This is a genomic window from Sphingobium sp. RC1 (genome assembly GCF_059738765.1).
This window is the reverse complement of record NZ_AP027308.1, coordinates 284,505-509,150: the sequence shown is the minus strand read 5'-3', so window position 1 is coordinate 509,150 and position 224,646 is coordinate 284,505. Positions and strand designations below refer to the sequence as shown.

Sequence of the window (224,646 nt, the reverse complement as noted above, 5' to 3'; positions counted from 1 at the left end):
GCGCCGCCAGGCCCAGCGCATAGGCCTTGCCCAGCCATTGCCCGCCCGGTCACGATCGCAACACGTCCTTCGCAGATACCCACTTGCCTTACTCCTTCATTGCGCTGCGACGGGGATCAGCAGATGCTGGCTCAGGTCCCCAACGAGATCGAGCAGGGAATAATCCCGCCGGAAAAATGCCATGCCCCATCCACGTAGGTGAAGCTGTCATGATAGCGGCCCGCGCAGATCGCCTGCAACGGCAGGTCCGGGGTCGCCTGAAACACGGTATAGTAAGAGCGGCAGGTGGCGGTGCCTGCGTCCTCGTCCAGCTCGACGATGGGATTGGTGATGACATGCTTGGTGCGCGGCGTGCCATCGTCATGGATGCGTACATGGGCCTGCCACAGCGCCAGCATCGGCGCTGCGCCTTCGACCATTTCGCCGCCGCCTGTCTTGATCCGGGCGCGCTCGAACAGGGCGGCGACGGCTTCAAGGTCGCCTGCGTCCATCAGTTCGGCATAGCGGTAGAGCAGATTGGTGATCGCCGTGGCGCTGCTCATGGCTGACCCTCTCGCTGCGCCGCCTGGCGTTCGCGATGCTGCGCGGTGCTGCCGGTCAGGCGCACGGCGATGGCGTCGGAGGCGACGCGCTGCGCCTGCCGCTCCGGGCTGGCTTCGCCCAGCGGCTCGGCTTCGACCAGTCCAGTCAGCGCGGCTTTGGCGAGCTTTTGATATTCGCTTGTCCCATTGTTGCGCCAGGTGACCTGGTGCGGCTCGAAACTCTTGACCACCTTGGCCGGATTGCCGACGACCAGGCTGCGTGGCGGGGTCACCGTGTCGGACTTCACAAGGGCAAGGGCGGCGACGAGATTTTCGTCACCTATGATGGCATTGTCGAGGATCACCGCGTTCATGCCGATGAGCGCATTTTCGCCGATCTCGCAGCCATGGATGATCGAGCCATGGGCGATGGTCGCGCCACGCTTGATGATGGTATCGCGCAGCTGGTTGGCATGGACCGACACATTGTCCTGGATCGAGCTGTCGCCTTCCACCACGATCCGCCCGAAATCGCCGCGCAGCGAGGCGCCCGGCGCGATGAAGCAGCCCGGTCCGACGATCACGTCGCCGATCAGCGACGCCAGCGGATGGACGTAGCTGGTCGGATCGACGACGGGTGTGATCCCCTGATAGGCGTAGCAGGGCATGGGGCCGCGCTTTCCCTCTTAGAGCCGTTCGATGATGGTGACGTTGGCCTGGCCGCCGCCTTCGCACATGGTCTGGAGGCCATAGCGCCCGCCGGTGCGTTCGAGCGCACCCAGCAACGTGGTCATCAGCCGCGCCCCGGTCGCGCCGATCGGATGGCCGGCAGCGCGATTGCGCCGCCCTGCACATTGACCTTCTCATGGGGGATGTCGAGTTCCTTCATCCACGCCATGGTGACGCTGGCGAAAGCCTCGTTACATTCGAACAGGTCGATGTCGCCGATCGCCATGCCCGCTTTCTTCAGCGCATATTGGGTGGCGGGGATCGGACCGGTCAGCATCCAGACCGGATTGGCGGCGCGCACGGACAGGTGATGAATGCGGGCGCGGGGTTTCAGGCCATGGTCCTTGACCGCCTTCTCGCTGGCAATGAGGAGGGCTGCGGCCGCGTCGCAATTCTGGCTGGCGACGCCTGCGGTGATGATGCCGCCTTCATTGACGGGCTTCAAGGACGCGAGGCCCTCCAGCGAGGTGGTGGGACGGATGGTTTCATCCCTGGCCAGCCCTTCGAGGGGCGCCACTTCATGATCGAACCAGCCATTGTCCCAGGCCGCCTGCGCGCGCTGGTGCGAGGCGAGCGCGAACGCCTCCATCGCTTCACGGCTGATGCCCCATTTGTCGGCGATCATCTCGGCGGACTTGATCTGGTTGACCTCTTCCATGCCATAGCGCTCGACCCAGCCCTTCGACCCGTGGAAAGGGCTGTCAAAGCCATATTGCGCGCCCGCGATCATCGCGGCCATGATCGGGATCTGGTTCATCGCCTGGCTGCCGCCCGCGACGACCAGGTCCTGCGTGCCGCTCATCACGCCCTGCGCGGCGAAGTGCACCGCCTGCTGCGACGATCCGCACTGGCGGTCGACGGTGACGCCGGGCACCTCTTCAGGGAGCCCTGCGACCAGCCATGCGGTGCGGCCGATATCGCCCGCCTGGCCGCCGATTGTCTCGGTGCAGCCCCAGACCACGTCTTCGACCTGAGAGGGATCGATGCCGGTGCGCTTGACCAGTTCGCGGATCGGATGGGCGCCCAGATCGGCCGGGTGGACCTGGGCAAGGCTGCCCTTCTTGCGGCCGACGGGGGTGCGGACGGCGTCGATGATATAGGCTTCAGGCATTGTTGGCTTCCCGGGCGAAGGTCTGGTCCGGCCCCATGGGCTGGGTGAAGATGCGCGTGGCGATGCGCGCGCGGTGAGTGGCGGGCGTACCCCAGCTCTGGGTCAGCGCGAGCGCGCGTTTCAGGAACAGGTGGACGTCCACTTCCCAGCTGTAGCCCATCGCGCCATGCACCTGGATCGAGGCGCGGGCGGCCTTGTCGGCGGCTTCGAGCGCCACCAGCTTGGCATGGCTGACGCGGGCGCGGGCCTGGGTGTCACGCGCGCCGATCTCGGCTGCGGCGGCGGCGACCACGGGCTTGGCGAACTCGATCGCCACCTGCGCGGAGGCGAGGTGATGCTTGACCGCCTGGTAGCTGCCGATGGGTTTGCCGAACTGCTGGCGTTCCTTGGCATAATCGACGGCAAGATCGACCGAACGCTGGGCAAGACCAAGCGCGAAGGCGGCGTTGAACAGGGCGGCGCGGTCGAAAGCGAGGTCCCAGTCGGCCCCATTTTGATTATTTGGCCCGAGCGGCGTTGCGTTGCTTGGGCTCCATTCTACCGAGAAGAGGCGGCGGAAGGGATCGATGCTGGGCTGGGCGGTCAGCGTCACCTGATCGGGCGTGGCGAGGAAAGCCTCGCCATCCTTTTCGAGCAGGATCGCGGCCGCGCTGTCGGCATTGGCGACATAGGGGTTGGCGGGGTGGGCGATGGCGATGGTCGCCATCGGATCGGCGAGCAGCGGATGATCGGGCGCAAGGGCAGCGAGCAGGGGCGCTGCGACGCCTGCGCTCTCGACCAGCGGTTCGGGCAGGACGACATAGCCCGCTTCCTGCGCGATGAGAGCAAAGTCGGTTTCGGTCAGATCAATGCCGCCCGCTTCTTCAGGCAGCAGGATGAGGGTGAGGCCGGTCTCGACGATCGCGGCCCAGCGCGCATCGTCGCGCGCGACGCCCGCTTCCATCATGCGGCGCCAATGATCGGGCGTGCAGCTGTCGGCGAACAGGGTGCGTGCGGTCTCGGCAAACATCAGCTGTTCGTCGCTGAGGGTGAAGTCCATCTCAATTCCCCTTAGCGCGGCAGGCCGAGCATGCGCTCGGCGATGATGTTGCGCTGGATCTCGTTCGACCCGGCATAGATGGGTCCTGCGAGCGCGAAGATATAGTCGTCGATCCAATCGACGGGGTTCGCGCCGGGCGCTTCGTGGGTGAGTTCGGCCTGGGCCCCGAGGATCGCCAAGGCGGTCTGCGTCAGATGAATGTCGAGTTCAGACCAGAAGATCTTGTTGGTCGAGGCTTCGGGACCGATCTTCGTGCCCGCCATCAGCCGCGAGGCGGTCTGGTAGATGTTGAGCGCATAGGCGTCGGCATTCATGTGCGCGCGCACGACATCGGCTTCGAGCGCGGGGTCGGCCGTTTCCTTGTTGGCGGTCCAGAGTTCCGCGAGCTTCTTCGCCGCCACCTGATAGCGGGCGGGTGAGCGCAGCATCAGGCCACGCTCGAACCCGGCGGTCGCCATGCAGATATGCCAGCCCTGGCCCTCGTCGCCGAGGCGGTTGAAGGCGGGGACGCGGACATTTTCAAGGAAGATCTCGGCAAAGCCGACATGGCCGTTGATCTTCTTGATCGCATTGACCGTCACGCCCGGCGCGTCGAGCGGGAAGAAGATGAGGCTCATCCCCTTGTGGCGCTCGGAGCCCGGCTCGCGGAACAGGCCGAACGCCCAGTCGGCGAAGACCGCGCGGCTCGACCAGATTTTGTGGCCGTTGAGGATGTATTCGTCGCCGTCTCGCGTTGCGGTGGCGCGCACGCCTGCCAGATCGGACCCGGCCATCGGTTCGGACCAGGCCTGCGCCCAGATTTCCTCGCCTGACGCCATCTTGGGCAGGAAGCGCTGCTTCTGCTCATGGGTGCCGAATTCGATGAGCGTCGGCCCCAGTAGGAAAATGCCATTCTGGTTGACGCGGCCTGGGGCTCCGGCGCGATAATATTCTTCCTCGAAGATCAGCCACTGGATGAGGTCGAGACCGCGGCCGCCATATTCCTTTGGCCAGGTCACCATACCCCAGTCGCCCGACTTCAGCGTCTTTTCCCATTGCCGGTGCGCCTCGAAGCCTTCGCGGGTCGCGTCGAAATGCTCCAGCGATCCCTGCGGCACATGGGCTTCCAGCCAGTTGCGCACCTCGGCGCGGAACGCCTGCTGTTCGGGGGTATAGGTCAAGTCCATCAGAATTTCGCCGCGCCCTTGTTGTCGACGAAGGCGTCGCGCGCCTTCTGGCTGTCTTCATGCATATACATTTCGAGCGTGAAGCCCTGCTCGATCCGGTAATGGGCCGAGGGGTCGGTGGGCTCGATCAGGTTCAAGGCCTGCTTGGCGATGACCAGCGCGGCGCGGCTCTTGGACGCGATGACTTCGCAGAAGGCGTAAGCCTCGTCCTTCAGATTTTCGAGCGGCACGACCTTGTGCACCGAGCCATGACGATGCGCGTCCTCGACCGAAATACGGCCCCCGGTGAAGAAGTTGGCGCGCACCATCTGCACGGGCAGCATGCGGCTCATGAAGGCCGCGCCGCCCATCGCGCCGCGATCGATCTCGGGCAGCGAGAAATAGGCGCCCTCGGCCGCGATCAGCGCGTCGCAGGCGCCTGCGATATTGACGCCGCCGCCAATGACGAAGCCGTGGAGCGCGCCGACCACCGGGATCGCGCATTCGCGGATCGCCTTGAAGGTCAGGTAATTATCCTTGTTCAATTTGGCGATGCGTTCGGGATGCGCCGCCATCTCCTTGATATCGACGCCGCCGCAAAAGCCCTTGCCCTCGGCCCGGATCAGGATGCAGCGCACATCCTCGTTGGCGGCCGCTTCGTAAACCAGCGCGGGGATCGATTCCCAGCCCTTGGTGTCGATGGCGTTGTACCGGCGGATGGTCGAACAGGATTTCGGGCGATCTTGGTCCTTGATCGTGAGCGTAATCGGCATTGTTCTTCCTCTCCTCAGGCCGCGCTTGCGGCCTCGCGGCCCAGTGCGGCCAGCGCGTTCAGCCGCTCATGCGCCTCGCTGACGATGCGGTCGACCAGCTCCTGGCAGCTGGGTATTTCATCAATGCGTCCGCCGACCACGCCGGTCGCCATCACGCCATGTTCGATGTCGCCCTCGACCACCGCCTTCTGGATCAGCATCGGCATGGTCGCGGCCATCATCGCCTGTTTGAGCGGGCACCTGACCATGGCCGGTCATGCCCTTGGCCGACTTGATCATGTCGATCCAGCTCGCCCCGCTCAGCTTCTTCATCGCCGCGCTCGCTTCCAGCGCGCGCAGCCACATGGCGAGCTTTCCGGACTTTTCGATCTTGTCCATCAGCTTGGTGCGCACCATCCGCTGCGGGATGCCGTCAAGCTTGGTGGTGACGACGATGCGGTCGGTCGAGGCTTTCAGATATTCCGCCTTGGCGCTGTCGGGCACCGGGCTTTCCTTGGTCAAAAGGAAGCGCGTGCCCATGGCGATGCCGACCGCGCCATAGGCGAGCGCTGCGGCGAGGCCGCGCCCGTCGGCAAAGCCGCCGCTCGCGATCACCGGCACGTTGACGGCGTCCAATACCTGGGGGAGCAGCACGGTGGTGGGCACCGAGCCCGTATGCCCGCCGCCTTCGCCCGCCCTGCACATTGACCATGTCGACGCCCAGCTCCACCATCTTCTGCGCATGCTTGACCGCGCCGACGGTCGGGATGCAGAGGATCCCTGCATCCTTGAAGCGGCCGATCATCTTGGCATTGGGACCACGCCCGAAGCTGACCGCGCGCACCTGATCCTTGTTGGCGAGGATCAGCTCGACGATTTGGTCTGCGCCGGGCTGAAAGCTGTGGAAATTGACGCCGAAAGGCTTGTCGGTGCCATTGCGGACAGCCAGGATCTTCTCGCGCGCTTCGTCCGGCGTCATCACCGCTGCGCCCAAAAAGCCGAACGCGCCTGCATTGCTCGACCCGATGACGAGGCTGGGTTCCGCCACCCATCCCATCGCGGTCTGGATGATCGGCCAGCGGCAGCCAAGCCGCTCGGTCAGCACCGTATGCAGCGGATCGCCCATCATTCGCTCGCCTGCTTCTTATTCGCCTCGGCCATCTTCTTGGCGTCGAGGCCCGCGATCGAGCTGCCCTGGACGAGGTCATTCTGGGCATGGGCGAAATGGTGCATATGATATTGCGCTTCCATCGCGTTGCGCTTGCCCATCAGCTCCTCGACATGGTTGATCGCCTGCTTGGTCAGCCAGTTGCCAAGGCGGGGTTGCGCCACGAGCTTGGCGGCCATCGCCGCCACCGTCTCGCGCAGCGCCTCGCGGGTCACGATCTTGTTGACCATGCCGAACTGCTCGGCCCGCTGCGCGCTCATTCGCTCGCCCAGCAGCAGGAATTCCTTGGCGATGCGCGGGGGGAGCTCATAGGCGTGGGCGAAATATTCGACGCCCGGAATGCCCATGCGGTTGACCGGGTCCTGGAAGAAGGCGTCGTCGGTGGCGACGATCAGGTCGCATACCCAGGCGAGCATCAGCCCGCCCGCGACGCACGCCCCCTGCACCATGGCAATGGTGGGCTTGGGCGTATCGCGCCAGCGCCGGCACATGCCGACATATTGTTCCTTCTCGCGGGTGTAGAGCAGTTCCGCGGCAGGTTTGTTGACATGACCCGGCACCATCAGCCGGTTCTCGAAATGCCTGTGCACGTCGCGGCCCGGCGTGCCGATGTCATGCCCGGCCGAGAAATGCTTGCCGTTGCCGCCCAGCACGATGCAGCGGACGTCATCGTCGTTCGTCGCCTTGATGAAGGCGTCGTCGAGCGCGTAGGTCATCTGGCCGTTCTGGGCATTGTTGAAGCCCGGACGGTTCATCATGATCCATGCGACATGGTCGATCACCTCATAGGTGACCGGCTCGTCGGTCTCGTAAACAATGTCGACCTGCTGCGGTTCGACCAGGCGATCAACTTCATTCATGTCAGGCTGCCCTTCTGTCTCCGGCCGGATTGTCCTTGAACACGGTGGCGCGGACATTGTTGGGGTCGATCTTCGCGATCAGGTCCAGTTGCTCAGGCGTAGGTGCAGGGGTGGTGGGAATTTCACCCTCAACCTTGGCAAGCGGGAAGCCGGTATTGTCCTGCACTTCCTCGAAGGTGACGCCCGGATGCAGCGAGATCACGCGGATCTGGTGATCGGGGCCGCCAAAGTCCATCACGCACAGATTGGTGATGATCTGGCGCAGGTCCAGGCCCTGGGGCGGAGCGCCATTGCGATAGCGCGCCGGGTTGTAGCCCGCCATGCAGACGAAATCGACCTCGCCTTCGACGAACGCCCGCTTGTTGTGGCTGGCAAAGAAGAAGCTGTTGGGATGGCTGATCGAATTGCCCGGAAAGCCGCGCGCGCCGAGCATCGCGGCCTTGGGCTTCTTATGGTCGCCGATCACCGAGATGTTCGCCTGGCCGAAACGGTCGATCTGCACCGGGCCGACCAGTGCGTGGCGGCGGCCGCTCCACAGGGCGGAGAAGACGCGGTCATAATTGGCGATGCCTTCAAATTCCGGTTCGGCGGTGCGTTTGCCGGGGCCGACGGGTTCGCTGGTATAGAAGCATTCGCCGTCGGTGGTCTGGATCGCGGGGGCAAAGCTCAGCTTGGCAAGGCCTGCGCCGATGCGGGGCAGGGGGCCGATGCCGGTCGCCATCACCTCGCCATCACTGCGCCACACCTCGGCGCAGGCGGCGATGACGAGTTCAGCGAGCGAATAGCTGTTCTGGGTCATGGGTCTCTCGCTTAGTAAATAGGAACGGGGAGCTGCTTGACGGCGTCTTCGCCGCCGATCGCTGCCTGATAATCGGCTTCGGACACATCGATGAACTTCGCCTTATACTCGGCCCAGGCTTCGGGCGAGGCGGCGCTTTCGACATAGGTCTTGATGTGCTTGAGATCGAGCTGATAGTCGGGATCGGCGCTTGCGGGATGCGCGCCCAGCGGCGCCTCTGCCACGCCGGTGATCATCGCCCGCTCGACCAGATTGTAGCGGCTGTTCTTCTGCATATCGAGCTCGCCGGTCGGCACGATCTTCTCGACCGTGGCGTAGCTCTTGCCCGCAGCGCGCACCAGCAGTTCGTCGAACAGCGCGTCCTTGCTGAGCGTCAGCAAATTGCCGCGCTCGTCGGAACGATGGGCATGGATGAGGGCAATGTCGGGCACCAGCGCTGGCATGGCGACGAATTCCTCGCCATCGGCATAGGGGCTCTTCACAAATTTGAAGTCGAAGCCGTCTTGCGTGATGATGTCGGTGCCGATGCCGACGCGCGTCGGCAGGAAGGGCAGCTTCATCGCGCCTGCGCGCAGGCCCCAATGATACATGCCCTCGTCAAGCTCGAGCACTTCAAAGGCGCCCGCCTGGCGGGCGTTGCGGAAATGGGGCTCGAGCGGATAATGGTCGAGGCTGGCAAAGGCGAAGACGAGCTTTTTGATCTTGCCGGTCGCGGCGAGCAGGCCGATGTCCATGCCGCCATAGCCCGCCATGACGGTCAGGTCCTTCAGGTTCGAGCGGGCGATGGCGCGGATCAGCGCCATGGGCTTGCGGCGGGTGGCCCATCCACCGATGCCGATGGTCATCCCGTCGGAAATCTGGTCGACGATGTCGTCCACCGTCATGCGCTTGTCGAGCATAGTGTCAGTCATCCTTTTGCGTCAGTCCTGCAGGGCTTGCCCTGCAAATAGTCCTACCAGTTAATCTTGCTCATGAGCCCATTTATGGCCCCAGTCGCTTACCGAAAGGCTGGTGGTGGGCACCCATGTGTCCGGGTCTATTACCAGGCCATTCCAGCCATATTCGATGTCAAAGCCGCCTGGTGTCTGCATGTAGAAAGAGGTCATCTTGTCATTGACATGACGGCCCAGCGTTGCCGAGAGGGGCACCTTGCCCTTGCTCTTCAAGACCCGGTCATAGGCGCGGCCGACATCCTCCAGGGAGCCGACCTCCAGCATCATGTGCACCGCGCCATTGGGGCTTTCGGGCAGCTGCCCCAGCGCCAGGCTGTGGTGGCGCGGGTTGCAGTGCAGGAAGGCAAAGCCGATGCCCGGGTCGTCAGGCCCGCCACCCATCAGATAGAAGCGGCCAAGGTCGGTGTCGCCAAAACCCATCACGCTTTTATAGAAAGCATGGGTTTCCTCGAAATTGGGGGCGGTCAGCACGACATGGCCCATCCCCATGTCGCCATCCGCGCCATGGGGGCTGCCGGTCACGAAGCGGCTGACGCCTGCGGGCGAGGTGAAGGGGGCATAGTCGACGAAGCGGCCGTAGAAGAGCTCCATGGGATTGCCTGCCGGGTCCGACGAGCGGGCCAGTTCATAGACCTGACGGCCACGCGCTTCCATGACGCCTGCGCGTTCCACCGGGCGGCCTGCCGCCTCGAGCCTTTCCAGCAGCGATTCGAACGCCTCGCGATTCGCGCATTCCCAGCCTGGCGCCACGAACCGGTCGGCCGCGCCCTTCTCCACCCACAGGCGGTAGGGCCGGTCGTCCATGCGGAACAGCGCGACATCGTCATTGGGGGAGGGGGCGGCCATGAGGCCTGCGATATTGCAGGCAAAATCCTGCCAGGATCCCAGGTCCTGCGCCTCGATCACCACATAGCCCAGCGATATCACTGCCATTTCCGCCGCCTCGCCCTTCTTCCTGTCTGCCGACCATATTCCCGCAGAGCGTTTCAAAATGGCCTCCCCCATCCGCATATGGCAAGCACTGCCGCATGTTTTGCGCTTATATGGGGAGGCGCAATCTGCGCGCTCAACGAGCTTATGGCAATTCGTTCCAGATCCGCCTATAAGCATCGACCCAAATGCGCAAGCCCTGTTTGCCTTGACAGTTTGCGTAATAGCAATTTACATAAACTACGCATATAGCAAATTTGAAGAAGAGTCGCCTACAATGGAGAAGATCATGACCGGGGCAGTAGCAAGCCGACCCATTGACGAGGCGAATGCCGGGATAGCTTCGCCCGAAAGCCTGATTGCCAAAGCCAAGGCGATGATCCCGACGCTGCGGGAACGCGCGCGCGCCTGCACGATCGCCCATGACGTGCCCCCCGAGACCGTTGCCGAGATGAAGGCGGCAGGCTTCTTCCGCGTGCTCCAGCCCAAGCGCTATGGCGGCTATGAGATGCACCCCAATGTCTTCTTCGAAATCCAGAAGGCGCTCGCCGAAGGCTGCATGTCGACAGGCTGGATCTACGGCGTGCTGGGCTGCCACCCCTATGAACTCGCCCTCTTCCATGACGAGGCGCAGAAGGAAGTGTGGGGCGATAATCCCGACATGCTCGTCTCCTCCACCTATCAGCCGGTCGGCAAGGTGGAAAAGGTCGATGGCGGCTTTTACCTGTCGGGCCGCTGGGGCTTCTCGTCGGGCTCCTCGCATTGCGGTTGGGTGCTCTTGGGCGCGATCAATTTCGACACCGATGGCGGCCCGCCCGACATGCGCACCTTCCTGTTGCCGCGCTCCGACTATCAGGTGATCGAAGGCACCTGGGATACGTTCGGTCTCCAGGGCACCGGCAGCTTCGACATCGTGGTCGAGCGCGTCTTCGTGCCCGAACATCGCACCCACAAGGCGAGCGACGGCTTTGCCGGCACCAATCCGGGTCAGGAAACCAACACAGCGCCCCTCTACCGCATCCCCTGGGCGCAGCTCTTCATCCGCTCGGTCTCCAGCGCCGCCTTCGGCGGTATCCGCGCCGCCACCTCGGCCGCGATGGAGATCATGGCAAGCCGCGTTTCGACCAACACCGGCAAGGCGTCCAAGGCCGACCCCAATCTCCACGCCGCCATCGCCCGCGCGATCGCCGAGACCAATGAGATGGAGCTGACCCACAGGACCACCTTCAACGAACTGATGGACTATGCTGGCCGCAATGAGCCCGTCCCGATGGAAAAGCGCGCGCTCTTTGCCTACCAGTCCGCCAATGTCGTGCGCCGCATGGCGGAACTGGCCGACGGCATGGTCAAGCTCTTGGGCGGCCGGGCGGTCTACATGTCGAGCCCGATCCTCCAGCCCTGGCTCGACCTCCACGCCGCGCGCGCCCATGTCGCCAACGACCCGGCCAACCGCACCAGCGACGTCATCGGCACGATGAACGGCGAACCGCCCGCCTTCACCTTTATCTAGCGTCTTGCGCTGGAGCGCGCGCCGCGCGCTCCAGCCTTGCCGTCACGTTCAGCGGGACTGGAAAACCAGCTCCCCCTCAGGCAAGACCCAGGGCCAAGCTTTTCGCATGATGCCCCAAAGGAACGATCCCCATGGCCAGTGAAGTGACCCGCAAGAGCTACAGCGTCGCGGGTGGATATGAGATTGCGATCGCGGAAATAGCAGGGGCGTCGGCCGATGCCCCGACCGTCATCTTCATCCATGGTAGTGGTCCTGGCGCATCGGGCGCGTCCAACTTCCGCAACAATGCCCAGGCCTTTGCCGATGCTGGCTACCGCGTCATCCTGCCCGACCTCATCGGCTATGGCGCCTCCTCCAAGCCCGAGACCGACTATCCGCTCGAGCTCTTCACCCAGACCCTGCTCGAGGCTCTGACGCAGCATGGGATCACCGGCGGCCACCTCATCGGCAATTCGCTGGGCGGCGGCATCGCCCTCCAGATCGCGCTCGACCATCCGCAATTCACCATCGGCAAGCTCGTCCTGATGGCGCCGGGCTGCGTTGCCGAGCAGGCGAGCTATTTCACCATGCCCGGCATCGCCAAGATGCGCTCGGGCTTTGGCAGCGCCGACTTCAATGTCGAGGAACAGCGCCGCCTGATCGGCAACCTCATGCATCCCTCCTCGCTCCACCACGTCACCGACGCGCTGGTCGAGGAGCGTTTTGCCGTCGCGCGCACCCAGCCCAAGGATGTGCTGGCGCGGGTGAAGACCCCCGATCTTGGTCCGCGTCTTGGCGAGGTTACGCAGCCGATCTTCGTCCTCTGGGGCCTCAATGACGAATTCTGCCCTGAAAGCCACGCCCGCCTCTTCCTCGACGCATGCCCCGACGTGCGCTGCCTCACCTTCTCGCAGACCGGCCATTGGGTGCAGGTCGAGCGCGCTCAAGAATTCAACCGCTACTCACTGGACTTCCTGAAGAATGGCTGACGCTGCTCCTGCGCAATCCGTACCTGTTCCAGAGCCCGTGGACGTTACCACAGGGCTGAAGGGCGCGATGCGCCGCCTGCCCTCGGGCGTGGCGATCGTCACCGCGCTGGGCGAGGGCAAGACGCCGGTCGGCATGGCCGCGACCTCGATCACCTCGCTCACCATGGACCCGCCTGCGGTCCTCGTCTGCGTCAACCAGACAGCCGGCATCCACGCCCATCTCTCGCCCGGCTGCCCGGTCAGCATCAACCTCCTCTCGCGCCACCAGCGCGAAGTGTCGGCAGCATTCGGCGGCGCGGTGGCGCGCGAGGCGCGCTTTGGCGTTGGCAGCTGGACCCCCGATGCCCATGGCCTCCCCATCCTCGATGAAGCGCAGGCCAACCTCTCCTGCACGGTCGAGAGCATGACCCCCTTTGGCACCCACAGCATCGTCATCGCCCGGGTCAAGGCGGTGCGCCTGTCGGACGCGGTCGATCCCCTCATCTTCCAGGACGGAGCCTATCTGTGAGCCAGACCCTGAACGAGCAGCTTGCCGAAGAGCTCTACCAGGCGCTGCGCGAGGGGCGCACCGTGCAGCCCTTGATGGCGCGCTACCCGCAGCTTGGCATCGATGACGCCTATGCGATCTCGCTTGGCGCGCTCGAACGCCGTAAGGCGGATGGCGAGCGGGTCATCGGCAAGAAGATCGGCGTCACCTCCAAGGCGGTGCAGGACATGCTGGGCGTCCACCAGCCCGACTTCGGGTTCCTGACCGACCGGATGTTCATCGAGGGTGACATCGATGTCGCGGCAAACGGCCTCATCGCCCCGCGTTCCGAAGCCGAGATCGGCTTCATCCTGAAAGACAGCCTCAAGGGTCCCGGCGTCACGGCAGAAGATGTGATCGCCGCGACGGCAAGCATCGTCCCCTGTTTCGAGATCGTCGACAGCCGCATCCAGGACTGGAAGATCGGCATCGTCGATACCGTCGCCGACAATGCGTCCTGCGGCGTCTATGTGCTGGGGGACGCGCGCGTCGATCCACGCGCCCATGATCTCCCCAATCTTCATGTCACCGTCACCAAAAACGGGCAGCCTTTGTCGGAGGGCTATGGCCATGCGGTGCAGGGCTCGCCTGCCCAGGCGGTCGCCTGGCTTGCCAACACGCTGGGCGCCTATGGCGTTACCCTGGAGGCGGGCGATGTGATATTGTCAGGCAGCCTGGTGCCGCTCGAACCGGCACGGCCAGGAGATGTGTTCGAGATGCAGCTTGCAGGGGTCGGCAGCTGCACCGCGTGCTTTATCTAGATTTGTGAGAGGGCATCGCTGCAAGCCATGCGAGCCCTGTGAGGAGTAAGTAATGACGGGCAAGGTCAAGGCGGCGATCATCGGGTCGGGCAATATCGGCACCGACCTCATGATCAAGATGATCAAATATCCGCAGAATATGGAACTGGTGGCGGTGGTCGGCATCGACGAGGCGTCCGAAGGGCTCGCCATGGCGCGCGAGCGCGGCGTCGCCACCACCCATGAGGGCCTTGAAGGCCTTCAGAAGATGGACGTCTACCCTGAGATCGGCATCGTGTTCGACGCGACCTCGGCTTACGCCCACAAGGTCCATGACGCAGCGCTGCGCAAGGACGGCAAGCAGGTGGTGGACCTCACCCCCGCCGCGATCGGCCCCTACACCATCCCGACCGTCAACGGCGAAGCCAATCTCGATGCTGGCAATGTCAACATGGTGACCTGCGGCGGCCAGGCGACGATCCCGATGGTCGCTGCGGTCAGCCAGGTCGCGACCGTCCATTATGCCGAGATCGTGGCCTCGGTCTCCTCGCGCTCGGCAGGTCCTGGCACCCGCGCCAATATCGACGAGTTCACCCGCACCACCGCTGGCGCCATCGAAAAGGTCGGCGGCGCGGCGCAGGGCAAGGCGATCATCATCCTCAATCCCGCCGAACCGCCGATGATCATGCGCGACACGGTGTTTACCCTGTCCGAAGGCGCGGACGAAGAGACCATCCGCGCCTCGGTCGAAGCGATGGTCAAGAAGGTCCAGGCCTATGTGCCAGGCTATCGCCTCAAGCAGGACGTGCAGTTCGAGCGTTTCGGCGACAACAACAAGCTCACCATCCCCGGCCGCGGCGCGTTCACCGGCATCAAGACCATGATCCTGCTCGAGGTCGAAGGGGCGGGCGACTATCTGCCGAGCTATTCGGGCAATCTCGACATCATGACCGCCGCCGCCAAGGCGACCGGCGAACTGCTCGCGCAGCGCATCGCGCAAGGAAAGAAGGTGGCAGCATGAGCGCCCAGTCCAACAAGCCGTTCAACGTCGAGGCGGGCGACAAGCTCTACATCCAGGACGTCACCCTGCGCGATGGCATGCACGCCATCCGCCACATGTATGGCATCGACCATGTGAAATCGATCGCCAAGGCACTGGATGACGCAGGGGTCGACGCGATCGAGGTCGCCCATGGCGACGGCCTCAATGGCGCGAGCTTCAACTATGGCTTTGGCGCGCATACCGATTGGGAATGGCTCGAAGCGGTCGCTTCGGTGCTGACCAAATCCGTGCTCACCACGCTGATCCTGCCCGGCGTCGGCACGGTGGAGGAACTGCGCCGCGCCTATGATATCGGCGTGCGCTCGGTGCGGGTCGCGACTCATTGCACCGAGGCGGATGTCTCCAAGCAGCATATCGGCATCGCCCGCGACCTTGGCATGGACGTCTCGGGCTTCCTGATGATGAGCCATATGATCGATGCCGAGAAGCTCGCTGCCCAAGCTCTGCTCATGGAAAGCTATGGCGCGCAGTGCGTCTATGTGACCGACAGCGGCGGCGCGCTCGACATGGACGGGGTGAAGGCCCGCCTCGAAGCCTATGACCGCGTCCTCAAGCCCGAAACCCAGCGCGGCATCCACGCCCACCACAATCTCTCGCTCGGCGTCGCCAACTCGATCGTCGCCGCCCAATGCGGCGCGGTGCGCATCGACGCCTCGCTCACCGGCATGGGCGCAGGTGCTGGCAATGCGCCGCTCGAAGTGTTCATCGCCGCTGCCGAGCGCAAGGGATGGAACCATGGCTGCAACGTCATGGCGCTGATGGACGCGGCCGAGGATCTGGTTCGCCCCTTGCAGGACCGCCCGGTCCGGGTCGATCGCGAAACCTTGGCGCTTGGCTATGCCGGGGTCTATTCCTCGTTCTTGCGTCACGCCGAGAAGGCCGCCGAAACCTACGGCCTCGACACCCGTACCATCCTCGTGGAACTCGGCCGTCGCAAGATGGTCGGGGGCCAAGAGGACATGATCGTCGATGTCGCCCTCGACATGGTCAAGGCACGCGAAGCCGCAGCCTGATCAGCCGCCGGGCGCGGCTTGTTCGCGCCCGGCACGGCACACGCAACAGGAGGAGAGGATATGGCCGATAGACGCCTGTCGCTCGACCATATCACCGTCACCGACACCACCCCCTGGCAGCTTGCGCACATCGCCGCAGAGGTGGGATGCCAGGGCATCTGTCCGTTCCTCCACTCGATGGAGGTGCTGCCCGCCATGCCCGCCTATGACCTGGTGCGCGATCCCCAGGCGCTGCGCCAGACCCGTGATGCGCTCGCCGCCACCGGGGTCACGGTCGACCTTGTCTACCCCTTCACCATGGCAGGACGTACCAACCCGCAGGACTTTATCCCCGCGCTCCAAACCGCCGCCGCGCTCGGCGCGCGCCAGGCCAATGTCCTGTGCTACGACCGCGATCCCAATCGCCGCACCGAGAAGCTCGTCGAACTGGCCGAGCTCGCCGCCCCGTTCGATATCGCGCTTGCAATCGAATTTTATCCCCCCTCCCAGGTCCAAACCTTAAGCGCCGCCCTCGAGGAAATCACCCGCTCCGGCCGATCCGACATCAAGGTCACAGCAGACCTCCTCCACATCATGCGCGGACCCGAACCCGAAACCAGCTTCCCCCTCCTCAATCACCCCGCCATCGCCATCGCCCAGATAGCCGACGGCCCACCAACCATCGATCCCGACCAGATCGAACGCGAAGCCGGCATCCAGCGCCAACTCCCCGGACAAGGCACGTTCAACATCCCCAGGTTCCTCCACGCCCTCAACCCCACAACACCCCTCAGCGTCGAAATACCCCAGCAATACGCCATCGACCAAGGCTTCAACGCCCACCAGCGGGCAAAAATGGCGGTGGATGCGGCACGGAACGTGCTGGGATCATGACGGCATTTCAGGATTGCGCCCGAGATTTTTTTACATAGCGAAATTGCGCAGTTGTTACGCATCGGGTCGCTGAGCGATGATCTCCGCCGTAATATTCGGCGAGGTTTACATTGTAGCGTTGCATCCTCGCGAAAAGCGTTAAGGCGTATGCCGTCGGCTTCACACGCCTCATGTGGCACTCTCCATTTCCACACGCTATACCTCCGTGGATCGATGGGAGTCATGGCGGCATGCAGATAAGGAATGGGCGGATGACAGCGCCGCCCTCATTGGACGCGCTGGACAATAATATCATCGAAATACTGCGGACCAATGGGCGAGCGACCAACCAGGACATTGCGCAGCAATTGTCGGTGACCGCCGCGACCGTTTCGGCGCGGTTGCAGAAGATGGAAGATGCGCGCGCCATGCGCGTGGTCGCCGTGACCGACTTCGCCGCCAGGGGATATAATGTCATCCTGGCCGTGGGCGTCAAGGTGCAGGGGCGCGGCATTCAGGATGTGGGCCGCGATCTGGCAAAATTCCCCGAAGTGCTGAGCGTCAACGCCATGAACGGCGGGTATGACCTGGAACTGATGGTGGCGCTGCACGATTTTTCCGAGGTCCAGCAATTCCTCTACGATCATATTTCCGGCATCGAGGGTGTTGCCCATATCGATTCCGGTATCGCGGTGGATATTGTGAAATATGAATTCAATGTGGTGCCCTTGGGGCCGACCTGACTTTCACGGGGTCTGCTCTGCAGATAGCGACGGCTTTGGCCTGATGGCGCAGGCGGCGGCAAGGTCGTTGGTGACGTTGCCCACAGTGCGAAACAGGTCCGGGATCGCCTCGATCGCGAGGAGCAACGGCAGCGCTGTGACGGGGATGCCCGCAGCGATGCAGATGGGGGCGATCGTCGCGAAAAAGGATATTTGGGCCGGAAGACCTACCGCGCCGAGGCTGATGGGAACGGCGACGAGCGCGATCAGCGCGAGGGTCGTGGCCCCAGGAAAGATGCCGTGTACATGCCCGAGATAGATGGTGACGGCGACGTTTGCGGCGACGCTGGCCGCGCGGAACAGCGAAACCGCCATCGGTAGCACGATGGCAGCCGTTTCTTCGGGAACATCGAGCTTGAGGGCTGCATCCACCATCACTGGCAAGGTTGCGAGCGATGATTGGGTGCCCAGCGCTACCGCCTGGGCGGCCAAGGCCGATCGCCCGAAACGCAATGGGGAGCGACCGCCTGCAAAAGCTGCCCAGATATAGGCGAGTAGCGTGGCGGCAAGGCAGCAGGCTATGACAACCGCCACATATTGGGCAAAGGCGCCGACCACGCCGACGCCCAGCTTTGCGCCCGCGCCGAATGCCAAGGCGGCTACGCCGACAGGTGCGACCGCCAGCACCCAACCCACGATGACCAGCATGGTCTCGACCAGTCCGTGCAGCAGTCTAAGCAGCGTATCCGCCAGATCCGTGCTGATGCGGGAGATGGCGAAGCCAAAGAATATCGCGAATGTGACGAGCGGCACCATAGCCGTTTCGGCGGCGGCCTTTAGGGGATTTGCAGGAATGATTCCGCGAAACCATTCGCTTTGTGAAAGAGGGGGAGGGGCGGCGCTTCCGGCCTCCGCCAATCCTTCAGTGACGGGCCATAGCCGCAACAGCCCTTCTGCCAATAATGCCGCTGTTACAGAGGCGGCGGTCAGCATCAGGGCGAAGAGGATGAGGGCGCGGGTCGCGATGCTGCCAGCAGCGGCATTGCGGGAGGCGGAGGCGATGCCGGTGACGAGCAGGCCGAAGATCAGCGGAACCACTGTCATGGTTAGGGCATCGAGCCACAGACTACCGATCGGCAGCAGGATTTTACCGACCAATTCCTGTGCCTGCCCGCTGGTGGCGATGCCTGCAATCAGGCCGATGACAAGGCCGGCCAGAAGGTGCAACGGCCGACCCTTCACCGCGATCAAGCTGCGCTGTCCTTTCGTTCTATGATCGCGGCTATGAGCGCGATGCGGTCGACATCGGAATAAGCCTGATTTTCCAGTTCTTCGCCAAACACATCCGGGTCGATTTCGGTGTAGCGTAGCGCGCAGTTCCGCGCCGCCGCAAGATCGGCCAATCGGTCCTTCAGCGTGTCGCGACCGTCGACGATCGCACTACCAGTATAAAGAATGAAGCGCCCGTCAGCGGTCAGTCGGGGAAGGGCCTGCTTTGCCATCATCAGCGATACTTCAGCACCGTGCATGCCCCCGCCGTCACGATAGGCGCGGCCTGCGGTGTCCATGATATAAGGGGGGTTCGCGAGCAGGAGGTCGAACGTCCCATGTGTCGCGGACAGATCCCCGGTCTGGCGGAAGCGGGCCGTGATACCGGCGGCCTGCGCGTTGATGCGGGCTAGATAAAGCGCGAGGGGATTGATGTCGGTCATCAAAATATCGACAGCAGGGCAAAGATGACCGGCCACGATCCCGCCTACCCCGGCGCCTGTGCCGATATCGACAAGCCGCGCGCCCTTCTTTTGCGGGCGTCGAGATAATTCATCGCCGATCAATCGCGCGAAACGATAGCTGTCAGGCCCGAAGAATACCGCTTCCTGACAATCAGTCGGATAAGCGGAATGAAGGAATAGGTCGTTCCCAAGCGATGACACGCGGAAGCGGCTTTTCAGGCCGTCGTCATATCTTTCCAGTGCGTTGGCCTTTGTCAGTATGCGAGCAAGTTCCGGGTCCAGCAGCTTCGGATCGAACGGTAGCGACCAGCCGAAAATATCCCGTAGGTCATGGGCGGGCCGACGCGACGCTCGTTGGACAACCCGTGCATGCGTGGCGGGCGTGGGGGTGACGAAACTATATCCGCGGTTCTTCAGGACGTGTAGCAGATCAAGCAGGGCGGCGGCCCGACCGTCGCCAGCCGTGATGTCCCCGTCCATGCCATCTTCTTCCGATGGCTCGAACGCCGCCGGTGCCCCCAACTCCATGTGCTCCATGCACGCTTCTCCCATCATGAGGGCAAAACGCGGAGAGTGGCGTGTCGGGTCCCGCTATCGCATTTCTCTGAGGGGTGGGAAGGTCAGTTGTCCATTTTGCCCAGGTTCGAACGGATGCCGTTCAGGAACAGTCCCGTGACCAACCGGGCATGCGCGGCCATTTCGCTAAGCGTAAGCGGAGGCCCGCCGAACAATAAGCGGCGTTGCCATTCGCCAAAGGCCATGGCGACGAATTGCGTGGCGAAGCTGCGGCTTTCCGCGGCGGAGGCGCCTTCTTTCTTCAACATCGCCGCAACCGGACTGACCTGATACCGTTCAAACTGGTGACGAGCGATCTTTCGCAGTTCGTCGAACTCTCCGCCTTCCCGGTAGATCAGACGGGCAATCCGCATGCTGCGGGTCGAGGAAAGTTGACGCTGCATTTCCGTCGCGTAGGTGACAAGGCGCGTGTGCAGGTCACCCTTTAGATCGGGGACGTCCGGCTGAAGCTGTGCGCCCGAATATTCAAGGCAGGCGGCAAAAAGCGCCAGCTTGTCGGGGAAATGATTGTAGAGGGTACGGCTCGACACCTGCGCCTTTTCCGCGATGTCGCGCAAGGATGCCGCGTGAAAGCCTGCACGGGCAAACTCCTCCACCGCGACGAGAATCAGGTTCATGCGCTTCTGTTCGGCCGCCTCCGCCGTCGGGCGGCCTGCTCGCCTCTTGATGCTCGTTTCATTCATCTTTTGCCTCGTTGCGCAGCGGAAGAGCAATGGCAAGCAGAGTTGTCATTGACCAATTACACACTAATGTGTAATTCATTCTCATCGAGTCCGAAAGCGGGCACATATGAGGAGAAACGGGATGCACGAACGGGTGCTGGACATGAATGCCAGGGTCGATGCCGCGATCGATGCGCTGGACCCCACCATGGCGCTGATGGCGTTGATCCAGATGACCGGCAATCGGACGCTGCTGAACCACTATTGGGATGCGATTGACGGCCGGCAGGAAGAGCTGGTCGAGACGTTCGTCGACATCCATGCGCATGAAGAACGGCCTGCCATCGATCCGGCCGTGGTCGCCGAGATCCGCGATCGCCTGCGCGTGGCGGTAAAGGCCGGGAAGCCTCCGGTCATGCCACAGCTGGACCGGCCGATGTTCAAGCGGATGAGCCGTTTGCTGCTGGGTCAGGACCTTCCCGAAATGTCGGTGGATGTTGCCTTCCAGCATGCCGGGTTCACCACCGACACGCGCATTCGCAAGGCTGCCGATGTCCCGCCCGCCAATTTCAAGGTGCTGGTCGTGGGCGCGGGCATGATGGGCATCAACGCGGCCATCAAATTGCAGCAGGCGGGTTTTGACTTCACCGTGCTGGAGGCGATGGACACGGTCGGTGGCAACTGGCTGACCAACACCTATCCGGGCGCGGCGGTCGATACGCCGAGCCGGGTCTATTCCTTCTCCTTCGAACCCAATGCTTCCTGGACGCAATTCTACCCGCGTGGCCCGGAATTCCTGTCCTATCTCGATCGCGTCACCGACAAATATGGTCTTCGCGACCGGATCCGGTTCGGCACCTGGGTCGAGGGTGCGGAATGGGACGAGAAGCGCAAGATCTGGACGGTGAAGGCGATCCGCAACGGCAAGCCGGAAAGCCATGAGTGCAACGTCCTCATCATGGCGGTGGGACCCAACAACAATCCCAATTATCCCAAGGTGAAGAATCTCGACAGCTTCAAGGGGCCGGTCATTCATTCGGCCGCCTGGGACCATTCGGTCGATCTGACGGGCAAGAAGGTCGTCCTGGTCGGCACGGGCTGTTCGGGCGTACAAGTAGCGACGGCCATTGCCGACAAGGTCGGCGAACTGGTGATCGTCCAGCGCCAGCCGGAACATATCATCCCCAATCCGCAGGCGCATGCGCCGGTGGCCGAAATCGAGCGCTGGGCGATGGAATATGTGCCCTTCGTCGCGCAGTGGAAGCGTCTGCAGGGCTTGCACAGCCAGATGCGCGACATGCACGGCATGATCATGAAGGATGAGGATTATGCCGCGAAGACGGGCGGCTTTGGCCCGATCAACGACGGCATGCGCATGATGTGCGAAGGCTATCTGAAGAGCCATTTCCCGGACGATCCGGAGATGGTGAAGCTGTTGACACCCAACTTCCCGGTGTTCGCGAAACGGCCGATCCTGGATTGCGGCTTTTACGACACGCTCAAAAAGCCCAATGTGTCGATCGTGCGCGGCGAATTGGCCGAGGCCGAGCAGGACGCGGTGATCCTGGCCGATGGTACGCGGATCGAATGCGACGTGCTGCTGCTGTCGACCGGCTATAATCTGCATTTCGGGCGGCAGTTCGACATTCGCGGCGTCGGCGGCGAAACTTTGACGGACGCGTTCGACCCGCATCCCTTCTCCTATGAAGGCATGCTGATCACCGGTTTCCCCAACTTCGTCTTCATGGGCGCGCCCTACAGCTATCTGGTCGCCAACCATGCCGTGGTGAGCGAGCAGCAGGTCCATTATATCGTCGAACTGCTGCAATGGATGGTGGACGATCATCTGTCGTCCTTCGATGTGTCGCCAGAGGCGACGCAGGCGTTCATCGACGATGTCGATGCGAACCTGGCCAACACCGCCTGGGTCCAGTGCGGTAGCGCCCATGGCTATTATCGTGACAAGGGCGCCGACGGGCAGAAGAAGGTCATCCTCGCCATCCCGCGCCACAACTCGCGCATATGGCATGTCCTGCGCTCGCCCCGCGAAGAAGACTTCAATGTCACGCGTGCCGACGATGCCGCCAAGACCGCACCGCGCGAAATGGAAATGCTGACCATCTGACCAGGGACAGTGGCGGACAATCAAATAAGGAGAGATGCAATGGAACTTCCTTTCGGTGCGGAGCAAGATATCGACTTCATGTTCACGAAGTTGATCGTTCACGACATAGAAAAGTCTGACGCCTTCTATAAATCCGTGTTCGGGCTCGTCGAAATGAACCGAATGGAAGCGAATATCGCTGGTCGGGCAGTTGTGGAGATCGTCTATCAGCCGACTTACAAGGGCGGCCCGCTGTTCATTCTGGCGAGCTTTCCCGACGACACGCAACCTGCTCGCAATGAATCAATTATCGGCTTTGCGAGCGGAGATTTCGACGCTTGCTTGCGGCGTGTCGAGAAGGCGGGCGGCGGCGTGGTGGAAGACCGGGAGGTCCCAGGCTTCGGACGCCATGCCTTTGTGAAGGATCCTGAAGGACATCTCCTTCAGATCAGTCAGCGGCACGGCTGAGTGGCTATGCAGGGCCATGTGCCGATGCGCCGTAGATCGCTGCCTGATCGAAAGCTGTTCGACCATTTGCACCGGACGGTTGCGCCGGGCGATCATTATGGTCTTGCATTCCCCATCTCCCCAGAAATGCTGGCGGAATTCGGTGCGGCGTTTCTGACAGAGGCCTTCCGGGCTTCGGGGGTCATGTCCGCCGACAATGAAGTCACGGCAATAGTCGCGCTGAATCCGATCAGTGTTCCAGGAGCGTCCGAGCGGGCGCTTCTTACCGTAGCCTATGCGCGGGACGAAGAAGGATTGCACACCGAACTGTTCGCCAAGTTTCCACCGGCGGATGCCAATCATAAATTTGGCCTGATCCGCCTTGGTAGCGGCGAGATCGATGTGCAGCGCCTTGCGGGTGAAGTGGATCTTCCGGTCACGACGGCGAAATATTATTTCGGTGACTATTCTGGTAGCACGACCAATTATATCCTGATTACGGAGCGTATCGCCTTCGGCGTGGCGCCGATCGAGCCCGCTCATCGCAAAGGATATGATCACGAGATCAGCAATGTCGAGGATCATTATGTGCTGCTGGCACGATCGTTGGCGGATCTGGTGGCGGCGCAAAAGCGCGGCGCGCTCGGGACGGACATCGAGAGAATATTTCCCTTTGGAGAAGCCGCGCGCGACTTCGATCCGATACCGGATGCCACCGCCAAGATCGCAACGCTGGAGAAATTCGTCACACGTACCGCGCCACATCTATTCATAGATGAGGTGTCCGATCCAGACTTCATGGCGCGTTGGCGAGAGGATGTGCTGTTCGGGCTGGAGCATAAGGATGCGGTTATCGCCTACCTGCACGAGGACCGCGACTATACTGGCCTTTGCCACCCCAATCTGAACGTGGATAACGCCTGGTATTGGCGCGAACCATCGGGAGAACTCAAGGTCGGGTTGCTCGATTGGGGAGGCGCGGGCCAAATGAGCATCGCGCAGGCGTTGAGCGGCATGATGATGATGCCGGAGCCGGAAAGATACCGGGAATTGGTCGACCTGGTCCTCCGTACCTTCACGGCTGAACTGGAGGAGAAGTCCGGAATCCTGTTGGATCCCGTCGAGCTACGCCTGCAATATAAAGCGTCGCTCTATTCCACGGCTATCTGCATGATCCTTGATATAATCGCCGTTGTCCTTGAACAGGTTCCGGCAGATGTCTGGGCATCAATGCAGAACCGTTCGGATCAGGCATTGATGGATAGTGGACTGCTGCCCGCGATAATCTGGGTCGACAATATATTCCGCGAATGGTGCGAAGACATCACTCCTGGTGATGCATGCCGCCAGATCGTTGGGCCGCTCCAATCTGCGAAGACTTTATCCGGTCAAGGTCGCTGACGGCATCGACCTTCATCAGTCTGGAGGCCCGAGCCTGAGTTGTTGTATCTGGGCGCGCATGGGATGCCGGTCACCGATGGCACAAGAGGCCGTGGCGGTCGGTGCCGACTGCACTGGACGTTGACCCCGGTGCAGCGTGGAGAGTTTACTTGTGATGATGGTTCGAAAGGACATAAGGGGCATAGAGTTTAAGCTTTGGGTGGAACATGCCGCTTACGGGAAAAACGACAGAGAAGGCGGATTCCGGTGAGGCAAAGGCCGCCGATCGGCTGACGCCCAATCGCCGAACCGGCCGACCGCCTAAGAAAAAGGCGGGCCAGATCGATGAGGCGATCGTGAGCGCGGCACGAGATTTGTTCCTGTCGGTCGGATATGAGGCGACCACCATGGAGGCGGTGGCAAAGGGGGCAGGGGTTTCCAAAAGAACCCTGTATACGCGCCATTCGACCAAAGAAGCGCTCATGAAAGCGGTTGTGGAAGACCGTGTGCGTAGATGGTCGAATGAAGCAAGCGCCAATAATGTCGATCTTCCGCAGGAATTTCCCGAGCGACTGAAAGGTCATGTCCGGACTGCGATGGCGTCATTGGGAAATCCGGAAATTCAGCAGTTCGATCGGCTGATCCTGACAACAGCTTCGCGGTTTCCCGAAATCGCCGAAACCTTTTACAAGATCGGATATTGTTACGAACTTCAGTTCCTGACCGGCGAAATCATCGAGGGAACGAAGAACGACCCGGTTCCTGCCGCAAATCCACAGCGCGTCGCCCGGCAATTGTTGAGCATGATCCAGGGATGGCGCCGGACGGAAGAAACGATACGGGTTTTGAGCCGGGAAGAAGCAGCGAGTTTCGCTGACGACGCCGTCGATGTCCTGTTACGCGGGCGGGACAGCTGGTAATCATCCACCCAAACGGCATTGGGCGTATAAACCTTGGGGCATAAGCTGGCCGGGTGATCATCCCGGCCAGAGGCATTTGCCGTCTTATTTTTTCGGGCTGAGCTTCGCCAAGTCTGCGTCAATGTCGGCGAGAACCTTGTCCGTGATCGCATCAGGCGAATATTGCTGAATATCCTTGAGGGTCATCGCGCGCGCCATGTCGATCTGATCGCTGGTCGTCATTTCGGGAATATGCTTTGCCAGAACAGCCTTCGCTGCGGGATCATCGAGCAAGGTGCCGATTTCCGTCGTAGAGGAGGAATAGGCCGTCTGCGCCAAGGCAGGCATAGGCGACATGGCAATCAAGGCGGCGGCAATCATCCAGTTCTTCATCATACTCTCCGTTTAATAAGTCATTTGCGGGTAATGCCGCTTTGTAAAAATGCAACGTATATGTTTACTTCGTCAGGGATATATGGATATGCCTTGCTCGCTGCTGAACAGCCCGGTCGGAAGGATATATGTCGGCCTGACGGATGTCGCGGCTGATTGACCAGAGCATGTTTCAAGAAGCCGGGACGTTGATATTTAAAAGGCGGGAGAGAAGTTGATGGCGAGGGGCAAGAGCATGGCGATGCGCGTCCTCAAATGGCTGGCGGCGTTCATCGTCCTGGCCGTGATCGCGCTGGCGGTCATGTTCACGATGGCGGTGGGGCCGGGTAATGCGGGTCGCCTCGTCTTCGGCATTGGCGCGGGCTATGACAAGGCACCGCCGCGGCTGCCCGCGACGCTTTCCAGCAATGCCATCCTCATCTTTTCGAAGACGAATGGCTTTCGCGATGATGAGACGATCGTCGCTTCAAATCGCGCGTTGGAGGATATTGCCCGGGCGCGCGGCTGGAGCAGTTACACGACGGAAAATGCCGCTATATTCAATCCGGCGCAGCTCGCCCGGTTCAAGGCGGTGGTGTGGAACAGCGTCAGCGGCGACGTGCTGACGCCGGAGCAACGCAGCGCCTTTCGCGCGTGGCTGGAAAAGGGCGGCGGCTTCGTTGGTTTGCACGGCGCAGGTGGCGATCCGCAATATGCCTGGCGCTGGTATGTCGATGACCTGATCGGCGCGCAGTTCATCGGCCATATCATGGACCCGCAATTCCAGACGGCGAACCTGAATGTCGAGGATCGCGATCATCCCGCGACCCGCGATTTGCCCAAGGTCTGGCGACGGACGGACGAATGGTATTCCTTCGACTCAAATCCTCGCGACAAGGGCTACCGTATCCTCGTCACCATCGACGAGAAAAGCTACAGCCCGTTTGAAAAGCTGCTCCCCTTCACCAAGCCCAAGGACATCCGCATGGGCGCCGACCATCCGATGGTATGGATTCATTGCTTGGGCGATGGGCGTGCATTCTATTCCGCGCTGGGTCATGCCGCCTCAACCTATGATGAACCGCTGCATCGCAAGATGATCGGTGGGGCCATCGCCTGGGCGGCGGGGCTGGAAGGACCGCGCTGTGCGGGCGGCACGCTTTCGAAATAGCGGATCAGGCCGCTTGTAGTCGCCGCAATTCGGAAGAAAAACGGCGCAGGGTTTCGCTCGCTTCGACCCGTCCGCTGCTGGCCGGGTCGATCAGTATCCCGATCTTGCGACGCTGATCGAAACCGGAAAGCGCGGGCATCGCGATGCCGGGTTGCAGGAAACAACGGGGCATGACGGTGATGCCCAGCCCGGCGCGCAGGAAGGCTATAGCGCGGTCGTCACTAACCGTGCGGGCGGTGAAGAAGGGGCGGACGCCGCGCTGTGTGAAGAAGCGACTGACTGCGGCAAGCGCTTCGCAATTGCGGCGGACGATCATGTCCATGCCTGCGACCTCATCCGCGTCCAGTTTTTCTCGATTGGCTAGTGGATGCCTGTCCGACAGGGCGAGCGCATAGCCTTCCTCGAACAGGGTTTCGCGGGCGCGCGCATCATTGTCCAGCACGCCGATGACGGCGTCGATCCGGCCGCGTTCAAGGCGGGGCAGCAATTCGCGCATGCGTCCTTCGACAATTTCCAGCCTTTCGCCTTTCGCCTCACAGGCTTGCCGAGTGGCTTGTTCGATCCAATGGGACGGCAATGTCGATATTATGCCGAGGCGGATGAGTTTGCTGTTGTCATTTTCCGCCATAGCCTGTTGGGCGCGGGCGAATTCCGCTTCTATGCGGCGGGCATGGGCGGCAAACCGGCTGCCTGCCGGGGTCAGTTCTACGCGGCGATTGGTGCGATGGAACAGGACGTGCCCGATCTGCGCTTCCAGCTTGGCGATGCCCACGGACAAAGTAGGCTGCGACACGCCGCATTGCTGGGCTGCGCGGGAGAAGTTGCCGTGATCTACCACTGCCAGAAAATAGTGGACAAGGTAGCGTTCAATCATAGACCGTGTCTATGATATCATTAGTGTCTGGTCAATTTTCCAGCCGTCCTAGGGCATGGTAGAAGAGCATTAGGCATTTAGGAGAGGCCATGACGCCCGATTTCGATTTCGCGCTGGGTGACAATGCCCAGATGATCCAGGAAACGACCCGCCGCTTTGCTGGGGATTTGATTGCGCCACTGGCCGTACGGATCGATGCGGAGGACTGGTTTCCGCGTGACGAACTGTGGCCCGCGATGGGCGCGCTTGGCCTGCACGGCATTACCGTTGCGGAGGAGGACGGTGGCCTTGGCCTCGGCTATCTAGAACATGTGGTCGCGCAAGAGGAACTCGCACGGGCCTCCGCCTCCATCGGGCTCAGCTATGGGGCGCATTCGAACCTGTGCGTCAACCAGATCCGCCGGTGGGCCAATGCCGAACAGAAGGCGCGCTATCTGCCCAAGCTGATTTCCGGCGAGCATGTCGGCAGCCTTGCCATGTCGGAAGCTGGTGCGGGGTCCGATGTCATTTCGATGAAGCTGAAGGCGGAGAAGAAGGGCGACCGCTATGTCCTGAACGGCACCAAATTCTGGATCACCAACGCGCCCTACGCCGATACGCTGGTCGTCTATGCCAGGACCGGCGAAGGGTCGAAGGGGATCACGACTTTTCTGATCGAGAAGGGCTTCAAGGGCTTTTCCATCGGGCAGAAGATCGACAAGGTCGGCATGCGTGGTTCACCAACCGCCGAATTGGTGTTCGAGGATTGCGAAGTCCCGGAAGAGAATGTCATGGGTCCGCTGAATGGCGGGGCGGGCGTGCTGATGTCGGGTCTGGATTATGAGCGGACCGTGTTGGCGGGCATTCAGCTTGGTATCATGCAGGCATGCCTCGACACGGTCGTGCCCTATGTCCGGGAGCGCCAACAGTTCGGCAAGCCGATCGGCGCATTTCAGCTGATGCAGGCGAAGGTGGCCGACATGTATGTCGCGCTCAATTCGGCACGGGCCTATGTCTATGCGGTGGCGCGGGCGTGCGACGCGGGCAGGACGACGCGCTTCGATGCGGCGGGTGCGATATTGCTGGCGAGCGAGAATGCGGTGCGGGTGTCGCTGGAGGCGGTGCAGGCGCTGGGCGGTGCGGGCTATACCAGGGACTGGCCGGTGGAACGCTATATGCGGGACGCCAAGCTGCTGGACATCGGTGCGGGCACTAATGAGATTCGCCGCATGTTGATCGGCCGTGAGCTGATCGGCGCATGAGCGGGCCAACGCTGGACACGAAGCTGTCGCCCGATGCCGAAGGATTTCGCACCAATGCCGCGCACAACCGGGCGTTGGTGGAGGAATTGCAGGCGAAGGTCGCCACGGCGGCGGCGGGCGGACCCGTCAAGGCGCGGGAGAAGCATGTCGGGCGTGGCAAGCTGCTGCCCCGCGAGCGGGTCGAGCGGTTGCTGGATGCGGGCAGTCCGTTTCTGGAAATCGGCCAGCTTACCGCCAATGGCATGTATCATGGGGAGGTGCCGGGCGCTGGCATCATAGCGGGCATCGGCCGTGTCGAAGGGCGGCAGGTGATGATCGTCTGCAACGATGCCACGGTGAAGGGCGGCACCTATTACCCCCTGACCGTCAAGAAGCATTTGCGGGCGCAGGAGATCGCGCTCGAAAACCGGCTGCCCTGCGTCTATCTGGTCGATAGCGGCGGTGCGAACCTGCCCAACCAGGCGGAGGTATTCCCCGACCGCGAGCATTTCGGGCGCATCTTCTACAATCAGGCACAGATGTCCGCGCGCGGCATTCCGCAGATCGCCTGCGTGATGGGCAGTTGCACGGCGGGCGGGGCCTATGTGCCCGCCATGTCGGACGAGACGGTGATCGTGCGCAATCAGGGGACGATCTTCCTCGCCGGGCCGCCGCTGGTGCAGGCGGCGACGGGCGAGGTCATCAGTGCCGAGGATCTGGGTGGCGGTGACCTGCACGGGCGCAAGTCGGGCGTGGTGGATCATGTCGCGGAGAATGACGAGCATGCGCTCAGCATCGTGAGGGACATTGTGTCGACGCTTCAGCCAGCACCGGCGATCGACGTCAATATGCGCGAGCCTGTGTCGCCCAAATATGATCCGCAGGAACTATATGGCATCGTGCCGCAGGATGTCCGCGCGCCCTATGATGTGCGCGAAGTGATCGCCCGGATCGTCGATGGCAGCGAATTTCATGAGTTCAAGGCGCTGTATGGGACGACGCTGGTGTGCGGCTTCGCGCATATCTGGGGCATGCCCGTCGCGATCCTGGCGAATAACGGCGTGCTGTTCAGCGAGAGTGCGGTGAAGGGCGCGCACTTCATTGAACTGGCCTGCCAGCGGCGCATACCGTTGCTGTTCCTCCAGAACATCTCCGGCTTCATGGTGGGTGGTAAATATGAGGCGGAGGGCATTGCGAAGAACGGGGCCAAGCTGGTGACGGCGGTCGCGACGGCGAGTGTGCCCAAGATCACGGTGCTGATCGGCGGCAGCTTCGGCGCGGGCAATTATGGCATGTGCGGCAGAGCCTATGGTCCGCGCTTCCTGTTCAGTTGGCCCAACAGCCGCATTTCCGTCATGGGCGGCGAGCAGGCGGCGAGTGTGCTGGCGACGGTGCACCGGGACGCGGAGAAATGGTCCGCGGAGGAAGCGGAAGCCTTCAAGGCGCCGATCCGCCAGAAATATGAGGATGAGGGCAATCCCTATCATGCGACCGCCCGCCTGTGGGATGATGGCGTGATAGATCCGGCGCAGACCCGCGATGTGCTGGGCCTTGCCTTTGCAGCGACGCTGAACGCTCCTGTCGCCGAGCGGCCGTCGTTCGGCATTTTCCGGATGTGATGGCGATGATCCAGTCTCTTCTCATCGCCAATCGTGGCGAAATCGCCTGCCGGATCATCCGCACCGCTCGGCGGATGGGCATTCGCACCATCGCCGTTTATTCGGATGCCGACGCTGATGCACTGCATGTGCGTTCCGCCGACGAGGCGGTTTATATCGGCGCGTCTCCGGTACGCGAAAGCTATCTGTTGGGGGACCGCATCATAGAGGCGGCACAGCGGATGGAGGCGCAGGCTGTTCACCCCGGCTATGGCTTTCTGTCCGAAAATGCCGGGTTCGCGCAGGCGGTGATCGATGCGGGGCTGATATGGGTTGGACCTGATCCCGCCAGCATTACGGCCATGGGGCTGAAGGACGCGGCCAAGAAGCTGATGCAGGATGCCGGCGTGCCGACGACGCCCGGCTATCTGGGTGAGGATCAGAGCCCGGCGCGGTTGAAGGCGGAGGCTGACGCGATCGGCTATCCGGTGCTGATCAAGGCGGTCGCGGGCGGCGGCGGCAAAGGGATGCGCAAGGTCGATGCAGCGGCAGAGTTCGACGACGCTTTGCTGTCCTGCCAGCGCGAGGCGGCGTCATCGTTCGGCAATGATCAGGTGCTGCTGGAAAAATGGGTGACGAACCCGCGCCATATCGAAGTGCAGGTGTTCGGCGACAGGCAGGGCAATGTCGTCCACCTGTTCGAACGCGACTGCTCGCTGCAGCGGCGGCACCAGAAGGTGATCGAGGAAGCGCCCGCCCCTGGCATGGACGATCAGACGCGCGAGGCGATTTGCCAGGCGGCCGTGCGCGCGGCCAAGGCGGTCGATTATTTCGGCGCGGGGACGATCGAGTTCATCGCCGATGGGTCTGAAGGACTGCGGGCCGATCGCATCTGGTTCATGGAAATGAACACGCGCCTTCAGGTCGAGCATCCGGTGACGGAGGAAATCACCGGGCAGGATCTGGTCGAATGGCAGTTGCGGGTGGCATCGGGCGAGCCTTTGCCCAAGGCGCAGGATGAACTGTCGATCAGTGGTTGGGCGATGGAAGCGCGCCTTTATGCTGAGGACCCTGCGAAGGGTTTCTTGCCTTCGATCGGCAGGCTCGACCGCTTCGACGTCGGACCATGTTATCGTGTCGATACCGGGGTGGAGCGGGGGGCGGAGATATCGTCCTTCTACGATCCGATGATCGCAAAGCTGATCGCCTGGGGTCCAGATCGCGATGCGGCCCGGCTACGCCTGTCGCAGACGCTGGAGGAAACGGTCATATGGCCGCTCAAGACCAATGCAGGCTTTCTGGCTAAGGCGCTCCGACATCCGGATTTCGCTGACGGCCGGTTAGATACCGGGCTGATCGGGCGTGAGGGGGAGGCGCTGTTGCCAGCGGCTTCGCCTTCAACGGCAGCTCTGGAGGATGCGGTGTCCAGAATCGCGGCGCCGGGACCGATGGCGGGATTTCGCCTGAATGCGGAGGTGCGGCGCGACGGCTGGTTCCTGCTGGATGGAGCGCCGGTGAAAGTTGAGCTGGGGGTTTCGATCGGGGCCAAGGCTGGACGCACTGTGATCGTCACGGAAAGCGGCCAAAGCTGGCAGCTGACGCCCTGGCGAGCTGCGGGGCTGGGAGGCGGTGAGGCGTCCGATGGCGCGATCCTCTCGCCGATGCCCGGGCGGATCATTTCCGTGTCCGTCGCGGCGGGCGACAGGGTGACGAAGGGGCAGAAGCTGTTGACGTTGGAGGCCATGAAGATGGAACATGGCCTTGTCGCGCCGTTCGATGGGGAAGTCGTCGAACTGCACGGCGTTGAAGGTGGGCAGGTGAGTGAAGGTACGCTGCTCGTCAAAATAGCAAAAGCGGAGGCAGGTTGATGGCGGGGAAGTTTTTCGAACAATGGGAAGTGGGGCAGACCATTGTTCACGAAATCCGGCGGACGGTTACGGAAACCGATAACCTGCTTTTTTCGACGATGACGCATAATCCGCAGCCGCTGCATCTGGATGTCGAAGCGGCCAAGGCGAGCGAATTTGGCCAGATACTGGTCAACGGCACCTTCACCTTTGCATTGATGATTGGCCTGTCCGTGGGCGACACGACGCTGGGGACGCTGATCGCCAATCTGGGCTATGACAAGCTCGTCATGCCCAAGCCCGTATTCCTGGGCGACACGTTGCGCGCCGAGACCGAAGTCATGGAGTTACGGCCGAGCAAATCCCGGCCGGGTTCGGGCGTCGTCACCTTTTCGCACCGGCTGCTGAACCAGCGGGACGAGCTGGTATGTCAGTGTTTGCGCATGACGTTGATCAAGGGCGGCGGTGCATGATCATAGGCGCGCACCTATATAATTTTATCGGCAGTGTGCCGCCGCGCCAACCCTGGCTGGCCTTTGAAGGAAATTATCATGCAGAATGATCCTGTTGTCATCGCTGGTTATGCCCGCACGCCGATGGGTGGATTTCAGGGTATCTTCTCGCCTTTGAAGGCGACCGATCTCGGCGCGGCTGCGGTCAAGGCGGCGGTGGAGCGCGCGGGTGTGCCTATGGACGCGATCGACCGCATCTACATGGGCTGCGTCCTGCCAGCGGGGTTGGGGCAGGCGCCCGCGCGGCAGGCGGCGTTGGGCGCGGGCCTTGGCCTCGATACGGAGGCGACCACCGTCAACAAGATGTGCGGTTCGGGCATGCAGGCTGCCATCATGGCGCAGGAAGCCTTGCAGGCAGGCGCGGCCGACCTGATCATCGCGGGTGGCATGGAAAGCATGACGAACGCGCCCTATGCGCTGCCCAAGCACCGGTCCGGCGCCCGCATCGGTCATGACCGGATCATCGACACGATGATGATGGACGGGCTGGAGGATGCCTATCAGCCCGGCAAGGCGATGGGTGTCTTTGCCGAGGAGGCGGTGCGTGATTATCAGTTCACGCGCGCGGAGCAGGACGGCTATGCGGTCCGATCGTTGGAACGGGCGCAGGCGGCAATCGCGAGCGGTGCTTTCCGGCGTGAGATTGCGGGGGTGACGGTGCCCGGGCGTGGCGGCGATACGTTGGTGGATACCGACGAGCAGCCGGGTAAGGCCCGTCCGGACAAGATCCCCTCGCTAAAGCCCGCTTTCGTCCCCGATGGCACCATCACGGCGGCGAACAGTTCGTCTATCTCCGACGGGGCCGCCGCACTAGTGATGACGCGGCGCAGTGTAGCGGAGCGTATGGGCTTGCCGATAATAGCCACGGTAGTGGCCAGCGCCGCGCACGCCCATGAACCGGCGCGCTTTACCACCGCGCCCGTTCCGGCGATGCGCAAGCTGCTGGACAAGGCTGGCTGGTCCGTGGCTGACGTCGATCTGTTTGAGGTGAACGAAGCCTTCGCCGTTGTTGCGATGATTGCGGCCAAGGATCTTGGCATCCCCGCCGACAAGTTGAACGTGAACGGGGGAGCGACTGCGCTGGGGCATCCGATCGGGGCTTCGGGCGCGCGGATTATCGCTACGTTGCTGGGTGCGCTGGAGGAACGCGGTCTCAAGCGCGGCGTGGCGAGCCTGTGCATCGGCGGTGGCGAAGCAACAGCGATGGCGTTTGAGCTCGCCTGACGCATTGGCGCCTTCCCTTTTCCGTGTAGCAACAATAAGCCTCTCGCCCTGAGATCAACTTTCAAGAGGCAGGCGCTGGATGAAGGCGGTGGGATTCAGGCAAGGCGGCCCGCTGGAGCGGGAGGACTCGCTCATCGACATCGAGGTCGTCGATCCGTCGCCCGGCCCTCGCGATCTGCTCGTTCGCGTGCGTGCTGTGTCCGTAAATCCGGTCGATACGAAAGTGCGCGGCGGCGCCAAGCCCGCTGAGGAGCCGATGGTTCTGGGCTATGACGCGGCGGGAGTGGTGGAAGCCATCGGCTCTGACGTCACGCTTTTCGCGCCGGGTGACGAAGTCTTCTATGCTGGCACAATCAAGCGGTCGGGGACCAATTCGGAACTGCATGTCGTCGATGAACGGATTGTCGGGCCAAAGCCGTGTTCCTTCGATTTCGCGCAGGCGGCTGCGCTCCCGCTGACCGGGCTTACGGCATGGGAGCTGCTGTTCGATCGTTTGCGTGTGTCACAGGGCGGAGGCGAAGGGCAGACGATACTGATCGTCAACGGTGCTGGCGGCGTTGGTTCGATGCTGGTGCAATTCGCGCGGCAGCTGACCAAGCTGCGCGTGATCGCTACCGCTTCGCGCCCGGAAACCATCGCCTGGGTGAAGCAGATGGGCGCGCATGATGTGATCGACCACCGCAAGCCGTTGAATGAGGGGCTTGCCGGGATCGGCGTCAAGGCCGTCAACTTCGTGGCAAGTCTGGCTGCGAGCGAACAGCATCTACCAGCCTATGCCCGCATCATCGCGCCTCAAGGAAGCCTGGCGGTTATCGACGACGTAAAAAGCTTCGACATAGTGGCCCTCCGGCAAAAGTCGATCACGGTCGCGTGGGAGGGCGTTTTCACGCGTTCCATCTATGAAACCCCGGACATGATCGAGCAGCATCGCATATTGTCGGAGATTGCGCGGCTGGTGGATGAAGGGGTTTTGCAGGGAACGATGACGCACGACCTAGGGCCGATGAGCGCCGCCACCCTTAAGGCCGCGCATGAGCTGGTCGAAAAGGGCGCGTCTATCGGGAAGATCGTTCTGCGGGTTTAGAAAGAGCTCCCTCGGCATCGGGGGGCGGTCAAACAGAAAATAAATGCATGGGACGAGGGGATGAGGAATTGAGCCATGAACATTCTGCCGTCGCGGGCGGCAGGGCCAGCCTGAGGCAAGGCCATGTCGCGCTCGGCATATTTCTCGTCGCTTACATCCTTTCCTTCGTCGACCGGCAGATATTGAGCCTGATGGTCGAGCCGATCAAACAGGATCTGGGCCTCAGCGATTTGCAGGTCGGGTTGCTTCAGGGATTAGCCTTTGCACTGCTCTATGCAGTGGTCGGCATTCCCATCGGAATGCTGGCCGATCGGATCGGCCGCCGCCGGATCATCGCCGTGGGCGTTCTGTTCTGGAGCGCCTGCACCGCACTTTGTGGCTTCGCGGGGAGCTATGCACATCTGTTCGTCGCGCGCATGGGCGTCGGTTTGGGAGAGGCATCGCTATCCCCATCGGCTCACAGCTGGCTGAGTGATGCCTATCCGCCAGCACAGCTTTCCCGGGCGATGGCAATCTATAATCTGGGCATCACCATTGGCGGCGGGCTGGCGCTGCTGGTCGGGGGCGCGGTTGTCGATATGGTCGCGGCGCAGGGTGCGCTGGTGCTGCCCGGCATCGGGCCGATGCCTACCTGGCGGGCGGCATTCCTGCTGGTATCTTTGCCCGGCCTGTTGGTGACGGCGTTGGTTTTTGTGGCCCGTGAACCGGCACGCCGCGCAGGGTGGGTGAAGGCGGGCATGCCGTTTGGCGCGGCGCTCTCTCACCTGCGTGCGCATTGGCGGACATTCGCGGCGATCTATGTCAATTCCACGTTGCTGGGGATCATGGGTTATGGACTGTCGGCATGGTATCCGACATTGCTCATCCGTACCTTTGACATGACGCCCGGGCAGGCTTCGCTCCGCCTGGGATTGATCTACCTGCTGCTCGGGAGTTTGGGGTCATTGGCGGGCGGTTTCGCGGCGGAGAGGCTTTCGCTGAAAGGGGTGAGAGACGCCAATTTGAGGATGACGATGATCCTCGCCTTTTTGTGCGTTATTCCGGCGACGCTTGCGCCGGTCATGCCTTCCTCAACGCTGCTGCTGTTGCTCTTTTCAGTGCTGACCTTCTGCTTCAACGGCTATTTCGGTTGCTCGCTGGCTGCGATCCAACTGGCGACGCCGCCCAGCATGCGCGCGACGGGAGCAGCGCTGTTCCTTCTTGCCAATAGTCTAGTCGGTTTGTCGCTGGGCACAGCGATCGTGCCCTTGATCGACAACGGCCTGTTCGACGGCAACGGTCAGATCGGCCCCGCGCTGGCGACCGTCGGCCTATGTGCGTCGCTAATCGCCGCCCTTGCAGCATGGTCCGGATTGCGCAGCTATGCCGCGACCAATGAGGCGGTGGCACGCGGCTGAGCGCAGGAAAGTTCAGCGAGCGACATGATATTTCTGATTATAGCATTGGTTATACCTTGCGTGAAACGCCCGAGCTTTCGGGACAATTCAAAAGTGTGGAACTATGCGCAAGTTTTGCGGACGGTTCGCAGCCGGAACCGTAGCCCTGCAAAGCTGGTTAGCTGAGAGCAGGTTATCCTGCAGTGCGACCCAAACTGCCCTGCCTTCTTTTCCGGAGGTGGGGCTTTTTGCGCTTCAGATCATACGGGTGAATTGGAGGCCCGTGGCACGGTTCAGGCGACGGGCCGCAGATATTCAGGTAGTTCGTCCGCCAAGTGATTGCGGCACTCGATCCGTGGCGACGCGCTATAGGTGCTGAAGTTTTCAAGGGGCATGGCCGATCCGCAGAAAACGCATTCGGCAGTCATTCGCCCTATAATCCAATGTTGCCTGTCACATCCGGGACAATGATTGGGCTCATCCTCCCTATATAGTGGAGAGTAGCTATAGGTTGCCGACCAGCCCGTCGCGCTTTCCATCCGCATTGATTTGCCTCATCTTTTTTACGACCTTCCTTGTTAACGGAAGGCGAGGCGTTCAGTTGCATTGGCATCGGGACGGCTACTGGGCTTGGCGGCTGCGCAGCTTATCTGCTGATCAGGATAGGAATTTGATGATCGAGGAGAAATCCTGACCAGTTTCGCCCTTGTTGGCCAGCAACTGATAAAGGCTTTCCGCCTGCGCGCCCATGGGTACGCTGGCGTTGACGGATGCAGCCGCCTCCAGCGCGAGCTTCAGGTCCTTCAGCATCAGGGCAACGGCAAAGCCGCCACTATAACCGTTGTCTGCGGGCGATTGCGGACCAACGCCGGGCACCGGGCAGTAGCTTGTCATCGACCAGCTTTGCCCCGACGAGACGCTGGAAATGTCGTAGAAGGTCTGGGCATCCAGCCCGATCTTCTCCGCCATGGCAAAGGCTTCGCATGTCGCCACCATGGTCGCGCCGAGCAGCATGTTGTTGCAGATCTTGGCGGCCTGGCCGTTACCGTCACTACCGGCGTGGATCACGGCCTTGCCCATGGCGGACAGGATGGGCTTTGCCTTGGCGAAGGCTTCATCGTCGCCGCCCACCATGAAGGTTAGCGATCCCCCATTTGCAGCGGCGATCCCTCCGGAGACCGGCGCGTCGGCCATCAGGAAACCCTTTGCCTTGGCCGCGGCGATGACCCGGCGAGCGGTCGCCACGTCGATGGTCGAACAGTCGAGGAACAGCGCCCCTGCCTTTGCAGTGCCGAAAACCTCGTCATTATAGACAGCTTCGACATGCTTGCCGGCTGGTAGCATCGTGACCACTGCGTCAGCCCCCGCGACGGCTTCGGCCGCGCTACTGGCGCGGGTCGCGCCTGCCGACTCGGCTTTGGCGAGGGCCGCGTCGGAAAGGTCGAAGGCGCGCACGGCAAAGCCGTTCTTGACGAGATTGGCGGCCATTCCGCCACCCATGTTGCCCAAGCCGATGAAGGCGATAGTCTCAGTCATGCCGACTTCCTTCTGTTGATTGTCTGGCCGCCTTCATGGGCGCAGCAGGTCGCGCGCAACGATCATGCGCATCACCTGGTTCGTGCCCTCCAGGATCGAATGCACGCGCAGGTCGCGCCAGAAGCGTTCGACCGGATAGTCCATCAGATAGCCGTAGCCACCATGCAATTGCAGCGCGCGGTCGGCGATGGTGGACCCGGCGTCGGTGGCGAGCCGCTTTGCCATGGCGGCGAAGCGGGTCTTGTCCGGCGCGTTCTCCGTCACCTTGACCGCCGCCATGTAGAGCAGCGCGCGCGCCGCCTGAAGCTCCGTCTCCATGTCGGCCAGGGTGAATTGCGTGTTCTGGAAATCGGCGATGGCCTGCCCGAACTGCTTGCGGTCCTTGGTATAGGCGATGGCCTCGTCCAGGCAGCGCTGCGCCCCGCCCAGCGAGCAGGCGCCGATGTTGAGCCGTCCGCCATCAAGGCCCATCATCGCGATGCGAAAGCCTTCGCCTTCCGCCCCCAGAAGATTTTCCGCGGGCACGCGGACATTGTCGAAATTGACCTGCGCGGTGGGTTGTGAATGCCAGCCGAGCTTGCGTTCCTGCGCGCCGAAGCTGACGCCGGGCATGTCCTTTTCGATTACGAGGCAGCTGATGCCCTTGGCACCGTCTTCGCCTGTCCGGACCATGGTGACATAGATGTCGTTCTCGCCGCCGCCGGAAATGAACTGCTTTGATCCAGTGACGAGATAGTCGCTGCCGTCCTTCACGGCGCGTGTCTTGAGCGCGGCGGCGTCTGATCCCGATCCGGCCTCGGTCAGGCAATAGCTGCCCATCCGTTCCATCGGCACCATTGAGGGCAGATATTTGTCCTTGACCGGCTGCGCGCCGAAGCGGTCGATCATCCAGGCGGCCATATTGTGGATCGATATGAACGCGCTGGTCGATGGACAGCCATAGGCCATGGCTTCCATGATGAGCGCGGATTCCAGCCGCCCCAGGCCGATGCCGCCGGACTCTTCCGACACATAGATCCCGCCGAAGCCCAGATCAGCCGCCGCGCGGATCGTGTCGCGCGGGAAGATGTGCTTCTCATCCCACTCGGCTGCGTGCGGCGTGATCGCGTCGGCGGTGAAGCGCCGCGCCATGTCCTGGATCTGGCGTTGGTCGTCGGTAAGGTCGAACTGGGTCATCATGCATCCTGTTGCGGCGATGGCGTGCCGCTGGCGTGTGAGGGAGAGCATGCGCTCTCCCTTCGCGGCTGTCACCCCATGGTGGGGATGACGAAGGCGCTGTCGCCAGACGCGCCGCCATCGGGCCAGCGCTGGGTGATGGTCTTCACCTTCGTCCAGAATTTGATGCCTTCCATGCCATGCTGGTTGGTGTCGCCAAAGGCGGAACGCTTCCAGCCGCCGAACGTGTGGTAGGCGACCGGCACCGGGATCGGCACGTTGATACCAACCATACCTACATTCACCCGCGCGGCGAATTCCCGCGCGGCATGGCCGTTGCGGGTGAAGATCGCGACGCCATTGCCATATTGATGCTGGCTGGGGAGGGCGAGCGCGTCCTCGAAGCTTTCGGCGCGCACCATTTGCAGCACGGGACCGAAAATCTCTTCCTGATAGGTCCGCATGCTGGGCTTGACCTGATCGAACAGCGTCGGGCCGACGAAGAAGCCCTGCTCATGCCCCTGCAGGGTAAAGCCGCGGCCATCGACCACCAGCTCGGCGCCTTCATCGATACCCATCTGGATATAGTTTTCGATCTTAGCCTTGTGCGCGGCGTTGATCACCGGGCCATAATGGGCTTCGGGATCGGTCGAAATGCCGACGCGCAGCGCTTGAATGGCGGGGATCAGCTTCTCGCGAAGGGCAAGGGCGGTCTTCTCGCCCACCGGCACGACGACCGGCAGCGCCATGCAGCGTTCGCCAGCCGAACCGAAGGCCGCACCGGACAGATCGTTGACGACCTGGTCGAGATCGGCGTCCGGCATGACGATGCCATGGTTCTTCGCGCCGCCCATCGCCTGGACGCGCTTGCCGTTGTCGACGCCACGCTTGTAGACATAATGGGCGATGTCCGATGAGCCGACAAAGCTGATCGCGCCGATGTCCGGATGATCGAGGATGGCATCGACCATCTCCTTGTCACCCTGCACGACCTGTAGAATGCCTTCGGGCAGACCGGCTTCAAGGAAGAGTTCCGCAAGGCGCACGGGGACGGACGGATCGCGCTCGGAAGGCTTCATGATGAAGGCATTGCCTGTCGCGATGGCGACCCCCGACATCCACAGCGGGATCATCGCGGGGAAGTTGAAGGGTGTGATACCCGCGCCGATGCCGATCGGCTGGCGCATGGAATAGACGTCGATGCCCGGACCTGCGCCCTGCGTATATTCGCCCTTCAGCGCATGGGGGATGCCGCAGCAAAATTCGATGACTTCCAGCCCGCGCTGGATATCGCCGCGGGAATCCGCGATCACCTTGCCATGTTCGGACGAAAGCAGATGCGCCAGCTCGTCCATATTCTTCTCGACCAGCGTCTTGAAGTTGAACATGACGCGGGCGCGCCGCTGCGGATTGACTGCCGCCCAGGCGGGCTGTGCCGCCTTCGCCGCCTCTACCGCGCGGTCGAGCAGGGCACGGTCGCCAAGCGCCACACGGGCCTGAACTTGCCCGTCATTGGGATTGAACACATCACTGTAGCGCGGCGCTTCGCTGTCATGAGCAAAGGCGAGCTTGTGGGAAATTTCGCGCATGGCATCCTCTCGATGAGATTTGCCTTATCATGCCGAAAGGCGATAATGCATTCAATTTCCCTTTGTTGCAGAGTTGATCTGCATTTTTGCATGGATGGCGTGTGATGTTCGATTGGGATGATTTGCGCATATTCCTGACGGTTGCGCGGCTGAAGAAGGTGGCTCCGGCGGCGCGGGCGCTCGGCATTGATGCGACGACGATTTCCCGGCGCTTGGGGCGATTGTCACAGGCGCTCGATGCGCAACTGTTCGAACAGACTGGCGCGGAGAGGGCGCTTACGGAACATGGCGCCGCCTTGCTCCGCCATGCCGAAAGCATCGAAAGCGCAGCGATGTCCGCGATCGTCGATGTGAAGGGGGAGAGGCACAGCCTGAACGGTCAGGTGCGCGTGTCGGTCGCCGAGGGTTTTGGCCGGTGGATATTGGCCCCTGCAATCCCCGAATTTCACGCCCGGCATCCGGGAATACGGCTGGATGTGATCACCGCGTCGGGATTTCTCAACCCTTCCAAGCGGGAGGCGGACATGGCCGTGATGCTGGCGCGGCCGCAGCGGGGGCATTTGGCGGTGCGAAAGCTGGCTGATTACAAGCTGCACCTATATGCGTCGCCCGGCTATCTCGCGGCGCGGGGTGCTCCAATGTCGCGCGAGCGGCTGCATGAGCATGTGCTGATCGGCTATGTCCCCGAATTTCTCTATTCGCCGGAACTCGATTATCTGGACGAGGTCTATGCGGGATTGGAAGCGTCGCTCCGGTCGAGCAGCATCGGGATGCAGCGCCAGCTGATACTGGATGGAGCGGGGATCGGCGTGCTGCCGGACTTCATCGTTGCCGATGATGAGAAGCTGGTGCGGCTTTTCCCGGAAGAGGTGGAGATTGCGCGATCCTTCTGGCTGGTGACGCATCCGGAAATGACGAAGCTCGCCCGCATCCTGGCAGTGTCCGATATGCTGCGGGAAAGATCGGAAGAGCTGCTAGGCGGGGGCGCTTCCATCGGTTGAAGCGCCCGCGAAGTTTGGCAAGTCAGGCGACCAGACGTGGCTCGACCGGGTCCTGCGGCACACCCTTGGGCGTTCCCACATCATAGACACGGGTCAGCAGGCGAATGAAATTGGTGTCGTGCAGCGGATCGCTCGGCATTTCGAAGATTTCGCCGCGCCCGCGGAGGTCCTTCACGAATATCTCGAACGCCATGTCGGTCGTGATGTCGTCGCTATGGTCGCGCGAAATCCGCAGGTCGTTGAGGTCGGTGTAAACCTGCGCATTCCAGTGGAGAAGCAGGCGGAATTCCTGCTGCGGAATCTTGGCCACCACATCGTCACCGGTCATGATGCGCCAGCCACCAGCGACATCGGGATCGGCCGACATGGTCGAGTTGATCGCGAGGCCCGCCGGTTTCCGCTGATCCACCGGGCCGCAGCCCTGCGCGGTGTGGAACATCATTTCATTTTCTACGACGACGCCGCGTCCCCACATGGGAGCCTCCAATGAGACGGGGTCATTTTGCGGCCCGTTCGGCCAATAGTGGAAGCCGCCGCCGATCGCACCCTGATAATACCAGGCGATGACCTGCGCCTTCTTCGCCTGCCAGCGCCTGAACAGCCCAGACTTGGCCATGATGTTGAGCAGCCAGATCGGGCAGTTGACCTCGTACAGGCCGCGAAAGTGCGTGCCGTCGACATGCGGCGATCCGCCCGCCGAGCTTGGACCCTGAATGTTGAACATCAACTGGTCACATTCGACATAGGGCGTGTTCCAATAGCCGCGCGCCATGTCGAGGAACTTCTTGTTATAGAAGCAATCGTCCAGTTCCGGATAGCGATTGACGCCATTGTCGGCGAGGTAGCCCCGGAACACCGGGTTCATGAACATGTCCCAGGTCGGCGTGAAACCTTCCGGAATGGAGCCGGTGGAGGTCGCGATCACTTCCTCCGGCGAGGCGAAATATTGCGCCAGGATCAGCGACCAAGGACCTTCCCGGCGGACGACGTCCAGAACCCGCTGATGTTGGTCTTTGGTATAAAGATTGTCGACGATCTTGGGCGGCGCGACGGGCAGGAAAGTGGAAGCAACATCGGCGGGCATAGGCTCTCTCCAGCAAGCGATTCTCCCGCGCGAACGGCAGGGGTCTGAAGGCGGGAATATCCCATCACCGCTTCGCTGGCAATAATTTCCGAAAATATGTTCGACTATTCGCCGCGCCGGGCGGCCAGTCCGTCTAAGACCAGTGCCAACGTAGCGCGCCAGCGAGGGAGGGCGGTGTCAGCATAGCCGTCAGGATGGGCGGCAATGATCGGCACGTCTTCCGCCGAACGCTGCCCCACTGACGTGCGCACGGCTTCGCGATATTCCGCTTCGCCGCCTGCAACCGCACGGGCGTAGGAAGAGAGGAATGCACCCCCAAGCACGATCAGGTCGATGGAACGCAGCAGGTCCAACGCGTCTGGCAGGTCGAACCCGCGTGCCAGCATGACTTGCAGCCATTGTTCCGAACTGTCGATCTCGACCGCTGGTCCCAGATTGCCGCTGACGAGGGTGGATACGAGCTGCCCTTCCTCCACCAGCTTGTGCAGCGCTTCGGCATATTGGGTGGCATATTCGCGCCAGGATTGACCCTCATCCTCCGGGAAGGTGGCGGCTCCCGAAGCGCGCTGCGCTGCAAGCCGCACCAATTCCTTGCGGCCCGTGACATAGGTGTACAGCACCGCCGGGCGGACGCCGAGCCGATCGGCGAGCGCTGCGATCCTCAAGCCGTCGAGGCCCATCTCGATCGCTGCGTCCAGGATCTGGGCCAAGGTCAAGCGGCGCGGTCGCCCCACAGCGCGAGGAGCGGGGGACGGCCCCTCCACCTCGGTCGGGCAAGATTCAGGATTTTCGCTGCTCATGGCCTGAGCCATAGCGGTGGAAATATCAGGCGTCGATCCGATGCCATGTAAAGGCGGCCGATGAAGGATGATCGATCGGCATAATTATGCGCGCTTCCCGACATGAAATGGGACTGATGACCTGCCTGCGCTTGGGGTAGGCGTCGGCACGCGGGCGTTTTCATGCTACGGGCGACGACTTCAATGGCCTCGAATTCTTATCGACATCTTCTTTCCCCCGGCCGGATCGGCGGCATGGAATTGCGCAACCGCATCGCCGTGACGGCCATGGGCGCGAGCCTTGCCGAAGCCGATGGCCACTGCGGGGAGCGGATCATTCGCTATCATGAGGAGCAGGCAAAGGGCGGGGTTGGCCTGATCATCACCGGCGTCGCGGGCGTGGCCTGGCCGGTGGGCGGCAATCAGGTCAACCAGATCGCGATTTCCGATGATCGTTTTCTGCCGGGACTGACCGCGCTCGTGGAGGCGGTCCACGAACATGGGGCCAAGATCGCTCCGCAAATCCATCATGGCGGCCTTGTCGCGATGGAGGACATGCTGGGCGGTCGGCCGGTCTGGTGTCCATCGCTGCCCGAGGCGCCGGAAGGCGACTTTACAGAGGCGTTCCTCGTTGAAGAACTCGCCGTCGCGCCGTTCAGCAAGATTCAGGGCGTCAGCTTCAAGGAAATGACGCTTGAAGACATCCAGACGGTCGTCGGCCAGTTCGCCGCTGCGGCGGACCGGGCGAAGCGCGCCGGGTTCGATGGCGTCGAGATCCATGGCGGGCACGGATATCTTCTGTCCTCCTTCATCTCGCCCAAATCGAACCGGCGGATGGACGCCTATGGCGGGCCGTTGCAGAACCGGGTTCGCATCCTGGTGGAGGTCATTCAGGCGGTGCGGCAGGCCGTGGGGCCGAATTTCCCCGTCTGGTGCAAGCTGGACTCGCGCGAGGTGGGGAAGAAGGGCGGGCTGACGATCGAGGACGCCGCGCAGGTCGCGCGCATGGCCGAAGCGGCGGGCGCCGACGCGATTACGGTGACGGCCTATCACGACACGGCGCAGGGTAAGCTCCATTCAGGATCGCACACGCCGCACGAACCGGCGGTGAACCTTCCCTATGCCGCGCAGATCAAGGCTGCGATCAGCATTCCGGTCATCGCGTCCGGCCGGATCGAGCCTGAGGTTGGCGATAAGGCGATTGCGAACCGGCAGATCGACTTTGTCTCCATGGGCCGCAAGTTGCTGGCTGATCCGCACCTGCCGCGCAAGCTGACCGAAGGCAGGGCCGCCGATGTCCTGCCTTGCATCTATTGCTATACCTGCATCAGCGCCATCTATGTGTGCGATCCGCTGCGTTGCGCGGTCAATCCCGAGACGGGCTTTGAATATCTGCGTTCAGACGCGCCATCTTCTGGTGGCAAGCGCGTCGTCGTCATTGGCGGCGGGCCGGGCGGGATGGAAGCGGCGCGCAGGCTGGACGCACTGGGGCATCAGGTCATCCTGCTCGAACAAGGCGAATTGCTGGGCGGAACGTTGCGCTTTGCGGCATTGGCCTATCCGGCGAATGAACGGCTGCTCGAGTGGCTGCAACGGCAGATCGCTTCGTCAAAGGTCGATGTTCGGCTGCGCACGCGGGCGACGCCGGAGCTTTTGAAAACGCTTCAGCCTGATGCGGTTGTCGTTGCCACGGGTGCGGTGCGCGGCATGCCGGACATTGCAGGGAATGACTTGCCGCATGTCTTCTCCGGCGACGACATGCGGCGGATGGTGCTGGGTCAAAGTTCCGATGAATTGAAGCGCAAGACAGGGTTGCTGACGCGGGCCGCGACCAAGATCGGTTCCATGACGGGGATGACCGCCAATCTCGATTTCCTGCGCAAGGCGACGCACCAATGGATGCCGCTCGGCAAGCGGATCGTCATCATTGGGGGCGAACTGGTCGGCCTGGAGCTGGCGGAGTTCCTGAACGAACGTGGACGCCAGGTGGTAGTGGTGGACGACGCGCCGCGATTGGGCGCCGGTCTGACGATCGTCCGCCGGATGCGGTTGCTTGCGGAACTGAAGGAACATGGCGTTCAGCTTCATCCGGGGGCCAGCGCCGTCCGGATCGAACCAAACGCGGTTCGCTTCATGGACAATGGAGGAGCGGAGCAGGCCGCCGCCGCCGACCATGTGATCGTTGCCAAGGGCGCGACGGGTGACCTGACGCTCGCCGATCAATTGCGGGAGCAGGGCCTTACCGTTCACGTCGTCGGCGATGCCAAGGGGATTGGCTATATCGAAGGCGCGATGCGCGGTGCTGCGCAGGCGGTTGACGCAATAGCCGGGTGAATGCCTGGCCCATATTCACACGGAACCAGCGGGGGAATGTGCGCTGTGGTCCGCAAATATCCATGATCGAGGCCATATGAACCGGACTGATACACGCCTTTCCTTTCAGGATGCGGAGCCTGCCTCGTTGGGCGGCGGCAATGGGACGCGGGGGAAAAGAGGCAGTCGTGGCTGGCGCCGTGCAGTTCTGATCGGTGCTGGCGCCATTGCCGTCCTAGGCGGGGGATATTGGGCCTATAGCGCCAACCTGTTCCGGGCCAAGCCAGCGATCGATTATTCCGGGCCGACGGCGGGCTGGAGCTATTATGGCGGTGACGCAGGCGGGACGCGCTACTCGCCGCTGACGCAGATCACGCCTGACAATGTCTGGGCGCTGAAGCCTGCATGGACCTATCATATCGGCATGGTCACGGCGCCGGAGCCGCTTTCCCCGACATTTCAGGCGACGCCGATCATTGCGGAAAACCGGCTCTATCTCTGCTCTGGCAATGGCCGGATCGCGGCGGTGGACCCGGAAACCGGCAAGGAAATTTGGGCAAAGCAGCCAAGCTCGGACAATTTCAGCACCTATTTGCTGAACTGCCGTGGCGTCACCTATGCGCGTGACGAAAGCGTGCCACCGGGCGCTGAATGCGCGGGACGGATTTTCGCCGGGACGCTGGACGGGCGGCTGGTGGCGCTCGATTCCGCCACGGGCCGCGAGTGCCGCTCCTTCGGGCGTAACGCCGTGGTCGATCTGAAGCCGGGGCTGGGCAAGATCGAGCGGGGCGACTTGTCCATCTCTTCACCGCCCGTCGTGATCGGCAATGCCATCGTCGTGAACGGACGGCTCACCGACAATATGCGGGTGGACATGCCCGCCGGGGCCATCCGGGCTTTCGATATTCATTCGGGCAAGCCGCTCTGGTCCTGGAACGGCCTGCCGCCGGGGATGAGCGATGCTCAGGATGCGCCGAAGGGCGAGCAATTCGTCCGGCGCACGCCCAATAGCTGGGCGCCGATGGCGGTCGATCTCAAGCTCAACCTTGTCTATGTGCCGATAGGCAACGCGCCGCCCGACCATTATGCCGCCAACCGGGCGGGCCTCGACTATTATGCAAGTTCGGTAGTCGCGCTCGATGGGACGACCGGTCAGGTCAAGTGGCGGTTCCAGACGGTTCATAACGACGTGTGGGATTATGACATTCCCGCGCAGCCGGTGTTGTTCGACCTGCCCACGGCGAATGGGTCTGTCCCGGCGCTCGCGCAGACCACGAAGGTCGGGCATATCTTCATCCTCGACCGGCGCACCGGCAAGCCGATCTTCCCCGTGGTCGAACGCCCCGTACCGCAGGAGGGCAAGGTGCCGGGCGAAAAGCTGTCGCCGACCCAGCCATTCCCCGCCAATCCGGCGTTCATCATCCGCGATCCGGACCTACGCGAAGAAGATATGTGGGGCTTTACCCCCTATGACAAATATAAGTGCCGGGAGCTGTTCCGATCCGTGAACTACAAGGGCGTCTTCACGCCGCCCTCGACAAAAGGCTGGCTGCAATGGCCAAGCTTTGAGGGCGCGTCCAACTGGGGTGGCGTAACCGTCGATCCACAGCGGGGCATCCTGATCGCCAACACGACGCAGGTGGGCGCGATCATGAAGCTGATCCCGCAGGCCGATATTGCGTCCCGCACCGCCGCCGGGGAAGCTATCCTGCCGACCAAGGGCGCGCCCTACGGCCTACAGATGAAGCCCATGCTGTCTCCCTTCGGCGCGCCGTGCAACCGGCCGCCTTGGGGACGCCTGACCGCGATCGAACTGAAGGCTGGCAAGACGCTGTGGAACGTGCCGCTTGGCACCACGCGCGATCAGGCGCCGCCGCCCATATGGCTGAAGCTGGGCGTGCCGAACCTTGGCGGCAGCGTCGCCACGGCTTCGGGACTGGTGTTCCTTGGCGCGACCACGGACAATTATCTGCGGGCCTATGACATTACGTCCGGCAAAGTGGTCTGGCGCGTTCGCCTGCCTGCGGGTGGGCAGGCCACGCCCATGACCTACCGCTTGAAGAAGGATGGCCGCCAATATGTCGTGATTGCCGCAGGCGGGCACAAATTCCTCGGCACGAAGCTGGGCGATTCCCTCGTCGCCTACGCTTTGCCAAAATAAGCTCGGGCGGGCGGCGGCCGATCAATCTTGTCGCCGCCGCCGCGTCCTTCCAATAAGATGGCGCAAAGACTCGCCACGCATATGGCGCGGCGGATGGAGAGCGCAGAAGTGCACGAATATGTCACCTGGACAGAGGAGCGTCTTGCCACGTCTCGCATTCCTGGCGTCGTCGTTCGGCTGAACCTTCCACACGGGGGGAGTTTCCCACAGCATCTCGCAGGACGGGAGCCTACTCATCAGGTCGGCATGTGGACGTCGAGCATTTACAGGCCGCGCGGCCGATTTCGCTACGCCACCCAGTCCCACTATCATGAATTGAAGCAGGCCACCTTTGTCCCCGCCGATATCGACTGGATCGCCGAAGTCGAAAATTCCGGTCCCCTGAAACCCGCAATCTTCTGCGATTTTGAGAAGGAATATTTCAGCGAGACCACGGGCATAGAGCCGCTCAACCATGTAGAACAGCTGCTATATTGCGAGAATGGGAATGTCTCTCAACAGGCATTGAAGCTTCTTGCGGATGAGCTTCGCGCGCCCGGCTTTTCCCATGCCGTGAAGGTGGATTCCTTGTGCCGGTTGATCCTCGTGGAATTGGTGCGGCAGCTTGACGATACGCACACCAATGCGCGCGCTGGCGAGGGTGGTAAGCTCGCCTCATGGCAGCTTCGTCGGATCCGCGATATTGTGGAAACCGTCGAAGGACGGTCGATTACCGTCCGCCAATTGGCCGATGAATGCGGTATCAGCGCGCCGCATCTGCGTCGCCTGTTCAAGGCCAGCACGGGAACTTCCGTCAGCGCCTATGTCGATGGCATTCGCCTTGAAAGGGCAAAGACGCTCCTCGCCGACCGATCGCTTCCCTTGAAAGGTATAGCGCACCGTCTGGGCTTCGCGAACGCCAGCGCCTTTTCAGCGGCATTCAAGCGTGAGGCGGGAAGCAGCCCGAACAGATATCGTCAGCAGATCGCATCCTGACGTCGCCAGTTGTTGAACGGCCTATCGGCGCCATCAGTGCAACGGGTCCAACAATGCTTTGCAGCTTCGCGCCTTAAGACGGAACGCCTGGACCGAAGGCGCGTTTGCGTCCTGAATTTCAGGGAGAATGAACATGGCGCGTATCACGTCGATGATCCTGGCCGCGGGGTTGACGCTGGCGGCCTGTAATCAGGCGAGTGAACAGCGCAGCGCCGACGCTCTGAATTCGGCAAAAGGCGTTGCGGAAAATGCTGGCGACAGGATCGAGAATGCGGCTGAGAACGCGATTGATGCATTGAAACCAACCCCTGATGCGCAGGATTTCGTGAATCTTGCAGCCAGAAGCGATGCGTTCGAGATTGCGGCTGCCAAGCTGGCATCGGCTAACGCCACGTCCGCTGAGGTAAAGGCCTTCGCCGTCCAGATGATCAAGGCCCATTCAGAGTCGGCCGCGAAGATCAAGGCGGCGGCGGGCAAGGCACGGCCTGCCGTCATGCTCAACCCTGACCTTACCGCTGGGCAGAAGAAGGATTTGGACGAACTGCGTCAAAAGAAGGGTGCGGCGTTTGACGAGGAATATATCGATGGCCAAGTCGATGCACATGAGGACGCTCTTGCGCTGATGCGTTCCTACGCGGCCGACGGCACGGACGCCGCGCTGAAGGCAGCAGCGGGCGAGATCGCTCCGGTGGTAGAGGGGCATCTGAAAATGGCCCGGGCGCTGGAGAGCAAGACCGACAGGTGATCGCCGCTATCGGTCTTTCTCCAGAGCGCCATCATCAGCAAACAGGGGCGAACCATTGTTCGCCCCCTGCCTTTTAGAGCCCATCGAGGCCTTTGCTGACGAGCACATTCACCGCGACGCGGCGGTTCTGCGCCTTGCCTTCGACCGTGTCATTGCTGCTGAGCGGGTCTGCTTCAGACATGCCGGTGGGGGTCAGCATTCGATAGGGCTTCCAACCGCAGGTCTGCTGGAGATAGTTGACGACCCGACTGGCTCGCTTTTCGCTAAGTTCCTGATTGAAGTCGTCGCTCCCGGTGGAATCGGTATAGCCCACGACGAGCAACAGGGCGTTGTTCATGCCATCGGCCGCTGACGCGGTGGCGCACAGGTCGCTCTTCGCCTGCTCGGACAATACCGCCTTTCCGATGTCGAAGTTCACATTGGTCGTGCTTTTGACATTATATTTATCGATGTCGCCCACGCGGCTGCGCAAGGCCTCCGTCGCGGCGGTCTGTTCGGCGAAGCCCTGGGCAGTGCCGCTGCGGATCATCGACGCGGTCTTCAGGTCCTTGCTCTTCAGATCGATTTGACTGGCGATCAGGTCAGCACCCGACTGAAGCGTCTTGATGGAAACCGGCAGGCCGTTCAGCAGCGAGGCTGTGGCAAGCTTGCTGCGGCTGAGGCCAAGGAAGCCGCCGCTGGACTTTACCCGGGTGGCATCATTGATGGTTACGACGGTGTTGGTGCCGTCGGCAGCGGTCACCTGCAATTTATCGCCCGTGCGTGCGGAGATGAGGCCTTCGATCTCAGGCCCTTCGGCCAGTTGCGCCGCTTCGGGCGCAGGGGCGCTGTAGGTTGCCGACAGATTGGCTTCAGGCGCTTCCTGCTGCGCCTCCTGCGCAAAGCCGGCTGAAGCGGTTCCGGCCGCCAACAGTAAGAAAAGTTTCGGACTTCTTAAAATGTTAGTCATTGCGCTACTCCTTCAAACTCGATCGGGCGGGCCTGCGTGATCGCAGCTTCTCGTCCGACCGCCGCATCTGTGATGTCGTAACGGCTGTCAGAACCCCCTCCATGTAGTCTCATCATGACGCGCGGTATTCGGCCGCACCTGAACAGCATGGGCGTCCTGCCTGTTCAGCCCAACCTTTCGCGGAGATGAACGCGCCCGGTCGCGCTCCGCTGCTGGGGTTGGTAGGACTGCTTCATGCGACGAACCGATGTCGGCTGGCCAAATTTATTAACCGTATAATTAAGATTAAGCAATTTCCCCGCAGGCCGTGGTCGCCACCAGGATTAGCCGGGTGACTCGGACAGTTAGAAGGCCACTGGAGTTTCCAAGAATCTTCATGCACGCTGGCGCATACTGGTGGGGAAGGATTACATGGTTGAAATATCTTGATTTCATCTGGCCTGTTCTTTTACCTTCGTCGTCGATCAGTGGTCAGGGCCATTTTCTGATAGTTGCCGACTCCGGCGCGCCCGATATCAGCAGGGTGGAATAGAATTGCCCGGATGCTGAACAGGGGGGATTAGACCATGTCCGAACGGCAGCTGGAGGCGTGGCAGGACGCGGGGTTGATCGACGCCCATACTGCCGAACAAATTCGCGCGTGGGAGTTGGCCCGTAGTCGGCCTGTTGGATTGTGGGCGATCGTCGGCCTCGGTGCGTTGACGATCGGTTTGGGGATCATCTCCGTCGTCGCCGCGAATTGGGACGCGATACCCGGTGAGACGCGTCTGGCGATCCACTTCGCCCTGATGACCGGCTTTGCGGCGCTGCTATGGTGGTATCTGCCCCGGGCAGCGGCGAAGAACAATTATTTCAGCGATGGATTGCTGTTCGTGGCCGCGGTTCTGGGTCTCGCCTTCTTTGGCCATGTCGGGCAGGTGTATCAGACCTCCTCGCCGCTTTGGCAGCCGCTGCTGGCATGGCTGGCCATTTTTTCGCCGCTGCTGCTTCTCTATGGCAGAGGCTGGCCGGTCGCGGGCCTCTGGCTGGCGGCGGTAGTCGGCACGGCATGGTCTCACGCCGACGAATATGGTCATGCGTGGGCATGGGGGCAGCATGCATCCCAACCTGCTTTTCCAACACTCTATTGGGGACTGATCGTTTGCCCGCCCATGGCGGTGGCTGTCTTCGCCGCGTTCATGCGGGACCGGAGTGATCGGCCCGCCTTCTGGCGCTTGCTGGAACAGCTGGCGATCATCCTGATCCTTGCGGGCATCAGCATCGCCATCATAGCGGGCGGCTGGGGCAGCCGGACCCACGCTGTCCTCGGCAGCATCGCCATACAAAGTCTGGCCCTGCTCGGTGCCGCCGCGATCATATTCCGCGTCACGCCAACGCGATCGGGGGCAGCGACGGCGGGAATATTGGCCGCTGGGGCGCTGCTGCATTTCGCGCAGGCTCTGCTGGTCGATCTGCATGGCGCCATCCGCAGCCCCTGGATCGGAGCGCTATTCTTCGTCATTCTGTGGGGCGCCATGGCCGCAGCGGCCATCTTCGCCCGGTGGCGGCGCCTGTTCCAGGGGGCGATCGCGCTGGTGGCGCTGCGCATCATCATCCTTAGCTTCGAACTCAATGACAGCCTGCTTGAAAGCGGGGCGGGTCTTATATTTTCCGGGGCTTTCGCCATTGCGGTGGCGTGGTCGACCGTCCGTATCTCGAAACGCTATGCACCGGCGGAAGGGATGGTGGCATGAAGAGGCTTGCGCCATCGCCCCGCTTACTGCTCGCTGCCGCCCTGCTGCTGCCGATCATGGCCTTGGCTTACAGCTGGATCGCGACCTATCGCCTTGCGCAGCAAGGGCAAGAATGGCTCATTCCCATTCGAGGTTATGATCCAAGGGATTTGCTGCGCGGACACTATATTCAATATCGATATGACTGGCCCGTGGAGGTTCCGCGCGACGGTAACACTTCCTTTGATGCATCACTTGCCCATCAACTATGCATCGAGGGCACCGTGCCGCACATTGTCAGGGTTCGCGAATTAAATCCTATTTCAGGTCATCCCGATGCTCAGCAAATAAGGGGGTGCGCGGTCATCGTTCGTGCTTCGATTGGCACGCGGCGCGAAGTGCGGGGATTGGATTCCGGCATATTGTTCACGTCGCAAGCTAATGCGCTGTCTTTGTCGCGCCGATTGGCGGACGCGGACGAGCAGGGTCTGGTGCGCGTCAGGATCAGGCCAGATGGGGTCATGCGACCGGTAAACCTGGAATTCCGAAAGCGTCAGCACCCAGATTGATCATTCTTTCCGCAATAGTGACATAAGTGCATCACAATTGTGTATTGCTCAATTGCGTAGTTTGTTTCCATATTCTACTCTGAAGATCGACCGCCTGAACAAAGGCGGCGAACTAAAATAGGAGGGGATTTTGAAGAAGCATTCCGCACTGCTTTTCAACAGCGTAGCCTCATGCGCGGTTCTGATAGCCACACCTGCCTTGGCGCAGGACGCGTCAGGCACCCCGCTTGGTGCAACGGCCGACATCATCGTGACGGCACAACGCCGCGCCGAACGCGCGCAGGACGTGCCCATCGCGATTACGGCTTTTTCGCCGGAACGCCTTCAACAACAAAACATCACCCAGTCGCAGGATCTGAACGCCAGCGTCCCGTCCCTGGTCGTGGGGTCCGCGGGGCAGGGCTCACGCGATTCACAAACCTTCACGCTGCGCGGCCAGGGGGCCACGTTCCAGGCGTCGCCGGGCGTCGTCCTTTACCTGAACGAAGTGCCGCTGCCTGCCCCGATCACGCTCAGCCAGCAGGGCGGACCCGGCAACTTCGTCGATCTTGAAAATCTTCAGGTGCTCGCCGGCCCGCAGGGCACGTTGTTCGGCCGTAACACGACTGGTGGCGCGATCCTTCTCGTGCCGCACAAGCCGACGAACGACTTTTCCGGATCGCTGCTTGCGAAATATGGCAATTACGACGCCAAGGAGATTGAGGGCGTTATCAACGTGCCCGTGGTCGAGGACAAGCTGCTCGTCCGCGTCGTCGGTGCCTATCATGATCGCGACGGCTATACCCATGACGTGATCTGGAACAAGGATCGCGACGACACGCACTGGTATTCGGGCCGTATCGGCATCACCTTCCGCCCGACCGAGCGCATCGAAAATTACCTGATGGCCTATGGCTCCTACTCGCGCTTCAACGGCACGGGCCTGATCCATAAGGGTTTCAATATCGACGGCACCGCCGGCCTCGCTCAGTTGGGGCTTTGCTCCAACACGCCGATCGCGACGAGCGGGCCATTTTCGTGCGACGTCTATCGCGCGACCACGGCACAAGCCGATGCGCTCGGCCCACGCCAAACTGCTCACGGCATTGATGATTATCAGAAGACCAAGACCTGGGGCATCACGGATACCCTGTCCTTCGACCTCAACGACGAACTCGTCCTGCGCAACATCGTCAGCTATCAGAAGTTCAAGAGCTTCTACCGCTATGACGGCGACGGCACCGTCTTGCAGCAATATGATGTCGATCCCTACAAGCTGCCCGCACCGGGGCAGGTCACGCTGCCGGGCGTCGGCACGCCGGTCGTTTATAATAATACGTCGCCGGTTACGCTGCCGCGCGACAGCTACAAGCAGTTCACCGAAGAATTCCAGATTCAGGGCACCTACCTGGACAACAAGCTGACTTTCACGGCGGGCGGCTTCTACTACAGCCAGAAGCCTGACGGCGATCAGGCGGGCAGCGCCATCAACTATTGTCCGGCGGGTCTGACTGGCACCCCCCTTCCGGGTATCCCGCCCACCTGCGTAGCGAACGCAACGCCGGGCTATGTCGCGACGACCTCAAAGGCGCTCTATGCGCAGGGCACATTCGATTTCGGAGCGATGACGCCGTCTCTCGACAGCCTGCGGCTTACCGGCGGTTTCCGCTACACCTGGGACAAGATCAAAGGCTTCTCACAAAGCTATACGCCCACTCTTACCGGACAGTTCATCTGCTCGGCGGACTCGACATTGGTGGACGCGATTTCGGATTGTAACTTCACCGCTTCGCTGAAGAGCAAGGCGGCCACCTGGCTCGTCGGGCTGGATTACAAGCCGATCCGCGACCTGATGGTGTTTGCAAAGGTCAGCCGTGGCTACAAGGCAGGCGGGTTCAATCCTTACGCGGTTCGCGAAACCACCCGCACGTTCGAACCGGAAAAGGTCACCTCTTATGAGGCTGGATTCAAGTCGGACTTCCGGATCGCCAGCGTGCCTGCCCGGTTGAATGCTTCCTATTATTATCTGAATTACCAGAATATCCAAAAGGCGACTGGCGATTTTAACCCCGTAACATTGGCCAGCGGCGCGCGGATCAACGCGGCGAAGGCCCATGTTTCAGGTGTAGAGGTTGACGCATCCATCCGGCCGTGGAAGCCCATCGAGATCGGCGGTAATTTCAGCTACACGCGCTTTAAATATACCGAATATACATTGCCATCGAACGGCTTCCTGGCGGATTGTTCCGGCACGGCACTGCCGCCTGGGACGCCCACGGACCTGACCTGCCTGCCCGGTCAGTATGTCGTGCCCTACATTTACAGCTTCCACGTGGCGGTGAACCTGCCCATAGCGGAACGACTGGGAGACCTCTCCTTCTTCGTGAACTATGCGCACAATTCGTCGCAGCATACCGAAGCAACGGTCGTTGCGCCGCAGCAGCCGGGCGAGAAGCTGGACGCCTTCGGCTTGCTGAACATGTCTCTGGACTGGAACAACATCGCAGGTTCCGGCCTGGATGCAGGCTTGTACGTTACCAATGCCACGAACAAGCTCTACAGGATCAGCAACACAGACGTGTACCAGGGTGGCTCGTTGCTCTCTTGGGCGACGATCTATGGTGAGCCGCGCATGTATGGCCTCAAGCTTCGCTATCGTTTCGGCGGAGAATAGGGCTTAAAGAACGGGGGCGGCGGTCATGACGGCCGCCCCGTTCAGTATCCCCGGCCGATTCAACAGCGTTTGCGTTGGACCGGCCGATCTGTTCCGGCGCTCGATGTTCTACCAAAAGCCGACCGTGACAGGTGCCGGAAGCCCCGCACCGATCAGTGTTCGCTAGCGGCGAAGGCGCCGATGCCGGTCTCGGCCCGTACGCGCTGCGCCGCATAGCCAGCTCTATCGATTGCCCCGCGTGATGAACGATCGAAATGCGAGATCAGCCAGATAGCAAGGAAGCCAGCCGGCACTGAAAATATAGCAGCAGAGCTGTACGGGAAAGGAGCCGGACCAAGGTTAAAGGTGCTTGTCCAGACCGTCGGCGACAGCAGCGTGAGGATGAAAGCGGTAAGCAGGCCAATCGTGCCACCCATTGCCGCGCCACGCGTGGTGCAGCCATTCCGGAGAAGGGAAAGGATCAGCACGGGGAAATTGCCCGACGCGGCCAATGCGAAGGCCAGGCTGACCATGAAGGCCACATTCTGCTTTTCAAACAGAAGACCGAGCAACACCGCCAACGCGCCCAGCGCCAGCGTGGTCAAACGCGACACGCGCAGTTCGTCAGCCGGTTCCGCCGCGCCATGTTTCATCACGGTCGCATATAGGTCATGGCTGATCGCAGAGGCTGCCGACAGGGTCAGTCCCGCGACCACCGCAAGAATAGTCGCAAAGGCGACGGCGGATATGAAGCCGAGGAAGAGATTCCCGCCGATCGCATGGCCAAGATGGATCGCTGCCATATTGCCTCCGCCACGCAGCGAGCCTCCGACGTCAAGATAGGCAGGCTGCGTTCCGACCAGCACGATCGCACCAAAGCCGATGATGAAGGTGAGGATATAGAAATAGCCGATCCAGCCGGTCGCCCACAGCACCGATTTGCGCGCTTCCTTTGCATCAGGAACGGTGAAGAAGCGCATCAATATGTGGGGCAAGCCCGCCGTGCCCAGCATGAGCGCAAGGCCGAAGGAAATCGCGGACACCGGGTCCTTGATGAAATTGCCCGGCGCCATGATCGAACGCCCTTTGTCAGCAGCATCGGCAGCGCTGGCGCCCGCATCGAATGCCGCAGCCGTCTTGACCTCAACGGCCCTGGCGAAGAGCGCCTCCAACGAGAAACCGAACCGCGCCAGCACCATCCCAGCCATGAAGGTGGCGCCGCCAAGCAGTAGCACGGCCTTGATGATCTGGACCCAGGTGGTCGCGCGCATGCCGCCGAACAGGACGTAGAGCATCATCAGCGTGCCAACGATCACCACCGCAACCGCATAAGGCAGGCCGAATAGCAATTTGATGAGCTGTCCTGCCCCCACCATCTGTGCGATCAGGTAGAAGCTGACGACCAGAAGCGTGCTGACCGCTGCAAAGCTGCGCACCGGCGGCTGGGCAAAGCGGTAGGAGGCTACATCGGCGAAGGTAAAGCGTCCGAGGTTGCGCAGCCGCTCCGCCATCAGGAACAGCAGGATCGGCCAGCCCACCAGAAAGCCGGTGGAATAGATGAGCCCGTCATATCCATCCAAGTAGATCTGCGCTGAAATGCCAAGGAAGGACGCCGCCGACATATAGTCGCCCGCCATCGCGAGGCCATTCTGAAAGCCGCTAATGCCTCCGCCTGCCGTGTAGAAGTCCGAAGCTGTGCGCGTGCGCGCCGCCGCGACCTTCGTGATCCACAGCGTCAGCCCGACGAAAGCGACGAACATGCAGATCGCGATCCAGTTGACGGGTTGGCGTTGAGCCTGTCCTTCCAGCGCGGCCGCAAAAGCGGGGAACGGGGCCAGCGTCACGGAAGCCAAGGCGATCGCCAGCAAACGCCCCCTCACGCGCTATGCTCCTTTCGGCGGTGTTCCTGAAGAATTGCGGCCATTTGTTCGTCATGATGACGATTGGCGTGCGCGACGTAGATTCCGGTAAGCGCGATCGCCAGAAGGATGAGGCCCAGGCCGACGGGTATTCCGACCGACGTCACGCCACCAGCAATCGGTGCGCCAAGCGCTGCCTTGTCGAAGGCGATCAGCAGCAGATAGCCGACAAATGCAAGGAAGATGATGGCGGACAGCCACCAGCCAAGACGCGATCGCCTTGCCACCAGGTCAACATAACGCTGATCGGCCGCCACGCTGGCGACCAAGGCATCTTCTCGCGCATTCATTACACTGCTCCCCCTGCAATATCATCATGCTAGGCGCGGCGCCCATGATTGCAATAGCGTCTGCCCAATTTGGAAGATCTTCACGAAGCGCGGGAGTCCGTCGCTTGGAGCGTGAAAGCAGCGTCACCCGCCGTCTGATAGCTGAAGCAATTTGCGGCGGAATTCGGTTGGGGCCATGCCGGTCCATCCGCGACAGGCGCGACGCAGCGCGTTGGAATCGCACAGGTCGAGCCGTTCGGCGATGTCCTCTATCGACAAGCGGCTGTTGGTCAGCATGTCGACGGCCATTTCATGGCGCAGTTCGTCCCGGATCGTCCGGAAGGAGGTGCCAGCGCTATGCAGCCTGCGCCGCAGCGTCATCGCCCCCACGGTCAGGTGCCGGGCCAGTTCCTCGAGTGAGGGGAGCTTGCGCCTTTCTCGCAATGCCATCGCCATGAAGTGACGCGAACGGCGGACGATCTCCAGCGGATCCTCACCCGTCCGCAACCCGAACAGGAAATTGAGCGTCGGCAGCGCTTCGCAATCGGCCATGGTGCGGATGACCGGCTGATCGAGGAGGGATGCCGCAAAGCGCATTTCCAGCTGGTCTGCGTTGAGTAGCAGATCGAACGGCAGCAGCTCGCCGTCCAGATGCCGTCGGGCGAATTCGGGGAAATCGAGTGCCAGTGTGCCTTCCAGCGGCTTGCCGATGAGCCAGCTGAAAATGGAGTGGAACATCAGTTGGCCGTGAAGAATGACGATGAAGTCCATTTCTTCGTCATCGCTGCGCGCGCCCGTATATGTCAGGCAGGCCTGTCCGCCTGTCCGCTTCAACGTCATGTTGCCCATTCGCCCGTCGATTGCCAGCAGCAGCTCCTCCGTCCGCGTGATGGCTTCGCGCAGGGTGCGGCTACCGACCAGGCAGTAGAAAAGCAGGCGCCAGTCGCCACCGCGAAAGGGGAGCCGTCCGGTGGCGTAGGCCTGCATATCGGACAGTTCCACGCTGGCACGGGACGAAAGCTTTTGCAGGCTGGCGATGTCCAGAGACGGGAGGGTGGCGGTCAGAAACCGGTCGAGCGGCTCGTTAAACCCGTTGACCCTCAAGACGCCGACCGCATTTCCCCCGCGTCGTGCGATAAGGCGAAGAAGGCGCGCCACGATGTGATGGCCTGGCTGCCCGATGTCGCTGGAAAGCGGGCCACGGTCTTGATCGCATCCTCCTGGGGGCGCGGCTTCGTGCACGACGATCTTGTCCATCATCCTCTCTTCTCGCCGCCAAGAAAATCTAACGATGTAAGGGAGTCAATGAGGGGCACGATGGCACCCATTCCACATCATGGAAATGGACGGCGAAATATTTGATCTACCCACCGAATTCGGTGTGAAGATGAGTTGTGCTTTAAAGGGGGCGTAGCGCCCGGATAGCTTCCGGGCGCTACTGCACGCGGTGGCAGACGACTGATCAACCGCCTTTCCGAGCGCTCAACCCGAAAGATCATCGGCGCACTTCAATGCGTGAATTCGCAAATGTTGCGTGGGAGGCCTTAAACAAGAAAGGTCCAGCGCGGCGTCGCTGAACCTTGAGATTGGGGGAGGCGTGGGCAGTAGTGACCGGGGGATCGCCTAAGCAATCCCCCGGCCAGTCGGTCACCAGTTGAAGCGTAGTGTCGCGCCAAATTCGCGCGGCGCCGTGATGTTCGCCAGGCGATAACCGGAGTCGAACGATAGGGTGCCGAACGATTCCAAGCCGGGCAACGCGCCGGTTGCGACCTGGAAGTTTCCTTGCGACACGCGCTGTGCGCGGGTCTGATCGAGCAGGTTCTTCACAAACAGGTTCAGTTCCCAACGATCTTCGCCGCGCAGGCCGACGAACAAATCGATCTTGGTGAAGTCCCGATAGGTGTAGTTGCTGTTTTCAGACTTGAACCCTGGACGATAGGACAGGAGCCCGCGAATGAACGGGGTTAGCGAGCCCATACCGAACCGGACTTCGCCATTGCTTGACAGGCTGAATTTCGGAACGTCCGCGATACGATCGTTACGAGCGCAAACCGCGACTTGCTCGGTCCCAGGAACGCTGGGCGTGCCGATCGAATCCGGGATGCCGTCGCCATTATAGTCGTTACAATAAAGCTGGGCGTTGTCGTAATGCGCATCAGCATAAGTGGCGTTCACGTTAAAATCGACCCACTGCGAAGGTTGGAAGCCGAGTTGGACCTCAATGCCCTTGCTGATGGCATCGCCAAAGGTTGGTAGTGGCGCCGTCGCTGTATCGACAGCACCGGGGACACGGGACGAGTTGGTCGTAAGCCCCGGTGCAAAGTCCACATAATTTTTGAACTTCTGGTAGAAGGCCGCGATGTTCAGCGTAACCTTACGGTCGAACAGGCTGGATTTCAGGCCGACTTCAAAACCATCGGACGTTTCGTCAGGGGTTTGGAGATATTGTGGATCAAGCGGTGTCGAAACGCCCGTCGCGGCGACGCCAGGGCGGAAGGACCGGCCGTAGTTCGCATAAACGTTCAGATCCGGATTGATCCTCCAGCTGATAGATGCTCCCCCTGTCAAGGCACTTGGCTTCACTACGCTTGGAGTTGTGGTATCTACGCCAATGGCCGGGATGATCAGCCGCTGCGAACGCGTGGTCTTTCCCCAGGTCTGGCGAAGGCCGCCGGTGATGGTTAAACCATCGATCACCTCATAGCCCAACAGACCGGACACCGCATAGGACTTGCTGAGGATCGGCAAGATTACGGATACATCGACAGGGAACACGAAGATTTGCGGAGGCACTGGACCGGGGCCGGTCATGCCGGGGAAGATCGAGCCGAACGGATCGGTGAAGAACGCGTCGTTGCTCTGATTGACGCGCACATCGTTGAACTTCGAATAATCGTAGTTCGCCGCAATTGCCCAATTCAGGCGTGAGCCGCTAGGTGACTGGAGGCGAAGCTCCGTCGTCCATAGATCGTAAGGCGTGTGTACATGCTGGTTCAGCTGATAACCGGGAACCGCATTGCCTTCGTCCTGGTCGCGTTGCTGTTCCAGCCGTGTCTTTTGATATCCGCCATTGAATACCAATTCGCCCCAACCAAAATTATAATTGGTGTTGAGGGTGACCAGATGCGTTTCGTTGGTAAACCGCAGGGCGCCTTCGCTGACTGCGAGTCGATCGTTGAGGCTGATTGCGGGGCCGCTGCGCAGCGGGAAGAAGCTGTTCGGGCTGGGCTGGTTGCCTGGGCCGAACACCGCACGGAACGGCCGTGTGTCCGTCCAGAGATACTGATATACAAGGTCCGCGCGGAAGTCGGATGAAGGCTCCCAGGCGAGCGAAATACGGCCGCTCATCGTTTCATTGTAGGATTTGCGTCCGTCGATATTCTTGACCTGGCCGCCACGGTTGCGGTCATAGAGAAGCGCGCCGCGGATAGCGAGGCTGTCCTGAATAATAGGCACGGAAGCCGCACCCTGGAAGTTGGTTGCGTGCAGATCACTGGCTGCGGCCTGGGCATAGCCGGTCGGCTTGCTAAGGTCTGGACGGGCAGAGCCGATGACGATCGAGCCTGCGGGGGAAACCTTGCCGCGGAACAGGCCTTGGGGACCACGAAGAACCTGAATTTGGCCGATATCGTAGATCGCACTAAAGAAAGTATTGGGATCGACGTCGATTTCATTGAAATAGACTTGGACTGCGTCGCTCGAACCGCTGTCAGGATTGAACGAAATGCCGCGCAAGGTTGCGATATTGCTGCGGCCGTCGCCATTTTCCAGCGTGAGGCCGGGGACGATGTTCTGAATTTCCTTTACGTCAAACAGATTGAGCTTGGCGACGTCCTGTCCCGACACGACATTCACCGCCAGCGGCGTTTGCTGTAAAGTCTCGTTACGGCGTGTAGCTGTAACGATGATCTCGGTAGCATTCGGTTCGGCAGCGCCTTGATCAGCTTGCTGCGCAGCCGCGCCGCTGGCAATGGCCAGCCCGCAAGCGCAACTCAACAGCTGTATAAGATTACGACCTCTTGATCTCTTCATAGTCCCCTCCATTTTAACCCCGAAACCTTTTGTTCGGACATTGAGCGATTCAGGGTTATATAAGGGCGAGAACATCTCCAGAAGCGGCCATTCCACCATGTGGAACGGAAACGCGAATTCTAATCATCCTCAGTTCTTGCCGAACGTTCCGATATAGAGTCCCGCCTGATGGCCCGACTTTCCGGAGGGGTCTTTGATCGCGAAGGCAATGCGGCGGCCGTCGGGGGAAACCGTCGATTGATGGGCCTGTGCACCGGACCGGCTGACGTTTGTCAGCGCCCGGCGTGATTTGCCATCCATGGTGATGACGAAGATATCGAAGCCCTTGCCGGAATTCGCTGCGGCGATCTCCGCCGCATGGCTTTCGCCCTTGAAGCGCAAAATCTGCTCGACGCCCGGCCTGATATGCCCGCTGATTCCGCGATAGGGGCCATCCGGATCGGAATGGATATTCGCTTCCTCCAGGCCATAGCGTTCGTCGGGAAATACGTGGGTTTCGTTATGGGAAGGGGTGGAATAGACCTTGCTCACCGTCTTGGTTGCGATGTCGACTTTGTACATTTCGCTGTCCAGCGCCGCCATTTCGGTGGTCCAGAACATGACGCTGCGCCCGCCATCGATGAAGTCATAGGCCTCGGGAAAGCTCGCCGGGCCAGGCTGGCCGGGGCGATAGCTATAGACGGCCTGCATGTCGGCAAGCCGCGCAGTCCTGCCGTCACGGACCAGCCGGGCCACGGTCAGGTCGAGGCCAGTGGCCGAAGGACGCGACCAGGATAGGTTGATCGATCCATCGGCGTTGGGTGCACGCGCTATGGCGATGTCGCCCATCGCCCCACTGTTGAGCGAAACCGGATGGGCGAGCGACTTTGACATCCAGAACAGCTGGGTCCGGGTGGCATCGGCCGCGCCGCCGCTGCCCCCCTTCATGCCCGGCGCGGCTTCGATCAGGAAGCTGTTGTCGGGCAGGTAGAAGATGCGCGTGACGAACTGTGTTTCACCGAATTTACAGGTGAGGCAACGCACTTTTTTCGTGCGCACGTCGATTTCATAGGCCGGGCTGTCGACCAGATCGTCTTTGGTGAAGGCAATGCGACGGCCGTCGGGCGACCAGTTGGGCCGGTTGCCCCAGTCCAGCAGGCGTTCCTGATGGCAGGGGTCGGTCAGATAGTCGATCTTCGTATCCTTGGCCGTGGCGGCAGGCGCTGCCGTCAGCGGCAGGATAGCGGTCAACAGCGCTGCGCTCAGAAGTTGAGCAGCAATGCTGGGCTTCCTGCGCTTGGAAAGGTTCGTCACGTTCAGGCTCCTTGCGTTCAATATTCTAGTTGGTGTGGGCAATGGTCGTATCCAGACCATGCAGCACGGCAATGCGATCCGGGATGGAAGCCGCCGCGCCGAGTGACTGAACGGCGATAGATGCCGCCATGTTGGCCTCCGCCGCAGCATGTTCGATGCAATCGCCCCGCGCGAGGCCGGCGGCGAGATAACCACAGAAACAGTCGCCTGCTCCGGTTGTGTCGACCACCGCTGTAGGCCGACCCGCTATGCGCTGAACGCCGCTTGCCGCAACGATCGCCACGCCGTCCGCGCCCAATGTCACCAGCAGCGTCTGACGATGTTCCAAGCCAAGCATGGTCTTGCTCGAAAGCAATCCTGCGTTGTCCAGCACGGGTATGCCCCCAGCGCCCGTCAGCAAGGCCAACTCGCCTTCATTGACAATCAGCAGATCGCAGAGCGGTAGCAGCTCACGCGCGGCGGTTGATGCAGGCGCAGCGTTGAGGATGGTGCAGGCTCCGGTGGCTCGAGCACGCTGAAACAGCGCGACCGTGGCGGGGACGGGCGTTTCCATCTGGGCGAGGCAGACATCATCCGGGTCAAGATCAATCTCGGCGAAAGTGGCATCGACATCCGCATTTGCCCCGGCGACATGAATGATCTGATTGTCCTGCGGCGATGTCGCGACCAGCGCGCAACCGGTGGGGGAGGAAGTGGTGCGTACCCGGCTCAAATCGACGCCATGATCGGCAAGCGCCGCGACCATCTGCGCGCCGTCCTCGTCCGCACCGACCGCGCCCAACAATATGCAATGCGTACCCGCACGCGCTGCGCCGACGGCCTGGTTCGCGCCTTTGCCGCCCAGCTGACGGGTCAGATTTGTCCCTGACACGGTTTCACCCGCGCAGGGGAGACGCGGAGCGGTGACCAGAAGGTCGAGATTGACGCTGCCCAGCACCACGACCTTGCCCGCGCGCGCCGTCGTCATCCGCCCTGCTCCAGCGATGCGAGCTTCGCGACGCGGCGGCGGAAATGCTCTTCGTTGCTGAACTGCGCGGCCAGGAAATGGCGAATGATGTCGAGGGCTATCTGCGGGCCGGTGATCCACGCGCCTATGCACAGTACATTGACGTCGTCATGTACCACCGCCTGCCGAGCGACATAGGTGTCGTGCGCGACGGCCGCGCGGATGCCGCGAACCTTGTTGGCGGCGATGCACGCTCCCGCGCCCGTGCCGCACAGCAGGATGACGCGATCGGTCTCCCCATCCAGGATGGTTTGGACCGCGCGGCGGGTGATGTCGGGAAAGTCCACTGGCTCTTCCGATCGCGCGCCGACGTCGATGATGCGGCCGCTGTGGCGGCCTAGCAGGTCCAAAACTGGCGGGCGCAGCGGGAAACCGGCATGGTCGTTGGCGAAGCCTATGACGTCCCGGAAAGGTATATGCTGTTCGTCCCCCGACAATGTTTCTGGCTTGTGCATTGATCCCCCGAAATCCCCGCCAGTGCCCCTTTCGCAGCATTTCACCGACAGAATCGAACCTGCCCACTGGCGCTTTGACTGCGCTGTGGTATTACCAGTTTGGAATCCGATCAAGGGGGAGGACCGAATGACGCGTGGCAGGGAGGAAGCGATGGGGCGGGGAAGGCTGGCGGCCTTTTGCGTCACCGCGCTCGCGATCCAGGCTTATGCGACGCTGGTCACGGTGTTCCTGCCCGAATTTTACGCCAATGCGCTGGCTCTGCCGGTCGGTGCGGTCGGCACGGCCTTCATGACGGTGCGGGTGTTGGACCTGATGATCGATCCGCTGCTCGGCGGAATGATGGACGCGACGCGATCGCGCTGGGGGCGCTACCGTCCCTGGCTGGCGGCGAGCGCGCCAATTCTGATGCTGTCGACTTACGCCCTGTTTCAGGCGGAGCGAGGGGTCGGCATGGCTTATCTTTGGGCGTGGCTGTTCATCGCCTTCATCGGCTTTTCTATGATCGTGCTGTCGCATCTGGCCTGGACGGCGACGCTGTCCACGGAATCCACGGAGCGGACCCGCATTTTCGCTTGGTGGCAGGTATTCGCGACCGCAGGGCAGTTTTCGATCCTCGCCATATTGCCGGTCGTCGCCAGTGCCTATCCCGGCGATCCGGCGGTAGGGATGCATGCAGCCGGTTGGGTAATGATTGTTTTGATCCCGGGAGCGATCCTGTTGGCGCTGCGGACCACACCGGAAAAGCCACCTGCGGCAGGTGCTCAGGCGGCGCTCGCCATGCGGGATTATATCGCGTTATTCTCGCAAGGGCCGGTTGTCCGGTTGGTGCTGGCCGACCTGCTGATCGCCTTGTCCACGGGCGTCGCCAATGCGGTGGCGTTGTTCTTCTACATGGGGCAGCTTGGTTTCGACCGGGCGGTGGCGAGCACCCTGATCCTCATCGCCTATGCCGCCGCCTTTGCCGGGACGCCATTGTTCGCCAAGCTGGCCGGGCGTATCGGCAAGGCGCGGGCGTTGCAGGCGGGCGCGTTGATCCAGGCGTTGCTGCAATTGGGGATGGCGATGCAGCCCGCCAATGCCTTCTGGCTGACGGCGGCCAATGTCGCGGCGCTCGGCCTGTGCATCCCGATCGCCTGGTTCCTGCCCCGTGCGTTGATGGCCGATGTCGCCGACGCTACGCGTGCGCGCTTCGGCGTCGATCGCACCGGGCTGCTCTATGCGACGCTCAATGGATCGATGAAGCTGGCGCTGGGGCTCGCCGTGGGCCTAGCCTTCCTCTTGCTCGCCTGGCTGGGCTTCGATCCCGCCCATGCCGCTGACCCGCGCAACGCCCTGCCGCTGCGTAGCTTGATAGGCATCGTGCCAGCGCTCTTTTCGCTGGGCGTAGTCCTGTGCATGATGCGCTACCCTGAAACATCCCTGCGAGAGGCGAGCCGTCAGGCCGCGCTAGCCTGAAACTTCGAAAAGCTGAAAGAGATTGCCAATGAACCGTCGTGACCTGCTCAAATCCTCTGCTCTCCTGATGCTCGCAGCCGGTGTTCCTGCGACTGCGCGACGGAAATCTGCTCCCCTGCTGGGGGAAGATGGTCCGGGCGTGCAGCTCTATATGTTCGAACCCGACCTGCACCGTGACCTTGACGGCACGCTCGCCGCAATCGCTGCGGCAGGTGTGCGATCGGTGGAGCTTGCCTCGCTGCACCGTAATACACCGACACAGTTCCGCGCCGCCCTGGACAAGGCAGGTTTGAAATGCCGCAGCGCCCATGTCGCGGCTTCATCGTCGGTGCCCGGCGCGAGAGGGTTGAACTTCGATAATCTGGACAAGCTGGTCGAGGATCTGAACATATTGGGATCACGCAACGCCGTGTTGCCATTGTTCCAGTTCCCCAAAGACCCGAAATGGGGTCCGCCGGTGTCCTTCATGTCACTGATGAAGCCGGGCGGCCCGCCGGTTCCGGCCGAGCGTTATGAGCGCATGGCCGACTTCCTCAATGAAAAGGGTTCCGTCCTCAAGAAGCAGGGCATTCGCATCGGCTATCACAATCATAATGGCGAGTTGGCTCCGCTTGGGGAGAAGACCGGCCTCCATATCCTGCTGGAAAAGACCGACGCGCGCATCGTCGATTTCGAAATGGATGCGGGCTGGTTGGCGGCGGGCGGGCAGGACCCGGTCGCCTGGCTCAAACGCTATCGCGGGCGCTTTACCCAAATGCATGTGAAGGACATCGCGTCTGGGACCCAGGTCAATTATCATATGCAACAGAAACCGACGGAGGTGGGATCAGGCACGATGGATTGGCCCGCCATCCTGAAGGCGGCGCAGACTGCGGGCGTGCGCAACTTCTTTGTCGAGCAGGAGCCGCCATTCCCCGGCGCGCGCATCGACTCGCTGAACAAGAGCCTTGCCTACCTTCGCACGCTGGAGACTGCGCGATGAACCATCGCTTGATGACTCGCACGGCAATCTTCGCCTCACTGATCGCCGCAGCCGTGTCGGGACAGGCGCAGGATAATGCGGCGTCAACCCTACTGTTCGACGATGTGACTGACACGCATGTGCCCGTTTCCAAATATCTCCACGCGCTGGACGTCGCGCTGGTGGATGCGGATGGCGATGGCGATCTGGACGCGGCGATCGCGGTCGAAATGGGTGCGAACCGGCTCTACATCAATGACGGACAGGGCCATTTCACCTGGAAGCAGGGCGCGCTCGGCACCAAGGCGCATGATACCGAACATGTGCTGTCCGCCGACTTCAACCGCGACGGCTATCCCGACCTGATCTTCGTCGCGGAAGAAGATCATGCGCACCAGCTGTTTCTGGGCGGACCGGGGGGCGAATTCACCGATGCTTCGGATCAGCTGCCGAAAATGAGCGAGGGCAATGGTCTTGCGGTGGGCGACGTCAATGGTGACGGCCTGCCGGATATCGTGATCGGCAATTCGGGGGAGGAGCGTTGGAACAAGCCGCGCGCGTCGGGGCAGAACTTCCTGTGGCTGAACGACCCCAAACAGCCCGGCACTTTCATTGATGCGACGGCGACGAACCTGCCCGCTTATGAAGACGATACGCAGGACATCGCGCTTGCCGATCTGGACGGTGACGGTGACCTGGACATGGTGGTCGCGAACGAAAGTCCGCCCAATCGCGTGCTGATGAACGATGGCAAGGGACATTTCCGTGAAGCGCCCAAGGCGCTTCAGCTTCTGACCCCGCTGGAAACACGCGAAGTGCATGTGTTCGACGCCAATGGCGACAAGCGGCCGGACATCCTGTTCCTGAACCTGACCAGCAACAACAAAAAGTGGGACAAGGACCCGCAAGCGCGCCTGCTGATCAACAAGGGGCGAGGCAAGTTCCGTGACGAAACCAAGGCGCGCCTGCCTGCCAACCGTTTTTCCAGCTGGGGCGGGATGGTGATGGATTTCAACCATGACGGTGATCCCGACCTGATCGTTGGCGCGATCGACGTGCCGGGGTTCAAGCCGTTGCAGCTGCGTGCCTATGCCAATGATGGCAAGGGCCGCTTCACCGACGTGACGACTTCGGTCATGCCTGCCGCGACCGTCGCGCGCAGTTGGAGCATGGCAAAAGGCGACGTCAACGGAGACGGCGTAGAGGACCTGTTCGTCGGCAGCTGGGGCACGCAGGCGCGCCTGCTGTTGGGCAAGCGCAAATAGGGGGCGGCCGCTTTCCTGTTCCGCCAGGCGGAATTGTAGTTTCCGCGTAAGTTGCAAATTGCAGCTTTCATTGCCGATTTGTAAGTCCAGTACAGAATGGCGGTGAGGAACAGGTTTTGACGGACGGCGGGGAGATGAAAGAGGCGCGGATCGCGCTGGCGCGGGAGATGTTCGACGTTGCGCTGTCAGCGGTATCTGCGGAACGATGCCTGCCTTCGCATATGCCTTCCCCGCCGAAAGGACGGCGGCTGGTGCTTGCGGTGGGCAAGGCGGGCGCCGCGATGGCGCATGTTGCGCTTCGCCACTCTCCACAGGGTACGCAAACGATCATCCTTACGCCCTACGGCCACGGCCTGCCGCCCGGAACCTTCCCCGCCGACGCGCTCGTGATCGAGGCCGGGCATCCCTTGCCCGATGAGCATGGTCAGCGCGCGGCGCAGATGATCCAGGACGCCGTGCGAGACCTTGGCGAAGAGGATCAATTGCTGGCGCTGATCTCTGGCGGTGGCTCTGCGTTGTTGGCATTGCCGGTCGATGGCGTGTCGCTGGACGACAAGCGCCGCGTGACGCGCGAGCTGCTGTTTTGCGGCGCTACCATTTCGCAGATCAATTGCGTGCGCACGCACTTGTCACAGGTCAAGGGCGGCCGACTGGCCGCGTTGGCGCATCCTGCGGAGGTCGTCACATTGGCCTTTTCCGACGTGCCGGGCGACGATCCAGCCTTGATCGCTTCAGGTCCCACCGTTGCCGACCGGACGACACTGGCCGACGCGCGGCGGGTGATCGAACGCTATCGCATCACCGTTCCCGACAATGTGATGGCGGTGTTGAGCGACGATCGGCATGCGACGCCGAGACCGGGTTCGCCAGAGTTCGCGCGGGCCGACACGCGGATTGTCGCGCGCAATCGCATGGCGCTGGAAGCTGCGGGGGAAGTCGCAATGGCGGCGGGATATAAGCCCGTCTATCTGGGCGACGATCTGGAAGGGGACGCGACCGAACTCGGCATTGTTCACGCGGCGCTCGCCCTGCATCATCAGCGGAAGGGCGGGCGCTGGGCGCTGCTGTCTGGTGGCGAAACCACCGTGCTGGTCGGCAATCCGTCAGGCAGCGGCGGGCGCAACAGCGAATATATGCTGAGCCTTGCCATGTCGCTGGATGCAGCGCCGGGCATATCGGCGCTGGCGTGCGATACCGACGGCATCGATGGCGTGGGCGGTCATGCGGGGGCTATCGTCGATGAAAGCACTTTGGCGCGGGCTCGTGCCGCAGGCATGTCGGCCAGCGGGATGCTGCGTGAAAATAACAGCTTCGGCTTCTTCAACGCGTTGGGAGATCTGGTATTTACCGGGCCGACGCGCACCAACGTCAATGATTTTCGCGCTATCCTGATCGACGGGTGAGCCCACATGCGGAACGTCAGTCGGCGGGAGCCCCATGAATTTTCCAGGCCGCGCCGATAGCGAAATGGCTAAGGATCAAGTCGTCCGCCATCAGCGCGTCGCCCGCGCGGACAGCTTCAAAGATGCGACGGTGATGATCGACCAGATATTCGCGCGCCATCGGGCTGTCCGCAATGCGTTGGCGCCGTTCGACATGGGACCGTTCCAGCAGGTGCGTAATCGTGCCGTAGACGGTAGACAGCGCAGGTGAGTGCGCAGCCGCGACCAGCTGCGTATGGAAATTGAGGTCGGCATGACCACCTTTGGCGACATCGCCGATCGTCGCTTCTATATCCTCCAGCGCCTGTTGAAGGTTCTGGCGATCTTCTTCCGTGGCGCGGGCGCAGGCCAGCCTTAGCGCCTGCCGCTCCAACGCGATACGCACCTCGACAATATCGTCGATGATTGCCGGTTGCTGCGCCAGAGCGAGGGAGAAAAACTCGCCCAGCACCGATGCATCGGGAACGCGCACGGTGCTGGCGCGGCCGTGGCGTGTTTCCAGCACGCCGATCATCTCCATCGCGCGCACGGCTTCGCGCACGGCCGGGCGGCTTACCCCTAGGCTGAGCGCGAGTTCCCGTTCGCTCGGCAGGCGGTGGCCGGTCTGGACGCCGCCATTCACCAGCAGCTCGCGCAAATGGGCAAGCACCCGGCGATATCCGGAACTTTCTGGCTCTGCGGCCAGAGTGGCGCACTCCATGGTCATCGTGCGGCTTTATCGCCCGCAAGCGCTGCTGACCAGTGGTTAGTCTGGCTGTCCACATAGTGAAACGGCAACAGGCCCTGCTTGACTTATTACGGCCACCACGTTGCTTGCGCAGGGACAAGGAGACAGATCGATGAAGGCAAAATATCTCTCGTTATCCGTCATGCTCGCAGTGCTGCCCCTGTCTGCGCTTCCCGCGCAGACCTTTACGCGGGGCGAGGCCGTTCCTGCTGCGATGCCGCTGGGGAACAAGCCGGGCAATCCAATTCAGGACATGCCGCCCGGACAGCGGCTGATTTCAGCCTTCGGAGAGCGGCCGGTCTTTTCGCCCACGGGCGATAAGCTGGCCTTCATCGGCAAATCCTACGGTGACGCTTTCGAATATGACATGACGACAAGGCGTACCCGTAACCTGACGGATCACGCGCCCAGTGAAGGCTATTTGCGAGTGCATTATCTGGCCGACGGCAGCTATGCGCTGCTGGGGCCTCGTATCTTGGGCAAGACGCGGGAAGAAACGCGCCACGGCCGCATCGAGCTGTTCTGGATGGATGGACAGGCGATGCGCGCGCCGGTGCCGCTGGGCATCACGGTGTTCGAAGGGATAGCGCTCAGCCCACGGAGCAACATGATCGCCTGGAGCCAGGTAAAACCTGCAGCAGGTGGCAAACCAGCATCGACCACCATTTATACGGGGCGCGTTGCCGTTAACGCGCAATCAGCGAAGTTGGAAGATGTACGGGAAATCGTGACAACGACTGAATGTTTCGTCGAAGCGCAAGACTTCCTCCCGGGCGATAAGGGGCTGGTCATGCCCTGCTATGGTTTTGGCAAGGGGCCGACGGGCGTAGAGACCAAGGTGTTGTCGGTCGATTTCGCGACCAGGAAGATCACTGAATATCCGACGCCGTCCACCCTATATGGCGAGGTCGAAGGCATCTTCCCGGATGGCAAGCGGACATTGGTGGAATGCGCACAGGACCGAGCTAAAGGCATGGATCTGTGTGTCCTTGATCTTGATCCAAAGAAGCCGCGCTACACGCGCATGACGAACATCGTGCAATATGGTGGCTGGAAATATGGCAATCCGGTCGTGCGGCCCGATGGCCGGATGGTCGCTGCCCAAGTGGGATCGGCGGACGTGATCGACGCAGGCGTGGGGCAGGGCATCGTGCTGATGGACCTGGCGCCGAACTTTTGATCGTAGCGGATTGGGGAGGAACTGAGAGTTGCCTCCCCAACCCCGCAATCAAGCAAGCGTCAACTGCACTGCTTCAAACGTATCGACCGGCGGCAGGTCGAACCACAGGTGGTCGCCATCGCCATTCCGTCGCTTACCCTTTACCGATTTGCCCGCCACCAGCATTTGCGCCGTGCTGCCCACTGATCCGCGCACGCCCAGCTTCAGGCCGTGGGCGATGACGGGATCGCCATAATGGGTGTTCCGCTGGCCCGAATAGTTGATGACATGGACCAGCATCTTGCCCGTCACGAGCTGCCGCATCGCCATCATTTCGATTGGACCGGGTCCTTCCAGCAGCAGTGGTGATGGCGGCGCATAACGGGCGATCAGGCTTTCGAAAAGCAACCGATGCGCATCGATTCCGTCACGATAATAAAGCCAATCGGGCAGCCATGGGATGTGCACATGATGCCCCTTTCCATAAGCCATGACCAGCGCGCCAGCGTCGGCGCGCGCCGTTTCGCCCGGCCGCGCATAGGAAAATTCGGGCGGGCCGAAACGCTGATCGGGCGCGAAGGGGATCAGGCTCGACGCGCCGCTGCGGGGGGTGACGTGGAAGAAGTCCGCGTCGATCGGCATGCGACCGGGTCCCATGGGGATGGCGGCCTTGCTCATATCGAGCGACCAGCCATGGCCATCGCGCGGCTGACCGAAGCTGCTCACCGGGCTGGACCTCATCGCCGAGCCGGAGCGCGGCTTTCCCCCTTGCCCCTGTGCGCCGGTGTAGCCGGTCGCGATGAGCAGGCCCCCCCCTTCGACAAAGGCGTCCAGCGCATCGGCATCGTCATCGCTCAAGGTCATGATATGCGGCATGATGATGACGTCATAGGCTTTGTCGCGCGTCGCGTTGCGCACCTGCATTCCGTTAGTCATCCAGAAGGGGAGGCGGGCATCGACCAGCGCCTGATAGGCCCCGCGCTGCGCACCGGTGCTATACCGCGCCAGCCCGGCGCCGGGCGACTGGAAGATTGATCCCATATTGTAGATCGCGACGCGGGCAGCCGGGGTCAGCCCGGCATAATGCTGTTCATTGGCGGCGTGCCAGTGGAAAAGGCGCGAGACGGGAGGCAGAAACCGAGGATCGTCCTGATCGTTGAGCGTTCCCATCAGATAAAGGTCGAGCTTCGCGCCCGTGCCGAGCGCCTGCGCGAAACGCAAAATGTGGTTTTCGGTGCTTTCCGTCACCTGCCGCCACGGATAGTCCATATGCGCAGTGGAGGTTGCGGAAAAGGCCTTGCCTGGCGCAAGTGCCATGAGCGCCCGTGTCTGTTCGCCCATGGCATATGGCCATTCCGGCGCCTTGCGTGAAACCCGGCGCTGCACCTCTCCACGCGCAACGACGCCGCCGAAAAAATCCATCAAAGGCACATGGGGTCGTGCCGCCTCGATGACTGCGCGCGCCTTTGCGGAAAGCTCGGTCATGACGCGCGTCTGGAACTGCTGATAAGCATCCCAATTGGGATCGGTGCCGTCTTCGTTTTTGGGCAGGTCCAGCTTGTACAGTTCCCGAAATCGTCGCTTGCAATTGTCGCATACGCAAATGCCATGATCGACATCGGAATAGTCGGTGCGGACGAAGCCGGTCATGTTGAAGAACATACCGTCCACATCATGGCGTTCGACCCCTTCCTTCAATATCTGAAGGCTGTAATCCTGCGCCCAGCCGCCGTTGGGGCAGGCCTGGTAGGTGCCGGCATATTCACGCGGACTGCCATCGCGGTTGCGCATGAACCATTCGGGATGTGCGTCATAGGCGGGCTGCATCGCCTTGGATAGGTCAAAGCGGCCAATATAGGCCAGCCCTTCGGCATGGGCGGCGGTGACCATCTCGCCTGCGAAATCGTTTTTCAGATAGGGGTTGCGATAGTGGAGCGGCAGCTCAGTGGGATAGAAGGCAACGATCCCGCCGATGTTCGACACGATCATGTTCGCACCGAAGGCGCGGGTTTGCCGGGCGATCTCTCGCGGATCTTCCAGGACGTCGATTTCGCGCAGGTTGGTCTGGACTACGCGATATTCATGCTTCCACCATTCGCGCCGGTTAAAGCCGCCGATGTTCAGGGCGGACCAGGCCGGGCCGGGAATGGCGCTTATCATAGATGCCGTGGGCAAGGCGCGTACGAGATCGCGGCGCGAGATCTCGCCGTTCGCTTTCAAGTCCATCCTCCTCATGCTCCTGAATTTACAGATTGGAACGTTCGGTCTGCACCGGCGTGCCTGGATGGACAATGATGCCGCCGACGCCGTTCCGCGATATGGAACGGCACGCCGCCCGCCACAGTGTCTGTTCCGCATCGCGGAAAGGCGGGTATCTCTTGCCTGTCATCCTCCTTAGCGACGGTCGAACGGCTAACAGCGGGGGGCGAGTGGCGATACCACGGAAATTCCGCATGATTTGAAATAGACCGCGATAGGAATGGGCAGGGATGGCGCCATGATCTGGGCACAAAATTACGATCCTTTCGGCAATGGTTTGCTGTCGGCTCTGGTTGCTGCCGTCCCCGTCGTCGTGCTGCTGGGGGCGATCGGCCTTTTTCATGTGCGGGCGCATATCGCCGCCCTGCTGGGCTTGGGGGCGGGCCTGGCAGTCGCGGTGCTGGCATTCGGCATGCCTCCGGGCCTGGCCGTGCGCGCAGCCGGTTTCGGGGCGGCCTACGGGCTACTGCCCATTGGCTGGATCGTGCTCAACATCATCTTCCTATATCAGTTGACTGAAACGACCGGGCAGTTCCACATCCTGCGCGGCGCGATCACGTCGATCACCGCAGATAGTCGGCTGCAACTGTTGCTGATCGCCTTCTGCTTCGGTGCCTTCTTCGAAGGAGCTGCGGGGTTCGGGACGCCAGTTGCGGTCACGGGCGCGATGCTGATCGGGCTTGGTTTTACAAGGTTGCAGGCGTCCGGCCTGTCGCTGATCGCCAATACCGCGCCTGTCGCCTTCGGCGCACTCGGTACGCCGCTCGTCACGCTGTCTGGCGTGACCGGGCTGCCGCTGCTCGAACTATCGGCGATGGTGGGGCGGCAGATGACGCCCTTCGCCATCATCGTGCCCTTTTGGCTGCTGGTCGCCTATTGTGGGTGGCGGCGGACGATGGAGGTGCTGCCCGCCGTGTTGGTCGCAGGCGTCAGCTTCGCGCTGGTGCAGCTTCTCATCTCCAACCTTCATGGCCCTTGGCTGACCTCCATCGGCGCGGCGCTTGCGTCGATCACGGCGCTTATCGCTTTCCTGCGGATATGGCAGCCCGCGCGGATCATGCATGTCAACGAGGCGAAGCTCGCGCCGGGTGACGAGCGGGACGTGGCCGCGACCGTGGACGCCGCCCATGCTGAGCCGCTGCATGATTCCGCCGCCGTTCGGCGTGCCTGGATGCCGTGGATCATCCTGACGGCGTGTGTCTTCCTGTGGGGCCTACCCTTCATGAAGCAGGGGCTGGACGCCATCTTCGCGCTGCGCCTGCCCTTTATTGGATTGGATGGGGTGATCCAGCGCCTGCCTCCTGTCGTCACCGCGCCGGAGTTTGAAAAGGCGGTCTACAATCTCAACCTGCTGTCGGCGACGGGCACGGCGATATTGGTGGCAGCCCTTGCCTCCGCGCTGCTGTTGCGGGTCCCTCTGCGCACGGTCGGTCGCGTCTATCTGCACACGTGGAAGCTGGTACTGCCATCGCTGCTCACCATCGCGGCGATGTTGGGGCTTGGCTATCTCACCCGTTATGGTGGCATTGACGCGTCCATGGGCCTAGCCTTCGCGGCGACGGGAGTTCTCTATCCTTTCTTCGGCACCATGCTGGGGTGGCTGGGCGTTGCCGTCACCGGATCGGACACGGCCTCCAATGTCCTGTTCGGCGGATTGCAGAAGATCACCGCCGAACAGTTGAACCTTTCGCCTGTGCTGATGGCGAGCGCGAACAGCGCGGGCGGGGTCATGGGCAAGATGATCGATGCGCAGAGCATCGTCGTGGCCTCCACCGCGACGCAGTGGTTCGGTCAGGAAGGCCGCATATTGCGCCATGTCTTCGTTCACAGCCTGGTGCTGGGTTCGCTGATTGGCCTGTTCGTGATGCTGCAAGCCTATGTCTATCCCTTCACCCTTCTGGTTCCCTGAGGTGGCGCCTATTATGCAGACGGCCGCCGCCCGCGCTCTGCTGGAAAGCATCTATCTTGAGGCGCTGCAGTCGGTGCGCGGCGAGAGGCTGGTTGCGTCGCTGGGCGTTCCCGCGGGTGACCACTGGCTTATCCGCCACCAGGGCAGAGCCATAGACTGGCCACTTGCTCCAGATGGCCGCATCGTCGTGATCGGCGCGGGTAAGGCCGTGGGGTCGATGGCGAAGGGGCTGGAAACCCTGCTGGGGGAGCGGATTTCCGATGGCTGCATCATCGTCAAGTATGGCCATGACGAGCCGTTGACGCGCATCCGGCAGCTTCAGGCTGGCCATCCCATACCTGACGCGCAGGGGGTGGAGGCTACCGCCGAGATGCTGCGCACGATCGACGGGCTGACCGAGCGTGACAGCGTGATCGTGCTGCTCACCGGCGGTGCGTCGGCGTTGATGGTCGCGCCGGTCGATGGCGTGACGCTGGAGGAAAAGGCGGGGGTGACCGGCATGCTGCTGCGCTCCGGCGCGTCGATCGAGGAGATCAACGCCGTGCGCAAGCGCCTGTCGCGGGTAAAGGGCGGCGGGCTTCTGGACCATATCGGCCCCGCATCGGTGCTGACCTTGCTGATATCGGACGTGCCGAGCGGCGACATCTGCATGATCGGATCGGGGCCGACTCTTGCGGGCGGGGAAGGACAGGAGGATCCGGTCGCTATTCTCGCGCGATATGGGCTGGAAGATACTGTGCCCGCATCGATCGGGCGCGCGCTTGCCAAGGGCGTGCATCCGGTGCCCCAAACGGTGGGACGGCGCGAGACACTGCTGTTAGCCGAGAGCGCCACGCTGGTGGAGGCTGTGCATCGCATTGCGGCGCGGGAGGGGGTGGCCGTGCGAGATGTGGATATGGCGATGGCGGGCAACACTCATGACGCGGCGCGGGCGATGGCCGCTGCCCTGCGCACAGTACCGCCGCAGGATCGCCCCATGCTGTTGGTATCGGCTGGGGAAACCACACTTCAGGTGAAGGGCGATGGGCTGGGCGGACGCAATCAGGAGTTTGCCCTGGTCGCGGCCATGGCGCTGGCCAGGCAGGACAATGCCGTCCTGCTTGCCGCTGGCACCGATGGCACCGACGGGCCGACCGATGCGGCGGGGGCTTTTGCCGATGGCAGGCTTCACGAGCGTGCGTGGGCGGCGGGGATCGACCCGGCGGAGATGCTGGCGCGCAATGACAGCTACCGATTGTTCGACGCGACGGGGGACCTGTTTCGCACCGGACCCACTGGCACCAATGTGATGGATCTGGTGCTGGGTCTCGCCTTCTGACCGGGCGCAAACTGAAAAGAGAGGAAGAGACATGGTCAAGCTGGCCGCCAATTTGTCGATGATGTTCCAGGACCTGCCCTTTCTCGACCGCTTCGATGCGGCGGCGGAGGTGGGCTTTTCCGGCGTCGAGTTTATGTTTCCCTATGATCATGGCGCGGAAGAGGTAGCTGAACGGGCGCGGCGATGCGAGCTGGAGGTCGTGCTGTTCAACCTGCCCGCTGGCGATTGGGCTGGCGGAGAGCGGGGCGTCGCTGCGCTGCCCGATCGCGTGGAGGAGTTTCGTGCGGGCGTCGCTAAAGGGCTGGACTATGCCAATGTGCTGGGCTGCCCGCGCTTGCATCTGATGGCGGGGAAGGCGCCCGTAAGCGCGGAATGCCGGGCTGTATTGATGGACAATATCGCTTACGCAGCCGATCTGGCGGCGGCCGATGGCATTGAGATATTGATCGAACCGATCAACACGCGCGTCGATATTCCCGGCTATTTCTACGGCACGACCGACGCGGCGCTGTCGGTGATTGACGAGGCGGGCCGCGCCAATGCCCGTCTGCAATATGACATCTATCATATGCAGATCATGGAAGGCGACCTTGCCCGCACGATTGAGCGGTTGCTGCCTCGCATCGGCCATATGCAATTGGCCGACAATCCGGGCCGCGCCGAACCCGGCACCGGCGAGATCAATTATCCCTGGCTGCTGAGCCACATCGACGCGCTGGGCTATGGTGGGTGGATCGGATGCGAATATCGGCCTGCGGGCGACACGAAGGCGGGCCTTGGCTGGGCGCGCGGTTATCTGAAATCCGGGAGAGCGTGACATGAAGATCGGTTTCATCGGCCTCGGCATCATGGGCCGTCCCATGGCCGGCCATCTACAAGCGGCGGGCCATGCGATCTATAGCTGCGCGAACCGCACGCCGATGCCGGACGAGCTGCGCGAAGGCGGTGCGGTCGCCTGCGCCACGCCCGCGGAAGTGGCGGCGACGGTGGAGTGCCTAATCCTGATGCTGCCCGACACGCGGGACGTCGAGCGAGTTCTGTTCGGCGCGAACGGCGTGGCGCAGCGGTTGAAGCCCGGCACGATCGTCATCGACATGAGCTCCATCGACCCGATCGCGACCCGTGACTTTGCGGAGCGGATCGATGCACTGGGCTGCGCCTATATCGACGCGCCGGTTTCCGGCGGTGAGGTGGGGGCGAAGAATGCGGCGCTTACCATCATGTGCGGGGGCAAGGCGGATGTGTTTGAGAAGGTCCGGGCGCTATTGGAACTGATGGGCAAGAATATCACACTGGTGGGCGACGTGGGCGCGGGACAGGTGACCAAGGTCGCCAACCAGATCATCGTCGCGCTGAATATCGAAGCCGTTTCCGAGGCGCTGGTCTTCGCATCGAAGGCGGGCGCGGACCCGGCGCGGGTGCGCGAAGCGTTGATGGGCGGCTTTGCTGCGTCGCGCGTTCTGGAGGTGCATGGCCAGCGGATGATCGACCGCACCTTCGACCCCGGCTTTCGCATCCGGCTCCACCAGAAGGATTTGAATCTGGCGCTTTCTGGTGCGCGTTCGCTGGGAGTTTCGCTACCTGCGACGGCCAACGCTCAGCAACTCTTCACCAGTTGCGTAGCCCACGGCGATGCGGAAAAGGATCACAGCGCGATGGTGACGGCGCTCGAACGAGCTGCTAACCACATGGTGAGTGGTTACTCAATTAACGACGTTTCCGACGCCAACAGCTTTTCCGGAGGATGCTCATGACCAACAATCGTCTCAAAGACCGCCGTATCATCGTGTTCGGCAGCGCGACCGGAATCGGCGCTGCCACTGTGAAGCGCCTAGCCGAGGAAGGCGCGCGCGTCTGCGCCGCCGACATCAACCTCGAAGGCGCGACGCAAGTGGCGCAGGAAGCGGGTGGGGAGACCTTTGCAGTCCATGTCGATATTTCCGACGAGGCATCGGTGCAGAAGGCGACGGAAGAGGCGGTGAGCCGCTTCGGCGGCCTCGACGGGGCGCATATCAATGCGGCAGACCTGCGCGTTATCATGGAGGATAGCGACGCGCTGGCCATCGACCTTTCCACATTTGACCGCACGATCGCGGTGAACCTGCGCGGCCACCTGCTGTGCACCCGCGCGGTAGTGCCGCACCTCGTTAAGAGCGGCAAGGGCGCGATTGTCTACACCAGCTCCGGTTCGGCGCATGGTGGTGAACCGACGCGGCCCTGCTATGCCATGGCGAAGGCGGGCGTGAATGCGCTGGCGCGCCACGTCGGTGCGCGCTGGGGCAAGGAAGGCATCACCGCCAACGTGCTCGCGCCCGGTTTCACGGTGACCGGCGAGATGAAGACGGCGATGGAAGCGAACGCCGAGGAAGCCACCAAGTGGGCCGACTATTTCATGTCACGCACCCCGCACACCCGGCTGGGCCAATCCGAAGACCATGCCGGCGTCGTCGCGATGCTGTTGTCGGAGGATGGCCGCTGGATCAACGGTGCGATCTATGACGTCAATGGCGGATCGCTGATGCGCGCTTGACGACACTGGCTGCGGCGCTCGCTTCTGCACGGGCGGGCGTCGTAGCGCTTGTTCAAAAGAGCGCGATCACGCGCGCGGGCATTCCGGTGGCGTTTTCCAGCGGCGCGACGCCTGCGAACAGCAACCCACCCGCGGCAGGTGCGCGGTCGAGATTGGCGAGCCCCTCCAACGCCCAGCGCCCACTGCGCAGCCATGCCTGATGAACGGGGAAGGCGGGCATCGCCTCACCCGCATCGATCGACATGGTATCGACGCCGATGCCACGCGCATCCCGCTTCATCAGAATGTTCATGACGGCAGCATCGAAGCCTGGACTCTTGCGCCGTTCGGCGGGGGTGAGGCTTGCATAGCTCGAAAAGGCGTTCAGCGGATCCCAGCCCGAAAGCATGGCGACGCAGGAACCGGACGGGATGCGGCCGTGGCGGCGTTCCCATGCGATGACATCCCGCAGTTCCACCCGAGCGTCGCGATCGACTTTCACCTTGTCCCTAATGTCGATCACGACGAGCGGAACGATCAACTGGCTGACGGGTATGTCGCCGACCGATGCTTCATCAGGCGCGAAATGACGGGGCGCGTCGAGATGCGTGCCGGTATGTTCGACGATCGATATGCGATTGAGCGCCATCCCTGCCTTCGTTCCCGATCCTTCAACCGCTTCCATGTTGAGGCGGCCGGGGGTGAAGGCGAAGGCCCGCGTCAGCCTATGCGTGAGGTCGAGGATGTGCAGTTGGCGGCCGTGAAGGGAAAGACTGGCCTGATCGGGGGTTATGGCAGCAGCATCGGCGGCGGAGGCTGTGCCCAGAGCAAGAGCGCCCAGCGCGCTCAAGGCGAGCATGTCGCGGCGGTCGATCATCGCGGCTTTTTCCTTTTCTTCAAAGAAGTAGAGCCCTTCGACAAGCTTTGGGCGAACGGGACTTAGGTTCTCAGGAAGTCACGACCCTAGGCCAAGTCGATCGCGACAACTTCGTGGAAGTCGATGTACGGTACATCGACTTCGACCCAACCGTCTGCCGCCCGGTGTGGCACAGCCATTCCGGCGGTCAGTAGCCGGGCCTGGGCAGCGCCTTTGCCCTGAGGCAGTTGCATGCGGACCCGATAGGGGCCGGTCTTGATCGCCTCGCGATAGCTGCCCCGCATCGTCATGGGGTTGTTGAGATTGACCAGATGCGCAGTCATCGATTTGTCCTGCCGCCAGCAGGCGATGTCCAGCAGACCCGGCCCTTCGATCTGTAGCGGATGCGCTTCCTGATGGGTCCAGTCGAGCATGGCGTGCAGCAATGTCAGATGATCGCCATGACCAAGCTCTGCAAAGGTGCGGTCGATGTCCATGGGCAGATAGGCGACGCGGCCACGGCCGACTTGACGGCAGATCGCCATCGGCAGGTTGGTTTCCGTCTTGTCAGTGAAGACGCGTTCCATGGGTAGGTCGGGATAGCTGGGCACCAGCGTCAATGCGACTTCCCTCTGGTCGCGTGCGGTGACAGGCTGGCGGAAGAGAGGACCGATGGTGCGATTGATGTCGCGCAGTCCGCTGATGGCCGGGTGGGCATGACGCAGGGTGAGATAGGCGTTCTTGAGCGGTCCCTCAGCCTTTCCGGCGATGGAGCAGCCGAATAGGTCTGCAAGGCCAAAGTCCGCCCGTTGCCGTCCGTCACCATCATAGAGCGAGGTCTGATAGGTTGCGATTAAGTTGCCGCCCCGCTTCACAAACGCGCGGATCTGATCGCATTGCGCGTCCGACAGCACCGCCACGTTGGCGAGAATGATGGTGCGGAAGCGCGACAGGCTGGCTTCGTCCAGAAAATCCTCGTCGATGAGGTCGAAGGGCACGCGGGATTCAAGCGCAGCCTGGTAGAAGCCGTGCGAATGCCCCTCCAGCTGCCTGCGCTCATTCCAGCCGCCGAGATAGGCAGTCGTCCGAGGTGAATGGACGATCGCGACCCGCGCCAGATTGCCGTTGTTGCGCAGATAGGCTTCGTTGGCGTGGTGCCAGCTGTAGATTTGCCGGACCACCTCCATCCAGCGGCGGTCGAGCGGCTTGGCGTTGAACTTGGTAATCCACGGGCGCGCGCCCTGGGCGATCGCGCCTGCCGCCCAGATGCGGATTTCGGCCGGGCTCTGCACCGAGTCTTTCCAGCGATAGGCTTCTTCCACCCCCACGGAGATGATGTGGCCGACCGGCTTGTCCTTCATGAAGGCGCGCAGTTCGCGGGTGTAGCGGCCCGCGCCCCACACCTCAGGGCCTGTGCCCCAGCCCGAATTGTCGGACGAGCGTGCCTGGCGATCGCAAAAGGCGAGCGGAAGTCGCTTTGACAGGGCGGGGCCGTTCAAATCGACCAGTCCCCGGCGGTCACCGCCTGGGATGAAGAAGGCCTGGGGCCGGTACTTGCGCGCGGCCGCATTCCAAAGGTCCATGAGGGCGAAGAGCCGATCTTCAGCCCAGGCCGCATATCGCCGCCCTTCCGGTTTGGAAGGGTCGGGATCGGCCGGAACCTCCTGTCCCGATGCGGCGCGGTAGAGCGTCCGGCAGCTTTGGCAGTAGCAGGTGCCGCTGCCGTTCCAGCGGTTGCCGAAGAAGCCATCCACCGGATAGCGCCGGGCGATTTCCTCGATCACCTTGGGCATCAGGTCGAAATTATAGGGGCCATAGGCGCAGGTGAGTGTCAGGCCCGGTGCGCTGCCGTGCCGTTTGATCTTGCCGTCCGGGCCGGTCAGCGCCCATTCGGGATGAGCAGCGGCGGCGGCCGCGTTCATTGCGTGCGGATCGATACGGGCGAGTACGCGCATGCCCAGCTTCTTGCACGCAGCGACCATGTCGCCGAACGGGTCCACGCCCTTGTCGATGCGCTGCGCCATGCCATGATAAGGGATGGCCGTCGGGTAGAAGGCGATGCCTCCTCCGGCGCTCAGACAGACGCCGTCGGCATGAATCTGTTGGAAATAATCGATCCAGAAGGCCTGATCGTAACGGCCCGGATCATCTTCGGTAAAGGCAAGCTGGAACCAACGCATGGGTTCGCTCGCCCAGTCCGGCGCGCCGCTTAGTCCGATTTTGCGGGCAAAGGCGGGCTCAATACCGGACAGCAGCGCACCAGCCCCCAACGTCAATGCTGTGCGGCGATCGAGCGGCAAGATGTCAGGCATGATCCTCTCCTCAGCTTGGCCCGATCCTTAGCCCAAGGCCGTCGATCCACAATCGATCATCCCATGATGTGGGATGTCGATGCGAGCTAGATGTTTTCCGGGCACGCATGATGGATACGGGCCGATCGAAGGCCAACGCAAAGCATATCGACAAAGGTGGGGAAACAGGTCATACCAGTTGCTCTAAGGCTGGCGTTCGCGCGACGACAGCGCAGCAGGGCGAGGAACGGGTTGTGACCGATAGTCAGCAAGAGCCGGAGGACGGTCTGCTTGGGCGAGTGCAGTCGCTGGTGCGGGCGTTCGGCATTCTCGATGAATTGGCCAAGAGCGACTATATGACGCTCAGTGACCTGTCCCGTGCCGTGGGCCTGCCGCGATCCACTACCCATCGCCTGCTGACGACCATGGAGGCGTTGCGCTATGTCGCTTTCGACCGGCGGAAAAATGGCTGGTCGGTCGGTGTCCAGGCCTTCACCGTGGGGGCGGTTTTCGCTCAGACGCGGGACTTGGGCCAGTTGGGTCACAGCATCATGCGGTCACTGATGTCGGAAGTGCAGCATTGCGTGAACATCGCCGTGCCCGAGGGGGCGGGTGTCTGTTATGTCGGCCAAGCCGCGACCAACGGTTTCCGCCAGACTGCTGCGCGGCCGGGTGCTGTGCTGCCGCTGCATAGCACGGCGTCGGGCAAGGTACTGATGGCACAATGGTCGCGGCCGGAGTTCGACCGCTATCTGGACAGCACGCCGATCAAGGCCCGCACCGCGCGCAGCATCATCGACGGCGACCGTTTGCGTAGCGAATTGGCGCAGATCAGGGCGCGCGGATATGCGCTGGACGACGAAGAGCATAGCGATGGCCTTCGCTGCGTCGCTGCTGTGGTCAAGGACCGCTACGGACTGCCCAAGGGGTCACTGTCGATTTCGGATCGGTCCTCTCATCTGACCCGCGCCCGGCTGGACGAGTTGGGGCCTGCGCTGATCAGCGCTGCGCAGCGGATGAGCGTGGAAATCGCGACACAGAGTTTCTGATCAGCCTGATCTGTCTAAATCCAGCCTTACCAGACATTTCGGATCACTTCTGCCGCTTCGGTGAACAGTAACGCCGTGGCGCACACCTGCGCGGCTGCGTGATAACGGAGGAAGAAACACCGGCGTAACAGCGCGGGCGGCAGGAGAGGGTGATGAAAGATATGAGATCCCATGTGCGCGACAGGCGTGTCGCGGTGGGATTGCTGGCGGCGGGCAGTCTGATGGCGGTTGGTGCGTCCGCACCGCAGCCGCAGAGCTTTTCCTTTGCGCTGACCAACATCTATGTCGCGGCTTACGAAGATGAAAAGGCGTGTCGCGCGCCGTCGCTCAGTTCGTCCGACCTGTTTCTAAAAACCCTGCCGCGCGCCGAGCGCGCGAAATATGAGGCGCCCGACAAGGTGCAGGAGTTGCACAATCTGATGGGCCAGCGGCTGGGCTTCAAAATGGTGCCTACGGGCAAGCCTTCCGGTTCCAATGGCAGCATGGCTCAACTGAGCGAAGCGGAACAGGAAGCCTTGCGCCAGAAATATCATATACCAAAGGGGAAGGGCACGGCTGCCTTCCTGGGCACCCGTTTTGCTTATGACAGCTGCACCAATCCGGAAGACTTCCCCTTCATGGAAAAGGGGAATGAGGATTATCGTGGGCCAATCGCCTACGGCATCGATCTGGACGGCCGCGCGAACAAGGACGATTATGTCAGCCCCGACAAGGCGCCGGGCGTTGATAATCAGCTGATCCGGGCGGTGGGATGCACTTTTTCCACGCGCGATTTCGGCACGCCCAAGGTGGCGGACGAGGTGATCACATCGATGTCGTCGCCCACGCTGGTCGAGGTCAGCGGCGTCGATGATCCGGTCAACGATGATGATGTGACGGTGCGCCTTTATGCCAGCGCCAATCCTTTGGAACTGTCGGGTGCGGGGAAGCCGCTTGCATGGGCCAGTCTGGATGTTGATCCGGATCGCCGCTTCATGGCGCAGGCCAAGGGGAAGATCCGCAACGGCGAACTGCTAACCGAACCGTTCGATTTAGGGTTGCGGCTACGTGAGCAGATCATCGACAGCTATCGCGAAGTCCGACAAGCGCGCATCCAGGCGAAGATCAAGCCGGGCGAAGCGATAGAGGGTGGCATTTACGGCTATCACACTTTGGCAAGCATCGAGGACAATTATCATCAATCGACTCAGGTGGGCGCCAATCTGACGCGCATGTCATGCCCCGCGCTGATTAAGGCGGTGCGCCGCTATGCCGATGCCTTCCCTGACACGAAGACGGGACGCAACACGGCCATTTCATCAGCTTTGCGGTTCAAGGGCGTGCCCGTCTTCCTGATCAAACCCCAGCAAGTGGCGCAAGGAGTGCAGCAGTGAGCGGGCTAGTGAATTCATCGCGCGTCCTTCGCGCGCTGTCCGTTGTCACGGCGCTCTGTTCCATCGGCGCAATCCTGATGGCCGCCAGCGCCGGACAGGCGGACGCGCCAGCGCAGCAGGCGCAGCAACCACAGGTGCCCAAGTTCCGGCGGCTGACCGAGGCGCAATATCGCGCGACCATCGCCGATATATTCGGGCCTGACATCAAAGTCAGCGGCCGGTTCGAACCCGACATGCGGGTCGGCGGTTTGCTGGCGGCCGGAACCAGCGCAGTGTCGCTCACCCCGGCGGGGGCGGAGCAATATGAGCAGATTGCGCGCGGCATCGCCGAACAGGTAGTCGATGCGAAACATCGCGACCGGCTGGTCGGCTGCGCGCCGTCGGCATCCGATCCGCAAGGCGCGGCCTGCGCGGCAGATTTCTTCAAGCGGGTGGGCCTCAGGATTTACCGACGGCCATTGACCGACGGGGAGGTGAAGCTTGCCGTCGCCCAGACGCTGGCGGCGGCGGCGACGGTGAAGGATTTTCACGGTGGGCTGGCGATCATGCTGACGGCTATGCTGTCGGACCTGCCCTTCCTCTTCCAGACCGACCGGGAGGTGGCCGACCCCAGTGCGCCGGGCGGCCGGACGATCGACGCTTGGTCGCGCGCCAGCAAGCTCAGCTACTTCCTGTGGAACAGCACGCCGGACGAACAATTATTGCAAGCGGCGGCGGACGGCAGCCTGATGACGCAGGCGGGGCTTGTCCGGCAGGTGGACCGGTTGATGGCGTCGCCCCGGTTTGAAACCGGCGTGCGGTCCTTCTTCGACGATTTCCTCCAGTTGGAGGGCATGATGTCGCTGTCGAAGGACGGGATCATCTACCCGGCGTTCCGTTCTTCGGCGGCGCCCGCCGCGCGGGAACAGACGCTGCGCACCATCACGACGCTGCTGGTTGAGGAAAACGGCGATTATCGTGACTTGTTCACCACCCGCCGGGTGGCGATGAACCGGCAGTTGAGCCCGCTCTATCGCGTACCCTATAGTCCGCGCGATTGGTCGATGACCACCTTGCCGGATCAGGACCCGCGTGTCGGGCTGCTGACGCAGATCAGCTTTCTGGCACTTCATTCCCATGAGGGGCGGTCTTCGCCCACGCTGCGCGGCAAGGCGCTGCGTGAAGTGCTGATGTGCGAACATGTGCCGACGCCGCCCGCCAATGTGAACTTCACTATCGTCCAGGATACGAGCAATCCTGCCTTTCGCACCACGCGCGAGCGATTGAAGGCGCATCTGGACGATGAGGAATGCGCGAGCTGCCATAAGCTGACTGACCCGATGGGGCTGACGCTCGACAGTTTCGATGGCGCTGGACAGTTTCGTTCTACCGAAAATGGCGTGCCGATCGACACGGCGGGCATGCTGGACAAAGTGTCGTTCACCGACAGCGCGGGTCTGGGTAAGGCTCTGCACGACAATCCCAAAGTGACGCAGTGCTTGGCGCAATCTGCATGGCGCTACGCGGCGGGGCGGTCGCTGCTTCCGTCCGAAGAACCTTTGACGACGCGCCTGCATGACGATTTCGCCCACGCCGGATTCCGTATCCGACCTCTGTTCAGGCGGATCGTCGTCGATCCCCAATTCTTCGCCGTCCGGGCGCCAGCAGTATCACGGCTCGCGGCCAAGCCATCTTCGGGAAGGAAAGGTTGATGACGCAGTTCGACAGGCGCGGCTTCTTGCTGCGCGGCATGCTTGGCGGTGGCGCGGTGGCGGTGGGCCTGCCGTTCCTCGACTATTTCCTGGACAATAATGGCGCCGCGGTAGCCGCGACCTATGGCGGCGGGCGTTTGCCGGTGCGCTTTGGCACATGGTTCTGGGGCTGCGGGATGATCCCCGATCGCTGGAACCCCAAAACCGCTGGCGCCAATTACGACCTCCCGCCTGAACTAGAGCCGATCAAGCCGGTGCAGGACAAGGTTTCCGTTCTTTCAGGCTTCGGTATCACCTTGGGCGGCAAAAGCAACCAGCCGCATATCTCGGGCAATGTGGGCCTTCGAACCGGGACGCCCAGCGACACATGGCAGCAGCTCGTCGGCCCGACATTCGACGTCAGCATCGCGGACGCGATCGGCGCGGGTACGCTGTTCCGCAGTCTGGAACTGAGTGCCGATGGCAACGCGCGCACCAGCTTTTCCTATCGTAGCGGGACGGAGATGAACCCCAGCGTCGCATCGCCCATGGAACTGTACCGCCGCATCTTCGGCGCGGATTTTCGCGATCCTAATGCAGCGGAATTCACCCCCGATCCCAAGGTGATGGCGCGTCGCAGCGTGCTGTCCGCCGTGACCGACGAACGGCGCCGGATGCTAGGCAAGCTGGGCGCGGAGGACAGGGCGCGGGTCGACAGCTATTTCACCTCCATCCGTGAAGTCGAAAACAAGCTGGCGCTGCAACTGGAAAAGCCACCCCCGGCAGAGGCGTGTATCGTGCCAGCGCAGCCTGCCGATCTGCCCGCCAGCACGGACGTGACCGCCCGCCAACAGTCGCACAAGCTGATGGCGGAACTGCTGGCGATGGCCGTCGCCTGCAACCAGACAAAGGTGTTCAACATGGTCTTTTCCACCGCCACTGCCGATCTGCGGCAGGCCGGATCGCCCACCGCCTATCATCAGGCCACGCATGAGGAACAGGTGGACCGGACAAAGGGCTATCAGCCGACAGTCGATGCCTTTTCCACGCAGAGCATGCAGGGATGGGCCGACTTCGTAACGGCAATGTCAGCGGTGAAGGAAGGGGACGGCACCTTGCTCGACAACATGCTGGTCGTTGCTCATTCCGAGGTCAGCTATGCAAAAAACCATGACGTGAATGGCATCCCGGTGATGTTGGCCGGACGTGCAGGCGGCAAAGTGAAGAGTGGCATACATATAGCAGGGCAGGGTGAACCGATTTCGCGCGTAGGCCTCACCATGCAGCAATTAATGGGGGTTCCCGTCGATGCCTGGGGCACTGACGCCATGCGGACGTCGCGCAGCTTATCGGAGATCATGGCATGAGGCGCGCCGCGATGATTGCCCTCTCCGCGCTGCTGGCAACAACGCCCGTTTACGCGCAGACTCAAGGTCAGCCTGCGATGTCAGGGTTCAGTTTCCTGTCGTTGGAGGTGGCCGATATGGGCCGCGCCCGATCCTTTTATGTCGATGCGCTTGGCATGAAGCCGGTCTTTACGATCAGCAAGCCGGGTGATCCTGCCGAAAAGATCGCATTCAATTTTTCCGGCGATCCCCGGTCCAGCGAACCGCTGCTGATCCTCATTCATTATGAAAAGCCGAAACCCACCCAGAACCGTTCGACGGGGGCGAAGGTCGGCATTCGGGTCAGTGACAGTCGGGCCGCCGCGCTGCGCGTGCAGAAGGCGGGCTTTCCCATCGTCAGGATCGCGGCGGCGGACGAGAAGGGGCCGGTGATAAATAACGTCGTGCGCGACGCCGATGGCGTAATCGTGGAACTTGTGCAATTGCGGGATGGTCAGTAGGGCGTGTCGGAAGGCGAGGCGAGCAGTGGCGAGCTCTGTTATGCCTCTTGGGGAACGACCTTCTCTCGCCTATTGTCAGCATTGCAGGAGACATTTATGGCCGATTCGAACGGTCAGGTGGCGGACTGTGCGCAGACAAGTTCGCCTGATTCTGCTTAAAATGCGGATTTTTTGATCGATCGCCGTCGGGGAATCGCGCCAAAGCTATTCCCTGCCGTCCGCCGCGCGTGTAATGGCGCGCTCGCAAGATCGCACGGAATGGAATGTGAATGGCTTACCCAAGCAAGCAAGGTTTATATGATCCCGGTAATGAGCATGATGCATGTGGCGTCGGCTTCATCGCCAACATAAAGGGATTAAAAACCCACGATATTGTTCTTCGTGGCTTGGACATTCTGCGCAATATCGACCATCGTGGCGCAGTCGGCGCGGACCCTTTGGTGGGTGATGGCGCGGGCATTTTGATTCAGATTCCTGATTCGCTGTATCGAAATTGGGCCACCGGCGCGGGCATCGATCTGCCGCAGCCAGGCGATTATGGCGTTGCCATGTGCTTCCTGCCGCGTGACGGGGATGCCCAAGCCGCCGCCGTGCAGCAGCTTGAGCGATTTATCCTGAAGGAAGGCCAGGTCCTGCTGGGTTGGCGCGACGTGCCGGTGACGCTCGACGGGCTGGGCCAGACTGTGCTGGACGAGATGCCGACCATCCGTCAGTGCTTCGTCGGCCGAGGCGTCGGAACGAAGGATCAGGACGCGTTCGAGCGCAAGCTGCTCGCCATCCGCAAGCAGACGCAAAATCCGCTTAAGGAACTGTCGCAGAAGCAAGGGCTGGAGGCGCTGGCCGACTTCTACGTGCCGTCCTTTTCCACCCGCACGGTCGTCTACAAAGGGCTGTTGCTGTGCGATCAGGTCGGCAGCTTCTACGACGATCTGCGCAATCCGCTGACCCAGTCGGCGTTGGCACTCGTCCATCAGCGCTTTTCGACCAACACCTTCCCCTCATGGAAGCTCGCGCACCCCTATCGCTTCATTGCCCATAATGGCGAGATCAACACGGTTCGCGGCAATGTGAACTGGATGAACGCGCGTCGGCGCACGCTCGAATCCCCGCTGCTGGGCGCCGACCTCGACAAGATGTGGCCGCTGATCCCGCATGGTCAGTCGGACACTGCCTGCCTCGACAATGCGCTGGAACTGCTGGTCGCCGGTGGATACCCGCTGGCGCAGGCGGTCATGATGCTGATCCCGGAGGCATGGGCGGGTAACCCGCTGATGGATCCCAAGCGCAAGGCTTTCTACGAATATTTCGCCGCCCTGATGGAACCGTGGGATGGCCCCGCCGCCATCGCTTTCACCGACGGCCGCCAGATTGGTGCGACACTGGACCGCAACGGCCTGCGCCCGGCGCGCTTCATCGTGACAGATGACGATCATATCGTCCTGGCATCGGAAAGTGGCGTCCTGCCCTTCAAGGAAGAAAATATCGTCCGCAAGTGGCGGCTTCAGCCGGGCAAGATGCTGCTCATCGACCTGGAGCAGGGCCGCATCATCGAGGACGAGGAGATCAAGGCCCAACTCGCGGACGAACATCCCTATGAGGAGTGGCTGAAGGAAACGCAGTATAAGCTGGAAGAACTGCCCGCCACCCTTGGCGAGGACCTGCTGCCATCGCGCGGCAACGACGCGGCGGCGTTCCTCGATCGCCAGCAGGCGTTCGGCTACACCCAGGAAGACGTGCTGAAGTTCCTGGAGCCGATGGCGCGCAATGCGGAAGACCCGATCGGGTCGATGGGCATCGACACGCCCATCGCCGTGCTCAGCCAAAAATCGCGGCTGCTCTACGATTATTTCAAGCAGAATTTCGCCCAGGTCACCAACCCGCCCATCGACCCGATCCGCGAGGAGCTGGTTATGAGCCTGGTGTCGATGATCGGGCCGCGTCCGAACCTGCTTGGCCATCACGCGGGCACGCACAAGCGGCTGGAAACTCTTCAGCCGGTGCTGACCGACGCGGATCTCGCCAAGATTCGCGGCATCCATGATGCGCTGGACGGCGCGTTCCGCACGCAGACGATCGACATCAGCTGGCCGACGACGGAAGGAGCCGCCGGCCTGGAGCGCGCGCTCGATCGCATCTGCAACGAAGCGACCGAAGCGGTGCTCGCGGATCAGAACATTCTCATCCTGTCCGACCGCAACGTTTCAGCCGAGCGCATCGGCATCCCGGCCGCGTTGGCAACCGCAGCAGTCCACCATCACCTCATCCGTCAGGGCCTGCGCATGCAGACCGGCCTGGTTGTAGAGACGGGCGAAGCGCGCGAAGTGCATCATTTCTGCGTCCTCGCCGGCTATGGCGCGGAGGCGGTGAACCCCTATCTCGCGTTCGAGACGCTTGAGCAGATCCGCGTGAAGCAGAACCTGCCGCTGTCCGCCTACGAAGTTCAGAAGAACTACATCAAGGCGGTCGGCAAGGGCATATTGAAGGTCATGTCCAAGATGGGCATTTCGACCTATCAAAGCTATTGCGGCGCACAGATATTCGACGCGGTCGGCCTCAATTCTGCCGTCCTGGAACGCTATTTCACCGGCACCGCGACCACCATCGAGGGCATCGGCCTTGCCGAGATCGCGGAGGAAACGGTCAATCGTCATCGCGAGGCGTTCGGCGACAATCCGATCTACCGCAACATGCTGGATGTGGGTGGCGCCTATGCCTATCGCGTCCGTGGCGAGGAACATGCCTGGACGCCGCAGAGCGTCGCTTCGCTCCAGCATGCGGTGCGCGGCAACAATCCGAAGGAATATGAAGCCTTCGCCGCGTCTATCAATGAACAGAATGAGCGGCTGCTGACCATTCGCGGTCTGATGAAGTTCAAGTTCGCGGATCAGGCTATTCCGCTTGATGAAGTCGAACCGGCGAGTGCCATCGTGAAGCGGTTTGCGACCGGCGCGATGAGCTATGGGTCGATCAGCTGGGAAGCCCATACCACGCTGGCGGTCGCCATGAACCGGATCGGCGGCAAGTCGAACACGGGCGAGGGTGGTGAGGACCCCAAGCGGTTCAAGCCGCTGCCCAATGGCGATTCCATGCGCTCCGCGATCAAGCAGGTGGCTTCCGGTCGCTTCGGCGTGACCACCGAATATCTGGTCAATGCCGACGATGTGCAGATCAAGATGGCGCAGGGTGCAAAGCCCGGCGAAGGTGGTCAGCTGCCCGGTGACAAGGTCGACAAGACCATCGGCAAAACACGTCACTCGACGCCGGGCGTGGGCCTAATCTCCCCGCCGCCGCACCATGACATCTATTCGATCGAGGATCTGGCGCAGCTGATCCACGACCTGAAGAACGTCAATCCGGGCGCCCGCATCTCGGTCAAGCTGGTGTCGGAAGTCGGCGTCGGCACGGTCGCGGCGGGCGTCAGCAAGGCGCGGGCAGACCATGTCACTATCTCGGGCTATGAAGGCGGCACAGGCGCGTCGCCGCTGACGTCGCTGACCCATGCGGGTAGCCCCTGGGAAATCGGCCTCGCCGAAACCCAGCAGACGCTGCTGCTCAACGGCCTGCGCACCCGCATAGCCGTGCAGGTCGATGGCGGTCTTCGAACCGGCCGTGACGTTGCCATCGGCGCGTTGCTCGGCGCGGATGAATTCGGTTTTGCCACCGCTCCGCTGATCGCGGCGGGCTGCATCATGATGCGCAAGTGCCATCTTAACACCTGCCCGGTCGGCGTCGCGACCCAGGACCCCGAACTGCGCAAGCGTTTCACGGGCCAGCCGGAACATGTGATCAACTATTTCTTCTTCGTGGCGGAAGAACTGCGCACGATCATGGCGCAGCTGGGCTTCCGCACGATCGAGGAAATGGTCGGCCGCGTCGACCGGCTCGACATGCGCGATGCCATCGATCACTGGAAAGCGAAGGGCGTCGACCTCAGCCGCTTGCTCCATCAGGTCGCGCCGGATCAGAATCTCGTCCTGCGCAACACCGAAGGCCAGGACCATGGTCTGGATGCCGCGCTTGATCAGGAATTGATCAAGGCGTCGATGGACGCGCTGGAAAGGCGCGACCCGGTTCGCATCGAACGGCCGATCCGTAACGTCAACCGCACCGTCGGCGCGATGCTATCGGGCGAGGTTGCCCGTCGCTTTGGCCATGCCGGTCTGCCCGACAACAGCATCCTGGTGAAGCTTCAGGGCGTTGCGGGTCAAAGCTTCGGCGCTTTCCTGGCGCACGGCGTGACGCTGGACCTGACCGGCGATGCGAACGACTATGTCGGCAAGGGCCTGTCCGGTGGTCGCATTATCGTCCGCCCGCCAGCGGATACGAAGCGCGTCCCCACCGACAATATCATCGTCGGCAACACCGTCCTCTATGGCGCCATTTCCGGTGAAGCCTTCTTTAGCGGCGTGGGTGGTGAACGTTTCGCGGTTCGCAACTCGGGCGCGATCGCCGTCGTCGAGGGCGTAGGTGATCATGGCTGCGAATATATGACCGGCGGTGTGGTCGTCGTGCTGGGGCAAACCGGCCGCAACTTCGCGGCGGGCATGTCGGGCGGCATCGCTTATGTCTACGATCCCGACGGCAGCTTCCGGTCGAAGGTCAACCCCGCGATGGTCGATGTTGATCCGGTCCCGGCAATGGCTTCGGATGACGATGGCCTTGGCCGTCCGCTGCAACGCGGCGTGGACGTCAATGACTGGGGCATGGGCGACATGCTGCGCCACGACGCCGACCGCCTGCGCATCCTGCTCGAACGGCATAAGCTGTACACGGGTTCGGAACGCGCCGAGGCGCTGCTGGCCGACTGGCAGGGCACGCTTGCGAACTTCGTCCGGGTCATGCCGAAAGATTATCGCAAGGCTCTGCAGAGCATGGAAGATGAACGTGTTGCCGTAGCCCCCGTGGCCGCCGAATAGGCTTCATGGGGTGAGGGCATACTCCCTCGCATGCGACAAGATTGAGAAGTTTGGAGAAAGAGTTTGGGCAAGCCCACCGGTTTCCTCGAGGTTGAGCGCAAAGAACGCAGCTACACCGCGCCCGAAGAGCGTCTGAAGCATTGGAACGAGTTCATCGTTCCGCTGTCGAAGGAAGAGATCCGCGACCAGGCCGCTCGCTGCATGGCCTGCGGCATTCCCTTCTGTCACAATGGCTGTCCGGTGAACAATATCATTCCGGACTGGAACCACCTCGTCTATGAAGACGATTGGAAGACGGCGCTGGAAACGCTGCATAGCACCAATAACTTCCCGGAATTCACCGGCCGCGTCTGCCCCGCGCCATGCGAGGCGAGCTGCACGCTGAACATCGTCGACTCTCCGGTTACCATCAAGTCGATCGAATGCGAAATCGTCGATCGCGGTTGGCGTGAAGGCTGGATCGAACCGCAGCTGCCTGCGCGCAAGACCGGCAAGCGCGTCGCCGTCGTCGGCTCTGGCCCCGCTGGCCTTGCCTGCGCGCAGCAGCTTGCCCGCGCTGGTCACACTGTGACCGTGTTCGAAAAGAATGACCGGGTCGGTGGATTGCTGCGCTACGGCATTCCTGACTTCAAGATGGAAAAGCACCTGATCAACCGCCGCGCCCAGCAGATGGAAGCGGAAGGAGTCGAATTCCGTACTTCGACCGAAATCGGCGTCGCCATCTCGATGGACGCGCTGCGCAGCAATTATGACGCCGTGGTTCTGTCCGGTGGCGCCGAACATCCCCGCACGCTGGACATTCCCGGAAGCGAGTTGGCTGGCGTGCGGCTGGCGATGGAATTCCTGACGCAGCAGAACAAGCGCAATGCGGGCGACGATGAACTGCGTGCCGCGCCGCGCGGCACCTTGTCCGCGCAGGGCAAGCATGTCGTCGTCATCGGCGGCGGTGACACCGGTTCGGATTGTGTCGGCACCTCCAACCGGCAGGGCGCCGCTTCGGTCACCCAACTGGAGATCATGCCAAAGCCGCCCGAGAGGGAGGAAAAATCGCTTAGCTGGCCCAATTGGCCGCTCAAGTTGCGCACGTCTTCCTCTCATCAGGAAGGGTGCGATCGCGACTGGGCGGTCACCACCCGGCGGGCAATCGGCAAGAACGGCCAGATCGAGGCGCTCGAATGCGTGCGCGTCGAATGGGTTGACGGTAAGATGCAGGAAATCGCGGGCAGCGAGTTCCAGCTGAAGGCCGACCTCGTCCTGCTGGCGATGGGCTTCGTTGGCCCTCGCAAGGCGGGCATGGTTGAACAGTCCGGTGCTGACCTCGATGCGCGCGGCAATGTGAAGGCCAATATGATCGACTATGCCACCAGCCAGTCGTCGGTGTTCGCCTGTGGCGACATGCGCCGTGGCCAATCGCTGGTCGTCTGGGCCATTCGGGAGGGCCGACAGTGCGCTCGCGCAGTCGATCTACACCTGATGGGCGTCAGCGACCTTCCTCGTTAAGCGCTGAAGGCAATTGCGACGGTGAAAGGCTCCGAAGGACGGGGCCAATGATCCGCGTCACCCCGGCAAGGCCTCGACCCGATCGCCATACGTCGCTGCTCGCCTGCTCTTGAGTGAGGGGGCAGCGGCGTTTGAATGGCGGCAGGGGCCGGGGCTTTGTGTTTAACCCCTGTGAGTTGGCGACGAACGGATAGCCTCCTCTATAATGAGGACCAGCGGCCTTCCGGAGTTTCGCGTCGATGGTCTTCAGATGGTTCTACATCAGCGCCAGCCGGCTCGCGGAGGATGAGGCCGATGAACTGGTCGCGGATATCGTCAAGGATTCCGTCCCGCGCAATCACCGCCTTCATGTTACGGGCGCACTCCTGTTTACCGGCCGCAGTTTCGCGCAATATCTTGAAGGGCCAGCAGACGGCGTGGACGCGTTGCAGCGTCTCATCGTCGATGACTTGAGGCACGAAAATATTCGCACCATCGCCGAAGGCGTCTATCCCCACCGACGGTTCGTCACCTGGTCGCTGGCTTATTTCGTACCTGCTCAAACGAATTATCCGGAAGTTGAGCAGCTGTTGAGGGAAGCTGCCGATGATCCTGTAAACTGCGCAGAAGCACTCGCCCGGTTCATGTCCGAAACGGCCATGATGGGCCGGGGATAATATGCTGCGGATTCCTCATCGACGCTGCATCGATCAGCGCCATTTCCTGCCACACGGGATGCTCAGGCACCTCCCATGACAAAGTTGTAATCTGCCGACCATGCGTCTGTTAGGCCAAGCCAGCTATCCCGTACGGCGGCTCACATGGTGGCCACGTAAGTGAGAGGCGGCGCTCACCCCTGTTGCGTCGCCTCTCCAGTCGGATGGGCGAACGATGCACAGGCCAGTTTTCTACGATGCCACCGGCCGCAGGCGCCGCTTGACGCTCCCAGCCCTATTCTGCCTGATCATGGTCATTCTCGCCGCCGGAATGGCCTTTGCCTATACCATCATCAATGTGCCCATTCCGCCCGCCGTTCCTTTGCAAATGGAGCGCCGCCGTCCGGAAGGCATCGGCCAGCGCCTGAACCATTTCCAGGCCACGGTTCGCCATCGCCTGTCAGAATGGCTGCCGCACCGCGGCCAGGGCGCCGCTGGTAAGGCTGTCAGCGTTGCCTTCTATGTACCATGGGACGACGCAAGCCGGGCGTCTTTGCGCCAGCATATTGGCCAGATCGACTGGGTGGCCCCGACCTTGCTGTCTGTTACCGGCCCGCGCCATGATCTGCGCGTCACGAATGATCCGGTCTTCACGTCGCTCATTCGTACCTCGGCTCATCGCCCGCGTGTCATGCCGGTCGTGCAGAATGCCGATGATGGCGATTGGGATGGTGCCGGGACGTCGGCGCTGCTGCACGACCGCGCGGCGCGGAAGGCGCTGCTCCTGCGATTGGCTCAGTCGCTGAAGGCGCTCAAAGCATCAGGGGTCATATTCGATCTGGAAGCGCTACCGCCGAACGCGCACGCCGATTATCTGTCGTTCCTCAAGGAAGCAGGACAACTGCTGCACAGTCAAAATCAGCAGGTGATGCTGACCGTGCCCGTGGATGACGCGCGTTGGAACCTGCGTGCCTATGCGCGTGTGGCCGACCGCCTTTTCCTGATGGCCTATGACCAGCATTTCATCGGCGATCAGCCGGGTCCGATTGCCGCGCAGCCTTGGCTCGTTGCTCGTTTGCGGGCCGCGCTGCACCAAGTTCCGGCATCCAAGGCGATCGTGGCGATCGGCAACTATGCCTATGACTGGAAGGAAGGCAGCGGCCCGGCTTCGATCCGGTCGATCGAGGATGCATGGCTGACGGCGCATGACTCCGGCGCTCCGATCCGCTTTGACGGCAGGAGCGGCAACGCGACCTTCGACTATGCCGAGGATGGCGCTGTCCATCATGTCTGGATGCTTGACGCGGCTAGCGCTTGGAACCAGGTGCGCGCCGCGCGGATCACGGGCGCGGGCGGGATCGCGCTGTGGCGCCTGGGGTCGGAGGACCCTGGCTTCTGGTCCGCGCTCGCTGGAAAGAAGGGCAAGGTGGAGGGGCTCGGACGGCTGACCAGCTTCAATTCCGTCGATGTCGAGGGCAATGGCGAAATCCTGCGGATCGATGATGTGCCCACCATCGGTCATCGAACGGTGCGCATCGGTTCAGGGCCGCTAAGCGGGCTGATTATCGACGAACATTATGCCAGTCTGCCTACTCCTTATGTCATTCGGCGGACGGGCTACCGCCCGCATATGGTGGCGTTGACCTTCGATGATGGGCCGGACGCGGTGTGGACGCCGCCGATCCTTGACATATTGAAGCGCGCGCACGTGCCTGCCACCTTCTTCGTCATAGGCGAAAATGCGATCATGCATCCTTCGCTGCTGCGCGAGATCATTGCGCAGGGCAGCGAAATCGGCAGCCATAGCTATACCCACCCCAATCTGGCCCAGGTCTCGCCACGCGGCGTTTCGCTGGAACTGAACAGCACACAGCGGCTGGTGGAAGCCTATACGGGCCGGGCCATGCGCCTATTCCGCGCACCTTATTTCGGAGACGCAGAACCCACCAGCGCGGATGAGATTGGTCCCGCGCTGGAGGCCCAGCGCGCCGGTTATCTGAATGTCGGCCTGCATGTCGATCCGGGCGATTGGACGCGGCCGGGCGTCGATGCAATCGTCGATCGCACGGTTCAGCAGGTTGAGGCCGGGGACGCTGAACGCTCTGCACAGGTTGTTCTGCTACACGACAGCGGCGGGGATCGGGCGCAGACGGTCGCGGCCTTGCCCCGCATCATCAAGCGGCTGGAGGCGAAGGGCTATCGCTTCGTCACCATATCCACCCTCGCAGGGCTGACAACGGACAAGGTGATGCCACGGATCGGCGGGGCCGATTTGGCGGCAGTGCGGATCGACGTTGCGGTCTTCCTTGTGCTGGCCGCGATCGCCGCGGCGCTTAAATGGCTGTTCTTCGCGGTCATCTTGTTCGGCATCGGCCGGGCGCTGATGCTGGCGGCGCTGGCGCTTGGTAGCCGCCTGCGTTCCAACCGGGTGGAACCGCCAGCGATGCAGTCCAACACTTTTGTGTCGGTGATTATCCCTGCCTTCAATGAAGCCAAGGTAATTGAGGCGTCGGTGCGCCGCGTGCTGGCAAGCGAGCAGGTGACGCTGGACGTCATTGTCGTGGACGATGGCTCCACGGACGGAACGAGCGCGATCGTCACGCGCGTTTTCGCCGGGGACGAACGCGTCCGGCTGCTTACCCTCACCAATGGCGGCAAGGCTGCGGCACTCAACCGCGCGCTGGAGTTGGCGCGCGCCCCGATCATCGTAGCGCTTGATGCAGACACGCAGTTCGAACCCCTGACCATCGCCCGGCTCGCCCGCTGGTTCGCCGATGAGGATGTGGGCGCGGTGGCGGGCAATGCGATGGTCGGCAACCGCGTGAACCTCGTCACTCGCTGGCAGGCGGTGGAGTATGTGACCGCGCAGAATCTGGAGCGGCGGGCGCTGGCGCGGTTCGGCGCGATCACGGTCGTGCCGGGTGCGGTCGGCGCATGGCGGCGGGCGGCGCTGGATGAGGTGGGTGGCTATCCGCTCGACACGCTGGCGGAGGATCAGGATCTGACGATCGCGGTCCAGCGTGCGGGCTGGTTGGTCGCCTATGACACCGAAGCCGTCGCTTGGACCGAAGCGCCCGAAAGCTTCCGCGCGCTTGCCAAGCAGCGATTCCGTTGGGCTTATGGCACGTTGCAATGCCTGTGGAAGCATCGCGGCATCTGGCGCGATGGCAAGCCAGCGGGATTGAGCTGGGTCGGATTGCCGCAGGCCTGGCTGTTCCAGATCGGCTTTGCACTGGTGTCGCCGATCATCGACCTGGCCCTGATCGTCAGCAGCATCGATACGGCGGTGCGCATCCATCAGCATGGCTGGGCGCAGACGCAAACCGATGTGCTGCGCATGGGTCTCTATTGGCTCGCCTTCTGCGCCATCGACGTGCTGTGCGGCGCTGTCGCCTACAGGCTCGAACCGCGCGAGCGGCGCTATCCTGCCTTGCTGTTGGTGGCACAGCGCTTTGTCTATCGCCAGATCATGTACGGCGTCGTCATCCGTGCCACCGCGACCGCGATATTAGGGCCATGGGTCGGATGGGGTAAGTTGGAGCGGAGCGGCCGGGTGCAGGCATCGGGCGGCGCGGCAGAGGATATGGCGGCATGGAACAAGGCGGCGTGAAATCGCTGACGCACACATTGCTGCTGTTGTGCGGCGCCATTGTCCTGTCCTTCTGGTATCTGGGATATGTGGGCGGGCATCTGTTCGACGTCATGCCTGCCAAGGCCGGGCAGAAGGCGGATCGGCATGCGGTCGCGCTTTACCTGTCTGGTGACATGGGTTTCCATGCGGGACTTGGTCCGGCGATTGCCGATCGGCTGACGGACCATGGCATCCCCGTGGTCGCCGAGAACAGCCTGCACTTCTTCCGCGTCCGCCGCACGCCTGAGCAAACCGGCGCAATGATAGCCGATGGGTTGCGGCGCGCGATCGCGATTGATCCTCAAGCCCGGCTGCTGCTGCTAGGCCAGTCCTTCGGGGCCGATGTCATCGCGCCATCCCTGCCCTATGTGCCGAATGAACTGCGCCGTCGGATCGCCTTTGTCGGCCTGATCGTTCCGGGCGGGACACGCGAGTGGCGCGCGTCCCCTTCGGAAATATTCTCGATCGGTGAGCCGGAAGAAGATGCCTCTCTCGCGGGTCGCAAATTGAGTTGGGTGCCGCTGCTCTGCATCCATGGCTCGGAGGAACGGTCGAGTCTTTGCCCTTCGCTGCGCCAGCTCAACGCGACGACCGTCCGCCTGCCCGGTGGACATCAGCTGCACCATGATGCGGACAGGGCGAGCGCGATATTGTTGCGGGCGATAGACCGGACGCTGGCCTCGCCCGTCCATCCGGCATAGCGCTATGATCGCGGCGCTCTCCTCTGCCAGACATAGGCGCGCCCTTTCCGTCGCGCTCCTCCTGCTGATGATGGGCTTAGGGTTGGCGATGGTGTTCCACCTCCTGTCCGAGGTGCATGGCCATGACCTGCGCGGCGCGATCCGGGCCATCACGCCGGGCGCGCTCGCTGGTGCATTGGCGCTGACGATCCTCAGCTATCTTTCGCTGACGCTGTATGACCATATGGCGCTGCGCATCATCGGCAAACGGATCGCCTGGCGCACCGCGGCGCTCGCATCCTTTTGCAGCTACACGCTCAGCCACAATCTGGGGCTTTCGCTGCTGACCGGCGGATCTGCGCGCATGCGCATCTATGGCGCGGCGGGATTGGGACCGGGCGATGTCGCCCGAGTGATTGCGTCGGCCAGCCTGTCCTTCTGGGGCGGGGTGGTGACGATGGCGGCGCTGTTCCTGGCTGTCGATCCGATGCCGATCGCCATCAAGGCGTTCCCCATTGATGCCTCGGCTCTTCAACTGTTTGGTTTTTGCATGCTCGCAGGAGTCGCGGTGGCATTGGCGGCGCTAAGACGGGCGCCGCATCCCGTCCGGCTATTCGGATGGACCCTCATGCTGCCATCGCGCGGACAGGCGGCGGCACAGATTGGAATTGCCTGTGTCGACCTCACGCTGTCGAGCGCGGCGCTGTTTGTGCTTCTCCCTCATATCGCCATCACGCTGTTTCCGGCCTTCTTCCTGGCCTATACGCTGGGCATCATCATCGCATTGATCAGCCATGTGCCAGGCGGCGTCGGGCTGTTCGAGGCCGTGGTCCTCGCTACCGTCCCGCAGGTCGCGCGGCCTTCGCTGTTCGCCGCGCTGCTCGCCTATCGGCTGGTTTATTATTTGCTGCCCTTGGCGGCAGCGGCATTTCTCATAGTCTTGCATGAACGACATGCATGGCAAAGCCCGGTTCGACGCGTCCTTAGTGGTGCGGAAAGTCTGGGTCGGGAGATTGCTCCTGCGGTTCTGGCCATGCTGGTGGCGGCCGGCGGGATCGTCCTGCTGGTGTCCGGATCGCTGCCTGCCATACCGGCCCGGTTCAGGGCCGTGAGCAGCATCCTTCCCATGCCCTTTGTTGAGGCGTCGCACCTGGCCGCCAGCATGATCGGGGCGATGTTGGTGCTGCTCGCATCGGGCCTCTACCGATGGCAGGATGGCGCATTCTGGCTGACCCGGCTGCTGCTGCTGGCGGGCGCTGGCTTCTCCCTGATGAAGGGACTGGATTATGAGGAAGCGGCCGTCCTGATCGTCATTACCGGCCTGCTGCAATGGAGCCGTCCCGCCTTTTACCGCAAGACCAGCCTGACCTCCGCTATGCTTGCGCCGGGCTGGATCATTGCCCTGGCGGTGGCGATCGTCATTTCGGTCTGGATCGGCTTTTTCGCCTTCAAGCATGTCGATTATCAGAATGAACTATGGTGGCAGTTCGGTCGGCATCATGACGCATCTCGCTTCCTGCGCGCCGCCCTTGCGACCGGTGTCCTGCTGATTTGGGCGGCCTTGTGGCAGTTGCTCCGTCCGGCATCGCCCTTCGCCGGGCCGGTCATCTCGACCCGCCCCAGCCAGGAGGCGCTGGCGTCCGCCCGGAAAACCGACGCGTTCCTGTCGCTGACCGGTGATAAGCTGTTCCTGACGTCCCCATCGGGCAGGGCGTTCCTGATGTATCAGATTCAGGGGCATAGCTGGATTGTCATGAGCGACCCGGTTGGGGACCCGAGCGAATGGGGCGGCCTGCTTTGGGAATTGCGTGAGCGGGCGGACGCAGCGCAGGGGCGGCTTCTGCTTTATCAGCTCAGCCTTGATGGCCTGCCCCTTGCCATCGATCTTGGCCTGTCGCTCGTCAAATATGGGGAGGAGGCACGCATCGATCTGTCCCGCTTCACGATTGACGGACCCAAGGGCAAGCCATTCCGCCACGCGTTACGCCGAGCCGAAGGGGAAGGCGTGACCTTCGAGATCGTGCCCGCCGCTGACGTCGCTCTGCTGATCGATGAGCTGGAAGCGGTGTCGCGCCGCTGGCTCAAAGCCAAGGGGGGTGCCGAAAAAGCGTTCAGCGTCGGCCGGTTTGACCTGCCCTACTTGCAGCGTTTTGATTGTGCGGTCGTGCGGCGGGAGGGCAGGATCATCGCCTTTGCGAACATATGGGCCACCGCCGATCATGGCGAACTGTCCGTGGACCTGATGCGGCATGATGCTGATATGCCCGCGGGCATGATGGACTTCCTCTTTTGCCGCCTCATGCTTTGGGGAAAGGCGCAAGGCTATCGCTGGTTCACGCTCGGCATGGCGCCGCTTTCGGGTCTGGAGGCGCGTCGACTCTCGCCCATTTGGGTGAAAGCGGGAGCGCTGATTTTCAAGCATGGGGGCAGCCTCTACGGCTTCAAGGGCCTCCGCGCCTACAAGGCGAAGTTCACACCGTCTTGGGAGCCGCGCTTCATCGCCGGGCCGCAGGGGTTGTCGATGCTGCGGGCCATGCTGGACCTTCAGCGCCTTATCGAAGGCGGGCCAAGGAGCGCCGTCAGCCGAATGCGGAATGCTGGACGGAGGGCTTCGGATGTCCGATAGGGCGACCATGAGTTACAAAGTGCTGCTCGTCGAGGATGATGCCACGACGGCCGACTATATCGCAAAGGGCCTTGCCGAAGAGGGCTTCACCATCGACCGCGCCGAGGACGGACGGGAGGGACTGTTCATGGCGACAGAGGCAAGCCATGACGCGATCATCCTCGACCGAATGCTGCCTGGCATGGATGGCATGGCCGTGCTCGCGGCGCTGCGAGCGGCGGGCATCGAGACGCCGGTCATGATCCTGTCCGCGCTCGCGACGGCTGACGAACGGGTCAAGGGATTGACCAGTGGGTCGGACGATTATCTCGCCAAGCCGTTTGCCTTCGCCGAATTGCTGGCCCGGCTGCGGATCATGTTGCGGCGGGGGAAGGCAGGGCAGGCCGAAACGCGGCTGAAATGCGGCGATCTGGAAGTGGACCTGCTTTCAAGGAAAGCCATGCGCGGGAGCCGGTCGGTCGACCTGCAACCGCGCGAATTCCGCCTGCTCGAATATATGATGCGCCACAGAGGCGAGGTCGTGACGCGGACCATGTTGCTGGAGGGCGTATGGGATTATCATTTCGACCCCGGCACCAATGTCATCGATGTCCATATAAGCCGGTTGCGGCGCAAGATCGATGAAGATGGCGAGGCGCCGTTGATCCACACGGTGCGCGGCGCGGGCTATCGCCTGAGCGAGAATGGCTGATGCGCATCATGCGCTGGCGCTATTCGGTCATCTGGCGCTTTGCCCTACTGATCTTCCTGATGCAGATCGCCTGCGTTCTGGTGTCGCTGTGGGCGGTCCATCGCTTCACCAGCCAGTCGGTCAACCACGCCAGTCGCGAGATAGCGGTCGGCCTGCGCGACGATATATCGGCCACCTACGCCGCCGCCGGACTAGCCGCCGCCGGGGCGACGGTGCGCAGCCGCATTGCCGCCGATCCGGTCGGCGATTCCATCCTGCTGCTCATGGGGCCGGACGGACGCCGTATCGCAGGCAATCTTGATAAATGGCCCGACCATGTCGGCACGGCTGAATCCTGGCGTCTGGTGAACCTGCTGCACGCGCCCCGCCAGCATGGCGATCCACAGGTCATGGGCATCGTCAGTACCCGTTTCCCAGATGGCACGCGCCTGCTGACCGGACATGTGGTGGAAAGCGACCTGCGTTTCGGCGGCTATCTGGAAGCCGCGCTGTTGAGCGCTGTTTTGATCGCGGTCCCGCTGGCTGCCGGGGCCGCCTGGCTTTCGGCCTCCATCATGCGGAGGCGCCTGCACGCCGTGGCCGATACGGCAAGCGCGGTGAAAACAGGCGACATGGAACGCCGCATTGCCCTGACCGGCAGCGGAGACATGTTCGATACGCTGGGTCAGGCGATCAACGCCATGCTGGACCGCATTACCGGGCTGGTCGATGAACTGCGTCTGGTGACCGACGGCCTTGCCCATGACCTGCGGTCGCCGCTCACCCGGTTGCGGGCCGTGCTGGACGGCGCGGTTGAGCAAAGTCACGATGAGACCAGCGTCAGCGCACTTGAACGCGCGGTCGAGGAAAGCGACACGCTGCTGCGAATGCTGGACACCGCCCTGCTCATCAGCCGGGCCGAAGCCGGAATAGGTCGGGACAGCTTCATGCCGGTCGATGTCGCTGCGCTGCTGCATGATTTTCAGGACATGTACGGTGCCTTGGCGGACGAGCGGGATGTGACCATTTCCGTGGAGGCTGAACCCGGCTTGTTCCTGTTTTCCAATCGAGAGATGCTGGGACAGGCGCTTTCGAACCTGATCGATAATGCACTGAAATATGGTGGTGATCGCATTGGGCTTTCAGCGCGCACTGAAGCCGGTTCGATATTGATCCAGGTGTCCGACAATGGTTCCGGCGTTCCAGAGGAGCATCGCGAGCGCGCCCTCAGCCGCTTCGCCCGGTTGGACATGTCCCGCCACATCGCGGGCGCAGGCCTTGGCCTTTCGCTCGCCGCCGCTGTCGCGCGGCTCCACGGCGGCGCGCTCGTGCTGGGTGATGCGGCCCCTGGATTGCTTGTCACGCTGTCGTTCCCCTATTCGCCGAGTGACGGTGAGGCTGTGCAATCGGCGTCGGCGATTTAGCATTTCCCCCACCTTTGGGATTGCGGAAAGCGATAAGAGCGGGGCGGCATCCTTGGTTCTGAATGGCTCCCGGAGGTGTTCCACTTTCCCACGAGATCAATCTATTGACGGCGCGCCATATCGCATTTAGCCCGCGCGGGGCTGGACAACTCACGGATAAACCGCGACGCGATCTGGACTTCGATGGCCCAGCCGAATGTGGCGATCGGCCGCTGCAAAGGATAGACAATGCTGCTGCCGGGCATCGCCGCGGGAATGTTGATGATGGGCGCACAGGCGGCAACGGTCGATGCGCCGCCACCCGAGGCCTCGCCGACGGTAGATGTTGCAAGCGCTGCGGCAGCGTTGAACATATCTTTGGCCCCCAAATCGGAAAACGGCGCGGAGGAACAGCCCACCGACATCGTGGTGACCGGCGCAGATCGAGCCCCGCCGGGCGACCCGCTTGAGCATCTCAATGCAAAAAGCTTTGAAGCGGTTCAGTCGGTTGACAAGGCCGTGGTCGAGCCCATGGCGAAGGCCTATAATAAGGGGCTGCCCAAGCCCGTTCGGAAGGGCTTCCGCAACTTCTTCGCCAATTTGCAGGAGCCGGTGGTGTTCGCCGCTTATATGCTCCAGCTGAAGCCCGGCAAGGCGGTGGAAACGGTGGGGCGCTTTACCATCAACACGACGCTTGGGGTCGCGGGCCTGTTCGACGTCGCCAAGCGCAAGCCCTTCTTCCTGCCCTATCGGCCCAACGGTCTCGCCAATGTGCTTGGCTTTTATGGCGTCGGCCCGGGGCCATATATGTATCTGCCCATCGTCGGGCCGACCACGCTACGCGATATCATCGGCGATACGGTGGACAAAATGGCGGTGCCCTTCCTGATCGGCAAGCCCTTCACAAAGCCTGCCTACGTCATTCCGGCGACGATCCTGAACCAGCTTGGCGAGCGCGCGGCCTTTGACGATACCGTCCAGAAAATCCGCAAGGAGGATGATCCCTATGTGGCGTATCGCGAGCTGTATCTGAAGCAGCGTAAGGCGGAGATCGAGGCGTTGCACGGTCGGGCGAGCAATGACGTGGTGCCGGTTTATGGGCGACAGATGGGAGAAGGTGGGACGGCGTCGCAATAACAGGCGCTCTGCTGATCTTCGATACCGATCAACCTGGACCGTGTCACAAATTGTAGGGCGCCGGGGGCAGCATGCCACCCCCGGCGAGGAACATCATTCGGCCGCGACGGCTTCAGCTCCCTTTTCGATCCTGACCGACCGGCTGCTGCGGCCGTCGATCGCAACCGGCACATCACCTGCCACCGTGGCGCGGCGCAACGTGCGGCGTTGCAACCCGAAATCGGCGATGGCGCGATGCTGCGTCGATCGGTTGTCCCAGATGGCGACGTCGCCTGACCGCCAGCGCCAGCGAACCGTGTTTTCCGGCTTCGTGATGTGATCCTGCAGGACGGCAAACAGCCGCTGTGAATCCGCCGGGTTCAGGCCGACAAACTGCTTCACGAAATGGCCGAGCAACAGACTGCGCTCACCGCTTTCGGGATGAACCCGCACTACCGGATGCTCCGTTTCATAGACGGTCGATGCGAAGATCTTGCTATATTCCTCGGAACGCTTGGCGTCCTTGCTGCCAAAAGCGGCGGCATAATCATATTTGTTGGAATGCACGGCCCACAGTCCATCGACCAATGTTTTCAGTGCCTCGGGTAGCTCCTCATAGGCGGTTGCGCCATTGGCCCATAATGTGTCGCCGCCCGCCTGCGGAACGGTGATCGCTCGCAGGATCGACGCCTGGGGATAGGCTTCGACGAAGGTGACGTCGGTATGCCAGCTCGACGCGGCATAGCCTTCCTTCGAGTCCAGTTCGAGCAGGTAGCGCGATCCTTCCGCCACTGGCACAGTGGGATGCGCGACCGGGTCGCCCAGCAGGGCGGCGAAATCCTCATGCCTCTGGTCCGTCAGTTGATCCTGATCACGGAAGAATATGACCTTGTGCCGCACCAGCGCGGTGCGGATCGCAGCCAGTGTCACGGGATCTATGTCGCCCGACAAGGCGATACCCCTGATTTCCGCGCCGATGCGACCGGCGACCGGAACGATGTCCAGCGGACTGTCGGTGTCCTTGGCGTTGATGAAATTGTGGATCTGGTCAGTCATGTCATGTCTCCTTGGGGGTGATGAGAAGGAAGGCTATTCGGCTGGCTGGGCAGCGTGGTCGCGTTCGTCCAGCGCGCGGCGAATTTCGGTGTGAGCGGCTTCATCCAGCGGAAACCCGTGGATCAGCCAGGCGGAAAGAAGATGGGCAATGGCGGGACCGAGCGCGAAAGCCGCGAGCAGGCCGTGTAGCGCTTCGGGCGTGTTGGTCGTGGCTCTGGGATCGAAGCCGAGCCAGCCGACGAGCGGTAGGGCGATGCCCACGGCTGCCGCCATGCCCGCCTTTGACGACAGGCTGAACGCCGAGAAGAAGAGCGCTGTCTGATCCTTGCCGGAACGAAGCCGATGCTCGTCGGCGATATCGGCGACCATGGACCGCAGCATCAGATTGCCTGATCCCTGCGCCAGACCCTGTGCCAGCGTCAGGGCCAGCAGCAGGCCAATCTGGCCCGGCACCACCAGTAGCAGCCCGACATTGATCGCGACCTGCACCAGCTCGCCTGTGACTGCGGCGCGATGCTTGCCGATGCGATAGCCGATTTGCGCCCAGATCGGGCCAGCGACGATGCCGAATATGAACTGAAAGAGGAACAGGCCGCTCGCCCACTGAGGCAGGCCCATATAGTGAGTGACGAAAAACACGATCAGGGCGCTGCGGATGCTCTGCCCCACCGTGACTGCGAAGTCCGAAAGCAGGACGCGGCGGAGCAGCGGGTGGCCGAATAGCGCGCCAATCGTTTCCCGGAACGACAGGCGAATCTGCTGAGAGGGCGCTGCGGGCGTTTCGCTCTGGCTGCGCAGCGTCAGTACCAGCGAGACGATCAGGCTGATTAGCACCACGCTGCCCATCGCCGCGAGTTTCAGCGCGCCATCTTGGGGGCTGGTCTGGTCGAGGATCGTGGGCAGGATCAGCACGACCAGCAGGGACACCGAGCCAGCGACCGTCTGGAAGGTCGCGATGCGCGTACGGTCGTGATAGCCGCTATATGTCTCGCCCGACCACGCCAGATAGGGAATCTGGAGCATCGACCAGCCGAGGTAAAAAAGGAACAGGCTCGCGGCCAGATAGAGCGGCGACACCCAGGACGCTGCGGGGAAGAAGAGAAGCGCGCCCGACACGCCGAACAGCGCCGCTCCGGCGACGATCCACGGCCGCCGCCGACCGAAGCGCCCATGGGTCCGGTCGCTCAGCGCGCCGATCAGCGGGTCGGCCACCGCTCCCCACAGCCGCTCACCCAGGAAGATCGCGCCAATCACCGCCAGCGACAATCCGAACTGCTGCGCGTAGATCGCGGGCAGATGGACGGCGAGCGGCATCTGCGCCGCCGTGATCGGCACGAACAGCGAGGCAAAGCCCGCCAGCCGCCAGCTGCTCACGCGTTTCACATCTTGGGGTGCGGCCCGAACGGGACGATGCCGCGCGGCGTAGGAAAATGCGGTAGCCATCAGAACCTCACAACTTGGTCTTGAGGGTGGCGCCGATGGTGCGCGGGTCGCCGATCGTGCCGGTGACGAACCCGAACGCGCCAGTATTGAGCGCCTGGAAATACTGCTTGTCGGTCAAGTTGCGCGCCCAGACGCTGATGTCCCACAGACCGCTATCGGCGCGGATGCCGATGCGGGCGTTGAGCAGGCCGTAGCCAGGCACCTGCGCATAGCGGCTGTTACTGGACGAGGTGTTGAAGCTGGAGCGGTGCGAGAAATCGGCATGGCCGTAAATTTCTGTTCCGCCCCCGCCGATCGGCTGTGCCAGGTCCGCGCCCAGCGTGTAGGTGAATTTGGGAATGCCGCTCAACTGCACGCCGGTCAGATCCTGCGTTGGCGCCAGCGCCGCGCTCCGTTCGGGGGCCTGGGGGGCGTTTTTGTAATCGCGATAAGTTGCGTCGATATAAGACCCCGAAGCCGTCAGGCTGATCCATTTGTTTGGAGCATAAGTCAGGTCGCCCTCGATCCCGCGCGAGCGCACCTTGGGAATGTTGGAGATATATTGGACGAAGTTGCCAATGACGTTCGGCTGGGTAATCGCGGTCTGGTAATCGCTGACCTCGGTCCAGAAGGCGGCGGCGTTAAGTGTCAGGGTGCGGTTCAGCCAGGCGCTCTTGAAGCCCAGTTCGTAACTGTTGACGGTTTCCGGTTTTACCTCCGGCACCGCCCCGTTCGGTATGTTGGTAAGGTTAAGACCGCCCGACTTATTGCCGCGTGAATAGCTGCCATAGACAAGGGCGTCGGGCGCGACCTTCCAGCTCAGCGTTGCCAGCCCCGACACGCTGTCGTCCTTCGTCGCGGCGGCGTAGCTGGTGCGCGGATTGAACTGGTTGCGGATGGCGGTCGCGGCTGCGGAATCGGTCGCCGACAGGGTCGAAAGATCGGCCCCTCCGACCCACCATTGGCGAAAGACGCCTCTCTTGTCCTCATGCGTGTAACGAAGGCCGCCGGTCAGGCTTAGCGCCTCGCTGATGTTCCAGCTCGCCTGTCCGAACAACGCGTAGCTTTTGGTTGTCGGCTCGGAATAGCTGCGCGTCTCAAAGCCATTGAGCGCCGCGTTGGACACCACCGGGTTGACGGCGGGAACGAACCAGTCGGGCGCGGCCGATCCATAGGCCGACGCGCCATATCCGCGGATCGTCTGCCAGAAATAATAGGCCCCCACAGTCCAGTCGATAACGTTGCTGCCGGTTGAACCAAGCCGTAATTCCTGGCTGAATTGGCGCTGCCGGTTGGCCTGCTGTGCCTTGGTCATCACCGGCAGGCTGGTGCTGTCACCGTCATTGGCCGGGTTCCAGTCCCACCAGCGATAGGCTGTGATGGAGGTCAGCGCGATCTTGCCCAGATCCCAATCGATCTGGCCCGATGCGCCATAGCTTTTCATGAATGCCTGATAATGGCTGTCGGAATCGCCTTCGCGGGCAAAGGCGCGGGCGGGTAGCAGCGTGTAACCGGCCCGCGAGGTACGGGCGAAAATATTGTTGGCGATCGTCGCGCCGCTGTCATAGTTGCCGAAATAGGCAACGGGAATGTTCAGCACATAATGCTGCTTCTGGTGCGAATAGTCGCCGATGAGCCGGACGGAAAGCGTATCGGTCGGCTTCACCAGCAACTGCCCGCGAATGGAAAAATTATCGTAGTCCTGCGCTTTCGACCCATTATGCAAATTGGTCAGGAAGCCGTCGCGATGGGTGTCCGCGATCGAAAGACGGAAAGCGGCGCGATCCGCGATGATCGGCGCTGACACCGACGCCCGCAGCTGGTGATAGCCATAGTCGCCGAGGCTGATCTCACCCTGTGCTTCGGGCGCGAACGTTGGCTCGCGGCTGGTGATGTTGATCGCACCGGCGGTCGTGTTCTTGCCGAACAATGTGCCCTGCGGCCCACGTAGAACTTCGATCTGCTGTAAGTCGACCAGATCGAACTGCGACTGGCCCGGGCGACCATAATAGACATTGTCGAGATAGAAGCCGACGCCATTTTCCAGGCCGTCATTGGTCAGCGCGACATTAGCGCCTAGCCCACGAATATTGACGTTTGTATTACGGGGATTGAAGCTGAAAATCTGTAGACTGGGAACCAACTGCTGCACCTGTCCCAGCGTGAAGTTGCCGGTCTTGTCGAGCGTGTCAGCGCTCACCACGCTGAGTGCAATCGGTACGTCCTGCGCATCTTCTTCGCGCCGACGAGCGGTGACGGTAATCTCGGCGGCGCTTTCGGCTGCGTCGAACGAGGTTGACTCCGTAGCAGCAGTGGAGGTCGGCGTCTCACCAGCGAAGGCCGGGCCGCAACCAGCTGCGCCGAAGAGGGCAACGGACAGCAGGAATTGCTGGCGGGCGGCGAATAACCCCTTTGATCGATTCTTATGATTCACTGATTTTCCCTGTCGGATTTTCGAAGTGGATTGATGGCGAGGGCAGAAGCGCCCCGGCGTTGTTCACCGAACGTCGTGACGTCGAAGATCGCGGCGGCAGCCTGCTGCAAGGAAACAGGATAGACGCGCGGCTTCTCACCGCCACGAAACGTGGCTTCGCTGTTGTTCGTGGCCATGGCTCATCCTTTCGGCCAGCGCAGGTGATGCGCTCGTCGATCAGGTGCGGATGCGCGTAATGCTCCGCTGAATGGATCGGATGGACCTCTTCAGGTCAGCAGGTTCGACACGTCCCTGCTCGACGCCCGAACATTGTCGCGTCAAGCGGCCGGACGGTATTGGGATGATGGTTCGTCGGATATCTATGCATCGTCTATTCTCCTGGGGGGAGAACACGATCCCGGGCGTGGTCGCCTTAGCATCGCGCGCTTTAGCCGTTGTTGACGCGGAGCAAGCTGCACCCCTTCAAAAGCCGCGGGTCGGTATATTCGCAAATCTCGGAGCGACGACCAACCGCTCCGTGTACAATCTCTACATAACCGATAGAGATTATAGCTCAAGGCAAGTTTTGCTTTTCGCCTGCCAATTTCAAGTGTCGCGTCCGCACCGCTATAGCGCCCGAGCAACCATAGGCGCAGTCGCCGTCGCGCGAACAGCTTTCAGGAACAGAAGCGCGCACTCCCTGGCGTAAGTCTCAGGGTCCTTTTCGGAGGGAGGCGCACTGGCCGTGAAGAGATGCACCGCGAATGTCGCGAGAATATTGAAGATACCGCGCGGCGCCTTCTGCGTTCAGAAGGCGTTGTTTACGCCCGTGCAGATCAACTTCAATTCAACATAATCATCGATGCCCCAGTGGGAGCCTTCGCGTCCAAGGCCTGATTCCTTGACGCCGCCGAAAGGTGCGACCTCCGTCGAGATCAGACCGCTGTTAAGGCCGACCATTCCATATTCGAGCGCTTCCGAAACGCGGATGCTTCGATCCAGATCCCGCGTGTAGACGTAGCTGGCAAGGCCAGCCGGAGTGTCGTTGGCGATCGCGATCGCTTCAGCCTCGCTTTGGAACCGCACCAGACCGGCGACCGGGCCGAAGGTTTCCTCCTTGCAAAGCTGCGCGTCGGCGGAAACATTCGCCAATACCGTGGGAAGGAAGAAATTGCCTTCGCCCTCGATCGCGTGACCGCCTGTCAGGATATGCGCCCCGCGCGCCACGGCGTCATCGACATGGGCGGATGCCTTGGCCACTGCCCGCCCGTCGATCAGCGGCCCCTGGTCCGTGGGTCCGCTCATGCCCGCGCCCACCACGAACTGGCTGACGCGTTCAGTCAACCGCTCCGCAAAGGCGTCGAAAATGCCATCCTGGACCAGAAAGCGGTTCGCGCAGACGCAGGTTTGGCCGGTGTTGCGAAATTTCGACATCAGAGCGCCTTCAACCGCGCTTTCGACATCGGCGTCATCGAAAACGATGAAGGGTGCGTTGCCGCCAAGTTCCAGGGAAACACGCTTCACTGTCGACATGCAGCGTGCCGCGAGCATTTTGCCCACGCTCGTCGAACCCGTGAAGGTGAATTTTCGCACTCGCGGGTCCGTGGTCAGGATTTCCCCGATCGGTGCTGCATCGCCGGTCACGACGTTGAATATCCCGGCGGGCACCCCGGCCTCCGCTGCCAACACCGCGAGCGCCAGTGCCGAAAAGGGTGTGAGCTCGGATGGCTTGAGCACCATCGAGCAACCGGCGGCCAGAGCGGGCCCGGCCTTCCGGGTGATCATCGCCAGCGGGAAGTTCCAGGGCGTGACGGCGGCGACGACGCCCACCGGCTCCTTGCGCACGGCCAAGCGACGATCGGATGCGTGGGGCTGGATCAGCTCGCCATTGATCCGGCGCGCTTCCTCCGCGAACCATTCCAGAAAGGAGGCTGCATAGGCGACCTCGCCTTTGGCCTCGGCAAAAGGCTTGCCCTGTTCCAGCGTCAAAATTGTCGCCAGATCGTCCTGGTGCGTCAGCATCAGCTCACCCCAACGCCGCAATATGGCGCCACGCGGCTTTGCAGCCAGCTTTCGCCAATCGACCTGAGCCCGCCAGGCGGAAGCGACCGCCTGTTTTGTTTCATCCGCGCCCAAATTGGGCACAGTCCCCAGTTCAGAGCCGTCTGCGGGATTGGTGACGGCGATCTTCGCCATTGCGTTGACCCACTGCCCGTCGATGAAAGCCGCTTCCTTGAGCAGGTCCGGTCGAGAGAGAGTGTGCGGGAAGGTCACGCTACCTCCCTCGCAACAGCCGTCAGCGCCTTCTCCAGAATATTCAGGCCTTGCTCCAACGTTTCGTCTTCAACAGTCAGCGGCACCAATATCCTTATGGCTTGGCCAAATTGGCCGCAGCTTAGCAAAATCAATCCATTTGCAAGTGCCCGTGCGCAGACGCGCTTCGCTTCATCGCCATCCGGCTGGCCATGTTCGTCGACGATGTCGAAGGCAATCATCGCCCCGGGGCCGCGCAGGCCGGTGATTTTCACCATGTCGTTGCGCTGGGCGAATTGCGCTATACGTTCCCGAATTCTGTGGCCGATGACATTGGCGCGGTCGAGGAGACGCTCATCCTCGATCACATCCAGCACGGCCAAGGCTGCGGCCAGCCCGACGGGAGAGCCGCCATAGGTGCCCCCAAGACCGCCTGGGCCGATGACGTCCATCACATCAGCGCGTCCTATGACCCCGGAGATCGGAAAGCCGCCGCCCAACGACTTCGCGACGGTAAGGAGGTCGGGCTTGATCGGCGCATGTTCAATGCCGAACATCTTCCCCGTTCGGGCGAAGCCGGTCTGAACCTCGTCCGCGATCAGCAGAATGCCATGACGGCGACGGATATCATCCAGCGCCTGGAAAAATTCAGGCGGCGGGCTGTGGAAACCGCCTTCGCCCTGAATCGGCTCGATGATGAAAGCCGCGATGCGTTCCGGTTCGATGTCGGCCGCAAACAGGAAGTTGAGAGCCTTGAGCGTTTCCTCAATGCTGACTCCGGTGGTCGGGCTGGGATAAGGGAGATGGTAGATTTCCCCCGGAAAGGGTCCAAGGCCCTTCTTGTAGGGCGAAACCTTGCCGGTCATGGCGGACGTCAGCAGGGTCCGGCCATGGAAGCCGCCCGCAAAGGCGATGATGCCGGGGCGGCCGGTGGCGGCCCGTGCGATCTTTACTGCGTTTTCGGTCGCTTCCGCGCCGGTCGTGAAAAAGATGGTTTTGGCATCGCCATCGACGGGCGCCAAAGCGTTCAGCCGCTCAGCCAATTCGATATAAGGCGGATAGGCAACCACCTGAAATGCCGTGTGGGTATATTTGTCGATCTGGTCGCGAACTGCCGCGATCACCCTGGGGTGACGATGGCCCACGTTGAGAACCGCGATTCCGCCCGCAAAATCGATATAGGCATTGCCTTCGACATCCCAGATAGTGGCGTTCTCGGCCCTGCTGGCGATAATATTGGTGGCGGTGGCGACGCCCTGCGGGATGGCTTCCTTGCGACGGGCGTTATATTCGGCGTTCCGCATCTGACGACCTTCAATGATGGTTTCTGGAATCTGTCCTGATGCTGACACATTAGGGAATTCCGCATCCCGGAAGCAGTTGCTTTCGACGGCCGCTTTGGTAACCTGAGGTCACCATCTACTCCTATGGCTGAACGCGATGAATTCACCATTGCCTCCTTTCTCCGCTCTCAGGGCCTTTGAGGCAGTGGGCCGATTGGGCGGTATCCGACGAGCAGCGAAGGCCCTTGGCGTAAGCCATGCCATAGTGAGCCGTCACGTAAGGGGGCTGGAAGAGCGTTTGGGCGTTACCTTGCTGGACCGGGAAAGCGGGCAGCTGACAGCGGTCGGGTTCGATTATCATGGCCGTTTGGTGAAGGTTTTCAATGAATTGAGGGAAGCAACGGATGCCGTTCGGGGCAGGACCGATGGCAAGCTTGTAATATCCTGCGTCGGGGGGTTGGCATTGCATTGGCTGGCTACGCGGCTCGCAATGTCTTCGGGTCGGAATGGAATGCCGCCGGTCGATCTTCGCTCGGAAGAAGGTCTTCTTGACCTCTCGAACAACGCCGTTGATGGCGACATTCGATATATTGACGATTGCCAGACGCTGGACCGGAAGCGCGGTGTGCGAACGCTTGAACTGGCGAAGCCGCATGTTTTTCCGCTGGCCTCGCCGATGTTCGTTTCTCGCTGGGGCGACAAGATCCGATCGGCTGAAGATCTGGCTACATTGCCGCTGATCGAGGAGCGCAGCGATGTGGAATGGCGCATGTGGATGAAAGCGCAATCTATCGATCTTCCGCCGAACACCCCGACCGGCAGATATGGTCATGCCCATCTGGCGCTGGCCGCCGCGCGCGCGGGCCAAGGGATCGCGCTTGGCAATCACTATCTCATTGCCGAAGATCTTGCGGCGGGTAGATTGGTGAAGGTGGAGCCTCGTGAAAAGGAATTCGTGCCTGTGACACTGGGAGCTTATGTTTTCAGGGGTCCCGCCAATCGGTGGTCGGATCCGTCAATCGTCCGTTTCAGACGCTGGCTCGCGGCGCAATTCAGCGCGGACCCGGCATATTGACGCGTCTTCAACAGGCTGGCCGGGATGTGTTTGCCTGAACATGTTTCGTTTTGAAGTCAGGGCAGGGGGAAATGTCTGAAATGTTGTCACTGGAATATCTGGCTTCCCCTGAGTGGAATGGCAAGATCGCCCAGCTTATCTCTTTGGAAGGTAAGGCGAGAGCAGAAGCACTGTTTGACATGTTCTCGGTCGCGCTCCGATCAGACGAGATGATGTTGTTTCATTTTCGTGAAAATGTTGGGCCAGAGGTCGTCGAACATCGTACGTCGAAATCTGTCAGGCAGCAGCAGATCAACGACTATAAAAACGGATTTTACCTTACCGATCCATTCTATCTCGCCATTGATCGGTCCATCGAAAATCAGGCGATCAGTCTTAAGGACGTGGTAGATCAGGATGATTTTCAAACCAGCGATTTTTTCGTTCGGCACTATGTTGACACCGATCTTGTCGATGAGATGTGCTATTGCATGTCGGACGGGCAGGATGGCCACATATTGCTTTCTTTCGCCCGGTCCCGTGATGCGGGGCGTTATTCGGATGAGGAATTGGAACTGGCCAAGGCGATTGCTCCGATTGTCTTCGGTACGCTTTCTTCAAGCTGGCGCCATTTTGCCGATCCGAAACTATTTGTTCCTCCTTCGCCCGAAGAAGTGAAGCTGCACGATGATCTGAAAAGAGCCCGCGATAATTTCGGCCGTTCCTTGTTGACCGATCGCGAGTTCGAAGTCGTTCAGATGATGCTTAGGGGATATCCGATAGATGTGATCGCCAAACGGCTGAAAATGGCCGAGGGCACGGCGAAGGTGCATCGGAGGAATATTTACGCCAAGCTGGATATCAGTTCGATGGCGGAGCTGTTTTCGCTGTTCATCGACGTGGTTGGGGAAGTGAACGTCGGCCTGGATGCCGATCCGTTGCTCCAATATGGGCAGGCGCCCCGCAGCAATTGATTTGCCTGCGCGAGACTAAGCCACGCGAGGGACGGATATGGTCCCTTGGGCATTCGGTGAGGAACCGGCCGTCATCATGTTGGCTGCGCGGACGGTATTCGAAAGCAGACATGCAATGGTCATGGGTCCGACGCCGCCGGGCACAGGTGTGACGGCTGCGGCATGATCGAGCTCTGAAGTCACCGCATCACCCACGATGATGCTCCGGCCATCCTTGTCGACAATCTTGTTGATGCCGATGTCTATCACGATCGCTCCGGGCTTTACCCAGCCGCCGCGCACCAGACCCGGGCTGCCTGCGGCCACGATCACGATGTCGGCGGTTGAGACGATGGATGGCAGATTACGCGTGTTGATGTGCGTGACGGTGACGGTGCATTCTCTTTCCAGCAACAGCAGGGCGACAGGCTTGCCGACGATGTTGGACTTTCCGATGACGACAGCCTTCAGGCCACAAAAGTCCTGCACCACGCTTTCAAGCAGAAGAAGACAACCGAGCGGTGTGCAGGGGATCAGTCCCTGAGTGCCCGTAGACAGTCGGCCGACATTCACGGGGTGGAAACCGTCCACATCCTTCGACGGGCAAATGCGGTCCAGCACGACCGCTGCGTCAATGTGCTGCGGCAGCGGTAGCTGAACCAATATGCCATGGACGGAGGGATCGATGTTCAGCGCATCGATCTCCGCCAGAAGGGCGTCCTGGGTCGTTTCGCTCGGCAGGCGCCGCTCGATCGACGCTATGCCGACCCGTTTGGAAGCCTTCAACTTGCGCGAGACATAGGCATGGCTCGCCGGATCATCACCCACCAGAATGACCGCCAAGGTGGGCGCGATGCCACAGCGCGTCCGAAAGGCGTCCACGTCGTGGCGAACGGTCTCCAGAATGCCCTCGGCCATCATTTTGCCGTCAATGATCTTCGCCATGGTCAGCCTTGTCATTCGGATGTTGTGGACGGCCGGGTGCCGACGGTGATTTCAGCCCACGCGATCGGCGGCATAGCTGTCCGGACTGGCGGGAAAAACGATCGTCCGGTCGCCATTCACAAATACGCGATGATGGATGTGGGCGTGGATCGCGCGGGCCAATGTGCGGCTCTCCACATCCCGTCCGATGGATACATAATCGTCCGCGCTCTGTGCATGTGTGACGGCTATGGTTTCCTGCTCGATGATCGGGCCTTCATCCAGTTCCGCGGTGACATAATGGGCGGTGGCGCCGATGAGCTTCACGCCGCGCTTATGGGCCTGGTGATAGGGCTTCGCACCCTTGAATCCGGGCAGGAAGCTGTGATGGATGTTGATGACGCGGCCCGGCATCCTGCGGCACAGTTCGTCCGAAAGCACTTGCATATAGCGGGCAAGGACGATGAGATCGGCTTGCGTCCGCTCGACGATCGCCATCAGTTCGGCTTCCGCTTCAGCCTTATTATCCTTGGTCACCTTGATATGGTGGAACGGCAGATCGTGACTCAGCACGAGATGCTGATAATCGAAATGGTTGGAGATGACGCCCACGATGTCGATCGGGAGCATGCCGATCTTCCATCGATACAGAATGTCGTTCAGGCAATGTCCAAAGCGGGACACCATCAGGATGACCTTCATCCTGACCGTGGAATCATGAAATTCGAAATTCATATTCCATTCTGCGCCGATCTGCGTGAAATCCTCCGCGATCTCCGAAAGCGCCTTCCCTTCTTCGGAGATGAAGCTGACCCGCATGAAGAAGGTGCCGGTTTCCACATCATCGAATTGCGAGGAATCCGAAATGCTGCACCCCTGGCTTGCCAGGTAGCTGGAAATGGCGGCCACGATCCCCCGCTTTGACGGACAGGATACGGTGAGGATATCGGTCGTCACATTCTTCTCCAAAATTCTATGCCCAGTTGCCCGGCATGGGCTTCACAGCTTCGCCGTCAGTTCAGGGACGGCGGTGAAAAGATCGGCGACGAGCCCGATATCGGCGACCTGAAAAATCGGCGCGTCCACATCCTGATTGATGGCGATGATGGTCTTGCTGTCCTTCATGCCAGCCAGATGCTGTATCGCGCCCGATATGCCGATCGCGACATAAAGTTCGGGAGCAACGATCTTGCCCGTTTGCCCTACCTGATAATCGTTGGGGGCATAGCCCGCATCGACGGCGGCGCGGCTGGCGCCCACGCCCGCGCCGAGCTTGTCGGCCAGGGGCATGATGATCTGTTCGAACGTCTGCGCATCCTTGAGCGCGCGGCCGCCGGAAACCACTATCTTGGCGGAGGTCAGTTCAGGGCGTTCCAGCTTTGCGATTTCCGCACCCACAAAAGTGGAAAGACCGGTGTCCGCCCCGATGGATACTTCCTCAATGACAGCCGAACCGTCTGTCGTGGGTGCCATGGGAAAGGCCGAACCCCGCACGGTGATCACCAGCTTAGGATCTGTGGATTCGACGGTTGCGATGACATTTCCGGTGTAGATCGCGCGGGTGAAGGTTTTTTCTCCTTCCACGGAGAGGATTTCCGAAATCTGCATGACATCGAGCAGCGCGGCGACGCGCGGCGCCACATTCTTCCCCATGCTCGTCGCGGGCACGAGAAATGCATCGTGATTGGTCATGAGGGCCGCCACCAGCGGCGCGACATTTTCGGGCAGCGCATGCTCGTAACAGGGGTGATCGGCCAGAAGGACCTTATCGACGCCCGCGATCGCCGCAGCCGCCTCTGCCACGGCACGGCACCCAAATTCGGCCACGAGCAGGTCGACGGGGCCTAGTTTGGCGGCGGCCGTGACGGCGGACAGGGTAGCGTCTTTTACCGCGCCATTATCATGCTCGACCAAAAGGAGAGTTCTCATCTCAGGCAACCCCCAGTTCCTTGATTTTGACGGCCAGAGCGTCCGTATCGGCGACTTTGATACCGGCGGAGCGCGCTGGCGGCTCGGCCAGCTTCAGAGTCTTGATACGCGGGGTGCAATCCACCCCGTAATCTGCGGGACTCTTGATCGTGACAGGCTGCTTTTTCGCCTTCATGATGTTGGGAAGCGAGGCGTAGCGCGGATCGTTCAGCCTGAGATCGGCAGTTATGATCGCTGGAAGGGTCAGCCTTACCGTTTCCTGTCCACCGTCGATTTCACGCGTCACCTCGATTGCGTCGCCATCGACGCTGATCCGGCTTGCAAAGGCGCCCTGCGGCCGGCCCAGTAGCCCCGCGAGCATCTGTCCGGTCTGATTTGCATCGTCGTCGATCGCCTGTTTTCCAAGGATGACGAGACCAGGATCGGTCTCCGTCACGATCTCTTTCAGAATCTTCGCGACGGCGAGTGGTTCGACGTCCGTGTCGGTCTCGACAAGGATGGCGCAATCCGCTCCCATGGCCAGCGCCGTACGCAGCGTGTCCTGCGCTTTGGCGGGGCCGATGGACACGGCGATGACCTCGGCTGCCTGACCCGATTCCTTGAGGCGGATCGCTTCCTCAAGGGCGATTTCATCGAAGGGATTCATGGCCATCTTGACGTTGGCAAGGTCAACGCCGCTTCCGTCTGCCTTGACCCTGGGCCTTACGTTGAAATCTATGACCCGCTTCACGGGAACGAGAATGCGCATGATATCCTCCCGGCGACGCTAAAGCGCCTTCAAGATGCAGCTGCTAATGTGAGAAAGGTGGCTTGGGCGGCTCACGCCTTGATGCGCAGGCCCTTTGGATCATACCAGGGGCCTAACTGCGCCTCCACCTCATGCCGCTTCCATGCAATCTCGACTTCGAAGCTGCTCGCTTCCAGAAACGCCTTGTCGATGCCATCCTCGTGATGGACATAACCCATCCCCAGCGAAGCCCCGATGCGATGGCCATAAGCTCCCGAAGAGATGTCGCCGACTATCCGGTCGCCGATCCACAGCGGTTCATTGTGGAACACGAACGGGGCGTGCGGGTCCTTCAGCTTGAACTGGACGAGGCGTTTGGTGAGCTTGCCTGCTTCCTTCTGACGCAGAAGCACATCTCGGCCGATGAAGCCGCCCGGCTTGTCCAGCGCGACCGCGAAACCCAGGCCGCCCTCCAGCGGAGTATCCTCCTCGCCGATGTCATGCGCCCAGTGGCGATATCCTTTTTCCATGCGGAGGGAATTGAGAGCGAAGAAGCCAGCGTCGCGAAGTCCGAACTCCATTCCCGCCTCGACAAGGACATCATACACATGCTGGGCGAACTCAGCCGGCATGTAGAGTTCCCAGCCCAGTTCACCCACAAAGGTGACGCGGCTGGCGCGGACCTTCGCATAGCCAAGGTCGATTTCCTGACTGGTGCCGAAAGGAAAGGCTTCGTTGGAGAAGTCGGCGGGCGAAATCTTCTGCAGCAGTTCGCGTGACTTGGGACCCATTACGGCCAGCATGGGTAGTCCGGACGTGATGTCGACCACATGGGCATGCGCGTCATCCGGGATATGCCGCTTCAGCCAGGCCATGTCGCGGCGCTGGGAGGCGGCGATCGTGACGATCATGAAGGACGTTTCGGACAGGCGCGTGATGGTGACGTCGGCCTCGATGCCGCCCTTGGGATTGAGCCACTGGGTATAGACCAGCTTACCGACCGGGACGTCGATTTCATTGGCGGAAAGCTTGTTGAGCACCTTGAGGGCGTCCCGGCCCTCCATGAGATATTTGACGTAGCAGCTCAGGTCGAAGACCGACACATTCTCCGCCGTGTTGCGGCATTCGGCAGCAGTGTCGTCGAACCAGCTCGGCTTATGATAGGAATATTCCACTTTCGGTGTCGTTCCTGCGATGCCGAAGAAGCCGGGTCGTTCATACCCGTTCATTTCGGTCATCCAGGCGCCCTTGGCGATCAGGCGATCGTGGAAGGGGCTGCGGCGAACGTTGCGGGCGGTCTCCATCTGCAGGTTGGGCCAATGCATGTTGTACATTGCGCCGAGCGTTTCCGTCGTCCGGTCGTGAAGATATTTCTTGTTGGTCTGGAACGAGACCGTGCGACGGACATCGACATCGACCAACTCTACTGGTGGCATGCCGTCATTGATCCAGTCCGCAAGAACCTTGCCGACGCCGCCTGACGACAGGATGCCTACCGAATTGAACCCGCAGGCTGTAAACAGGCCGCGGACCTCGGGCGTTTCGCCCAGCAGGTAGCGGTCGTCGGGGGTGAAGCTCTCCGGCCCGTTGAAAAACAGCTGGATACCCGCATTGGCCAGCAGCGGCACGCGGTTCACCGCGAGTTCGAGGATCGGTTCGAAATGGTCGAAATCTTCGGGCAGCGTGTCGAAGCAGAAATCGGGTGAGATGCCGTTCATGCCCCAAGGCTTGGCGTTCGGCTCAAAGCAGCCGAGCAGCAGCTTCCCTGCATCCTCCTTATAATAGGCGTGCTCGTCGGTGACGAACATGACGGGCAGGTTACGGGGAAGTTCGGGGATCGCTTCGGTGACGATGTAGAAATGCTCTGCGGCATGCAGGGGAAGGCTCACGCCGATTTGCGCCGCCAGATCGCGCGACCACATGCCGCCGGTGATGACGACCTTCTTCGCCCGAATTTCGCCTTGCTCGGTCATGACGCCGACAGCCTTTCCGCCTTCGACGATGATGTTCTTGACCAGACATTGCTCAAGGATCTTGGCGCCGCCCATGCGCGCGCCCTTTGCATAAGCCATCGTTACGTCGATGGGGTTGACCTGACCGTCATTGGGGAACCAGAAGCCGCCGACGATGCCGTCGATGTTTACTGGCGACCAGCGTTCCTTGATCTGGCCGGGGGTGACAGGTTCGACAGGCAGGCCGAAATTGCGCCCCATCGATGCGCCGCGGGCAAGTTCTTCGAGCCGTTCGGGCGTCTTGGCGAGGCGCAGCGAACCCCGCTGCATATAGCCGGTGGCCATGCCGGTCTCGGCTTCCAGCTGTCCGAACAGCTGTCCCGTATAATAGGCAAGCTCTGTCATCCGCCGGTTTGCGCGGAGCTGTGTGACCAATCCCGCCGCGTGCCAGGTTGTGCCACAGGTCAGTTGCTTGCGTTCGCACAGAACTACGTCCGAAATGCCCAGCTTGGTCAAATGGTACGCTATGGAGCATCCTGCGATGCCGCCACCGATGATTACGACTTCGGCGGAACTCGGATATGACGTCACGGAAAACACTCCAGATATCTGCGATGTAGCGAGTGCGCAGAGGTATTCACATGCGCATGTGAAGAGGTCGCCCGTCTATCCAAGTCATCACCCGGCAACAGGTCTGTAAATTCTGATCGGAGCGTTTGATTGTCCGGCAAACTGTTTATCCGCTATTGGAACGACGCACCCATCAGGAAGAAATCTATTGTGTGGATGGGATAGTGCTGGCGGCGCGCTGGAGTAACAATACCCCGACCGGGGTAGTATTATGCTGGCAGTGGGAGGCGCGTGGTCCACCTAAGCCAGCTAGGACTTTCGGAAGGGCCGAATCTGTGGATGCCGTTGCGAAAAGGGCGTTATAGGGTGATGGCCAAGTGAGGGGGCATAGAGCGTGAGAGAACATGAGCTTCGCCAACGGGTCGTCGGAGAAATGCATTTGCGGCGCTGGCCAAGGCTTTCAGCGTCGATGGAGATCGTGCAGATACTGAACATTCTGGATGAAGGCGATCGGGCGCAGGAATGCGATTTCGTCGCTCAATTCAGCGGGAATCCAGCTTGTCTACCCGGCGCCAGCCATGTTTCGGGAACGCTGCATGACGGGATAGCCTACACTTGGGAGCGCCACAGCGAAGCAAGCACCGTCACTCTTTTTATAGACCCAGGCCAAGCGGACTCGACGGACCACGCTGTTTCAAAAATGGAAAAATTGCCGGGCGCCGCGATACGCGCAACCAGGATCCAGATCGTCGAAGACGAGGAGAAGGCTCAAACCCGCTTGGAGGATATGGCGTTCGTCGGCGATGAATTGGTATCCTGCCATGTGGGCGACGGTATTCGCATCTGGTCCGATTTTCGTATCGGTCCTAATGGATATGGCAGGCTTCTTGTAGCTGCAAACGGCGCCAGTGACGGCGACCTAACACGTGCCGTGCAGCGTTTTCAGGAACTGGGGAATTACCGTAATCTGGCCCTTATGGGCTTGCCGGTGGCCCAAGCACAATCGCGATTGCTGCACGATGCCGAAGCCAAGCTGCGAGACCTTGGCCAGATGCTGAGTCATCCAGAAGTCCGCGACGACGATCTACTGAGCGAACTGTGTCAGCTCTCGCTGGAGATCGGCGCCCTCGTCGGCGCAATAAACTATAGAATGAGTGCGACCGCAGCATATGCTCAGCTGGTTGATGAGCGGCTCGCCGAACTGGTTCCCCGGCCGATAAGGGGATGTCAGTCGCTCACCGATTTTACCCAGCGTCGCTTTCTTCCCGCGGTGCGCACATGTGCGAGCTTCACCAAACGGTCGCGCCAGATCGCTGACCTCGCGGCTCATCTTTCCGGTTTGCTGAGGACCCGCATCGAAACGCGGATCGAAAATCAGAATGCAAGACTTCTGGCCTCGCTCGAACGAAACGCCAGCATGACGCTGAGGCTTCAGCAACTGGTGGAGGGATTGTCTGTGGTCGCCATCAGCTATTATGGCGTGTCGCTGTTGGGGCATATGCTTGAAGGGATAGAGCCCTTCGCGCCTGCTCTGCACGCTTCGGCGATCCTGTCCATTGCGACGCCGCTCATATTGGCTGGAACCTGGTTTTGCTTGCACCGCCTCCGCAACGCGGTGCTGCGGCAGCCAGGGGGTTAGGGCGTAAAACAATCCAGAGCAATTGGATCGTAAAGCGCGATAATAAAGGGTTGGCTGTTTCCCGATGGCAAGCCAGCACTGTTCAGGCAAGCATAAGCTACCCTTCACAGGGTATTGTATAACAATTTCGTCAGCCTGATCCTCTGGGCCGTCTCAAATTTGGCGATCGGGACCGCGCCCAACAACGATCCGGGGGTTTATCCAATGGCTTATCACAACAGCTTCTATGCTTTGCAATCCTTGAGTAAAGGGCAAGATCTTTTCCAGACATGCGGCGCGCGCGCGATGCGGGCTTCGATAGCAGCGCTGGCGATCGGTATCAGCATGGTTCCTGCCTATGCTCTGGCCCAACAGGGTGGACAGGGCGCCAACGCGAGTGCTCCCCAACCCGATGGCTTGGGCGGCGACATCGTGGTTACCGCACAGCGACGTGAGCAGCGGCTGGACAAGGTCGGCCTTTCGATCTCTGCATTCTCGTCCGACCAGATGCAGGCGATGGGGGTCCAATCGGCCACTGAACTGGCTTCCAAAGTCCCGGGCGTAGTGCTTGAATCGAGCGGCGGTTCGGGGCTGAACGGCAACCTGACGATGCGGGGCGTCGCGGCGACCGACTTTTCGACCAATCAGGAATCGCCCAACGCCATCTATTTCGACGATATTTACGTCAGCTCGCCCTATGAAACCAACTTCCCTGTCTATGATCTGGAGCGTGTAGAAATTCTGCGCGGCCCGCAGGGGACGCTGTTCGGTCGAAATTCAACTGGCGGCCTCGCCAATTTTATCACCAAGAAGCCGACAGAACAGTATGAAGGGTTCGTGTCGGCCACGATCGGCAACTATGATCAGAAGCGCCTGGAGGCCGCCGTCGGCGGTCCGCTGGACGACAAGACGCAGTTCCGCATTTCCGGTATGCTCGACTATTCGGATGGTTGGTGGAAGAACGCGGCCGGTCCAGACACGAATGCGCAAAAATTCTTTGGCGTGCGCGCGCAGATCCAGCGGGACCTGAGCGACAATTTCAAAGCCTATTTCGCAATCTCCTACGATCGCAATCCGCGTGCAAGAATCGGCACCTATGACTCCCAGCCTGCCTATCTGGTGAATGGCACGCCGCAACTCCTCCCCGCCGATGTGGATGCATATGGCACTGGCCCGGGGAACGACGCCACGGGATATCGCGATCCCTATCCAGACGCGCGCAAGACGGCGTTCAACGCCGTCGGCTATCTGAAGAAAGAGCGTATTTCACCGACCTTGCGCCTTGAATGGAGCGCCTCGGACGAAATTAGTCTGATTTCTCTTACCAACTACACACATTTCAAATTCGCCTATGCAGAGGATTGCGATGGCACGCCCCTGAATGCCTGCTATTTTCCCAGCGGCCAGAATTTAAACCAATGGTCCGAAGAGCTTCGCGTGTCGAAAGTGGGCGACAGGTTTAACTTCACCGGCGGTGTATATTTTCTGGATATAAAACAGTCCAATTATCAGAACTATTCATTTCCTGCATATGCTGGCACGGAGTTCGCGTTCGATATCAGCAACGTCTTCGACCAGCATGTCCGTTCCTATTCGGCGTTCGCACAGGGTGATTATGCGCTGACCGATCGCCTGAAACTGACCGTGGGTGGGCGGGTGCTTCATGACACCAAGAGCTTTTCTTCGCAGGTATATTATAATGAGTTGGGAGACGGGGTCACCAACACCGTCTACAATCCTCCGCTGCTCGGATATGATTTTTCGGAGGCAACTGTCGGTCGCGCCGCGAAGAAGAAAGAATGGTTGTGGAGCGGTCGCCTTCAGCTCGATTACACCGCCAGTGATGACGCGCTGCTCTATGCCAGCGTCTCGCGAGGCGTGAAGGGCAGCGGTTTCAATAGCAATGCGGGCGGAACGACTACGCTCGATCAGACGCCCTTTGGCGCTGAAACGATGATCGCCTACGAAGCAGGATCGAAACTGAAGCTATTTGATCGGGCCGTTCGTCTGAATCTCAGCACATTCTATTATGATTATTCCGACTTCCAGGCATTCCAGCTTCAGGGTCTGACATCCTTCGTCACCAACAATGATGCCTATATGTATGGTGGTGAAATGGAACTGTCTATTGCACCCATGCGAGGCCTCGACCTTCAATTTGGCGTAGCAAATCTTCATACGAAGATTTACGATGTGAACACCAGCTACAGCGGCGTTATTGACCAGGGTGCGGTGAATGCGCCCAAGTGGACCGTCAATGGCCTGGCCCGCAAGTCGTTCGACATCGGCAACGGCCAGCTCGCCTTCGTATATGATTTCAGCTATCAGTCGAAGCGTTACTCATCGGTCGACAACAATGCGATGAACCTGCTTCCCGCCGCTACGCTGCATAACGCTCGTGTAAGTTATTCGCGCAATGGCTTCGAAATTGCGGCATTCGTGAAGAACTTCACGAACGCCGCAAAGCAGGTCTCCGCGTTCGATTATATCGCGCTGTTCGGAACCAGAATTGTCACCTACGTTCCTCCGCGTCGTTATGGCATTGAACTTCGCAAAGATTTCTGACGTTTCATCTCCTCTCTGATTGGCGGCCCTTCCGGACTTGTTCGGCAGGGCCGTCTTTTTTCTGGCTGCGCGCTGCACCTCATGCCTATTCTGGACTGGGATGCATTCTCAAGTCTTGCGATTGCCGGGTCCGGTCAGCAAGTTTGAGCAGCCCCAACGCGAGCGCGAGGATTGTCGCCGCGATCACGGGCATGTGCCACTTTCCCTCTCGCGCGATAAAGTTCTGAGCGACCACGAGAATGAGAAGCAGCGCTCCGGCAGCCGGTGGCATCAAATGTGCGAAGCTGGCGACGGATTCCCGGCGCAGGATCAGGATCGCGCCCAGGCTGATCAGGAAATAGGGCAGCAGCCAGAAATTGATCACGATGCTGGCCAGTGTGGTGATGGCCTCGATAGGGCTTTCGGCTCCGCTCAGCCTTATCAGCATCGGCACGATCGCGCCGATAACGCCGACCAGCAAAATCGCGCGGCGAGGGGCATGGCTTTCAGGGTCGATGATCCCCAGCGAGGCTGGCAGCATCGAATCCTGGGCCGCCGTCGCCACGATGCGGGCGGCGAAATTGAAGAACGCGATCGTCGATGCGACGACCGAGGCGCCGACCACAAGATCGAACTCGGCCGTGAGGCCCGGCAGGCCCGCCTGCGCTGCAAGGACAGATATAGCCGTTCTGCCGGCGAGAATGTCGTTCATATGCGGCGCCAAAGCCGAATATTGAAGCAAGGATCCCAGCGACCATGTCACCCCGCATAAAAGTAGGGTGTAGGTCAGGATGCGAGGAACATTTTTCCGTGGATTCACCGTATCCGAGGCCACCGAAGTCAGGCCGTCGAAACCGACATAGATCGCCATGCCCCATACCGCCCCCGCGAGTATTCCTCCGGCATCGAATTTGCTCGTGTTGAACTGATCGAAGAATCCAGCTGGATGGTTGGAGAAGGCGAGGAGCATTACCGCCATGATGACCGGCAAGCTGATCAGGGCGAGCAATCCTGCGACGCGGGCGGACAAATCAGGGCCGCGATAAGCAAAAAATGCCGAGAAGGCGGAAGCGAAGAGACTTAAGGCGCATTGCCACGGCAAGCTCGTGGCCTGGGGAAATCCGGTCTCCGACAGCAGGCTCGTCAGATAATATATCTCGTCATTCACGATCATCGCGATCACGCCGAGATAGCCGAGCATGAGCGAGACGCCCACCACCCGTTGCCCCCAGTTGCCAAACGCGATTTCAGCGTAGGAGACGAGTGACCCGCTAACGACATACCGGCTGGCGAAGGTCGTGATCGCGCGCCCGATGAGGAGCGCGACCCCCAGTGTCATCAATGCACTGATCCAGGAGCCAGCGCCTCCGAACTGAAGCAGCAGCGTCGGGACGCTCGCCAGACATGGCCCAACCTGCATCGCCGCGAAGCCAAGAGCTACCGCCTTTAAGGGAGATAGAGCGCCGGAGGTGGCAGTGTCTTGCGTGGACGTTGTCAATGCTGGATCCCGTTTTTTATATACCAAAGGCTGATCGCTTCGGATCGAACCCTCTCACTCGTCTTGTTTTTCCTGACTGCGAAATCAACGCGGATATCAGAAGCGGAACGAAATATCGGCGCCATAAGTCCGGGGTGCGCCCGGTGTGGCGAGGTTGGCGTTCATGAACGATTTGTAGTCGACGAGATAAGCATAGTAGCGTTTCTTCAGAAGGTTCTTGACCCATAACCCAATTTCCAGACCGGTATTTCCGATGGGCTTGGTGAGCCGACCGTTGACCAGCCAGTAGCCAGGTTGTGATATATCGGCTGTGTTGAAGGCGTCGAAATATTGAAGGCTCGAATAGCGCGCGTCCATATGGATCGCGAACGCTGCGTCGGTGTCCTGAAGCAACTTCCAGTCCGCCGCGCCGTTCAGCGTCCATCGCGGCGCCGAAGTCAGCCTGTTGCCGTCGAGGACGACCCCGCTGAGCGTCAGATCCTGGAATTTGCCGTTGGTGTAGCCGATCCCCGCGCTGAGCGTCAGGTTCCGGGTGGGTGCGGCCGCCGCCTCCAGTTCCGCGCCCCATATGCGGCTGCGCGGCGCGTTCACCAGAATCTCCAGTCCCTGATCCGTCACGTCGAGGAACTGCTGGTTCCTATATTTGTAATAGTAGACCGCGCCATTCAGTCGGAGCTTTCTGCCGAATAGCTCGCTCTTGGCTCCGATTTCAAAAGCGTCGAGGATTTCCGGTTTGACGATCGTGATCTCGGCGGGATCGAAATAGGCGTAGCCATTGAATGTGCCCGATCGATAGCCTCGGCTGAAGCTGGCATACACGCTGGCGTTGCTTGTAAGCCTGTAGCGCAGTGCTGCCTTGCCACTGAGATTGCGGTTGGTGAAGCGATCTTGCGGCGGTCCCTCGATGAAGGTGCTGACGCCATAAACCGGGGCGCCGGTCGCCGGATCGAAATAGCCCAGATAGGCCTTATATTCATTTATGTCCGTGCGATCGTTGGAATATCTGAGACCGATCTGAACCTCTATTCCATTGTCGAACTTGTAGGTCGTATGGCCAAATGCGGAAAGACTGCGGCGCTTCATCCTGAACTGATTGGTGTACACGCATCCCGTCACATTATCGATCAGGCAGATCGGCGTTCCGGCAACGTCTTCGGAAAAGGAAGCATAGGAATCGTACCGGGTTGCGCTGCTGATTTTCTCATCAGACGCGGCCGCTCCCAGAAGCCAGGTGAACGGTCCCGAGCCCCGCGAAGCGAGGCGAACTTCCTGCGACCAGACACGAGCCTTGGCGTCGCTTCCATCCGCAAGGATGCCTTCGGGGCGGCTGTCGTCATCGCTATAGGCGCGGAAGCGGCCTTTGTCGTAGGTCGTCACTGACGTCATCATGATGTCGGAACTCATGTCCCATTCGGCGCGCAGGATGACGCTGTCATTGTCGACCTTGAGATAACCCTGGTCGCCTGCATTCACATCGTAGAAGCCAAGCCCCTGATTGAAGATACCGGCAAATCCCAACCCTTCGGGGCCGACATTGGTCACCGTGTAGCCAGCAGGCCGGGTGTCGGAACGGCTGCGGCTATAGCCCAGATTGAAGCGGAGATCGGGGCTGGGGCGGAACGCGGTATTGACCCGGAACGCATAGCTGTCGTCGTTGGCGAAATTCTTGAGTCCCGGCTGAACCGCGTGGAGATAGCCGTCGGACTTGCGGCCATCGAACGCGGCACGAATGCCGAAGACGTCTTGGACCGGCGTAAACTCGACGGCGGCGGTCAACTCCCGCAGCCCATAGTTGCCGACCCCGGCGGTGACGAAGCCCTCCGCGCCATCGAGGTCGGGCTGAACGGTATAGATGTTAACCGCGCCGCCGGTGGTGTTGCGGCCGAAGAGCGTCCCTTGCGGCCCGCGCAAAACCTCGACCCGGTCAATGTCGTAGAGTTGCTGGGCGCGGAACACGCCCGCCCCCTTATAATCCTCATCAACATACATCCCGATCGGGCCTTGCTGATGCTGCGAATAATCGACCAGCGAGACACCGCGCATCGCGAATATCGGCTGTACTTCACCGAAGGGCGTTTGAACGGTCAGGTTCGGAACCTGGACCGCGAGTTGAGAGGCGTCGGTCAGCTTAAGGTTCTGCAACGCACTGCCGGAAATCGACGTCACTGAAACGGGAAGATCCTGCATCCTCTCCCGCCGTTTTTGGGCGGTCACGATGATCTCTTCCAACTGTCCTCCGGCCGAGGCCGGAGGCGCCGGGGCCTCCTGCGCGTTCACGGACTCCGTGGCGGTCAGTGCTGCGAGGACAAAAAGGCTGCTCGACAGCCGGAAATATTTTACCTGGCCCATCAGGACCTCCCCATTTTTCAAGAACCCTAATCTCCCTGCGTCCCAATAAGGATCTGGGCGCGCCAGCGTGGATCAGGTGAAGATCCGTGCGCCCTTGTTAGTCGGCTCACGGGTCGCCTCATCGAAAATCCGGCCCAGGACATAAGGAAGATATCTCTTTCCGCCCTCAAGCCTGTCGACACGTTCGACCAGGTATCCGCCACCTCCATAGGTCATTGTAGCGCTGATTATTTTTCCCAGTTCAAGCGTATCGACCGGGTCGAAGCCATTCGGTCGCAGCGCGACGCGCACGTCGTTCAGTTCCTTCCCATAGAGTGTGTCCCATCCGTTGTTGAGCGTGACCAAGGAAGGATCACTCGCGAATCCCGAGCCGTCTGGCGCAAAGTCGTATTTAATGGTGAAGTAGCGGGAACGTTCGTCCGTGGTGGTCGGCAAGTCGTCGCCCAGGCTAGCCTCAATTTCGATAACTCGCGTACCGTGGCGCTCGGCCCACGCGTAAACCGTTTTGCTGTCGCTGTATATTTGGGCCGATCCGCGCTTCTTGGGATTGCCCCAGAATTCGCGACCTGATGATACTTCATAGTCGCCGCTGACGATCTCCTGAAGGGAATATATCCCCTCACGGCCCTCATGGACGGCCTTCATCACGATCCAGCCGATTTCCTCCTCCGCGCGAACCTCGTTTCCTTGTTGCAAGCGGCCTTTGAACGATTCGCGCATCAATCCGACGCTGATGGTGATCGTGGGATTTTCAGGAACGTCCAGGCATGGTGGCAGAACGGAGCGCGCGAACTTTGCTGTTGTTTCAAACTCGACATTTACGAAGCAGCTGTGCGTGTGGGTGTTTTCGCTATGAAAAATATCCAGGAAATTGCGAACCTGCTCTTCCGACCACACATATGACATTGAAATATTTCCTCGATATCATCACTGGATTTCCCGCACCTCGAATCTCCAGAAGGTGCGTTGGCTTGAAAAGCTGTCACAGCTTTGCGGATGTCGTTAGCCGTTTTCCGCAAGCTGTTGCGGGGCGAGTACGAATGTGCCAGCCTGATGCAATTGGGATAGGGGTGCGCCACCGCGCATCGCCCGCGAATTGAAGCGCGTAAATGGACGAATTGGATAGCATCGGCTGGCCTCACATCCGTCCTGCAAAGGGCCGCGATCTGCCTTTGCCGTTGCCCCGGCGTCCTACATCCTTTCCCGACGAACATGCCGAAATCAAGGAGATGAACTGGCGCACGCAATATGTGCAGCTGTTGCCTGGCCTTTTTGAGGGGGCGCTCTTTGACATGGAAATGGCTGGCGTAACGGTAGGGCTGGAAGAATATAACCTGCCGATGGAGGAGATGTTCTGCGCGCCCCCCGGCAAATTCTTCTATTTCCGGGCGCGCTCCAATGGCGAGGCATTTTGTGAAGGGCAGGCGCTGAATGGAGAATTCGGACTGATATGCGCCGATGAGGCGTTACTCCACTTTCTGGTGCGCGGCGATTATTCCGGCTTTTATGTGGCGATAGACCAGGATTTGCTCGACGTTTTGCTGGCCGATTTCGACTGGCGGACATATTTCAAGGTCAGAAAATGGATTTCGGTGTCAGCGGAGCGCACAGCCATGCTGGACGCAGCCGTTTTTGATCTTCTGAAATGTTTGTCGGACGATCCGCGCAACGCTGAACTGGTGGATCGGGGTGAAAATGTGGCGCTCGCGGCTGGATCCGTCGTGGCTGACCTGGACATTCAGGCGAGCAGCAGGCCCTCGCTCGACACACGAACCTATCTCTTTCGAAAAGCGCGTGACTATATCCTGGACAGGATTACCGAGGACTTCACCGTCGCAGAGCTTTGTGAAGCTCTGCGCGTCAGTCAGCGCACCTTAGAATATAGTTTTGCCGATATCACGGCACTAAGCCCGAAACGATATATTCTGACGCAAAGGTTGAACCGTGTACGTTCAGATATTCTCGCAAAAGGTGCCAGGACCGACGTGCTTGATCTGGCGTATAAATGGGGCTTCCACCATCCGAGCCGTTTTTCCCAGCAGTATCGGCGTCATTTCCACGAACTTCCTTCTGCTACCAAAGGCCGCTTGATCGGCGGTCTCGGCAACGCGGAGAGAGGTAGGGTGTCCAAGTGAGAAAAAGGCTGCCCCCCTGGACTCGCTGCCTTTGCCGAAGGGCGGGGCTTCAGTGATACCCTCGCAGAGGTATTGCCGATCAACGTCGCCACCGGCACCATCGGACGAATAAGCTATGGTCGTCTTCTGGTCATTAATAGAAGTCGGCCTTCCAGCAACTGTAGCAATTTTCGCGGCCTTGAAGGCGCATACTCTTAAAAAAAGAACAGAGTTTTCATAACGTTCGAAGCTAGAGGATCAGGCGGCGCGTGAACACAATGGATTTGTTCAAGCTCGATGGGAGAGTGGCTCTCATAACGGGAGGTGCGCGCGGTATCGGCTTTGAGCTTGCTACGGCCCTGTCGCACGCTGGCGCGATTGTTTATTGTGCCGATATCGATGGTGCTGGCGCTGAAGAGGCAGCTGAACGGATTGCCGCGGATGGCGACTGCGCCGCCCATGGAATACAGGTGGACGTGTCTCAGGAGGCGTCGGTCGCCAGCATGGTTGATGCCGTCATGAAACGGCACGGACGCCTTGATGTCTGTATCGCCAACGCAGGCATCGCTGAGCCTAATCTTCCTATATCGTGGGAGGATTACACGGCCGATCTCTGGCGTCGGCTGATCGATGTCAATCTGTCGGGCGTCTTCTTCACCGACATGGCGGCGGCCAAGGCCATGAAGGGTCGTGGTGGAGGCTCCATCATCAACATCGCGTCCATCGTCGGTGTGACTGCTGACTCGCAATGGGGCTGCATCGGCTACGCGGCGGCGAAGGGTGGGGTGGTGCAGCTTACGCGCCAGTTGGGGGTCATGCTGGCTCCCGAGGGCATCCGGGTGAATTCGATAGCCCCCGGTTATGTCGCCACAGGATTGAGCGAAGGCGAGCAGCTGGATCATCCCGATCCAGAAGTTCGCCGTCTCCAGGCCGAACTGTTGGCTCGCACGCCGATGAAGCGCTACGCCCAGCCGCAGGAACTGCGGGGCGCGGCTCTCTTCCTGGCGTCCGAAGCCTCATCCTACTGCACGGGCTACACCTATGCCGTCGATGGGGGCTGGCTCGGTGCGTGATCATGGGTGCGGGAGTGAAGAGCAGGCGAACTTCACCATAGTTTTTCTGGGAGTATTTTGATGTCGGGGTTCAAGCCATTTGCGGACTATAGCAACCATATTCTGGTGAACGGAGAGCTGCGGCGGAGTGCTTCGACGACCGCGCTTGATGTGATTGATCCTGCAACGGAACAAGTGGTTGCGAGCGTGTCGGATGCGACTGATGCTGAACTCGATCAGGCGGTCGCGAGCGCGAAGCAGGCACAGCGCGCATGGCTCAAGCTTTCGGCGCTGGAACGCACTGAAGCGCTTCACAAGGTCGCGCAGGCCATTGAGGACAACCGGCCGTTGCTGGCTGAATCGATGACCCGCGAAATGGGCAAGCCGTACAAGGAAGCCTTCGACGAGGTCACATGGTCCGTATGGGCGTTCCGCTATTATGCAGAAGTGTCCCGCCACGATCATGGTCGTGTCGTCGGGCCGGTCGTGGGCGGCCATATGAACCTGGTCACCAAGCATCCACTTGGCGTCGTCGGCATCATCATGGCGTTCAATTTCCCCTACTGCCTCTATTCCTGGGAAGCAGCGGCGGCGCTTGGCGCGGGCAACGCCGTGATCCTCAAGCCATCCGACCACACATCGGTCTCGTCGATCCTGTTCCTCAAGACGATGATGCCGCACTTGCCGCCCGGCCTGATCGGCCTCATCACGGGTGGCGTTCGCGTCGGCACCGCGATGGTCGCGCATAAGGATATTCATGGCATCGCCTTCACTGGCAGCGTGGGCGCGGGCCGGGCCGTCGCGAAGGGATGCGCCGAAAATTTCAAGAAGGCTCTGATCGAAACGTCGGGCAACGATCCGTTCATCGTCATGCCGTCGGCCAATCTCGACATTGCCGCGCGCGCCGCCGTCTTCGCCGCCAATCTCAATGCGGGTCAGGTCTGCACGTCGGGTGAGCGCTTTTATATCCATCAGGACATCCACGATGCCTTCATCGACAAGGTGGTCGGACTGACGCGGAAGATCCGTATCGGCAACGGTCTGGACAAGGTCGATATGGGTCCGATGGTGTCGGAGCGCGAACGGAGCCGCTACGAAGGACTGGTCTCGCGCGCGATCGAGGCGGGAGCCCGGGTGGCGACCGGCGGCGCCCGCCCGTCTTACCTCAACGCTGGCTACTTCGTCGAACCCACGGTCTTGACGGAGGTCCAACCGGACGCCGAAATCCTGAATGTCGAAAGCTTCGGTCCGGTGATGTCCATCTGCCGCGTCGCTGATTTCGACGAAGCCCTCACGCTCGCCAATCGGTCGGAATATGGCCTGGGATCGACGGTCTACACCACGGACCTTGGTGAAACGCACCGCGCGATCGAAGAGCTTGAAAGCGGCATGACCTGGATCAATGCCCCGCTGATGGACAATAACGCCGCGCCTTTCGGTGGCCGCAAGATCTCCGGCATGGGTAGCCAGCTAGGAGCGGAGGGCCTGGACCAGTTCCGGCACTCGAAGATGGTGATGATCGATCCGAGCTGCTCGTCTCATGATTTCTGGTGGTTCCCCTATGCAGATGCGGAAGCGTTTGGCGGCGAGAAGTGAAATCCAGTTTTATTTTGAATTCATGAAAGAAATTACAGAAAGGCTAGTCAATGAGCTTCGTCAAAACAGACCAGGAAGTCGCAGAAATTGAGAGCTTGCTGTCGAAGGGGCAGTTTACGACAGAATCCCTGACGATTGAGTTCAAGACCACGCAGGAATTTTTGCGTAAAGTCCTCCCGCCCTGTTTCGATCTTCCCGACGAACCGATCGCCTACGCCAACGTGTCGCATTGGCAGTCGGCGCTTTGCGGCGAATTTGACTGCGGCATCATCTATCTTTCGTGCAAATATAAGGGTGAAGCTGGCACCACCATGCTGACCTTGTTCGTCAGCGGCGATATGCCTGTCACCATCGGGCGTGAGATGTGGGGTGAAGGCAAAAAGACCGGTAACGCTCGCCTGTATGTCGATGGTCATGAAGTTTACGCCTATGCTGAACGCAACGGTGTGCGCCTGATAGAAATTCACGCCGAACTCGGTGCTGACCTTGGCCCAGCGCAAAGCAACGTCAAGGATTTCGAGCTGAAGGCGCAGCCGCACACGACCGGCAAGGGCTTCCAGAACAAGGTGGTGTTGAGCTGCCTTGATACGGCGGAGGACTTCCGTGTCACGCGGCAGGGCACGGGCACGCTCAAGCTCGCCGGCACCGCTGTCGATCCGCTCGACACCATACCGGTGGTCGAAGTGGGCGGCGTTTCCTATGGTGAAGGCGCCTCCTGCTGGACCATACCTTTCTGGGAAGAACTGGATGACGGTCATGACTATCGTCCGTATATCTACGGTCAGAAATATGACGACTTCCGGTTGTTCAACAAGGCTCGCCGCTTCACGAGGTAAGACGGAAGGCACCTTGGACTAGCGCAAAAGTGGCCGCCGGTTTTGCGCGAGCCGAAACAAAATTAGCGTGGCGGGGCTGCGTCTGATTTGATGCAGCCCGCTCTAAGCCCCCGCGCTGACGGACGTCGAACGGAGTGATCAGGTGACAGAAAAAAAGCAGCCAGATTTCCGCGCATGGGTGGCTCTGGCCCTCTGCTTTATAGCGACGGTCATTATCTTTCTTCCCTATGTGGGCTATTCGACCCAGATCGCGACAATGATGAGCGATCTTTCCATGGACTATACCATGGCCGGTGCCCTGGCATCGGGGACGGCCCTGTCGGGCGGTATGGTCGTTTATTCGACCGGAGGGCTTTTCAATCGTTGGGGGGCCAAGAATGTCTGCGTCGCGGGGCTTGTCTTGTCCGCTCTCGGGCAGTGTTTATTCTCATTCGCCTCAACCTATCAAATGATGTTTGTCGTTCGCATTCTTCAGGGTGCCGCCATTCCGCTGCTTTTCGTCGGACCTTATACCATCGCAATGCATTGGGCGGAGCATTCCAAGAGGCTTGGCGTCTTCATGGGCATCATGCTTTCCACTGATGGTATTGGCACAGTGTTTGCCGGATATGCCTATTCGCACGTCCTCGAAACCTGGGGCTGGCGCATCGGATCGCTGTGGGGAGCGGCGGCGCTTCTGATTATCGCTGGTCTGGTCTGGCTGCTTCTGCGCGAACCGGAGTCCACAGCACGGGCCGATCCTTCCACGCGCGTGGACAAACCTTCTCAACTTACTCAATATCTCTCCGTGCTGCGCCAGGCCAATGTGCGAGTGGCCGCGCTCTTTCTCACCGGAGTGTGGGGCACATATTCGATCGCTGTCTATTGGGTTCCCACGCTTCTGATCGAGGAAGGCCATTGGTCCGAAGCCGCTGCCGGGTTTGCCGGTGCGCTCTATCCGTTTGCCGGGGTCGTTTCGGCCGTGACCTTTGGTCTGCTGTCAGATCGGCTGGGCCATCGGAAGCCGCTGATGCTGATTTCCGGTGTTGGGATGGTCTTCTCCTTCATGGGCGCGGCGATGGCGGTCGATCAGCATCGATATGATTTGTTGGCGATGACGCTGCCGCTGGGCGGATTGTTCGCCTATGGTGGGTTGCCGCTGGCCTATTGTCTTGCGGCTGACGCTGTCGGGCTGGAAATGGCCGGAATGGCGACAGGCTGTATCATGGGCACCGGACTGATATTCGGAGGCGTTATCTACCCGCTCGTCCTGGGATATGTTCGCGATAGAACAGGCCTTTACACGCTGGGCTTTGTTTTGGCCGCTGTATCTCTCCTGATATTCAATTTTATCGCTGTTCTGTTTGGGCGCGATGTCGTTCGATCCAGTCAGGGCTCGGATCATGGTACGCCTGCGCAGTCAGCTGTCTAGCGCGGCTTGATCTCCGACTAGTAAAAGGAAGGGCCTCGATGGAAATTTCAGTAGTCACCGGGGCAGGCTCAGGCATCGGAGCTGGCGTCGCCATGAAGCTCGCCGCACGCGGGAGCTTCATCGCTCTGGCCGACCGGAATGCCGATGGAGTCAGGGAGACGCTTGAGCAGATCGAACGCGCTGGAGGACAGGGCATCGCGGCTACTGTTGATGTGACCGACGAAAATCAACTGGCCGGTTTCATCCAAAGCGTCGCGAAGGATTTCGGACGGCCCTCGACCGCGGTCGCCTGTGCGGGCATCGCTGCGACGGGCACGGTTGTAGATACGTCGGCCGAGCTGTTTCGCAAGATGATCGACGTCAATCTTACAGGCGTGTTCCTTTTCGCGAAAGCGATCATCCCATTCCTGGAGAATGGGGGCGGGACTTTCACTGCCATCGCGTCGGACGCTGGTCTGAATGGCTTCCAGGGCTACGCCGCCTATTGCGCGTCGAAGCACGCCGTCGCGGGACTTGTAAAGAGCATGGCGCTGGACCATGGCCCGAAGGGCGTTCGCTGCAACGCCATTTGCCCCGGATATGTTGAAACGCCGATGCTCGATCAGTTGCTGGCGGAAATTGGTTGGGCGTTCGACGATGCGGAAAAGGCTGTGCCGTTGGCGCGTTTCGCGAAGGTGGATGACGTGGCCAATCTTGTCGATTTCGTATCGTCAACCCTAGGCGGATACATCAATGGAGCTCTTATCCCGATCGACGGCGGAGGCTCTGCGGGGCCTTTTGCGCCAGCGTGATTACGGGGTCGACCACCAGATATTGGTCTGCTGCCGGATTGGTGGCACCGATATAAGGTGTTTTTACCTATCGGAGACCAGCCAATCGGCTGGATCGACAGAGTAGTTGAGTAGCACGCCGCATTTATCATCGCGCGCCCATATGATGGTTGCCAGCAGTTCGCGCCGGTCTGTGATGATCGAGACCTGCGATCCAAGCGGTGGAGCGTATTGAACCGACAGCATCGCGCCGTAGCTTGATATGTTCTTGATTGTTGCCGGCACGCCGACACCATCATGGAACAGTGTGGCGGGGATGTTCGCCTCGTGACGCAGCTCAACGCGTTCTTCGCATTGCCTCAGTGCGATCCTCATGTTTTTTCTCCGGTTTCCCCCCGGCTCAAAGACGACACTGATCAGCAAGAATGAACACGCGCTTTCCAATCATGGTAAGCGCGCACTTCGAGCGCCCATATCACCACAGCGGCCGGATGATTTCAGGCGAAGAGTTGAAGTAGCGAGAGGGCTACCGGGCTTACGGGGGCGGGGCATGAACCTGCTTACCAGCGCCATCATAACGAGCGGTGCATTTGGTCTGGCAGTGCCCTTCGAACGAAGAAGGGGGAGAGCCTTCAAAACAGCTTTCCCCCTTCTTCCTTACTTCCCGTAGTTAACCGACAAGGTCACGCCATAGTAGCGAGGACGCGTATAGATGCTTTCCAGGAAGCCCAGGCTGGAAACGTCAAGCGCGTAGGTGCGATATTTCTCCGCCGTCACGTTCTTCGCAAACGCGGTTAGCGTGAAAGGATCGAACTTGTAGCTCAGGCTCGCATCCAGCGTCTGATACGCCTTTTCGCGCTCCACCGGGGCGCATACGACGCTGAAGCAGAAACCGCTTGTGAACGTGCCATCCAGGCGGGCGGTCAGGTCTCCGCTGCCCACCGGCAGAGTGTAGCTGATGCTGGCATTGCCGGACAACCGAGGCGCCTGGGGCAGGCGGCTATCGGTGGTCGTGCCGTCGGGCAGGCCGATGCCCTTGACCTTGCTCTTGAGATAGGAAAGGCCGCCCGAAATGTTGAGGCCCTCGGCCGGTACCGCTGTTATCTCCAGTTCGCCGCCATAGACCCAGGCGTCATGGTTGCTGATCGTCTGAACGAGGTCGATCAGCGAAAAGGCCTGGTAGTTATGATAGTCATAATAGAAAGCGGAAGCGTTGATCCGCAGGCGATTGTCCAGGAATTTGGACTTTAAGCCGGTTTCATAGGACCAAAGCACTTCCGGCCCGTGCGGCAGGCGCGACACCACTACCGGCGCGGAAACCGGTGCCGAAAAATTCCCTGACTTCGTGCCGCGGGTAACACCTGCGAACAGCAAGATGTCATCGGTTGGCGAATAATCCAGTTGCAGCTTGCCCGAATAGAGATTGTAGCGCTTGCGGGCATCATCGGGATTGAGAGTGGGGTTGAACTCGATGATCTGATTGTCGGTCACGCCGCCAGTGATCGATGTGAAGTCGAGACGGTAGTCGTCGGTCTTCTTGTCACGGGTATAGCGTGCACCGGCTGTCAACTTCAGCTTGTCGGTCAGCGCATATGTGCCCTGCGCGAATATCGACGGCGATTTGGTGCGGATCGAATAGTCGGAATTACCGGTCGAAAAATAATCCAGTCCGATCAGATTATATTCGGCATGCGATTGGTAATGCCCGTCAATGTCGATGTAGTTGACGCCTGCAACCCAGCGGAGGCTTCCGGTGTCCCCTTCGGCGCGTATTTCCTGTGAAAATTGGCGAAGATTGGTCCGTGGAGCGAAGATGCACCCGTTTAGCGGTGTGCCGTCACAATCCTCCCGATAGAATTTTCTCATCCGCTGATAATCGGTGATCGAAATGATCGTCACATCGCCAACGGACCAGTCGATCCGGCCGGTATAGGCCTGGATCGTCCGGCTGAAGACGGACGGGATATTGTTGTTGTTTTCGTACAGGCCGTAGCTTGCCGGTTTTACATAGCCGTTCGGATCGACGCCGGGGCCGGTGCCCCAGAAATCATCGGTGGGCGACTGTGTCACGCCGCGGCCATGATCGGCGGGAACGGCGGGCGTGTAGGTGTAGGTGCCGCCCGCGATTGAATTGTCATCGCGCGATCGCATGGCGCGCAGCAAGACTTTCAGGTTGGGCGTGGGTTTCCAGAGCAACTGGACACGGCCGGCGAACTGATCGGTTTCGCCACTGTCGCCGATCGCCGGATTGTTGCTTTTGACGAAGCCATCCCTCTGCACTCGCGCAATGGCGAAACGGGCCGCAAGCGTATCCGAAACAGGGCCACCAGCGCCTATCTCCGTCGCGTAACCGCCGTCGCTGAACCATGTGGCCGAAGCATTGAGGGAAAAATCGTTGGTGGGTTTGCGCGAAATATACTGGATCGCGCCGCCCGTCGCATTGCGGCCGAAAAGCGTTCCCTGCGGGCCGCGCAGGACTTCCACGCGTTCAATGTCGAACAGGGGGAAGCCCGCTGTCGCCATGGAACTCAGATAAGAGTCGTCCTGATATACCGCGACGGGTGGTTCCAGCTGATCGGAATAGTCGTTCTGCGATACGCCGCGAAGATTATAAACGGTCGTGGAAGGACTATAGGCATTATATTTGAGAGCGGGGACAAGCTTGACGATGTCCGTGCTGTCCACGATCGCCCTGGCTTGCAGATCCGATCCCGACAATGCGGTGACCGATACCGGCACCTTTTGAAGATTTTCCTCGCGGCGCTGCGCGGTGACTACGATTTCCTGGATACCCTGAACGGGAGCAGGTGCTGCCGCCGGTTCCTCCGTTTGCTGTGCCAGCGCCACGGCTGGGAAGGCCATCACCATGGCGAGCGCTCCAAGGCTGGAACTGCTATGCCTGCACAAGCGGTTTTTCAACTTCGACATACCCTTCGCTCCCTTTGTTGATCGAGCAGATATCAACAAGCGCAGGTTCGACTCCTGCATCTCTTATTGTGAACGTATGTTCGTATCTAAAACTCAATCTGTCAATATGCCAAGTGATTGCGTGAAATTCCGCGATAATGACCTGTATATCGGGAGATTATGCGATGATTCATACGTTGAATCCATCGATTGACAATTCCCCTCGAATCCTATTAGCATGAATATATATTCGTATTAATGTGCGAAATTTCAGGTTGCCGCTTCATGGATCGGAGCTTGTATAGAAATGGGGTAGGGGATCGCATGGTGAGGACGAGTAGACGCCTTGATGCCGCAGCCGCGCGCGGCCGAGCCTCCTGGTGAGCCCTCTGGAATTGGGATTGATCGACGCGAGTGAAGCGTCTCAGAATTTTATCAAGGCAGACGGCCCATGGCGCTGTTGGGGATGGCCCGGCAAGATCGCCTGCAATTGACTCGAGAGGACTGGAGCGATGTCATTGGATTTCTTTCCCACGATCGCGAACCGCGAATGGCGTGAAGGCAAGGTGGAAGCGGTTATCGAACCTGCGACCGGGGACCAGATCGCCGAAATGGTCGATGTTGGCGAAGCCGGGGTGGATGCAGCTATAAGCGCGGCGAAGGATGCGCGTCGATCATGGGCGGCCACCACGCCGAAGGATCGCGCAGCGGCGCTGCTACGCCTGGCCGACGCGCTCGAAGCGAATGCCGATCAGTTCGCGGAACTGGAAGCGCGCGATGTGGGCAAGCCTTTGGGCGACGCGCGGGCGGAAATGTTCTCCGCAGCCGATAAGTATCGGTTCTTCGCCGGTGCGGGCAGGGCGCTGACCGCGCCTGTATGCGATGAATATAAGCCCGGCATCACCAGCATGGTGCGGCGCGAACCGCTGGGCATCGTCGCCGCGATCGCGCCCTGGAATTATCCCATGGGGCTGACGAGCTGGAAGATTGGCCCGGCATTGATGGCGGGCAATACCGTGGTGCTCAAGCCAACCAACGAAACGCCGCTGACATCCCTTCTGCTAGGCCGCATCGCTGTGGAGATATTCCCTGCTGGCGTCCTGAATGTCGTGACGGGCGGTGGGGACAGTGTCGGCAGGGCGCTGGTGCGGCATCCTGACGTTGCCATGGTTTCGCTGACCGGCGGCACCAGCACCGGCAAGACCATCATGCGGGATGCCGCCGACATGGTGAAGAAGGTCCATCTGGAACTGGGCGGCAAGGCGCCCGTGCTCCTGTTCGACGATGCCGATCTCGACAAGTTCGTGGCGACGATGCGTGGCGCTGCGTTTCGCAACTCAGGTCAGGACTGCACGGCGGCGACCCGCGTCTATGTGTCGAAGGCGCTGTTCGGCGAAGTGACCGAACGGCTCGTGCGGATGGCGGAAGGACTGACCGTCGGCAACGGCTTCCTCGATCCGTCGGTCCAGATGGGGCCGGTGGTGTCCCAGCGCCATCGCGACAGCATTGCGCGGCAGGTGGAAAGGGCGGTGGGCGAGGGTGCCCGGATCGTCACCGGCGGCGAGGGCAGCGGCGCCTTCTACACGCCCACGATCGTTACAGGGGCGGACCAGCGTTCCGCCATCGTCCAGGAGGAATTGTTCGGCCCCGTCCTGGTCGTCAGCACCTTCGATGACGAAGATGACGCGATCGCAAAGGCCAATGACGTTGCCTACGGCCTGGCGGCGTCGATCTGGACGCGGGACATTAATCGCGCCGTCAAATGCGCCGCGTTGATCGAAGCCGGGACGGTGTGGATCAACGATCATGGCCCGACCGCGGCGGAAATGCCCTTCGGCGGTTTCAAGCTGTCGGGCATCGGCCGCGACATGTCGATCCATGCGATCGAGGAGCATACGGCGCTCAAGCATGTCGCCATCAGCCATGGATACCAGCTGTGACGGTCGCGTCTGGCATGAAGCTTGGCTTCGCGCCGGAAATTGGTCCGGCGCTACAGGAGCAGGTGACCGGCATCCTGTCCCAGTGGACGCAGCCCGATCTTGCCGACGACTATCAGGTCAGTGCGATGAGCGGAGGTGGCAGCAACGTCAATCTGAAGCTGGAAGGATCACGCCACGCGCTCGCACTGCGCGTCTGCGCACCCGAACCGGAGCGTTGGGGCGTTGACCGCGCTGCATCCATCCAGGCGCAAAGCGATGCGGCGCGAGCGGACCTCGCGCCCAATATCCTGGCATCGATATTGCCGGAGGGGCATTTCCTGTGCCCGTTTCTGAACGGCGGCGTGATGACGCCCGCGCGCATGCGGGAAGAAGGGCTGCTGGGTGATGTCGTGGAAACGCTGCGCAGCCTCCATGCGCAGCCTACCACCGGGCGCGCCTTTTCGCCCTTTGAGGACGCGGCGCATTTCGTGAAACTGGGCGATGCGGAAGGTGCGGTGCGACCCGCCGAGTTTCCGGACATGTATGATCGCGTCAGGCAGATCGCGCAGCTTTTCGCCGCTATCGATGCCCCACGGGCATTTTGTCACAGCGACCTCGTGCCGCAGAATTTCATCGTCGGCGACCGGCTGCGCCTTATCGACTGGGATTATGCCGGAATGGGCTGGGTCGCGTTCGAAATGGCGAGCTTCGCCTGTCAGGCCACCCTTACGGACGAAGAGACGGAGAGCTTTCTGCGCTTGTACGATCCCCAACTCGACGACAGTCAGCGCGCCCGCGTTGCGCTGATGCGTGCGGTCGCGGGGGTTCGGGAGGCGGCCTGGGCGGCCATGGCCGAACCGATCCTGTCCGCCCATACGACGCCGCTCGATGGCTGGACCTATCAGGGCTATGCAAGTTCCAACCTGACCGAAGCCCGCAAGGCTTGGGAGAAGGGGAGCTTTGCCGAGATGCTGAAGGCCGCGGCCCATGTGCGGGAAGGAGCGCGTTTCTGATGCCGCCTTTCGAAACGCTTTGGCATGCGCTTCGCCATTGGGCGGACGAAACGCCGGGACGGATCGCCCTGCGGCAGGGTGAAAGATCGGTCGAATATCATGTTCTCGCCGCCAAGGCGGAAGACTATGCGCGCTTCCTTCGGTCAACCGGCGTGCAGAGCGGAGACCGGGTGATCATCGTCGGCCTCAACGTCATCGAATGGGTCGTCGCCTATCTCGCCGTCATGCGCCTTGGCGCCATCGCCGTGCCCGCGAACAATCGCATCAGTGCGTTGCAGATGGCTGACCTGGTCAGCTTGCTTGAGGCGCGCGTGGCGATTGCGGACAAGCGCCACACATCGCTTCTTGCCAAGGCGCCGATATTGGTACTCCCGCTGGAAATGGCCACGGCCATGTCGGCGCAGGAGGATCTGCCCGATTTCGTGACGGGCGAAGCGCCCGCGCTGATCAGCTTCAGTTCTGGGACTACCGGCGAACCCAAGGGTGCGTTGCTGAGCACCCAAGCCTTGTGCATGGCATCGGAAGTATTCCGCTTATTCTTCCGCGCGACCAGCGCCGACAGCACTGTCGTGATCGCCCCCATGTTTCACAATACAGGTTTCATCGACCAGTTCGGTCAGATGCTGCTGGCTGGCGGGGAAACGATGCTGGTGGAGGAATTCCACCGCAAGGAAGCGATCGCCGCTTTCAAGGCCGCGCCCGCGACCTTCGTCACCGCCGTGCCCAGCGTGCTGCGCATGCTGATGATATTGGACGATGCCGACGCGGTGTTTGGACCGGCCCGAACCGTCTTGTTTGGCGGATCGCCGATGCCCGCTGCCTGGTCGCGGGAGATGCTGGAACGCTGGCCCCATCTTGAGCTTGTCCATGGCTATGGGCTGACGGAATTTGGTTGCGCGTGCAGCTTCCTGCCGCCCGAGATGATCACGGACTTTGGCGAATCCGTCGGCTTTGCCGCTCCGTTCGCAGAATTGCGGGTGGTAGGCGAAGACGGCCGGGATGTCGCGCAAGGGGAGTCTGGCGAAGTCTGGGTCGCGGGACCGACCCGCATGACGGAATATTGGCGGCGTCCTGAGGCTAACGCTGAAAAATTGTCGGGCAAATGGTTGCGGACAGGCGACCTTGGCCGGTTCGATGATGCTGGCCGCCTGTTTCTGGACGGGCGGCGGGACGATGTCATCAACCGTGGCGGCGAGAAGATATTGCCGTCCCATCTGGAGTGCCTGCTCGCGGAATTGCCGGAGATCGGCTATTGCGTGGTGATCGGCATCCCCGATCCGGTGTTGCAGGAAGTGCCCGTCGCGGCGCTCGAAATCCGGCCGGGCCGGACGTTCGATGAAAATAGCGCGCGCGCTTTCCTGGCCGCGCGGCTGCCTGCCTATGCGATGCCGGTCCACTTCATCCTTTTTGATCCCTTCCCGCGCATCGCGTCCGGGAAGGTGGACCGCCGGAACGTGCGCGATGCCGTCATCGCGATGCTGAACGATCAAGGCCCAAATTCGGGAGAGACTGATGAAACGTGAATTCGATGTCGTGGTGATCGGGGCTGGGGGGCGGCAGGCGCAGGCCATGCTGGCCGCAGCTGCGCGGGGCACCGATGTCACGCGCTGGCTTGCGATCGATCGGGCCTGGCGGCCCGAGACGCTGGCTGCAACGCAGGCACTTGGCATGCAGACGAGCGAGCAGGACCCGCTGGCGGACGCGGGTACGCTGGACGCGCTGATGCGTTCGACGGTGATCGTCGCGAACCTGGCAGGCCCCTATTACCGCACCGGCTTTACCGTATTGGACGCAGCGATCGCGGCCGGGACCGACTATCTCGATATTTGCGACGACGCCGACATCACGGTTCCGATCCTGTCGCGAGATGAAGCCGCCAAGGCGGCGGGCGTCACGGCGATCATCGGGCTGGGTTCGACGCCGGGCGTGTCGAACATCCTGATCCGACTTGCGGTCGATCATCTGAATGGCGCGGACGATGTCGAGATTGCCTGGGTGGTCGATGCCAAGGACATGACCGAAGCGGCGACCAAACATTTCTGGCATTGCTTCAATCTTGTCGACTTCGACGGGACGGTTCATCCCGTTCCGCTTCCCGGCGAGATGCGTTCGCGCGTCGTCGATTTCCCCGGAACGGTCGGGCGGCAGACAGTGGTGAAGCTGGCCCATCCCGAACCGCTTACCGTTCCCCGCTTCCTGCCCGTCAAACGGGCGGTCAACTATGGAGCGATCGCCCCGATTGACGCGCATGCGGTGGCAGCGGCCCTTGCCGCCGTCGCGGATGAGCAGCAGCCCGGCAGCACGAGCGAGCGTACCGACATGCTGGTCAAGGCGTTCCAGCAATTCCTCGCCCGTTTCGAAGGTGGCGAACGGATTGGAAGCGGGTTGCAGATTGATGTTCATACCGACGGCAACGGGCTTCGCTACGCTTCGGGCGCGGACACCAGCATGGAAGAAGCCACTGGCGTTCCGGCCGCCGCAGGGGTGCTGATGCTGGCCGAAGGCGATACGCCGCGCGGCGGCGTGTTTGCGCCCGAAGCACTGTCGCCCGAGAAATTTTTCGCGGCTCTTCGGCGCGTCAGTCTCGGCGGCGGCGGGCTAGGGGTCTATCGTCTTCAGAACGGACGCCAGGGTGAAAGGCTGCGTATTCGCGACCTGATGGCTGGGACATCGGAGGCTGCATGAGCGAGGATCTGGCAGGCAAGGTCGCGCTGGTCACGGGCGGAGGCCGGGGCCTTGGCGAAGGTATCGCCCTCACTTTGGCTAAGCGTGGGGCTACGGTCGTCCTGAGCGGGCGCAACCCCGTCGATCTTCAGGCTACCGCAAAGACGATCGAGAGCACGGGCGGCAGGGCCAGCGTGCAGCCGGGCGATGTCTCGTTGACCAGCGACGTCGAAAAGGTCGTTTCCGGTGCGTTGGAAACCCACGGGCGGCTGGACATTCTGATCAACAATGCGGGAATTGCCGACGAAGCGGCGTTCCTCGACATAGAAGAAGTGGCATGGCGGCGGGTGATCGACGTCAACCTCAACGGCGTTTTCTTCATGACCCAAAGAGTAGCGCGGCAGATGCGCAGCCAGGGCGACGGCGGCGCCATCATCAACATAGGGTCGATCGAAGCGCATGCGGCGGACGGTCCCTTCGCCAGCTATGTCGCCGCGAAGTTCGGCCTGCGCGGCATGACCATGAGCGCGGCGATCGAACTGGCCGAATATGGCATTCGCGTCAATTCCGTCAGTCCGGGCTGGGTGCATACCAAAATGGTGGAAGAAGCACTTCGACCGGCAATGCTGCAACATATGCTGCATGATTTCAGACGCGTACCCATGAAGCGCATGGTGACTGTTGATGAAGTGGCAGGTGCGGTCGCGTTCCTCGCCAGTGACGCCGCATCGGGCATAACCGGAACCGATCTGGTGGTCGATGGCGGCACGCTCGCCGACATCCACGTCCACCGTTCGCTTCCCAATGATGAGGATAAGCAGTGACCCGTCCCCGAATCGCCATCATCGGCGCTGGCACCGCCGGTTGCGGCGCCGCCCTTCGTGCTGCGGAACTTGGCGCGGACGTGACCGTGCTGGAGCGGGAGGCGCCCGCCAGCGGGTCGTCCGGCCGTTCCGCTGGCGTCTATAATTATCAAACGCTCAACCCGCTCGACATCGAGATCCGCATCCGCGCGAAGGAACTGTTCCTGCGGCTGGAGCGAGAGCGTGGGTTGCCGCTCGCCAAGATCGGTAATGTTCGCGTGGCCTATACGGACGAACAGATGGACCGGCTGGCCGCTGCGGTGAAGGTGCAGCGGGAACTGGGCGGCATGGATTCCCGGCTGATCGATCGGGAGGGCCTTAGGCAATTGGTGCCCGACATGCGCGTGGATGACCTGGCGGGCGGTCTGCTTGGTCCTACGGACGGGCATCTGGATGGATATCTTCTGTGCACGACGCTTCTTGAAGAGGCCAAGGAGAAGGGCGCACGTGTCAGTGTTCAGACCGACGTGCTTTCTCATTCCAAGGCGGGCGGGGTGCATCGGCTGGAAACCAGCAAGGGCGTGGTCGAAGCCGACATCGTGATCAATGCGGCTGGCGCGTGGGCCGGGAATGTCGGCAAGCTGCTGGGCCATGCGGTGCCAATCAAGCCGCAGGTCCATGAAGTCTTTCTGGTCCGATTGCCACGGGACCTTGGCTATACTGTTCCGATGGTCAATCTCTACATGCCGGGACAGGAGGGCGAGGGTCTTTATTTCAGGCAGGATGGTCCCGACAGCCTGATCGCCGGGCTTCATACCTATGAAGCTATCGACGGACTCGATGTCGATCCCGACAGCTTCAGCCCGCCGTCTGGCGACGATCATCTGATCACTGTCGCAACTCTTCTGACCGAGCGGATGGGTATGGACGATTTCGGTTTCTCCAACGGCTGGTTCGGCCTCTATCCCATCAGCATGGATGATCGCTTTCAGGTCGGGCCGTACGAAGCCGATCCTTCCGTGCTGGTGGTCGGCGGGCTGGGCGGTGTCGGCGTCACGTCCGGATCGATCCTCGGCATGTGCGCGGCGGAATGGGCGTTGTCCGGCAAGCCTGCGACCGTGCCGGGCGTAGAGGCGCTTCGGCCCGACCGCCCAAGTTTGAGCAACTTTCGATGAGCGAGGTTATCATGGACGTTCTGTTGACGAACGATGACGGCTATCAGGCGGGCGGGATGGCTGCCATCCGGGACGCGATGATCAATGCGGGCCTCAACGTGCTGTCGGTGGCGCCTGACGGGCCACGCAGCGGTACATCCCGTTCGGCATCCTTCCGCAAGCCGGTGGTGATGACGCGGGATGGCGGCGATGATCGCAACCCGATCTATCGCGCCGACGGCACGCCCGTCGATTGCGTGCGCGCCGCGATCCTGTCCGGCTTGGCCAAGGATGTCCGCCTGGTAGTGTCCGGCATCAATGAAGGCGCCAATCTGGGCGACGACGCCACTTATTCATCCACCTTCGGCTCCGCGGCGGAAGGTGCGTTGCTCGGCCTGCCTGCGTTGTCGATTTCGCAGCAGGCGCGTGACGGACGCTTCCGCTTGGTTGATCTCACCGATTATGATTATGGCTGGTGCAGTGAGGTCGGCGCTGAACTGGCGGCTTGGATGATAGCCAACCCGCCGCCGCCGCGCAGCATCCTCAATGTCAACGCGCCGGGCATGCTGAAGGACCGCCGCCTCAAGATCACAGCGCTCGACCATCGCGTCTGGGACCCCGGCCATTATGAGGCGGTGGAAACGGATACCGGCCACGGCTGGTACACCTTCCTCACCAATGTCGACCGCGATCCCGTGTTCACGATGCGGCCGGGGTCCGACGCCAGCGCCGTCGCGGCGGGCCATGTTTCGGTCACGCCGGTAAGCTTCGATTTTGGCGATGTCCGCGCGGCCGGTCGCCTGCGCCGATGGCTCAGGCAGTCGGTGGAGATTATCGATCCGCGCCTGGGCGCCAGCGACGGTGAGTGCAGGAGCGGCTGCTGTGGATGAACGGCCGGTCGCCCTGGTGACCGGGGCAGGGGGCGAACTGGGTCGGGCCATCAGCCAGCGGCTGGCGGATGCTGGCCATGCCCTCGCCTTGTTCGAGCGCGACGAAACCACGGCTGCGGCCTTGCGCCAGGACATGCCGGACGATTGCCTGGTCCTGGCGGCGGATCAGACTGACCGGGGTGCGATCGATCAGGCGATGGATGAGGTACGCGCGCATTTCGGTCGCCTCGACATTGTGGTCGCCAATGCCGGATATGCCAAGTTCACCGGCTTTCTGGAAATGGAACCAGCCGTCTGGGACCGCCATGTTGCGATCAACCTAAGCGGCACTTTTCACATCTGCCAGGCAGCCGCGCGGTTGATCGCGGAGGGCCGCAGGGGCGGGTCGATCGCGGTCATCTCATCCTCGCTGGGGCTTCGGCACGCGGATCAGATCGGCGCTTATTGCGCGACCAAATCTGCCTTGTTGATGCTGGTTCAGACCATGGCGGCGGAGCTGGGCATCCACCGCATCCGGGCGAATGCCATCCTGCCGGGCGTCATAGAAACGGCCATGACGAAATGGATGGTCGAAAAGCCGGGTGTCCGCCGCGACCTGTTGCAGAGAACCCCGATCGGCCGCCTGGGCCTGACCGACGACATTGCGGAGGCTGTCGCTTTCCTGTGTTCCGATAAGGCAGGATTCATCACTGGCGCCAACCTGTCGGTCGATGGCGGGCAGTCCATCTATGGCCAACCCGCATGGACGCGGCAGGATCGCTCGACACCCTTTGAGCCTGAGTGGACGGCTGGCCTCGGCGACGAGGCGTGAACCGAAGAATGTAACATCCCGGGGCCTAAGCTGCCGGGATGGATTCAGGCGTGGGGCTGACGGTCACGCCAATCGACGGGGGCGATCGCGATAAAGACGGTCGCCTGCTCCCCTTCATAGCGCAATTCAGTGCCGTTCCCGATCCACAGCATGTCCCCCGGTCCAAGTTCGTGGACCTCATCCCCCGTGCGCAGGCGGAACTTGCCCGAAAGGCACAGGATCATCTCGTCATATCGCACCGTCCATGGCACAGACCGGCCATCGAACGTCGCGAAATAAGCACCCATCGTCCTGCTGCTATCAGGCCCGATCAATCGGGCGATGCTGGCCGAACCCGGACCATCGCCATAATCCGACATGGGTGTATCTTGAAGGCGGAACAGGCGGATGTCGGCGGTCACAACAGAGCTCCTTCAAGGGCATGCAGCTTTGTATTGGACGGTGCCGTAGCCGCCTCGGCCGCTGCCTTGTCCTCCTCCTCGAAGCGCAAGGCGCGTGGCACCGACAGCCAGCGCGCGACCAGAATGCCACAGATCGCCCCCACCAGCTTGCCGAACATCAGCGGCACGATCAACGAGGGCTGGAAATTCGCAATAAAGGCCAGGGAGTCACCCAGTATCCAGGAACCGCAGACAGCATAGGCGATCGTCATCACCTTGTTGCGCGCATCCATTTCCGGGATCAGCCTGAATAGCGTCAGCGGGTTGGCGGTGGTCGCAATCAGCCCGCCGCTTCCCACCGCACTGAAACCGGTCAGTTTGCCCAGCTTCTCGATGGCTTTGCCGCAATAACGACGTAGCGCATAGACCATCGGAAAGGCACCGGCCAGCATGATGCCGATATATCCGGCGATCTCCAGCCCCCTTATGGAATTGGCCGGGTCGGCCAGCAGCGGGTCGAACGGCCATCCGCCGAACAGATGGCTGAAAATGCCCGTGAAGTATTGGACGATACAAGCGCCGAAGATCAGCTTTATCGCGGCATCCGCAAGGCGGCCAAATCCCATGAATCCTCGCACCATGAGGTCCGGGATGAACCGCAGGCCCGCCACGATAGCGCCAACGATGATGGTCAGTGGGAAAAGGTCATGCAGGATCTGGCCGAATGTCATAGCGAGGCGGAACGTCGCCGGGCCGCCGGTTGCGACCGTGGGCCGGATGAGCGGATGGGTCATTGCGACGACGCTTAATCCCACGAACAGCGCGATCGGTATGGTGATAAGGCCCGCCATCATGCCCAGGGCCAAATAACGATGGTCCTTCCTGGGCAGCATCGCCAGCGCCACGGGGATGGTGAAAACGACATGCGGCCCCAGCAGGAAGCCGTTGAACGACGCGATGATCCAGTTCTCACGGCTGGCAGCGAGCGCGTCGGCCATTTGATAGCCGCCCATGTCCACGGAAATCAGGGTCGTTGCCGCCATCGCCCTGTCTGCCCCTGCGAGGGAAAAGAGCGGGGCGACGGCGTGGGTGATGGCGGCCGACAGGACCGGTGCCGCAGCGAGCACTGCGCCGACCGGAAGGAAGAGGACGCCCGTCGTGCGGATCCCCTCCATGAATTCCCAGCCCATGCCTGTGCTATCGTCCCGGACAGCGGCGATCGCGCCCCACATCGCGAACAGCATCACGACGCCGATCACATATTGACCCAACCCGCTCATTTTCGAGTCTTCCCGCCGTCATTAATACGAATGTTCATTCATATTAACCTGACCTGCGATGTCGTCAAGTGTCTTCGGGCTAGTCAATCTTTAGCATGTTACGGGCAAGTTCCGACATACGTCGAGCGACCTTTTCCGGGCTGTCCGACCCGCCCGGACGATACCACATCAAAACATTGTCGCACATCGTGCCTATGGCCAGCGCGCAAATGCGCGGATCCAGCGCGTTATCGGATCGTCCGGCCAAAATATCCCGTACAATCTGGGTGAGGACGTCGAGGTAGCGGCGCATATGTGAACGGATTTCCTGCTTTGCGCCAGGACTTCCGATCCTTTCCAGCATCGCCGAATCTATCAGCCGGTCGTTCGCCTTGGCGAAGGCGGCGTTGGAAATCTGATACAGCACATGACGGCGGATAAGTGCGTTCATCCGTTCGACCGGCGGCATGTCCGCTTCGTCATTGTCCACCACTTCGCTGTTGAACATGTCGAGGGCAGCAAGGACCGCCGAAACGAGCAATTCATCCTTCGATTTAAAGTGGTTATAGAAGGCGGGCGGCTTCAGCCCAACTTCCGCCGTGATGTCCCGCAACGACACCGCTTCATAGCCGCGAGAACCGAACAGCTCCACCGCAGCCTTCAACAACTCCTCCCGCATCCCCGATTTGCGACGGGTCCTCTTCGGCTGGACGCGGTGCGCTGAGGCGATCGGAGCCGCCGTAGCATCGCCGACCTTTGCGGAGTTCGCTTGCAGCAGTTTAACGTTACTATCCTTCACTGACACGTTTTAATGCCCCAGTCGCGAATGTATAAATGCAAACGGTCTTTCATATTAGGCATATGCACTGTCGGACGGCGCCGTTCAAATGGAAACTATTTCGTTCGGATGGCCGACCACGTTGATGCGCGACATCCACCTCGCGCGCGCTCGCGTGCTTTTGGCCGATTAGGCGTATAAGTTGGCCATCAACCCGCTTCGCGCCAGGCTTCATTGTGTCATAAGGACGGAACACGGCGCCTTTGCAGTTTCAGACGTGGCCCCGAAATTTTGTTGCCTTCGGAAGCGTGGACCCTCAGGGCGCACGCTCAAAGGACGGTGAGACTTCCAACGGGTTGGAGGAGCATTCACTTGGTTGACACTAGTAAACATACCAGCGCCGTCCATGTGCTTGCTCGCAACTTTGTCGAAGGCGACGTCATTTCGGCGCATTCGCATCCAAACGGCCAGTTCGTCCACGCTGTTTCGGGCGTCATGGAAATCAGGGCGGATCACAAACTGTGGGTCGTTCCGCCACAACGTGCCGTATGGATCCCGCCTGGGACCGTGCATGAATTCCGGGCGCGAACGCCTGTTCTATTGCGTACGCTCTATATCGCGTCGGATCGAACACCGCCCCGTCTGGGCAAAAGGGCGGGAGGATTCGTTGTCACGCCGCTCGTGCGCGAACTCATATTGCGAGCGATCGACCAGGCCGTTCTCAGCTGGGATGCAGCGCGCACTCTTCGCCTGCATGCGCTGTTGCTGGACGAACTGAACGATCTACCGGCGGACGCCGTGATGCTGGCGATGCCGTCCGATCCTCGCCTTGTCCGGGCATGCGAACAGATACTGGACAGCCCCGGTGGCCCAGATATCGAGGAGCTTGCACGTTCATCGGGTGCTTCGGCGAGAACATTGTCACGTTTGGCCCGCGATGAACTGGGTTGCCCTCTTTCCGTATGGCGGCAGCAAGCGCGGATCGTCGCGGCGTTGCCCAAACTCATCGCGGGAGAGCCCATCCTGAGCACCGCCTTGTCGCTGGGGTACGAAACGCCCAGCGCGTTCACTGCGATGTTCAAACGCTTGATAGGAACAACGCCGACCGCCTTTGTCACTGAACGGAGCGGTTTCGCAATGAGGCCAGAGAAATGACGCCGTTGGATTGAAGCAGGGGTTGGTAAGTGGCCGTCCGTCTTAAACGAACAGTTGCTGACAACAGAAACAAACGTTAATTATTATAGTTGCCCGAGCGCTCCTCGGCTTTGCGAAAGCGGAAGTGATACGTCGATGAACATCCTGCTGACCAACGCGGAAGGTTACGACGCACCGGGCATCGCGGCCCTGCGCAGCGCGTTGATACTGTCCGGCTTCAACGTGCTGACCGTGGCGCCCGCAGCCCCGCAGGTCCGGCTTTCAAAAGCGATTTCGAACCGCGAGCCCGTGTTGGTGGAAAGGTCGGGCGGTGATGATCGTCACCCGCTGTATCGCGTGCACGGCACGGCGCCCGATTGCGTGCGCATCGCGATCCTGTCGGGCCTTGCAAGCAAGGTGTCCGCCGTCGTGGTTGGAATAGGCGAGGAAGCCACTGTCGGAGAGGATGCAAGCAATAGCTCGACATTGGGCGCCGCCCTGGAAGGCGGGATGCTGGGATATCCGGCCATGGCCATCTCGCAACAGGCGCATCGGACTCACTCATGCTGCGGGAGCAGGAGCACCCCCGACTTCGCATGGGCGAGCGCAGTCGGTGCGGAGCTTGCCGCCTGGTTGGCCGCCTCGCCGCCGCCCGATCGCAGCGTTCTGAACATCAACGTACCGGCTCATCTGGCAGACCGGCATATCAAGCTGACCTCCTTCAGCGAATGCATCTGGGAACCGCTGGATTGCCAACGGGCGGACGCTGAATCTGACGGTAGCTGGCTGGTGCAGCCCGCCGCCGACGGGCTTCCCCGTTTCGCGAAAGAGCCGGGGTCGGACGCGTGGGCGCTGGACAAAGGCCATGTCTCGGTGACGCCGCTCAGCTTCGATCGTGGGATTGGTAGATCGGCGGTCAGGCTGCGCGCATGGACGCGTTCCATCATCCAGCAGGTCGATCCCCGGCTGGGCGCTACGGATGGCACATGTTCCGCAGGCTGCTGCGGATAGATGAATGAGTGAGATTTGCGGCGGCACATGCCGTTGCGGATGGATGGATTACGGAAGCGTAGGAGTGAAAAATGGTTAAGATTGATTGGGATAGAGTTGGGAAAGGTGTTGCTCGCGAAAATGAGCGGATGATCTGGCGGCCTTACGGCGCACCGATCGTTCTGGATCTGGAACATTCTGCGTTTCACGATGCACCCATCTCCGTTCCATGGAACATCCCCGAAACCCTGGCGGTATCCGTGGCCATTACCGGAGCGTTCTTTCGTCGCTCGCAGAACCCGAACCAGCCTTATACGCCGGAAGAAATTCGCAATTCTGCCCGCGAATGCCTTGAGGCGGGGGCGAGCACGGTCCACATCCATGTTCGCGACGACGAAGGCTACAATGTCCTTTCGCTCGATCGCTTCGAACAGGTCGTCGCGCCCTTGAAGAAGGACTATCCCGACCTGTCGGTCGATGGCTGCCTTGTTCCGGCGCTTGAAGGCGAGTGGGCTGAAATGAAGCGGGTACTCGCGACCGGTCTGCTGGACGGTGCGCCGATCAACACGACGACGACCTATATCGGCGACTCTCTGTTCAGCAAGCCTGCTCCGGTCATGATCGAAAAGGTGCGCCTCATTCTGGAAAATGGCGGCATTCCTGAAATCGCTGTCTATACCGACGCCGACGTTGCCAATGCCGACCGCTTCCTGATCAAGAGCGGCCTGATCAAGGGGCCGGCCTTCTGGCTGATCCTTCCCGCCTTGCCGGGATGCAGCCCCATGGAAAATCCGCGCCAGATGGTCGAAGGCCTGATGCGTACCGTCACCACGATCCGCGACGTCGATCCCGATGGGGTGATCATGGTGTGCGCGGCGGGCCGGGCGTCCATGTATGTCGCTACGCTGGCAGCCGCGATGGGCCTGCACATCCGCGTGGGCATGGAGGATACCTATTGGCTCTGGCCGCATCGCGATGATCGCATCCAGTCGAACCTGCAGACCTTTGAACTCGGCGCGAAGCTGGGTGAGGTTCTGGGTCGCCGGGTCGCAACGCGTCAGGAATATACCGACATGTTGAGATCCTGCGCTCAGGGATAACCGGCTGCGGGGTTAAAGAAGCGGCCATGCTCCAGTGGACGGGAGCATGGCCGTTCGCATGTGGATTATAGGCTTCGCTTCAGTGGCGATCGCGGTCGGCTTCGGGCGACCTATTGATAACCCCGCCCATTTTTGCCAGTGATTGACGAGCATCGACGCCAAGGGATCAGGCAACCCCATGTTACCTGTCGATGCCAAGCATCCGCCTTGCCAAGTCCCAATAAGTCGCAACGAGATCATCGTCAGCTGTCTTGGATGAGGAAACGTACCAGCGTCCGACCTGATCATACATGGTCGATATGGCGCTCGACACGATCCTGTAGTCGGCCTTCACCGAAGACTCTTCGACCAGCAGAGACACCAGCTTTGTCACCTCGCGCAAATATACCCGCAGCCGGTCCTGAATGGCCTGCTGGAATGTTATTTCGCCGACGCGCTGAAGCAGGTTGTGTGCCATCAATATGTCGAAGGCCCTGGCGATGACGGGGTTGTCCAATTGGTAGCGGATGTGCCGCTCCAAAATCCCTTCCAGCGCTTCAACATTCGATTCGCGGGGATCGCGCGGCCCCAGGACCCGCTCGTTGAAGTCCTCCATTGCCCATAGCAGAGCTTCGCCCAGCAAGGCTTCCTTCGATTTGAAGTGGTTGTAGATGGCGGGCGCCTTGATACCTGCGAACTGCGCCAGGTCACGCATCGTCGAAGCTTCAAAGCCGTTCTTCGAAAACAGGTCGAGCGCCGCGACCAGCAGACGTGCCCGGGTATCCGATCGCGTGGCGCGGTTCTCCCGCTCGATCGCCAGCTCTTCGGATTCGGCCAGCCGGGCCTCGTATCCAGCGCGCTTTCGCAGGACCTTCGTCTGATTTGTCGGTGAAGTCATTCTGCTGGTTCCTTAATACTCTGCGAAGCCCGATGGCAACCATCGATGCAACAGGCGGCGAGGTTGTTCGGCTTCTGATCCGTCACAGCAACTCCAACTTTGCACTTGCATTAACAAACGTTCGCTATCATATTCGAAACCGAAATGCGATAGTATGCGTAGTTGGACGGGAATGACAACGGGGGCATCTGCGTGAAATCCGCCATTGCCGAGGCGTTATCTTCGATCGGCTGGTGTCACGACGATCTCCCCTTTTGCCGATCCGATCACGCATCGTCCGAGTGTCTCGCATGATCGGGCTGCTCGAACCATCCGCCCTGCAGGGCGCTGGTCCATTTCTGGGCCAAGTAGGGAATGTTGAGGCATGAGTTTTACTATTTCCGTGGATACGGGAGGCACCTTTACCGACGTCATCGTCCGCGATGCGTCGGGCAAGCAGACGATCGGCAAGGCGCTGACCACCCACGGCCGCGTGTTTGGCGGCCTTGGCGAGTCAATCAAGGCTGCGGCTGCCGACCTTGGCCTTAGCTTCGAACAGCTGTTGGCGGACACGACGCTGTTCATCTACGGCACGACGCGCGCCACCAACGCGATCGTGACGCGCAATGTCGCGAAGACGGCTTTCCTGACGACCGAAGGCTTTCCCGACATCCTTGTACTCAAGGAAGGCGGGAAGCTGGACGGTTACGACTTCACCAAATCCTATCCCGCGCCGTACATTCCTCGTCGGCGGACCTTCGAAGTGCCAGAGCGGATCGACGCGGAAGGCAAGGTGGTGCAGGCGCTGGATCAGGACGCGGTGCGCGTTCTGCTGCGGCAGCTGGGCGATCGCGATTTCGAAGCGATCGGCGTCTGCCTGCTTTGGTCTTTCATCAATCCCGAGCATGAGCTGTCGATCGGCGCGCTGATCGAGGAAGTTCTGCCCGGCATTCCCTATACATTGTCGCACCGGCTCGCGCCCATCATCCGCGAATATCGCCGGGCCTCCGCGACCGCGATCGACGCCTCGCTCAAGCCATTGATGCAGAAACATCTGTTCGAGTTCGAACAGGATATCCGCGCGGCGGGCTATAAGGGGCAAATTCTGGTTTCGACCAGCTTCGGCGGGGTCATGGACCTGGAATCGGTCATGCAATCGCCGATCAACATGGCCAAGTCCGGCCCATCCATGGCGCCGGTCGCGGGCATCACCTATTCGGTCGCCGAAGGGCTGGGCGACAATATGATCGTCGCCGATACGGGCGGCACCACCTTCGACGTCGGCCTGTCGCGCAATGGCCAACTGGTCTACAGCCGCGACACGTGGCTGGGCGGCATGTGGGAAGGCGACCTGCTGGGCATTTCGTCGGTCGATATCCGTTCGATCGGCGCGGGCGGCGGATCGATCGCCTGGATCGACGATGGCGGCATGCTGCGTGTCGGCCCGCAATCGGCAGGATCTGAACCGGGGCCAGCCTGCTACGGGCGGGGAGGGCAAAATCCCACGACATCGGATGCAGCGTGCGTGCTGGGTTATTTCGACCCCGATTACTTCCTGGGCGGTCGCATGAAGCTGGACGTTGCCGCCGCGCGGGCGGCCATCGCAAAGGTCGCCGATCCGCTTGGCCTGTCAATCGAAGCGGCAGCCTGGGGCATCATGCGCATCGCCACGGACCATATGGTCAAGGCCATTCACGAGATCACGGTCCAGCAGGGGATCGATCCGCGGGAAAGCACCGTGGTCGCGGGCGGCGGCGCGGCAGGTATGAACATCATGGCGATCGCCGCCGAACTAGGGTCTGACTCGGTCGTGCTGCCCAAGGTTGCATCGGCCCTGTCGGCATCGGGCATGCAGTTCGCCGATATCGTCACGGAAAGCACCGCGCCGCATTTCACGTCGACGCTGCGCTTCGACAGGGAAGGGGTGAACGCGGCGCTGACCCGTATAGAGGCCGAACTCAATCGCTTCCGGTCGCAGATCGAAAATGCGGGCAGCGCGCCGTGGCGCATCGAATTTTTCGCTGAGGCGCGCTATCTCGCGCAGGTCTGGGAACTCGACACGCCGGTTTCTTGCGACCGCTTCAATGGCCAGGCGGATATCGATGCGCTGGCCACGACCTTCCATGATCTGCATGAGCGCGTCTTCGCCGTCCGCGACGAAGAATCCCCGGTGGAAATCATCAACTGGAAAGGCCGCCTGACCGTCGAGCTTTCCAAGAAGATGGACCCTTCGCCTAAAGTAGACCGCTTCGCCGCTCCAACGCCCGATCATAGCAGGGCCTGCTATTTCGGGGGGGACGGAGCCATCGATACGCCGATCTTCAAACCGGCTGACCTCAGGACCGGCATGATCATCAGCGGCCCCGCCATCGTCGAGGAGCCGACAACGACCCTGGTGGTCTATCCGGGCATGTCCGCAGAGATCAGCGGCGCGGGCAATTACATCCTTCACACCCGTGCGGAGCAGGCATGATGGCACAAGACAGCAAGCGGAACGACGCCATATTGATGGCCGTCCTTGCCAACCGGATGGACGGCATCGTTCGGGAGATGACGAACACGCTGCTCCGCACGGCGCGTTCGTCGGTGATCAACAGCGCCCGCGATTTTTCCTGCGCCATGTGCACGGCGGAAGGCGAGTTGTTCGCCTGCGCCGAAGGTCTGCCCGTCCATATATTCGGCGTGCAGAAGCAGGCGGCGGAAATGGTGCGGGTGCATCCCGACTTGAAGGAAGGGGACGCGTTTCTGGACAATGACCCCTATGTCGGAAATTCGCATCCCGCCGACCATTGCACGTTGGTCCCCATCTTCCTTGACGGCGAACATATGTTCACCGCTACGGTCAAGGCGCATCAGGCGGACATCGGCAATTCCCTGCCGACCAGCTATTATTCCTCCGCAGTCGATGTCTATCAGGAAGGCGCGTTGATCTTCCCGGTTGTGCAGGTTCAGCGCGACTACAAGATGATCGACGATATCGTTCGCATGTGCCGCCGCCGCATTCGTGTGCCGGGGCAATGGTATGGCGATTTTTTGGCGGCCATCGGATCGGCGCGCATCGCCGAACGGCGGCTGAAGGAGCTTTGCGAGAAATATGGCAAGGACACGCTGAAGGCGTTCAAATCCTATTGGCTGGAATATTCCGAGGCGCGGATGGAAAAGGCCATCAACGCGCTGCCTCAGGTGAAGCTCCAGAATAGCGGTCGTCACGATCCCTTCGAACCCTTCCTGCCCGACGGCGTGCCGCTGAACGTCGAGATCGATGTGAAGCCGGGTGAAGGCCGGATCGAAGTCGATCTGCGCGACAATATCCCCAATGTCGATTGCGGCCTGAACCTGACCGAAGCCACGACGATGGCGAGCGTGTTTGCGGGCATCTTCAACGCGATGCCTGGCGATGTGCCGAAAAATTCAGGCGCGTTCCGTCGCGTCGATGTGAAGCTGTCGGACGGTTGCGTCGTTGGTCGGCCGAAATTCCCTCACAGTTGCTCGGTCGCGACCACGAACATCGCCGACCGGCTGGTGAACATGGTCGGTTCGGCCTTTTCCCAGATAGACGGCTTCGGCGTGGCCGAAGGCGCCACCGGTGTGGGCGTGGGCTATGCCGTGCTGTCGGGGCGCGACCATCGCTATGACGACGCGCCTTTCGTCAATCAGCTGGTGGTAGCGGCCAATGGCGGCCCGGCCAGCGACAGTGCGGACGGCTGGGTCACTTATGGCCTGCCAGTGGTCAGCGGCCTCATGTATCGCGATTCCATCGAGATCGATGAGCTTAAAATGCCCATCATCTACAAGCATATGCGCCTGCGGGGCGGCACCGGCGGCGCAGGCAGGCGGCGCGGCGGCATGTCGTGTGACCTGGCCTATGGACCGACCAACTATCCCGTCACCGCCATCTATCAGCTCGACAGCCAATATTATGCGCCAAAGGGCGTTCGCGGCGGTCATGACGGGCTGACGGCGGGCGGCTGGCATGGGCTGGCGGACGGGACGGAGGTCGCCTTGCCCAACTCGATTCAGGTCGAGCTGAAAAAGGGCGAATATCTCCGCGGCTTCGACTCTTCGGGCGGCGGGTACGGAAATCCGCGTGAGCGTGATCCTGCGCTGGTGTTGGATGATGTGCTGGAAGGATGGGAAACGATCGATCGGGCAAGGGACGTCTATGGCGTTGCCTTCACCGGCCGGGTCGATGACGAGACGCTGGCGGTCGATTCGGAAGGCACGGCTGCCCTGCGCCAGACTGCGCCCGTGGCCCAGTTTCAGGCGGGGTGACGGCCATGACGACGCCCGGCCTGACAACCTTTCCCGACGCCATCCCGTCGTCCGCGCCCGCCGCGCATCCGGTCGAGCCTCATGGCAAGCTGTCCGGCAATATGGGCGTGTTCGACCTTACCATGACGGTCTTAGCGGCATCGGCACCCCTTTCCGTCATGGCGGCGTTCGCGCCGGTGTCGATGGCGGTTGGCAATGGCGTCGGTCTGGTGTCGTCCTTCCTGATCGCCGGGGGCGCGCTACTCTTGTTTGCCTTTGGCTTCATGGCGATGGCGCGGTCCATCGCCAACAAAGGGGAGGGGGCAGGCGCTTTCTACATCTATCTGACCAAAGGGCTGGGTCGGCAGTTCGGGCTGGGTGGCGCCTTTCTGGCGATATTTGCCTACACGCTGCTACAGACAGGCACGTTCGGAATGGTCGGCGTGTCGATCGTCCAATATCTTCATGCCCGGCTCGGTGTCCCCGCATTTCCCTGGTGGATCGCCACAGCGGCGGCCTGGGTCGCGGTCGGGGCTCTTGGATACAGGCGCATCGATCTTTCTGCCCGGGTGCTGGGCCTTGCCATGTTGGGCGAGATCGGAATCGTCGCGTTGCTGGACGCAGCCGTGCTGTGGCGCGGGGGTCCGTCGGGCGGTCTGGACTTCACGCCCTATTCGCTGACGTCGCTCTTTTCAGGCAATGCGGGCATCGGGATCATGATGGCTGTCGGCAGCTTCCTGGGATTCGAGGCGACCGCCATTTACAGCGAGGAGGTCCGGTCGCCGGACAAGACCATTCCTCGCGCGACCTTCCTTTCGATTATCCTCATCGCACTCTTCTACTCGATATCCACATTCCTGCTCATCAACGCCTATGGGGTGTCGGCGGCTGCTCAGAAGATCGCGACCGATCCGGCAGGCATGTTCCCCCAAGCGCTGGGAAATTATGTCGGGCAGGTGGCAGTAGATGCGATGTATCTGTTGTTGATCAGCAGCCTGCTCGCCGCCGTCCTATCGTTCCACAACGCCATCGCCCGCTACTTCTTCAACCTGGGCTGCGATGGCGTATTGCCGTCGGCTTTCGGCAAGACCCACGCCCGCCATGGTTCGCCTGCGCTCGGATCGCTGCTGCAAAGCGCCACGGTTGTCGCTGTCGTCGTGCCCGTCATCTTGTTCAATATTGATCCCGTGCTGCAATTCTACGCTTGGGCCGTGGGGCTTGGGACCATGGGCATGCTGTTGCTCTTCGCGATCGCATCGCTGGCGATCATCCGTTACCTGTCGCGGCAGGAAGAGACCGGCAGCCTCTGGAGCTTCCGCATCGCACCCGTGCTCGGGTTTATCAGCCTCACGGCAATTGCCATCTACGCGACAGTCAACTTCGAAGTGTTCGTGGACGCCTCCCCCACCTTGGCCACCATATTCCTGGCGTCGGTCTACGTGACCTTCGCCGCGGGCGTGGGGCTGGCCATGCGCTGGCGAAAGACGCGGCCGAACTGGTACGGCCACATCGTCACGGCCAGCACCTTCCCTGATGACGACGCGCAATGACGTTGATCCTCCACATGCCAATGAACAGGTGTTGATCCATGAAATATGACGGAAAAGTGGTGGTGGTGACCGGGGCGGGTTCTGGCATGGGACGCGCGATGGTGAACGAATTCGTTGCTCAGGGCGCTCGCGTGGCGGCTCTGGGACGGACGTTGGACAAGATCCGCCAGACGGTTGAACTGGCTGGCGGTCCCGAGCAGGTCATGGCCATCCGCGCGGATGTCGCGGTCGAGGCCGATGTGATCGCCGCGATTGACGAGGTTATCGCGCGCTGGAGCCGTATCGACCTGCTCTGCAACAATGCAGGTGTGCTCGACAGCTATCGCCCCGCACATGAAGTCAGCCTGGACGAATGGAACGAGGTGATGGCTGCCAATGCGACCGGGCCGTTCCTGATGGCGAAATATGCCATTCCCCACATGCTGAAGCAGGGCAAGGGCGGCATCATCAACATCGCCTCCACCGCCTCGTTCAGCGCAGCGGGCGGCGGGTCGGCCTATACGGCGTCCAAACATGCGGTGATGGGCCTCACCCGGCAGCTGTGCTTCGAATATGGCGCGCTCGGCATTCGGGTGAATGCGATCTGTCCCGGAGCGACCGCGACGCCAATGGCGATCCCCGAAACACAAACCGCTACGTCCCCCGACATGGAAGCAGCGGTGGCGAAGGTGCCCGCGCGGCGATGGTGTCAGCCCGAAGAGATCGCGAAGATGACGGCGTTCCTGGGCAGTGACGATGCCGATTACGTGCATGGCAGCGCGTACGTCATTGATGGCGGCTGGCTGACGGCCGCGCGGGAAGCATTCTGAAAATGACGGGGCGTCGGCGCAAGACGACCCCCTATCCTGATACTGACGAGGTTAAAAATGGCAATCTGGCCTGACCAGGACTCCCAATCGAGGCAGCTCTATGAACGCGGGCTCAAGGTCTATCCCGGCGGAATTACGCGGCTGGTCCCGTGGCTTGAGCCTTTCCCGGTTTATACGAAATTCGGCAAGGGCGCCTATGTCACCGACGTCGATGGTACGTCGCGGCTGGACCTGCTCAACAATTTCGCCTCGCTCATCCATGGTCATGCCAATCCGGCGATCATAGAGGCTGTGTCGAGGCAGTTGGTGCTGGGGACAGCCTTCACCAATCCGACCGAGATTGAGATCGAGCTCGCTGAACTGCTGTGCGACCGCATAGAGTCGGCCGAAAATGTCCGGTTCAGCAATAGCGGTTCGGAAGCTGTGATGTCGGCGATCAAGGCTGCGCGTGCCTATACCGGCCGACCGGCAATCGTGAAGGTGGAAGGCGGCTATCATGGCTCCTACGACTATGCCGAAGTCAGCCTCGATACGCCCACGGAACAGTTCGCGACGCCACCCAAATCGGTCGGCTATGCGGCGGGGGTGCCCGATCGATTGCTCGAGGATGTCTATGTCATCCCCTTCAATGATCCGGAAACCGCCGCCAGCGTGATACGGGCGCACAAGGACCGTATCGGCGCGATCCTGCTGGATGCCGCGCCAAGCTATCTGGGATTTACGCCCGTATCGCCGGAATTTGCGGCTAGCCTGCGCGACCTTGCGACAGAGATCGGCGCAGTGTTCATCCTGGATGAGGTCATAACCTTCCGGCTCGATCATGGCGGGGCGCAGAAGAAATTCGGCGTGAAGCCCGACCTGACCGTGCTTGGCAAGATCATCGGCGGCGGCTTTCCGGTCGGCGCGCTCGTCGGATCGAAGGAGGTCATGAAGGTCTTCGATCATCGCTCGGGCAGACCGCTGGTCCCTTGGAGCGGGACTTTTTCGGCCAATCCCATAACAATGACGGCAGGTAAGGTGACGCTGGACCTGCTGACCCCTGAACTGGTCGCGCATATCAACATGCTGGGCGATCGCGTCCGCGCTGGGTTGACGCAGGCCTTCGCCTCATCAGGGTTTCCGGGGCAGGTTACGGGCGTTGGATCAATGTTCAAGATCATCACGCATCAGCGCCCCGTCTATGATTATCGCAGCCAGCGGCACAGCCCCGCGGAAAGTGTGGCGATGATGGAATTGCAGCGCATGCTCGTGCTTAAGGGCTTCCATGTGTCGGGCGCTGGCATGGGGTTCCTTTCCACCGCCATGGTTGCGCAAGACATCGACAATTTCTGTGCGGCTACGGAGGAATGCCTCCGTCAACTTCCTCATCCTGATAGCGGGAAATGACCCAAATGTTCAGACATGAACGCCTGAAGGGAACATCCGACGCTTCGCCGGAGCGCGCGCTCGTCACCGGGGCGACATCGGGAATCGGACGGGCCACTGCGGTGCGGCTCGCCGAACGGGGGGCGACGCTCTGCCTGGTGGGGCGCAATGAAAGCGCGGCGAAAATATTGAGCGCCCAAATTGAAGAGATGGGCTGCCAAGCCTTCGTTGTTCTGGCCGATGTCAGCGATGGCCATGCGGTGGAACGAGCGGTACGCAGGTTCACAGAAGCCTATGGGGGCATCGACACAGTCGTCGCGTCGGCCGGGGTCGCTCCCAAGGGAAATGCAACTGAAACCAGTATCGAAGACTGGAAACAGTGCATATCGATCAATCTGGATTCAGTCTTCTACCTCGCACGGTTTGCAATGCCCGAGTTGATCAAGACCCGCGGCACATTCACGATCATCAGCTCGGACGCGGGCATGTGGGGTGACTCCGACTTCGCGGCCTACATTGCTTCCAAACATGGCGTGCATGGGCTGATGAAGTCGCTGGCGCTTGACTATGGACGTTATGGCGTGCGGACCAATGCTGTTTGCCCCGGCTTCGTCGAAACGCCGATGGCCGACAAGCTCTTGGCGGACCTGTCGCCCGAAAAGCTGGAGGCGCTTCGAAAGGCGGTGCCGCTTGCAAGATTTGCACAGGCTGAAGACGTCGCCGATGTCGTGGCTCATTTGTCTTCGGATGAAGCGCGCCACACCAATGGCACTGAATACCGACTCGATGGCGGTAAGACCTGTGGCCACTACAAGCCCTGATGATCGTCGCGACTTCGGAATTGAATGGACAAGCAAGATATGGGTGAATTCTTCGGCAGGACGGTCCTGATCACGGGTGCGGCCGGGGGGTTCGGCCGTGTGCTGACGTCAAAACTTCTGGAAGCTGGCGCCAACCTCGTGCTGGGCGACCTCAATGAAGCAGCGCTCGCCGAACTGGCCGTCACGCTTCCTGGCCGTATCGCGTGGATGCGATGCGATGTCACTGTGGAGGGAGACCAGAAGGCTTTGGTTGACCTTGCGGTCGCGAATTTTGGTTGCCTTGACATCGCGATCAACAATGCGGGTGGCACGTCACCCATGAAGAGCTTTCTGGACACGACAGAACAGGACCTTGACTGGAACTTCACGTTGAATGCCAAGAGCATTTTCCTGGGCATGAAGCACCAGATCGCGGCGATGATCGCGGGCGGCGGCGGCTCGATCATGAACGTAGCGTCCGTCGCTGGCATCGCGGGCGCACCGAAAAATCTCGCTTATGGCGCTGCGAAGCATGCTGTGATCGGCATGACGCGCACCGCTGCGGTGGAATTTGCGCGCAGCAACGTAAGGGTGAATGCGGTCTGCCCTTATTTCAGCCTCACCCCGCTTGTTACGGAGAGCAATCTCATCGAACGCAAGGCGCAAATGGAGGCGGCCGTGCCAATGAAGCGGCTGGCTGAACCGGAAGAGGTCGCGTCGGCCATATTGGCGCTGGTGTCGCCCTCCAACAGCTATCTGACAGGCCAGGCCGTTGCCGTGGACGGTGGGCTGACCGCTTTTTGATCCCGCGGAAACGCCGCAGCGTACATCCGGTTGCGGTTGCCGCAGACGAGCAAGCGGCGGTCAGGAAGGAGTACGAAATGCCAGTTGACCCGATTGCAAGCGGCGCTCAGCCCAATGGCGTTCCTGGCCCCTTCTTGCGGAACGTCTGCCGCCTGTTGGGCGCGTTGCTTGCCCTTGTCGGGTTGATCCTGCTGCTGGGCGGTGCATGGCTCGTCCTGCTGGGTGGCACGCCCTATTACCTGTTGTCCGGGGCAGCCTTGACGCTCAGCGGTGGCTTTCTCATGCGCGTGAAGCTTGCCGCGCTCCGGATCTTTGCGGTCGTCTATGCGGGCACGATCGTCTGGGCGCTGGCTGAAGCCGGATTGAATTTCTGGCCTCAATTGCCCCGCCTGGGTCCCTTTCTTGTCATGGGCGTGATCATGGCGTGGCTCTGGGGGCGTCTGGCCCCGTCGAAGCGCCGCGCAGGCCGCGCGGCGATCGCGCTGCAACTGCTGGTTATCGGGGCTGGCATCGCGGCCATGTTCATGCCGCATGGTGTGATCCACGGTACTGAAGCCCGCGCTGATGGCGCGGAAACGGTGAACAATCCCGCATGGCAGTGGCGATCCTATGGCGGGGATGCAGGCGCGGGTCATTTCGCGCCATTCACGCAGATCAACAGGGATAATGTGTCCCAGTTGAAGTCGGCCTGGGTCTTCCGGACGGGAGAGGTCAATGATAGTCCCGACATGCAGGCCACGCCGATCCAGGTGGGATCAAACCTCTATTTCTGTACGGCGCATAACCGCATATTCGCCGTCGATACCGATACGGGACGGCGGGTCTGGTCCTTCGATCCGAAGGTCAGCGCCAACGGGACCTGGAACCGGTGCAGGGGCGTCGCTTTCTACGAGTCTTCCCCGTCGGCGCCAGGCAAAATCGCGGGCGACTGTACCCAGCGTATTTTGGCCACCACGATCGATGCGCGGCTGATCGCGCTCGACGCGACCAATGGACAGCTGTGCCGCGACTTCGGCCGTAACGGGCAGGTCGATCTGACCGCAGGGTTGGGCACAATGAAGCCGGGCTGGTACTATCCCACCTCCGCACCGCTGGTGGCGCGAGGCAGGATTATCGTTGGCGGCTGGATATCCGATAATCAGTCAGCGGATGAGCCGGGCGGGGTGGTAAGGGCCTTCGACGCCGTCACGGGCCGCCTTGTTTGGGCATGGGATGCTGGGCAGGAAGGGGCTCAGCCTCAGCCTGGCGTCGCTCAGGACCAGTCCGTGAAATTCGCTCGCTCCACGCCCAATTTCTGGGGTACGGCCACCTTCGATGACCGGTTGGGGCTGGTTTATGTGCCCACCGGCAACGGAACGTCGGATCATTGGGGCGGCATGCGTTCGCCCGAAACCGACCGTTATTCAACCTCCGTCATTGCCATCAATGTGGAAAACGGGCGCCTCGCCTGGCATTATCAGACGGTCCACCATGACCTTTGGGATTGGGACCTGTCCGCGCCTCCCTCCTTCGTAGACATGCCCGATGGGCGAGGGGGAACGATCCCGGCCTTGGTGCAAGTCGGCAAGGCTGGTCAGATATATGTCCTCGACCGGCGGAACGGGCGTCCGGTGACGCCGGTTGCCGAGCGCCCTGTCCCGCAAACCGCTGCACCCGGAGATCACCTGTCACCGACGCAGCCCTATTCTGTTGGCATGCCGCAGCTCATCCCGCAGCGCTTGAACGAACGAGATATGTGGGGCCTTACCTTCTTCGATCAGCTCGCCTGCCGCATCGCATACCGTAAGTTGCATTATCTGGGGCAATATACGCCCCCGGCCGAAAGCGACACGCTGATCTGGCCCGGCTATCTTGGCGGCATGAACTGGGGCGGCGTGGCGATTGATCCGGCGCGCAAGCTGCTGATGGTCAACGACATTCGACTATCCACCATTGTCCGACTGGTCCCGCGCAAGGACGTGGAAGGCAAAGTCCAGGCCAATTTCAGCCATGCAGGCTATGAACTTCATCCCGTTAAGGGTGCGCCCTTCGGCGTCGAGCTGAAGAGCTTCCTGTCACTCCTCGGACTGCCGTGCGAACAGCCTCCCTGGGGCAAGATCACCACGATTGACCTCCAGAGCCGCCGGGTCAGATGGCAAGTGCCGGCTGGCACGGGATTGGAGCAGACGTTCAACCTCGCAGGCGTGGAACTGCCGGTAAAGCTGGGGATGCCATCCATTTCATCGACTATGATGACGGCATCAGGCCTTGCCTTTTACGCCGGTGCTAATGACCCTTTCCTTCGGGCGTGGGATTCCGCCAGCGGGCGTGAGCTATGGAAGGCGCGGCTCCCCGCCGGGTCGCAGGCGACACCCATGTCCTATTTGTCCCCACGGACAGGACGGCAATATGTCGTCGTGGCTGCGGGGGGAACGCCTTACAGCAAGCGTGTTGGGGACTATGTCGTGGCTTACGCCTTGCCGCGATGATGATTCATCTCGTCACGCCCATGCGCTATTCGCGAATGGAAACTCTCATTGCCCGCATCGGGCGACTGCAAGGGCGAGGGCGGCCGCGCGATCAATCTTTCCCGAAGCCATGCGCGGCAGGCAATCTACAATGACATAGCTTCTGGGAACGGCGTATCCTGGCAGATTGGCCGTCAAATGCGCGACGGCTTCGCTGCGATTGAACTCCTGGTCCTTTCGATGCTCCACTACAGCGACAGGCACCTGCTGCAGCACCGGGTCGGGAATGCCGACCACCGTGCAATTGGCGACACCGCGACAGTCTGACAGGAGGCATTCGACGTGAGACGGCAGGATCTTTTCCCCGCCGCGATTGATGATGTCGTCTACCCGGCCACTGAGATACAGGCGCCCTTCATCGTCCATTTTTCCCAGGTCGCCAGTCCGCAACCATTCGCCGCGGATTTTTCGGGCCGTTTCGCCCGGGCGGCGCCAATAGCCTAGCATGCGCGTCGGCCCGGCCACCCATATTTCTCCGACCTCGCCCGCTGACACATCGTTTTCCTCGTCGTCCACCAGCCGCATTTTCACGCCCGGCGCGGGGAAGCCGACCGATGCGCCGTGGTCATGAATAAGCGTGGGCGGGAGGAAAGTGCAGGCCGATCCAAACTCGGTCAGACCATAGCCATGGACCAGCTTCAAATGGGGCCAACGGTCACTAAGTTCACGCGACCAGGCTTGAGGCATGGGCGATCCGCCGAACACGACAAGGCGGGCAGGGCCGAATACGACATCGCTTTCGTCCATCAGCATCAGCATGCGCAGCACGCTGGGAACAGCAGTGACGAAGGTGGAGGGCGATCGGCGGAAAGCCTCTATGGCATCGTTGCGATGAAACTCTGTGACCAGGACCGTCTCGCCGCCAACGATCAGCATCTGCCCCAATTGGTCGATAAAGCCCGTATTGTGGAACAGGGGCGAAAGCACGATGGTGTTGTCGTCCGGGCCGGTATTCAGAAACCGCTGATAGGTGGCGGATGCTTCGAAAATTGCCCGTGCACTCAAGATCGCGCCTTTTGGCAGCCCCGTCGTGCCCGATGTGAAGCTTATGACCGCCGGATCGTCGGCGGCAGGGAGAGGGGGAAGCGACATTCGAAGCGGTCGTTCCCATGCTTCCAGCATGTCGAGCCGTACGTCCGCGATCCCGAACATATATTGGTGCTTGATGTCCGCCAGGGCGAGCTTCGCCTCCAAAAGGGAAGCAGAGTCGGTCATCTGCTTGGGTGAAATCCGGTTATTGACTAGAGCCGCGATGGCTCCCAAGCGCATGATGCCCAGATAGGCGACCACCCAGTCGATGCTATTGTAGCCCACGACGATGACTCGGTCGCCAGCTGTCACGCCCAGATTCATGAGCCATTGCGCCCGGCACTCTGCCTCGTTCACCAGTTGGGCGAAGGTTAGCAGCCTCGATCCGTGCCTGATCGCGACCCGATCGGAATGATGCTCAGCCCAGTGATATAGGCTGTCCCAGAGACGTGCGAGTTTGGGCATGTAGGACGGACTCTCTTTGGAATGATCCGTTCGCCCGACGGCATCAGATAGGATCATCGCTATTCCGCCACTTCCTCTCGCTATATCCGGCAATCGATGGACGCAGGCGGCCTGAGATGGCCTGTCTGTTCGTCGCAAAGATCAACGCATTGTCTTGTTTGCCACTACCCATATCTTTACTCCCCCAGCGGCGGCAAATGATCTTTGCCTACGCATGTGGATCGCGCGTTCGCTGGGCACCACCTGTTATGCTGATCTGGGCCGTATCCTTACAACGGATGGTGTTCATTAATCCTCCAGTCTCATCCCTCGTCGTTGCGACCAGAGGCCTTATCCTGCGCGGTGTCATGGGCTGTTTCCTGGGGTAGCACTTCCTGATCGCCGAGGAATGTCAACTTACCTGCTTGACCTACGAACGATCGTTCATTAATGTGTGCTTCACTCCAGCAGATCTTCAAAGACACGACGGGGGGAATCCATGAAAATATCAGGCAAAATTACGTCGGACCCGCGCGATCGACTCGGTGATGACACTCTCATTGGTGGTGCTCAGGCGCCGATATGGCGACAGGCGTACCGTGTTGGCCTTCTTGCGGGAGGATGCTTCTCGCTTGTCATGGTCAGCCCCGCGCATGCGCAGGCACCCGATGGTCAGGCCCGTGAGGGGATGGGTGAGATCGTCGTCACCGCCCAACGTCGTGAACAATCCATCCAGAAGGTCGGCATCGCCATTACGGCATTGTCGGGTGACGAACTTGCCAAACTGGGGGTCGGTACTGCTTCAGACATAGCGCGCCAAGTCCCCGCGCTGGAATTCGACAGCGGCAGTGGCGGCGGCCTCAATGCCTTCGTGACCATACGCGGCGTGTCGCAGGTCGACTACTCGGAGCATCAGGAAGCACCCAACGCGGTCTATCTTGACGAAGTCTATGTCCCGACCCCGTCCATGGTTGCTTTCCCGGTCTATGACCTTGCGCGCGCGGAGGCGCTTCGCGGGCCGCAGGGAACGCTTTTCGGCCGGAACTCGACAGGTGGCCTGCTTCAGTTCGTGACGAAGGATCCTACCAAGGACTGGGACGGCTATTTCAATACCGAATATAGCAGCTTTTCCACGGGTCGCGTCGAAGGGGCGATTGGTGGGCCGATTGCGGATGGTGTTGCGTTCCGCCTCGCCGCTTTTGGACAGATCGGTAACGGCTGGTTCAAGAACAACAATCCGGCGGGTGGCAAGGATAGTTTTGAATCCAACAGCTTTGGTATACGCGGGAAGCTTGCCTTCGACATCGGTTCGGACTGGAAGGCGATAGTCACCGGGTCGCTCAACAAGAGCCCGAAGCATCGGGAGGGTATCTACAAAGCCTACCCGGTGTATGTGGATGCCAATGGCGTAACCCAGTTCGTCCCTGCGGATGTCGATATTTATGGCACGGGAGCTGGCAATGACCCGTTCGGATATCGCGATCCGAGCAGTAAAGGAACCGAAGGATCGTTCAACGATATTGGCTTCCTGAAGAAGCAGACCTATTATGGGACGCTCAAGCTGCAAGGATCGGTCGGCTCGGCAACCCTGACCTCAATCAGCAATTATACAAAGTCCAACATCGATTATCTTGAGGATTCGGACGGTACGCCGAATAACGTCTTCAATTTCGCGAGTGGCGGTTACACGCGCCAACTTTCCCAGGAATTGCGGTTGTCAGGTGATGCGGGTCCGTTGAACTGGACCGTTGGCGGCTATTTCCTGGATCTTAAAGGCTCCTACTATACGGACTTCATTCTGGTGGGTAACTTCGATGCCATCAATACCTATCAACAGCGCACGCGTTCCTACGCCGCCTTCGGCCAGATCGAATATGAGATCCTGCCGACGGTGAAGGTTACTGTCGGCGGACGTTACACCCATGACCGCAAAGTGTTCAATTCGCAGGTGGCGCTGGGACCGCTGGATCCTAATTATACCGGCACGTCTGCTGACCTTTATTGGGATTTCAATGCCCAATCGGCAGCGGCCTGGAGCAGCTCGAACAAGCAGAGCCGTGGTGACTGGACCGGCAAGTTCCAGCTGAGCTATGAACCCAACAACAATATGCTGCTGTACGCGGGGGTCAGCCGCGGTATCCGCGGCGGCGGTTTCAATGCGACGGCGGACGGCACGCTGGGTCTTCAGCCCGATGGCGTTACAGTCGATTATTCGGCAGTTCCCTTTGGTAACGAAACCGTGGTCGCTTATGAAGGCGGCGCCAAGTTGCGTATTTTCGATGGCAAAGCAAATGTTCGCGCAAGCGCTTTCTATTACGACTATTCCGGTTATCAGGCGTTCAATTTCAACGGTCTTATCTCCACCGTTTCCAACAACGATGCCTATTATACCGGCGGTGAACTTGAAATATTTGCCAATCCCATGGAAGGGCTCAATATATCATTAGGCGCTGCCTATCTTGATGCGCAAGTCAAGGGTGTCGTGACGCCTCAAGGTCTTGCCGACGTAAGACCTGTAAAGGCACCCAAATGGTCGCTGAACGGTCTTGTTACCAAGACCTTCGATATTGGGATCTATCAGCTCGGCCTGCAATATGATTTCGACTATCAATCTGAAAGCAAGGCCAATCTGGTCGTGTCGCCTCTGACCACATTGCCGTCCAGCTGGATGCACAATGCGCGCATCAGCATTGGCCGTAAAGATCAGGGATGGGAACTGTATGGCTTCGTCCGCAACTTTACGGATGTGAACCGTAAGACCTTCGCCTACGACAATAGCTGGACGGGGATCGGCCTTGGTTCCTTTGCTCCGCCGCGCACTTATGGCGTGGGGTTCCGCAAGGACTTCTGAGCGGGTCAAGGCCGGCGGCTGCTAGTCGCCGGCCTCTTTTTCCCCTCTAATTATCTTGCCGCAGACAGGCGCGACTGACGGTGAGGATCCTAGGCTGCCGATGCAGATAGCTGAAGCGAGAAGCCGTAGCTTGTGCAGGGCGGAAAACGATGTCAGACGTTCCAGCGCGGTGCAGGAGATGGCAATGAAACTTGATCGCCGTAATTTTGTGACTGCAAGCACGGGTGCCCTGCTCGCTGGTCGAGGCTTGCTTGTAAGTTCGGCAGCGGACGCAGCTATCCCTGCTGCGCGCCGCATGGTCAAAACGGCCGAGGGCATGCTGCGCGGCTATGAAACTGCAAAGCTCGCCATCTTCAAGGGCGTCGCTTATGGAGAGGACACCACTCATCGGCGCTTCCAGGCGCCTGTGCCTGTGAAGCCATGGACTGGCGTGCGCGACGCGCTCGCCTATGGATCACCCTGCTATCAGAATAATCCTGATCCCCCTGCATGGCAGGATGTCCAACCGGAAAGCGAAGATTGCCTGAGGCTCAACATCTGGGCACCCAAGGATGCTCGAAATGCGCCCGTCATGGTCTGGATTCACGGCGGCGGCTATTGGTGGGGTTCAGGCGGTGTTCCAGCCTATGATGGATCTGCCCTAGCCGAAAGGGGCGGGGTCATTGTAGTCACGGTGAACCATCGGCTCAATGTCTTCGGCTATCTCAATCTTGGTGCGCTCGCTCCTGAATATGAAGGCGTCGGCAATCCGGGTCATCGCGACCTGGTAGAAGCGCTGCGCTGGATTCAGCGGAACATTGCGGCGTTTGGTGGTGATGCTGGTCAGGTGACGATCTTCGGGGAATCCGGCGGCGGCGGCAAGGTCACCACCTTGCTTTCCACGCCCAGCGCGAAGGGACTGTTTCAGCGCGCGATCGTGCAGAGCCTCTCGGCCCCGCGATTCCGGACGAACGATGTCGCTCAGAAGGAGGTGCGCGACCTCTGCATGCTGGTCGGGATTGACCCTGCCAACCCGCGCGCTCTTGCCGATATGCCTGCCGACCGGCTGAAGGCTGCCTATGCCGAATTTTTCAAGGGCGACGCGCTAATGGATGTCGGCGAACTGCCCCTGTCGCCCGTGCAGGACGGCAATCTGCTGCCCTATCAACCCCGCGATCCCCGCGCGATGGCCCTGTGGGCCGATGTGCCGCTTCTGGTGGGCACCACGCGTGATGAAGCGGTGTGGCTGATGTCGTTGAACGGGTCTCTGCCAAAGCCGTCAAACGACGAGGAACTGCTGGCAATACTCGCGCCGATGCACCATCTCGGGCGGCCGCGACTGGAAGCACTGGTTCACGCCTTACGCGCCCAGATGCCGGGTGCTGACCTGCAGCGTCTGATGGTCGCGGCAGGGACCACCATGTGGATGAGCGCCAACGCGGTACGTCAGGCGGACATGAAAGCCGCGCTCGGCGCTGCGCCGGTTTACTATTACCGCTTCGATTGGGAAGAGCCGATGGCGGGCGATTTTTGGGCCTTGCATGGTGGCGATGTCGGCTTTGTGTTCGGGACGCAGGATCTGCCGACGATCATCGATGCGAAGTCGGATGCCGTCGCGGAGCGCGGCAAGCGCTATCGCAACAAGGAATGGTATGCTGTGCGAGACGCCATGATGGACAGCTGGATCGCTTTCGCCAAAACCGGAAATCCCGGCAACAAGACCGTGCCGGACTGGCCGGTTTATTCGCTGACAAGCCGCGCCTTCATGCGGTTCGATGCCCGGTCTTCGGTGGGCCATGGCCCTCTTCCGGCTGAGGTGATCGCATTGATGTACGACACATGAGGATGGGCGTGACGCGGACGCGATCATGATGGCCAGTTTCACGACAGAAGCATTTGACGCACGGCATAGCCCTGCATAGCATCTTTAAAAAACGATCGTTCGTTCTCGACGGGACGTTGTCGTTTTTAGGCTTGAGAGGTTCCTATGAGCAAAGCTGAATTCAACTGCAAACTGATCAATGACTATCTCGATTGCTGGGAACGCGGCGATGTCGAAACGGCCCAGACCTATTGGTCCGATGACATGTATTTCTTCCAGGCCGGTCACAGCAGACTCGCTGGGAAGTTCGACAGCCCGGAAGATTTCAATCAGCGCTGGGTGCAGCCGTTGCTCGAAATGACCAACAACCGCTGGACGGTTACGTCAAACCCGGAAATCATCTTGTCGGGCGATGATGGCTGCGTCGTCAACATCTACGAAAAGATGGTGCGCGACGGAAAGGGCGAGATCGATACCAACAAGCTGGTCGTCTACACCATTCGCGGCGACAAGATTACCAGCTGCCGTATGTATGATGGTGACCAAGGGGCTATTGACGATTTCTGGTCGTAAACGGGGCGATGCCCCGGTCAGATTGAGCGGGTTCTGGCAGTCTTGGTGAGTGGAATCCGCGCCAGACCATTCATGACAATCTCTTGACGTACGAACAATCGTTCATTAATATATCGGCAACAGGGCGATGTGGGAGCAGCGATCATGGAAGTGATGGATCAGGCGAGTCTGAAGCAGTTCGATATCCCGGATCATATTCCAAGGGATCGGATCTATGATTTCGACATGTACAACCCTGCGGGCAATGGTGAAAAAGACTATTACGACATCTGGGGCGCGCTGCAGGACCCTGGTGTGCCAGATATCATCTGGACGCCCCACAATGAAGGCCATTGGATCGCGACGCGCGGCAGCACGGTCTCCGAGGTATTGAAGGACTACACCCGTTTCACCAGCGAGATTTTCTTCATTCCCAAGACGATGGGTGCGGAATGGGACGGTCTGCCGTCCATGCTGAACCCGCCTGAACACACGCCCTACCGCCAGATACTGAACCGTTACATGGGTCGTGACAAAATCATGGCGATGGAGCCTGAGATCCGAGCTCTCTCGATCGAATTGATCGAAGCATTCGCGGCCGACGGGCATTGCGAACTGAAATCGCAGCTGGCGAACATCTTCCCGATCAAGATGTTCCTTGCACTCACTAAGCTGCCCTTCGAGGACGCCGACAAGCTGCTGCGCTACGTGGCGATGATGATGAAGCCCGAAGGCACGGCCGAAGAAATGGCCGACAGCCTGGTACGGGGGAAGAAGGCGCTCTACGACTATATCGCACCTGTGTTGGCGGAGCGCACCGCAAATCCCGGCAGCGACATCATAAGCGGAATTGCACATGCCACTGTCGATGGGCGACCGCTGACCATCGATGAGAAGAACCGCCTGATCACGATCGTGCTGTTGGGTGGGCTCGACACGGTGCTGAACTTCATTCCGGTATGCTTCGCTCATTTGGCGCAGCATCCCGAGGTGGTGGAAGAAATTCACAAAAATGCCGACCGGCTGGCGATGGTCAGCGAGGAATTGTTCCGCCGTTTCCCGCTCGTGAACGAAGGCCGGATGGTAGCAAAGGACATCGAATATGACGGCGTCCTGCTGAAGGCCGGCGACATGGTGCTTGCGCCGACGACGATGCACGGCATCGACGCCCGCGAAAATGAGTGCCCGATGAAAGTGGACTTCAACCGCAAGAAGAAGTCGCACAGCACCTTTGGCGCGGGCGCGCATGTCTGCGCGGGAATGCATCTTGCGCGGATCGAGGTGATGATCCTGCTGGAGGAATGGCTGAAGCGCATTCCCCGCTTCCGTATGAAGCCGGGCTTCAAGTTCATCACGCGCAGCGGCATCATCGGATCGGCCGACGCGCTCGAACTTGAGTGGGATGTGAACTGAGCCCGCCTACCGGCGGAACGACACGGCAATGAAGGTATAATAGATGGGCAGACTGGACGGAAAAGTGGCGTTGATCACCGGCGGAAGCGCTGGCTTGGGCCGGGTGACCTCGCTCCTTTTCGCGCAGGAAGGTGCGAAGGTCGTGATCACCGACCTTTCCGACGGTGCGGAAGCCGTTGCTGACATTGAAGCGATCGGTGGAGAAGCGCTGTTCGTCAAGGCGGACGTCAGCAAATCGGCTGATGTTCAAAATATGGTGCAGGCAGCCGTGGACCGGTTCGGCCGCCTCGACATCCTTTACAATAACGCCGCCATCTGGTTCGAACAGCCGCCGCTCGCGGATATTTCCGAAGAGGATTTCGACCGCGTCTACCAGGTGAACGTCAAGGGCGTTTTCCTGGGCATGAAATACGGCATTCAGCAGATGCTGAAGCAGGGCGGCGGTACGATCGTCAATTGCGGTTCGATCAACTGCTTCGTCGCAGAAGCGGGGTCGAGCGACTATGCGACCACCAAGGGCGCGGTGCTGATGCTGACGAAGCAGGGCGCTGTCGAATATGCGAAGAAGAACATCCGCATCAACTGCGTGTGTCCCGGCCCGATGCTTACACCCATGGTGCGAGCGGCCGCCGAAAAGGCCGGTCAGACCATCCCGGAATTTTCCCAGCAATGGAGCCTGCCGCGTGGAACGGTGGCCGACCCGCTGGAAGTGGCGAAAGTCGTTCTGTTTCTGGCGAGTGAGGATTCCTCCAATCTCTTCGGCGCGTCTATCCTGGCGGATGGAGGCTATACGGCGCTCTAGCCGGTATTTTGACGGAACCTGAAGGGCGACGAAAGATGAGTCTGGAAAGTGGTCGCCTCGCGGGGAAAGTCGCGCTCATAACCGGCGGCGCGAGCGGCATGGGGGCGGCCATGGTCAGCCGGTTCGTGCGCGAAGGCGCATCGGTCATCATTGCCGATATGGACGCCGATCGCGGTAGGGTATTGGAGGAGAGGCTGGGCAGGCAGGCGCGCTTCATGTCGCTGGATGTGCGATCGGAGGGAGATTGGAACAGCGCCGTCAATGAGACCGAGCGGCAATTTGGCCACCTCAGCGTCCTCGTGAACTGCGCAGGTATCCTGAAGGAATCGTCGCTCGAAGATACGACGCCGGAGGAATATCGCCTCCTGACCGATGTCATGCAGTTCGGCGTTTATCTGGGCATGCGCGCCGCCGCGCCATCCATGCGCAGGGGTGGCGGCGGATCGATCATCAACATTTCATCGACGGCTGGCATGGTCGGCTATCCCCAGACCTTCGCCTATACGGCGGCGAAATGGGCCGTGCGCGGCATGACCAAGGCAGCGGCACTGGATCTTGCGGATGGAAAAATCCGCGTGAACAGCATCCACCCCGGCAATACGGATACGCCCATGATACAGGGCAATGACTATTCTGTTGCAGAGGTGCCGCTCAAGCGCAACGCCAGCGCCGAGGAGATCGCCAACCTTGCGTTGTTCCTGGCATCCGATGAATCCCTCTATATTACCGGCGCGGAGCATGTCATCGACGGTGGTTTCACCGCATACTGACACGATGGCGAGGCGTCAGGGAAAGGCTGGTACATGATGAGGGTGGCGGACATCGGCATGGCCTTCGTCAAATGCACCCGGTTCCTGAACGTGGAGACCGCGCGCATCGAAACGCACGGGATCGACGGCGACCGGGAGTTCATCCTGCTCGATCAGCATGGCGCGCCGATGCCGTCTCATCATCATGGTGTGTTCGCGCCGCTCACCTTCCGGTTTGATTCGGCGAGCGAACGGCTGACGTTGACCTTCCCTAACGGTCGCAAGATCGAAGGGCGCGCGACGGGTCGCGGCTCGATCATGGCGCTGGACTATATGGGTATGCGGATGATCGATGTCCGTGACGTCGATGGCGACTGGAACCAGATTCTGACCGAACATGCCGGAAGGCCCGTGCGCATGGTCCGCAGCGTGCGTGCTGGTGGCGGCATCGACGTCCTGCCGATCACCTTCTTCACCACGGGATCATTGCGAAATTTTTCCCAAAGGCTGGGACAAGCGCTCGACCCACGGCGCTTCCGGGCGAATTTGGTGATCGACCATGATCAGCCCTTCGCGGAGGATGGCTGGGAAGGCAGCACTTTGCGGATCGGTGAGGTGTTGCTGCGGGTGCGTAGCGGCGTGCCGCGTTGCGTGGTCACCCAGTGCCATCCCGAAACGGGTGCCAACGATATGGCGGTCGTTCCGGCATTGGGCAAGTTCCGTGACCGTGTCCACCTGCCTGACGGCCTGATGCCAAGCTATTCCACGCCTGCCTTTGCATCCTATGCCGAGGTGCTGGAGCCTGGCCTGATAAAGCGGGGAGACCATGTGCAACTTGCCGCGGCGCCGCATTGACGATGCCTATCGAGGTTGATATAAGAACAACCGTTAATTAATATGGCTGCGTGCAGGAGGCCTTCGTCGAATGACCGCATATCCGACTATCGGGTTTTAGCGGCGTCGAAAAGGAGGGCGTCTGGTCGTCATCCTGATCCGGGCGTGGGTCGGATCTTCGCACGGATTGACCATGAGGGTATGAGGATTGTTGGAATGACCACTGGAAATCCGCATTTGGGCGAGTCCAAGCTTGACCTTGTCGTCCTGTCACGGTGCGACGCAGCCGAAGGAGTGGTCGTCCTGGAGCTTGGATCGAGCGACGGCGCCGACCTGCCGGTTTGGGAGCCGGGCGCGCATATCGACGTGGAACTCGCCAACGGAACGATCCGCCAATATTCGCTGTGCGGGTCGCCATCTGATCGGAAGCGCTGGAGGATCGGCGTGCTGCGCGAGCCGGAGAGCCGGGGCGGTAGCGCCTTCATCCATGATGTGCTGAAGGAAGGCATGGCAGTTCATGTCGTCGGTCCGCGAAACCATTTCAAGCTGGAGCCAAGTGGCCGCTATATCTTCATCGCGGGTGGCATCGGTATCACCCCGATCATCCCCATGATCGCCGCCGCGGACGCCGCGGGCGCTGAATGGACCTTGGCCTATGGCGGGCGTTCGCGCGGGTCGATGGCGTTCATGGATGAGCTTTCCAGCCGCGGTCCCGCCGTTTCGGTGCAGCCCTTTGACGAAGTGGGGCATATCGATCTTGCGTCGCTGCTCGATCATCCAACTTCCAATGCGCTCGTCTATTGCTGCGGCCCTGAACCGCTGCTTTCGGCGGTGGAAGGCAAATGCGAAAGCTGGCCGAGCGGCGCGCTCCATCTGGAGCGCTTCTCCGCCAAGCCGCTGGAGCAGCCCTCCTTCGATGGACCGTTTGAGGTCGAACTGGCAAGTAGCGGTCAGGTTTACACCGTCACGCCGGGCGAATCGATCATGGAGGTTTTGGAGGAGGCTGGCCTCGACGTTCTCTGCTCCTGCCGGGAAGGTGTGTGCGGCAGCTGTGAAACGGCCCTGATTTCGGGGGCGGCGGACCATCGCGACTCCGTTCTGACCGATGATGAGAAGGCGCAAAACAGCCGGATCATGATCTGCGTGTCGCGTAGCCGCACCGGCGAACGGCTCGTCCTGGATCTGTAACGGTTACTACACGGCGGTTCCGTCAGCCGGGCGCAAGGCCATGCTGGTAGCGATGACATCAACCAGGAAGAATGTGAGCTGTAGATGATCGGGACGATGATGGATTTTGAGCTGACGATAGGCTCTATCCTGCTGCATGCTGACCGGTTCCACGGTGATCGCGAAATCGTGTCGCGTCAGCCGGATGGCGGCATTGTCCGCAGCTCCTATTCGCAGGTTCTCAATCGCTCGCGGCAGCTGTGCAATGCGCTGACCAGTCTGGGTGTCGTCGCCGGAGACCGGGTCGCCACTCTGGCCACCAACTCCTTGAGGCATCTGGAGGTGTATTTCGCCGTCCCCGCCATGGGCGCGATCATCCATACCGTAAATCCTCGCCTGTTCCCAGAACAGGTCGAATTCATCATCAATCACGCGCAGGACAAAATCCTGTTGGTCGAGCCGCAATTTGTTCCCCTTGTCGAGCAGATCAGGGGAAGCCTGAAAAATGTTCGCCACATTGTCGTCATGGGGTCGGACGGCGGGGACGCTGCGGGGCTTCTGCCTTATGAGGAACTGGTCGAAGCAGCGTCTCCTGTCTTCGATTTTCCGGTGATCGCCGAACGGACCGGGTCGGCGCTCTGCTATACCTCGGGCACGACGGGCGCCCCCAAAGGAGTCCTTTATTCCCACCGTTCGGTCGTGCTGCAATCGCTGGTGATTTCGGGCATCGACTGGTTCGCGGTTCGGCGCCGGGACAGCCTGCTTCCCATAGTCCCCATGTATCATGTGAATGCATGGACGCTGCCTTTTGCCGCCGCGATGAACGGGTCGAAGCTCGTTCTTCCGGGTAGCGCTCTCGATTCACGCAGCCTCTTTGAACTGATCAGCACGGAACAGGTTACGCTGGCCGCAGGGGTGCCCACCATCTGGAGCGACTTGATCCAGTTTCTGGAAGCGCAGGACGAACGTATAGACTCGCTGGAACGCGTTATCGTAGGGGGGACGGCTCCCACGCCCTCCATGATCAAGACGCTGGAGGAAAAATACGGTGTTCAAACCTGCCATGGCTGGGGGATGACCGAGACCAGTGCTGGCGGCCTGTTCAACGCGCCCCATGATTGGGAGCATCTGGATGACGAAGACAGGCGGGTCATGCTCGGAAAGCAGGGACGCACGCCTTATCCATTCAACATTCGCATCGTGGATACAGACGGGCAGGAGGCTCCCTGGGACGGGAAGACTTTCGGCAGCCTGCAAATTCGGGGTCCCAGCGTAACATCCAGCTATTATAACGGCGATGGTTCCCCCATCGAGGCCGCGCACGAAGGATGGCTCCCGACTGGCGATATCGCCGTCGTCGATCCCGCAGGCTATGTCGAAATCGTGGATCGCGAGAAGGATGTCATCAAGTCTGGCGGGGAATGGATCAGTTCCATCGCGCTGGAAAATATCGCGGCGTCGCACCCCGATGTTGCGGAAGCGGCTGTCATCGGCATCCCGCATCCGCGATGGGACGAAAGGCCGCTGTTGGTCGTAGTCCCTCGCGCCGGTTGTCGACCGGACCCGGCCGACCTCATCGCCTATTTCGCTGGCAAGTGCGCGAAATGGTGGATCCCCGATGAGGCGGTCCTCGTGGACAGCATCCCAAGGCAGGCCACCGGCAAGGTCTTCAAGGCGCGGCTGCGGGAAGACCATGCAAAAGCCAGAGCGGAAAGTCCGTCCGTGGAAACCGGGTCGGGTACGGTCTGAACTGGCATGTCTGCCTTTCCTCACATGCTTGCGGCGGGCCGCTGGTATGATGTGGAAAACAGATGTTCGTATATTTTGGGGAGCAGAAAGTGGTTCACATCCAGGACGATCTAGCCAAGGCGCAGGACGAGTTCCTGCCACTTGGCGACCCTGAATTTGTCAAAAATCCCTATCCCTGGTTCGAACGGCTGCGCAAGGAGCGTCCATTGCACCGGCTGCCGAACGGCACCTATGTCGTGTCGCGCTACCATGACATCGTCAAATATGGCCGCTTGCCCGAACTCACCATTCTGGAACCTGAGGACGCGCCGGAAAATGCCTTCACGGCGGGCTTTGGCGATACGATGCTGAGCAGGGAAGGTCCCGCGCATGTCGCGCTACGTGGCCGCACCGCCAAATGGTTCACGCCCCCGCTGATAAGGCAATATGCAGCCGCTGCTGAAAGGGCGGTCAATCAGGCGCTGGATGAATATCAGGATGGCGAGGTGATCGACGGGCATCACAAGCTTGGCATGATCCCGACCCACGCGCTGATGTGTGACGCGCTTCAACTGCCCACCGATGATCCGGAATCCGCGGTGAGCGCGATGCTAGACGTGATGCGAGGGATCAGTTCGGTCGCCACCGCGAAGGACGACGAGATCGCGGCGAAGGGTTTCGCCTATCTACGGTCTCGTGTGATGAATCTGATTGCTTACAAGAAGGAAAATCCCGGCACAGGGCTTGCTGACGCGCTGATCGAAGCGGAGGAAAAGGGAGAGATCACACGCGAGGAGATGATCCAGACGCTTTCGCTGTTCTGGGGGTCTGGCGCGCACAATCCATCTTACCTGATCGGCGCGGCCCTCGAATATTTCGCGAAGCATCCTGACCTTTATCAGACCTATCGTGAGCAACCCGAAAAGCGACGCGCGATCCTGAATGAGATCATCCGCCTGTTCCCGGCAGAATTGTCATTCATAAGGAACACGACGGGACCAGTGGAGATACTGGGCACGCTGATCCCGGAACGCACGCCAGTCCGGTTCCTGCTCAATTCGGCCAATCGGGACCCTGAAGTTTTTCCTAATCCGGATGAAGTGGATCTCAATCGCCCGGCCAAGGCCATGCCGCTCAGTTTCGGCATTGGGCCGCACGCCTGCGCCGGAACGGCCATCGCCCGGATCGGCGCGGAGATTATCTTCGATGTCATCGCAGGTCGGGTCAAGCGGATCGAGATGGCGGGGGATTCCGTGTTTGACGCCACGGATCGGTCGCGCGCCTTCATCAGTCAGGCGCTCAGGCTATATCTCGACTGACGGCTTTCGCTCGCTTGCCGACATGCCGAATGGCAAGAACGTACAGCGGAACTTCGCCCCAGGTTAACTCAAATGGCCTTGGGGCGGCCCTTAGTTCAGCGAACAGCGCAGCCATTTGATTTGGCTGCCACCCGGTTCTCCAGCCTGTCGGCGAGGGAGGATCTGACAGGTTCGCCTCTCATGATCTTCCTCCAGGTGTTGTAACTTATGCCAAATACCTGATTCAAAGACTCGTCTGTCAGGACGAAATCTTCTGATTGCATAAGATCAACCGTATGCGGGCTGACTTTCTTCAGACGTTTACAACCATTGATCTCAGATTTTCCGAACATCAAATGTCTCACTGAAACGTGGTTTGCCCAGAGGGATGCTCAAGCGCCCGACGAGCGCGAACAAACGCAGTATATACATATAAATGAACGTTTGTAAATATATTGAAGTTTCGATTTGGGCGCCCCATCACCAAGGCCGCAACTTACTCCGGACCCGTCATGCCTTGGGAAGGCCGTTCGTCATTCACCTGACGCCCGCGCGGGGGATGCATGGCTGCGGCCAGCTCATGTTGAAGGCATTCCACTATAGTTCGGACTTTCGGCAAGAGGTGTCTACGCTGTGGATATACCGCCCAGATCGGTTCGTCTTTCGCTCGATAATCGTCCAGAATTATCTCGACCATACCATACCGAAGGTAGGGAAGGATGTAAAAGTCCGGCAACTGGCAGATGCCCAGACCGGAAATACAAGCGTCGATGACGGCTTGCCCGCTGTTGCAGCGGAAACGGCCCGTCGGCCGATGAAGTATCTCCTGCCCGGCCTCCGCAAAGCGCCACAGCGGGTTGGTGCCGATGATATGTTCATGGCTGTCCAGTTCCTCGATGCTGCCGGGCGTCCCGTGTTTGGCGAGGTAACTGGGCGCTGCGCAGGTGTAGAGGGTACGTGACGCAACCTCTATTGCAATCAACCGGCCGTCCGCCGGCTTACCGGTACGGATTGCGAGGTCATATCCTTCGGAAATGGGATCGACCACCCGGTTGGTAAGGTCGATGGTGACGTTCAGTTTGGGATGGTGCATGGCAAAGCGGCGGATGATGGGAGCGACGAAACGTTCTCCCATCGCGGTCGAGCAGGTGACCTTCAACTCTCCCTGAGGCACGCCCTCTTCACCGATCATTGCAACTGCTTCATCTCTCTCCTGCGCGATCCGCTCGCATCGTTCGAGGAAGATGCGGCCCGTGTCGGTCAGGCTTACCCGGCGCGTCGTTCGATGGAACAGTTGAGCCTGGACGCGGCGTTCCAAGGCCATGATTGATCGGCTCACATGCGTCGATGACATGCTGATCAACTGCGCCGCGCGTGTAAACGACCCGGTGGATGCCACCGCCAGAAACTCGTCGAACCCGTCCCAGGACGACATAACTATCCCTCCTACGCAATGGTGTATTGAGGAAAAACCCTATTATCGCCTTATTGGCCTAGTGCTAAGAGGCGCTATGTCATTTCGGATCGAGGAAATCGAATGAAAACCCGCGCTGCCGTCGCCTTCGAAGCCAAAAAGCCCCTCGAGATAGTGGAGTTGGACCTGGAAGGACCAAAGGCTGGCGAGGTCCTGGTGGAAATCATGGCGACGGGGATCTGCCACACGGATGCCTACACGCTAGATGGTTTCGACAGCGAAGGCATCTTCCCGTCGATCCTGGGCCATGAGGGGGCCGGGATAGTTCGGGAGGTCGGGTCAGGCGTAACGTCCGTGAAGCCCGGCGATCACGTCATCCCCCTATACACCCCGGAATGCCGCCAGTGCAAAAGCTGCCTTTCGGGCAAGACCAACCTGTGTACTGCGATCCGCGCCACGCAGGGCAAGGGGCTCATGCCCGACGGCACGACCCGCTTCTCTTACAAGGGCCAGCCGATCTTCCACTATATGGGCTGTTCGACCTTCTCCAACTTCACCGTGCTGCCGGAAATCGCGGTGGCGAAGATCAGGGAGGACGCGCCGTTCCAGTCGAGCTGCTATATTGGCTGCGGCGTCACCACCGGGGTCGGCGCGGTTGTCAACACCGCAAAGGTGAAGGCGGGCGAGAATGTTGTCGTCTTCGGCCTTGGCGGCATCGGGCTCAATGTGATCCAGGGCGCCAAGATGGTGGGCGCGGGCAAGATCATCGGCATCGACATCAACGCCGACCGTGAGGAATGGGGCCGCAAGTTCGGCATGACCCATTTCATCAACAGCAAGGGACTGTCGCGCGACGAAACCGTGGCGAGGATTCTTGAGGTCACGGATGGCGGGGCCGATTATAGCTTCGATGCCACCGGCAACACCGAAGTCATGCGCACCGCGTTGGAATGCTGCCATCGTGGCTGGGGTGAAAGCATCATCATCGGCGTGGCTGAGGCAGGGAAAGAAATCAGCACCCGCCCGTTCCAGCTCGTCACCGGCCGGGTCTGGAAGGGGACGGCTTTCGGCGGCGCGAAGGGCCGGACCGATGTTCCCAAGATCGTCGACTGGTACATGAACGGGCATATTCAGATCGACCCGATGATCACGCACCTTCTGACGCTCGAAGAAATCAACAAAGGCTTTGACCTCATGCACGCGGGCGAAAGCATCAGGTCCGTGGTCCTTTTCTAAAAGCATTGATAAGAAGAGAGGAATATCCAGATGGCAGTTATCTCCGGGGACGGTGTGTTTTCGCACGCCTGTGTTGGTGCCAATGACCTCGCGCGTTCATCGGCCTTTTACGACGCCGCGCTGGCGCCGCTGGGCGTCAAGAACCTCGGCCCGTTTGGGGAAAATGCGGTTCTCTACGGTAAGGATAAGCCCGCCTTTCTGGTTCTCCGCCCCGGCAATGGCGAAGCGCCTTCCGGCAATGGGGTGACGATCGGCTTCGCTGCCCAAGCTCCGGGTCAGGTTGATGCCTTCCATGCTGCCGGTTTGGCGGCCGGAGGCGTTTGCGAAGGTGCCGCTGGCCCCCGCCAGCACTTGCCCGGCGCCTATGCCGCCTATCTTCGTGATCCGGCCGGCAACAAGATTTGCGCATACAGCTTTAGGGACGACAACTGATCAATGGGTATAGAGCAGGTCAGCGCCAGTCGTTCGTTCGAAGGCGTGCAAGGCGTGTACAAGCACGCGTCGAGCACGACCGGAACAGAGATGACCTTTTCGGTCTTCGTTCCTCTCCAGGCAAAAGGGGGGAAGCTCCCCATTGTCTGGTATCTGTCCGGGTTAACCTGCAACCACGCAAATGTGACGGAAAAGGGCGAGTTTCGTCGTGCGTGCGCTGATCTTGGCCTGATCTTCGTAGCGCCGGATACATCGCCGCGCGGCGATGATGTGCCGGACGATCCGGCGGGCGCTTATGACTTCGGCCTTGGCGCGGGTTTCTATGTCGATGCGACCGAAGCTCCCTACAGCCGCCATTATAAGATGTGGTCCTATATCACCGACGAACTGCCGCGGGTGATCGCGGACAACTTCCCGGCCGATATGACCCGACAGTCGATCATGGGCCATTCGATGGGCGGCCATGGCGCCTTGACCATCGGACTGCGCCATCCGGAACGATATGCGGCAGTCTCAGCCTTCGCCCCAATCGTTGCCCCAAGCCAGGTGCCCTGGGGCCAGAAAGCTTTGTCAGGATATCTTGGCAACGACCGCAAAGCCTGGCGAAAGCATGATGCAGTAGCCCTGATCGAGGATGGCGCCAGGGTCAGCGCGCTGCTGGTAGACCAAGGCGGAGCAGACACGTTTCTGGATCAGGAACTGCGCCCTCATCTGTTGAAGGACGCCTGCGCCGCAGCGAACATCGATCTCACTCTCAACATTCGAGCAGGGTATGATCACAGCTATTATTTCATTTCCACCTTCATGACGGATCATCTCCATTGGCACGCGTCACGTTTGGCTTTTCATAAATGACCTCCGGATGGAGTCATTGGCTGGCGCTGTGTCCAACGCCGCCGCAATCCGTACCAGGGCAGTCAAGATGGAAGGCGGTTGGCGTCTCAATGGCGCGAAGCAGTTCTTAACCTCCGACAAAATAGGTGGCCTTGGTCACGCGCCAGCTCCTTCTCTCCGGAGCTGCGATGAGGGAAGCAGGACAGCCCGCCTTGACCCAGGCCTCCATGGCTTGCTCCCGCTCGGCTCAGAAATCGGGCTTTCGACGGGCGCGGAAGGCGGCCACGCCGACCTGGAAATCGGATCCATCGAATGCGTCATCGAACAGGCGATCGGCCATGGGATCGTCAGCAAGGATGCGTTTGAGGCTAGCGACGCTAGTCCGTGAGTTGGTGGCTATCATGGTGGCGAGGGTGATCGCCGCGTCGCCCGCGTTCGCCGCGCGTTCCTCCACCAAACCTATGGCTTGGGCTTCGTCCGCCTTTACCGTCATCCCCGAAAAGAGAAGTCGCGCGGCATGACCGGGACCGATCAGGCGCCGCAGCCGCCCGACATCGCTTGCCGGGTAAGCGATGCCGAGTTTGGCAGGGGTTATCCCGAACGCTGCTTGATCACCCGCGATGCGCATGTCGCACGCCAGTGCCAGCGCTACACCCGCCCCATAGCAGCCGCCGTCTACCGCAGCGATCGTGGCGATGGGCAATGTCGCCAAGGCGTCGAATGTTCGCGCCATTGCTTCGCGGAAACGGCGACGTAAGCTCGCGTCGCTGGCGAGTTGTTCCAGTTCGCTTATGTCTGCGCCCGCGCAGAAGGCGCCGACCGTTGCCGATCGGACGATCAGTGCCCGGGCATCGGACGCCGCCACTCGGCCGATCGCCTGATGCAGGTCGTCCCAGCGGGCAATGGAGATTGCATTGCGCGCATTCGGATTATTGAGGTTGATACGGGCGACGGGGCCGATGGCATCGATGGAAAACATGCTCAACCGATGGCGCTTATAACCGGCCTTGTCACCATTCTTTGGTAGCCGTGTCCTGAGCTTTGCGGCGTGGTGCACGTCTTGCCCCAATTTGGCGGGTTTTGGGCGCGCGCTTTCTGACCATCCGTGCCCCGCGTTTCACGAAACTCGCTCACGGGGGATGTCGGTCGAACCAGAAGTCGCGCGCCTGAAATGGTCAGCTATCCGTTCAGAGCGCGTAGTCGATCTGCGCCCAGAACTTCTTCGTGTCCGCGTCACCGGTGAAGCTGGCAACCCCCTTGCGCTCATAATCGGCATATTTGACGAGCGCGCTCAGATGCTTGTCGAGCTTCAGCGTGATCTGCGCATTATATTCGTCGCCATAATGGATCGACAGCCGGTCGCTGCTGAAACGATGATAGGTGAAGGACGCGACGAGCGGACCCGCCTTGCCGATCTTGGGCACGGTATAGCCGATGCCTGCATAATAGTCCTGAATGCCTGTCCCCGGCGTCGTCAGGAACTTGTCGGCCCAGCCGTTAAATTTGTGCAGCGTTGCGAAGGGCGTCTGGAAGGCGAAGCCGCCCGCAATCCCCGTCGCGCCCGCATCGGAGCCGAGCAGTTCATATCCGCCGGTCAGCTTGAATGCAGCGACATCCAGGCCCAGCTCCGCAGCGGCGTAATCCGCCGAATAGTCGACAAGATTGCCCCTATAGTCGCTTTGATGCGCATAGCTGGCGAGATAGCTGAGTTTCACCTTCTTCGACAGCGGCATCGCGCCCGCGAACCGCGCGCCATAGGTCTGGCTGCTGTTTCGGCGCAGCGCCGCCACGGCTTCATCCTCATCGACCAGATAGGCAAAGCCAGTCAGCGTGCCATACTTGGTCTTGTAGGAGACATTGGCGAAAATATCGTCGCCATCGATTTGGGTCGGCCGGTTGGTCGCGCCGAACTTGCCGCCGTCGACACCCCAAATGGTCCGGGCCGAAATCGCGTAGGTCACATCGACCTTTAGATTTTTGACGCCCATATATTCGACGCGCACGGCATCGAACGTCTGTTCATTCTGGCGCCAGGCGACCGATCCGACGAAACGCTGATCGTCCAGATTGATCCGCTGACGGCCGATGGTCACGATCAGCGGCTTTGTGCGATACTGGAGCTGGAGGCGGTTCAGCTCGACATTTTCCGGGTCGGCCACCACCGGATAGAGCGTCTTGCCATTGACCCCACTATTATAATTCTCGTCGATCGCCAGCGTGCCTTCCCCTTCAGCCAGGAAGGCGAACGGTCCCTTGGAAATCTCACCGCCTGCGCGCAGACGTACGGTCACCGCATCGGCATCGCGGCTGCTGGTGAGCGGCGCAGGACCATCCTGGTCCACCGTCTCATACCGCACACGCGCCTCAACGATAGGCTTGAACACAATGTCTTGCGCCAGCGCCGGTCCTGCGATGACAGTCAACGCCGTTGCCGACAACAGAAATGAAATTCTACCCATAAATCCCCCTTAAAATTGCTCCCGATGGCTTTTTTCGGCCTTTTCAGAGCATCCTCTCCAAGCTGGACTATTTTTGGTGAAATCTTAGGCAGCGAGCGTTGCTGGATTGCGGTAGCGCTCGTGCAGGAAGTGGATGACGGCCGATCGCGCCTCGGCATATTCGGGCGTATCGATGGCTTCGAGCCGGTTGCGCGGCCGGGCGAGGGAGATGGTGCGATCCTCGCCGATGCGCGCCGCCGGGCCGTTGGTCATCATCACCACCCGGTCGGCCAGCAACACCGCCTCATCAACATCATGGGTGATCATCAGCACGGTGTTGTTGAGCCGCGCCTGCAAATCCATGACCACATCCTGCAACGCCGCCCGCGTCAATGCGTCGAGTGCGCCGAACGGTTCGTCCATCAACAGCACGCGCGGGTTCATGGCGATGGCGCGGGCAATGCCGACGCGCTGTTTCATGCCGCCCGAAAGCTCGCCCGGCCGCTTGGCGGCGGCATGCGCCATCTGGACCAGTTCCAGATTATGCATGACCCAATCCTTGCGTTCGGCCTTGCTCTTGCCCTGCGCCGTCTTATCGACCGCCAGCCGCACATTTTCCTCGACCGTCAACCAGGGCAGCAGCGAATGGTCCTGAAAGACCACCGCCCGATCCGGTCCCGGTGCGTCCACCACTTCCCCATCGAGGAAGATGGCGCCGCGCGTCGGCTTGACCAGGCCCGCCACGGCATTGAGGAGGGTCGACTTGCCGCAGCCCGAATGGCCGATCAGCGCCACAAACTGTCCCTTGCCGACTTCCAGATCGATCGCGTCGAGCGCGCAGAAGCGTCCCGCCTTGGTCGGAAATTCGACCGTGATACCTTCTAGCGCCAGATAGCTGCGTTGTTTCATTAACGCCTCCCTTGTTCAGCCTGCGCGGCCGATGATGCGGCCCGCAAAGGCGACGATGCGGTCCAGCGCGAAGCCCACCAACCCGATCCAGATCAGCGCCACGATGGTGTCGGTCAGCAGCGAGCTGTTGTAACTGTCCCAGATGAAGAAGCCGACGCCGGTGCCGCCCTGCACCATTTCAGCCGCGACGATGGCGAGCCAGCTCATGCCGACGCCGATGCGCAGGCCGGTGAACATGTGCGGCACCGTGGCGGGCAGCATGATGCGGGTGAAATATTCGATCGGATTGAGCGCCAGCACCTTTGCGACATTGCGATAGGCCGCCGGAATGGTTTGTACGCCCGCAGCCGTATTCAGGATGACCGGCCAGATCGCGGTGATGAAGATCAGGAAGATCGCCGAAGGTTGCGCCTGCTGAAAAATGGCGAGGCTGATCGGCAGCCATGCAAGGGGCGGCACCGTTCGCAACACCTGAAACAGGGGATCGAGCGCCCGGAAGGCAAATATGCTCTGCCCGATCAAAATGCCCAGCGCCACGCCGACCACCGAGGCCAGGCTGTAACCGATCAGCACACGGCTGAGGCTGGTCAGCACATGCCCGGCAATGCCGACATCGCCGCCGTCCTGAATGCTGAAATGGGTGAGACCGATGTCCACGCCCTTGAACGGATGGACGATCACCTCATGACTTTCCTGCCAGACCTTGAGCGGGCTGGGAAAGGTCGCGTCAGGCGAACTGCACAGCAGTTGCCAGAAGGCAAGCAACCCGACCAGCATCACCAGAGTCGGCAGAACAGTGGCGGCCACGGCCCGCCCCGCCTTCACCAAAGGATGGACCGGTGCCGCGACTGGTTCGAAACTGCGGCGCGCAATCGCTTCTTCGGGATAGGGCAGGATGACCCCCAGTTCGGTGGCGGCTGTAGCAGTACCGGCAGCCGAAGCCGACGGTACGCTTTTGCCGTTGGATGATGGCGAAGCCATGGCTTTCTCCCCCAATCAGACGCGCTTGATCGCCAGGCTGGCCAGATAGGCCTTGGGATTGGCGGGATCGAATGTCTTGCCGTCGAAGAATTTTTCGACGCCGCGGCTGTCACTGGCCGGACCCTTGCCACCCAGCATTCCGGCCGCCTTGCGCCAGATGTCGGAACGGTTGACCTTTGCAATCGTGCCCTTGGTGTCGAGCGCCATGGGCAGCTTCCCCCAGCGCTGCTCCTCGGTCAGGAACCACAGGTCGTGGCTCTTGTAAGGGAAGCTGGCATAGCCGTTCCAGAACTTCATCCTGAACGGTGCATTTGGATATTTCCGTCCGTCACCCATGGTGAAATTGCCTTGCAGACGGTCGGCAATGTCGGTGATCGGACATTTCAGATAATCGCGGCCCGCGATCGCCCCGGCGAGGCGCGTGACGTTGTTCGGATTGTCGGCCCAGCGCTGCGCCTCCAGCACCGCCGCCGTGATCGCGACAGCCGCGCGCGGATATTTGGCAACCCAGTCGGAACGCATGGCAAAGCTTTTTTCGGGATGGTTCATCCACATCTGGCCGGTCGAAACGGCGGTGTAGCCCAGTTGCTGCGCGACCAGTTGGTCATTCCACGGCTCGCCCACGCAGAAAGCGTCCATCGTGTCGGCCTTCATGTTCGCGACCATCTGCGGCGGCGGAATGGTGATCAGTTCCACATCCTTGTCGGGATCGATGCCGCCCGCCGCCAGCCAGTAGCGTATCCACAGGTCATGCGTGCCGCCGGGGAAGGTCATGGCCATGGTGATCTTCTTGCCCGCACCCTTGCGCTGCGCGATCACGCCCTTCATCTTGGCGGCGTTGAGATCGGCCTTGGCGCCCAGATATTCCTTGGATACCGAAATTCCCTGGCCGTTGACGTTGAGGCGGGCAAGAATGCTCATTGGCGTTGCCTTGCCGATCCGTCCCAGCGTCAAGAGATAGGGCATAGGGGTCAGTATATGCCCGCCATCGATGCCGCCGGCTGCGCTGCCCAACACCAGATTGTCGCGCGTCGCCCCCCAACTCGCCTGCTTCGCCACTTGCACGTCAGGCATGCCATATTTGGCGAAGAAGCCCAGTTCCTTGGCAATGATCAGCGGCGCCGCGTCCGTCAGCGCAATGAAGCCGAGCTTGGCGCCGGTGACTTCCGGCCCAGCTCCAGCAGCAAAGGCGCCGGACGGAAAAGCCTGTTGCACTGCGGCAAATAGGGCCGCAGTCCCGGTCGTCTTGAGCAGCCCGCGCCGACTGACGCCATTCGGATTGTCCACCTTTGCCATTCCCCAAATTCCTTCCCTGTTGTGCGCTTCCGCTGCGCGAAGGGCGCAGCTAGCCGTCGCCGGAAATGCGTTCCGGCGTTTGAAGATGATGTTGAGAGCCGCCCGGCAGCATCCAGGCCGCCAACGGAAAACCAATAAAAAAGCCGCCAGGATAAAGGTCGATCGACCTATCCGGGCGGCGTCATTGCCGTGCAGATCCGTTTAAGGATCGTAGTTGAACCGTGCCGTCATCGGCTAGGTTCAACTTATGGATCGAAGCGCCCCTGCTTCGATCAAAAGCAAGCTGTCATCGATTCATCGGAGTCGCAAGCATTTTTTGCGATGCACAAATTTAATTTCCCCAATGGTCCGAGAAACAAACTGAAGCCTATCGGTATGAGGCGATATACCCGGATCGAACGGGGTCAGCAGGCCCAACGCAGTCATGCATTGGTGATCTGCTATACGTGGTCGATCAGCTGCTGCTGCGACGCCCTACTAGTCATTGCCCTCTGCTCAGGCGAGGAGGACATAGGCCGCTCCCAATCCAGCGCACGTAAACAGGACCGGGATCATGCCAACCTTGAAGCGGAAGACGGCGATCGCTGCGCCCAATGCCAAAACAAGCGCCGGAAGGTTCAGCGACGCCAGAACGGGCATATCGAAACTGCTGCCCAGGAGATGGATCGGCCGCACTTCGCGGAACAGGGTATGGATCGCAAACCACAGCGCCAGGTTCAGGATAACCCCGACCACCGCAGCGGTGATCGCGCCAAGCGACGCCGAAAGCGCCCGGTTCCCTCTCAGCCCTTCGACAAAGGGCGCGCCCGCGAAAATCCAAAGAAAGCAAGGCACGAACGTAACCCAGGTGGTGAGGATCGCCCCCAGCGTTGCCGCCATGAGCGGGTTCAACCCGGTCGATTCGCGAAATGCCGCGAGGAAGCCGACGAACTGCGTCACCATGATCAGCGGCCCGGGCGTCGTCTCCGCCAGCCCCAAACCATCCAGCATCTCGCCGGGGCGCAACCAGCCGAAGGTCCCCACCGCCTCTTGCGCCACATAGGCCAGAACCGCGTAGGCTCCGCCGAAGGTCACGACCGCCATCTGGCTGAAGAAGGCCGCGATTTTGGTGAAGACATCGTCAGGTCCCGCGAAAACGAACAGGAGAATCACGGGCGCAAGCCAGAGGAACAGCAAGGTTCCCGAAATCTTGAGCGACCAGGAAAGGTTGGGCCGGGCGTGATCCGGCAGGCCTTCGCCAAGTGCGGTGTCGCGATCATGGACAATGTTGCTGCCGCCCGATCCGTGACCGCCGCCGCCCTTGAACGCGGGAAGACCCGCCCGGCCGCCGATATAACCACCAAGTGCGGCCGCCAATATGATGACGGGGAAGGGCGCGCCGAGGAAGAAGATCGCGGCGAAAGCTGCGACCGCTATGCCCCGCATGACGTTGTTCTTGAGCGCGCGGGAGCCGACGCGAACAACCGCCTGAATGACAACCGCCAAAACTGCGGCTTTGAGGCCGAAGAAAAGGCCTTCGATCAAAGGCGCATGACCAAGCAGTACGTAAATGTAGCTCAGCGCCAGGATCGCCAGGAAGCCGGGAAGAACAAACAGGGCGCCCGCGACCAAGCCACCCTTGGTCTTGTGCAACAGCCAGCCAATATAGGCCGCCAGTTGCTGCGCCTCGGGGCCGGGCAGCAACATGCAATAATTGAGTGCGTGCAGGAAGCGTTCCTCACCGATCCAGCGTTTCTCATCGACAAGAATACGGTGCATGACGGCGATCTGACCTGCTGGTCCGCCGAAACTCAGCGCGGCGATCCGCGCCCAGACGCGCACGGCTTCACCAAAGGAAATCCCATGATCTCCGTGTGAAACAGCGGCGCCTTCGTGAAGATCGGTGATGGTGGTGCTCATCGCTCGGACTTTCTTGTGCTGAAATAGGCGTGGAACTGGTTGAGCGCCTCGCTGGCGGTGGCGATGCGCTGGAGATCATCGTCGGTCGATGCGCAGACGCCCGACAGCATGGCGCCGACGCCCGCCGTTTCCGGCCGGGCGAACTTGCCATCGCCAATGTCCAGTTCATGGATGATCTCGCCGATCGCCACGAGCGCATGATCATTCATCAGGTCAGCGCGCACGAGCAGCGTCTCGAAGCTGCAACGGTCGCCTTCATGCGTGAACTCGGCATCGACCATGTCGAAGCGGAGTTCGCTCTCGACGGGATCATAATGGCGGCTGGCGACGAATTTGAACCGGGCATCCGGGTCGATGAAGCGCCGGATCAGCCAGGCGCAAGCGATGCGATCGACATGGACGCCGCTGCGCGTGACCCAGGTGCGGCCGATAAAGTCGATCGGCTGTGGCGCATCGGCCGGTTCGGTTCGGCTCACATCGGGATGTTGATAACGTTGGCGGTCCAGCTCCGCCAGCGCCGCCTCCGCATTCTGACGACCATGAGCGCCGAAGAAGTCCAATCGGCTGACCTCTTCCATCCGTTTTTGCAGGCGCGCAATATCGGCACCACTGGCTGGCCCCGTTTCCAAAAACCGGCGAGCGGCCTGCGCAATCTCGTCATAGTCCACGTCTCGCGCGGTATCGAACAGCGTGCGCACGTCCAGGTCGGTCTGGCCGACCAACAGACGGGCCTCGATGAGGGTCGCTTCGCCACCATTTTCCGTGATCTCGGTCAGAAGCTCCCGGAAAGCAGCCTCAGCCTCAGCCGAGCGCGGCAGGACGTGGACGGCATTTTTGAGTGGAACGGCGCCAATCGCTTGCAATCGCCGCCAGATTTTTACCCGGAGATAGGGCGGCTTCGCTGGAAGCTGATGCAGAAGGGCAAGCCAAATGCTGGTATCGGCCGGAATCATGATGCATATGTATCATACTAGTCAAACTGAGGAAATATATATATCAATGCTTTTTCGGATAAGAATGCTTTGCATACAGGCCTTGCATAGCTGAATGCGATTTCTGTACTTTTCGGCACAGGCCGATGGCAGATAGTGTCTGACAAAATCGCATTTATCGGGACTGAAATGGGCACTGCCGCACAGGAAGAGACGTTTTCAGACATTCGCGAAGGTATTCGTCGCCTTTGCGCGCAGTTCCCCGGCACCTACTGGCAGGAACTGGACGCTGAGCGGCGCTATCCCACCGAGTTCGTGACCGCGCTCGCCAGCGAAGGCTGGCTTTCGGTGCTGATCCCGGAAGAATATGGCGGCTCGGGACTAGGATTGGCTGCGGCGACGGCGGTACTGGAAGAGGTGCATCGCTCAGGCTGTAACGGCGGCGCGGCGCATGCGCAGATGTATACGATGGGCACCGTACTTCGGCATGGGTCGGAGGAGCAGAAAGCGCGCTATTTGCCCAAGATCGCGTCGGGGGAACTGCGCCTACAAGCATTCGGCGTCACCGAGCCGACGAGCGGAACCGACACGACCCGCATTCGGACATTCGCCAAGCGGGACGGCGATGACTATGTCGTCAACGGGCAGAAGATCTGGATCAGCCGCGCTGAACATTCCGACCTCATGGTCCTGCTGGTGCGCACCACACCGCGCGACGAATGCGCCAAGCCGACCGATGGCATCAGCGTCTTGTTGGTCGATATGCGCGAAGCCGTGGGTAATGGCCTCACCATCCGGCCGATCCGGACGATGCTGAACCATGCGACGACGGAACTGTTCTTCGATGATCTGCGGGTGCCAGCAGAGAACCTGATCGGCGAGGAAGGTAAGGGCTTCCGCTATATCCTGTCGGGCATGAACGCCGAACGCATCCTGATCGCGTCGGAGTGCATCGGGGACGCCCGCTTCTTCATCGACCGCGCCAGCGCTTATGCGAAGGACAGATCGGTATTCGGCCGTCCGATTGGCCAGAACCAGGGTATCCAGTTCCCGATCGCGCGCGCCTATGTGCAGACGACTGCCGCCGCTGCCATGGTCGATAAGGCGGCAGCGCTGTTTGATGCGGGCGTGCAGCCGGGCACTGAAGCGAACATGGCCAAGATGCTGGCGTCCGAAGCATCCTGGTATGCCGCCGACATGTGCGTCCAGACCCATGGAGGCTTCGGCTTTGCGGAAGAATATGACATCGAACGCAAGTTCCGCGAAACGCGCCTCTATCAGGTCGCGCCGATTTCGACGAACCTGATACTCAGCCATGTGGCGACACATGTGCTGGGCCTGCCGAAGAGCTTCTGATGGCAAAAGTGCTGGAAGGCTTGCTGGTCGTCTCGCTGGAACAGGCGGTGGCAGCCCCGCTATGCACCAGCCGCCTCGCCGAGGCTGGCGCGCGGGTCATCAAGCTGGAACGGGCCGAGGGTGATTTCGCGCGCGGCTACGATTCCGTCGTCCACGGCGAGAGCGCCTATTTCGTCTGGCTCAATCGCGGCAAACAATCGCTTCGCATCGACCTGAAAGACCCGGCCGACGCGGCGCTGGTGGAGCGGATGCTGTCGAAGGCGGACGTGTTCGTCCAGAATCTCGCCCCTGGTGCGGCAGTTCGAGCGGGGTTCGGATCGGCTGATCTGCGCGCCCGCTATCCGCGACTCATCACTTGCGACATCACCGGCTATGGCGAGAGCGGCGATGCGGCGGAGATGAAGGCCTATGATTTCCTTATCCAGTGCGAAGCCGGGCTGGCGAGCATCACCGGCACGGCTGACGATCCCGCGCGCGTGGGCGTGTCGGTCGCTGACATCGCCTGCGGGATGAACGCGCATGCCGCGATCCTTCAGGCGCTGATCGAACGGGGGCAGACGGGCAAGGGGCGTGGCATCGCCGTGTCTCTGTTCGACGGGCTGGCCGACTGGATGACCGTGCCGCTGCTGCATTATGATTATGGTGGGAAGGCTCCGTCGCGCGCTGGGCTGAAGCATCCCTCGATCGCGCCCTATGGCGCCTTTGCGACGGCGGACGGATCGCAGATCGTCGTGTCGATCCAGAATGAGCGGGAATGGGCGAAATTCTGCGCCACGGTGCTCGGCGACGCGAGCCTTGCGACTGACCCGCGCTACGCGTCCAACACGCTGCGTTGCTCCAATCGCCCTGAGCTGGATGCGCTGGTCGGCCGTGTTTTTGCAGCCGAAATGCCCGACGCGCTGATCGCACGGCTGGAGGCGGCTGGCACCGCGTGGGCGCGGCTGAACGGCATCGACGGCCTGTCGCGGCACAGTCAGCTACGTCGTGTCACCGCCAACACGCCGACGGGGCCGGTCGCCTTGCCAGCCTCGCCCATAAGGTGGGATGGCGAGGAAGCGGTCGCGCTGCCAGTTCCGGCTTTGGGCGGCGATGACGAAGCGATCCGCGCGGAGTTCCTGTGAGCGAAGCCACTGAACATCGCACCGACATAGCCGCCGCTCGTCAGGCGCATTTGCTTGCCGCGCTGCTCGATCATGAGACGCCGCCGTGGCGGGCGGGAGAATTGCCGCCGCTTGCGCATTGGCTGCTGTTTCCGCCTGACACGCGGCAGTCCGGTATCGGGCCGGACGGTCATCCGCTGCGGGAGGATGATGGCCTGCCGCGCCGGATGTGGGCGGGCAGCCGGGTCCGCTTCTTCGCGCCGATCATGCTTGGCAGCGAAGTGGCGCGTGAAACGAGCGCGATCGCGGTCAATGACAAACAGGGGCGATCGGGGCGGATGCGCTTCGTTACCCTGCGTCACCTGTTGAAGGTGGACGGCCATGTCTGCGTCGAGGAAGAGCAGGACATCGTCTATCGTGAGGCTGGACGGAACGGGGCTCCTCCTGCGCCCGAAGCGCCAACCTCGGTCCCGCCCGTAGCGCGTGTTGTAACGATTGATCCGGTGCAGCTTTTCCGCTTCTCCGCCCTTACCTTCAACGCGCACCGCATTCATTATGACCTTCCCTATACTCGGGATGTCGAAGGGTATCCCGGATTGGTCGTCCATGGCCCCTTCATCGCGACCTTGCTGATGGATCATTTCCTGCGCCATGCTCCAGCCGCGCAGGTTGCAAGCTTCTCCTTCCGCGCGCAGCGGCCGATTTTTGCGGGCGAGCCGTTCACGCTGGGGCAGTCGCCCCAGGACAAGGGCGGCGACCTGATGGCGATTGATCATGCGGGCGGGCTGGCCATGCAGGCGCGGGTGGAAACCCGCTAGCCTCACCTTATACCGCCAGATTCGTCAGCTTTCCAACGTCCGGCAGAGAGGCGAGATCAAGTGCAGCCGTGGCGAGCGCGGCGGCCTTGTCGGCCCCGAGCACCGGAGCAGCAAGCGCCATGAACTTTTCCAGCAGCTTGTCCTTTCCAAGGAAGTTGGATGGCTCGCCGAGGGGCACGACAACCTTGCGGCTGAATGTCTGGCCCCGCGCCGTGATGCTGATCTTGCCCGACATGTTGGTCGGGAACTCCGCCTCGATCTCCGGGTCGTGGATGCAATCAACTTTGGGCAGCATCGCGCGGATTACCGGGTCGTTCAGCCGCCGATAGCTGTCCCACTCCATCGCGCCCGTCACCAGGGCGCAGGAGAGCACGAACGGCGCACTGAACTGCGCGTCCACGATATTACGCGGATTGCGCTTATGCTTGATCGGAGCGCCAACCAGCAGCAGGCCTGCATTCGACAGGCCATAGGTGATACTGTCGACCTCCTCCGGCGGCAATGCATGCTGCGCCCGCAACGCTAGCACGGCGTCGATACCGGCATGGCCATAGCGGCAGGAGGGGTATGGTTTGATGCCCGTATGCATCAGCTCGTAAACCGAGCCGAGATCCTGCACGACCCGCTCTGGCCGGGGTGAGGGGGCATAGCCCTGAAGGAAGCCGTGGCGTCCCTCGATCGCTTCGCCTGGCCCCTTATAGCCGTTGCGTGCCAGCGTCGCGGCGGTCAGGCCAGCCATCGCCGCCCAGCCCACTTGGAAAGGCTTGGTCTGTGCGCCGTCGGCCAGAAACTGGAGACTGCCCGCGCTTTGGCTCAGGGCAATGCCCAGCGCGGAGCCGATACCCGCTACGTCGAGGCCGAAGATCCGCGCCGCAGCAGCAGCCGCGCCGAACACGCCGCAGGTCGCGCTGGGATGAAAACCGCGCGCATAATGATCGCCCGCCGGAAGCGCCACCGCGATCCGGCAGCATGTCTCATAGCCCGCGACGATGGCGGCGAGAATGTCTGCGCCGGACGCCCCGGTCATCTCCGCTGCGGCAAGCGCGGCCGGGATGACTGGCGCTCCGGGGTGCAATGTTCCGGTCGCATGGGTATCATCAAAGTCGAGCGCATGACCCAGTGCCCCATTGAGCAACGCAGCGCCCGCCGGGGCATAGCCTGCTGCATCACCAAACACTCTCGCGGTTCCATTGCCCATGCCCATTGCGGCCACCGTTGCGAGCAAAGGTGGAGCCACTGCCGCCTCAGCGCGCGCGCGCACGATGCTGCCGATGAGGTCGAGCAGGAGGAGGGGGGTGCGCTCGACAACTTCTGGTGGGAGAGAAGAAATCGAAACGGTGGCACAGAAATCCGCCAAAGCTTCCGTGATCTTCATCATGTCAGCGGATGACGAAGGGGTTCGACACGGGCGAGCCAAGGTCGATCCACACGCTCTTGGTCTGGAGATATTCGTCCATTGCCTCCTGCCCGTTTTCGCGTCCGATACCGCTGCGCTTCATGCCGCCAAAGGGCGCCATGAAGCTGACGGCGCGATAGGTGTTGACCCAGACCGTGCCTGCTTCGACCCGTTCCGACATGCGGATGGCGCGGCCGATATCTTGCGTCCATACACCAGCGGCGAGGCCATAAGGGCTGTCATTGGCGATCGACAGCGCCTCTTCTTCATCATCGAACGGGATGACGGCGAGCACCGGCCCGAACACTTCATCGCGCGCAATTGGCATCTGGTTGGTGACGCCGGTGAAGACGGTGGGCTGCACGAACCAGCCGCCCTCCAATCCAGGAATCGTCGGCAGCCCGCCGCCCAGCACGCATTCCGCGCCTGATTGACGCGCGCCCGCGATATGATCGAGCACCTTGCCGCGCTGCGCCAGGGTCGTCACCGGTCCTACTTGCGTATCGGCAAGCTTCGGATCGCCGATGCGAGCGGTGCCTGCCAAGGCGACCAGGCGCTCCACCACCTCGTCATGGACGTCGCGCTGCACCAGCAGGCGCGATCCCGCGATGCAGGTCTGGCCCGACGCCGCGAAGATGCCGGACACCGCGCCATAGACTGCGCGTTCGAGGTCCGCATCGCCGAAGATTATGTTGGGCGACTTGCCGCCGAGTTCCAGCGTGACCTTTTTAAGGTTTTCAGCAGCGGAGCGATAGACCGCAATGCCGCCGGGCTCGCCACCGGTGAAGGCGACCTTGGCAATGTCGGGATGCTTGACCAAGGGCTCGCCGCACTCCTGAGGCAGGCCGGTCACGGTATTGACCACGCCCGCCGGGAACCCCGCGCGTTCGAACAACTCGACAAAGGCGAGGGTCGAGCAGGAGGCATGTTCGGACGGCTTGATGACAGCCGTATTGCCTGCCGCCAGCAACGGCGCCAGCTTCCACGCAAGCAGCAACAGCGGCGAGTTCCACGGCGTGATGCAAGCGATAACGCCCAGCGGTTCGCGGCGCGTGAAGGCATGCATTGACGGCTTGTCTATCGGCAGGACATGCCCTTTGATCTTGTCGGCCAGTCCGGCAAAATAACGGTAATAGGCCGGAAGGTTGCCAAGCTGCGCCCGCATTTCCGCGATCAGCTTGCCATTATCCTGCGTTTCGAGCTGCGCGAGCCGCTCCGCCTCTTCCGCGAGGATGTCCGCAAAGCGGTAGAGCAGCGCGCCACGCGCGGTTGCTGTCAGGCCGCCCCATTCGGGCGAGCGGAAAGCGGCGCGCGCCGCTTCCACCGCTGCATCGACATCGGTCGCCGTGCAACGGGGGACCAGAGCCCAAGCCTCGCCCGTCGCAGGATCAAGGCTCTCAAGCCATTCGCCCCCGGTTGCGTTACGCGGGCTTCCCGCCAGCAGATTGCGGAACCGGACCAAATCCTCAGCCATCACACATTCTCCCCAAACCGGCGTGGGCTGCTGCTTCAGTTTGGCCCAAAGCCCAGATGTTCGCGCATGCGCCCTTTCAGCCATACACCATCGCGAGCGGGCAGGGCACGCGGCGTTTCTTCGTGGACGATGCGGATGACTATCAGGCGCGGTCCTTCGCGAATGGTGCCGATCGCTTCGCGCGCCCGGGCGATACCTGCCTCCTCAGTGACCTCGAAACATTCGGTGAAGCCGCAGACGCGCGCCAATTCGGCCAAGTTGATGCCTGCGCCCGCATGGCTAAGTTGTCCGCCAGTCTCGCCATAATGGCCGTTGTCCAGCACGACGATCGACAGGTTCTTTGGACGCTGCACAGCGATGGTGGCAAGGCCGCCAATGCCCATCAACTGCTCGCCATCGCCCGTGACCACCGTCACCGGGCGGTCGGGTTGCGCGAGAGCCAGGCCAAGGCCGGTCAGCGCCGCACCGCCCATGGCGCCCCAAAGATAGAAGTTGCCCGGATGATCACCCGCCGCGAACACGTCATAGGTTGGCGAACCAAGGCCAGTGACGATGAGCATATCCTTGCGATCGGCGAGCAGTGCTGCAACCGCCGGACGTCGGTGGAGACGGTTCACTTCAGCCATTTCTTGGCTCCCAGCATGCTTTGCGACAACAGGATGGCGATTGGCTGATCGCTTTCAAATGCCATGGTAGCGGCGGAGGCCATCATGGGGGCAAGGTCTTCCAGCCGGTCGATGCGGATCGTGGTGACGCCCATGATCTCAAGCGCGGCGGGCGTCGCCCGGCCCATCGAGACTTGCCACGGATTGAACTCCTGAAACTCGCCGCGCATCGTGACGATGGTCAGGAACGGAATCCGACAACTCGCCAGCAGCGAGAGCATGTTGATGCAGTTGCCAACGCCGCTCGACTGCATGAGGAGAGCGCTGCGCTCCCCGCCCAGCCAGGCCCCGGTGCAAAGCGCAATGCCCTCTTCCTCGGTGGTGAGGACGACGGTCTTCATGGTTTCGGCGGCGCTGCACATTCGGATCAGGCGCGCATGGCCTGCGTCCGGAACATAGCTGACCTGCCGAACATTCGCCTGTTGCAAGGCCTCGAAGATTATCGGTGCCCAGGGGGAGTCGGCGTGTGCCCCTGTTTCCGTCTCGCTAATGGCTGACATGCGGTCCTCGAATTGGATTTCGCAAAGCCTATTGCGGGGTTTGCTAAACCAATAGGAACAATCTACGCGTCCAGCTATGTCGGTTAGGCATGATAGAAAGGTATGGGGCGGGTGGACTTCCGACGGCTTGAACATTTCCTAAAAATCGCCGAACTCGGCTCGCTCAGCCGGGCGGCTGACAGGATGCGGATTGCCCAGCCTGCCCTCAGCCGCCAGATGCGCATCCTGGAGGAAGAGGCTGGCACGCCGCTTTTCTATCGCCATCGTCGTGGCATGCAGCTGACCCCGGCAGGCGAGGAATTGCGTCAGCATATCGCAGGGCCGGTGCGGCAGGTCCGGCAGGCCTTTGACGATATACGGAACCGATCGGCGGAAGGGGGTGGCCAGATCGCCCTTGGGATTCCGCCTACGGTCAGCTATATTTTGGCCGGGCGGCTTGCGCGCCGCGTCGCGGAGCAGGCGCCCAATATATCGCTGCGGATCGTCGAGGGCTATGCAGGGCACCTCATCGACTGGCTGCAAAGGGGGGAGATCGACGTCGCGCTTCTGTACGGCCCGGCTTCCGATTTCCAGATGAACGTCGCGGAAATGCTGTACGAGGAGTTGGCGCTGGTAGGCCCGTCCTCCTCCGACCTCGATCCCGCGATGCGAATCCCTGTACAGGAACTCGTTAAGCTCCCCATCGTGTTGCCTAGCCAGTCGCACGGGCTTCGCCTGATCGTGGAGGCCGCGGCGCGCAAGGCTGGCGTGCCGCTCACCGTCCGCTTCGAAGCGGACTCCTTTCTGGTGCTGAAGGAACTAGTAGAGTTCGGGCTCGGCTATACCGTATTGCCCTTGTCATCCATGAGCCGGGAGGTCGACGCGGGCATCCTGCGCTATGCGCCGATCGGTCATCCGCCCATTGTTCGCCAGTTGGTGCTCGGCATGCCGCGCGAGGAGCAGCTGACCCGATCCACGCGCATCATCGTTCGGCTGGTGCGCGAAGAGATCAAGCATCTGGTGGATAGCGGTGTCTGGAAAGCGCAGCTGCAATATTGATTGTCAGGCGACCGCGTGGCTCGGACATAGCGATCCGGCGTAGGTCGGGATAGCTGTTCTATGACTATGAATGTGGCGCCCGGCCTATTCTGAGGCGATGCCGGGTTATAAAAATGTGGGGAGGACAGGGTTGGATAGGCGGGAAGCCGAGCCATCGGCCCGGATGAAGCGAAGGGCGGCGCGCGTTCTGTCCCTTGGTGATTATGAAGCGCTTGCGCGAGCGCATCTGCCACGCCCGCTCTTCGGCTATGTCGCGGGCGCATGCGAGGATAATCTGACCGTTGCGGCCAATCGAGACGCGATGCGCCGCGTCACCTTCATTCCCCGTGCATTGCGGGACATGGCGGGCCGGACCCAGCAGGCCTCATTGTTCGGCGAAAGCTGGAGTTCCCCGTTCGGCATAGCACCCATGGGGTTGTCGGCGCTGATCGCTATGCGCGGAGACATTGCCCTCGCACGAGCCGCCCATGCCGAAAATGTGCCGATGCTGCTCAGCGCAACATCGCTCATCCGGCTGGAGGAGGTGCGCGCCGTCTCGCCCTCTTGCTGGTTCCAGGCCTATCTGCCTGCCGATCGTGACTGGATCGATGGCGTCGTCGATCGCGTTTCGGCCGCAGGCTTTGGAACGCTCGTCATTTCCGTTGATGTGCCTGTGTTGGGCAACCGAGAAAATTTAATCCGCGAACGTTTCTCCACGCCGCTCAAGCCTTCTCTTCGGCTAGCGCTGGATGGTCTGCTGCACCCGCGTTGGCTGCTCGGCACATTTGCGCCGACGCTGCTCCGCCACGGCATGCCAGCGTTCGAAAATTCCAGTGCCACGCGCGGCGCGCCTGTGATCGCTCGCAATGCCGAACGCAGCTTCGGGCAGCGTGACCGGCTGACCTGGGACGGTATCAGATATATTCGTGACCGCTGGCGCGGCAATCTGGTTATTAAGGGGCTGCTTCACCCCGAAGATGCAAGGCTGGCCCGCAGCGTTGGCGCGGACGCGATCATCCTGTCGAACCATGGCGGGCGGCAGCTCGATGGAGCGCTCGCCACGCTCGACGCCTTGCCCGCTGCCGTCGCTGCCGCAGGTGACATGCCTGTCCTGATCGACAGCAGCTTCCGGCGCGGCAGCGACATATTGAAGGCGATCGCGCTCGGCGCGCGCATGGTGCTGATCGGCCGTCCCTTTCTCTATGCCGCGGCGGTTCATGGGGAAGCGGGGGTGCGCCACGCTATCGGGCTTCTGCGCGCGGAGATCGACCGGAACATGGCACTCCTCGGCACCAACTCGCTCGACGAGCTTGGGCCGGACTATCTCCACCGTACGGACGGAGCAGCCATATGACAGGGTCCGACCAGCCCCGCCCTTGCCCCGGCCCGCCAGCTGAGCAGAGCCCGCCAACCCGCTTCGTGATGCCCGCAGGCGCGATCGACACGCATTGCCATGTGATCGGTGAACCGCCCGAATATCCATTTTCGGCGGAACGGTCCTATACCCCGCCGCCTGCGAGCGCGGAGGCCTATCTGGCGATGCTGGATGCAGTCGGCTTTGCCAGAGGCGTCCTCATCCAGGTCAGCGTGCATGGAACGGACAATCGGCTGCTCTGTGAGACCCTATCCGCGCATCGCGACCGGCTGCGCGGGGTTGCAGTGATGCCAGCCAATCTACCCGAACGGGTCTATGCCGACGCGCATGGGGCGGGGGTGCGCGGCCTGCGCCTCAACGACTTCATCCGCGATGGTGGGGGGCTCTATGGGGGAGGGATCGGGTTCAAGGATCTGGAGCGGTTCGATGCGCTTGCCTGTGAGATGGGCTGGCACCTCCAGCTCCTGCTCGACGGCCGCGAGCTCGTGGAACTCGCCCCGCGCATCGCCCGTCTTCGCTGCCCCTGGATCATCGATCATATGGGGCACATCCCTTACACAGCGGGCATCGATCATCCGGGTTTCCAGATGCTGGTCCAGTTGGTTGCTGATGGTGGCTGGGTGAAGATATCTGACGCATTCCGCATGTCGGAACAGTCGGACTATCGTGATTCCATCCCCTTCGCACAAGCGTTGGTAGCCGCCGCCCCCGATCGCTGCGTCTGGGGATCGGACTGGCCCCATGTCGCGCAATGGCGGCCGATGCCCACGGTATCCGGGCTGCTAGACCTGCTCGCCGAGTGGGTGCCGGACGAAACGGTGCGCAACCGCATCCTGGTGGACAATCCGGCACATTTCTACAACTTCTGAAAGGTCGCGATAATGGCACGCCTGAGCGGCAAAGCTGCGGTGATCACGGGAGCAAGCGCTGGCATAGGCGCAGCCATTGCAGAACGGTTCGTGCAAGAAGGCGCGTCGGTCCTTCTCTGCGACTTGGCTGAAGAAAGTGGCCATGCCCTTGCGCAGCGGCTCGGCCAGCGCTTCCTGCGCGCCGACATGGCATCCACCGTCGATCGCAACGCCCTGTTCGATGATGTCCGTGCCACCTGGGGGCGGCTCGACATATTGGTTAACAACGCGGGGATCACCCATGCCGCTGAACTGGACGAACTGACAGAGGAGGGCTTTGATCGGGTAATCGCCGTCAACGTCAAAGCCGCGACCTTCGCCACCCAGGCAGCAGCCAGGCTGATGCAGAAGGGCGGCTCGATCATCAACTTGTCGTCCGTTAATGCTGTCCTCGCAATCCCAAATCAGATTGCCTACGCTGTTTCGAAAGGCGCACTACGGCAGCTGACCAACGTGACGGCCGTTTCGCTCGCGCCCTGCGGTATTCGGGTAAATGCAATCGGACCCGGGACAATCATGACCGAAATGGGGAAGAGTGTCATGGCAGGCGAGGAGCAGCGCCGCCGCATCCTCAGCCGCACGCCCCTCGGCCGCATCGGCGAGCCGGAAGAAATTGCAAGCATTGCTGCCTTCCTCGCCAGCGACGATGCCTCCTACATCACCGGACAAACCATCTACGCCGACGGCGGACGACTGGGTCTTAATTATACTATGCCAGATGATCGGCACGAAGTCGCGGAAGGGCGACGAGATGCCGAGTGACATCATGAATTTGAATATAAGACGTCATTAATTTGATAGCAGTGAGAAAAATTGATGAGTAATACTTCCCTATATTATGTCAAATTGATGGTCAGCGATGCGGAGGCTTTGGCGCCTTTCTATCGTGAGGTGTTCGGAATGAAGGAAATCCGGCGTATCTACGAACCCGAACATGTACGCCCTCACCTGGAAATATATCTGTCGGCAGGAGACACCGAGCAACTGTGCCTGATGCAATATTTCACCAAGCCTACGCCCCAACCTGGCGAAGTGAGGGTCGCCTTCACGGTCGGGAATGTGGACGACGTAGTGGCTGCTTCACAGGCCAGAGGTGGCGGCATAATCTTGCCGGCCGAAACCTTGGATGCGTATAATTTTCGTTGGGCAACGATCACCGACCCTGAAGGTCATGCCCTTGAGGTCATGCAATTCGGCCTTTGAAAAACATCGGCTGCGCTTCGGCAACTTTGACGTGGTGAAGAACAATCATGAGCAAGATTTCCCTATATTATTTCAAGCTGATGGTCAGTGACCCAGACACGTTGGTACGTTTCTACGGCCACGCCTTCGGAATGAAGGAAGTCGGACGTTTCGATGGCCTCGAAACCGAAGATCCGCATATCGAAATCTTTCTCAAGGTGGGATCAGCGGAAGGCGACCAGCAACTCGCTTTGATGCACTATGTGAACAGGCCCACCCCAACGCCCGGCGAGGCAGCGATTGCCTTCATGGTCGATGATGTGGACACAGTCGTGGCTGCTGCATTGGCCGCTGGCGGCACCAGCATCAGAGCGGCCGAGACGTTGGAAGAACATAAGTTCCGCTATGCAATCGTCGCCGATCCGGAGGGGCATAGCATTGAGGTCATGCAGTTCGTCGGAGCCAGCTCATGAGCGATGTTAAGAATACGATCCGGATATCCCCTGAAGCGCTAAGAGAAAAATACCGTATCGAGCGCGACAAGCGTTTGCGCGCCGATGGTCCGAACCAATATCTTGATCCTAACGCCGTTTTCCGGGACTTTGACGCCGATCCCTATGTGGAGCCAGGCTTTACGCGCCCTGCGATCGTCGAAGAGACAGAGGTCGCGATCGTCGGCGGCGGCTTCGGCGGGCTTCTTACGGGCGCGCGCCTGCGGCAGCAGGGCATCGAAGATATCCGGATCATTGATCGGGCGGGCGATTTCGGCGGCACCTGGTATTGGAACCGCTATCCGGGCGCAGCTTGCGACATTGAGAGCTATATCTACCTGCCGCTGCTTGAGGAAACCGGCTACATCCCGACGGAGAAATACGCCAAGGCGGCGGAAATCTTCGGCTATTGCCAGCAGCTTGGCCGTCATTTCGACCTGTACGACCGCGCATTGTTCCAGACGCAGGTAACGGAAGTTCGCTGGGATGAGGCGCGCGCACGCTGGTTGGTACGCACCAACCATGACGATGTGCTGGCGGCCCGCTTCCTCGTCATCGCCGGCGGCATCATGCACAAGGCCAAACTGCCCGGCATTCCAGGGATCGAAACGTTCAAGGGGCACAGCTTCCACACCAGCCGCTGGGACTATCATTATACTGGTGGCAGCCCGACCGAGCCGATGGATCGGCTGAAGGACAAACGCGTCGGCATCATCGGCACGGGCGCGACTGCCGTACAGGCGGTACCCAATCTTGCCCGCAACGCTGAGCATCTCTACGTCTTCCAGCGCACGCCCTCTGGCGTGGGTGAGCGGAACAATCGGCCGACCGATCCGCAATGGGCCAAATCGCTTCAGCCAGGCTGGCAGCAGCGCCGGATCGAGAATTTCGAGGCGCTGGTCAATGGCCAGCCACAGGATGAAGACCTGATCAACGATGGTTGGACGCAGATTTCCGGAGGCGTCAATTTCGAAGGCGGCGCTGCGGACGATGACCAGTATGAGCTGGCCGACTTCGCCCGCATGGAGGCTATCCGCGCACGTATCGATGAGATCGTGCAAGATCCCGCCACGGCAGAAGCGCTGAAGCCTTGGTACAATACCATGTGCAAACGCCCGTGTTTCCATGACGAGTATCTGCAGAGCTTCAACCGTTCGAACGTCACGCTGGTCGACACCGACGGCAAGGGCGTTGAGCGCATCACCGAGAATAGCATCGTGGTAAATGGCGTCGACTATCCGGTCGACTGTCTGATCTACGCCTCGGGATTTGAGGTGTCGACAGGCTACACGCGCAGGCTCGGCTTTGAACTTTATGGCCGGAACGGGCTGGCCCTGACCGACGCCTGGAAAGACGGCGCAGCGACCTTGCATGGCATGTATACGAAAGAATTTCCCAATCTGGTGATGTCCAGCCTGATCCAGGGTGGTACCGGCGTCAACGTCGTTCCGATTCTTGATCAGGTCGCGATCCAGACGGCCTATACGATCAAGCGCATGGTCGATCTCGACGCCCGGACGTTCGAACCGACCAAGGAAGCGCAAGAGAACTGGCTTGGCGTGCTTATGTCGCACCTCACGGGAAGTGCGAAATTCTCCACCGATTGCACGCCTGGCTTCTACAACAACGAAGGATCGCTCGGTGATCCCAAGATGGCGCGCAACGCTCCCTTCGCGGGCGGTACTATGGTGTATTTCGAGGAACTGAGGAAATGGCGCGAGAAGGGCGAGCTTGAAGGCCTTCAGATTTTGCCGGGCTAGCGAGCGGCGAATAGGATTGAAGCAGCGCTCTCCCACGCGACCTACTCGCGGATCGCAAGAACATGTTGATCGTCCCGGGCGGGGTTCAGGTGATCAGCCGGTAATTCCTGCCTTCTGCGATCCTCCATTGGCGATGGAGCGCGCCGCCTGACGATCGGAATATATGCAATCGGCGAAGCTGAGATCGCTCACATAGAGATTGGAGCAAATGCGCCCGGCGGCCATTCGCGAGCCCGAAGCAATAGAAGGTCCGTGGTCATGAAGGGCCAGCAATCTGGCGATGTTGAGATCGGGAAGGTTTTTTGCTAATGGCACCTGCTGCGACACTTCATGCCGCATTTTTAGCGCCCGGTGCGCGATTTATATCGAATTCAAGGATAAGCATTGCCTTCTTATAAAGCTCCCTCGTTCCAAGATCGTATCGCCGCAGCAGGATCGGCCAAACAGAAGGCCCTGGATGCGTTGAGAGCCAAGCCGCCCGTCGATGAGGCAATTATGGCGGAGCGACGCCGAGCGCGCGAAGCTAAGGATCAAGCAATTGCAATCGAGCGGGCTGCCAAGGCTGAGGCTGCTGCTTTAGCCAAGGCTCAAAAGGCGGAACGCAAAGCGGCGGAACTGGCGGCAGAAGCTGAAAAGCAAGCCGCCGCCGAGGCTGCCGCAGTACTCAAGGCCGCCAGGCTGACGCCCCCCAGCGCCGCTGAAATGAAGGCCGCGCGCGATGCGCGCTACGCTGCGCGCAAAGCTCGAAATAGATAAGTGATGCTCGCGCCGGTTGCCAGCAGGCGCCCTGCATATATGGGGCGAGCCGGACTCACACCGTCTCGAATGAGCTGCTCAACACAGCGTATCAACGCTGTGCGTCCATCGGAATTTCGGAGAAAATATGGCCGATTTGTATCTGAAAGCATTGGAATCGGAGCGCCGAAGCTTATGGGCCGAATGCAGGCTGAAGGGCCTTGCAAAGGATACTCCGGAGCGCATTCGTATAGCGGAACTGGACGGATTGCTCGCAAAGCATAAAGCTAGGAAAGGCAGTGAATCTGCTCCGGCCGGCCCGGAAGCCAAAACGAGATGAACGGGTACGTCAAATTGAGACCCCGATGGTGACGCTCTTGTCATCAATGCAGACCGTGTTAGCTTCGTTCGGCGGTACAAAGGAACTGATCAAGCCACCGCTCATGATCGTGTGAAGCGCCAGCGATCGACCTCGCTCTCTTCCGGATCGAACCGGTATCCGTCGCTGTCGAAGCCGCGCATGGCCTCAACGTCGGTGATGTGATGTTCGCACATCCAGCGCGCCATCATGCCCCGCGCCTTCTTCGCGTTGAAGCTGACGAAGCGCGGACCATCAGGGCCAGGATCGCGAAAATCTATGTTGATCACCCGCAAGCCCTCCAGCTTGCCCTCGACAGCAGCGAAATATTCCTGGCTTGCCAGATTGAGCACGATATCCGATCCCTCCTCCGCAACCTGCGCCCGCAGCACCGCGGCAATGCGATCGCCCCACCAGTCGGTCAGCTTCTTGTGTCGGGGCGCCCAGCGGGTGCCCATTTCCAGACGATAGGGGCGGATCGCGTCGAGAGGCCGGAGCAGCCCATAAAGTCCCGAGAGCATCCGCACATGATCTTGTGCAAAGGCGACGCCGGCCTCGTCCAGCGTATCGACCTCGAAACCGGTGTAGACGTCCCCGGCAAAAGCATACAGCGCTTGCCTCTCGGGTAGATCGGCGAAATCGCGGAAACGGTCCGCATTGAGTTTTGCGAGGCGCGGCGAGATATGCATCAGCTCCGCTAGCCGCTTTTGCGACAGGTTCGCTGCCGACTTGGCGAGACCGCGCGCCTCCTCGGCAAAATGCGGGATAGTGACCGCGAGTGGCGGCAACGGGCGCTCGAAGTCGAGCGTCTTGGCGGGAGAAAGCAGAACAATCATGCCTCGGGCGGTAGCTGCGGTGGCCCTGGGCGTCAAACCGTCGATCTTCAGGCTATAAGCGTGACCCAAATTTCAACCGGCGATACAAATCCCCCCGGAGCAGGCTTGCCCACGGCCACCCGATCAGCCGCGACGCGCAGATTTCCAAGCCACGCTGATCGTCACGCGAAACTGGTCATGTCGAAATGCGCCTTGCAGAAGGCTCTTCAAGGTTCGGACGAAGCCCGTTACAGCAGGCGGATGCCTCAAATCCTTATCGATGCTGATGCTTGCCCCGTAAAGGACGAGATCTACAAGGTCGCGTGGCGGTATGAAGTTCCTGCCATCGTTGTTTCGAACAGCCCCATCCGGGTGCCGACGCATCCACTCGTCTCGCGGGTAGTGGTGAGTGACGGATTTGATGCAGCGGATGACTGGATTGTGGAGCATGTGGGCGCAGGCTCTATCGTTATCACTGCCGACATATTGTTGGCCGACCGGTGCCTCAAGGCTGGATGCGGGGCTGTGATCGCTCCGAATGGGAAGCCTTTTACCCCTGCATCCATCGGCAATGCCGTCGCGGCACGAGCCATTATGGCTGACCTACGGGCGGGCATGGCCGGTGATGACCTCGGGGGGCCAGCACCGTTCGGAAAGGCGGACCGGTCGCGCTTTTTGTCCATGCTGGATGAGACGATAGTACGGCTCCGACGGAAAACTTAGTGGCCGTCCTCCTTTCCGTTGCTCAAAAGAGGAACGACCCGTCCAAGGCATTCAGCAGCCAATTTCGTGATCTCAGAAGCGGACGTCAGATGTCCGCCTCCTGCTGCTCGACGGATTGCCTTCACCAGTCGGGAAGGCTAAAGGACCAGCATTCGCAAGGACCCGGTGAAATTCCGGGTGACTATTCCTCAATCCGCTCAAGACGTTGGTTGGGAATGAACTGGCCGACGATTTCCGCTAAAATGGAGCCGACACCGGGCATCGTGCCATTCCCCAACACGCTGCATCGAACGTCGACTCTCTCTCCCGCAGCCGCTTCATCAACTCGCCCAAGAGGGCGTTCGTGAGGTCGTCCCCGGTATTAAGCGCAATATCTCGATAAAGGATGACGACGCGCCCCTTGTGTTCGAGGGGCCAGCGATCATTTGAGACGTTCGGCCCAATCGGCTTCGCAGCGAAATCGTTTGTTTCAAACCCGGAGTGAGGGCCGTTGACCGCTTTCAGAACTCGACAATGGCTCGGCCTGCTGCTGTCGAGAGAACGGGCTTAAGGTCAGGCAGGGAACTTTCAATCAGCTCAGGGAAGCGCTTAAAATCAACATAGATTTCACCACTTCCTGAGGTGGTTCCGTGCCACGGATGATAGCGGCCTTTATCCTGAAGCACCCGATCTTCAGGCTCATCAAAGTAAACCAGCATGAGCTTATTGGTATAGTTGATGTTGCGGTTGACTACGAAGGTCACTTGATCGCCGCGCGTGGCGCGGCGCAGCGCGTCGGCTCCGGCGCAGACCTGCTCGACGTCAGGGCCGCGCGCGGCGAACAGGGCGACGATGTCGTCCTCGTCGAGCGCTTCGCCGACCTGCGCACATTCGACCAGCCGCGCGATCTGCGGCGAGGGCGCGCCGCGTGCTGGCTCGGGCTGAGGCGGCAGCGGCAGGCCGGGGGACCAGACATCGGCGCGGGCATAGCGTTCCGCATCGCTGCTGGCGGCAAGTAGCGGCAGGATCGCTGCGTCTTGCCAGTCAGCCCCGGTCCAGCCGGGGCGGGTGCGGTTGCCTTAGGAGCGGCGTCCACTTCAGCCGCAGGTTTGCCCATCGGTTTAGGGGCTGCTTCAGCTTCCGCTTCAGCCACCTTCGCCACCCGGCGCGTCGCCTTCAGCATGACCGGACGCGGAGCGCGGCGGATCGCCTGCGCAGCGCCTGCCCTCACGATGCCCTGAGGTGCGGAGAGGAGACCCTCGGTGCCTGCGGGAAACGCTTCGGACAGCGCCATCACGGCGGTGCCGGGCAGGAACAGGTTGCCCTGATATGAGAGCTTCTCAGCAACGCCCGTGCGGCGGGCGAGATTGTCCACCTCTTCAGCCGCGACTTCGGCGGCGGCACCGGCACCCTGAAGCGCCATGTAGCCCCCTTCGACAACCGACCAGAGGCCGTTGGTCACGGTGGAGAGAAGATCGCCACGCCGGGAATAGACGGTGCGCTTCGTGTCTTCTGAGAAGCCCCAGCTGCCGCCTTCGCGGACGCGCTCGTCCACGCCAGCAACAGGCTGGAAGCCTTTCTGCTGAACGTAGGAGAGAGCTGCGCGCCGGGAGGCTGCTGTTGGGCTAGTGGTGACCCGCCTTGGCGCTAGAACCGGACGGGCTCTTGCGGCCTCCCCAGCCTGCGCCCTCTGGCGCTTCATTTCATCATAAATGCCCATAGGGCCCGTTCCTTTTAATCTGTCAGTTCTGGAAAGTCCCTGAGGAAGCTGCTTACCAAGCTACGGGTGGCCAACATGGAAAGCAGGATTGCTGCCAGCGATGCAGAAGCCAACTCGATGCGCTCGCGTATCGCATCGCCCACCTTGCTGGGTGCGGGGATCCGGATCGCAGGAACAGCCGCCCTTCATGCTGACAAGCTCGGCATAGCGAAAGGAAAGAAGTAAGTATGGCTGATCTCAGCAGCTTGACGGTACGCACTACGCAGCAGGCGCGGCCAGGCCCGATGCCTGGGCGAGTTCATCATAGCGGGGGTTCAGTTCCGCAGGAGCGGGCTCAGCTAGGCTTTCCGAATACTTGACCTCGATGCCGATCAGCCCGGTCGCGCGGTCGCTGCGTTCATAGACCACCGCCACGTCGAAGGCTGTGCGGTCGCCGGTCAGGTCCGCTTCCCGCCGCCCCGGCGAATGCTCGAACCAGACGTGACGAACGGCAGCGATGTCGATGGTCGGTGCAATCGCCCGCATCACCTTGGCGGCCAGCGCCAGATCGAAACGAAGCGGCGCAAACAGGTTGAATGCCAGCGGCATGGAACTCAGCAGATTGCCGTAGAGTCGCTGTCGGTCGATCAGTGCCCCCGCTTCCTGATAGATGACTTCGCGCCACGCGAGATGCGCCACGGCCGGTCCCAGGAAGTTGCGGCCGACGGCAGCCGCGCTCGTGCTGAGCAACGAACCGACCTTACGTTTGCGTCCATCGCGTCCCTGGAAGCTGCCGATCGGCAGACCCTGCCGTTCACGCCACAAGGCTTGAAGCAGGCGCGCGCAGGCGCGGAAGCGGGTGTCGAATTTCTCCTGGACGAAGTGAGCCTTGAGCAGCTCATCCGGCACGAGGGGAAGCTGGCCGATGGCTTGGCCTGGCTCTGGCGTCATGAATCCTCCTTCTTTTGCCGGGTTGCGTCCGGCAGAGAGGATTCACTGAGGCGGCAGATATCTATGCAGCGCTTTGCCCGTCTCCATGTTCGCGGAGAATCAGGAGTAAGGCGTCGATACCTTTCTGCCGAAACGCAGCCGGAGCACCATCGCGAAAGATTTTTCCGGTCGTTGGATAATAGTTGAAGCCGTGGGGGAGCTTAAGCTGGAAGGGTGCACCCTCGGGCCGTCGGACATCGATACCCTGGATGAATAGGCGATCGATCGCTGCAACTATCGCTCGCCCGTCGCATGGCTGGATTGCCGCGACCGGCATATTCTCAAACCTCATATCTTCCTCTTCGAATCTTCATTGGTCTGGGGAGGAAAGGGAGGAAGAGAAAGGTGTGGGTATAGGGAAGGTGGATAAAGGGGAAGGCAGTGTAGAGGGGGAGGTATGGCGCGGGAGCGCCAGAAATTTATGCGCCGTCGCGACCGACCTGTCCAGCGTTTCGGACGGCAACTCCCCCAGCGTTTCCGCCATTTTCATGAGGCCCGATGGGAGGCAATTGATTGTGGATCGGGCACGATACACAGGCCGACCTAGAGGCAGGCAAGCAGCCCAGCCGTAAACGACCATAGTGGGTAATTCATGCGCCAATGCGTGATGCTCTGAAGCGGACGGTGACGCCAGACATTGTCCACCCGCACGCCACGGAAGGCTGGCAGGGGGAAAGTTGTTTCGTTATGTCATGAACATGGAAATCCGACTGGCCCAGCTCGACGAATACGAAACTGTCGCCGCTGTTTGGTATGAAAGTGCTACCCAGATGGATGGAGGCGCCCCTGCCCTTGATGATCCAAGTACTTTGTCAGATCGGATTATCAGAAGCGTCGAAGACGGCTGGTGCCTGAAGGTTGCCGTGGTTGACGGTCATATCGTCGGGCTACTTGCGACCATCCCCAAGGACAGCATTCTCGATCAGCTTTTCGTCGCGCCAGAAGCTCAACGCCAGGGCATTGGCGCAGCGCTGCTTGATGAAGCGAAGCAGCAGCTTGCAACAGGATTTACGCTTCGGACTCCTGTTGCCAATGTAGCGGGGCACCGCTTCTATGAGCGTCACGGTCTCCGGGTCATAAAGGACACGGCCCACCCCATCACGGGAGCGCCAGTCCGCTGCTTCGGTTGGCGGCAGGAGGCAACTTGACGGGAGGCAAGTTGCAGCAGCAGGCGACCATTTGTTGCGATAGAGCTTAGCCAACCATCCATCCCAAACAGTCGTTGTGCCCCCGTCCGCCGACAGGTAGGCTGGCTCAATGGCGAACGATCTGAGCCCAGGCTTGCGAACGGTCAGCGGCAAGTTTTTCCGGTCTGTTCTCGCAGATCGGGTAGATGACGTTCTTGCGCCTCCCCGGCCAGAGAGCGCAGGGCGCTACCATCGTCCGGGCCAAGCCGTACTCTACATGAGTCCGCGCCTGGAATGGGCGATGATCGCAGTTTCGGGCTACATCCGAGAAGATGGTCGGCCACGTGTCGTAGTGCCACTGATCGTAGGCGAAGCCCATGTGCTCGATCAGCATGATGAGCGTGTCTGTCGAGTCCTCGGCATCAACCGCGATTTGTCGAATGCGGGCTGGCGACAGGCGTTGGAGGCCGGACAGGAGCCTCCCTCATGGCGTAACGCGGATAAAGCGCGTGCGGCGGGCGCAGATGGCATAATCGATCGTTCACGCATGATCCCGGGCGGATGGCACGTGAACCTATTTCGATGGAATGAGCTTGGAGGCCCAACGGTATCGGTTACCGGAGAGGCAATTCCAATTCATCTATCGAGCGATGGACCAAAATGGGGCTTGTAGTCGTCGCTGCAAATGACTGCTCTTCGAGCTTGTTCTCCCACCAGCCGCCATTCAGCAACCCACCCAGCATCGTCGCTCCCTACCTGCGAATTACTCCAAGCGGCCGGTAACGTGCTGGCCGGGTCCGGGTTTGGAAAACTGCCCAGCGGTAGGCGACCAAAGCGCGTCGTCCACACGAACACCCTTGATCCAGATTGCAGACTGGCAGCTTCCCTGCCACGATCATCCATAGGAGAAGCAATAAGGGGATGTAGCTTTGAGTGACGGTGACCCTTACGCAGCCGGACGCGCTCTTCTCACCGAAATGCAGCGCTTGCCTATGCCGGACGCAGTCGATGAGAAACTCGCCCTTGATTTGGGCGGAGCCCGGCAGGTTGTCGCAGTCCGTGGCACCGACGCCTCGAACCCGATCATTGTCTTCGTCCATGGTGGCCCAGCATCAACAGAGCTTCCGATTGCCTGGACCTATCAAAGGCCGTGGGAAGATTTCTTCACCGTCGCGCACTGGGATCAGCGTGGTGCAGGCCTGTCCTATCCACTTAACGATCCAGAGACGCTTGGGCCTACGCTGTCGCTCGACCGTTACCGCGACGACGCCATCGAACTGATTGAGTGGCTTTGCAAGCGCTACGAAAAGCGGAAGGTTATTCTCGTTGGTCACAGCTGGGGCTCCGCCGTGGGCCTAGCGGTCGCAATCAAACGCCCCGAACTTCTCTACGCTTATGTGGGTGTCGCCCAGGTTATAGATTTCCTCCAAAATGAGCGCGAGGGCTACGCTTGGACTTTGTCTGAAGCGACCAGAACGGACAACAGCGACGCATTAGCGGAATTGACTGCAATCTCACCTTATCCAAAGGATCAAGCCCTCGACCTCGAAAAGACGCGAGCTGAGCGCAAGTGGGTACGCACCTTCGGCGGCTTCGCGGCTTACAGGAATGAGACAGGCTTTCATTCACACTCTTTTTTGCTTTCGCCGGCGCATAGTCTTGCCGATGGCAAAGCCATCGGGGATGGCTTCGCATTCACAATGCCACGCGTTTGGCCGCAGCTTGCGTCAATCAGCTTCTCTGGCGTCAAACATCTCGAAATTCCGGTACTGCTATTTCTCGGGCGTCATGATCGCGTTAGTTCGCCTCACATTGCGGAGCAATGGCTCGCAGAAATAGCCGCACCGGTTAAGGAGACAGTGTGGTTTGAACATTCTGCTCATCTACCCATGTTCGAGGAACCGGGCAGATTCCTTGCCGCGCTTACCGGACGTGTTGCTCCGCTGACCGGCTAATGGAAACAGTCCTGATCGCCGAAGCATCTCCTCAGCTATAGGCACATGCTGACGATCAGGTGCTCGTTCTTTTCTCTAGACAGCGGGCGGAGGCAATATGCTAATCTTGGCACAGATCGATCTTTCCGGCGCGGACCTTGATCTTTTTGAAGAGTATGAGTCCAAGGCACTCAAATTGTTGGCGCAATATGGAGCAAGGATTGAGGAGCGGCTTCGCTCTATTAATGGGTGCTTTGAAGTTCATCTTCTTTATTTTCCGGACGCCGCATCCTTGGAGCTTTATCGTTCTGATCCTACCCGAGCGGCGCTTCAGGGGACGTGGCTCCGTTCGGGCGCTCAGTCAGCTTTGATGGAGGTTGAACGGTTGCAATCGCCCCATGCGCAATAACCTGACTGATAGGTCGCGACCAATTCCGGTCGTCGCTGGTTGACAGTGCTGTTCCTAAAAGTAGAAGTTATCATTGCGTTAATTCCAACGGATTTTGGTAGTCCAATTGGCTGAGAACCTGCTTGACGTTGCTGACCGCGCGCGGGTTGTGCTTGCCGAGCTAATTGACTTGCAAATGTCTCCCCTTGGTTTAGCAGCCATGAATGCTCTTGGGTCCATGACAGGAAAAACCGTTCTGGACGTTGGGTGTGGCACAGGCCAATCGACGCTCCAGCTCGCCGAGCGAACGGGATCCTCTGGATGTGTGATCGGTGTCGATATAGCGCCGCATTCTCTGGAGGCCGCACGTGCGAGAGCAGGTCATCTACCATGGGTTAAGCTGGAAAAGGCAGATGCCGCCTGTCTCGATTTACCGGATCAGAGCATCGATATCATCTACTCTCGCTTTGGAGTCATGTTTTTCGCCGACCCCATTCAGGCGTTTGGCAACCTACGGCGGATGCTGCGTCCAAGCGGTCGGATAGGATTTGTGTGCTGGCAACCAATCGCAGAAAACGAGTTGGACTACCTTCCGCTGGAGGCAGCGGGTTTAAAGTTGGCCAATGCACCCCATGTCAGCTTCGAACAACCGCTTCGCATCAGAGATGTTCTACATGGGGCAGGCTTCGCGGAAATTGCGGTCGATCCATTCGAGACAGAGGTTTCTTGTGGTGACGTCGACAAGACGATGACGGTGGTGATGCAGGTTGGCGCGCTTGGCAAGGCTCTGCGCGACGAGCCGCACTTTCGTGATGAGGTTGAACCGCGCGTTCGCGCGGTGATAAATGCCCGGGCGATGGAAGCGGGCGTGAACTTGAGCGCGGCCACATGGATCGTTACGGCGTCCAACGCCCGCGACTCAACCGTCAGTTAGAGACTTACTCGGCGTAAAAGCAGACAGTCCGCCTTCCACCCTTCTTAGTCATTCAGCCTGCCCGATGATCGAGCTGACCGGAAGCAGCCGACAGGTGCGAAAGATCGACGCCTATATCGATCTTATCGATTGCCTCCTTCAAGTTGGCGACGGTCAGCCCTTTGTTGTAGCGGGCCGTTTCGCCCGCTGTGGCGTGGCCGGTCACTTCATCAATGACAGAGTCGGAGACGCCTGTGCGCTTCATGAACGTGGTTGCACTATGACGGAAGGAGTGGAAATCCAGCCCTGGGGCATAGAGCGCCGTATCACGCCGATAGCGCGTGAACCATTTCGAATAATTGTGGCCCAGCCGGTCATCCGCGCCGCCCGGCTGTAGATTCGGAAATAACAGATGGGCCGGCTGTTCCCGCAGTTGGTCGGCGTACCGGAGCAAGCCCAGCGCGATAAGGGTGTGATGGATCGGCACCCTACGGATCGCATTGCTGTTTTTGAGTTGTCGGCCCTCGCCCTCCCTGAGATCGAAAACCCAAATCCCTTCCGCTTGGCGCACGTCCTCCAAACGCAGCTGGCAGATTTCCTCCTGGCGCATTCCGGAGAACACAGCGATCAGGGGTAGCCAGAATTTCTCGTCGCGGATGATATGCGTCCCCGGCTTCGAGCGCCGATGTTCCGATTGGCAGCCCGCCCATATAGGCGTTTTGAACAGTGCCTCCAGATTCTCGCTAGTCCACATGTGCCGCTGATCCCGTGCGCGCTTTGCAGCGACGAATTTCCAGTCGTTGAAGATATTGGTCGTCGCTGTGGCCTGTTCGATAGCGCTATCCCACAGAGTGGACAAGGCTGCGAAATGTCGCTGCACGGTACGCGACGACAAACGCGCAACATCTTTGTCACGGGTCTGCTCTACGATCTGCTGCGCCGACAGGTCACGGAATTTCACGGCCTTGCTGTAGTTGGCGGGCAGATCCTCCAGAAGCGCCTTGAAGCGCGCCGCGTCGGTGCGGACATAATGGCCGAGAGGTTGGTCGCCCGCGAACTCGCAGAAGAGGGAATAGGTCGCGCGTGCCTGAAGGTAAGTCTGGCGCTCCCAAACCTTGCGGCGCAGTTGGGCCTCTCTGAATTTCTCGGCGGCCTCGGAAAAATTGGGACCTGCAATAAACGGGGGCGATTCGACATAGGTTGTTGACGGCACTGATATGGGAAGCTTCGGGCTCTCCCGAAGCGCCTCCACGAGAAGCTTGTCGCGCGGTTCATAGTTGAAATCGCCTTCTGCCCTCGCGCGCAGGGTCTCGGCCACTTCGACGCCCGCACGCAACATCGCATGACCGACCTTCCGAACGCTCAGCTTGTCGAACTTCGCATCCAGCCCGTAGCGGCGCGCCAGCATAACGGAGGTGATCTCCCGCACAGTCCCATAGGCATTCTCGGCAAGATGTTCCTTCGCGCTTTCCGCCAGTTGCCGGTAATGCTCCGCTCGCGCTTCCCGGAACTGATCTGGCACGTCGGCCATCAAACGGTGATGATCGTCCTTGGCGAGAATCGTAGAGTAAAAATCCTTCACCAGCGCCGCGATATCCTCATCGCTCAGCATGGGCGCGCTCTCGACAACCACGAACAATTCCTCCGACCGCAGATACAGGCAGCGCGACAGGAACCGCGCTTCTCCTGCTTGGTGCGTGTGGAGGCTGCATGTCAATTCGCTGCGTGCCAGCCGTACCCGCAACGCCGACGGCACCGCCCTCCGGAAATGATAGACGCCCCCGCGCCTGACCGTATTCGGGATGGCTCCCATCCGCACAAAGCCCCAACTTTGTAGCAGGGCTCTGTAGCAAATGCCCCACCACGGTTCCGGCGTCGTCCGAAAAGCCAGGTTTGGCAGTATGTTGGGAAAAACTTGGCTGGGGCGGCAGGATTCGAACCTGCGCATGGCGGCATCAAAAGCCGCTGCCTTACCGCTTGGCGACGCCCCAGCATGTGTGCGGCGACCGCCGCGCGGGACGGCATATAGCGTCTGTTGCGCGAAAGGAAAGCCTAGTCATGTCACGATGGCTTCGCCAATATGCGGGCTTCGAAATCTTCCTGGACGCCTCGCATGAATGCAAACAGTTCGCCCGCCAACGCACCGGTTTCGCAGATCACGCCTGCGTCGCCCCTCTTCCTGCGCGAGGATGAGATTCGGCGGGGGATCGAGATGCTGTATTTCGGCTATTCCGCGCTTACCCGGTCGATCGACGACGGGCTTGCGGCACAGGGGCTAGGGCGTGCGCATCACCGCGCGCTCTATTTTATTTCGCGTCAGCCGGACCTGACAGTGAAGGAGTTGCTGCGCTTGCTGTCCATCACCAAGCAGTCGCTGGGCAGGGTGCTCAATGACCTGATAGAGCGTGGTTATATCGAAACGCGGCAGGGGGCCAGCGACCGGCGGCAGAAGCTGTTGCGGCTCAGCGCGTCGGGCAAGATGCTGGAGGCCGAGCTGTTCCGCGCACTGCGTGAAAAGATGGCGGCGGCTTATGCGCAGGCGGGGCAGGGGTCGGTGACGGGCTTCTGGCGCGTGCTGGAAGGCTTGATCCCCGACGCGGATCGATCGATGGTTTCCGGCCTGCGTAGCCGCTGACTCACAGGCAACCATAAGGCTGGCTAACGGTTGGGCTGCGTTTGACAGCAAGATGAGGGAAGCATGAAAGCATCAATTGTGGCCGCTTTGGTGATTGTCGCGGGGATGGGCCTGTCCGCCTGCTCGGAAAAGGCAGCTGACAGCCTCGAGAATGCGGGATCAGCGATTGGCAATGACGTCAGCCGGGCGGTCGATCAGGCAGGAGCGAAGATCGACAATGGTCTCGATCATGCCGAGCGGGCGATCGACAGGGGCACGAACCAGATCGGGGTGGCGGCGAGCAATGCCACGAATGATGCAAGGCGCGAGGCCCGGGAAGCGAAGGAAGATGCAGGCGCCGCCATGGAACGCGCGGGGAATGACTTGAGGAGGGATTGAACAAGTGACGGGAGTCTCAGGGCCAAGATCCTCACGCCCGATCACTCACGCCTGAGATTGGCCGGATAACCGGCTGAGCGCTGCGGCAACATAGCGGCGGCGCTCAGGATCTCGGCTTATCTCCAGCATGGCGCACAGACTTCCACGGGCGGCTTCCACCTCGCCATGTTCCAACTGCAATCGGGCAAGCGCCCACCAGCCTGCATCATGTTCGGGTGCAACCACCGTCATGCGCTCATAAATCGAGCAGGCACGCCATGTGTCGCTCGCCTGTTCCGCCCGAGTGGCCTGATTGAGGAGCAGGCGCACAAGGGTCATGCGGTTCGACATTGGCTCAAGCGTCGAAACGTCTTGCCTGCCCGTCGATGCGGCGACGGTGAGAAGCCCGGCCACTTGCCCGTCCTGCACCAGCGCACCGCGTCGGAAAGGATCGATGATCGCCGGAGCCTCATCAGGCCCAATGCTGATCAGGACATGACCGGGCGTGTTCAGCGCATGCGCTTGCCATCCGGCGCGGCGGGCGGCAGCGACATAAAGGATGGAAAGGCTGACCGGCAGTCCCCTTCGACGATCCAGCACCCGAATCATGTCGCCGTTCAAGGGCGCGTCATAGCTCAGGCTATCGCCTTCAAAGCCGAACTCGCCGCTGAATATATGCGCGAGAAGGGCGCCCTGCGCTTCTCCCGTTTGCAGATCATCGTCGTCGATGTCCGCTCGTTCCGCCTCGATCGCGTCGCCTATTTCGCGCAGCAGGGCCAGATAGGGTTCGACGTCGATCCCTTCATGGTCAAGAGCGCTCAACATCAAGGCGGCGCTGTCGAGCTCAATCTCTTCGTCAGCCAGCAAGCCGATATAAGCAATGCTCTCGTTCATGCGCGCACCGGGCAGTGGGCCGTAAGCGAAAGCCGATGGAGTAGGAGGGAGGCGGCAGTGAATTTTTCCATGCCCCCTACATGGTGGCTGTTGCGCGAATTTGCACCATCTATGGTAGGAAAGGGCATGGCGAAGCGGAAAAGACGATATCTGACAGCAACGATGCCGGATGGATATGTTAAGCGGATCGGGCCGACGACCGACCCCTTCACCCATTATTGGCGGATCGTTGCCGAACTGGAAAATGGCAAAACGGAAATATTCTGGGGACATGTTAAATCGCTCGCCGAGGCGAAGAGGAAACGTGCGGCGGCAGAGGAGGCTTCAAGGATGCGCGGGTGGCGCAGATTCCTGTTCGAAATCGCCGAATTGACTGTCGAGCCCGCCTGAAACAGCCCCGTTATTTTCCTCACACAGCTTGCCACTACAGTGCAGTAATGCCTTGGGATCGAACGGTTTGCTGATCAGCAATCGATCCTGAAACTGTTCAGGAAGGCTCTCGCGCCCATATCCTGTGACGAAGGCGAAAGGTATCTCCCTTTCCGACAACGCAGCCGCCACATCGTCCACCGGCACGCCTTGCAAATTGCCATCCAGCAGCGCGGCGTCGAAATCCGCATGCTGCATCAACGCCAGAGCCTCTTGCGCACATCCCGCTATGGTGACAGCGGCGGCGCCATCCTCCAAAATGCTGGCAATCTCCATCGCAACCAGCGGTTCATCCTCGATGATGAGGAAACTGCGCCCCGCTATCGCGCCGCCTTGCACAGCCACCGCCTCTTCGCTCAAGTTCAGGACGGAACTGGCGGTATTGATCCGGCTGATCCGTGGCCCGCACGGCAGCGTCATGGTCCAGCAAACCCCGCTTTCCTCATATTCTACGCTGGCCTGGCCGCCTTCCGCCTTCAGGCTGCGTTCGATGAGGGCCGTGCCAAACCCTCTACGTGACGGCGGAGTGACGGGAGGCCCGCCGCTTTCCACCCAGCGGATTAACAGCCGGTCCCGCTCCATCTTCCACGATAGCGACAC

At 60.9% G+C, this 224,646-nt stretch carries 188 protein-coding genes, 1 tRNA gene and 3 pseudogenes (1 of these 192 cut by a window edge); 115 read left to right on the top strand and 77 right to left on the bottom strand.

Going from position 1 to position 224,646, the window contains the following annotated elements; genetic code table 11:
- Window positions 1-131 precede the first annotated feature (131 nt).
- From AC6JBC_RS16290 to AC6JBC_RS16240, 11 genes and pseudogenes are all read right to left on the bottom strand, one after another.
- Complete coding sequence (locus AC6JBC_RS16290; protein WP_498026118.1) at window positions 132-542, bottom strand: nuclear transport factor 2 family protein; 411 nt, start codon at window positions 540-542, stop codon at window positions 132-134.
- Window positions 539-1,189: a gamma carbonic anhydrase family protein gene (locus AC6JBC_RS16285; protein WP_498026119.1), complete on the bottom strand. Its 651-nt coding sequence runs from the start codon at window positions 1,187-1,189 to the stop codon at window positions 539-541. Before AC6JBC_RS16285 ends, AC6JBC_RS16290 begins: the two co-directional genes overlap by 4 nt.
- An 18-nt stretch (window positions 1,190-1,207) precedes the next feature.
- Window positions 1,208-2,361, bottom strand: a pseudogene (locus AC6JBC_RS16280) (acetyl-CoA C-acetyltransferase).
- Window positions 2,354-3,400: an acyl-CoA dehydrogenase family protein gene (locus AC6JBC_RS16275; RefSeq protein ID WP_498026121.1), complete on the bottom strand. Its 1,047-nt coding sequence runs from the start codon at window positions 3,398-3,400 to the stop codon at window positions 2,354-2,356. The pseudogene AC6JBC_RS16280 and the gene AC6JBC_RS16275 overlap by 8 nt, the downstream one beginning before the upstream one ends.
- A gap of 11 nt (window positions 3,401-3,411) precedes the next feature.
- A complete protein-coding gene (locus AC6JBC_RS16270) occupies window positions 3,412-4,566 on the bottom strand; it encodes an acyl-CoA dehydrogenase (protein ID WP_498026505.1) in 1,155 nt (384 codons plus the stop codon).
- The gene (locus AC6JBC_RS16265; protein WP_498026504.1) at window positions 4,566-5,318 is read right to left on the bottom strand and encodes an enoyl-CoA hydratase family protein; all 753 of its coding nucleotides are present in this window, start codon (window positions 5,316-5,318) and stop codon (window positions 4,566-4,568) included. Before AC6JBC_RS16265 ends, AC6JBC_RS16270 begins: the two co-directional genes overlap by 1 nt.
- A gap of 14 nt (window positions 5,319-5,332) precedes the next feature.
- Window positions 5,333-6,423, bottom strand: a pseudogene (locus tag AC6JBC_RS16260) (NAD(P)H-dependent flavin oxidoreductase).
- The gene (locus tag AC6JBC_RS16255) at window positions 6,423-7,325 is read right to left on the bottom strand and encodes an enoyl-CoA hydratase (RefSeq protein ID WP_498026503.1); all 903 of its coding nucleotides are present in this window, start codon (window positions 7,323-7,325) and stop codon (window positions 6,423-6,425) included. Before AC6JBC_RS16255 ends, AC6JBC_RS16260 begins: the two are co-directional and overlap by 1 nt.
- 1 nt (window position 7,326) lies before the next feature.
- The gene (locus AC6JBC_RS16250) at window positions 7,327-8,124 is read right to left on the bottom strand and encodes a CoA-transferase subunit beta (protein WP_498026124.1); all 798 of its coding nucleotides are present in this window, start codon (window positions 8,122-8,124) and stop codon (window positions 7,327-7,329) included.
- Window positions 8,125-8,135: 11 nt separating this feature from the next.
- Window positions 8,136-9,035 (bottom strand): CoA transferase subunit A, encoded by a 900-nt coding sequence (locus AC6JBC_RS16245; protein WP_498026125.1) that lies wholly within the window; start codon window positions 9,033-9,035, stop codon window positions 8,136-8,138.
- A gap of 48 nt (window positions 9,036-9,083) precedes the next feature.
- Entirely contained in the window at window positions 9,084-10,067 is a 984-nt protein-coding gene (locus AC6JBC_RS16240; RefSeq protein ID WP_498026126.1) for a VOC family protein, read from the bottom strand.
- Between the two features lie 229 nt (window positions 10,068-10,296).
- On the opposite strand from AC6JBC_RS16240, the gene AC6JBC_RS16235 reads away from it, so the two are divergent.
- The 8 genes from AC6JBC_RS16235 to AC6JBC_RS16200 all read left to right on the top strand — a co-directional run bounded on the left by AC6JBC_RS16235 (window position 10,297) and on the right by AC6JBC_RS16200 (window position 17,422).
- Window positions 10,297-11,517, top strand: coding sequence for an acyl-CoA dehydrogenase family protein (locus tag AC6JBC_RS16235; RefSeq protein ID WP_498026127.1), 1,221 nt, complete (start codon window positions 10,297-10,299; stop codon window positions 11,515-11,517).
- A 131-nt stretch (window positions 11,518-11,648) separates the two neighbouring features.
- Entirely contained in the window at window positions 11,649-12,485 is an 837-nt protein-coding gene (locus AC6JBC_RS16230) for an alpha/beta fold hydrolase (RefSeq protein ID WP_498026128.1), read from the top strand.
- A complete protein-coding gene (locus AC6JBC_RS16225; RefSeq protein WP_498026129.1) occupies window positions 12,478-12,993 on the top strand; it encodes a flavin reductase family protein in 516 nt (171 codons plus the stop codon). Before AC6JBC_RS16230 ends, AC6JBC_RS16225 begins: the two co-directional genes overlap by 8 nt.
- Window positions 12,990-13,772, top strand: coding sequence for a fumarylacetoacetate hydrolase family protein (locus AC6JBC_RS16220; protein WP_498026130.1), 783 nt, complete (start codon window positions 12,990-12,992; stop codon window positions 13,770-13,772). Before AC6JBC_RS16225 ends, AC6JBC_RS16220 begins: the two co-directional genes overlap by 4 nt.
- 52 nt (window positions 13,773-13,824) lie before the next feature.
- A complete protein-coding gene (locus tag AC6JBC_RS16215) occupies window positions 13,825-14,772 on the top strand; it encodes an acetaldehyde dehydrogenase (acetylating) (RefSeq protein WP_498026131.1) in 948 nt (315 codons plus the stop codon).
- The gene (gene dmpG / locus AC6JBC_RS16210; protein ID WP_498026132.1) at window positions 14,769-15,827 is read left to right on the top strand and encodes a 4-hydroxy-2-oxovalerate aldolase; all 1,059 of its coding nucleotides are present in this window, start codon (window positions 14,769-14,771) and stop codon (window positions 15,825-15,827) included. Before AC6JBC_RS16215 ends, dmpG begins: the two co-directional genes overlap by 4 nt.
- Window positions 15,828-15,887: 60 nt before the next feature.
- Complete coding sequence (locus tag AC6JBC_RS16205; RefSeq protein WP_498026502.1) at window positions 15,888-16,700, top strand: sugar phosphate isomerase/epimerase family protein; 813 nt, start codon at window positions 15,888-15,890, stop codon at window positions 16,698-16,700.
- Window positions 16,701-16,951: 251 nt separating this feature from the next.
- Entirely contained in the window at window positions 16,952-17,422 is a 471-nt protein-coding gene (locus AC6JBC_RS16200) for an Lrp/AsnC family transcriptional regulator (RefSeq protein ID WP_498026501.1), read from the top strand.
- Window positions 17,423-17,425: 3 nt separating this feature from the next.
- On the opposite strand, the gene AC6JBC_RS16195 is transcribed toward AC6JBC_RS16200, so the two are convergent.
- The 3 genes from AC6JBC_RS16195 to AC6JBC_RS16185 form a co-directional block, all read right to left on the bottom strand.
- The gene (locus tag AC6JBC_RS16195; RefSeq protein WP_498026520.1) at window positions 17,426-18,643 is read right to left on the bottom strand and encodes a dicarboxylate/amino acid:cation symporter; all 1,218 of its coding nucleotides are present in this window, start codon (window positions 18,641-18,643) and stop codon (window positions 17,426-17,428) included.
- Window positions 18,644-18,648: 5 nt separating this feature from the next.
- Window positions 18,649-19,671 carry a methyltransferase gene (locus AC6JBC_RS16190; RefSeq protein WP_498026500.1) on the bottom strand — a complete coding sequence of 341 codons (1,023 nt, stop codon included), beginning with the start codon at window positions 19,669-19,671 and terminating at the stop codon, window positions 18,649-18,651.
- 83 nt (window positions 19,672-19,754) lie between these two features.
- Entirely contained in the window at window positions 19,755-20,393 is a 639-nt protein-coding gene (locus AC6JBC_RS16185; RefSeq protein WP_498026499.1) for a TetR/AcrR family transcriptional regulator, read from the bottom strand.
- 121 nt (window positions 20,394-20,514) lie between these two features.
- On the opposite strand from AC6JBC_RS16185, the gene AC6JBC_RS16180 reads away from it, so the two are divergent.
- From AC6JBC_RS16180 to AC6JBC_RS16165, 4 genes are all read left to right on the top strand, one after another.
- The gene (locus AC6JBC_RS16180) at window positions 20,515-22,497 is read left to right on the top strand and encodes a flavin-containing monooxygenase (protein ID WP_498026498.1); all 1,983 of its coding nucleotides are present in this window, start codon (window positions 20,515-20,517) and stop codon (window positions 22,495-22,497) included.
- Between the two features lie 9 nt (window positions 22,498-22,506).
- On the top strand, window positions 22,507-22,944 hold the full coding sequence (locus AC6JBC_RS16175; protein ID WP_498026497.1) for a VOC family protein: 438 nt from the start codon (window positions 22,507-22,509) through the stop codon (window positions 22,942-22,944).
- The gene (locus tag AC6JBC_RS16170) at window positions 22,945-24,324 is read left to right on the top strand and encodes a hypothetical protein (RefSeq protein ID WP_498026496.1); all 1,380 of its coding nucleotides are present in this window, start codon (window positions 22,945-22,947) and stop codon (window positions 24,322-24,324) included. It begins immediately after the preceding gene.
- 206 nt (window positions 24,325-24,530) lie between these two features.
- Window positions 24,531-25,223 carry a TetR/AcrR family transcriptional regulator gene (locus tag AC6JBC_RS16165; RefSeq protein ID WP_498026495.1) on the top strand — a complete coding sequence of 231 codons (693 nt, stop codon included), beginning with the start codon at window positions 24,531-24,533 and terminating at the stop codon, window positions 25,221-25,223.
- A gap of 84 nt (window positions 25,224-25,307) precedes the next feature.
- Here the strand turns inward: AC6JBC_RS16165 and AC6JBC_RS16160 are convergent, their stop codons facing one another.
- Entirely contained in the window at window positions 25,308-25,595 is a 288-nt protein-coding gene (locus AC6JBC_RS16160) for a hypothetical protein (RefSeq protein WP_498026494.1), read from the bottom strand.
- 217 nt (window positions 25,596-25,812) lie between these two features.
- Here AC6JBC_RS16160 and AC6JBC_RS16155 point away from each other — a divergent pair, with 217 nt between their 5' ends.
- On the top strand, window positions 25,813-26,745 hold the full coding sequence (locus AC6JBC_RS16155) for a ThuA domain-containing protein (protein WP_498026493.1): 933 nt from the start codon (window positions 25,813-25,815) through the stop codon (window positions 26,743-26,745).
- Between the two features lie 4 nt (window positions 26,746-26,749).
- Here AC6JBC_RS16155 and AC6JBC_RS16150 read toward each other — a convergent pair whose 3' ends face one another.
- Complete coding sequence (locus AC6JBC_RS16150) at window positions 26,750-27,619, bottom strand: LysR family transcriptional regulator (RefSeq protein WP_498026492.1); 870 nt, start codon at window positions 27,617-27,619, stop codon at window positions 26,750-26,752.
- An 89-nt stretch (window positions 27,620-27,708) separates the two neighbouring features.
- Between AC6JBC_RS16150 and AC6JBC_RS16145 the strand changes: the two genes are divergently transcribed.
- From AC6JBC_RS16145 to AC6JBC_RS16115, 7 genes are all read left to right on the top strand, one after another.
- Window positions 27,709-28,860, top strand: a complete 1,152-nt coding sequence (locus tag AC6JBC_RS16145; protein ID WP_498026491.1) for an acyl-CoA dehydrogenase family protein — start codon at window positions 27,709-27,711, stop codon at window positions 28,858-28,860.
- A complete protein-coding gene (locus AC6JBC_RS16140) occupies window positions 28,857-30,458 on the top strand; it encodes a carboxyl transferase domain-containing protein (RefSeq protein WP_498026490.1) in 1,602 nt (533 codons plus the stop codon). The genes AC6JBC_RS16145 and AC6JBC_RS16140 overlap by 4 nt, the downstream gene beginning before the upstream one ends.
- 5 nt (window positions 30,459-30,463) lie before the next feature.
- Window positions 30,464-32,305, top strand: coding sequence for an acetyl/propionyl/methylcrotonyl-CoA carboxylase subunit alpha (locus AC6JBC_RS16135; RefSeq protein WP_498026489.1), 1,842 nt, complete (start codon window positions 30,464-30,466; stop codon window positions 32,303-32,305).
- Window positions 32,305-32,757, top strand: a complete 453-nt coding sequence (locus tag AC6JBC_RS16130; protein WP_464789787.1) for a MaoC family dehydratase — start codon at window positions 32,305-32,307, stop codon at window positions 32,755-32,757. The genes AC6JBC_RS16135 and AC6JBC_RS16130 overlap by 1 nt, the downstream gene beginning before the upstream one ends.
- A 78-nt stretch (window positions 32,758-32,835) precedes the next feature.
- Window positions 32,836-34,020 (top strand): acetyl-CoA C-acyltransferase, encoded by a 1,185-nt coding sequence (locus AC6JBC_RS16125; protein WP_498026488.1) that lies wholly within the window; start codon window positions 32,836-32,838, stop codon window positions 34,018-34,020.
- A gap of 79 nt (window positions 34,021-34,099) precedes the next feature.
- Window positions 34,100-35,104 (top strand): zinc-binding alcohol dehydrogenase family protein, encoded by a 1,005-nt coding sequence (locus AC6JBC_RS16120; RefSeq protein WP_498026487.1) that lies wholly within the window; start codon window positions 34,100-34,102, stop codon window positions 35,102-35,104.
- Window positions 35,105-35,172: 68 nt separating this feature from the next.
- Window positions 35,173-36,501 carry an MFS transporter gene (locus tag AC6JBC_RS16115; RefSeq protein ID WP_498026486.1) on the top strand — a complete coding sequence of 443 codons (1,329 nt, stop codon included), beginning with the start codon at window positions 35,173-35,175 and terminating at the stop codon, window positions 36,499-36,501.
- Between the two features lie 636 nt (window positions 36,502-37,137).
- Here the strand turns inward: AC6JBC_RS16115 and mmsB are convergent.
- The 3 genes from mmsB to AC6JBC_RS16100 form a co-directional block, all read right to left on the bottom strand.
- A complete protein-coding gene (gene mmsB, locus AC6JBC_RS16110) occupies window positions 37,138-38,016 on the bottom strand; it encodes a 3-hydroxyisobutyrate dehydrogenase (protein ID WP_498026485.1) in 879 nt (292 codons plus the stop codon).
- Between the two features lie 33 nt (window positions 38,017-38,049).
- Window positions 38,050-39,195, bottom strand: coding sequence for an acyl-CoA dehydrogenase family protein (locus AC6JBC_RS16105; protein ID WP_498026519.1), 1,146 nt, complete (start codon window positions 39,193-39,195; stop codon window positions 38,050-38,052).
- Between the two features lie 68 nt (window positions 39,196-39,263).
- Window positions 39,264-40,760, bottom strand: a complete 1,497-nt coding sequence (locus AC6JBC_RS16100) for a CoA-acylating methylmalonate-semialdehyde dehydrogenase (protein ID WP_498026484.1) — start codon at window positions 40,758-40,760, stop codon at window positions 39,264-39,266.
- A gap of 104 nt (window positions 40,761-40,864) precedes the next feature.
- Here AC6JBC_RS16100 and AC6JBC_RS16095 point away from each other — a divergent pair, with 104 nt between their 5' ends.
- Entirely contained in the window at window positions 40,865-41,761 is an 897-nt protein-coding gene (locus AC6JBC_RS16095) for a LysR family transcriptional regulator (protein WP_498026483.1), read from the top strand.
- A gap of 22 nt (window positions 41,762-41,783) precedes the next feature.
- Here AC6JBC_RS16095 and AC6JBC_RS16090 read toward each other — a convergent pair whose 3' ends face one another.
- Both AC6JBC_RS16090 and AC6JBC_RS16085 read right to left on the bottom strand, forming a co-directional pair.
- Window positions 41,784-42,845: a hypothetical protein gene (locus AC6JBC_RS16090; protein WP_498026482.1), complete on the bottom strand. Its 1,062-nt coding sequence runs from the start codon at window positions 42,843-42,845 to the stop codon at window positions 41,784-41,786.
- Between the two features lie 104 nt (window positions 42,846-42,949).
- Window positions 42,950-43,645 carry a TetR family transcriptional regulator gene (locus AC6JBC_RS16085; protein WP_498026481.1) on the bottom strand — a complete coding sequence of 232 codons (696 nt, stop codon included), beginning with the start codon at window positions 43,643-43,645 and terminating at the stop codon, window positions 42,950-42,952.
- 183 nt (window positions 43,646-43,828) lie between these two features.
- On the opposite strand from AC6JBC_RS16085, the gene AC6JBC_RS16080 reads away from it, so the two are divergent.
- The 4 genes from AC6JBC_RS16080 to AC6JBC_RS16065 all read left to right on the top strand — a co-directional run bounded on the left by AC6JBC_RS16080 (window position 43,829) and on the right by AC6JBC_RS16065 (window position 49,818).
- The gene (locus AC6JBC_RS16080) at window positions 43,829-45,958 is read left to right on the top strand and encodes an oxidoreductase (RefSeq protein WP_498026480.1); all 2,130 of its coding nucleotides are present in this window, start codon (window positions 43,829-43,831) and stop codon (window positions 45,956-45,958) included.
- Between the two features lie 76 nt (window positions 45,959-46,034).
- Complete coding sequence (locus AC6JBC_RS16075; protein ID WP_498026479.1) at window positions 46,035-48,098, top strand: pyrroloquinoline quinone-dependent dehydrogenase; 2,064 nt, start codon at window positions 46,035-46,037, stop codon at window positions 48,096-48,098.
- A gap of 93 nt (window positions 48,099-48,191) precedes the next feature.
- Window positions 48,192-49,073 carry a helix-turn-helix transcriptional regulator gene (locus AC6JBC_RS16070; protein ID WP_498026478.1) on the top strand — a complete coding sequence of 294 codons (882 nt, stop codon included), beginning with the start codon at window positions 48,192-48,194 and terminating at the stop codon, window positions 49,071-49,073.
- A 133-nt stretch (window positions 49,074-49,206) separates the two neighbouring features.
- Window positions 49,207-49,818 carry a DUF4142 domain-containing protein gene (locus AC6JBC_RS16065; protein ID WP_498026477.1) on the top strand — a complete coding sequence of 204 codons (612 nt, stop codon included), beginning with the start codon at window positions 49,207-49,209 and terminating at the stop codon, window positions 49,816-49,818.
- A gap of 73 nt (window positions 49,819-49,891) precedes the next feature.
- Here the strand turns inward: AC6JBC_RS16065 and AC6JBC_RS16060 are convergent, their stop codons facing one another.
- Window positions 49,892-50,767 carry an OmpA family protein gene (locus AC6JBC_RS16060; RefSeq protein ID WP_498026476.1) on the bottom strand — a complete coding sequence of 292 codons (876 nt, stop codon included), beginning with the start codon at window positions 50,765-50,767 and terminating at the stop codon, window positions 49,892-49,894.
- Window positions 50,768-51,333: 566 nt separating this feature from the next.
- Here AC6JBC_RS16060 and AC6JBC_RS16055 point away from each other — a divergent pair.
- The 3 genes from AC6JBC_RS16055 (at window position 51,334) to AC6JBC_RS16045 (ending at window position 55,701) form a co-directional block, all read left to right on the top strand.
- Complete coding sequence (locus AC6JBC_RS16055; protein WP_498026475.1) at window positions 51,334-52,500, top strand: DUF2157 domain-containing protein; 1,167 nt, start codon at window positions 51,334-51,336, stop codon at window positions 52,498-52,500.
- On the top strand, window positions 52,497-53,048 hold the full coding sequence (locus AC6JBC_RS16050) for a GDYXXLXY domain-containing protein (protein WP_498026474.1): 552 nt from the start codon (window positions 52,497-52,499) through the stop codon (window positions 53,046-53,048). The genes AC6JBC_RS16055 and AC6JBC_RS16050 overlap by 4 nt, the downstream gene beginning before the upstream one ends.
- Before the next feature lie 130 nt (window positions 53,049-53,178).
- On the top strand, window positions 53,179-55,701 hold the full coding sequence (locus AC6JBC_RS16045; protein ID WP_498026473.1) for a TonB-dependent receptor: 2,523 nt from the start codon (window positions 53,179-53,181) through the stop codon (window positions 55,699-55,701).
- A gap of 152 nt (window positions 55,702-55,853) precedes the next feature.
- On the opposite strand, the gene AC6JBC_RS16040 is transcribed toward AC6JBC_RS16045, so the two are convergent.
- From AC6JBC_RS16040 to AC6JBC_RS16010, 7 genes are all read right to left on the bottom strand, one after another.
- A complete protein-coding gene (locus tag AC6JBC_RS16040) occupies window positions 55,854-57,560 on the bottom strand; it encodes a cation acetate symporter (protein WP_498026472.1) in 1,707 nt (568 codons plus the stop codon).
- The gene (locus AC6JBC_RS16035; RefSeq protein WP_498026471.1) at window positions 57,557-57,889 is read right to left on the bottom strand and encodes a DUF485 domain-containing protein; all 333 of its coding nucleotides are present in this window, start codon (window positions 57,887-57,889) and stop codon (window positions 57,557-57,559) included. Before AC6JBC_RS16035 ends, AC6JBC_RS16040 begins: the two co-directional genes overlap by 4 nt.
- A 123-nt stretch (window positions 57,890-58,012) precedes the next feature.
- The gene (locus tag AC6JBC_RS16030; RefSeq protein WP_498026470.1) at window positions 58,013-59,026 is read right to left on the bottom strand and encodes a helix-turn-helix domain-containing protein; all 1,014 of its coding nucleotides are present in this window, start codon (window positions 59,024-59,026) and stop codon (window positions 58,013-58,015) included.
- Between the two features lie 489 nt (window positions 59,027-59,515).
- Window positions 59,516-61,999 carry a TonB-dependent receptor gene (locus AC6JBC_RS16025; protein WP_498026469.1) on the bottom strand — a complete coding sequence of 828 codons (2,484 nt, stop codon included), beginning with the start codon at window positions 61,997-61,999 and terminating at the stop codon, window positions 59,516-59,518.
- A gap of 30 nt (window positions 62,000-62,029) precedes the next feature.
- Window positions 62,030-63,193 carry a hypothetical protein gene (locus AC6JBC_RS16020; protein WP_498026468.1) on the bottom strand — a complete coding sequence of 388 codons (1,164 nt, stop codon included), beginning with the start codon at window positions 63,191-63,193 and terminating at the stop codon, window positions 62,030-62,032.
- A gap of 25 nt (window positions 63,194-63,218) precedes the next feature.
- Window positions 63,219-64,160 (bottom strand): ribokinase, encoded by a 942-nt coding sequence (locus AC6JBC_RS16015; RefSeq protein ID WP_498026466.1) that lies wholly within the window; start codon window positions 64,158-64,160, stop codon window positions 63,219-63,221.
- Window positions 64,157-64,654 carry an RpiB/LacA/LacB family sugar-phosphate isomerase gene (locus AC6JBC_RS16010; protein WP_498026465.1) on the bottom strand — a complete coding sequence of 166 codons (498 nt, stop codon included), beginning with the start codon at window positions 64,652-64,654 and terminating at the stop codon, window positions 64,157-64,159. The genes AC6JBC_RS16015 and AC6JBC_RS16010 overlap by 4 nt, the downstream gene beginning before the upstream one ends.
- 127 nt (window positions 64,655-64,781) lie before the next feature.
- On the opposite strand from AC6JBC_RS16010, the gene AC6JBC_RS16005 reads away from it, so the two are divergent.
- The 4 genes from AC6JBC_RS16005 (at window position 64,782) to AC6JBC_RS15990 (ending at window position 69,739) form a co-directional block, all read left to right on the top strand.
- On the top strand, window positions 64,782-66,110 hold the full coding sequence (locus tag AC6JBC_RS16005) for an MFS transporter (RefSeq protein WP_498026464.1): 1,329 nt from the start codon (window positions 64,782-64,784) through the stop codon (window positions 66,108-66,110).
- A 28-nt stretch (window positions 66,111-66,138) separates the two neighbouring features.
- Complete coding sequence (locus AC6JBC_RS16000; protein WP_498026463.1) at window positions 66,139-67,092, top strand: sugar phosphate isomerase/epimerase family protein; 954 nt, start codon at window positions 66,139-66,141, stop codon at window positions 67,090-67,092.
- An 11-nt stretch (window positions 67,093-67,103) separates the two neighbouring features.
- Window positions 67,104-68,336 (top strand): FG-GAP repeat domain-containing protein, encoded by a 1,233-nt coding sequence (locus AC6JBC_RS15995; RefSeq protein ID WP_498026462.1) that lies wholly within the window; start codon window positions 67,104-67,106, stop codon window positions 68,334-68,336.
- A 116-nt stretch (window positions 68,337-68,452) separates the two neighbouring features.
- A complete protein-coding gene (locus AC6JBC_RS15990) occupies window positions 68,453-69,739 on the top strand; it encodes a glycerate kinase type-2 family protein (RefSeq protein WP_498026461.1) in 1,287 nt (428 codons plus the stop codon).
- Between the two features lie 16 nt (window positions 69,740-69,755).
- On the opposite strand, the gene AC6JBC_RS15985 is transcribed toward AC6JBC_RS15990, so the two are convergent.
- Window positions 69,756-70,478, bottom strand: coding sequence for a FadR/GntR family transcriptional regulator (locus tag AC6JBC_RS15985; protein WP_498026460.1), 723 nt, complete (start codon window positions 70,476-70,478; stop codon window positions 69,756-69,758).
- Window positions 70,479-70,617: 139 nt separating this feature from the next.
- On the opposite strand from AC6JBC_RS15985, the gene AC6JBC_RS15980 reads away from it, so the two are divergent.
- Window positions 70,618-71,685, top strand: coding sequence for a TolB-like translocation protein (locus AC6JBC_RS15980; RefSeq protein WP_498026459.1), 1,068 nt, complete (start codon window positions 70,618-70,620; stop codon window positions 71,683-71,685).
- A 48-nt stretch (window positions 71,686-71,733) separates the two neighbouring features.
- Here AC6JBC_RS15980 and AC6JBC_RS15975 read toward each other — a convergent pair whose 3' ends face one another.
- Both AC6JBC_RS15975 and AC6JBC_RS15970 read right to left on the bottom strand, forming a co-directional pair.
- Window positions 71,734-73,890 (bottom strand): alpha-amylase family protein, encoded by a 2,157-nt coding sequence (locus AC6JBC_RS15975; RefSeq protein ID WP_498026458.1) that lies wholly within the window; start codon window positions 73,888-73,890, stop codon window positions 71,734-71,736.
- Between the two features lie 19 nt (window positions 73,891-73,909).
- Window positions 73,910-74,053 (bottom strand): hypothetical protein, encoded by a 144-nt coding sequence (locus AC6JBC_RS15970; RefSeq protein WP_498026457.1) that lies wholly within the window; start codon window positions 74,051-74,053, stop codon window positions 73,910-73,912.
- 108 nt (window positions 74,054-74,161) lie between these two features.
- Here AC6JBC_RS15970 and AC6JBC_RS15965 point away from each other — a divergent pair, with 108 nt between their 5' ends.
- Genes AC6JBC_RS15965 through AC6JBC_RS15945 form a run of 5 tightly spaced genes read left to right on the top strand, consistent with a single transcriptional unit; the run spans window position 74,162 to window position 79,680 of the window.
- Window positions 74,162-75,832, top strand: a complete 1,671-nt coding sequence (locus AC6JBC_RS15965; RefSeq protein ID WP_498026456.1) for an L-lactate permease — start codon at window positions 74,162-74,164, stop codon at window positions 75,830-75,832.
- A 13-nt stretch (window positions 75,833-75,845) separates the two neighbouring features.
- Complete coding sequence (locus AC6JBC_RS15960) at window positions 75,846-77,150, top strand: glycerate kinase type-2 family protein (protein WP_498026455.1); 1,305 nt, start codon at window positions 75,846-75,848, stop codon at window positions 77,148-77,150.
- A 31-nt stretch (window positions 77,151-77,181) separates the two neighbouring features.
- Window positions 77,182-77,967: a 2-oxo-tetronate isomerase gene (gene otnI, locus AC6JBC_RS15955; RefSeq protein ID WP_498026454.1), complete on the top strand. Its 786-nt coding sequence runs from the start codon at window positions 77,182-77,184 to the stop codon at window positions 77,965-77,967.
- 1 nt (window position 77,968) lies between these two features.
- Complete coding sequence (locus AC6JBC_RS15950; protein WP_498026453.1) at window positions 77,969-78,904, top strand: 2-hydroxy-3-oxopropionate reductase; 936 nt, start codon at window positions 77,969-77,971, stop codon at window positions 78,902-78,904.
- A complete protein-coding gene (locus tag AC6JBC_RS15945; RefSeq protein WP_498026452.1) occupies window positions 78,901-79,680 on the top strand; it encodes an SDR family NAD(P)-dependent oxidoreductase in 780 nt (259 codons plus the stop codon). Before AC6JBC_RS15950 ends, AC6JBC_RS15945 begins: the two co-directional genes overlap by 4 nt.
- 52 nt (window positions 79,681-79,732) lie before the next feature.
- Here AC6JBC_RS15945 and AC6JBC_RS15940 read toward each other — a convergent pair whose 3' ends face one another.
- Together AC6JBC_RS15940 and AC6JBC_RS15935 are read right to left on the bottom strand one after the other, a co-directional pair.
- The gene (locus AC6JBC_RS15940) at window positions 79,733-80,536 is read right to left on the bottom strand and encodes a cyclase family protein (protein ID WP_498026451.1); all 804 of its coding nucleotides are present in this window, start codon (window positions 80,534-80,536) and stop codon (window positions 79,733-79,735) included.
- Between the two features lie 86 nt (window positions 80,537-80,622).
- On the bottom strand, window positions 80,623-82,827 hold the full coding sequence (locus AC6JBC_RS15935; protein WP_498026450.1) for an alpha-amylase family protein: 2,205 nt from the start codon (window positions 82,825-82,827) through the stop codon (window positions 80,623-80,625).
- A 107-nt stretch (window positions 82,828-82,934) separates the two neighbouring features.
- Here AC6JBC_RS15935 and AC6JBC_RS15930 point away from each other — a divergent pair, with 107 nt between their 5' ends.
- The 14 genes from AC6JBC_RS15930 (at window position 82,935) to AC6JBC_RS15865 (ending at window position 105,942) form a co-directional block, all read left to right on the top strand.
- Window positions 82,935-83,855, top strand: a complete 921-nt coding sequence (locus AC6JBC_RS15930; protein WP_498026449.1) for an IclR family transcriptional regulator — start codon at window positions 82,935-82,937, stop codon at window positions 83,853-83,855.
- Window positions 83,856-84,007: 152 nt separating this feature from the next.
- Window positions 84,008-85,228 carry a hypothetical protein gene (locus AC6JBC_RS15925; protein ID WP_498026448.1) on the top strand — a complete coding sequence of 407 codons (1,221 nt, stop codon included), beginning with the start codon at window positions 84,008-84,010 and terminating at the stop codon, window positions 85,226-85,228.
- Window positions 85,225-86,919: a DUF1592 domain-containing protein gene (locus AC6JBC_RS15920; protein WP_498026447.1), complete on the top strand. Its 1,695-nt coding sequence runs from the start codon at window positions 85,225-85,227 to the stop codon at window positions 86,917-86,919. The genes AC6JBC_RS15925 and AC6JBC_RS15920 overlap by 4 nt, the downstream gene beginning before the upstream one ends.
- The gene (locus AC6JBC_RS15915; RefSeq protein ID WP_498026446.1) at window positions 86,919-88,265 is read left to right on the top strand and encodes a DUF1552 domain-containing protein; all 1,347 of its coding nucleotides are present in this window, start codon (window positions 86,919-86,921) and stop codon (window positions 88,263-88,265) included. Before AC6JBC_RS15920 ends, AC6JBC_RS15915 begins: the two co-directional genes overlap by 1 nt.
- The gene (locus AC6JBC_RS15910; RefSeq protein ID WP_498026445.1) at window positions 88,262-88,744 is read left to right on the top strand and encodes a VOC family protein; all 483 of its coding nucleotides are present in this window, start codon (window positions 88,262-88,264) and stop codon (window positions 88,742-88,744) included. Before AC6JBC_RS15915 ends, AC6JBC_RS15910 begins: the two co-directional genes overlap by 4 nt.
- 269 nt (window positions 88,745-89,013) lie before the next feature.
- The gene (gltB, locus tag AC6JBC_RS15905; RefSeq protein ID WP_498026444.1) at window positions 89,014-93,660 is read left to right on the top strand and encodes a glutamate synthase large subunit; all 4,647 of its coding nucleotides are present in this window, start codon (window positions 89,014-89,016) and stop codon (window positions 93,658-93,660) included.
- Window positions 93,661-93,723: 63 nt separating this feature from the next.
- The gene (locus AC6JBC_RS15900) at window positions 93,724-95,160 is read left to right on the top strand and encodes a glutamate synthase subunit beta (RefSeq protein ID WP_498026443.1); all 1,437 of its coding nucleotides are present in this window, start codon (window positions 93,724-93,726) and stop codon (window positions 95,158-95,160) included.
- Between the two features lie 239 nt (window positions 95,161-95,399).
- Complete coding sequence (locus tag AC6JBC_RS15895; protein ID WP_498026442.1) at window positions 95,400-95,816, top strand: BLUF domain-containing protein; 417 nt, start codon at window positions 95,400-95,402, stop codon at window positions 95,814-95,816.
- A 214-nt stretch (window positions 95,817-96,030) separates the two neighbouring features.
- On the top strand, window positions 96,031-99,405 hold the full coding sequence (locus AC6JBC_RS15890; protein WP_498026441.1) for a glycosyltransferase: 3,375 nt from the start codon (window positions 96,031-96,033) through the stop codon (window positions 99,403-99,405).
- Window positions 99,387-100,127 (top strand): AcvB/VirJ family lysyl-phosphatidylglycerol hydrolase, encoded by a 741-nt coding sequence (locus AC6JBC_RS15885; protein ID WP_498026440.1) that lies wholly within the window; start codon window positions 99,387-99,389, stop codon window positions 100,125-100,127. The genes AC6JBC_RS15890 and AC6JBC_RS15885 overlap by 19 nt, the downstream gene beginning before the upstream one ends.
- Before the next feature lie 4 nt (window positions 100,128-100,131).
- Entirely contained in the window at window positions 100,132-102,732 is a 2,601-nt protein-coding gene (gene mprF / locus AC6JBC_RS15880) for a bifunctional lysylphosphatidylglycerol flippase/synthetase MprF (RefSeq protein ID WP_498026439.1), read from the top strand.
- Window positions 102,733-102,739: 7 nt separating this feature from the next.
- The gene (locus tag AC6JBC_RS15875; protein ID WP_498026438.1) at window positions 102,740-103,423 is read left to right on the top strand and encodes a winged helix-turn-helix domain-containing protein; all 684 of its coding nucleotides are present in this window, start codon (window positions 102,740-102,742) and stop codon (window positions 103,421-103,423) included.
- Window positions 103,423-104,826: a sensor histidine kinase gene (locus AC6JBC_RS15870; protein ID WP_498026437.1), complete on the top strand. Its 1,404-nt coding sequence runs from the start codon at window positions 103,423-103,425 to the stop codon at window positions 104,824-104,826. Before AC6JBC_RS15875 ends, AC6JBC_RS15870 begins: the two co-directional genes overlap by 1 nt.
- A gap of 228 nt (window positions 104,827-105,054) precedes the next feature.
- The gene (locus tag AC6JBC_RS15865; protein WP_498026436.1) at window positions 105,055-105,942 is read left to right on the top strand and encodes an MlaA family lipoprotein; all 888 of its coding nucleotides are present in this window, start codon (window positions 105,055-105,057) and stop codon (window positions 105,940-105,942) included.
- Between the two features lie 93 nt (window positions 105,943-106,035).
- On the opposite strand, the gene AC6JBC_RS15860 is transcribed toward AC6JBC_RS15865, so the two are convergent.
- From AC6JBC_RS15860 to gabT, 6 genes are all read right to left on the bottom strand, one after another.
- The gene (locus AC6JBC_RS15860) at window positions 106,036-106,977 is read right to left on the bottom strand and encodes a TauD/TfdA dioxygenase family protein (RefSeq protein ID WP_498026435.1); all 942 of its coding nucleotides are present in this window, start codon (window positions 106,975-106,977) and stop codon (window positions 106,036-106,038) included.
- Between the two features lie 33 nt (window positions 106,978-107,010).
- On the bottom strand, window positions 107,011-108,420 hold the full coding sequence (locus AC6JBC_RS15855; RefSeq protein ID WP_498026434.1) for an MFS transporter: 1,410 nt from the start codon (window positions 108,418-108,420) through the stop codon (window positions 107,011-107,013).
- Between the two features lie 7 nt (window positions 108,421-108,427).
- Window positions 108,428-110,833: a TonB-dependent receptor gene (locus AC6JBC_RS15850; protein WP_498026433.1), complete on the bottom strand. Its 2,406-nt coding sequence runs from the start codon at window positions 110,831-110,833 to the stop codon at window positions 108,428-108,430.
- Complete coding sequence (locus AC6JBC_RS15845; RefSeq protein ID WP_498026432.1) at window positions 110,830-111,009, bottom strand: hypothetical protein; 180 nt, start codon at window positions 111,007-111,009, stop codon at window positions 110,830-110,832. The genes AC6JBC_RS15850 and AC6JBC_RS15845 overlap by 4 nt, the downstream gene beginning before the upstream one ends.
- Before the next feature lie 610 nt (window positions 111,010-111,619).
- On the bottom strand, window positions 111,620-113,086 hold the full coding sequence (locus tag AC6JBC_RS15840; RefSeq protein ID WP_498026431.1) for an NAD-dependent succinate-semialdehyde dehydrogenase: 1,467 nt from the start codon (window positions 113,084-113,086) through the stop codon (window positions 111,620-111,622).
- Window positions 113,083-114,369: a 4-aminobutyrate--2-oxoglutarate transaminase gene (gene gabT, locus AC6JBC_RS15835; RefSeq protein ID WP_498026430.1), complete on the bottom strand. Its 1,287-nt coding sequence runs from the start codon at window positions 114,367-114,369 to the stop codon at window positions 113,083-113,085. Before gabT ends, AC6JBC_RS15840 begins: the two co-directional genes overlap by 4 nt.
- A gap of 136 nt (window positions 114,370-114,505) precedes the next feature.
- Between gabT and AC6JBC_RS15830 the strand changes: the two genes are divergently transcribed.
- Together AC6JBC_RS15830 and AC6JBC_RS15825 are read left to right on the top strand one after the other, a co-directional pair.
- Window positions 114,506-115,423, top strand: a complete 918-nt coding sequence (locus tag AC6JBC_RS15830) for a LysR family transcriptional regulator (RefSeq protein WP_498026429.1) — start codon at window positions 114,506-114,508, stop codon at window positions 115,421-115,423.
- Between the two features lie 50 nt (window positions 115,424-115,473).
- Window positions 115,474-116,376: a helix-turn-helix transcriptional regulator gene (locus AC6JBC_RS15825; protein WP_498026428.1), complete on the top strand. Its 903-nt coding sequence runs from the start codon at window positions 115,474-115,476 to the stop codon at window positions 116,374-116,376.
- 15 nt (window positions 116,377-116,391) lie between these two features.
- Here AC6JBC_RS15825 and AC6JBC_RS15820 read toward each other — a convergent pair whose 3' ends face one another.
- From AC6JBC_RS15820 to AC6JBC_RS15800, 5 genes are all read right to left on the bottom strand, one after another.
- Complete coding sequence (locus AC6JBC_RS15820; protein WP_498026427.1) at window positions 116,392-117,300, bottom strand: bifunctional 5,10-methylenetetrahydrofolate dehydrogenase/5,10-methenyltetrahydrofolate cyclohydrolase; 909 nt, start codon at window positions 117,298-117,300, stop codon at window positions 116,392-116,394.
- Between the two features lie 51 nt (window positions 117,301-117,351).
- A complete protein-coding gene (gene purU, locus AC6JBC_RS15815; protein WP_498026426.1) occupies window positions 117,352-118,236 on the bottom strand; it encodes a formyltetrahydrofolate deformylase in 885 nt (294 codons plus the stop codon).
- 42 nt (window positions 118,237-118,278) lie between these two features.
- Window positions 118,279-119,208: an electron transfer flavoprotein subunit alpha/FixB family protein gene (locus AC6JBC_RS15810; RefSeq protein ID WP_498026425.1), complete on the bottom strand. Its 930-nt coding sequence runs from the start codon at window positions 119,206-119,208 to the stop codon at window positions 118,279-118,281.
- A 1-nt stretch (window position 119,209) separates the two neighbouring features.
- The gene (locus AC6JBC_RS15805; RefSeq protein ID WP_498026424.1) at window positions 119,210-119,956 is read right to left on the bottom strand and encodes an electron transfer flavoprotein subunit beta/FixA family protein; all 747 of its coding nucleotides are present in this window, start codon (window positions 119,954-119,956) and stop codon (window positions 119,210-119,212) included.
- 71 nt (window positions 119,957-120,027) lie between these two features.
- Window positions 120,028-122,478, bottom strand: coding sequence for a GcvT family protein (locus AC6JBC_RS15800; RefSeq protein ID WP_498026423.1), 2,451 nt, complete (start codon window positions 122,476-122,478; stop codon window positions 120,028-120,030).
- A gap of 373 nt (window positions 122,479-122,851) precedes the next feature.
- Here AC6JBC_RS15800 and AC6JBC_RS15795 point away from each other — a divergent pair, with 373 nt between their 5' ends.
- Entirely contained in the window at window positions 122,852-124,096 is a 1,245-nt protein-coding gene (locus AC6JBC_RS15795; RefSeq protein WP_498026422.1) for a DUF3422 domain-containing protein, read from the top strand.
- A gap of 240 nt (window positions 124,097-124,336) precedes the next feature.
- Window positions 124,337-126,640: a TonB-dependent receptor gene (locus AC6JBC_RS15790; protein WP_498026421.1), complete on the top strand. Its 2,304-nt coding sequence runs from the start codon at window positions 124,337-124,339 to the stop codon at window positions 126,638-126,640.
- An 85-nt stretch (window positions 126,641-126,725) separates the two neighbouring features.
- Here AC6JBC_RS15790 and AC6JBC_RS15785 read toward each other — a convergent pair whose 3' ends face one another.
- The 3 genes from AC6JBC_RS15785 to AC6JBC_RS15775 all read right to left on the bottom strand — a co-directional run bounded on the left by AC6JBC_RS15785 (window position 126,726) and on the right by AC6JBC_RS15775 (window position 131,363).
- On the bottom strand, window positions 126,726-128,039 hold the full coding sequence (locus AC6JBC_RS15785) for an APC family permease (RefSeq protein WP_498026518.1): 1,314 nt from the start codon (window positions 128,037-128,039) through the stop codon (window positions 126,726-126,728).
- Between the two features lie 174 nt (window positions 128,040-128,213).
- Window positions 128,214-130,466 (bottom strand): TonB-dependent receptor, encoded by a 2,253-nt coding sequence (locus tag AC6JBC_RS15780; RefSeq protein WP_498026420.1) that lies wholly within the window; start codon window positions 130,464-130,466, stop codon window positions 128,214-128,216.
- A 72-nt stretch (window positions 130,467-130,538) separates the two neighbouring features.
- Window positions 130,539-131,363, bottom strand: a complete 825-nt coding sequence (locus tag AC6JBC_RS15775) for an acetoacetate decarboxylase family protein (protein WP_498026419.1) — start codon at window positions 131,361-131,363, stop codon at window positions 130,539-130,541.
- 212 nt (window positions 131,364-131,575) lie between these two features.
- Between AC6JBC_RS15775 and AC6JBC_RS15770 the strand changes: the two genes are divergently transcribed.
- The 6 genes from AC6JBC_RS15770 to AC6JBC_RS15745 all read left to right on the top strand — a co-directional run bounded on the left by AC6JBC_RS15770 (window position 131,576) and on the right by AC6JBC_RS15745 (window position 138,266).
- A complete protein-coding gene (locus AC6JBC_RS15770; RefSeq protein WP_464789504.1) occupies window positions 131,576-132,601 on the top strand; it encodes a helix-turn-helix domain-containing protein in 1,026 nt (341 codons plus the stop codon).
- A 257-nt stretch (window positions 132,602-132,858) separates the two neighbouring features.
- Window positions 132,859-133,653: an SDR family NAD(P)-dependent oxidoreductase gene (locus AC6JBC_RS15765; RefSeq protein ID WP_498026517.1), complete on the top strand. Its 795-nt coding sequence runs from the start codon at window positions 132,859-132,861 to the stop codon at window positions 133,651-133,653.
- A gap of 60 nt (window positions 133,654-133,713) precedes the next feature.
- The gene (locus AC6JBC_RS15760) at window positions 133,714-135,228 is read left to right on the top strand and encodes an aldehyde dehydrogenase family protein (protein ID WP_498026418.1); all 1,515 of its coding nucleotides are present in this window, start codon (window positions 133,714-133,716) and stop codon (window positions 135,226-135,228) included.
- A gap of 50 nt (window positions 135,229-135,278) precedes the next feature.
- Window positions 135,279-136,064: an acetoacetate decarboxylase family protein gene (locus AC6JBC_RS15755; RefSeq protein ID WP_498026417.1), complete on the top strand. Its 786-nt coding sequence runs from the start codon at window positions 135,279-135,281 to the stop codon at window positions 136,062-136,064.
- Between the two features lie 178 nt (window positions 136,065-136,242).
- Window positions 136,243-137,475, top strand: coding sequence for an MFS transporter (locus tag AC6JBC_RS15750; protein WP_498026416.1), 1,233 nt, complete (start codon window positions 136,243-136,245; stop codon window positions 137,473-137,475).
- Between the two features lie 38 nt (window positions 137,476-137,513).
- Entirely contained in the window at window positions 137,514-138,266 is a 753-nt protein-coding gene (locus AC6JBC_RS15745; protein ID WP_464789507.1) for an SDR family NAD(P)-dependent oxidoreductase, read from the top strand.
- 63 nt (window positions 138,267-138,329) lie between these two features.
- On the opposite strand, the gene AC6JBC_RS15740 is transcribed toward AC6JBC_RS15745, so the two are convergent.
- Together AC6JBC_RS15740 and AC6JBC_RS15735 are read right to left on the bottom strand one after the other, a co-directional pair.
- Window positions 138,330-138,620 (bottom strand): PilZ domain-containing protein, encoded by a 291-nt coding sequence (locus tag AC6JBC_RS15740; protein ID WP_460988339.1) that lies wholly within the window; start codon window positions 138,618-138,620, stop codon window positions 138,330-138,332.
- Between the two features lie 282 nt (window positions 138,621-138,902).
- Complete coding sequence (locus AC6JBC_RS15735; RefSeq protein ID WP_498026415.1) at window positions 138,903-141,173, bottom strand: TonB-dependent receptor; 2,271 nt, start codon at window positions 141,171-141,173, stop codon at window positions 138,903-138,905.
- A gap of 491 nt (window positions 141,174-141,664) precedes the next feature.
- Here AC6JBC_RS15735 and AC6JBC_RS15730 point away from each other — a divergent pair, with 491 nt between their 5' ends.
- From AC6JBC_RS15730 to AC6JBC_RS15695, 8 genes are read left to right on the top strand one after another with little or no spacing between them, the layout of a single operon-like run.
- Window positions 141,665-143,092: an aldehyde dehydrogenase family protein gene (locus AC6JBC_RS15730; protein ID WP_498026414.1), complete on the top strand. Its 1,428-nt coding sequence runs from the start codon at window positions 141,665-141,667 to the stop codon at window positions 143,090-143,092.
- Window positions 143,089-144,084 carry a phosphotransferase gene (locus AC6JBC_RS15725; RefSeq protein WP_498026413.1) on the top strand — a complete coding sequence of 332 codons (996 nt, stop codon included), beginning with the start codon at window positions 143,089-143,091 and terminating at the stop codon, window positions 144,082-144,084. Before AC6JBC_RS15730 ends, AC6JBC_RS15725 begins: the two co-directional genes overlap by 4 nt.
- The gene (locus AC6JBC_RS15720; RefSeq protein ID WP_498026412.1) at window positions 144,084-145,607 is read left to right on the top strand and encodes a class I adenylate-forming enzyme family protein; all 1,524 of its coding nucleotides are present in this window, start codon (window positions 144,084-144,086) and stop codon (window positions 145,605-145,607) included. Before AC6JBC_RS15725 ends, AC6JBC_RS15720 begins: the two co-directional genes overlap by 1 nt.
- Window positions 145,597-146,769, top strand: coding sequence for a saccharopine dehydrogenase family protein (locus AC6JBC_RS15715; RefSeq protein ID WP_498026411.1), 1,173 nt, complete (start codon window positions 145,597-145,599; stop codon window positions 146,767-146,769). The genes AC6JBC_RS15720 and AC6JBC_RS15715 overlap by 11 nt, the downstream gene beginning before the upstream one ends.
- Window positions 146,766-147,572, top strand: a complete 807-nt coding sequence (locus AC6JBC_RS15710; protein ID WP_498026410.1) for an SDR family NAD(P)-dependent oxidoreductase — start codon at window positions 146,766-146,768, stop codon at window positions 147,570-147,572. Before AC6JBC_RS15715 ends, AC6JBC_RS15710 begins: the two co-directional genes overlap by 4 nt.
- Window positions 147,569-148,726, top strand: coding sequence for an NAD(P)/FAD-dependent oxidoreductase (locus AC6JBC_RS15705; protein WP_498026409.1), 1,158 nt, complete (start codon window positions 147,569-147,571; stop codon window positions 148,724-148,726). The genes AC6JBC_RS15710 and AC6JBC_RS15705 overlap by 4 nt, the downstream gene beginning before the upstream one ends.
- The gene (gene surE, locus AC6JBC_RS15700; RefSeq protein WP_498026408.1) at window positions 148,723-149,595 is read left to right on the top strand and encodes a 5'/3'-nucleotidase SurE; all 873 of its coding nucleotides are present in this window, start codon (window positions 148,723-148,725) and stop codon (window positions 149,593-149,595) included. The genes AC6JBC_RS15705 and surE (AC6JBC_RS15700) overlap by 4 nt, the downstream gene beginning before the upstream one ends.
- On the top strand, window positions 149,588-150,406 hold the full coding sequence (locus tag AC6JBC_RS15695) for an SDR family NAD(P)-dependent oxidoreductase (protein ID WP_498026407.1): 819 nt from the start codon (window positions 149,588-149,590) through the stop codon (window positions 150,404-150,406). The genes surE (AC6JBC_RS15700) and AC6JBC_RS15695 overlap by 8 nt, the downstream gene beginning before the upstream one ends.
- A 44-nt stretch (window positions 150,407-150,450) precedes the next feature.
- On the opposite strand, the gene AC6JBC_RS15690 is transcribed toward AC6JBC_RS15695, so the two are convergent.
- The 3 genes from AC6JBC_RS15690 to AC6JBC_RS15680 form a co-directional block, all read right to left on the bottom strand.
- Window positions 150,451-150,807: a hypothetical protein gene (locus AC6JBC_RS15690; RefSeq protein WP_498026406.1), complete on the bottom strand. Its 357-nt coding sequence runs from the start codon at window positions 150,805-150,807 to the stop codon at window positions 150,451-150,453.
- The gene (locus AC6JBC_RS15685; RefSeq protein ID WP_498026405.1) at window positions 150,804-152,066 is read right to left on the bottom strand and encodes an ethanolamine utilization protein EutH; all 1,263 of its coding nucleotides are present in this window, start codon (window positions 152,064-152,066) and stop codon (window positions 150,804-150,806) included. The genes AC6JBC_RS15690 and AC6JBC_RS15685 overlap by 4 nt, the downstream gene beginning before the upstream one ends.
- 79 nt (window positions 152,067-152,145) lie before the next feature.
- Window positions 152,146-152,844 carry a TetR/AcrR family transcriptional regulator gene (locus AC6JBC_RS15680; RefSeq protein WP_498026404.1) on the bottom strand — a complete coding sequence of 233 codons (699 nt, stop codon included), beginning with the start codon at window positions 152,842-152,844 and terminating at the stop codon, window positions 152,146-152,148.
- A 351-nt stretch (window positions 152,845-153,195) separates the two neighbouring features.
- On the opposite strand from AC6JBC_RS15680, the gene AC6JBC_RS15675 reads away from it, so the two are divergent.
- From AC6JBC_RS15675 to AC6JBC_RS15665, 3 genes are all read left to right on the top strand, one after another.
- Window positions 153,196-153,978, top strand: coding sequence for an AraC family transcriptional regulator (locus AC6JBC_RS15675; protein WP_498026403.1), 783 nt, complete (start codon window positions 153,196-153,198; stop codon window positions 153,976-153,978).
- 135 nt (window positions 153,979-154,113) lie between these two features.
- Entirely contained in the window at window positions 154,114-154,968 is an 855-nt protein-coding gene (surE, locus tag AC6JBC_RS15670; protein WP_498026402.1) for a 5'/3'-nucleotidase SurE, read from the top strand.
- Between the two features lie 71 nt (window positions 154,969-155,039).
- Window positions 155,040-156,047 carry a beta-keto acid cleavage family enzyme gene (locus AC6JBC_RS15665; protein ID WP_196227329.1) on the top strand — a complete coding sequence of 336 codons (1,008 nt, stop codon included), beginning with the start codon at window positions 155,040-155,042 and terminating at the stop codon, window positions 156,045-156,047.
- Window positions 156,048-156,228: 181 nt separating this feature from the next.
- Here AC6JBC_RS15665 and AC6JBC_RS15660 read toward each other — a convergent pair whose 3' ends face one another.
- On the bottom strand, window positions 156,229-156,924 hold the full coding sequence (locus AC6JBC_RS15660) for a TetR/AcrR family transcriptional regulator (RefSeq protein WP_498026401.1): 696 nt from the start codon (window positions 156,922-156,924) through the stop codon (window positions 156,229-156,231).
- Between the two features lie 364 nt (window positions 156,925-157,288).
- Between AC6JBC_RS15660 and AC6JBC_RS15655 the strand changes: the two genes are divergently transcribed.
- The 8 genes from AC6JBC_RS15655 to AC6JBC_RS15620 all read left to right on the top strand — a co-directional run bounded on the left by AC6JBC_RS15655 (window position 157,289) and on the right by AC6JBC_RS15620 (window position 168,950).
- Window positions 157,289-159,376, top strand: coding sequence for a hydantoinase/oxoprolinase family protein (locus AC6JBC_RS15655; protein WP_498026400.1), 2,088 nt, complete (start codon window positions 157,289-157,291; stop codon window positions 159,374-159,376).
- Window positions 159,373-161,175 carry a hydantoinase B/oxoprolinase family protein gene (locus tag AC6JBC_RS15650; RefSeq protein ID WP_498026399.1) on the top strand — a complete coding sequence of 601 codons (1,803 nt, stop codon included), beginning with the start codon at window positions 159,373-159,375 and terminating at the stop codon, window positions 161,173-161,175. The genes AC6JBC_RS15655 and AC6JBC_RS15650 overlap by 4 nt, the downstream gene beginning before the upstream one ends.
- Window positions 161,176-161,180: 5 nt before the next feature.
- On the top strand, window positions 161,181-162,704 hold the full coding sequence (locus AC6JBC_RS15645) for an APC family permease (protein ID WP_498026398.1): 1,524 nt from the start codon (window positions 161,181-161,183) through the stop codon (window positions 162,702-162,704).
- 38 nt (window positions 162,705-162,742) lie between these two features.
- Window positions 162,743-163,513, top strand: coding sequence for an SDR family NAD(P)-dependent oxidoreductase (locus AC6JBC_RS15640; protein WP_498026397.1), 771 nt, complete (start codon window positions 162,743-162,745; stop codon window positions 163,511-163,513).
- A gap of 57 nt (window positions 163,514-163,570) precedes the next feature.
- Entirely contained in the window at window positions 163,571-164,899 is a 1,329-nt protein-coding gene (locus AC6JBC_RS15635; RefSeq protein WP_498026396.1) for an aspartate aminotransferase family protein, read from the top strand.
- A complete protein-coding gene (locus AC6JBC_RS15630) occupies window positions 164,896-165,699 on the top strand; it encodes an SDR family NAD(P)-dependent oxidoreductase (RefSeq protein WP_498026395.1) in 804 nt (267 codons plus the stop codon). Before AC6JBC_RS15635 ends, AC6JBC_RS15630 begins: the two co-directional genes overlap by 4 nt.
- A 39-nt stretch (window positions 165,700-165,738) precedes the next feature.
- Entirely contained in the window at window positions 165,739-166,482 is a 744-nt protein-coding gene (locus AC6JBC_RS15625) for an SDR family NAD(P)-dependent oxidoreductase (protein WP_498026394.1), read from the top strand.
- Window positions 166,483-166,559: 77 nt separating this feature from the next.
- Complete coding sequence (locus AC6JBC_RS15620; protein ID WP_498026393.1) at window positions 166,560-168,950, top strand: membrane-bound PQQ-dependent dehydrogenase, glucose/quinate/shikimate family; 2,391 nt, start codon at window positions 166,560-166,562, stop codon at window positions 168,948-168,950.
- 45 nt (window positions 168,951-168,995) lie between these two features.
- Here AC6JBC_RS15620 and AC6JBC_RS15615 read toward each other — a convergent pair whose 3' ends face one another.
- Complete coding sequence (locus AC6JBC_RS15615; RefSeq protein ID WP_498026392.1) at window positions 168,996-170,483, bottom strand: class I adenylate-forming enzyme family protein; 1,488 nt, start codon at window positions 170,481-170,483, stop codon at window positions 168,996-168,998.
- Between the two features lie 616 nt (window positions 170,484-171,099).
- Here AC6JBC_RS15615 and AC6JBC_RS15610 point away from each other — a divergent pair.
- The 10 genes from AC6JBC_RS15610 (at window position 171,100) to AC6JBC_RS15565 (ending at window position 183,678) form a co-directional block, all read left to right on the top strand.
- Entirely contained in the window at window positions 171,100-173,313 is a 2,214-nt protein-coding gene (locus AC6JBC_RS15610) for a TonB-dependent receptor (protein ID WP_498026391.1), read from the top strand.
- A 184-nt stretch (window positions 173,314-173,497) separates the two neighbouring features.
- Complete coding sequence (locus AC6JBC_RS15605; protein WP_498026390.1) at window positions 173,498-175,135, top strand: carboxylesterase/lipase family protein; 1,638 nt, start codon at window positions 173,498-173,500, stop codon at window positions 175,133-175,135.
- A gap of 144 nt (window positions 175,136-175,279) precedes the next feature.
- Window positions 175,280-175,687: a nuclear transport factor 2 family protein gene (locus tag AC6JBC_RS15600; protein ID WP_498026389.1), complete on the top strand. Its 408-nt coding sequence runs from the start codon at window positions 175,280-175,282 to the stop codon at window positions 175,685-175,687.
- Window positions 175,688-175,831: 144 nt separating this feature from the next.
- Window positions 175,832-177,079 (top strand): cytochrome P450, encoded by a 1,248-nt coding sequence (locus tag AC6JBC_RS15595; protein ID WP_498026388.1) that lies wholly within the window; start codon window positions 175,832-175,834, stop codon window positions 177,077-177,079.
- A 43-nt stretch (window positions 177,080-177,122) separates the two neighbouring features.
- Window positions 177,123-177,881: an SDR family NAD(P)-dependent oxidoreductase gene (locus AC6JBC_RS15590; protein WP_498026387.1), complete on the top strand. Its 759-nt coding sequence runs from the start codon at window positions 177,123-177,125 to the stop codon at window positions 177,879-177,881.
- Window positions 177,882-177,916: 35 nt separating this feature from the next.
- On the top strand, window positions 177,917-178,651 hold the full coding sequence (locus AC6JBC_RS15585; RefSeq protein ID WP_498026386.1) for an SDR family oxidoreductase: 735 nt from the start codon (window positions 177,917-177,919) through the stop codon (window positions 178,649-178,651).
- A 33-nt stretch (window positions 178,652-178,684) separates the two neighbouring features.
- Entirely contained in the window at window positions 178,685-179,485 is an 801-nt protein-coding gene (locus AC6JBC_RS15580; RefSeq protein ID WP_498026385.1) for an MOSC domain-containing protein, read from the top strand.
- 195 nt (window positions 179,486-179,680) lie between these two features.
- Complete coding sequence (locus AC6JBC_RS15575; RefSeq protein WP_498026384.1) at window positions 179,681-180,652, top strand: PDR/VanB family oxidoreductase; 972 nt, start codon at window positions 179,681-179,683, stop codon at window positions 180,650-180,652.
- An 84-nt stretch (window positions 180,653-180,736) separates the two neighbouring features.
- Window positions 180,737-182,380: a long-chain fatty acid--CoA ligase gene (locus AC6JBC_RS15570; protein WP_498026383.1), complete on the top strand. Its 1,644-nt coding sequence runs from the start codon at window positions 180,737-180,739 to the stop codon at window positions 182,378-182,380.
- A 62-nt stretch (window positions 182,381-182,442) separates the two neighbouring features.
- A complete protein-coding gene (locus AC6JBC_RS15565; protein ID WP_498026382.1) occupies window positions 182,443-183,678 on the top strand; it encodes a cytochrome P450 in 1,236 nt (411 codons plus the stop codon).
- 475 nt (window positions 183,679-184,153) lie between these two features.
- Here AC6JBC_RS15565 and AC6JBC_RS15560 read toward each other — a convergent pair whose 3' ends face one another.
- The gene (locus tag AC6JBC_RS15560; RefSeq protein WP_498026381.1) at window positions 184,154-185,092 is read right to left on the bottom strand and encodes a LysR family transcriptional regulator; all 939 of its coding nucleotides are present in this window, start codon (window positions 185,090-185,092) and stop codon (window positions 184,154-184,156) included.
- A gap of 102 nt (window positions 185,093-185,194) precedes the next feature.
- Here AC6JBC_RS15560 and AC6JBC_RS15555 point away from each other — a divergent pair, with 102 nt between their 5' ends.
- From AC6JBC_RS15555 to fghA, 3 genes are read left to right on the top strand one after another with little or no spacing between them, the layout of a single operon-like run.
- On the top strand, window positions 185,195-186,307 hold the full coding sequence (locus tag AC6JBC_RS15555) for an S-(hydroxymethyl)glutathione dehydrogenase/class III alcohol dehydrogenase (RefSeq protein ID WP_498026380.1): 1,113 nt from the start codon (window positions 185,195-185,197) through the stop codon (window positions 186,305-186,307).
- Window positions 186,308-186,337: 30 nt separating this feature from the next.
- Window positions 186,338-186,739 (top strand): VOC family protein, encoded by a 402-nt coding sequence (locus AC6JBC_RS15550; protein ID WP_498026379.1) that lies wholly within the window; start codon window positions 186,338-186,340, stop codon window positions 186,737-186,739.
- Window positions 186,740-186,742: 3 nt separating this feature from the next.
- Complete coding sequence (gene fghA / locus AC6JBC_RS15545; RefSeq protein ID WP_498026378.1) at window positions 186,743-187,594, top strand: S-formylglutathione hydrolase; 852 nt, start codon at window positions 186,743-186,745, stop codon at window positions 187,592-187,594.
- A gap of 226 nt (window positions 187,595-187,820) precedes the next feature.
- Here fghA and AC6JBC_RS15540 read toward each other — a convergent pair whose 3' ends face one another.
- The 7 genes from AC6JBC_RS15540 to AC6JBC_RS15510 form a co-directional block, all read right to left on the bottom strand.
- Window positions 187,821-188,552 carry an enoyl-CoA hydratase/isomerase family protein gene (locus AC6JBC_RS15540; protein ID WP_498026377.1) on the bottom strand — a complete coding sequence of 244 codons (732 nt, stop codon included), beginning with the start codon at window positions 188,550-188,552 and terminating at the stop codon, window positions 187,821-187,823.
- A 208-nt stretch (window positions 188,553-188,760) separates the two neighbouring features.
- Entirely contained in the window at window positions 188,761-190,032 is a 1,272-nt protein-coding gene (locus AC6JBC_RS15535; RefSeq protein WP_498026376.1) for an alginate export family protein, read from the bottom strand.
- Window positions 190,033-190,116: 84 nt separating this feature from the next.
- Complete coding sequence (locus tag AC6JBC_RS15530; protein ID WP_498026375.1) at window positions 190,117-190,920, bottom strand: ABC transporter ATP-binding protein; 804 nt, start codon at window positions 190,918-190,920, stop codon at window positions 190,117-190,119.
- Window positions 190,921-190,935: 15 nt separating this feature from the next.
- On the bottom strand, window positions 190,936-191,901 hold the full coding sequence (gene ntrB, locus AC6JBC_RS15525; RefSeq protein WP_498026374.1) for a nitrate ABC transporter permease: 966 nt from the start codon (window positions 191,899-191,901) through the stop codon (window positions 190,936-190,938).
- A gap of 15 nt (window positions 191,902-191,916) precedes the next feature.
- Entirely contained in the window at window positions 191,917-193,197 is a 1,281-nt protein-coding gene (locus AC6JBC_RS15520) for a CmpA/NrtA family ABC transporter substrate-binding protein (RefSeq protein ID WP_498026373.1), read from the bottom strand.
- Window positions 193,198-193,692: 495 nt separating this feature from the next.
- Entirely contained in the window at window positions 193,693-195,096 is a 1,404-nt protein-coding gene (chrA, locus tag AC6JBC_RS15515) for a chromate efflux transporter (protein ID WP_498026372.1), read from the bottom strand.
- Window positions 195,093-196,049, bottom strand: a complete 957-nt coding sequence (locus AC6JBC_RS15510; protein ID WP_498026371.1) for a chromate resistance protein ChrB domain-containing protein — start codon at window positions 196,047-196,049, stop codon at window positions 195,093-195,095. The genes chrA and AC6JBC_RS15510 overlap by 4 nt, the downstream gene beginning before the upstream one ends.
- Window positions 196,050-196,217: 168 nt before the next feature.
- On the opposite strand from AC6JBC_RS15510, the gene AC6JBC_RS15505 reads away from it, so the two are divergent.
- The 3 genes from AC6JBC_RS15505 to AC6JBC_RS15495 are packed head-to-tail and all read left to right on the top strand — an operon-like array spanning window position 196,218 to window position 199,302.
- Window positions 196,218-197,384 (top strand): acyl-CoA dehydrogenase family protein, encoded by a 1,167-nt coding sequence (locus AC6JBC_RS15505; protein WP_498026516.1) that lies wholly within the window; start codon window positions 196,218-196,220, stop codon window positions 197,382-197,384.
- The gene (locus AC6JBC_RS15500) at window positions 197,384-198,505 is read left to right on the top strand and encodes a CaiB/BaiF CoA transferase family protein (RefSeq protein WP_498026370.1); all 1,122 of its coding nucleotides are present in this window, start codon (window positions 197,384-197,386) and stop codon (window positions 198,503-198,505) included. Before AC6JBC_RS15505 ends, AC6JBC_RS15500 begins: the two co-directional genes overlap by 1 nt.
- Entirely contained in the window at window positions 198,502-199,302 is an 801-nt protein-coding gene (locus AC6JBC_RS15495) for an HTD2 family dehydratase (RefSeq protein ID WP_498026369.1), read from the top strand. The genes AC6JBC_RS15500 and AC6JBC_RS15495 overlap by 4 nt, the downstream gene beginning before the upstream one ends.
- A 7-nt stretch (window positions 199,303-199,309) precedes the next feature.
- On the opposite strand, the gene AC6JBC_RS15490 is transcribed toward AC6JBC_RS15495, so the two are convergent.
- From AC6JBC_RS15490 to AC6JBC_RS15475, 4 genes are read right to left on the bottom strand one after another with little or no spacing between them, the layout of a single operon-like run.
- Window positions 199,310-200,680 (bottom strand): MmgE/PrpD family protein, encoded by a 1,371-nt coding sequence (locus AC6JBC_RS15490; protein WP_498026368.1) that lies wholly within the window; start codon window positions 200,678-200,680, stop codon window positions 199,310-199,312.
- A gap of 1 nt (window position 200,681) precedes the next feature.
- A complete protein-coding gene (locus tag AC6JBC_RS15485; protein ID WP_498026367.1) occupies window positions 200,682-202,172 on the bottom strand; it encodes an aldehyde dehydrogenase in 1,491 nt (496 codons plus the stop codon).
- Between the two features lie 35 nt (window positions 202,173-202,207).
- Window positions 202,208-202,798 carry a thiamine pyrophosphate-dependent enzyme gene (locus AC6JBC_RS15480; protein ID WP_498026366.1) on the bottom strand — a complete coding sequence of 197 codons (591 nt, stop codon included), beginning with the start codon at window positions 202,796-202,798 and terminating at the stop codon, window positions 202,208-202,210.
- Complete coding sequence (locus tag AC6JBC_RS15475) at window positions 202,786-203,337, bottom strand: hypothetical protein (protein WP_498026365.1); 552 nt, start codon at window positions 203,335-203,337, stop codon at window positions 202,786-202,788. The genes AC6JBC_RS15480 and AC6JBC_RS15475 overlap by 13 nt, the downstream gene beginning before the upstream one ends.
- A 102-nt stretch (window positions 203,338-203,439) precedes the next feature.
- On the opposite strand from AC6JBC_RS15475, the gene AC6JBC_RS15470 reads away from it, so the two are divergent.
- The 7 genes from AC6JBC_RS15470 (at window position 203,440) to AC6JBC_RS15440 (ending at window position 210,070) form a co-directional block, all read left to right on the top strand.
- Window positions 203,440-204,375: a LysR substrate-binding domain-containing protein gene (locus tag AC6JBC_RS15470; protein ID WP_498026364.1), complete on the top strand. Its 936-nt coding sequence runs from the start codon at window positions 203,440-203,442 to the stop codon at window positions 204,373-204,375.
- A 163-nt stretch (window positions 204,376-204,538) separates the two neighbouring features.
- Entirely contained in the window at window positions 204,539-205,708 is a 1,170-nt protein-coding gene (locus AC6JBC_RS15465; protein WP_498026363.1) for an alpha-hydroxy acid oxidase, read from the top strand.
- The gene (locus AC6JBC_RS15460; RefSeq protein WP_498026362.1) at window positions 205,705-206,598 is read left to right on the top strand and encodes an amidohydrolase family protein; all 894 of its coding nucleotides are present in this window, start codon (window positions 205,705-205,707) and stop codon (window positions 206,596-206,598) included. The genes AC6JBC_RS15465 and AC6JBC_RS15460 overlap by 4 nt, the downstream gene beginning before the upstream one ends.
- 12 nt (window positions 206,599-206,610) lie before the next feature.
- The gene (locus tag AC6JBC_RS15455; RefSeq protein WP_498026361.1) at window positions 206,611-207,399 is read left to right on the top strand and encodes an SDR family NAD(P)-dependent oxidoreductase; all 789 of its coding nucleotides are present in this window, start codon (window positions 206,611-206,613) and stop codon (window positions 207,397-207,399) included.
- A gap of 54 nt (window positions 207,400-207,453) precedes the next feature.
- Window positions 207,454-207,840 carry a VOC family protein gene (locus AC6JBC_RS15450; RefSeq protein WP_498026360.1) on the top strand — a complete coding sequence of 129 codons (387 nt, stop codon included), beginning with the start codon at window positions 207,454-207,456 and terminating at the stop codon, window positions 207,838-207,840.
- A gap of 47 nt (window positions 207,841-207,887) precedes the next feature.
- A complete protein-coding gene (locus AC6JBC_RS15445) occupies window positions 207,888-208,292 on the top strand; it encodes a VOC family protein (protein WP_498026359.1) in 405 nt (134 codons plus the stop codon).
- On the top strand, window positions 208,289-210,070 hold the full coding sequence (locus AC6JBC_RS15440; RefSeq protein ID WP_498026358.1) for a flavin-containing monooxygenase: 1,782 nt from the start codon (window positions 208,289-208,291) through the stop codon (window positions 210,068-210,070). The genes AC6JBC_RS15445 and AC6JBC_RS15440 overlap by 4 nt, the downstream gene beginning before the upstream one ends.
- 93 nt (window positions 210,071-210,163) lie before the next feature.
- Here AC6JBC_RS15440 and AC6JBC_RS15435 read toward each other — a convergent pair whose 3' ends face one another.
- The gene (locus tag AC6JBC_RS15435; protein ID WP_498026357.1) at window positions 210,164-210,409 is read right to left on the bottom strand and encodes a hypothetical protein; all 246 of its coding nucleotides are present in this window, start codon (window positions 210,407-210,409) and stop codon (window positions 210,164-210,166) included.
- Window positions 210,410-210,454: 45 nt separating this feature from the next.
- Here AC6JBC_RS15435 and AC6JBC_RS15430 point away from each other — a divergent pair, with 45 nt between their 5' ends.
- Window positions 210,455-210,826, top strand: coding sequence for a DUF6481 family protein (locus AC6JBC_RS15430; protein ID WP_498026356.1), 372 nt, complete (start codon window positions 210,455-210,457; stop codon window positions 210,824-210,826).
- A 420-nt stretch (window positions 210,827-211,246) separates the two neighbouring features.
- On the opposite strand, the gene yaaA is transcribed toward AC6JBC_RS15430, so the two are convergent.
- Window positions 211,247-211,999, bottom strand: coding sequence for a peroxide stress protein YaaA (gene yaaA / locus AC6JBC_RS15425; RefSeq protein WP_498026355.1), 753 nt, complete (start codon window positions 211,997-211,999; stop codon window positions 211,247-211,249).
- Between the two features lie 240 nt (window positions 212,000-212,239).
- Between yaaA and AC6JBC_RS15420 the strand changes: the two genes are divergently transcribed.
- Window positions 212,240-212,701 carry a YaiI/YqxD family protein gene (locus AC6JBC_RS15420; RefSeq protein WP_498026515.1) on the top strand — a complete coding sequence of 154 codons (462 nt, stop codon included), beginning with the start codon at window positions 212,240-212,242 and terminating at the stop codon, window positions 212,699-212,701.
- Window positions 212,702-213,201: 500 nt separating this feature from the next.
- Here AC6JBC_RS15420 and AC6JBC_RS15415 read toward each other — a convergent pair whose 3' ends face one another.
- Entirely contained in the window at window positions 213,202-213,444 is a 243-nt protein-coding gene (locus AC6JBC_RS15415) for a hypothetical protein (protein ID WP_498026354.1), read from the bottom strand.
- Window positions 213,441-214,400 carry a hypothetical protein gene (locus AC6JBC_RS15410; protein ID WP_498026353.1) on the bottom strand — a complete coding sequence of 320 codons (960 nt, stop codon included), beginning with the start codon at window positions 214,398-214,400 and terminating at the stop codon, window positions 213,441-213,443. The genes AC6JBC_RS15415 and AC6JBC_RS15410 overlap by 4 nt, the downstream gene beginning before the upstream one ends.
- Before the next feature lie 66 nt (window positions 214,401-214,466).
- On the opposite strand from AC6JBC_RS15410, the gene AC6JBC_RS15405 reads away from it, so the two are divergent.
- Window positions 214,467-214,625, top strand: coding sequence for a hypothetical protein (locus AC6JBC_RS15405; RefSeq protein ID WP_498026352.1), 159 nt, complete (start codon window positions 214,467-214,469; stop codon window positions 214,623-214,625).
- 33 nt (window positions 214,626-214,658) lie between these two features.
- On the opposite strand, the gene AC6JBC_RS15400 is transcribed toward AC6JBC_RS15405, so the two are convergent.
- Window positions 214,659-215,330 (bottom strand): PGN_0703 family putative restriction endonuclease, encoded by a 672-nt coding sequence (locus AC6JBC_RS15400; RefSeq protein WP_498026351.1) that lies wholly within the window; start codon window positions 215,328-215,330, stop codon window positions 214,659-214,661.
- A gap of 731 nt (window positions 215,331-216,061) precedes the next feature.
- Between AC6JBC_RS15400 and AC6JBC_RS15395 the strand changes: the two genes are divergently transcribed.
- The 5 genes from AC6JBC_RS15395 to AC6JBC_RS15375 all read left to right on the top strand — a co-directional run bounded on the left by AC6JBC_RS15395 (window position 216,062) and on the right by AC6JBC_RS15375 (window position 219,752).
- Window positions 216,062-216,517, top strand: coding sequence for a GNAT family N-acetyltransferase (locus AC6JBC_RS15395; protein WP_498026350.1), 456 nt, complete (start codon window positions 216,062-216,064; stop codon window positions 216,515-216,517).
- Between the two features lie 109 nt (window positions 216,518-216,626).
- The gene (locus tag AC6JBC_RS15390) at window positions 216,627-217,169 is read left to right on the top strand and encodes an RES family NAD+ phosphorylase (RefSeq protein WP_498026349.1); all 543 of its coding nucleotides are present in this window, start codon (window positions 216,627-216,629) and stop codon (window positions 217,167-217,169) included.
- 256 nt (window positions 217,170-217,425) lie between these two features.
- Entirely contained in the window at window positions 217,426-218,451 is a 1,026-nt protein-coding gene (locus AC6JBC_RS15385; RefSeq protein ID WP_498026348.1) for an alpha/beta fold hydrolase, read from the top strand.
- Between the two features lie 106 nt (window positions 218,452-218,557).
- The gene (locus AC6JBC_RS15380) at window positions 218,558-218,839 is read left to right on the top strand and encodes a hypothetical protein (RefSeq protein ID WP_498026347.1); all 282 of its coding nucleotides are present in this window, start codon (window positions 218,558-218,560) and stop codon (window positions 218,837-218,839) included.
- Window positions 218,840-218,945: 106 nt separating this feature from the next.
- On the top strand, window positions 218,946-219,752 hold the full coding sequence (locus AC6JBC_RS15375) for a class I SAM-dependent methyltransferase (RefSeq protein ID WP_498026346.1): 807 nt from the start codon (window positions 218,946-218,948) through the stop codon (window positions 219,750-219,752).
- 52 nt (window positions 219,753-219,804) lie between these two features.
- Here the strand turns inward: AC6JBC_RS15375 and AC6JBC_RS15370 are convergent, their stop codons facing one another.
- The 3 genes and pseudogenes from AC6JBC_RS15370 to AC6JBC_RS15360 all read right to left on the bottom strand — a co-directional run bounded on the left by AC6JBC_RS15370 (window position 219,805) and on the right by AC6JBC_RS15360 (window position 221,722).
- A complete protein-coding gene (locus tag AC6JBC_RS15370) occupies window positions 219,805-221,139 on the bottom strand; it encodes a site-specific integrase (protein ID WP_498026514.1) in 1,335 nt (444 codons plus the stop codon).
- Window positions 221,140-221,376: 237 nt separating this feature from the next.
- Window positions 221,377-221,544: pseudogene (locus tag AC6JBC_RS15365) on the bottom strand (DUF6538 domain-containing protein); the annotation flags it as partial.
- A 103-nt stretch (window positions 221,545-221,647) separates the two neighbouring features.
- Window positions 221,648-221,722, bottom strand: a tRNA-Gln gene (locus tag AC6JBC_RS15360).
- 122 nt (window positions 221,723-221,844) lie between these two features.
- On the opposite strand from AC6JBC_RS15360, the gene AC6JBC_RS15355 reads away from it, so the two are divergent.
- Together AC6JBC_RS15355 and AC6JBC_RS15350 are read left to right on the top strand one after the other, a co-directional pair.
- Complete coding sequence (locus AC6JBC_RS15355) at window positions 221,845-222,366, top strand: MarR family winged helix-turn-helix transcriptional regulator (RefSeq protein ID WP_449469244.1); 522 nt, start codon at window positions 221,845-221,847, stop codon at window positions 222,364-222,366.
- Between the two features lie 63 nt (window positions 222,367-222,429).
- Complete coding sequence (locus AC6JBC_RS15350; protein WP_498026345.1) at window positions 222,430-222,744, top strand: hypothetical protein; 315 nt, start codon at window positions 222,430-222,432, stop codon at window positions 222,742-222,744.
- Window positions 222,745-222,789: 45 nt separating this feature from the next.
- On the opposite strand, the gene AC6JBC_RS15345 is transcribed toward AC6JBC_RS15350, so the two are convergent.
- On the bottom strand, window positions 222,790-223,617 hold the full coding sequence (locus tag AC6JBC_RS15345) for a transglutaminase family protein (RefSeq protein ID WP_498026344.1): 828 nt from the start codon (window positions 223,615-223,617) through the stop codon (window positions 222,790-222,792).
- Window positions 223,618-223,743: 126 nt separating this feature from the next.
- Here AC6JBC_RS15345 and AC6JBC_RS15340 point away from each other — a divergent pair, with 126 nt between their 5' ends.
- Window positions 223,744-224,007 carry a hypothetical protein gene (locus AC6JBC_RS15340; protein WP_498026343.1) on the top strand — a complete coding sequence of 88 codons (264 nt, stop codon included), beginning with the start codon at window positions 223,744-223,746 and terminating at the stop codon, window positions 224,005-224,007.
- Here the strand turns inward: AC6JBC_RS15340 and AC6JBC_RS15335 are convergent.
- Window positions 223,942-224,646, bottom strand: partial view of a response regulator gene (locus AC6JBC_RS15335; RefSeq protein ID WP_498026342.1) — the 3' end only. Its footprint extends 1,170 nt past the window's final position; the window shows 705 of its 1,875 coding nt (coding positions 1,171-1,875); its start codon lies off the right edge, out of view — the gene reads right to left on this strand; the stop codon is at window positions 223,942-223,944. The two genes, AC6JBC_RS15340 and AC6JBC_RS15335, sit on opposite strands and share 66 nt — an antisense overlap.

Excerpts from the sequence above, each read along its gene's own strand:
- AC6JBC_RS16290 (WP_498026118.1), bottom strand. The coding sequence starts at position 542 with ATGAGCAGCGCCACGGCGATCACCAATCTGCTCTACCGCTATGCCGAA.
- AC6JBC_RS16285 (WP_498026119.1), bottom strand. The coding sequence starts at position 1,189 with ATGCCCTGCTACGCCTATCAGGGGATCACACCCGTCGTCGATCCGACC.
- AC6JBC_RS16275 (WP_498026121.1), bottom strand. The coding sequence starts at position 3,400 with ATGGACTTCACCCTCAGCGACGAACAGCTGATGTTTGCCGAGACCGCA.
- AC6JBC_RS16270 (WP_498026505.1), bottom strand. The coding sequence starts at position 4,566 with ATGGACTTGACCTATACCCCCGAACAGCAGGCGTTCCGCGCCGAGGTG.
- AC6JBC_RS16265 (WP_498026504.1), bottom strand. The coding sequence starts at position 5,318 with ATGCCGATTACGCTCACGATCAAGGACCAAGATCGCCCGAAATCCTGT.
- AC6JBC_RS16255 (WP_498026503.1), bottom strand. The coding sequence starts at position 7,325 with ATGAATGAAGTTGATCGCCTGGTCGAACCGCAGCAGGTCGACATTGTT.
- AC6JBC_RS16250 (WP_498026124.1), bottom strand. The coding sequence starts at position 8,124 with ATGACCCAGAACAGCTATTCGCTCGCTGAACTCGTCATCGCCGCCTGC.
- AC6JBC_RS16245 (WP_498026125.1), bottom strand. The coding sequence starts at position 9,035 with ATGACTGACACTATGCTCGACAAGCGCATGACGGTGGACGACATCGTC.
- AC6JBC_RS16235 (WP_498026127.1), top strand. The coding sequence starts at position 10,297 with ATGACCGGGGCAGTAGCAAGCCGACCCATTGACGAGGCGAATGCCGGG.
- AC6JBC_RS16230 (WP_498026128.1), top strand. The coding sequence starts at position 11,649 with ATGGCCAGTGAAGTGACCCGCAAGAGCTACAGCGTCGCGGGTGGATAT.
- AC6JBC_RS16225 (WP_498026129.1), top strand. The coding sequence starts at position 12,478 with ATGGCTGACGCTGCTCCTGCGCAATCCGTACCTGTTCCAGAGCCCGTG.
- AC6JBC_RS16215 (WP_498026131.1), top strand. The coding sequence starts at position 13,825 with ATGACGGGCAAGGTCAAGGCGGCGATCATCGGGTCGGGCAATATCGGC.
- dmpG (WP_498026132.1), top strand. The coding sequence starts at position 14,769 with ATGAGCGCCCAGTCCAACAAGCCGTTCAACGTCGAGGCGGGCGACAAG.
- AC6JBC_RS16205 (WP_498026502.1), top strand. The coding sequence starts at position 15,888 with ATGGCCGATAGACGCCTGTCGCTCGACCATATCACCGTCACCGACACC.
- AC6JBC_RS16200 (WP_498026501.1), top strand. The coding sequence starts at position 16,952 with ATGACAGCGCCGCCCTCATTGGACGCGCTGGACAATAATATCATCGAA.
- AC6JBC_RS16190 (WP_498026500.1), bottom strand. The coding sequence starts at position 19,671 with ATGGAGCACATGGAGTTGGGGGCACCGGCGGCGTTCGAGCCATCGGAA.
- AC6JBC_RS16185 (WP_498026499.1), bottom strand. The coding sequence starts at position 20,393 with ATGAATGAAACGAGCATCAAGAGGCGAGCAGGCCGCCCGACGGCGGAG.
- AC6JBC_RS16180 (WP_498026498.1), top strand. The coding sequence starts at position 20,515 with ATGCACGAACGGGTGCTGGACATGAATGCCAGGGTCGATGCCGCGATC.
- AC6JBC_RS16165 (WP_498026495.1), top strand. The coding sequence starts at position 24,531 with ATGCCGCTTACGGGAAAAACGACAGAGAAGGCGGATTCCGGTGAGGCA.
- AC6JBC_RS16160 (WP_498026494.1), bottom strand. The coding sequence starts at position 25,595 with ATGAAGAACTGGATGATTGCCGCCGCCTTGATTGCCATGTCGCCTATG.
- AC6JBC_RS16155 (WP_498026493.1), top strand. The coding sequence starts at position 25,813 with ATGGCGAGGGGCAAGAGCATGGCGATGCGCGTCCTCAAATGGCTGGCG.
- AC6JBC_RS16150 (WP_498026492.1), bottom strand. The coding sequence starts at position 27,619 with ATGATTGAACGCTACCTTGTCCACTATTTTCTGGCAGTGGTAGATCAC.
- AC6JBC_RS16145 (WP_498026491.1), top strand. The coding sequence starts at position 27,709 with ATGACGCCCGATTTCGATTTCGCGCTGGGTGACAATGCCCAGATGATC.
- AC6JBC_RS16140 (WP_498026490.1), top strand. The coding sequence starts at position 28,857 with ATGAGCGGGCCAACGCTGGACACGAAGCTGTCGCCCGATGCCGAAGGA.
- AC6JBC_RS16135 (WP_498026489.1), top strand. The coding sequence starts at position 30,464 with ATGATCCAGTCTCTTCTCATCGCCAATCGTGGCGAAATCGCCTGCCGG.
- AC6JBC_RS16130 (WP_464789787.1), top strand. The coding sequence starts at position 32,305 with ATGGCGGGGAAGTTTTTCGAACAATGGGAAGTGGGGCAGACCATTGTT.
- AC6JBC_RS16125 (WP_498026488.1), top strand. The coding sequence starts at position 32,836 with ATGCAGAATGATCCTGTTGTCATCGCTGGTTATGCCCGCACGCCGATG.
- AC6JBC_RS16120 (WP_498026487.1), top strand. The coding sequence starts at position 34,100 with ATGAAGGCGGTGGGATTCAGGCAAGGCGGCCCGCTGGAGCGGGAGGAC.
- mmsB (WP_498026485.1), bottom strand. The coding sequence starts at position 38,016 with ATGACTGAGACTATCGCCTTCATCGGCTTGGGCAACATGGGTGGCGGA.
- AC6JBC_RS16105 (WP_498026519.1), bottom strand. The coding sequence starts at position 39,195 with ATGATGACCCAGTTCGACCTTACCGACGACCAACGCCAGATCCAGGAC.
- AC6JBC_RS16100 (WP_498026484.1), bottom strand. The coding sequence starts at position 40,760 with ATGCGCGAAATTTCCCACAAGCTCGCCTTTGCTCATGACAGCGAAGCG.
- AC6JBC_RS16095 (WP_498026483.1), top strand. The coding sequence starts at position 40,865 with ATGTTCGATTGGGATGATTTGCGCATATTCCTGACGGTTGCGCGGCTG.
- AC6JBC_RS16090 (WP_498026482.1), bottom strand. The coding sequence starts at position 42,845 with ATGCCCGCCGATGTTGCTTCCACTTTCCTGCCCGTCGCGCCGCCCAAG.
- AC6JBC_RS16085 (WP_498026481.1), bottom strand. The coding sequence starts at position 43,645 with ATGAGCAGCGAAAATCCTGAATCTTGCCCGACCGAGGTGGAGGGGCCG.
- AC6JBC_RS16080 (WP_498026480.1), top strand. The coding sequence starts at position 43,829 with ATGGCCTCGAATTCTTATCGACATCTTCTTTCCCCCGGCCGGATCGGC.
- AC6JBC_RS16075 (WP_498026479.1), top strand. The coding sequence starts at position 46,035 with ATGAACCGGACTGATACACGCCTTTCCTTTCAGGATGCGGAGCCTGCC.
- AC6JBC_RS16070 (WP_498026478.1), top strand. The coding sequence starts at position 48,192 with ATGGAGAGCGCAGAAGTGCACGAATATGTCACCTGGACAGAGGAGCGT.
- AC6JBC_RS16065 (WP_498026477.1), top strand. The coding sequence starts at position 49,207 with ATGGCGCGTATCACGTCGATGATCCTGGCCGCGGGGTTGACGCTGGCG.
- AC6JBC_RS16060 (WP_498026476.1), bottom strand. The coding sequence starts at position 50,767 with ATGACTAACATTTTAAGAAGTCCGAAACTTTTCTTACTGTTGGCGGCC.
- AC6JBC_RS16055 (WP_498026475.1), top strand. The coding sequence starts at position 51,334 with ATGTCCGAACGGCAGCTGGAGGCGTGGCAGGACGCGGGGTTGATCGAC.
- AC6JBC_RS16050 (WP_498026474.1), top strand. The coding sequence starts at position 52,497 with ATGAAGAGGCTTGCGCCATCGCCCCGCTTACTGCTCGCTGCCGCCCTG.
- AC6JBC_RS16035 (WP_498026471.1), bottom strand. The coding sequence starts at position 57,889 with ATGAATGCGCGAGAAGATGCCTTGGTCGCCAGCGTGGCGGCCGATCAG.
- AC6JBC_RS16025 (WP_498026469.1), bottom strand. The coding sequence starts at position 61,999 with ATGGTGGAATGGCCGCTTCTGGAGATGTTCTCGCCCTTATATAACCCT.
- AC6JBC_RS16015 (WP_498026466.1), bottom strand. The coding sequence starts at position 64,160 with ATGACGACGGCGCGCGCGGGCAAGGTCGTGGTGCTGGGCAGCGTCAAT.
- AC6JBC_RS16010 (WP_498026465.1), bottom strand. The coding sequence starts at position 64,654 with ATGCACAAGCCAGAAACATTGTCGGGGGACGAACAGCATATACCTTTC.
- AC6JBC_RS16005 (WP_498026464.1), top strand. The coding sequence starts at position 64,782 with ATGACGCGTGGCAGGGAGGAAGCGATGGGGCGGGGAAGGCTGGCGGCC.
- AC6JBC_RS16000 (WP_498026463.1), top strand. The coding sequence starts at position 66,139 with ATGAACCGTCGTGACCTGCTCAAATCCTCTGCTCTCCTGATGCTCGCA.
- AC6JBC_RS15995 (WP_498026462.1), top strand. The coding sequence starts at position 67,104 with ATGACTCGCACGGCAATCTTCGCCTCACTGATCGCCGCAGCCGTGTCG.
- AC6JBC_RS15985 (WP_498026460.1), bottom strand. The coding sequence starts at position 70,478 with ATGGAGTGCGCCACTCTGGCCGCAGAGCCAGAAAGTTCCGGATATCGC.
- AC6JBC_RS15980 (WP_498026459.1), top strand. The coding sequence starts at position 70,618 with ATGAAGGCAAAATATCTCTCGTTATCCGTCATGCTCGCAGTGCTGCCC.
- AC6JBC_RS15975 (WP_498026458.1), bottom strand. The coding sequence starts at position 73,890 with ATGGACTTGAAAGCGAACGGCGAGATCTCGCGCCGCGATCTCGTACGC.
- AC6JBC_RS15970 (WP_498026457.1), bottom strand. The coding sequence starts at position 74,053 with ATGACAGGCAAGAGATACCCGCCTTTCCGCGATGCGGAACAGACACTG.
- AC6JBC_RS15965 (WP_498026456.1), top strand. The coding sequence starts at position 74,162 with ATGATCTGGGCACAAAATTACGATCCTTTCGGCAATGGTTTGCTGTCG.
- AC6JBC_RS15960 (WP_498026455.1), top strand. The coding sequence starts at position 75,846 with ATGCAGACGGCCGCCGCCCGCGCTCTGCTGGAAAGCATCTATCTTGAG.
- otnI (WP_498026454.1), top strand. The coding sequence starts at position 77,182 with ATGGTCAAGCTGGCCGCCAATTTGTCGATGATGTTCCAGGACCTGCCC.
- AC6JBC_RS15950 (WP_498026453.1), top strand. The coding sequence starts at position 77,969 with ATGAAGATCGGTTTCATCGGCCTCGGCATCATGGGCCGTCCCATGGCC.
- AC6JBC_RS15945 (WP_498026452.1), top strand. The coding sequence starts at position 78,901 with ATGACCAACAATCGTCTCAAAGACCGCCGTATCATCGTGTTCGGCAGC.
- AC6JBC_RS15940 (WP_498026451.1), bottom strand. The coding sequence starts at position 80,536 with ATGATCGACCGCCGCGACATGCTCGCCTTGAGCGCGCTGGGCGCTCTT.
- AC6JBC_RS15935 (WP_498026450.1), bottom strand. The coding sequence starts at position 82,827 with ATGCCTGACATCTTGCCGCTCGATCGCCGCACAGCATTGACGTTGGGG.
- AC6JBC_RS15930 (WP_498026449.1), top strand. The coding sequence starts at position 82,935 with ATGATGGATACGGGCCGATCGAAGGCCAACGCAAAGCATATCGACAAA.
- AC6JBC_RS15925 (WP_498026448.1), top strand. The coding sequence starts at position 84,008 with ATGAAAGATATGAGATCCCATGTGCGCGACAGGCGTGTCGCGGTGGGA.
- AC6JBC_RS15915 (WP_498026446.1), top strand. The coding sequence starts at position 86,919 with ATGACGCAGTTCGACAGGCGCGGCTTCTTGCTGCGCGGCATGCTTGGC.
- AC6JBC_RS15910 (WP_498026445.1), top strand. The coding sequence starts at position 88,262 with ATGAGGCGCGCCGCGATGATTGCCCTCTCCGCGCTGCTGGCAACAACG.
- gltB (WP_498026444.1), top strand. The coding sequence starts at position 89,014 with ATGGCTTACCCAAGCAAGCAAGGTTTATATGATCCCGGTAATGAGCAT.
- AC6JBC_RS15895 (WP_498026442.1), top strand. The coding sequence starts at position 95,400 with ATGGTCTTCAGATGGTTCTACATCAGCGCCAGCCGGCTCGCGGAGGAT.
- AC6JBC_RS15890 (WP_498026441.1), top strand. The coding sequence starts at position 96,031 with ATGCACAGGCCAGTTTTCTACGATGCCACCGGCCGCAGGCGCCGCTTG.
- AC6JBC_RS15885 (WP_498026440.1), top strand. The coding sequence starts at position 99,387 with ATGGAACAAGGCGGCGTGAAATCGCTGACGCACACATTGCTGCTGTTG.
- mprF (WP_498026439.1), top strand. The coding sequence starts at position 100,132 with ATGATCGCGGCGCTCTCCTCTGCCAGACATAGGCGCGCCCTTTCCGTC.
- AC6JBC_RS15875 (WP_498026438.1), top strand. The coding sequence starts at position 102,740 with ATGAGTTACAAAGTGCTGCTCGTCGAGGATGATGCCACGACGGCCGAC.
- AC6JBC_RS15870 (WP_498026437.1), top strand. The coding sequence starts at position 103,423 with ATGCGCATCATGCGCTGGCGCTATTCGGTCATCTGGCGCTTTGCCCTA.
- AC6JBC_RS15865 (WP_498026436.1), top strand. The coding sequence starts at position 105,055 with ATGCTGCTGCCGGGCATCGCCGCGGGAATGTTGATGATGGGCGCACAG.
- AC6JBC_RS15860 (WP_498026435.1), bottom strand. The coding sequence starts at position 106,977 with ATGACTGACCAGATCCACAATTTCATCAACGCCAAGGACACCGACAGT.
- AC6JBC_RS15855 (WP_498026434.1), bottom strand. The coding sequence starts at position 108,420 with ATGGCTACCGCATTTTCCTACGCCGCGCGGCATCGTCCCGTTCGGGCC.
- AC6JBC_RS15845 (WP_498026432.1), bottom strand. The coding sequence starts at position 111,009 with ATGGCCACGAACAACAGCGAAGCCACGTTTCGTGGCGGTGAGAAGCCG.
- gabT (WP_498026430.1), bottom strand. The coding sequence starts at position 114,369 with ATGCGGAACGCCGAATATAACGCCCGTCGCAAGGAAGCCATCCCGCAG.
- AC6JBC_RS15830 (WP_498026429.1), top strand. The coding sequence starts at position 114,506 with ATGAATTCACCATTGCCTCCTTTCTCCGCTCTCAGGGCCTTTGAGGCA.
- AC6JBC_RS15820 (WP_498026427.1), bottom strand. The coding sequence starts at position 117,300 with ATGGCGAAGATCATTGACGGCAAAATGATGGCCGAGGGCATTCTGGAG.
- AC6JBC_RS15810 (WP_498026425.1), bottom strand. The coding sequence starts at position 119,208 with ATGAGAACTCTCCTTTTGGTCGAGCATGATAATGGCGCGGTAAAAGAC.
- AC6JBC_RS15805 (WP_498026424.1), bottom strand. The coding sequence starts at position 119,956 with ATGCGCATTCTCGTTCCCGTGAAGCGGGTCATAGATTTCAACGTAAGG.
- AC6JBC_RS15785 (WP_498026518.1), bottom strand. The coding sequence starts at position 128,039 with ATGCAGGTTGGGCCATGTCTGGCGAGCGTCCCGACGCTGCTGCTTCAG.
- AC6JBC_RS15780 (WP_498026420.1), bottom strand. The coding sequence starts at position 130,466 with ATGGGCCAGGTAAAATATTTCCGGCTGTCGAGCAGCCTTTTTGTCCTC.
- AC6JBC_RS15770 (WP_464789504.1), top strand. The coding sequence starts at position 131,576 with ATGGACGAATTGGATAGCATCGGCTGGCCTCACATCCGTCCTGCAAAG.
- AC6JBC_RS15765 (WP_498026517.1), top strand. The coding sequence starts at position 132,859 with ATGGATTTGTTCAAGCTCGATGGGAGAGTGGCTCTCATAACGGGAGGT.
- AC6JBC_RS15760 (WP_498026418.1), top strand. The coding sequence starts at position 133,714 with ATGTCGGGGTTCAAGCCATTTGCGGACTATAGCAACCATATTCTGGTG.
- AC6JBC_RS15755 (WP_498026417.1), top strand. The coding sequence starts at position 135,279 with ATGAGCTTCGTCAAAACAGACCAGGAAGTCGCAGAAATTGAGAGCTTG.
- AC6JBC_RS15745 (WP_464789507.1), top strand. The coding sequence starts at position 137,514 with ATGGAAATTTCAGTAGTCACCGGGGCAGGCTCAGGCATCGGAGCTGGC.
- AC6JBC_RS15740 (WP_460988339.1), bottom strand. The coding sequence starts at position 138,620 with ATGAGGATCGCACTGAGGCAATGCGAAGAACGCGTTGAGCTGCGTCAC.
- AC6JBC_RS15735 (WP_498026415.1), bottom strand. The coding sequence starts at position 141,173 with ATGTCGAAGTTGAAAAACCGCTTGTGCAGGCATAGCAGTTCCAGCCTT.
- AC6JBC_RS15730 (WP_498026414.1), top strand. The coding sequence starts at position 141,665 with ATGTCATTGGATTTCTTTCCCACGATCGCGAACCGCGAATGGCGTGAA.
- AC6JBC_RS15720 (WP_498026412.1), top strand. The coding sequence starts at position 144,084 with ATGCCGCCTTTCGAAACGCTTTGGCATGCGCTTCGCCATTGGGCGGAC.
- AC6JBC_RS15715 (WP_498026411.1), top strand. The coding sequence starts at position 145,597 with ATGAAACGTGAATTCGATGTCGTGGTGATCGGGGCTGGGGGGCGGCAG.
- AC6JBC_RS15710 (WP_498026410.1), top strand. The coding sequence starts at position 146,766 with ATGAGCGAGGATCTGGCAGGCAAGGTCGCGCTGGTCACGGGCGGAGGC.
- surE (WP_498026408.1), top strand. The coding sequence starts at position 148,723 with ATGAGCGAGGTTATCATGGACGTTCTGTTGACGAACGATGACGGCTAT.
- AC6JBC_RS15685 (WP_498026405.1), bottom strand. The coding sequence starts at position 152,066 with ATGAGCGGGTTGGGTCAATATGTGATCGGCGTCGTGATGCTGTTCGCG.
- surE (WP_498026402.1), top strand. The coding sequence starts at position 154,114 with ATGAACATCCTGCTGACCAACGCGGAAGGTTACGACGCACCGGGCATC.
- AC6JBC_RS15665 (WP_196227329.1), top strand. The coding sequence starts at position 155,040 with ATGGTTAAGATTGATTGGGATAGAGTTGGGAAAGGTGTTGCTCGCGAA.
- AC6JBC_RS15660 (WP_498026401.1), bottom strand. The coding sequence starts at position 156,924 with ATGACTTCACCGACAAATCAGACGAAGGTCCTGCGAAAGCGCGCTGGA.
- AC6JBC_RS15655 (WP_498026400.1), top strand. The coding sequence starts at position 157,289 with ATGAGTTTTACTATTTCCGTGGATACGGGAGGCACCTTTACCGACGTC.
- AC6JBC_RS15650 (WP_498026399.1), top strand. The coding sequence starts at position 159,373 with ATGATGGCACAAGACAGCAAGCGGAACGACGCCATATTGATGGCCGTC.
- AC6JBC_RS15645 (WP_498026398.1), top strand. The coding sequence starts at position 161,181 with ATGACGACGCCCGGCCTGACAACCTTTCCCGACGCCATCCCGTCGTCC.
- AC6JBC_RS15640 (WP_498026397.1), top strand. The coding sequence starts at position 162,743 with ATGAAATATGACGGAAAAGTGGTGGTGGTGACCGGGGCGGGTTCTGGC.
- AC6JBC_RS15635 (WP_498026396.1), top strand. The coding sequence starts at position 163,571 with ATGGCAATCTGGCCTGACCAGGACTCCCAATCGAGGCAGCTCTATGAA.
- AC6JBC_RS15630 (WP_498026395.1), top strand. The coding sequence starts at position 164,896 with ATGACCCAAATGTTCAGACATGAACGCCTGAAGGGAACATCCGACGCT.
- AC6JBC_RS15625 (WP_498026394.1), top strand. The coding sequence starts at position 165,739 with ATGGGTGAATTCTTCGGCAGGACGGTCCTGATCACGGGTGCGGCCGGG.
- AC6JBC_RS15620 (WP_498026393.1), top strand. The coding sequence starts at position 166,560 with ATGCCAGTTGACCCGATTGCAAGCGGCGCTCAGCCCAATGGCGTTCCT.
- AC6JBC_RS15615 (WP_498026392.1), bottom strand. The coding sequence starts at position 170,483 with ATGCCCAAACTCGCACGTCTCTGGGACAGCCTATATCACTGGGCTGAG.
- AC6JBC_RS15610 (WP_498026391.1), top strand. The coding sequence starts at position 171,100 with ATGGTCAGCCCCGCGCATGCGCAGGCACCCGATGGTCAGGCCCGTGAG.
- AC6JBC_RS15605 (WP_498026390.1), top strand. The coding sequence starts at position 173,498 with ATGAAACTTGATCGCCGTAATTTTGTGACTGCAAGCACGGGTGCCCTG.
- AC6JBC_RS15600 (WP_498026389.1), top strand. The coding sequence starts at position 175,280 with ATGAGCAAAGCTGAATTCAACTGCAAACTGATCAATGACTATCTCGAT.
- AC6JBC_RS15595 (WP_498026388.1), top strand. The coding sequence starts at position 175,832 with ATGGAAGTGATGGATCAGGCGAGTCTGAAGCAGTTCGATATCCCGGAT.
- AC6JBC_RS15590 (WP_498026387.1), top strand. The coding sequence starts at position 177,123 with ATGGGCAGACTGGACGGAAAAGTGGCGTTGATCACCGGCGGAAGCGCT.
- AC6JBC_RS15585 (WP_498026386.1), top strand. The coding sequence starts at position 177,917 with ATGAGTCTGGAAAGTGGTCGCCTCGCGGGGAAAGTCGCGCTCATAACC.
- AC6JBC_RS15580 (WP_498026385.1), top strand. The coding sequence starts at position 178,685 with ATGATGAGGGTGGCGGACATCGGCATGGCCTTCGTCAAATGCACCCGG.
- AC6JBC_RS15575 (WP_498026384.1), top strand. The coding sequence starts at position 179,681 with ATGACCACTGGAAATCCGCATTTGGGCGAGTCCAAGCTTGACCTTGTC.
- AC6JBC_RS15570 (WP_498026383.1), top strand. The coding sequence starts at position 180,737 with ATGATCGGGACGATGATGGATTTTGAGCTGACGATAGGCTCTATCCTG.
- AC6JBC_RS15565 (WP_498026382.1), top strand. The coding sequence starts at position 182,443 with ATGTTCGTATATTTTGGGGAGCAGAAAGTGGTTCACATCCAGGACGAT.
- AC6JBC_RS15560 (WP_498026381.1), bottom strand. The coding sequence starts at position 185,092 with ATGTCGTCCTGGGACGGGTTCGACGAGTTTCTGGCGGTGGCATCCACC.
- AC6JBC_RS15555 (WP_498026380.1), top strand. The coding sequence starts at position 185,195 with ATGAAAACCCGCGCTGCCGTCGCCTTCGAAGCCAAAAAGCCCCTCGAG.
- AC6JBC_RS15550 (WP_498026379.1), top strand. The coding sequence starts at position 186,338 with ATGGCAGTTATCTCCGGGGACGGTGTGTTTTCGCACGCCTGTGTTGGT.
- fghA (WP_498026378.1), top strand. The coding sequence starts at position 186,743 with ATGGGTATAGAGCAGGTCAGCGCCAGTCGTTCGTTCGAAGGCGTGCAA.
- AC6JBC_RS15540 (WP_498026377.1), bottom strand. The coding sequence starts at position 188,552 with ATGTTTTCCATCGATGCCATCGGCCCCGTCGCCCGTATCAACCTCAAT.
- AC6JBC_RS15535 (WP_498026376.1), bottom strand. The coding sequence starts at position 190,032 with ATGGGTAGAATTTCATTTCTGTTGTCGGCAACGGCGTTGACTGTCATC.
- AC6JBC_RS15530 (WP_498026375.1), bottom strand. The coding sequence starts at position 190,920 with ATGAAACAACGCAGCTATCTGGCGCTAGAAGGTATCACGGTCGAATTT.
- ntrB (WP_498026374.1), bottom strand. The coding sequence starts at position 191,901 with ATGGCTTCGCCATCATCCAACGGCAAAAGCGTACCGTCGGCTTCGGCT.
- AC6JBC_RS15520 (WP_498026373.1), bottom strand. The coding sequence starts at position 193,197 with ATGGCAAAGGTGGACAATCCGAATGGCGTCAGTCGGCGCGGGCTGCTC.
- chrA (WP_498026372.1), bottom strand. The coding sequence starts at position 195,096 with ATGAGCACCACCATCACCGATCTTCACGAAGGCGCCGCTGTTTCACAC.
- AC6JBC_RS15510 (WP_498026371.1), bottom strand. The coding sequence starts at position 196,049 with ATGATTCCGGCCGATACCAGCATTTGGCTTGCCCTTCTGCATCAGCTT.
- AC6JBC_RS15505 (WP_498026516.1), top strand. The coding sequence starts at position 196,218 with ATGGGCACTGCCGCACAGGAAGAGACGTTTTCAGACATTCGCGAAGGT.
- AC6JBC_RS15500 (WP_498026370.1), top strand. The coding sequence starts at position 197,384 with ATGGCAAAAGTGCTGGAAGGCTTGCTGGTCGTCTCGCTGGAACAGGCG.
- AC6JBC_RS15490 (WP_498026368.1), bottom strand. The coding sequence starts at position 200,680 with ATGATGAAGATCACGGAAGCTTTGGCGGATTTCTGTGCCACCGTTTCG.
- AC6JBC_RS15485 (WP_498026367.1), bottom strand. The coding sequence starts at position 202,172 with ATGGCTGAGGATTTGGTCCGGTTCCGCAATCTGCTGGCGGGAAGCCCG.
- AC6JBC_RS15480 (WP_498026366.1), bottom strand. The coding sequence starts at position 202,798 with ATGGCTGAAGTGAACCGTCTCCACCGACGTCCGGCGGTTGCAGCACTG.
- AC6JBC_RS15475 (WP_498026365.1), bottom strand. The coding sequence starts at position 203,337 with ATGTCAGCCATTAGCGAGACGGAAACAGGGGCACACGCCGACTCCCCC.
- AC6JBC_RS15470 (WP_498026364.1), top strand. The coding sequence starts at position 203,440 with ATGGGGCGGGTGGACTTCCGACGGCTTGAACATTTCCTAAAAATCGCC.
- AC6JBC_RS15465 (WP_498026363.1), top strand. The coding sequence starts at position 204,539 with ATGAAGCGAAGGGCGGCGCGCGTTCTGTCCCTTGGTGATTATGAAGCG.
- AC6JBC_RS15460 (WP_498026362.1), top strand. The coding sequence starts at position 205,705 with ATGACAGGGTCCGACCAGCCCCGCCCTTGCCCCGGCCCGCCAGCTGAG.
- AC6JBC_RS15455 (WP_498026361.1), top strand. The coding sequence starts at position 206,611 with ATGGCACGCCTGAGCGGCAAAGCTGCGGTGATCACGGGAGCAAGCGCT.
- AC6JBC_RS15450 (WP_498026360.1), top strand. The coding sequence starts at position 207,454 with ATGAGTAATACTTCCCTATATTATGTCAAATTGATGGTCAGCGATGCG.
- AC6JBC_RS15445 (WP_498026359.1), top strand. The coding sequence starts at position 207,888 with ATGAGCAAGATTTCCCTATATTATTTCAAGCTGATGGTCAGTGACCCA.
- AC6JBC_RS15440 (WP_498026358.1), top strand. The coding sequence starts at position 208,289 with ATGAGCGATGTTAAGAATACGATCCGGATATCCCCTGAAGCGCTAAGA.
- AC6JBC_RS15435 (WP_498026357.1), bottom strand. The coding sequence starts at position 210,409 with ATGCGGCATGAAGTGTCGCAGCAGGTGCCATTAGCAAAAAACCTTCCC.
- yaaA (WP_498026355.1), bottom strand. The coding sequence starts at position 211,999 with ATGATTGTTCTGCTTTCTCCCGCCAAGACGCTCGACTTCGAGCGCCCG.
- AC6JBC_RS15420 (WP_498026515.1), top strand. The coding sequence starts at position 212,240 with ATGCCTCAAATCCTTATCGATGCTGATGCTTGCCCCGTAAAGGACGAG.
- AC6JBC_RS15410 (WP_498026353.1), bottom strand. The coding sequence starts at position 214,400 with ATGGGCATTTATGATGAAATGAAGCGCCAGAGGGCGCAGGCTGGGGAG.
- AC6JBC_RS15400 (WP_498026351.1), bottom strand. The coding sequence starts at position 215,330 with ATGACGCCAGAGCCAGGCCAAGCCATCGGCCAGCTTCCCCTCGTGCCG.
- AC6JBC_RS15395 (WP_498026350.1), top strand. The coding sequence starts at position 216,062 with ATGAACATGGAAATCCGACTGGCCCAGCTCGACGAATACGAAACTGTC.
- AC6JBC_RS15390 (WP_498026349.1), top strand. The coding sequence starts at position 216,627 with ATGGCGAACGATCTGAGCCCAGGCTTGCGAACGGTCAGCGGCAAGTTT.
- AC6JBC_RS15370 (WP_498026514.1), bottom strand. The coding sequence starts at position 221,139 with ATGCTGGCGCGCCGCTACGGGCTGGATGCGAAGTTCGACAAGCTGAGC.
- AC6JBC_RS15355 (WP_449469244.1), top strand. The coding sequence starts at position 221,845 with ATGAATGCAAACAGTTCGCCCGCCAACGCACCGGTTTCGCAGATCACG.
- AC6JBC_RS15350 (WP_498026345.1), top strand. The coding sequence starts at position 222,430 with ATGAAAGCATCAATTGTGGCCGCTTTGGTGATTGTCGCGGGGATGGGC.
- AC6JBC_RS15345 (WP_498026344.1), bottom strand. The coding sequence starts at position 223,617 with ATGAACGAGAGCATTGCTTATATCGGCTTGCTGGCTGACGAAGAGATT.
- AC6JBC_RS15340 (WP_498026343.1), top strand. The coding sequence starts at position 223,744 with ATGGCGAAGCGGAAAAGACGATATCTGACAGCAACGATGCCGGATGGA.